A 230,686-nucleotide genomic window follows, 5' to 3' on the forward strand; every position below is an offset into this window, starting at 1 on the left:
CAAGCGGTTCGGAGCAGCATATCGCCGTAATCGTCCATCAACAGGCGGAGAGCTGACTCATCCTTAGCTTTGATTCTGTCTATAATATTCAGATGAAGCTCCCCTCCCTTTACTAATAAGATGCGGCTTGGAGGATTAAGGTTGCGTTTGTTTGGAATATTTTTACTGAGGGGAAGGTGTTTCCCGTAATGATGTCTCGAGACGGCGTCCCATGAGCTCCTCAAGATGTGCCTCCCATTGCACTTTGTACAATAGAACTTGTCCTGAAACAAGAGAAATTGAATTCTGCTGCATTTTGTACATTCAAAATAGCTAAGAAACGTCTAATTAGGGGGTTTTGGCGGATTCTATTGCAAGAAGTGCAATGCATTGCTTTTTTTGAAGCAAACAGCCCCAATCTATTACACTTTCTGCAATGAAATCCTCAAATGGGGAGAATTAATCCCTGATCTATTGATTTTCAGCAGATTTGGGTAAATGATAGTTAGGCACAAGCCTAGCCTTCCTTGTCGGATGTAACTTTTTAATTACTCTAACGTCAATAAGTGCAGTTCCATTTGTTTGCAAAATGACTTTGAGCCAACCTACTAAGGAGATGACATCATGTCAGCACAGATTAAATTTTTAGCAGTCTCAGTTTTGCTCACAGGAATGATTGGATTAGCTGGATGCAGCTCGAACAAAGAGCAAGCTAATTCAGCCACCCCAACGATAGCACCAACTGAAACGGCTGTAACAGCAACCACAGAACCAGAAGTTAGTCCATCAACCCCTCCTGCGGAAACTGCACCATCAGCGACCACTTCTCCTACGGAGACTAATAAAGATACAGCCAACGCAGGTTCGCAGAATAGCGACAAACAACTCAAAGAACTACTTGAGCTTGCCAAAAAGGGTAAGGTTCCGGGGGTTGAATATGTTGCTCATACCGGACTTATTGATGAGGTAGAAGCGGACTGGGGTAAGCCCGATCAACAAGAGCCAGCGGGAAAAGGTATTTATGCAACCTACACTGATGAACATGTCGTATTCGGATTCAATAAAGGGAGCCTAATCTTCGATGTTCGTTCCAGTGATACTGCGCTGCAAGACCTGACACTGAAACAAATCGAGGGGACGCTAGGCAAGCCGGATGATACCAAAGTGAACGGCGAGGATAAAATCTACACTTATCAAGCCAATGATCAATTTCAGTTGAAATTCATTATTCCAAATTCGACAGGTAAAGTGGGTCACATCTCCGTGTTTAGTGAACAGGATTCCACCAATAATATGGCTGGCTAAGAATAATAACCGTTTCGTGCGAAAAGAGCAATCATGCAGTGAAATCTGTGGATTGCTCTTTTTGTATGTTTATTTTTGCTCTGGAGTCCCCCTTGGGCTGACTGATATAATGTAACCAATGAGCGGATTCGGGGGAAAGTGAGGTTCTATCATGCAGCTGGAATTAATCGAAAGTGAATACAAAGTGACCGGAGATGGGATAACGATCGAATTATTCCCAAAAGAATTTACGCTTTTTCAGTTCTTGTACAAAAATAGAGGACGTACGTTCAGTCGGGAACAGTTGCTGGATAACGTATGGCCATTGGAGTATCCGGTAGAACGAACGGTAGATGATCATATTTATAGGCTTCGTAAAAAGCTTAGCAAGCTACAAGGCTTAGATATTAAGACTGTTCGTGGATTTGGTTATAGTCTGACGATGCAGGAGCCATCTGTAACTATGACCAATCCGACTACATATGACGCAAAGATGCAAGAGACGATGCGTGAGGTATTCGTAAAATATCATCAATACGGCCAAGGACGATCCATGTTAACCCTAGCGAGACAACAGGATGTTTTGGGTTATGAAATGGATCCGTTCTATTCGATCTATATTCATTTTGTGCAGGGAGATTTGGAATGGCTTCTGAACACAGAGGAAGTTGAGATAGAAGAGCGTTTCTATTCTTTGTTGATCTGTTATATTTTTTTGGGTGATCCAAAGCAGAAACTGGAGTTCTGCGAGCTAGTCCTTGAGAAAAAGATTCTTTTGCCGCCCCAGCATCGTGAAATGGAGATTCTTAATATTCTGGATTTGTACACATTTGCCGGGCAACCGGAAAAAGCACTACAACGATTAAAGCTAACGCATGAAGTGATTAAAGAGCCTGGGTATGAGAACTTCATTCCTGTAACGGCCATTTCCGAAATGCTCGTACACTTGTGGATGGGGACAGCAGATCAGGAATTGGAACGGATGGCGAAAGCCATTGAAGTGCTTTTGTTGGAAAAGCCCTTTTTGCGTGAGATCGGCAGTTATAAGGTTGCAAGAGGATTATGGATGTTACGGCGTAAGTCTTGGCGTGAAGCAGAGGAATTATTGGATGAGGCGCTCCAGGTGCTGGAGATGTCGGGATTCGTGCCGATGCAGATATATGCATTATACCGAATTGTTCACTATTGTAACGAGTTTTCCCCAAAGTCAGCTTTGCATCAGAAATATGCAGATTTATTTGAACGAGAGAAAGAAGAGCGGGGATTCCATCGTTTGGAGCAAGCCTTGGAAAACGTGCTTATGAATATCGTGACAGGTCTCTGATAATTCTCTGACAATTCTCCGTTACATTAAGATCATGCTTCATATGTTCTTAATTGTAACTTGGAGGAATGTCCGATGAATGCTTCATCACAAGCAGGAACGAGTCTGCTAAAAAACAAAGTGTATATGCGTGTGTACAGCGCGTTCGCGACAGCTACTTTTGGGGATTGGTTCGATGCACTGGCAATTCAGGTGCTTGTAGGGTACCGTTGGCAAGCTAGTCCGTTAATGCTCGCCTTGATTCCGGTCTCTATAGCTTTACCTGGGATTCTCCTCGGCTCGGTTGCAGGGGTAGCGGCTGATCGGCTGAATAAGCTGAAACTAATGCGCATGTGCGATCTACTTACGGCATTGTTAACAGTACTAGTGCTTTTTGCTCCCAGTATGGTGTGGCTACTTCCGTTACTGATGCTGCGAGCTGCTATCTCCACGTTAAACGTACCTGCCCAGCAGTCGATGACCCGCAGTTTGGTTAGAGAGGATCAACTGCTTCAAGCCACCTCACTTAATGGAATCGTAAATCAGGGCTCCAAAATCGCTGGGCCATTGCTGGGTGGCTTTGCATTGTCTGTGCTGACACCACAGTGGTGCATTTTGATTAATGCTTGTCTCAGAGGTTGCTCGTACCTGCTTCTATTGACCGTTAAGAACAATGAGGTGGGTCAAGTCAGCTCAGATCAGGGCAAAAAAGAGGAACAGGTCCCCCTTCGCACGATGTGGAAGGAAGGCTGGAGTTTTATGCTCCGCAGCAGACTGCTGCTGAACAGCATGCTGTTTGGTTTAGTCGGTGCGTTAGCTATTCAGATGATCGATTTCCAGTTTACTAGTCTATTCAGAATTATTGCACCTGCTGAGGAATCTATGTTGGGCTGGCTTGTGGCGGCAACTGGCGTGGGTGCTATATTCATGATCATGGTCATGAACAAAATGAACCGGGGAACAGGCTACGGCTGGAAGCTAGGTACAGGTTATGCACTTATTGGTGTAGCGGTTGGAGGGCTTGGCCTGCTTCAGCCAGGCGTCACCAGCCTTCCTGTATTGCTGCTAGGATTTGTACTGGGTCTCGGAAACGGAATGTTTATGATTACGTTCAATTATTGCTTGCAAAAAGAAACACCGCCGCACATGACAGGGCGTGTGTTCGGTATTCAGAGTACCATTCTGAGCGGAGTTATGATTGGCGCTCCACTCCTCGGTGGAATGCTGGTTCAGGCCGCTGGGCCTAGCCGAATCTTTTTTAACTTTGGTATCGTAATCGCTTTGATTGGTGTGCTGGGCATCGTATTCGGACGCGTGCTTTGGCCTAAGGAGAAGGAGATGACGGATAGCATAGTGGAGCAATCTGTGAAGGTTAAAGTGATGGAAACTTAAGGCTGCTGATTTATTCGGAAAAAAGCTTGCGGAAGTGGGAGTGGAGGTCAGGCAAACTAGCCAGACTAGAGAGCTTGAGTAGCACAGACTACCTAGCGGGCTTACCTAGCATTTAGTTGCAGAATCTGCAATTAAATGCTGTTCCATCGTTCAAAGCGAACTTTAGTTGTATTTAGTGCAGCTATAATTTGATTTTTTCTCTTTTGGGGTACAAATGATGGTTTTTAGTTGCACAAACTACACTTATTTGCTCAGCAGATCACTTTTTACGCTTAATAGTTGTATAGAGTGCAATTAAGTGATTTTCTAGCTCGATGGAATAGTTTCAGGCCCGCAAGGGCTCTTTTTATTGTATGAAGGAGTTCGGATAGAACACGAGAAATTGTAGAGGTAGAGGAGGGGAAGAATGGCAACTTTTATTTATATGGTAAGGCATGGAGAGTCACCCAAGCTGCCCGGAGGAACTGAGAGAACACGTGGATTAACAGCGAAGGGGGAGGCGGATGCCCGTAAGATAACGGAAAAATTACGTCTCGAAGGAATTCAAGCCTTCTATTCAAGTCCATATCTTCGGGCTATACATACGATTGCTGGATTGGCACAGGAGGTAGGGGCAGAGATTCAAGGAGTTGAAGATCTTCGGGAAATCCATTTTTCGAACGGAAATAAGATCATGCCTGACCAGGAGCTATATCCATTACTGGCAACAATGTTTGCTGATCCGCATTTTGTTCCGGTTGGTGGGGAATCCATTCATACGTGTCAGAAGCGATCAGTTAGCGTGCTGCAAGAAATACTGAATAAACACAGTGGGCAAAAGGTTGCGATTGGCACTCACGGTGCAGTCATGACGCTTATGATGAATTATTTTGACGCCAATTATGATCTGGATTTTCTACTACAAACCACAAAGCCGGATATTTATAAAATGGAATTCGCAGGCGGAACGTTAGTGGGTGTAGAAAGGTTGTGATATAGGGTGACCAGCTCCACCGCCGAGGCATCATCCGCTGAGCGAGCGGACCCAGATGGCGCTATTCGCAGATTTTTCGCTTTTGGAGCATAGTTTCGGACTCCAGCGGCGTTATTCCTTAAAAAAAGCGCCATATGGGATGTTTTTTATACCATTAGCGACTCTGGGGTCCGATACCCTACTAAATTTGGGATAAAGCTGTGTTTAAGGTCCGTTGTGTCCGATACTTACATGATGGAAATTACGTATCCATAAATCAAGATGTGTTTATTCATAAGGATGGTCTAGCTTAGATAATGTTTGCTAGGAACCATCCTTTTGTTTATTTACAAGCTATAAAATCGCTTAGTATTCGCAGTTAGTATCTCTTCCGCTTGGCCAGGGTTGTAGTCATGGAGCGCTCCCCAAGCGGCGGCGACGTCTCGAATCATCGATGGATGGGTGATTTTACCCGCAAAAGATCCTTCAAACGGCCAAGGGCCATCGGTTTCCGCCATGACAAGCTCTGGCGGATAGCGGCGGGCAAGCTCCTGAATCTCCGTCTCGTATAGGATATCAGGGGTGAAAGAGATATAGTATCCATTCTTAATCATACGGGCAATGGCTTCCTCGGGTCCCTTAAACCAATGGAAGTGGGCACGCTGAATATTGTGTTTCACTAGCAGATCACAGGCAATCAGCGCATCCTCATAAACAGCATGCAGCACGACAGGTTTATCTAAGCGTGCAGCAAGCTCAAGCAACTGATCAAGAAGCTGAATATAAGGCTCCATATCAAAAGCTTCGCCGCGCTCCAAAGCCTCAGCACGTGAATAATAAGGCAGACCAATTTCACCCACAGCGATGAAATCCTCCCGAGGTTGACCCTCAATCCATTCCAGCAGATTGGATAACTCAGTTTCCTGTGGTAATGGTTGTTCGGGATGAAAGCCATAAGCTGAGCGAACCACTCTGGGATAGGTAGTGGCAAGCTTTTGGGTGCGAATGCAAGAGTCTAAATTCATGGAGACAGCAATCAGGGCTTCGATCCCCAAGCTAGGCAGCTCACGCAACATTTGTTCCGAAACCTCAGAATCGTATTGTTCTAAATGGATATGGGCATCAATCATAGCTGTTTACCCACTACGTAAGAGGCATACTCTTCATGAGGCTTAAAGCGAATGGATTTAGGTTCCATTCCATCTCTTCCCGATTTGTATTCAAAGGTTAGTGTGCCAATACTCTCCAGAAATCCAATATATACATTTGTTTCAGCCTTTAGCTTGCCTTCTTCCACCATGTAGTGAGTAACGGCACCAATGCCGGCTTCATCGCCAAGATTGCCATCCTCGCCACGCTCCGGATATCGCATAGTAACCATAGATGGAGTTGAACCTTTAACCTGAATTTGAATTAGGGCATCGCCTTTTTCATTGGAGATTTTTGAGGTCACCAATCCTGAGACAGCTTTTTCTGCGGAAGGTACATTTATTTCTTTCCACTCGTTAGGCTTAATCACGTGAAGCTCCTGCATAGACATACCCGTGCCTGTTCCAAGCCACAGTATGACAACAACTTCTTCCTGTCCATCCTGATCTATGTCGGCATAATGAATCTCAGGAGTGTAACTTAGCAATCTTGGTGCTTCCCAATTAAACGTATGCTTGCTACCGTTCACCTCTACAACAAATCCTTCATAGGTATCGCCATTTTTAAGGGCAGTATACAGCTTAACCTGGTCATTTTCTGTAGCAATAGCGAGAGGCTCGCTGGGTGTTCTTACGGTAGTACTAACATCCCCTGATGTAATTGATACTTCTGTTTGAGCGGCGTTAAGCTGCGTAGTGGCACCAGACAGAGAGTTTAGAGAGTCTGCCGGAATATAGAAGATACCGTTGCGCAGAATGGCTGGACCTTCAAGGGAGGCTTGAAATCCGTCACCTTGCATATACTCATTGCCCGGCTTCAAAACATATCTACTGCTTCCATCAGAGATGGTTAAGGTTTGCATAGTATTATCCCATTGTTGTTCAGATGAGTAGTACTCCATGAGTACTCTAGCAGGTACGTAGACCTTATCACCTGAGAAAAAAGGCGGAAGAGAAGGAAGAACGGTTTCACCATCTACGATTAGCTTTAGTGGTGCTTCAGTAGTTTGTGTTTGGTTAATTGCCATTGATGTATCCATATCTATAGATGCCGATGCTCCGCATCCGGCTAAAAAGAGCGTGCTAGCTCCGATTATGATGATTTTATTCATAATTACCTCCGAGGATTAAGTCCAGTCCTCTTAAGTATAGATTAAATCAGCGCGTAGTAGGTCACTTTCTGTAAACAAAGCAGAGACAAGGTTGTTACGTTTGCTATTTATTTAAAAATACGGTCCGAGCAACTTGTGATTTAGGGTCTATCACTAGACTTTTCCTATAGCGAACCTCCCCAATAGAACAACCCGGTCCGATGATAATATCTTCACCGCAAACGAGATCAGCTGTCGTTCGATATAACGTGATGCTAGCTCCTTCAATCATTTTGCAGTTAAGTTTCCGGAAGTAGGGGATTAGCGCATTCATTAGCTTCAAAGATGGCTTAACAGTAATGGTACCGCTAGATTTTATGACATCGATTGTGCTTCTGTTTCCTAAACGTAGCTCAATGGATGATTCAGCAGTTAACCTATGGATCTTCACAGCACCTTCGGCATAGAAGGTTTCGAGTGCAGCATCTTGTGCTGCAGAAAAGTATCCAGACGATTGCAGTCTGTCTGCCTGGATGTGTTGAACACGGAGACCTCCCAGATTGATAACCTGTTTGGCTCTACAATGACCTCCAATCGAACAATCACCAGATACTTTTAACTTAGCGGTAGTAACATTCTTCTGTGCACTTAAATGGCCGACAACATCGATGGTATCCGCACGAACATCTTCTTTGAGGGTCAGTGAACCTCTTACTTTCAGCGGTGGACCGATCATTTCCTGGCGTTCAAAAAGATCATTAGCATTGGACATTTACAGGGGCCGCCTTTCAAAAAAATATTTTAATAATTAAAATATATAATTATTATAATATATAGTCAATATAGTATTTTGGGCATAAAAAAACTGCCGTCAGTTTCCTGACAGGCAGCATATATAACCCAAAAGCTTTTAGTTCATCATTTTATCCATTAGCACATTTATTTGTTCTAAGGTTCCTGAGATTTTATTCAAATCCGAGGTAGGAAAGGCTTCAAAGATATGGAGAATCCGCTGATGCCCTTGTTCTGTAAGGACAATGTTGACGACTCTGCGATCCTCCTTCGTCCGCACACGTTCGATAAGACCGGCATCTTCCAACTTATCGCACATCGAGGAAGCGGCTCCTGGTGTAATAATGAATCGTTCGGAGATGTCAGTAATGTTCAAGCTACCTATAAGCCTGAGCTGGAACAGCAGTAGGATCTGATTGTGAGTCAGGGTCTCCTGCTTGGTGATCATATCAATGAAGAACTGGGATTTCTGCTGCACATTTGCCATAGATTCCATAACCTTATGGATAGCATATTGTTTATCTTGCTCTGTGCTCATAGCCACGCTCCAATTTACTTTAGTTCCTAAAATATATAGAAGCTATAATAAGCTTGTCAAGTTAAGGGGTTCTCTCTTTCTTTTTAGTATCTTGTAATAGAATTGGAATTATTGCGTATTAACAGGCGAATTTACTTAGCTAAGTAAAATTTTGCTGGAAAGGAGAGTTTGATTGATGCAAGAGCGCGCATTGCTTCACCCCTTTGTTAAAGAGAAAATCCAAGCAAAAACGGATATAGATGCTTTATTCACAACGATTTTCGAAACCTTCTATAAAAGAATATTTAACTATATGGCTTATCGGGTTAGCTCACTCCATACGGCCGAGGATCTGACAAGCTTGGTCTTTGAGAAAACATTAGCTAAGCTTTCGACTTATTCCCAAGAAAAAGCTCCTTTGGAGGTATGGTTGTTTGCCATCGCTAGGAATGTGGTCAATGACCATTACAGAAGTCTGAAGCGGCGCAGTTTCTTCTCGCTGGATGCCGTCAAGGAACTGGTTTCTAGCAGGAAAGATCCGGAAAGCATGATCCTCCAGGGAGAACGCAATGGCAAGCTAATTAAAGCGTTGAACACGCTGAACTCGAGGGAAAGAAATATTGTGGCTCTTAAATTTGGGGCAAACCTGAAGAACATTGAGATCGCACAGGTTACGGGGATCACAGAGAGCAACATTGGTGTGATTCTCTACCGGACTATGAAGAAGCTGAAGACTGAAATAGGGAGCGTGGAGCAACTATGAATAGTAAAGAAATACAGCAGAAGTTCTCTGCGGATTTAGATGAAAGTATAAATGACACTGCGAAAGACATAAACGGTGTCGGGGAGTATAAGGAGCTACTGGAGCTTGGCAGAGCTTTGGCCCATAAAAATTTCAGCGAGGGTTCAGACAAGACAGCCATTCTAAATAAGGCACGGAGAACGTATGCCAGCCAAGAGGAGGGGAAAGGATTGCGTACAAAGCATAGATTAAGACGTCCTGCTGTTGTACTAGCGACTTTGCTTGTAGTAGGTACATTAAGTGTAACTTTTGTGCAACCATCCTTCGCACAGGAGCTGTTATCTAAAGTATTGCAAACGATAAATTTAGGACATATTGTAGCCCATGAAGTAGAATACTCTGCGGATTACAATGTGATTCCGGAAGAATTGAAAGGTAAGATTTTTGATAGCAACGGAAATGTACTTTTGACCCCCGATGCAGCTCAAAAGGCTGGTGATGTTTACAATGCTGACGGGGAAAAAATCATAGGGTTTGAAGATGGTAGGTTGGTTACGCAATCTGAGAGGGATCAAGAGAAACCGGAAATATTGATCGTGAAGGATTCTAGCAAGCTAAATGAATATACCATTTTTGATGTGGGATTGCCGGAGTACTTGCCGGATGGTTATACCTTTGATCACGCTGAGTTTTATAAGGACGATAACGGTGAAGTAACTAACAGTAAATATATCGACCTATATTTTATTAATAAAGCCTCAGATGAGAGGATTACTATGCAGCAGCGGCACGCTGATGAAGAGACGGCTTATGAGATGTCGACGGACGGTACAATAGAAAAAGTGAAAATAAATGGAGTTGACGCTGTATTGTACAATGGCAAAGCTGTAGACTGGGAAGCCAATGGTGTGTTATACGGTGTAACATCCGCTAACTTGGATAAGGATGATTTGATCAAAGTAGCAGAGTCTATCCACTGATCGATTAGATTAAGTAAATGGCAGGTGGCTTATGCTGCTGATTGGAATGCAGCGATACTGGAAGCCCGCATTGTGCGGGCTTTTTGAATCGAAGCTCTCCCTATAGATTCCCCCATTTAATAAGTACATACTTTTTTTAATTCGTTAAAATAAATCGAACGATATCTCTTTAATTTACCAATATATAGTGTAAGACCGAAGGAGGGATTGAGAGGGATGAAACATCCAAATGAATATTCTCAGCTTATTGCGCTTACGCTAGCCGGCAGTCGTGAAGCGTATGGTGAGCTATATGAAGCAACGATCCGGGATGTGTATCAGACCGTTCATTTCCTCGTTCGCGAAACCTCCGATGTGGATGATATCGTTCAGGAGATTTACATTCAGGTGCACCGTTCTCTTGAACAATTTGACGTAAACCGCCCCTTTAAGCCTTGGCTGATGGGAGTGGTCATGCGGCAAATTCATGCCTATCGAAGAAAGAGATGGACGCATCTCCGAATGGTTAAAAAAGTAGAACAAACAGATCTAATGCTGGAGCATGATTTCACGAGTGATGTTGTGGACAGGTTATCTAACCGCCGCCTGCTAGCAAGTGTAGATCGTCTTCCATTTAAGCTGAAGCAAGTGATTATTCTGCATTATTTAAACGAATATTCACAGGAAGAAAGTGCTTCTATACTGGGTATTCCGGTCGGAACCGTGAAATCCCGTATTCACGCTGCACTGCAGAAGCTTCGTCAGAAGCCAGACAATCATACTCTTTTTAAGGGAAAGGTGGAGGACCTGCATGAATTTCAATGAAGAGTTACGGACAGTTCTGCAGGAAGAGGCGAGAAATCTAAGTGCCCCACCAGAACTGAAGGAGCAAATACTAAATCAGACCGTGACGAGATTAGGGGGAAGACGAATGAAAAAATGGCTCGTGGCAAGTATTATGGCGGCTGCACTATTAATTCCTACTGGTGCTTATGCCGGATATCATTATTTGGCAGACAACATGTATGGGTCCCCAGCAACTGCCGCTACGATTGGAGTAACTCAGCAACAATATGATAGGCTTGAAGCCAAGCTGCAGAACGCGAAGCAAAGCTTTAACGAAGAGGAATTCACAAAGCTGATGTCCTTACTAAAGGAAATGGGCTCTTATAATCTGCAAATGACTGATGCTGAAGGTGTCTTTCACTTAGAGCAGTTAAGTGCGAAGGATCAGAAGGCATATAAAGAATTACAGGCTAAGCTTGAACCTTATTTCGAACAAATAAATGAAGCGAAAACATCAAAGAAATCAGTGCAATCCGTAGATCGTGATACGTTCTGGAATAGCTTGCTTGAAAAAGCTGAACAGAGGCTTACTGAAAAAGAGTTTGAGGAGACCGAACAATTAATAACTGAGTTACAAAGCTATGATGCCAAGGTATTTGATTCAGATGGAAGTGTTCATATGGAACGGCTTTCGAAAGAGGAGATACAAAACCAAGAGAAGTTAATGGAAGCGCTCGACCCATATATTAAAAAGATAGATATGATGATTAAACCTAGCTCTTAGTTGAATTTAAATGCATGTATTGAATAACTGTGGATAGAAGTATCGTTAGAAAAGCCACCAGAAAAGGTCTAATACACCTTGTATTCTGGTGGTTTTTACATTTGGATAACACTTGGTATATACATCTATTACTGAATAAATGCATAATAGACTAAGAAAGAAAAAAAGTATTTGACCACTGGAATAATTAGACATATATTTATTAAAATACTATTTATTTTTATCTGTATTATGTTGGCGGAAGGTGGCTTTGATCATGAAGCAGATGACCATTCGTGCAGAACTGGCGGACTATCTCAAGAAGCATGGAACAACGATCAATCAGTTCGCAGAGATGTCTAAAGTAAATTCAGGCACGATCAGTAATATCATTAATGGGAATCGCCCAATAGCCATGCAACAATTAGATCGGATTACAGAAGGTATGGGTTTAGAAGAAGGTAGCTACTATGATTTGTATGTGGATGAGTGTTTTGTACACTCCAATCCGAATTGGAGGCGTCTTCGGCCATTTCTATATCGCTGTGCAGAGCTAGACAAGCTGGAATGTATGGCACGGGTAGTTGGGATCATGATGGACAGCTTATCTTATACGCCTTCGTTATTTGATACTGCGGAAGATTTTTTTACGCAAGGGAAACATAAAGCAGCAGCGATGTTATATCAGAGCGTGGCTGAGAGTGAGAAGTATCAGCATTCAGAGCGGTTGGCCCTTTGCCAATACAGGTTATTCACGATCGCTTTGGGTGAGGATCAGGATGCTAATTTACGAGCAGCTGTGCAATTTGAAGGATTTGTTAACCGGCTTGATGAGGTGGACCAGCTTGATGCGCTGAAAGATTTGGCGAATACATATAGTGCTTTACGACATTGGGACAAGGTAAAGGCAATGGCTAAGGAAATGGGGAATAAAGCAACGATTCAATATCATGCCAAATACGACCGTGCCAGAAAAAGTAGACTTCAAAAGGAACCTGAAATACCACTATTCTCATATATTCAATACTCTTACGTGTTGCGTTCAGTAGTTTATAGAGAGCTAGGAGATTATGATAGAGCTTTACATTATGTTAACCTTTATATGGATATGAACTGGATTCGGGAAGACACGGAAGAAGCTTTGCAGCTTATGAATCAATGTATGGAGTGGGCAAGGGGTAATATTTACTTGCTGCGAATTTTAAAAGGGGATGTAACGGTGCTGCCGGAATACGTGGCATACATTGAACAAAGAGAGGAAGAAATCCTTTCTGGTCTTTTCAAAATTGTTCAAGCAGCTAATTACTACCAATTTAACGTGGATGATATTCTTCTGCGGTTTGAGCAAAAAATATCGGATTGTAGAGATCGGCAGGTAGAGAGTAGATCCTATAATCAACAAATCTTCGAAGATAGATACACCAATTTGATGGCTGAGTTAGCTTTTTATTATATGAAAAGAAATAATTATAAGATTAGTATAAATTACATAATGGAAAGTTTGGAATATTCAATTAATATCAATAGCGAATCATGCATTATAAAATGTGTTGGAATGTTCGAACAGCTTCGACATACGGCATCATTAGAAACGCAAAAAGAATACCAAAACCTAATTAGTAAGGTACAGCGAATTTACGAAAAGAACAATGGTTTTGTTATTTCTTAGAGCATTTCTTTATAGTACTGCACTTTATTGTAAAGTTTAGAATTTGACATATGCCTCTAATATATTACTTTGAGGAGGTAGAGTTAATGAATAATCCAGAAATTATCCAAAAAAGAATAGAAGGTGCTAGAGCCAAACTTTATTTGATGGAAAGGCAACACGGAGGGTTGTTACATCCCAATGTGATCAGACAGTCGATGAGGTTGGATGAATTAATCAATCAGTACAATAAAGCCATACATAGTGATAACGAGAGTTGAAACAAGAAGCTGATCGTATAATTTTCGCTCTATTTAATAGATAAGGCCTACATAATGTTATTCAATCTCTGTATAAAACATTAAGCCAGCGCTATGCGAGGGCTTTTTTTGTTTGCATATTCCTAAAAAATAAATCTAAGCCCATGCTTGTCATGCCCGTCTGCATATTGCGGCCAAGTCCCTCATAGACATGTACTAATCAATGCATTCAAAACAGGTTAAGGGGATGATGTCATGCGCCGGACAATATGGGTACTCGCGATCATTATGAGCGTGGCCCTGGTGATGACGGGGTGCGGGAAGAAGGATGCCGCTTCCGTGGTCAAGGATTTGAACAATGTGGCCGACAAGTTGGAGAGTAAGCAGGGAACGTACCAAGCCTCAGGCATTATGACCCTGTTCACCGGCGAGCAGCCGCAGGAGTATAAGGTAGAGGTATGGTACAAGAACCCTTCTTATTATCGGATCAGCTTGGCGAATGTTCAGAAGGATATTACGCAGATCGTACTTCGTAATGATGAGGGAGTGTTCGTACTCACACCAAGTATGAATAAGAGCTTCCGCTTCCAAAGTGATTGGCCGGACAATCAAGGTCAGGTTTATTTGTATCAGACGCTAGTTCGGGGCATCGTCTCAGACAACAATCGTCAATTTGTGGAAGATGGAGATAACTATGTGTTCGAGGTAGCTGCGAATTATCAAAGCAATGCCCTTGTGCGGCAAAAGATTTGGCTGGATAAAAAGACTTATGAGCCTAAACAGGTTCAAGTCTCTGATTCTGAAGCCAAGGTAGTTGTGGATGTGAAGTTTGACACTTTTAAATTCGATACAGATTTCACTAAGGATTCCTTTGATATGCAAAAGAATATGACTACAGGAGCTGCTTCAGAAAGTACAGTAGCTCAGGTTGACGAAAATGGAAATCCGGTTGTAGTTCCTGAGGGTCAGGAGCAAGAGGGGCAACCTGTTGCTGCCGAGCTTGGTGACTTTGGTATCATCGAACCGGGTTATGTTCCGGCAGGTGTTGAGTTGAAGGACTCCCATAAAATGGAGGGCAATAAGGACCATGCCGTTCTCATCCGGTATGATGGGGTTTATCAATACACCATTATGGAAGCCCGTCCATTGGACCGTGCAGTAGCATTGGCTCCCGGAACACTGATTGATCTTGGTTTTACCGCTGGACTTCTGAGTGGTGATGAGCAGCAGACTTTGACTTGGATGTCTGAGGGTATAGAGTATCGTATTACAAGTGCTAATCTTCCTGTTAATGAAATGATGCAAATTGCCGCTTCTATGGAGGCACAATCGGGTAAATAATATAAAGTAGGCGGATACTGCGTTTTGTGGGATTCTTTCCTCTACAACGTAGTATCCGCTTTTCTTTATTTGCCGGGGCTCCAGCACACATTGACAGCCACCTTCCATAGCATTACCATGAGTACTAAGACAAAAATCAATACAATACAGCTATGACGTTTTACTACAACGTAAGAAGGTGACTTTGAAGTGCAAGCAAGCTATCGACCGACAGTAGCCGAAATTAATCTGGATGAATTGCGTGCCAATTACGAAGCCTTTCGCCGCTACTTGCCGGCAGAGACAAAGTTTATGGGATGCGTCAAAGGAAATGCGTACGGCCATGGAGCAGTGGAAGTAACACGGGAACTGGAAAGACTCGGAGCAGATTATGTTAGTGTGGCTTTTCTGGATGAAGCATTGGAGCTGCGTCAGGCGGGAATACTAATTCCTATACTGGTGCTTGGCTACACTTCTCCTGAAGGAATAGCCGTTGCCTGGGAGAACCATGTAACTGTAACACTGTTCACACCGGAAGTATTAGAGGCTATTAGACAGCTTCCTATAGATCCGGAACATCGGCTGAAGGTGCATATCAAGATTGATAGCGGGATGGGGCGACTGGGTCTTTTACCAGCTGACGCACCTGCATTTATCTCTGAAGTGCAGTCTGTTGCGCAGGCGGAGCTGGAGGGTATGTTTACCCATTTTGCCAAGGCAGACGAACTAGACAAAAGCTATACACTGGAACAGCATCGACGGTTCATGAGCGTGGCGGAAACGCTGCGGGAGCAGAACATTCAGATCCCGATCATACATACGGGCAATAGCGCTACGGCCATTGATTCACCTTATTTATCCAGCAACATGGTGCGGGTAGGTATCAGCTTGTACGGATTTTATCCCTCAACTGAGGTAAACCGTCAACTGGTAGATCTACATCCGGTAATGACGCTGAAGACGCAGGTTGTATATGTGAAGAGCCTGCCTCCTCATTGGGGCGTCAGCTACGGCACTCGGTACTTCACAGACAGCGAGGAGATTATCGCAACGCTACCTGTGGGGTACGCAGATGGATATTCCCGCATGCTAACTGGCAAAGCGGAGGTGTTAATACGTGGACGCCGCGTTCCTGTCGTCGGAACAATCTGCATGGATCAGTGTATGGTATCACTCAAATCTTTCGCTGAAGAAGCGGAACAAATTAAAGCAGGCGAAGAAGTTGTACTCATCGGCCGTCAAGCTGACGTGATGGTCACGGCAGACGAGTTGGCTCTCCATCTTGGAACGATTCACTACGAGGTAATTTGCATGCTGGCTCATCGGGTGCCCCGCGTTTATATCCGTGAAGGCACACTTCCTAAATTAGTTAATGCTCTGCTACAATCTTAAAGTTCTTGACAGTGATGTTATTCAAGGGAGAAAATAGAAGGAATTGTATCGTTTTAGGAGATGTGACTAAAAGCCTATACGAACCGCCATTTCTAGTTTATAATGGGATGCAGCATACTTGATATACTGGCGGCATATATTCCTTGTATAAAATTCCTTGTATATTGCAACACTGGAACACAAGGGCAGAAGGTTTGTGGGGGTGGAAGAGAAGGTGGCCAATTTGCAGAACACCAAAAGAATCATGATCAGCTTGCCCGATCATCTCTTACAGGAAGTGGACGGAATTGTTCAATTGGAGAATTCCAACCGGAGTGAATTGATTAGGCAGGCCATGAAGCTGTATTTGAGCGAACGGAGGAAACGTTCTATCCGGGAGTCCATGCAGCGCGGCTACATGGAAATGGCTAAGATCAACTTGACCATGGCATGCGAGGCGTTCCTCGCGGAGGAAGATGCAGACAGCACTCTTGGCCGCTTAGTAAGCGGGGTGTAGACATTGATCGTTAAACGTGGCGATGTTTTTTTTGCTGATCTTTCGCCGGTTGTAGGTTCTGAGCAAGGCGGAGTAAGGCCAGTACTGGTTATCCAGAATGATATTGGCAATCGCTTTAGCCCGACGGTAATTGTGGCCGCAATCACGGCCCAAATCCAGAAGGCTAAATTACCTACGCATGTGGAAATTGACGCAGCGGCTCATGGCTTTGACAGAGATTCTGTTATACTGCTGGAGCAGGTTAGGACGATTGACAAACAACGCTTAACTGACAAGATCACCCACCTTGATGATGAAACAATGAAGAAGGTGGATGATTCGCTGCAAATCAGCCTAGGGCTGATTGATTTTTAATCACCCAGGGTTATAGATAATCCATGAGATAGGCGCTCGGGTACGAATCCGGGCGTCTTTTGATGTGCATTTTTACGAACTGATGGTAATTAAGGATCAGGGGTTCACTTTTTAAAAATGATCTGATAGTATTAGACCGTACGGTCGGTTTAGGAGGTGCTTAGAATCAGAGGACGTTCAGATGGAGAAGAAACAAAGAAACGAATTGTACTTAAAGCCACGCAGCTCTTTGTTCAGAAGGGGTATGCAGCTGTAACCATGAATGAAGTTTGCGCAGCCTCGAATGTTAGTAAGGGCAGCTTATATCATCATTTTCCGAGCAAGGATGAACTTTTTCTATATGTAGTGGAAGAGGATACGGCGCAGTGGTTACAGGCGTGGGAAGATAAGAAGAAGGAAATTGTTGGTGTTGAAGAGCGTTTGTATGCATTAGCTGAGCACTATGCAAATGATTTTCAGAACCCGTTGATTCAGGCGCTTGAGGAATTCTCAAGAAGCAGAGCCCATCCGGAGGATATCACTAAGCGGCTTGTTCTTTTATATGAGGCTGCCTCGCATGCATGTCGCGATCTTTTGAAGGAAGGCATGGACACGGGGTATTTTATAAAAGGTGACTTAGAGGATTATGTGATTATTGTAAATGGTATGCTCGAAGGGATCGGAAGAGTTTCCGAATACTCCATGCATGAAAAGACTTCGGATGATATCAAAAAATATTACCGGGAATCAGTACGATTGTTATTACGAGGGATATATACGGGGTAAGATATATGGGGGCATGAAAGAAGCTTTACATTCAGGAATCTTGAAGGCTGAAGCTTCTCGAAAGCACCGGAAACGGATAGACTATTTTTTTGATTATAATTTAGACCGGATGGTCGGTCTCTAGTCTCTACAGAAAAACTACTCGAAGAATTGGCTTTAGAAACTACGGAGGTTAACACAATGTCATTACTACTTAGAAACAGGGGCGCTATGCTTCTTGTTATGCTTAATATTTTTCTTGCTTTTACAGGAATCGGGCTTGTAGTTCCTATCATGCCTACTTACATGAATGAACTTGGGATCACCGGAAGTACCGTCGGGCTGTTAGTGGCTTCATTCTCCCTTGCCCAATTATTAGTATCGCCATTCGCGGGCAGGTTATCCGACAGAATTGGCCGGAAAAAAGTAATCGTTGCGGGTCTGATCGTGTTTGCTTTTTCAGAATTGCTCTTTGGTCTGGCGAATGTGTCCTGGCTCTTGTTCGTTTCAAGATTGCTCGGTGGTGTAGGTGCTGCGTTAATTATGCCAGCGGTTATGGCTTATGTAGCGGACACGACCTCTTTTGAAGAGAGAGCGAAAGGCATGGGGCTTATTAATGCAGCCATTACTACCGGATTTATTATAGGTCCAGGGATTGGCGGTTATCTTGCTGAGCTTGGCATGCGGGTACCCTTTTTCTGTGCGGCTGGTGCGGCTGGGATCGCAGCTCTAATCACAGTTTTGATCTTGCCTGAGTCTCTGTCTGCAGAGAAACGGATGGAAGCGAAGCTATCAAAGAATAATCAGGAGAGCTTCTTCACGCAATTGATACGTTCATATCGTGAACCGTACTTTTTCGGGTTAATTATTGTATTTGTTATGGCGTTTGGATTGGCTAATTATGAAACGGTGTTCGGATTGTTCGTGGACCATAAATTTGGCTTTACCCCTAAAGATATTGCTTTTGTGATTACCTTTGGCTCGATCGCCGGTGCTGTGGTGCAGGTATCCGCGTTTGGCTGGATTCTGAATAAATTCGGCGAGAATAAGGTAATCTCCACTTGCCTTATAACTGCTGCGATGTTTATTCTGCTGACGCTGTTTGTAAGTGGCTTTTGGGCGATTTGTGCAATTACCTTTGTCGTATTCTTGGCTATGGATATTCTTCGGCCAGCGGTAGGCACCCAGCTATCCAAAATGGCCGGGGAAACGCAGCAAGGCTTCGTAGCAGGAATGAACTCTGCTTATACGAGTCTTGGAAATATCGCAGGGCCTATCGTTGCAGGGTATCTTTTTGATCTAAGCATTAACTTCCCATATGTGGCAGCAGCGTTTGTTCTAGCATTATGCTTTGTGTTGTCGCTAAGTTCTGGCAAAAGGGGAATGGGACAACGCGCTTAAACCTCTGTATCTGCCCCCTCCCCTAGGCTGGACTTTGGAACAGAGCCGATCTGTGATACTATTTTAGTTATGAGAACAAGAATTGTATAAGCAGATTGTGTACGGGAAGAGGGATACTAATGACGGTAGATAACAGCAATACGGGAGTCATTACGGATGAGGCGGCCACACAGCGGGAGCAGGAATTGATTACTGTTGCGATTGCCAAGGAATTGAACATTAGCCTGAAGCAGGTGCGTACAACGGTTGGACTGCTGGATGAGGGGAATACGATTCCGTTCATCGCCAGATACCGGAAGGAAATGACGGGTGAGCTGGACGAGAATGCGCTGCGTGATATTGAAGAACGCCTGGCTTATCTTCGCAATTTGGGCGAACGTAAGAAAGACGTTATCCGCAATATTGAAGAGCAGGGCAAGCTGACCAAGGAGCTTCATGAACAAATCACCAAAGCGGTCAAGCTTCAGGAAGTAGAGGACTTATATCGTCCTTTCCGGCAGAAGCGTAAGACTCGTGCTAGTGTTGCGAAAGAAAGAGGCTTAGAGCCGCTTGCGAACTGGATTATGGAGCAGCAGAGACAAGGGGACCCACAAACCGAAGCTGCGAAATATATAGATGTTGAAAAAGGAGTGGAGACCGCAGATCAAGCACTTCAAGGCGCACTGGATATCATCGCCGAGAATATTGCTGATGATCCTGCGATCCGCTCTTGGGTTCGGCAATATACGGCAAGTCAGGGCATCCTTGTGTCTGAAGCTAAGGATGCAGAGCAGGAATCCGTATACGAGAACTACTATAGCTACCGTGAGCCTGTACACAAAATGCCACCTCACCGTATACTCGCCATTAACCGCGGTGAACGGGAGAATATTCTGAAGGTAGGCATTGAGGTTGTCACTGACAAAATTCATGCTTACATTGCGCGGAAAATCATTAAAGGTCCATCCCCGGTGAAGGAGCTGCTAGAAGCAGTGACTGAGGATGCCTACAAACGTCTGATTGCTCCTTCCGTGGAGCGTGAAGTTCGTGGGGAGATGACCGAGCGGGGCGAGAATCAAGCGATTTCGATCTTCTCTGGTAATCTACGTAGCTTGCTCCTGCAGCCGCCAGTAAAGGGACGCTGTGTGCTGGGCGTTGACCCTGCCTACCGTACCGGCTGTAAGCTGGCCGTCGTAGACGATACTGGTAAGCTGCTTGAAGTAGCCGTGACTTATCCTACGCCGCCGAACAACAAGAAAATTGAAGCTGCTGCTAAGTTTAAAGAACTAATCGCTAAATATGGCATTCAGCTCATCGTGATCGGGAATGGGACAGGCTCTCGTGAGACCGAACAATTTACGGCAGAAGTGATCGCCGAAATTGGCGATCCAGAGCTGGCTTACCTGATCGTTAATGAAGCCGGAGCGAGTGTCTATTCGGCTTCCAAGCTGGCGCAGGAGGAGTTCCCGGATCTGGATGTGGCAGAGCGCAGTGCAGCTTCTATCGCCCGCCGTGTGCAGGACCCGCTGGCGGAGCTGGTGAAGATCGATCCGAAGGCTATAGGTGTGGGACAATACCAGCATGACGTCTCCCAGAAGCATCTGGAGGAGAGCTTAAAGGCTGTCGTAGAATCGGCGGTTAACCATGTAGGTGTAGATGTGAATACGGCATCTCCAGCCTTGCTCTCTTATGTGGCAGGAGTTAATGGAACGATTGCTAAAAATATCGTTAAATACCGTGAAGAGAACGGTAAGTTCACGACTCGGAAGCAGTTGCAAAAGGTACCTCGTCTAGGTGCGAAGTCCTATGAGCAATGTATCGGCTTCCTGCGGATTCCTGGTGGAGACAACACCTTGGATCGCACACCTATTCACCCCGAGTCATATCCGGTGGTGGATCGCTTGTTCCGCGAGCTAAGCCTCGATGTAAATAAGCTTGGCAGCAAAGAAGTGGCTTCACAGCTGGAGGCACAAAATGCCGAGGAGCTGGCTGTGATGCTGGATGTCGGCGTGCCAACGCTTCGCGACATCCTGGAGAGCTTGCAGCGTCCGGGCCGCGATCCTCGCGAGGAGCTGCCGCTGCCGATCTTCCGCACCGACGTGCTGAAGATCGAGGATCTGGTTCCCGGCATGGAAATGCAGGGAACGGTCCGCAACGTGATCGATTTCGGCGCATTCGTCGATATCGGGATCAAGAACGATGGGCTGGTGCATATATCCCAGCTTAGCGGCAGCTTTGTGAAGCACCCGATGGACGTTGTCTCCGTAGGAGACAATGTCACCGTTTGGGTGATGGGTGTTGACCTGAAGAAGGGCAGGGTCAGCCTGACCATGCGTCCGCCACGTGTTGAGGCGGGAAGTCTTAGCTAAAGTGAGCTAAATGAGCAAAGAAAGCCATCTACTTCGTTGAGGAGTAGATGGCTTTTTCTTTTGACTGAATGGTATTAAAACAGCTTTATCTATGAAGATCTCGTTAAATTGTCTAACTTAATAGCTAATTCATTTAGATTGCTGATGCTGATCACCGTTTCAGAAACATGTTGTTGCTGAACCTCAGCGTTAGCAAGGACTTGTTCAATAGCTGGTGTATTCTCTTCGGTAATTGCAGCCACTAAATCGACTTCGCCCAGTACAAGGGTGGAAGCGTGCGGATATGATCGCTCCTATCCTTCAGGTCTTCTGCTTGTTCAAGCACCTGATGTGTGTTATTCCGAATGTCCTCAAACAATCGAGCAAAATCATCAGCGGAGTTTGTTCAAGATGCTAATTTTCGGATTTCATTGGATACCACTGCGAATCCTTTACCGTGTTCTCCTGCGTGTCTGGTTTTTTAGTGTAAGAGGTCCTGAAATGCTGTCTATGATGTTATGTTCAGGGATGTTCAGAAAAATGGTGTTTGGGAGAGTAATTAGGGAAAAAATCCCTCAAAAAAGCCGATAATTGCATAAAATCAAAGGAATAAGGGAATTCCTCCCTAAAAATCGGGCTAATTTCTATATTCGCCTACGAATCAGATGAATTATAGGGAGATTTTCCCTAATTAGTAGTCTGATGTGCTTAAATCTCATAAAAATAGGGAGATTCTCCCTAATTTATATGAGGGCACCGGTTTTCCGGCATGAGAAAATGAGGCTTGAGCAAAAACGCAAAGGAACGCTTCTCAAATATCGGGAGAAGCGTTCCTTGCTTACGTTTGTGATTGTTTAAATGAAGAAAGTTATTATTCCGCAATAATCAAGCTCGTGCGTTTGGTTTTAAACTTCTGCAGGTAGCTTCGATCTATATTACGGTCGGTAATAATGTACCCAATTTTATCGAGGGAGGCGATGCCGATGGTCACATCTTTCCCAAATTTAGTATGGTCTGCCGCAACATAAACTTCTTTGGAGAGATCGATAATTTTTTTGCGCGTTTGGGCCTCCTCCAGGTTATAGTCGGAGATGCCTTTTTCAAGGGTAATGCCGCTGGCGCAAATAAAAGCTTTAAGTATATTTAGCTCACTGAAATTAAACAGATAATCGTATGCAATGACAGACTGCTCATTTAGCCGGACCTTTCCGCCAATGATAATAAGCTCAACCGCACTGTTCATCAGCTCGTTGACCACAGGAATGGAGTTCGTAATGACTGTGAGATTCTTTTTATTCTTGATATATTTGGCGATCTGATAGGTGGTAGAGCCGCTGTCCAGATAGATGCAATCCCCATCGTTGATATATTCGCTGCATTTTCGGGCGATCATTTTCTTTTCCTCTAAGTGACCGACCATCCGCGCATCCATTGGAGATTCAGCAAACTCCGATTCCACCAGTTTAATTCCACCATAAATCTTCTTGATCTTCCCTTGCTTGTCCAGCAGGTTGATATCTCTGCGAAGGGTATCGATAGAGATATTAAGCTCTTCTGCTAGCTCCGGCAGCTTCTGAACCTTTTTCAGCATTAAGATCTCTATGATTTTCTTTTGTCTTTCCAGAGGAAACATGTAATCACCCATTCAAAGTTTATATCGCTTTCGATAGTTGAAGTATAAAGGGATTAGTATAGGGTAGCAACAACTCCTTTTTAAGTTAGTCATGATATACTTATAATATAGTCACAACTTATTTAAAGTTTACATACATTTTACCTAACTGTTTATCCTCAAAAACAAAACCTTTTTATACTGAGGTTGTACTTGAGGAGGTGGAACCTTTGCTTAAATTACAAAACATAAGCAAGCATTACGATAACAAGGTTGTTTTAGAGGATATTAGTCTAGACATCCAAGCAGGGGAAATTGTCTCCTTACTCGGCCCCAGCGGGAGTGGCAAAACCACCTTGCTAAACATCATCTTGGGACTGGCAAAAATGGAGCAAGGGAAAATTATTTTTAACGATCAGGATTTGAGTAATGTACCAATGAAGAAACGTGGATTTAATATAGTGTTCCAAGATTATGCATTGTTCCCTAACTTAAATGCTTACGAGAATATCGTTTATGGTCTGAAAAATAAAAAAGGATTAACGTCGGAGCATGAGATTCAGGAGTATATCGAGTTTCTGGAATTAAAGCCGCATTTATCGAAGAAGATCGGCGCTCTATCGGGGGGGCAGAAGCAAAGGGTGGCTTTGGCAAGAACGCTCGTGATGAAGCCTAAATTATTACTGCTCGATGAACCTCTAAGCGCTCTGGATGGAATCATCAAAGAATCTATTAAAGCCCGGATTAAATCCATCGCCAGAGAATATAAGCTTACGACGATTATCGTCACCCATGACCCTGAAGAGGCGTTAACCCTGTCGGATAAAATCCTCATTATCAATCAAGGTCATATTGCCCAATTCGGAACGCCGCAAGAGATCATTCATCATCCTAGTAATGATTTTGTGAAAGAATTTATTCTGGGGCAACTGCAAGTGAAACGTGAAAATATCTATAACCTGTTCGGTGAACATTATGCCTAAAGCTAAACCGGAAATGCGGATCATTTTTATCCCAATCGTATTGTTATTTATTGTTTTCCTGATCTTGCCGCTGGCAGTTTTATTTATCCGCTCGTTTGAGACGGGCCAAGGTTATTCGGTATCCAATTATCTCACCATTCTGGCAGATCAAGAGATTCGAGAATCCATCGGAAATAGTATGAAGGTCTCCGGTGTTACGGCACTCATCACGACGGTTCTAGCCTTTATCCTAGCCTATTCTATCCATTGTACAAGAATCTATCGCCCGTTAAAAAGCATCATTAGAACTGGAATCCTGATCCCCATGCTGCTGCCTACGATTACTTATGGGTTTGCAATTATGTACTCTTTTGGCAATCAGGGACTGATTACTAAAATCTTCGGACGGAATTTATTCGAGATTTACGGATTTAATGGACTGTTGATAGGCTATGTGATCTATACCTTACCTTCGGCTTTCCTACTGATTCATAATTCGTTCAAGTACATTGATAAAAAGTTCATCGTCGTATCCAAGCTTATGGGAGATGGGACGCTGCGAAGCTTCATGAACACGATCGTTCGGCCATTATGGGGTACTTTGGGAGGGGCATTTGTTCTTTCTTTTATCCTAAGCTTCACGGATTTTGGGATCCCTGCATCGGTGGGGGGGACGTATAACGTGGTTGCTACTCAGCTGTATCAGGTCATGCTTGGGGCTATACCGGATTTCAACAATGGGGCAGTTATTGCTGTACTGATGTTAATACCGGCGGCATTCGGGGTTGTGCTGTTAACGTATCTTGAAAAGTTCAATTTCCATTATGACAAGGTGACTGAAATCGAGATGATCCGGAATAAAGGCAGAGATTCGGTTCTTGGACTGATCTCATCCGTAATTCTAATTGGGCTACTGGCTGTGTTTGCAGTCATGTTCGTTGCACCACTGATGATTGGCTATCCTTATGATCTAACGTTTACGTTTAAGCATTTTGTGGATGTTTTTCAATCCAGCGATTTAATCAATGTATATAAAAACTCCTTGCTCGTAGCAGGGCTGACAGCAATCGTAGGTACGATCGTGGCTTATGCTGCGGCTATCATCAATGTGCGAACGCCCGTAAAAGGGAAAGCGACTTTCGACATTCTATCGATGGTGACGAACACGGTACCGGGTATGGTCCTTGGTCTGTCGTATCTACTTCTGTTCAATAACAGCAGTCTCAAAGGAACCTTTACGATTCTTGTGCTCTGCACCCTTGTCCATTACTTTACGACTCCTTATTTGATGGCAAAGAACTCTCTGGCGAAAATGAATCCATCGTGGGAAACCACTGCTGAGTTATTAGGTGACAGCTGGCTGCAGACGATCCGCCGGGTCATTCTACCGAACTCTGCATCCACGGTGATCGAGATGGTCAGCTACTATTTTATCAATGCGATGGTGACTATTAGCGGAATTATCTTTCTAGTGACTGCCCAAACCTCGGTAGTTGCGAGCAAAATAAAAGAGCTGCAGCATTTCGCCAAATTTAATGAGGTGTTTGTCCTATCCATCCTGATCTTTTGCACCAACCTTATCATTAAGCTCCTAGGTGACTATCTCCAGAAACGGCAATCAAACTCTCGTTAGTTAACGATTTTATATATAAAAAAACTAGTTAAAGTGAGGGAGAAATTATGTCTAAGAGAATTAAGGGATTCAAAGGAATTATGTTGTCTATCGTGGCTTTGAGTTTGGTGTTTACATTAGCAGGTTGCGGAAATAAAGCATCGGGTGATGCGAGTAAAGTAGTGATTTTGACCAATGCAGATGAAGAAGCTGTAGCCTCTATGGAGACTGCGCTAAAAGGTGCGGGGTACGAAGGGCAATATATCTTTCAATCCTTAGGCACTTCTGAGCTGGGTGGAAAGCTGATGGCAGAGGGAGACAAAATTGAGGCTAACCTGATCACGATGAGCTCTTATTTTGTAGAAAGTGCGCAAGAGAAACACGACATGTTTAAAGACCTATCATTTACGACTAATGCACTAGATTCCTATCCAGCGTACTATACGCCGATTTTGGCGAATACCGGTGCTATTTTTGTAAACACAGCGGTGCTTAAAGATAAAGGCTTGGCGATGCCAACGTCCATTAAGGATTTAACAAAACCAGAATTTAAAGGCTTGGTATCTGTTCCGAACATTATGGACTCCTCGACAGGCTGGTTGTTAGTTCAGGCGATTATATCGCAATACGGGGAAGAAGAAGGCAAAACGGTTCTGCATGATTTGGTTGCTAATGTAGGTCCACATCTGGAAAGCTCCGGTTCCGGTCCGATTAAAAAGGTAAAAGCAGGAGAAGTAGCTGCAGGCTTTGGACTTCGTCATCAGGCAGTACTAGCTAAAGAAGAAGGCGCACCGATTGACTATGTAGATCCAACGGAAGGTAACTTCTCGCTTACAGAATCCGTTGCCGTAGTGAAAAAAGACGATGCGACTACAGAGCTGGCTATGAAAATGGCAGAAACGATTATTAAAGATGCTAGAAAAGATTTAATTACAAATTACCCAGTAGCTCTTTATAAAGATGAAACAGTTAGTGATATCCATAAACCTGCACACAGTATGAAATTTGTTAAGCCGTTGACTGTGGAATTGCTGGAGCAACATCAACAATTCTTTAAAGAAAATAAATAAGATTAGAAGGAGTGTTAGGGCCATGAACAACTATAAATTGCTGACACCCGGTCCATTGACAACTACTAACACGGTCAAAGAGCAAATGCTCTTTGACCGTTGTACTTGGGACCAGGACTATAAGAACACTACACAACAAATCAGATCCAGACTTCTGGATTTGGCAAGGGCAACGAACGAGGAATATACGGCAGTTCTCATGCAGGGTAGTGGTACGTTTGCAGTGGAATCTGTGCTGACTACGGCGATCTCAGCGGATGATAAGCTTTTGATTATTACAAACGGTGCCTACGGAGAACGTATTGTGCAAATGGCGCAATATATCGGACTCCATTATCGTGTGTATAGTGCCCTATATAATGAATTCCCCCAAGAGGCAGAGCTTAGAGGGATTCTTAAAGAGGACCCAGCCATTACGCACATTGCGATGGTGCATTGCGAGACGACGACAGGGATTCTTAACCCGCTTGAGATGATCTCACAACTGGCAAAAGCCTACGATAAAACATTAATTATCGACGCGATGAGCAGCTTCGGTGGAATAGAGATTGATGTACCTGGGCTTGAAATTGACTATTTAATCAGCAGCGCCAATAAATGTATTCAGGGTGTTCCGGGGTTTGGGTTTGTCATTGCAAAGCTGGATAAGCTGCTCACATGTAAAGGGAATGCACGTAGTCTATCACTTGATCTATACGATCAATGGAAGGCGATGGACGCGGATGGGAAATGGCGCTATACGTCTCCGACCCATGTAGTGGCTGCATTTTCGAAGGCGATTGAAGAACTGATCGAAGAAGGCGGCATTCCTGCAAGGGCAGCAAGATACCAGAATAATAACCGCGTACTGAGAGAGAGACTTGCGAGAATAGGAATAGAGGCGTATATCTCAGACGATAAGCAATCTCCTATAATAACCACCTTTCTTTTTCCGAACGAGACGTTTAGCTTTGAAGATTTCTATGAATATGTGAAAGAAAAGGGCTACGTCCTCTATCCAGGCAAATTAACGGAGCACGACACCTTCCGGATTGGGAATATTGGTGAAATTTACGAAGAAGATATTCAGAGCTTATGTAATATTATCGAAGCATACATGGGAGGAATGACACAATGAATCAAGTCGAAGGCGTAATTCTGGATTGGGCAGGAACAGCGGTTGATTTTGGCTGCTTTGCACCGGTGAATGTGTTCCTTGATATTTTCCGGGAAGCTGGGATTGAAGTTACGATGCAGCAAGCAAGAGCCCCTATGGGGATGCTGAAAATAGATCATATCCGCGCGATGTTATCCATGCCAAGAGTAGGTGCTTTGTGGGAAGAGAAATTTGGCAGAGCTTTTACTGAACAGGATGTAGAGAACCTGTATGCTGAATTCGAACCGGCCCTGATGGCATCCTTATCCGAATATACCGATCCGATTCCGCAGGTCATTGAGACCGTCCAAGTGCTCAGAAGCCAGGGATTAAAGATTGGCTCGACCACTGGATATACCCAATCCATGATGGATGTTGTGATTCCAAATGCCGCTAGGAAGGGATACCAACCGGATTATGTAATCACGCCAGATGGGACGCATTCACTGGGAAGACCTTACCCTTATATGATTTATCATAATATGGAAGCTTTAAAGCTATCGGCAGCATGGAAGGTTGTTAAGGTAGGTGATACGATTTCAGACATTCAAGAAGGCGTTAATGCAGGCGTCTGGTCTGTAGGTGTAATTATTGGAAGCTCTGAAATGGGCTTAAGCCAGGAGGAATTTAATGCACTTTCAGACGTGGAGAAGGAAACGGTGATCTCTGCGACACAGACCTCTTTTATACAAAATGGCGCAGACTTTACGATTCAATCGATGAGTGAGCTGCCTCAGCTAATTGGGCGAATCAATGTCCTGATTTCTCAAGGAATCAGACCTTATGCGAGATAATTATGAGCTGAAAAGGGAAGGCGACATCAACTTTAGCCCCTTGCGGACAGAGTGGATGACCCAGCTTAGCGCTGTGAGTATGGAGCGGATCGAAGCGGATGAGCGTGCATATATGCGACAATCCATGTCAACGCCGTGCTTGAACAGCATCGTAGATGCTGAGGGATGTTATATCACAGATGTGAATGGACGCAAATATCTTGATTTTCATGGAAATAGCATTCATCAGATTGGTTATAAGAATCCTTACGTAACTGAAGCTTTAAAAAAACAGCTCGACGAGCTACCGTTTATTCCAAGAAGATTTACAGCAGATATTGCGGTGAAAGCTGCAGAAGCTTTAATCAACAAAACGACTTCAAAGGACTATAAAGTACTTTTCACTCCATCCGGGAGTGCAGCTGTAGGTCTTGCCCTTAAGATTGCTCGCAAATGGACGGGAAAACATAAGGTCATCTCCATGTGGGAGTCTTTTCATGGCGCGGGACTGGACACGATCGCTGTAGGTGGGGAGTATGTGTTTAAAAAGGATATGGGCCCGCAAATGCCAGGGATGCTGAAAGCCATTCCCTTTAACGGATACCGCAACCTGCTGGGAAGTCATTCCCATGAAGCAGTGGCTACCTTCTGCCTCGACTATCTGGAATATATGATTCAGCATGAGGGAGAGATCGGGGCGATCTTACTGGAGCCTATTCGGGCGACGGATACGCATATCCCGCCTATCTCTTATTTCACAAGATTAAGAAAAATATGTGATGAATATGGGATTCTGCTGATTTTTGATGAGATTCCAACAGCGCTTATGCGAAGCGGAAGGTTCTACGTCCATCAGAATTTTGAGATCGAACCGGACATCCTTGTGCTGGGTAAAGGGTTAGGTGGAGGGGTGATCCCGCAAGCGGCGGTGCTTACCAGAACGCAATATGATTGTGTAGGGGATATATCTTTGGGTCACTATACCCATGAGAAACCGGCGTTAGGAAGTGCGGCGATCTGTGCCACCATCGATTATATCGATGACTTAAATCTGCAGGAACAATGTATCGGCCGGTCTGAATTTGTAAGAGGAAAGCTTGAGGCTCTGTCGGCTAAACATGCTTGCATAGGAGATATTCGAATCGCTGGATTACTGATCTCCATTGAACTTGTGAATTCCAGAGACACCAAAGAGAAGAATGAGGAATTAGCTGAGCGAGTCCTATATTATTGCTTGGAGAAGGGTCTTTCTTTTAAATTGGCTGGAGGGAACTGCATCACTTGGCATCCCCCGCTTATTGTATCTGAAGAGCAATTAACATTTGCAGTTAACCTTCTGGATGAGGGATTGAGTAAATTTAGTTGAGAGATAAGTAAGCTTCAAAACAGGTTTCTTCCGCTCCGTACATGGGGTTGAAGGAACCTTTTTTGTCGTTTAAGGAGTGAAGGACCTGCTCTTTTTGGGTAAGTTTAGAGTAACAGTTGAAATAATGGCTTATTACTAGGAGGAGATAGACGTGGGAAATCCATTGAAGGAATTAAAGAATAGTGTGAACGGTCTGAAGCAGTCCCTTGACGGAGTTAAACAATCGGTAGAGGGATTGAAGGAACCAATAGATGAGATGAAGGGGAATATCCAGATCACGTTGGAGCAGGCGAAGGATAGATCAGCAGAATTCAAATCGGAGATCAATCGTATGAAGGAATGTGTAGAGGAAACTAAGCTGGTTGTAAATGAGGCGAAGCAAACGGTAATGGAGGCGGGCGAAGTGCTATACACCCAGAAACGCTATAAAAGATTGTTGAACCGAAACCGAAAAACGAAGCCTGCAAAGGCAGGCAGTCGTTAACTATATAAAATGAACTGTAGGAGCGATAGCGCCCGCCTTTGTCGTAGTGACGACCCATACCTAGAATTAAAAATTATACGAATGGGCTGGAGCAGCATTTAAAAAGATTCGCAACAGCTCGTCCACCGCAGTGTCTAGACGGGAATGATTGTCGGCTGCAAGCCAATCCTCTTGCACGATGATGTAGCTGCAGGAGCTGCTTTTTAAATAGCTGTATATAATTTGTGCTTCGTCAATTTCATGGCGAGTAATTGCTGCCGGGGCCTGGTTAAGTTCACCGCAGAAAGCGTCCATAATCGCTGATGTTATAACGGATTGCAAGTAGGTAATATCGGGTTGAGCGTATTCGAGCTTAGTATGCGTCAGGATGCGATTGCCTTTGAGCAATATGAGTTTAAGTGTCTGTTCATCCATGGCCTCAAGGATAGCAATATTCTGATTCTCTGCGGCGAATTCGATAACCTTCTCTTTGTGATTCAGGAAGCTGATGGCTCCGATATAATCCCTGTATTTGGCGGCGGTTTCGAAGTCAAATTGCTCTGCTGCTTTAGTCATCTGTTGCTCCATCTCCACAAGGAGGCTGGAATCCGTTCCATTTAGTAGGGCTATGACTTTATCAATGATTGTATTATATTGAACAGCGGCTTCGCCGCCTGCACACATCCCTATGCATAAGCCAAGCGAATGGTTCAGGCATAAAGAATTTTTGAAGCTAGGATTGCTGCAAAGGATTTTTGAGCTTTCCTTGATGCCTTGCACGGCTCTTTCCACGGTACTTCTACTCGTGTAGGGCCCCCAAATCAGGTTCCCTTTCTGGACATCAGGATCATAGGTTATCTCTAACGAACGTATCTTGTCGTCTGCTCCTATTACGATATACGTATAGGCCTGTGGATTTTTCATTTTTCTATTGTACATGGGCTTTATTTCTTTAATTAATTTGCACTCTAGCATAAAAGCTTCGAATTCGGTATCTGTAAGGATAATATCCAAATCTTTAATATGCCGAACGAGCTGTTTTACCTTTGGGGAATGAGACTTCGAGTTTTGAAAATACGATTTCACTCTCCGTTTCAACTGCTTCGCCTTACCTACATATATAATATGGCCGAGGCCATCCTTCATGAGATACACGCCGGGAGTCAGGGGAAGGCTCTTTAGTTTCTCTGATAAATCGATAGTAACCCCTCCGTCATTCAAGATCTGATTAATAGTTTTAGTATAAGCTTGCAACCTTCATTTGTTCAAATCAGTCTAATAAGAAATGATCGAATAGTGAGGAGGGAACTTATGCGTAGAGCGAGTAATATTGGAGGGATGCTTCTGATAACGAGCATGTTATTGCTTACAGCCTGTAGTAATGGAACGCCTGAAAAAGGTGTAGATCCGAAGCAGACGCAAGAGCAGTCTCAAACGGAACAATCATTGACCTCAGCGGAACCCACACAGACGACACAAGAACCAACCGAAACAGAGCAGTCACAGAAGACACAGGAACCCTCGAGTACCGATCAGGAGCAGGAGAAGCAGGAACCATCGAGTACCGATCAGGAGCAGGAGAAGCAGGAACCATCGAGTACCGATCAACCTCAGGATAAGGAAGGACTTCCGCCATCGGTAACGGAAGCAGCATCTACGGTGATGAATGTGCTTCGGAACAAGGATATGAACCAACTAGCTGCATGAGTCCATTCGGAGAAAGGACTTCGGTTCTCTCCCTATGCACACGTGGATACGAAGAATGATCTTGTGTTCAGCAAGGATGAAGTGGAAGGATTAATGAAAGACTCCACCAAAAGAGTCTGGCGAACATTTGCTGGCTCGGGTGATTTAATCGAGCTGACCTTCGCAGATTACTACAAGCGGTTTATTTATGATGCGGACTTCATTCAGACGGCCGAGATTGCTGTGAACAAGGGGCTTGGTCAAGGCACAATGATTAATAACTTAAACGAAGTGTATCCAAAGGAGAAATATGATTTCGTTGAATATCATATTGAAGGTATCGATCCTTCTGTGGAAGGGATGGACTGGCGCAGTCTGCGTCTAGTCTTTGAGAAGATTGGAGAGGATCATGCACTAGTAGGTATTATTCATGATCAATGGACGCCTTGAGAAGTAGAGGTTTTTTTATTAGTCCTATCCGCTATTCACAACATCCACTGCGTCTTCTGCATTCACCAAATCTACCGCATCAGTAGCATTCACCAATCTACCACATCCGCAGAGGCTTAAGGACCCAGATGACGTTATTTACATGTTTTTAGCCTTTGGAGCACAGTTTCGGACCCCAGTGCAGCTATTCCATAGAAATAGGCTCATAATGAGTGTTTTTTATGCCAATAGCGACTATGGAGACCATTAGTAGTTCAAATATGCGATTTTGCTGCGAATAAGGTCATTTGTGTCCGATAACTGCTGCATTCGCCCAAAAACTACGAAGTCAAACAAAGAGAGTGGATTTTGAACAAGGGGAAGGTCCCAAAAAAACGAAGGTGCCTCAGAAGCCATTTCACGGCTTTTGGGGCACCTTCGTTTGATTCGTTTCATAAGAATCGAGTCCGGAGCATTTATTGCGTAGCGCTAGAAGAATAAGATGTAGATCCGGATACCGATTTAGCGATCGCTTTATATCCCTCTGGCAGATACGTGGTAACAGATGCTTTTGTGATCACCTGTGCGTACATTTTCCCTGGTTCAGGAGCTGTCACGTTAAAGTAAATCACAGCCGTATTGTCTTTTCCAAATTCGATTCGCTCAATCACTAGCCCATATCCAGGGTTAGGTAGATTATTAACGGTCAGCGTAGCTTTGTTTACGCCTTCACCCGCTTTGGTCAGTGTAACCTCTGTTTCGTAGGTTGGAGTAGTTGGGCTGTCATTTGACGTAATTACACGTTTGGCAAAAGCGGCTGCATCATAGGTCAGAGCGGCTGCTTCCGAGCGGGTAATGGCATCATTTGGCCGGAAATTACCATTCTTATCGAGTGTAGCAATATGTGTATTCAACAGGATCTGGAGGCTATTTATAACCTCTGTAGAGAGTTTATCGCCATCTTTAATGTCCACATACATCAGCGTAACCGGGAAGTTACCTTTACTTTGCAGTGCTTGTGTCAATAAGTGAGCGAACTGAGCACGGGTGATGGTTCCGTTAGGGTCCACAGTCCGATCGAGTGAAAGGCCATTTTGTTTGGCAGTCAGGAAGGCCGAAGCATACCAGGATTTGTCGTTCACTTTATCAAAATAATCACTGGCTTTGGAAGAACTACTACCCGCCGCTGGCTTCGGAGTCAGATTCAGACCCCCAACGATGAATTGTATCCCTTGCGCAAAGCTTACCTTAGATTTAGGAGCAAATTTATCTTTGTCTACTCCGTTTATAATCCCCTCTTTATGCAAAGAGTTGATTTTTGCTTCCGCAGGATCACCTTTCAAATCTGAAAAAGCAAAAGCGGATGCCCCAAAAGACACACTCGCTGCCAAAATGCCGCAGGCTATAGTCATTTTTTTAGCGTTATTTATGAATAATGTTTTTTTCATTTGCGTCACCTCCATACTCTTAGATGGTAGTTTAGACCAAAATGTTGCATAGAATTTAAAATATTATAATGATTCGAATAAAACGTTATCCGCGCAGGAGCGATTCGGCACCATCTACATAAATCTCAGTTCCTGTCACATGAAAAGATTCATCCGATGCGAGAAATAATACCAGATTGGCTACTTGTTCAGGTTTACCGGGCGCATTTTCCAGTGGATGATTGCCTTCCGGAAATTCTACAGGAATCTTTACTTCTTGAAGATCATCGCTCTTATCCGTATTATCCCCAATTTGAGTGTCGATCGATCCAGGACATACCGCATTTACGCGGATACCGTATTGTGCCAGCTCTAGCGCAGCCATTTTCATAAAAGCGACTTGTCCAGCCTTGGAAGAGGAGTACGCAGCAGCGCCGATGTTCGAGAACACTCGGTTGCCGTTAATGGAGCTAGTGATAATGATGCTGCCGCCATTTTCTTTCATATGGGGGATCGCATATTTTACTGTGGCAAAGGTACTGCGTAGGTTGGTATCTAGCGTCTGGTCCCAATCTTCGATTTCTAATGTTTCGATGGGAGCCCATGTACCATTAATGCCAGCATTAGCAAAAATAATATCAATCTTCTGAGCTTCATCCGCAACCTTACGGATACTTTCTTCGACCAGACCTGGATTGGAAACATCGCATTCAATAACTGTAGCTATTCCTCCAATGGATTCAATTTCACGTTTAGTTTCATAGGATTCCTCAGGTGTGCGGTCAAGCATATATACCTTAGCTCCGTGCTGAGCAAACCTTATGGCTGTAGCTTTTCCAATACCGGACCCTGCGCCTGTGACTACTGCAACTTTATTTTGCAAACGTTGATCTAACATGATGAATTTCCTCCTTGGCGTTAGACTTCTTACTTAGTAATTACATACCCGGCATAGCTGAATTTAACCAATTTAGTAGGAGGGTGGAACAACAAGGAGGGATATATTACTATGGAATATAAGAATGCAAATAATATAAATTTTGATCAATCTAGCTCATGATAGGGGAACTATAGATGATTCAGCAGCAGGGAGCAGAACGGATTAATGTGGGGATATTTGCCCATGTGGATGCCGGGAAGACGACTACAACAGAGCATATTTTGTATGAAAGCGGTCGCATTCGAGCGCTCGGCAGCGTAGACAGTGGGACAGCAATGACGGATTCTATGGATGTGGAGCGGCAGCGTGGGATATCCGTGCGGGCGGCATTAGCTTCTTTTAAATGGAAAGGTGTGCAGATCAACCTCGTCGATACACCGGGACATGTCGATTTTCTGTCCGAGGTTGAGCGGTCTTTGCGAGTAATGGACTGTGCAGTGCTAATTTTGTCTGCGGTGGAGGGCGTGCAGGCTCAAAGTGAGATGATCTGGAACGCGCTGCGGAAGCTGGGAATACCGACGCTTGTTTTTATGAACAAAATGGATCGTATAGGTGCAGACCCTGACGCTGTGCTGGCGCAAGCGCGAAATTATTTATCTAGTGATATCATTCCTGTACAGCAACCCACTGGGAAAGAGCAGGAGTACATAGGTGCAATAGATTTGTGGGGGAGCGATGCCGATCCTGCTGCACAGACTGAATTGTTGGAGGCATTGGCTGAGCGGGATGAAGATCTGCTAGAGACGTATATGTCAGGTAGTTCGATTGATCTTGCAGCTTGGAAAAAATATATGAAGACAGCTTCCGCTTCAGGACGCTTCTTTCCCATGGTTTATGGCGTTGCCGCCAAGGGGCTTGGCATTACTGCATTGCTGGACGCGATGGTTGAGTATTTTCCACGTGCTGGTGGGAATGTTGAGGGTCCGGTGTCCGGCATTGTCTACAATATTCAGCGTGATAAAAGTATGGGGCGGATGGCGTTTGTCCGTCTTTATGAAGGGACGATCCGTAACCGCGACACGGTGCTGAACTATACGCAGGATATTCAGGGGAAAGTGACCCAGATCCGCAAGGTAGAGGGCGGACGTACTGAAGATGTAGGAGCACTGGAAGCGGGAGATATCGCTGTTATTTATGGTCTTTCAGGGGTGCGGATCGGAGATGTGCTCGGCCATCCCGAGGCGATTCCAGAGGAAGCGAAGCTGGCTGTGCCGCTACTAACGGTACGTGTATTCTGGGAAACTGATATGGATGATCATAAGGTTATTGGCGCATTGCAGGAGCTGGCAGATGAAGATCCGCTCTTGGATGCGCAGTGGCTGCAGGATGAGCGGGAGCTGCATATCAAAGTGATGGGGCCTATCCAGCTGGAGATTCTGAACAGTGTTCTGGAGGAACGGTATGGCCTAAAGGTTACCTTTGGTCAGCCATCTGTCATTTATAAAGAAACGCCAGCCTCTGCTGGAGAAGGCTTCATCGCCTATACGATGCCGAAGCCGTGCTGGGCGATTCTGCGGTTTCAGATTGAGCCTGGACCTCCTGGCAGTGGTTTAGTCTACGATTCGGTAGTTCGGAGTTCCGATCTGCTGCCGCAATATCAGAGCGAGACCGCACGCCGTGTGCCAGAAGCCTTGCAACAGGGCTTGTACGGCTGGGAGGTTACCGATCTTAAAGTGACTTTGATCGAGGGCCAGCATCATGTATGGCATACCCATCCACTGGATTTTGCGGTAGCGACTCCAATAGGGATTATGGATGGACTCGCCCGGGTAGGCACTAAGCTGCTGGAGCCGGTTCTTCAGGTTCGCATCGTAGTCCCTGAGGAGAATGGTGGCCGTGTGATGAACGACCTCGTACAGATGCGTGGCACCTTCGAGCCACCTGTGCTGCAAGGCGAGCGGATGATCATCGAAGGGCGTTTGCCGCTGGCAACATCGCTTGATTATCCCGTTACTTTAAGCTCCTATACGAAGGGGCGTAGTACGTTCACTTCTTTTTTTGCCGGCTATGAAGAATGTCCATCAGATGTATCGGCAGAGCGCACCCGCCGGGGTGTGAACCCACTGGATCAGGCGAAATATATATTAAGCGTGCGAAAGGCGCTGCAGGGGTGAGATAAAATGAAGATCAGAGAAGCAACAGCTAGTGATATAGACGGGATCGCTTTCGTCCATGCTATGAGTTGGAAAAGCACGTATAAAGGACTAATATCAGATGAGTTTCTTGATAAAATCACAGTGGAAGCTAGAAGTAAGCGCTGGATTGAGAATTTTGAAAATCCCAATAAAGACGAGGTTATGTATGTGGCTGAAGATGAGGCTGGGATGATCATTGGCTTTGCAAATGGAGGGGCGCGAAGAGAGCCGGATCTCTACGATGGGGAGCTTTACGCACTTTATTTGCTTAAGGAACACCAAGGAAAAGGTCTTGGGAAGCGGCTCATAAGAAGCGTAGCACAGAACTTATTGGAGAAAAATTATAGTTCATTCATGACTTGGGTGCTGGTGGGCAATCCTGCGATTCATTTCTACCACAGCGTTGGGGGAGAGTCTATCTCAAGTATAGAAGTTAAGATAGGGGATGAGTTATTAGAAGAAATAAAAATAGGATGGAAAGACATTCGAGTTATAGGGATTTGATTAATGGCTTTTTACGCAAAAAAAGACTCATAAGGGATACATAACGCATACCCCTTATGAGTCTCATAATGATTTATTTAATGTACGTACGGCTGACCAGAGCATCTGCAATAACATCTGTTGGAATGATGAATTCTCTAACGCCCATGTAGCCTGGAGCCACATCATATTTGTTAAAGGAAATAACCAGCTGGTACTTATCGTTGATATAGAAATCTTGATCTTTAGCTATATTTTCAAATTGATAAAAAAGGTCTTCATTGGGTTCATCTGTTGAAATCCAATAGAATATCTCCTCATCTGCTTTCATTTGGGAGCGCATCTGTTCTTTAATATTTTCACTTATGATACTGATATATCGATCATCCTTAAATAACATGGGCAGACTTAGCAGGATTTGATTCTTCTTGTCTATCGTATCGTGCTGCACTGTTGTTGACGATGAACCTACGGTATTTACCACGTATCTGCTAATAGCAAATAACTCAGCATTGTCCGTTTTAACCTCAAAGCCTGTATCTACCCCTAAATGTCCCTCTCCGGATTGCTTTAAAGACTCCGTCTCTGCTTGAAACTCATCATATAGTTTTTTGTTTTCTTCGAGATATTTTTCATTCAGAGTCGATTCCAGCTCTTTATTCTCTAGGTTAGTAATGATGGGGACCTTTATGTCTGCGTTATAGGTCTGCTCATCCACTTTGTATTCTCTAAAAGTTAGCACTTTAACAATACTGTCTACACCAGGAATAGCGGAGAAGGCGTTGGCAATGTTAACATTGACATTAATCCCAATCACGAAAAAGAGAGCTGCCGCACTAATTCCAGAAATCCACTGGTAACGGATTCTTCTTATCTTCCTTTTTTTTAATGCTTTACTTACAACGAAATCTAATTCCTCAGGAATAGGGAGTTTGTTATAATCTTCTATAATTTTTTTGATTTGCTTATCCATTCTAATTGATCTCCTTTGAGGATTCTTCCTGCATGTTGACTCTTAATAACTGGAGTGCTTGATATAGCCTAGTCTTTACTGTATTGACGTTTTCATTTAATACTTCCGCAACTTCCTCGATCTTTAAATCCTCGATATATCTAAGGACGATGACATTTCGATACTTAAGGGGGAGATCATCCAGTGATCTTTCTAAATCAATATCTGGATACACGTCTTCCGCACCAGGGATAAAAAAGTCGAGTACTTCATCATCTATAGGTTGAACTCTTTTATGTTTCCTCAGAAAATCCAGAGAGGTAGTTACTACGATTCTAAACAACCAACTCTTTATGGATTCTGGGTTCTTTAGTAACCCTATAGAGGAGAGCGCTTTATAAATGGATTCCTGAACAACATCTAATGCATCCTCTTTGTTCTTCACATAGCTGTAAGCTAGACGGTATATGTTCTCCTTGTTATCTGTAATACAAAGAGTGAGTAATTTCTCTTTATTCCTCTTAAGCATATTCGTAAAACCCTTCTCTTTTTATATTGCGTAGCTTTAGCTTGTTAGATTACTATTCTCATTGATTCTCCTTTTGTACGGCTTTAGCTACAAGTGCGGCATAGGATTTAGCACCTTCTCGTTTTAGATGAACGCCATCCTCATAGAAGTAAGAATCCTTTCCTTCGCTTGAGGAATGCCAGTCTACAACCATAGCATAGGGGAATTCTAAAGCCACTTTCTTAAGCGAAGCATTCACAGTATTTTGCCATTTTTTCGGTACACGTGTATTTACCAGTACGACTTGCTGAACATCTTCAAGCGAAGTAAGTAATTTCCGTAATTGATTGGAGTTAAAAGCTCCGTTCGTGCCTAGATTAATGATCACTCGAGTGCCAAGTTTCCCCTTCGCCCTAAGTTTATCGACCACTTCTTGTGCCTGTGACATCTGTCTGCCGACCTTACCATCGATAACAATGCCTGGCAGAAGCTCTTGTAGATAAGGAGCAGCATCGAGGATTACGGAATCACCTATCGCAGTAACACCTTTACCTGCTTCTTCTAAGTGAGGCTGAGGTTCTGGCTTCTTCGGTGGATCTACTGGAACTGGTGCAGGCACAGGTGTTGGTACATCTTGAGGGGGCACTAGTGTGACATTATGTTCATTCTTAACGGGATTAGTAATAGTGCCTGTATTCGAATTAGCGGATAGCTTAGTATCCAAGTTGCTACTGCAGGATATGGACAATATGATTAACGGGACTGCAATAAAGATAAATAAGGGTCGAATCTTAAATCGCAGACGAGTGCTTAATTGCGCACACCATTTTCCTAGCAAACCTTGACGAATGGGTTCTTCGATATATTTCCACGAAAGTGAGGCTAATAGGAGGCTAACTCCCAGCTGAAAAAGAACACGGAAACCATCGAACCCACCTGTATCTACTGTAGGATTAGTTAGAATGATGACTGGATAATGCCATATGTAAATGCTATAGGAGCGTACGCCAATCCAACGTAAAGGCTTGCAGCCCATGATTTTAGCTAGTCGGCTCGCTGGATGTGCCAGTACTGCTATTACAATTGCGGAAAGGATCGACACGAGAACCAAGCCGCCATAATAAAGAAATTGTCCGTACTCATTCGTTCGCCAAATCATAAGAATGAGGGTGATTAATCCGATTGCTCCACTGAAGTCAAGGATATAGCGAGATCTGCGTGAAATCTTATCGGTCAAATTTTGACTCGGCCATGCTAGAGCGAGCGCGGCTCCAATCAGTAGAGCAAAAGCTCGAGTATCAGTACCATAATAGACTCGGCTTGGGTCAACTCCAGGTTGATAGATTAGCGCCATAGCAAGTGCCGAGAGGAATGCCCCTGTTAGACACATCACAATGAGTTTACCTCGCTGAGGTGCAAGGCGTAACCCTACAATAATAACCAATGGCCAAATGAAGTAGAACTGTTCCTCAATGGCGAGTGACCACAAATGACCTATAGGAGAAGGAGGTCCAAAGCTCTCGAAATAAGATACATCATGAAAAATAAGCCACCAGTTATTGAAGTATAACGTTGAAGATATAAAGTCCCCTTGTAATGCTGCTAATCGTGAACGATCGAACACCAGCAGCCACATAGCAGTGACAAAAAGCATGACAAACATAGCAGGCAGTAGCCGTCGCGCTCGTCTGATCCAGAAATCTTTAAGGTCGAACCGTCGGTCTTGCTTCCACCTTTGGATGATTTGATCCGTGATCAGATATCCTGACAGAACGAAGAATATTCCGACCCCTATAAGTCCTCCTGGAGCCCAATTGATGTCGAGATGATACGCGATAACTGCGATCACAGAGAGTGCGCGAAGTCCATCTATTCCCGGCATATAACGCCTTCTAGTCTTGGAATTGTCAGGATCTAAAGTGTTAGTCGGTTGTGTAACCTTGATTTCTTTCATGGTAATTCATTCCTTCGTCATGAGTTGTCTTATGTCAGCAAGACGTATGACTAACTAAAAAAAGTTCTTAACTTCTCTTGGTAAATAAAGGAGTGGCCATGAATGGATCAGAAATCGGTACACACAAGTGCCTATGAATTTAAAAAGGCATTCTAGAACAAAAAATCATTCTGGAATGCCATTAGCCCAATTAGCCGTTCTTAATTTCCACACGTAAAATATCGGTAACCATTTTAACCGGAACGTATATCGTATCGTTTTTTAGGATAGGAGCAGTACCTAAAGCGACAGGTGCCATTTTGGCAAAAAAGTAAGAATCTTTACCTAAGGTAACATTTGTCCACTGTGCACCTTTTTTTAACTCAGCTGAGCGTGATGTTTGATTCCACTTGATTTCATATCCTAAACGATTCGCCACATCTCGCAATGACATCATTAAAACCCCATTAGCATTCTTAAATGTAGCTATTGTGCTTAAATCGAGCTTCGGGTTGTTCGTAATATGGGTACTGAAACGAAATTCAGGAGTTCCCATGGCGCCTGGAGCGATACTATATTTAGGGAAGAGGATGACAACCTCACCATTTTCAATATAAAAACCTTGTTCTTCGTCGATCCCTTTGAAATCCTCTACAAAATAGTTCTCAGGTTCCTCATTGATCTTCGCAAGGATACCGGCATTCAACTTCTCCTTGAAGTCGTCCCCAAAAAAATCTGACAAGGCAATCCGCTTTGCTTGTTTCGTATTAAATACATTGTATGTATCAACACGAGGCATACCCGTTCCACCAGTTTCACCTTGAGAAGTAACGACAAGTGAGATTATTCCAGAAGAGTTATCTGATCCATTTTCTTTTAATTCATAAATAATGTATAGCTCATATGGACGATACTCGAAACCAGCCTTTTTAGCGTCTGCTGCTGCTTCAGTTGCATCCTTTTCCCAAAGAGCAAGGTCTTTCTGCGCATTAGAGAGAATGATACTGTTGATCTCTTCCTGAGCCTTAGTGTTCAACATACCTACGATCTGAGGGACTTTAATATTTGTATTCAGGTACTCGGTTGAAGATGTAAGAATTACTTCTTTGATTTGGATCCCAGTGTTAGTGATGGTGGAAATCGGTACAGCTGAAATCGGGGCATTGATTGCAGGTTTAGTCGTGTTCACTGCATCAGCAAAAGCGTTACCATTAATTGGTAACATGCCAGCACTTATTCCCACAACCGTTAATCCGACTAGACCAAACTTCAATACGTTAAAAGGACTCTTTTTCATTGTTTGTTCACGCTCCATTTTGTTGTAATAAGTGTGTTATTAGCGCACTTACTAGCAAGACGTATGAGGAGTGTTGAAAAGTTTGGGGGAGGGGATAAAAGTTGATTGGTAGTTAATCCGAACCCTGTTCAGCCTTCTTCCGCGCCCGAAACCGCCGCACCTTCATGAGGTTGCCACAAGCTTTATCATCGCAGTATCGTTTAGAACGGTTGCGCGTATCATCGTAATACACCCAGAGACAATCAGGATTATCGCAAATGCGGAATCTTGAAGGTTCTTTTTCAAGTAATGCCTCCGCAAAAGACGCCGCTATCTCCGCCATCACCTGCTCCCAACCGCTATGTAGTGGCAATAATGAAATCTCCGCTTGCTCGGCACTTTTCCAGACCATTCGCCGCGTAACAGGACCCTTGTCCATATAGATATTGAGCTGCTTCAGCATTTCTCCATCCATCGATTTTCCTTGTACAATAGCCTGTACCCAGTCCCATAGTAGGGATCGAAGCTTCTTTAGCTGTTCCAGTTCTATCGTATTCGGCAGCTGTGTTTCTAGCAGAGCATGCTTCTTCAGCCATTTCGCAATCCACTCCGGATCTTCGAGTTCATCCCGATCCTTATTTTTATCTCCTGTTCGCCAATCCCGCCAGTAACTATTAATGAAATCCTCCCACAACAAGTCCTGTTCATCCTTTCCGCACAACTCTCGATTACAACGATTGTAACAGTTAAAATTGTGATTAGCTAGTTACTTGATTGAACGCTGGAAATATGCTACATTTCTAATGTAACCACTATATGATGGTTTAAGTAGTTACATAATTTAGTTAGTATTAGGAGGTTGAACATGCAAAATAAAATCAGTGAGGTTCTGCTGCAAAATTGGGATTATTGCATGGATATCGAGGATTGGGCCCCGCCGTTAAGTGATGCACTGGAAGGTGTGGACAGTAAACAGGCACTTTGGAAGCCAGAGGGGAGTACAGTCAATTCCATCTGGGAGACGGTCAACCATTTAACGTTCTATAAGGTACGATTGCTTCGAAAGCTGAAAGGATTACCCAAGCAGCCTGATCCGGAGAGCAATGATGCTACTTTTACTGTAACAACTCAAGGGGAAGAAGCATGGGCGAAAGCCGTTGCAGACCTAAAGGATGTGCATGCTGCGCTTAGAGAAATCATTGAGGCATTGGAAGAAGGCGCATATGATTGGGGTGGTTCAGGTCATGCCCCAGGGGAAGAGGTAATGAGTCTTATCCTGCATGATTCTTACCATACTGGACAAATTATTATGCTTCGTAAATTGCAAGGTTCTTGGGTTTCCAACCGTAGTTTTAATTAGAACCTCTACATTAAAAATATAAGCCACACTCCACTATACTAGTTTACCTAGTGCAGCGGTCGTGTGGCTTTTTTGATTTTAACCTTTTGGGGTGCTTCGATAGTGAGTCGGCGAGCATCCCATTATTTTTTTGAACAATCTAGAGAAGTAGTAGGGGTCCTGAATCCCGATAGCACTAGAGATTTCTTTAATATGTAGATCGGTTAATGCTAGCAGTTGACTGGCGCGCTGCATTTTGAGGCGTAGATAGAATTCAATCGGAGGAACCCCGGTTTCTTGATTAAATAGATAAATTAGATGCTGCTTCGATAATCCCATATGCTTCGCTACATCCGGGAGTGAAATGGAGCTGTTGATTCGATCCGTCATGTAGCGAATGGCTTGCTCAAGATAACGTTCGTTCTTTTTATCTTGCTCAGAGTTCATGTTGCTCAATCCCACATGGCTGATCAGATGACGAATGCACTGAGACACATAGATATGATTACTCATGGCATAAGGCTTATCCGATAACAGGGCATAACATTGCTCGAAATCTTCGATCCATTGGGTATGAAGGTTCAGTGTGAAGGTTAGCGGCTCTATGTCCATGGCATAGGTTTGAATCAACGCAGCGGCATGTGTTCCTTTTAGATGTATCCAGTAGATGGTCCAGGGATTCTCATTTGAAGCACCATATCGATGAGGCGTTCCGGCAGGAATGACAGCTAATTGTCTTGCTTTTATTTGGATCAGCTTATTGTGATGACTCTCCATCCACCCTTCACCCTCTACACAATACATAAGAATATGCGAGTCACATCCTTGTGGACGCTCTCGATAATGGAATTTCGCGCTAGGGAAGCAGCCAATGTCACTCACATAGAAGGAATTCGTTAACGGATTCTCCTCTAATTCCTTCATCATGAAGTCGGGCAACACAAAAAGCTTCTGCTCCTCGAAGCCATCTGGCTTTAGTGAGATGTTTGTCATGATAACCTCCTTTATAAGAACATAGTTTATTTGTCTAAAATAACAGCCGATTTATAAGGGGGATATTATTTTTATGATAAGAATATTGTCCATCAGTTACAGATTATCGTCAATTGTATAAAAGCGCATGCAACGATAAATTAGAGCTATATCATGAAGGAGGAGAGAACGAAAATGAGTATGAAAGAGCCTTCTACAATCTTAACGAACAGCGTCCGCATATGGGAGGAAAGGGTTGAAATTCCTACCTATGAAACCGGTGAGCCCGATAAAAATCCAATGTTCCTCGAGAAGCGAGTCTATCAAGGCAGCTCGGGGCGAGTATATCCACATCCTGTGGTTGATAAAATTATGGATGAGAAAAAAATGAAATCGTATCAGATGGTAATGCTCGAGAATGAATATGTACGGATCGAGATCCTACCTGAAATTGGCGGCCGTATCTATCGTGCTCTGGATAAGACGAATAATTATGATTTTGTTTACTATAATCGCGTGATTAAACCTGCGCTTGTTGGTCTGGCAGGACCATGGATTTCAGGTGGGATTGAATTTAACTGGCCACAGCATCATCGTCCGAACACGTTTGGCCCTGTGGAGCATGTGATTACGGAGAATGAAGATGGCAGTGCAACCGTATGGGTGAGTGAAATTGACCGGATGTATGGAACGAAGGTCACAACGGGCTTCACGCTGCATTCTGGAAAAGCCTATCTCGAAGTTACAGCTCAGCTATACAACCGAACTTCGGAGCCACAAACCTTCTTATGGTGGGCAAACCCTGCGGTTGCGGTCAATGACCATACGCAATCGGTGTTTCCGCCGGATGTCACAGCCGTATTCGACCATGGTAAGCGTGATGTGTCCAGATTCCCTATTGCAACAGGAACGTATTACAAGATGGACTATTCCGAAGGTGTAGATATTTCGTGCTATAAAAATATTTCTGTTCCTACGTCATACATGGCGTATAAATCCGATTATAATTTCGTGGGTGGCTATGATCATGGGTTTAAAGCGGGTCTGCTTCACGTAGCGAATCATCATGTATCTCCGGGTAAAAAGCAGTGGACTTGGGGGAACGGCGAATTTGGTCAAGCGTGGGACCGTAATTTAACCGATGAGGATGGACCCTATATTGAATTAATGACAGGGGTATTTACGGATAATCAACCCGATTTCACTTGGCTCCAGCCGTATGAAGAGAAGTCATTTACGCAATATTTCATGCCATATAAGAACATCGGTGTTGTGAAAAATGCTTCTATTGATGCCGCCGTCAATCTTGAGGTGGATGACACTTTACAGACTGCAACTGTGATGGCCTATGGAACTTCGGTATTCGAGAATGCGGTTATTGAACTTCGAGGTCAGCATAGAACGTACGTGAAGGATACGGTTACGCTCTCTCCAGAATTAACCTATACATCCGTCATTACGTTAGATGAAGCCGATCAGCCGCATCACTTAATCGTAACGGTATTTGATGTGAACGGAAACAGCCTCATATCTTATCGTCCAGCGAAGCCTAGTATTGAAAAGGTTCCAGATGCAGCCAAGCCACTTCCACTACCGGAAGAATTAAAAAGCACAGAGCAGTTGTATTTGGCTGGAGTTCACTTGGAGCAATACCGTCATGCCACGTTCGAGCCAGAGCATTATTATGAAGAAGGCTTAAGAAGAGATGCATCTGATATTCGACTGAATGTGGCTTATGGAACGCTGCTGCTTCGTCGAGGATTATTCAAGCAAGCGGAAAATCATTTCCGTACGGCTATACAATCGCTGACTTGGCGCAATCCGAATCCATATGATAGTGAAGCGTACTATCAGCTTGGTGTAGTACTCCGACTACAGGATCGCAAGGAAGAAGCATTTGCTGTCTTCTACAAGGCGGTATGGTCTGCAGCATTCCAAGACAGCGGATACTTTGCTTTGAGTCAAATTGCTTGTGAACGTGGGGCATATACAGAGGCGTTGGAGCTCGCAACAAGGGCTTTAGTACGTAACACAAGAAACTATAAATCAAGACATGTGAAAACAGCACTTTTACGCAAGCTTGGACGTTATTCGGAGGCGATTATATTCGCAGAGGAGACATTGAAGCTAGATATCGCGGACTTCGGGGCAGCGTATGAAAGAGTGCTCACGCTTAAATTGCTCGGGCGACAAGAGGAAGCGGCTGAGGCTCAGATGAAGCTTGCACAGTTCATGCGAAACGATGCGCATAACTATTTAAATCTGGCTTCCGATTATGCAGGCAGTGGTTTGTTCGCGGAAGCTGCACAGGTGTTAGAGCAATTTCGTATGGCCTCGAATGAACCCACCTATCCGATGGTGCATTACACATTGGCTTATGTATACGAGAAAATGGGTCATAAGGAAGAAGCAACAGCGCAGCGTCAACTTGCTCAATCTGCATCCTCTGACTATTGCTTCCCGAACAGCTTGTTTGAGTTACAAGTATTAGAAAGCGCGATTGCCTGCAATCCGCAGGGTAGTAAAGCTCATTATTACTTAGGAAATCTATTCTATGACAAGAAACGTGCCGACGATGCCATTCGTCATTGGGAGCGGTCCGTGGCACTTGATGATTCTTTCCCGACTGTTCATCGTAATCTTGCGCTTGGTTATTACAATAAGCGGAATGATGCTAAGGCTTCCTTGCGGTCACTTGAACAAGCTTTCCAGGGCAATACGAATGATGCGAGAGTATTCTACGAGCTGGACCAATTGCATAAGAAGATGGGTGTCTTGTCCCAGGAGCGTATGGTAAGACTACAGCAGCATATGAATCTTGTGGAGAAGCGGGATGATCTATACCTTGAATATGTGACGCTACTGAATTTGCTTAGCAAGTATGAAGAGGCTTTGTCTGTTCTATTACGACGTCAATTCCATCCATGGGAAGGTGGAGAGGGGAAGGCCACGGGACAATATGTTTTGGCGCTTGTTGAACTGAGCAAGCAGGCGAATCAGGAAGGCCGATATGAGGAAGCAATCGCATTCTTAACACGTGCGCTTCATTATCCAGAGAATTTAGGTGAAGGTAAGCTCGATGGTGTGCAAGAGAATAATGTGTATTATGAGCTTGGTGTGGCTTATAACGGATTAGGCAAGACGGAGGAAGCTGCACATCACTGGGCGATTGCGTCACAAGGCATGGAGGAACCGGCCAGCGCCATGTACTACAACGATCAGCCACCAGAAATGATCTTCTATCAGGGCTTAGCATGGGTACAGCTGAATCATCCTAAGGAAGCGAAACGTCGTTTTAATAAGCTGATTGATTTCGCAGAGAGACATCTTTTTGATGATGTGAAGATTGACTATTTTGCCGTATCATTACCTGATTTCCTCGTATTCGAGGACGATCTGAACAGACGCAATCAAATTCATTGCTTGTTCATGATGGGACTAGGCTTATTAGGCTTAGGAAAAATGGTGGAGGCGAAAGAACGCTTTGAACAAGCGTTGCACTTGGAGCCGAACCATCAAGGCGCGCGAATTCACAAGGCGTTGTGCTAGGAATCGTAAAAAGAAATAAAGCAGCTCCATGATGCTGAACAATAACTGGTTCGATTTGGAATTTTGTTTCAACTCTAAAAGCCCCGGGTTAATGGAGACTATCTACCAGCCTTTATTCGAAAGGAGAGATTGATGATGGAACCGGGCTATAAAGATAGAAGCGTTGAAGTGGAGCATACAGAGGTGCAACGAAAATCGGATTCCAGTGTTGTCGCATCTACCTTTATTAAATACGCTGCTTATATTATTATATTTTTTGGTTTTCTGTTCTTTTTGGTTAAATACGTATTCCCTAAATTCTAAAACAGGATTAGTAAAAAAGGATGTGCCTTTTGTTCAGGAACATCCTTTTTTGTGTTGTAATATGTTAGTGTAGATTTCATTTGGCTACAAGCTATTGGGCGAATAAAAGACCCCCAGAAAAAATTAGGCAATCGATTCAAAATTCGTTGTGTTACGGCGTTTATGATGAGGGGGAAATGATTGCATTCGCTAGATTGGTTACGGATGGAGCAACCATGTATTATCTATGCGATGTGTTTGTTTTGGACGAGTATCGTGGACAAGGCATCTCTAAAAAGCTGATAGATACCATTGTTAATGCGCAGATTACCACAAGCTAGGAGGTGAGAGATTAAGCTGAACAAGGAATTATTGAGTCCTCTTGTATAAAAATAGCATCCTTAACAAAAACGGATACCGTCTTCTGAAAAGACGATATCCGCTGCTTTAAATATTCTCTAGATCTTAATAATCTGGGGTTATAACTACATTTCATTACTGGATTCCGCAGAATTACGATAAAAGAACCAGCACTCGTTCAGCAGCTTGATCTGACGGCGGTCTTTTTTGTAATAAGCTTTCATCAGTTGATGGCAGAGCCACTGTGGCAAGGGTATCACTCCTCTAACTGCTTACGTAAGTTAGCATATGGAGAAATGAGCCTAAAGGTGACGATTTACAGAATGCTTTCTGCTTCCTCTTCGTACCACTGCTCTAATTGAGCTTGCAGCGCCCGAATCTCGGTCAGCAGGGAGATAAGTGGATAGTTCTTCTGCTCCTGTACAGAAGCAAAGGCCTGTTCCAATCTATTGATATAATCCAGACCGGACTCCAAGGAGTAGTCCTCACGCAGCAGATCCAGTGAATCACACTCAGCAATGGCTAAGGGCAGATCCGGTACATTATCGGCAGTCAGCTTGTCGATTTCTTTGTTTAGACGTAAATTGAGCGCACTTAGCTGGTACGCATATTCCTCGGGCATTTCCACGAATTGCAATTCTTGATGTTGTTGCAAAATTACATACCGCATTTTCGGCATTGGTCATTCTCCCTCCGTACTTGTCTTCCTTCTTGACAGTTTAGCCTATGCACAAGTTACAATTCAAGTAGAGATCTTAATTCCCGTGGAAAGGACTTGTGATAGAACGCTATGGAAACGATGAGCAACGAAGAGCTGCAGCTGTGGATTGAGCAGGTATCACGGGACAGCTTTGGCGTACCCTTTAGGCACAAGGCAAGCTTTAACAGCCGATTATCTTCAACAGGCGGTCGATATTTTACCAAGAGCCATAATATAGAGATTAATCCCCATCAGCTTGCTATGTTCGGTAGAGAAGAGACGGAGAAGATTATAAAACACGAGCTCTGCCATTATCATCTGCATTTGGCGAAGCGAGGGTACATGCATCGTGACACTGATTTCAAAAGACTGCTGGCACAAGTCGGCGGAAGTCGCTATTGTCAGACATTGCCGGGTGCGAAAGCTCGGAAGACACTACCTTATCGGTACAAGCTGATATGTACAGCATGTGCTATGGAGTATCCGCGTAAGCGAAAAGTAGATCCAAAGCGCTACCGCTGCGGCAAATGTTCAGGTAAGCTGAAGCTGTTAGCGCTGGAAGTCCAGTAAGCAGACAAGGGCGTTATTTTATAACCAGTCCCATCAATCCCACAAAAGAAACAGCTTGCTGAGGCGAAATGATGCACCCTTCTAAATCTTGTATATCCACGATCAAGCCACTGAACTCGCAGTCACTAAGATCGATCCCGTTAAGCTTTGATCCTGACAATGTGGCTTGATCCATATTACACTCGCTAAAGCTGACCTTTTGGAAATTGGATTGGTAGTAATCAGAGCTCATCAATGAACTATTCTCAAAAGAAACCTGCTTCAGATTAGCCAATCGAAATGTTGCAAAATCCCCGATACAATCGACCACGCGAACATTCTGGAATCTGCCTCTTGTAAAGTCCGTACCGATAAGCTTGCAGTTTCGGAATTCGGTTCGATGAATAATCGCATTCGTAAAATCCACATTGGACAGATCGCATCGATCAAAAACCACATCCATCAGCTCAATTCCAGTCAGAGACGACTCGGTAATCGTTACATTTTTAAAAATCACTTGATCAAAGCTGACCTTGTTAGCTTCTTGATTATCAATAACTGTATCGCTTATGCTGCAACGACTGAATTCATCTTTGGTTTGTAGCGAGTATATTTGCTCAGGGAGTAGAGCTTCTGGATCTGTTATTTTAGGTGATTCCATTTTGAATTTCATATGTACCTCCATTTATGAATGCTTGTTTCTAATTAAATTAACTATCATCGGGTTCAGCGGATTTGTCAATTTTCAGTAGTACTCAGGCCTATCGGGAGATCCGTACAAATACACCTTTTTATGGATAAAATCACACATCGTTTTGTAAGCGTTACCAACTTAAGATGGAAGGGAAGTCCATATTAGGTAGAGGGGGCACCTTTATGAAACGATTCAGGTCCGCGATGGCGGGTCTGCTCGCGATGCTGCTGATTTTCTCAAGCTTGCCTGTGATGGGAATCGGTAGCGGTTCCGTAGGAGCAGAAGGGGTTGGAGGAACAGGCGCAGGGCAAATTCCATCAGGGACGGTACTCATCAAGAATAAGTGGAAAAATAATTTTTTATATGAAACGTCTGATGGTATCGTGCGTTATGGCATGACCAATCCAGCGGACACATCATCGCATTGGACAGTGGAGACGGTAAATGGTCTGTCACGAATTAAGAATGTGAAGACGGGCCACTACATTACAATGGCTGGTAATAACGGCAAAGAGGATACGCTTAAGGTGGCAGATCTACAAGGATCAGGAAGTGTTACGGATCAATGGTTGATCGATACTTCCAATAGAAACGGATATATGATCATCCGAAGCGCAACAGTGCCAGAGAGTAAACTGGTTATCCACGAGGAGAATCAGCTTGGTTACGCGCAAGTAAGCTCGGATATCAATATTACGTTTGAGAGTCCGCAGTGGGCTTTTATTGATCTGAATTCAGTACCAGTAGCTGTAAGGCTGGAAAGCCGGATGCGTCCCGGTCAGGTAATGTATGAGGATGAAAAAGGAAATGTTCTCTACGGCAAACAGCCTTTGAAAAATGAAGCAGCCCAGTGGTATCTTGATCAGGGAACGGACGAAGGAACGTTGATGATTCGTAACCGTGAGACGGGTCATTATATTAAGCAGAATGAGCAGACTTGGGCTGGAGTTTTTTCACAAGAAATCGATATGAATAATGTAAAGCTAAGTGAGTGGTTCCAAGAGAGCGCACCAGATCCAGATGGAACAGGCTTTATTACGCTTCGTAACAGTGGTTTAACTGATAGTGGGAGTCCGTTATGGCTAAATCCACAATTCAACGATGACAATAACGTGCGCTCTAACGGCTGGCCGGGATCAGCCTCTAATCCAAGTGCGCAGTGGAGCATCGTGCCGATTTCTGAATTTAAGCCGGTAAGATTGGCTACTTATACAGATGCACAAGTAGCTACAGATTTTTTATATGAAGCTGCAGACGGCGAGCTTAAGCATGGCGTTATGGCTTCAGAGGATGCAGATTCATCCGATTATCTATGGTATGTAGAGGATTATGATGGCAATAAGCGTATCCGTAATGCGGAAACTAATCATTATATTTCATACACTGACGGCACAGCCAAGGCTGTAGAGATCAGCGAAAGTCAGCCATCGGATCAGTGGAAATTTAAAGATTCTGATGATTATGATGATTACCTGACACTAGAAAATGTTGAGAGCAAAGACATCTATATCTCTACCTTGGGTGGAGGTAATGCTGGAGCAAATGGGGATGCGACTTCCTTGAGCGCCCAGTGGCAGCTTCTAGATCCCAATACACCGACTGATGGAACCATTCCATATTATCGAATTCAAAATGGATGGAAGTCTTTTTATTGGTATGAGTCTGCTGACGGCCTCTTGAAGTATGGAAATATGCAGAAGGATGGCTCCGATCAGTGGCTCGTGGAGAAATATAATGGCCGCAAGCTATTCAAGAATAAGAAAACAGGCCATTACATTAACACAGTGAACATGCCAGATGGCCATATTCAGGTCACTGAGCTTCCTGACAGGAATAATGTGGAGCGAGAATTTATATGGATAGGCAAAAATATTGGCGACAACACATACGTAATTAGCAGTGTTCTCGACAAGGAACCAAATAAATTCCCTGAGAAGTTCATTTCACTTCAAAATCTCACTAAATACGCCGAGTATGGTGTGATCAATCCAGGCTGGGGCAGTCCACAGTGGAGATTCGTTACTGTCACAGAGAAAAAGCAGGACTTATTCCGCTTTAAGCTAGACACTGTAAATGGGGAGGATCAGTATCTTAAAGATGGTCCTTTGCTGACTTCTCCAGATGTACTAGAGAAATTGCTAGAATCTAAGACTGTCACTGAAGCTGTCTATGATTCACAGGACACTGAAGCAATGGTGCCGCAGGATAAGGTGGTGGAACCTACAATCTCTGATGCGAAAATTGCACCTCTAGCTGCTGCAAACGAGGATGTGACAGTAGGTCAGGCTACTTATGGCCCACTTGATATTAACGACGATTCCTTTGTCTGGCAGCTGCAAGAAATAGCCGGGGCCAATGGATCTGTAAAAATTAAAAATGTAGGAACAGGACGTTATCTCTCTCTGGAGCATATTGCTGGATCTGAAGGTGAAGATGATCCGGATGTTGCCGTTCAAACTCTACAGACGGTTTATGATGTATGGGGTAGCATTAAGTGGATTGTGGATATGCAGCCTTCGGGTCTGACCACCTTCAAAAGTGGATGGGCTGGCCACTATATGTATGGGGCTTCCGATGAGAATGGGAATCCGATTATTAGGATCAGTAAGGCTCCCGGTGCGGTGGATAAAAGCAGTGCACATTTTACCGTCGAAGCGGTTGAAGCGATTGCACCACCAATCCCTACTTACCCTCTAAGATTTAAGAATGCAAGCAGTGGGGAGTATTTATATGAAAATGAGCATGGAGTTGTTCTGTACGGACAGCCGTCAGCAGACAATGGATTCTCGCATTGGAATATATCTGTGCAGGATGGCAAACAGACGATCATTAACCGAGCAACCGGTCATTATTTAACAGTGAATGGGGATTATTCTTACTTGGAGAGCAGTAATGCGGAACCGGCTATAGACGGAGCATCTGCATGGGAAGTAAGCTTGGCCTCCGATTATACGAATTACACCATTCGTAGTCTCTATGGAGAGTACGACGATGAATTAATAAACATTGCGAATAAGACAGGATATGCTGAACGGGCACTCCTACTAGAGAGTGACGGCTCAGCTCAATGGAAGCTTGAAGCAGCTCCACAGGAGTTTACTACTCCGTCTGGAGAACTGCGCAACAACAATACAACAACTCCAGTTCAGAACGATACCAACATTATAACCATCGTACCGAAAGGGCTGACTGGCAAAGTATTGGCAGAAAAAGAAGGTGCACTCGTATATGCGGAAGCTTCCGATACGGCTGCTCACTCTCAGTGGATCGTCCAGGATATAAATGGACGTAAACGCATAATGAATGTTCAGACGAAGCAATATCTTTCTTTAAATGAAGGGGATCAAGTCGTCTTGTTATCTTCCGGGGAAACAGAACGTTCCCAGTGGACGCTGGAAGAGAAGTTAGGCTATAAGCTCTTGCTAAGTGCCGATAGAACGGGCTTTCTTACTCACAGTGCAGCGGCGGTTCAACTTGGTTCTGCTGTGGGAACCAATAGCGTTCTTTGGAGCTTCTTGCCTATCCCTACAGATGCGATTTATGCAGGAGGGGAAGCATTTCAAGGCGATCATGTTATACGATTTGCAGTCAATGCCCAGCATGCCGGAGAATATGATGCTGTTGTTCGTTACAAGAACACTTCCAGCGCTGTTACAGATCTGTTGCTTGAGGTGAATGGCTTGAAGGAAGCGGCTAATGTTAATGTTGCTCAGTCCTCCTCTTGGAAGACTGAACAGGTAAAGCTGAAGCTGCGTCCAGGGATCAACACGGTTTCTCTAAGTAACGACAACATCGATTGGGGTAAAGTAAGCATTGATAGCCTGACAGTAAAAAATAGTGTGAACAAAGTTTACCGCGGAGCCACGGTTCCTTACATCAGCTATGAAGCTGAGGATGCAGTGACTAACGGAACACTAATCGGTCCTTCGCGGAAATATCGCACTATGGCTTCCGAGGCTTCTGGACGACAAGCCGTCGCCTTGAAGAATACTGGGGACTATGTAGAGTTCAAGCTTGCAGAAGCAGCTAATTCTATTGTTCTTCGCTATTCCATTCCAGACAGTCCGGATGGTGCTGGTGCTGAAGAAACTTTGACTCTATATGTAGATGGAGTTAAGAAACAGCTTAAGCTGACTTCAAAATACGCTTGGGAATATGGCAGCTACCCATGGTCAAATGATCCTAAACAAGGTAGTGGACATCGCTTCTTTGATGAAATTCATGCTCTGATTGGCGATGCTCCTGCTGGAGCAACCATTCGTTTAGAGAAGGGAACAGGAGACCAGGCCACTTCATACGTCATCGACTTGGTGGATATGGAGCAGGTAGCGCCTGAGTTAACTCGCCATGATGGATTTATTTCCGTAACGGATTTTGGAGCAGTAGCAAATGATGAGGGAGATGATACCGCAGCCTTGAAGGCAGCGCTTGTCGAAGCGAATGCTAAAGGTAAAGGTGTTTGGTTCCCGGCAGGTAACTTTAATGTTGGAGATGGTCTGCTGGATCTGGATACGGCTGAAATCCGTGGTGCCGGCATGTGGTATACCGTTCTGAATGGAGCCAAATTCTACGGCCACGGCGGCAAGGTTGGTGTATACGATCTATTGATTGAAGGTGGTATTAATGTACGGGACGATGAGGCATTCACGAATGCTTTCCATGGTGCTTTTGGCCAAGGCTCAATCATTCAAAATGTATGGATTGAACATACCAAAGCAGGCTTGTGGTTAACACAGCCTATTGGTGAGAAGGCTCGTACGAATGGTCTGTATATGGCAGGTCTTCGAATCCGTAATCTGATGGCGGATGGAATTAACTTTGCCGTAGGTACTGGCAACAGCATGATGGAACAAAGTGACATCCGCTATCCAGGGGATGATGGTATTGCGATGTGGTCGTTCACAGATGCCAAATTGAATGATGTGAATGGTACGGAACGGACACTGAGCTATAACAATACGGCACGTTTTAATAACGTCTCACTGCCATGGTTGGCCGATAACATTGTGGTCTTCGGTGGTAAGGATAATAAAGTTCAAGATAACGTGGTAAAAGACACTGTGACTAACGGAGCTGGGATCGCTGTATCTACCCGTTTCTCCGCAGAGCCGTTCCAAGGAACGACTATCGTTGAGCGGAATACTTTGCTTCGCACAGGTAGTTATGATTCAGGTTATGGCGTGAACCTCGGTGCGTTATGGCTGTACGCTGGTGAGAGCGACCTAAAAGGAAAAGTACTCATCCGTAACAATACGGCGCTCGACAGCACCTATTCTGGCCTGATTGCCCACGGTAATCTGAATATGGATGGCGTGGTTCTCACGAATAACGTGATTGACGGAGCGGGCACAAGCGGGATTGAGGTTACGAAGGAGCTGAAAGGAAATCTGCTCGTAGATAATCTTATCATTCGCGGTGAACGGATGAAACTGCTGTCAAACCCATCTTCCGAATTTAGTATCCTTGAAAAAAACCAAGGAATAGCTACAGCAGTTAAGCCTTTCTCCATTAAGCTAGCAGATGGACAGAGTGGACCTGTTGTACTGGAACAAGGAAAGTCAGCTACCCTTCAGGTGTTAGACAAAGAAGGGGTGGAGATTACTTCACAAGCTACACTTGTGCTTACGAACAGTGATATTGCTACTTTTACAAACGGCAGTCTGCATGGGCTTAAAGCGGGAAGTACAGACTTTACAGTAACTGTAGGCAATGATAAAAGGGTGTATACAGTTGAGGTGGTAGCATCTAATGGTGGGACAGATCCTGTGGATCCGACGGATCCAACGAGTACACCAAGTCCAACAACTACTCCTAGCCCAACGAGTACACCTAGCCCAACGGATTCGACTGACCCAACGAGCACACCAGCACCAACGAGTACTATTGATCCGGCGGGGTCAGTAAATCCTGTTGCACCTGTCGCTACACCAATGCCTACACCAGCTGCTAATTATGATGCGCAGCTAAAAGCTAAGACTACTGCTGGAGTGGCTGTGATCGAGATTTCAGCTAACGGAGATGGCATAGCTCGCTTTAGCGCTGACGCCTTACGCAATGCGGCAGCACTTAGTCCAAATGCTGTGCTTGTCATTGGAAGCGGCGATATGAGCTATCGATTCCCGTTAGGACTCGTGGAGAGAGTGCTGAAAGCTGCGCAAATGCCAGCAGGCACGCTAGAGTTTCAGCTAAGTCCGCTAAGCGGAAAAGGATTGGAACAACTGCTTGCCAAGGCTAAGCAGCAAGGCTTTATTGTACAAGGAACTCCGGCCAGTATCACCTTGAAGGTCACAGATGGCAAAACCACTGTACCTGCTAATGGTTTCGGTACTACGTATGTAGAGCGAACATTTATGATTAAGGAAGTACTGGATGCGAAGACGGGAGTAGTTCTTATTTACGATGAGCAGACGGGTTCCTTCCGTTATGTACCTGCATTGTTCGAGCCTGTAAATGGGATGACCAAGGTTACTGTTAAGAGCAGTAATGCGAGCGGTGTATTCGTTGCAGCACTGCACCCTGTGTCTTTTGGAGATATTTCTTCACACTGGGCAAAGAATGAGATCGAAATGCTTGCCAGTCGATTGATCTTGACCGGACAATCCACAGATAATTTTGCACCACAGAAATCTGTCAGCCGTGCCGAGTTCGCAGCTATGCTGATTCGTTCGTTGGGTCTAGTCGCTGAGAACACAACAAAGACTTTCAGTGATGTGTCCGATTTATCATGGTATGCTGCAGATGCTAGAGCCGCAGCAGCCTTAGGATTGGTTCAAGGCTATGAGGATGGAGCCTTCCGTCCGAACGCCCCTATTACACGGGAGCAAATGGCTGTTATGGCAGCTAGAGCACTGAAGCTGTTGAACCTTGGAGCTGGAGAATCTGGAGTTAACCCTGCGACAGATGCATTCACAGATTCGTCTACTATCTCTTCTTGGGCTAAAGAGGCTGTGAATGTCTTAACAGCAAAAGGAATCATGAAAGGGCAATCTGCAGGCAGCTTTGCATCTGGCAGTGATACTAGCCGTGCAGAAGCAGCTGTGATCCTAACAAGATTACTTAAAGCCGCCGGATTACTGAATTAAATTTCGTCATAGAAGCTACAACATTCTACTAAAAGAGCAGCGATTCTCCGGTAATTGGAGAATCGCTGCTCTGCGTTTTTTTAGGGTGCCTGCTTGCCAGAAGCGCTTATAACTAGGTGGAAGCTGATCAGCTATTAGAACGAGTCTCAACTACTGTCCACCAATTATAGCTGCAACAACTTTACCACTGAGTATCTCGTTTGCTGAGGCTTCCGGACCCAGATGACGCTAATTGCAATTTTTTAGCCTGTTGAGCAGAGTTTCGGACTCCAGTGAAGCTATTCCTTCGAAAATGGCTCATATTTGGTGTTTTTCAAGCTAATAGAGGCTATGAGGTCCGTTTAGCATGCGAAATGAGCGATTATGCTGCGTATAAGGTCAAGTGGGTCCGATAGCGGGCTCATAGGCGATACAGCCTTATTTAAGCTTCCCCATCGACAAATTGACTCTGTAATTTCCGAACTTTAGCAGCTCGTCGAGAAAGATATTCAAATCCTCTTGGCTTCCGGCACGAACGCGTATCCAATAGCAGCCTTCTCCACTGACCCGATGCATTTCTTTTACGCTGTCATGCTGCTTTGCAAATGTCTGAAAGGCTGGATGGATCGTATTTGAACCCAGAAAAACAGTGATAAAGGCATGAATAGGCTCCCCAACCTTATTTGGATTCCAGCGGACAGTGTAGCCTTCAATCACTCCGGTGTCCTGCATTTTGCGAATACGCGCGCCCACAGCTTGACCTGTCATATGCACTTGCTGCCCAATGTCTCTGTGACTGATCGTGGAATCTTCAATAAGAAGCTGTAGGATGTGAAAATCCACATCATCTATGGAATAAGAACTCATCATTATCTAAAATCCTTTCTGCGTGAAAGTAGAACAGGCCAATCTCTTTCTAATCTCAATGTATTCTGTTTCAAGGTCCAACTATAATTAATTGTAGCAGAAGATATCTGAAAGAAAGAAGGGCTTACGATGAAAATACAGCATATTCGCAACGCGACCCTGTGGATGGAGTATGGGGGAAGTACATTTTTGATTGATCCTATGTTGAGTGAGCAGGGTGCTAATCCTCCTATTTTTAATACGGAAAATGACCGTCGGAATCCGCTTGTATCGTTACCGGGAACAGTAGACAAATGGCTGAATCCTAATGCAATAATAGTCACGCATCTTCATCCAGATCATTGGGATGACGCTGCCATTTCCTTGCTGCCGCATAATCTACCGTTATTTTGTCAGGAGGGGGATAGGGATACCCTAGTAGAGCAGGGATTTGAGAATGTCTCAGAAATCACCGATAAGCTGACATTCCAAGGAGTAACTATAACACGTACTGGTGGACAGCATGGAACCGGAGAGATTGGCAAGCTTATGGGGAAGGTATCCGGGTTTGTCTTTCAGGCGGAAAATGAACCAGTTGTGTATTTGGCAGGAGACACGATTTGGTGTGATGAGGTGAAGATTGCACTCGATGCATTTAAACCTGAGGTAACGATCATTAATGCTGGTGGAGCGCAGTTTTTAACTGGAGGTCATATCACAATGAATGAGCAGGATGTCGTAGACTTATGCGAATATGCTTCTTCTACTAAGGTGATCGCTGTACACATGGACGCCATCAACCATTGCCTTGTTACCAGGGATAAGCTAAGAGCTCACTTGGAGAAGGAGGAGCTACAGGATCGAGTACAGCTTCCGCAAGACGCGGAATGGTGTTACGTATAAAATAAGGGGGGGAAACCCCTCTTAAATCTACCTACAGGCAGAAATAATGCATGAATTTGAAAACGATCACAAAAATTATTTTACCTGCTTGACTAGACCTTGAAATCATGATAAATTAATTCATGTTCACTTCTAATTTACTTCTAATGTTCCCTGATAGCTCAGTTGGTAGAGCACTCGACTGTTAATCGAGTTGTCACAGGTTCGAGTCCTGTTCGGGGAGCCATTTTTATGGAGAGATACCCAAGTGGCTATAAGGGGACCCTCTGCTAAGGGGTTAGACTGCGTAAGCGGTGCGTGGGTTCGAATCCCACTCTCTCCGTTCTGAATTACATAAGAAGAGCTTCCATTATGGGAGCTCTTTTTTTGTTGTGTGAATTTATTTTTCGGTTGCTATATGCGATTAGTTTGGACATATGAAAGCGAGGAAAAGAAGGGCAGTTCTGAGAAATGATCAATTCAATATTTTGGAAGGGGAATGGAGTGGAGGGATCGAATGTTTATTTGATAAGTGTGAAGAGTTTAAAGGAGGGAGCATGAAAACTATAAATCAAATACAAACAAAACCGTCAAGCCGATATGATAGTTTTGATCCGGATCAAGAAGGGAATAAAAATACTATTTTTGCCGACGTAATAATTGATGGTAGGTCTCTTTACCAAATGTTAAAAAAATATGATATGGTTCCTTCCCTCGGGTGGGGTAGTGAAGAGCATCAAACGAAAGTGATTAATTATTTTTTGTTAAACGAAATGCATGAATATTTGTACTACAGATACCCAATATTAGTCTGTCCCTGGTGTGGCGATGAAGAATGTGGCTTTATATCAGTATTTATTGAGAGAGAAGAAGAGCTTATTATATGGAGAGATTTCAAATTAGAATCCGGTAATAAAGCTATTGATATAGGCCCTTTTTGCTTTAAATGGGATGAATACGAAAAAGTTATTAGAGAGACATTTGGAACTGCGGGGATTCAATGAAGTGATCTTATGTTTTTCAGGGAATTCTTTGAAAGTATATAAAGGTCTTTAGTTCATTTGAAGAATCACTGACATCTAATAACACAGCATTCACGCTGTGGAAGCTAACGCCATTCGGTTTGCATTACCTGAAGCGAGGGACCGAAACATTATTTACAATTGGAGATAATCATTAAACAGTCTTTGATAATTTTTGTGGGAAGGACGAAAAGAGGTGTTCTTTTTTGGACGAACGAGAAGTTAGTTATGTAACTTATACTCAGAAACATCGAGATATCATAATTACTGGAGCAACTGCTATCAACGATTTTTTGAATAATAAAGATATCTCTGAAAAAAGGAGTCTATTATTTTGTTTGGACATGTACTTGGATCCATATTTCGGCTATGAATTGTCTTATTTTGATGAAATTATCTTTCTCCTAGAAAAGCACCTACTCTTTGATCATTGTAAAGAAATCAAACAAGATATTCTACAATTACTAAATGACTACTCAAAAAATAAGTTGGATTATTTAGCCGATTATATAGAAGAAATTGAATTTGAACTTCTTGCAGATGCAATATATGCATTGAGTAATACTTTTAATAAAGAATATATCCCGGTTTTTATTATGTTTGAAAATCACCAAAATCAAAATGTAAGTGATACTGCAAAAAATGCACTAATAGAGCTCTCAAAAAAACAACTGTGAGAGTGTCTTTTGCAACTGTTGCAATGAGAATAGAGAAGAAATACCGGAGGCCAAATGATACAAGGGATTTTTGAATATATTGATAATAAATTTCCGAATTTCGAGAGTGATATACATATTAGATTTGATTTAGGTGAACCATTCCGAAATGGATCAAAACGAAGAATTAAACAAGTAAACAAAAGAGTGGTAACAATATTTGAAGAAACATTTAATCAAAATGATTTTATTTATGTCCTTATCAAAGATTGGGGTGACCAAAATGATCCTATGTTTGGAAATACAACACCTAAATATATTTACAAGCTAATGAATGGACAGATAATTGAAGAGAGAACATTATTCGAAGTAGATGAAGATGAAGATGAGGATGATGAGGGAAAAAGATTAGAAATTAAACATGAATATCAGGTTAAAGTATCTGCAGGGTTAGTCTCTACTTTTCCATACATAGAAATACTTGAAGGTATTAGTCACTATGAGCAAGGGAGAGAACCTTCAATAGGTCAAAGTGTATATTTTATTAGTAAAGATAAGGATATTATTTTTTATATGTATGATGATAGAGGATGTATCATTCATGCCAGTTCTAAAGATCAATTAAGACCTCTTTATTTTAAATATAATGATTGGATAGTGAATTATCATAGAGAGTATTTTGATAATTTATTCAAGGAAGTATAATCATTTGGTTAACACCATATGTTCAATGCGTTGAGGAATATCTGGACGGATCAATTACCTATAAGGGATATCTAATAATACCTATGAGTCTCCTTGAATTACAATTAAATAGTTTGGAAAATAGAATAGAGTTTAACCACTCAGAAACGTTAGTCGAAATGTTAGAGATAAACCATCAGGAGGAACTTATGTCGATTAATCCTAAGATATTTTATAGCACAAATGAAGAAACAGATTACGTCAGAAAAAAACTTATTGAATTTAACTCTAAACAAGTACCAAACGGCATTTATGAGGAGATAAATTTATGCTTGAAGGATGATAACGGAGATATTGTTGCCGGTATCAACAGTGCGATATGTTGGAATTGGATGGAAATTGGTATTTTGTGGGTGGATGATAACTATCGTAGTCAAGGTTACGGGAAAAGATTATTGGAAGAAGCAGAGAAAATTGCCAGAGCAAAGAAATGTACTTTTATCAAATTAGATACATTCAGTTTTCAAGCGCCCGAATTTTATAAGAAATATGGATATAAAGTAATTGCAACTATCGAAGATGCTCCGCTTGGAAGTAAACACTTTTACTACAAGAAGGATCTTAGCTATGATTAAGGTGGCTTGAGGAAGGCATAAACCTAAAATCAAAGGAGAGAAACAACTGTGGAGCTTTTTAAACAAATACCCTTGTATAGATTTTTGGCATTATGTAATGAAAGTGGCATGGAAAAGACCATATTAGATTGTGGGGCAGGAGGGGATACGCCTCCACTAAGTTTGTTTGCGAATTATGGATACGCTACATACGGAATAGAGATGAATGTTGAGCAATTGAACAGAGCTAATCAGTTCGCAGCAGAAAGAGGGCAGAATTTAAACATACTCCAGGGCGACATGAGAGAGTTGGCAATAAGCGATGAGTCGATGAGTTTTGTGTATTCATATAACTCTATTTTTCATATGAGAAAACAGGATGTGAAAGAAGCAATAAATGAATTGAAACGGGTGCTAAAACCTGGTGGATTATTATTTGTTAATTTTTTAACCCTTAAGGATTTTCGAGTCGGCGACGGAGTGGATTTGGGAGGAAATCAGTATGAACAAATGGAAGACGACGAATTAGTAATACACTCTTACTATGATTATCATGAAGCGGATTCTATGTTTGATGATATGCAATTAATATATAAAGAAGATCGAGTGCTTGAAAGAAAGTTTGAAGGCGAATGGATACGACAAGGATTTATCGATTACATATATAAAAAATAGTGGTATTTATGCCGCCAAAAGGAATTTGACCGTATAAATACCACTTGCCTCATTAAGTCTAGATTTTTGATAGTTGTTTTATAGAGTCTTCCGTTTTTGCACAGGTACCCACACTTCAACTATGGCGTCTGTTGGATTTCCATTAAGCAAAACTTCTGCAATTGGTGCTCCAGAATATTCATATTCGTAAGCCTCGGTTAAAAGTGAGCCAAACGCCTGATCTTCCAACTTATCAAATGCTAAGCGCGATAACCCACCACTGCCTGTTAAAACTAAATATTCACTTTCTGGGAAAATAACTTCATCCGCATGTTCAGGTAGAGGCTGAGAAGATTGAACACCTGCGTAATAATAGACGTATCCGTTCTCCTCAGCTACTGCAGCGAAACCATAAGGACTTTCGGCAAGGGGACGAAGGCTAGCGATTTTTCCGTTACCAATCAGACTCTTGAAAAAAGTAGTCTTTTGGCTTGAAAACTGTGGAGAGTGAATGGTTGTCCGCTCGTCTAAAGCTGTTTTAAAACCGATAACACGAAAGGGTTGCTTCTTTTCAAGCTTAAAATTACTCATTTTTGTAATGCCTCCTAATAGGTGAATTCTGAATACGTATTAAGCATAATCTATCAACTGTGACATCTATATGGCATACTTGCGTGGGAGGTAGGGTATGAAAATTGATCGCTTAATTACCTTGATTATGATTTTGTTGGAGCGTGAGGTGGTTAGTGCACGAGAATTGGCCGAACGTTTGGAAGTGAGCAGAAGAACTATTTATCGTGATATTGATACACTGACCTTTGCCGGGTTGCCTGTTTTTACGCATCAGGGCGCAATGGGCGGGGTTGGATTGATGAAATCCTATAAAATGGACAAGCTGTTATTTACCCATCATGATATAGAAATATTGTTGACCAGTTTAAACAGCTACAGACAGTTATTTGGCCATAAGAGATTTGTGCATGTTGTGGAGAAGCTGAATGCTATCCCTCACGAGAGTGGTGCTGATCTTACTAAAGGGCGATTTGCAGTAGATTTATCGTTAAATCAAGGGAATGAATCGCTGCGGAATTTGCTGAGCTTTATTGAGAATTCTTTTAGTTTAAACTTTTTTTGAAAAAGGGCTTGTCAAAATTCTTGTCGTTTGATATACTCATTTTTGTTGTCACGTTAAGACAACCTTGCTAAGGCCCGTTGGTCAAGGGGTTAAGACACCTCCCTTTCACGGAGGTAACATGGGTTCGAATCCCATACGGGTCATATTATGCGGTAGTGGTGGAATGGCAGACACGCTATCTTGAGGGGGTAGTGGGTGTATACCCGTGGAGGTTCGAGTCCTCTCTACCGCATACAAAATAAAAAGTAAGAAATCCTTTGCTTCGCAGAGGTTTTCTTACTTTTTTTTATAAGGTTAGACAAGTTAATTAGTTCTTAAAGGCTCTGGCATATTGGGGATAGAGCTGCCTGACACAGTCTGGGCAAATATCATGGGTGAATTGCAGAGAAAGCTGATGCTTTAAAAAATGCTCAATGGTGATCCATTCATCCTTAGAGTTTCGAATGGACTTACAGGAAGCGCAGATAGGGATTAACGCTTGTGTTGATTGACATGTCGAACAGATGCTTGTGGGCCCTGACAGCTGAGGTCCTTCTTTAAATGCGCCCAAATCATATAGAGAAATTATAAAAGCATTGTTTAAGTAATCATCTGAGAGAAGAGGATAGATCTCCAAACGAAAGATACGGCTCCCTTTATTGGTGGTTTGTATGGAGAACTCAGAGGTATAAATCTGATACTCTCTGCGGAGTATAATTTTCACCGAATCATAAAGCTTGGCCCATTGATCGGAATCGATGATCACATCTTGCATAAGATCCGAATAATAAGCTCCAATCCATTGTTTGTTAGGGGAGAGGCCGTATTCATGACTAAATGCCTTCCACTTTCTGTTGGTGAACTGGATAACTCCTTGGCCGTTGATGACCACCGCATTGTGCGGTAGATATTCAAGTGAATGGATAATGGAAGATGATAAGCACTTTAACAAAAGACACCGCTCCCTCCTAGAGATCCTTCAGGATGATAAGCTTAAAGGGGGTCAGACGGCATTACATCAGACACTTGTCACCTGAGTCGCCTCTTATCGTCACTCTAGCCATATGATATAATCGGATAATACATAGTAACACCAATTATATACTTTTTTGCGTTATTTTGCAATAGGAAATTACTTAAATAAGTCTTTTTTTATTTTTTTGTGAAGGGCGGTTTACGGATGCAGACCATATACGAACGTATAGAGTACTTAATTAAGCAAAAAGGTCTCACCAAGAAATCATTCTGTGAGCAGTTAAATATAAGCACAGGTAATATGGGAGATTGGAAGCGGGGCAAGTCTACTCCGGGAACACATAAATTAATTGAGATCGGCGCTTTTTTTCATGTAAGTCTGGATTGGCTTATTTTAGGTAGAAATACGTCTGAAATATTGAAAGAGAGCAATGAGGACTATGATTTCGGAGATGTGAAGTTGAATGAAGGTCGAGTGGATGAATTGCGTCCAGAGGAAAAGGAATTCATTAAAGAATACCTAGCATTCACTGAATATCGTAAGCAGAAATGGGTCGACGAAAATTCTTGAATCAACGCCTTTACATTTTGGGGAAGTACATTTATAATAATGAATGTTGACCTCAAACAAAGTTTTATGTTTTATCTCACCGCGCGGTAGTGGTGGAATGGCAGACACGCTATCTTGAGGGGGTAGTGGGTGTATACCCGTGGAGGTTCGAGTCCTCTCTACCGCATACAGAATGACGAAAGAAGCCTTGCGATGCAAGGTTTCTTTTTTTATGCTTAACAAGTAATCGGGAAGCCCTACTTACTCGTATATTGGATAATGACAAAAAGGATACTGACCGCATATCACCTAGTAGGCTGAGTGATGTGACCAGTATCCTTTTTCAAAATTTCTTATTGAATGGATTATTTCAGAAGCTTGGAGATATAGGATTCGATCTGCTGAGGCGTAGTTTTAGGAGCAAAACGCTTAATTACACGGCCTTCTTGATCCACCAGGAACTTGGTGAAGTTCCATTTCACGCTTTTTGAGCCCAGAACACCAGGTGCTTCCTTAGATAAGTATTTGAATAATGGGTGTGCTTCATCGCCTTTTACATCAATCTTCTCGAACATTGGAAAGGTTACTCCATAATTAATTTCGCAGTATTCTGCAATTTCATCACTTTCGCCAGGCTCCTGGCCAGCAAACTGATTGCTTGGGAAGCCAAGCACTTCGAATCCGCGATCCTTAAATTTCTCGTACACTTCCTGAAGTCCTTTATACTGAGGCGTAAACCCGCATTTGCTAGCTGTATTCACAACAAGGAGTACTTTACCTTTGTACTTGGACAATGATTCTTCTGCACCCCGAAGAGTGTTGACCTCAAAATCATAAATACTCATGGATGCCACCTCCTTTGTAATTCCTAATTTTAATTTATCGCAATTTAATTGTACACCATTTATGATGGGGAGCCAAATAAGAAAATTCTACAAATCATTAACGCCTATTCGGTTTATCAAATCACAGGGATTTGAATGATCATAAATTAAATGTATCTGTATATATTTTATGGAAATAATGACTGAATAAAGGCGTTGAACATAAAAGAGCAATAAATAGCCTCCGTGTTAGGCGTCTTTGGTTGACATCACCCTCAAAATTCTTTAATATGTCTAAGTATCTGAGAATATGTTGCGTGTGCAATTTACAACCAAAAATTTAAATAATGGGTGATGAAGATGTCTTACAGACCGAATATTACGAATGTGACCAAAGCCAGCAGCAACGATAAGGAAGGATTGTACGAGTTCATTATCAAGCTTGCTGATGGAACGGAGTGCCGTGCGTTTTATAATCGGGTTCCGGAATGGAAAATGACGAACATCAGCCGCCTGCTTAAAACTCCATGTCCAATTTGCCGCAAAGATTTCATCTGTAAATGCATGGAGGCATTCACTGCTGATTTCGAAGGACAAATGATCGGCGATCAATGGATTGAAAAGGCAATTGCTGAATAATTAAAGAACGGTACATGTTGGCGCGGGATTTCTATCCCGCGTTTTTGTTTACCCAAAATATGCGATACACTTAACTTTATCAGGGAGGGGGAACTATGAACGAGGAGCTGAACATTATGCAAAATAAATCCATTGTGTTGATCGATGGGGTGTGTCATCTTTGCCAAGGTTTGATTCGTTTCATCATCCCGCGTGATCCCAAGGCTAAATTTCTATTCGCGCCTTTACAAAGTGAAATAGCCGCTAAGTTAATGAGTGAGGCTGGACTTCAACCTGGGCAGTTGAACACAGTTGTATTACTGGAAAATGGTGCTTATTATACAGAGTCGGCTGCTGTACTACGAATTGCACGTAGATTGAGATGGCCTTGGCCTGCTGCGTATATCTTCATTATAGTGCCGCGCCCAATACGGAATACCCTTTACCGCTATGTTGCAAGGAATCGTTACCGTTGGTTCGGGCGTGATGAGCAGTGTCTACTCCCAACACCGGAGATCAAACAAAGATTTTTGTAATCCGGGATTTGGCTAGATGTTATAATGTAACCATAATTTGGTATGGTTAAGGACATTGTAGCGAGGGGTGAAGGGATGGCGCGAAAGGTAGGTTTTTATCTTTTAATTCTTATGCTAGTTTCTTTAGGTACAATGGGGACGGTATCCGCAGATTCTAAGCTCAAGGTTATGGTTAATAATTCGAGTCTGAATTACGGTGTTCAAATCGTTTCCGGACAGACGATGGTTCCGCTGAAGGCTTTTGAGAGCTTCAAGAATACTTCTATTCAGTGGGAAGCCCGTACAAAGCAAGTGACGATCGTTAGAGACTCCATGAAGATTAAGCTTGCTGTGGGTTCTCGAACGGCGTGGAAGAACTCGGAATCTGTGCAACTGGATGCACCTGCTAGAATCATGGATGGAAGAGTTACGGTACCGCTGAGATTTATTGCGGAAGCTCTTGGAGCTAGAGTAACTGTAGACGCTGCTACGAATACTGTTTGGGTTCAAGAACGTGCAAATGCGAAGCTTGTGCAGAATTATAATAGTAACGACTTGGTAGTTTCCCGCATTGCTGCTTTACAATTCCCGGTTGAAGAAAGAGAACCATCTCAATTAACGGGTGATAATGAAGCGTTGTCTATGTCGTATTATTTTCCTGAAGGCAGATCTGATGGATATTTCATAATCTATGGGCATTTTGTATCGTATTATGAGATTAAAGACAACATTAGAACAGTCGTATGGGAAGCCGATTTGGATAATTCGAAAGAGGCTAATAAAACGGATTTTACCGCGATATTCGGACATCCCATTGCAAAGGAATATGGTAAAGCTCCTGTTTTAGCACCATCCTATGCCTATTATTATACGAGTGTATGGGGAAGTCAGATTATTTGCGGAATCGTTAATGTGGATGGAACGACTAAAGTTTCAGGTAAGTCGCTGAACTGGGAGGGTAACAAGCCCTTTATCGTGGCTATTCCCGGCGAGACCAAGCTTTAAGCGCTCTACAAGTCATATAAAATATGGAGATGAATTATGAATAAAGGGAAGCCCAAGGGATTTATGCGTTTTGATTGGCCTTATCATTTTGTTACGATGCCGCTTGCGCTAATTTTGTTTGTGTGGTCGGCGATTTATGCTGTTCAAGAGATACGTGATGATGGTGCTTTAACGGTGCCATTGCTGTTATTCGGTATGTCCTTATGCTTACTTTTTGCAATTACAAGAATTCGTATATATGCGACAAAAAATCAGGACCGCGTGGTGAGAGTGGAAGAGCAGTTCCGCTATTTCCGCCTGACAGGCGAAGCTTTGAACCCAGAGCTTGAATTATCCCAAATTATAGCGCTTCGCTATGCGGGTGATGATGAGTTTCCAGCACTGTGTCAGCGAGCGGTGAAGGAGAAGCTCAATCCTGCTGATATTCGGTCTGCCATTAAGAACTGGCGTGAAGATAAGATGAGAGTATAGTATCCAGCTAGTGTGCGAAAAAACTTATTGCTGCCTTCATATATATATGCTACTATAGCTGTAAATTAAAGGAATAGTAACGGAAGCACCGTTCAATTACCGTATCCACGGTTATTGTCGGTGCTTTTTTTGCTGTCTTTTTTTGAGTGAATAATGGATTTCTTCTTATCGAAAGGAGCGTGGTTTCATGGCGGCAAGGATTGTGCTCGCAGTGCGTGAAAGTCAATATATCGAACCATTGCTGCACTATCTGCATCATAGCGAGTATGGAGAAATGCTGCGTATTACGGCTTTTAGCCGGATGGATGCTTTTATCGAGTTTATGAGGGGAGAGGACATCCCGGATGCTGTTGTAGGGGACTCTTCTTTCATCGAGACTTGGCTAGTAGAGGGAAGAAACACGGTTCCATGGGCAGTCCTAAGTGAGGATGGGGGTTATCTCGGTAAGAGTGCTAAGAGTCTGGGAGGTGGAATAATGATTGCCAAATATCAGGCGCTTCCTTCCCTTCTGGGAGCATTCCTCCAGTTATGTGAAGTCCAAAGAGGTAGAGGATCTTCTGTGCTAGATGAAACGCTGTTGCTGGGGGTTGTCTCTTCTAGCGGCAACATGGGCAAAACCACGATAGCTCTGAATATGGCTAAGCAGCTTGGTGAGATGGGCCTTTCGGTGTTTTATCTGAACCTTGAAAGTGTAGACAGCAGTGGGTTGTTTCTTCGAATCCCTGCAGGTCATACGCCTGGATTAGAGCGGCTACTCTATGAAATAAAGGCCAGTCGAGGCAAGGAAGAAACAGATAAGATTGAATTAGGACAATACTTCATTAGATATGATCACCTCCGAACTGCTGCTTTCAAGCCAGTTATTAATGTGAAGGAAATGCTGCAGATGACTATGCAAGATACGCTGGATTTGTTAGAGCGGTTGGTTGCGGAGAGAAACTTTGACGTTGTTATTGTGGATACCGGAAGCATCGAGGAAGAACGTGCGAAGGCTGTGCTGCAGAGAAGTGGGATTCTACTGTGGGTCCTGAAAAATGATGATGTAAGCATGTATAAGACTATGAGATGGCTGTCGCATTGCATGGCTCCTAACTCAGACATGCCACCCCATGTGATGGACAAGAGTAAATTTGTAGTAAATTTTGCGGTGGATAGTTTAGAAGAGTGGGTGCCTCCTGAAGGAATTGCCATTGAAGGCGTATGCCCCTTTATCCCATCATGGACACTGCAACACCGTGAGGAGCTCTTTTTGAATTCTCCGCAATTTCAGCGGGAAATCTTGCAGTTGTGTAAGCGGATTGTAGAGCCAGCGCTCCCATTAGTTTTTACCGGGAAGAACTTGCATGAATGAGGAGATGTTCAGGGCTCTACGTAGTGAGATTCGTGCAGGACTTGATGTAACTTCTGCAGTAGGGAACCGTGAACTTACCGGCTATATTGAACGAACGATTTTAGGAAGTGAAAGTCTCCGTTACTTAACGGCACAGGAAAAGCATGAGCTAGTGAAGAGGTTGTTTGATTCTTTCCGAGGATTGGATGTACTTCAGCCACTAGTGGATAATCCGGCGATCACGGAGATTATGATCAACAGTCATACTGAGATTTTTATAGAAGAGGAGGGGCAGATTCGTCGTCTTCCTTTGGAATTCGAGTCCAGTAGCAGGCTGGAGGACATTATCCAAACGGTTGTATCCGGTGTTAACAGGGTAGTAAATGACTCCTCTCCTATCGTTGATGCTCGGCTGAAGGATGGATCCCGTGTGAACATTGTACTTCCGCCAGTCTCGCTGAAAGGACCAGCGATGACCATACGTAAATTCCCGGAGAAGCCGATGACGATGAATGAATTGGTGAGGCGTGAAGCCTTGAGTCAGGAAGCAGCAGAGCTACTGCAAATCTTAGTAGCTGCTAAATACAACATTTTTATAAGCGGGGGAACTGGCTCGGGGAAGACCACCTTTCTAAATGCGTTATCTCAGTTTATCCCTTCACAGGAGAGGGTCATCACGATAGAGGATTCCGCTGAGCTACAGATTATAACTGTACCTAATCTTGTTTCATTGGAGACTAGGAACGCGAATACGGAAGGTAGAGGGGAGATTTCCATTCGAGATTTGATTCGTTCCTCACTGCGGATGAGACCCAATCGAATTGTTGTGGGTGAGGTACGGGGAGCAGAATGCCTCGATATGCTACAGGCGATGAATACTGGGCACGATGGTTCGTTATCAACGGGTCACTCCAACAGCGCGCACGATATGGTCAGTAGACTGGAGACGATGGTACTTAGCGCTGCGGATCTGCCGGTAACGGTTGTTCGTCAGCAAATCTCATCGGCGATTGATATTTTCGTACACTTGTCCAGGCTCCGTGATCGTTCTAGGCGAGTGATGGAAATTAGTGAGGTTGCGGGCCTGAAAGATGGAGAAGTGGTCTTGAACCCTCTATATGAATTTCAGGAGTCCGATGAGCGAGAGGGACGGGTACAAGGGGGGCTAGTTTCTTGTGGAAATCCGCTAATGCATACAGCAAAGCTTAGAATGGCTGGTGTAACCTCCTACCCGTTACCACAGCATGGATTCTGAATTCTTAAAGGGGGAAGAGGTAGTGTTTAAGATTAACTTTGCTGCTGAAAAGCCTAAGGAAGCTGATTCCGGAGGCCATTCATTATTGCCGGATTATACGGTATACGAGTTGACCTTGTTACAGAAAATTCTGGCATTTACCGTAGGTAGTCTGCTGCTGTTTGGAGTGGGATATCTTTTTTATCATCATTGGATACTGTCGTTATTACTTATGCCAGGTGGAGTTTATGCACCTCGTATGCTGCGTAATTATTTGCTGAAAAGACGCCGAAGTGTGCTCAATTTACAGTTTAAACAGACGTTATTTTCATTGTCTTCCTCGCTCTCAGCTGGGCGTTCGGTCGAGAATGCTTTTCGGGAAGCGGTTCAGGACCTATGTATGCTCGACCCTGAGGGGGGCGGCGATATGATCTCGGAGCTAAATATTATCTGTGCGCGCATGGAATACGGTCAGCCAGTGGAGGAAGCGCTTCGGGATTTCAGTGAAAGAGCCGGAATGGAAGATATCGAGAGGTTCGCTGACGTGTTCTCTGTATGTAAACGTACAGGTGGCGATCTTGTTGAAGTAGTACGTCGTACGTCTACGATTATAGGGGAGAAGCTGGATATTCAGCAGGATATTGCTGTAAGCATTTCACAGAAGAAATTCGAAGCGAAAGCGCTGTTAATATCTCCACTAATTATGGTGATCTTTATGAGTTTGACTGCAGGAGACTATATGCAGCCTATGTACACAGGAGCGGGTATAGCGATATCAACGCTTGCACTTGTAGCTTTGTTTTTATGTTACCTCTGGACTACTAAAATAATGGATATTCCGCTGTGAAGGGGATGAAATCATGCGATGGCTATGTGCAGTAGTCACTATATTTTTACTTGTCGTCTGGGCTCTGTTACGAATTCAATGCGGAAAAAGATATGCCGAATTAAGAGGACTTCCTATGGAAGGATTACGTCTTCGAAAGCTGGGTGAACCGCTGTTACTGCTCATTGAAAAAAGCGGCCTCGCCAGCCGTTTTCCATCGTTGATGTTCAGGATTCAGCGTTCTCTGCAGCGAAGTTATGGGATGCGTTACAGCGCAGAGCGGACCCTGCTATTTATGGGTGAGATGCTTAGTTACAGTTGGCTGTTGCTTGTGGGTGGAAGTTTGATCACAGGGTTTAGTGGCGATCAGACAGGTCTGATTCTAGGTCTTTTCTTGGGGTTAGCTCTACCAGCTGCTATGGTCAGTGATTTACATAAAAAGGTGAGGGTGAGAGAGCAAAATATTATGCTCGAGCTACCAGAGCTCCTGAACAGTATTGTACTGCTGGTGGGAGCAGGTGAGACCGTGCAGCGGGCGATTATCCGCTGTGTGGAGAGCCACCGAGGTGATGTTAATCACCCACTGTATAAAGAACTTAGGATCATGACCAGTGAATGGGAAGGAGGATATTCATTTCAGCAGGCATTCGAGAATTTTAGCAAGAGGTGCGCCGTGCAGGAGGTATCGTTGTTCACGACGACGGTTCTTCTGAATTACCGCAGAGGTGGAGCGGATTTTGTGTTATCGCTGCGCGACTTATCGCGGATGCTGTGGGATAAACGGAAAGCTATCAGCCGAACGCGAGGGGAGCAAGCATCCTCCAAGCTAGTCTTTCCGATGGTAGTTATCTTTCTAATAGTAATTGTACTGGTGGGATCGCCAGCATTCATGATGTTAAAAATGTAGGAGGGTGAAGCTAATGATGACGACAATGTTGGGTAGTGTGAAGAGTTTTTGGAAGGACGAGGAAGGCCTGGGGACACTGGAAATGATTCTGATTATTGCTGTGTTGATTGCGGTCGTTCTTTTGTTTAAGGACAAAATTCAGGAGGTAGTGGAGGCTTTGATTAAAACTGCGGGAGAAAAGAGCCAGGAAGTATTCGAGTGAATAAGCTTAAGGACGATCGAGGTAGCTTTACTATTGAAGCTTCAATTCTACTACCAATGGTCATGTGTATTACAATGCTTCTTCTGTTCTTCTGTTTGTATAGCTACCAGAAGTCCATGCTCCTGCAAGTGGCCTCAGGGGCTACTGAGCGTGCGGCTTACAATTGGGACAACAGTCATAAAGAGGTTACTGGCTCCTATGCTGCTGGTGAGTATGACTCCCTTTATTGGAGAATTGGAGACGATGCTTTGCTTGCCTCATTATTCGGCGGAGAAGCTGGAAGTGGTGGCGCGACAATAGAGCTACCTGGTGAAGTGCCAGATGAAAGTGATCTACCAGTGCTTAAACTCAGACATTCATCTTCTATGATTCCGAATAATATGCCGGGAAATATGAACTACGTATACACGCTTACCGGACGGAAAGTAACCGCTGAATTAAATCGTCTACTGCACTTACCTGTACTTGATGAAGTTTTGTCTGATGAGGCAAAGCCAACTGTAAAAACTCAAGCTATCATCGCTGAGCCTGTTGAGTTTATCCGTACGGTCGACCTGATGCGTTACTTCGGGGCTAAGTTCAAGGGAGGCTCAGAGGGTACAAGTGGGTCTGGAGTCCGCATGGAGAAGAAGGATGCATCCGCGATGATGACCAAGCTTCAGGATAAGTGAATATTTCCTTGCTAGTGGATCTTGTATCTATTGAAGGTAGGGATAAGGAGGGAGGTTTTGATGAGGAGCATCTTTACCAGTTGCCTTGTTAGCGGTAAGAGTCGAAAGAAACAGAGGCAGGGTAACGGCAAAACGGAAGGTTCAGTCTCAATTTTTTTAATCATGGTACTGGCTTTCGTCTTTCTATTTACCGCTGTGCTGATTGACTATGCGCGGATTGCTGCCTTCAATGTACAGGAGGAACGTCTAGCGAGGACTAGCGTTCGCTCTGTAATGTCATCCTACGATATTGAGCTACGAGAAAAGTATGGTTTATTCGCCTTTGGAGAGAGTGACGGGGATATGCTGCTGTCTCAGGTACTCAATGATAATATGCATAAAAGTGGTAGGAGTGACGCGTTCAATCTTGTACCCTTCGCATTGGAATCGTCATCTTTGGAATGGAGCAGACCGTTGGGTAGTTATGATGTTGTGAGTCGACAAATATTGGAAGAGATGAAGTATAAGGCACCGATAGACTTCGCTTTGGAGCTGGCAGGTAAATTCAAGCCGATTTCAGGAGTAATGGCAGAGGCCTCACGGGCTACTGAATTACTCAGTAAGCTACAGCCGTTATATGACGAGCGAGAAGAGGCTTTGGATCTTATGTTAGAGCGGAGAAGCCAGGCTGCGGAGAGTGGAAGAGGGTTACTTCAATGGATTATGAATCCGCCTGCAGAGTCCATTTCTGCCAGTTCGCTCGGAAGTATGCAATCGGCCGCGGATATTTCAGCACAGTATAGTGACTATCTTGGGAAATATTACGATGATCTTTATCGTGATAGTAAAAAGCCTGCAAAGTACACTTATCAATTGTCTCTCTACCGGAGTCGAACGAATGAGATGTTATCGAGGTATCCTGGCTTATTAACAGCTTTTCGTGAAGATCATGAAAGATCAATGGAGGGAGCGAAAGAAGCGTTAAAGAAGGCACAGCAATTGAATGACGAGATGAGAAATGTATTGGAACAGTCGCGAATGGAGGGGATGGATCTATCAAATGATCCTGCGAATGACTGGGATATTCCGGCGAGCTCAGGAGAGATAAGCTCAGAACCGCTTAAAAAGCTGCGTGAGCAGGAAGATGCACTGATTCTCTCTTCAACTGATCTAAGTCAGATGGAGGATAGTATATCCATGCAGCAAAGCGCTTGCGAGGCCATTGAACCGATCGTAGTAGGAATGTCGGGTGTGCTGTATGAAGCTTTGAGTGAGTATGGTGACTCCTATCAAATGATCTCTTCTGTTCTTGAAGCTTCGCGCGTAGTGAATAACTATCTACAGAATTACGGTAAGAAGGGAAGTATTATCGTTAGTGATTTGGCTTTAATCGAACAGCACCGTAGCTCGGATAAAGAGCGTAAGCAATTGGAGAGAGAAGCAAAATCGAAGCTGGGTGAAGCGAAAGCATTGCTTGATAAGATTCGAACGATGGGTAACGGAGTGACAGATTCTCTGAAAAGCTATGATACACTTCGTCAATATTACGAGGAGAATATTGCTTTTAATAAGGAATTAGTATCAGATCCACTTGTTAAATCTGAAGTCAGCACTAACCCGTATACTGCTGGGAGTTCGGCGATGGAGGATATGGACGGAATCTATGCAGCGATGGGTGGCATTATGGGAGGGGCTAGAGATAGACTTTTTCAAACGGAGTATTCTGCTCTTTATTTTCAACATTTTGATGTTTCCAAGTTAGCTACTCTAGCACAAGGTTCTGAGGGCACAGCCGAACTTACAGACCAGCTAAATCCTCAAGCGCAAGAGCTGGAATACATTCTTTATGGATTTCATAATCCTGCTGGAAATGTTGCCGCAGCGTATGCTGAAATATTCGCCATGCGGCTGTCTATTCGAACGATGGAAGGTTTTATTGAGAAGGCAAGCTTAGGAAATCCATTGGCTGTTCTGGCTGCGGCACTATTATATGGCATTCAGCAAGCTATTCAGGATATGTTGCTACTCTGTGAGAAAGATTCCATACCACTGTCCAAATATTTGCCAGCCCAGCTGACTTATCGCGATCATTTGCGTCTGTTTATGATGATGCATGGAAGCGGTAATGTTCAGTTATCTCGGATGCTGGCTCTCATTCGATTGAACACAGGAATAAATCCAGATGAAAAAAACACGTATGTATCATCGAACATTAAGCTCGGAATGCGGCTATGGTTTCTGCCAGGTGTAGTGAAGTTGTTGGATTATAGCGCTGGGTATTCTGGAGAAGTGCAAGGCAGTACATATATGAGGGCAGTGCAGGCTGATTTTTCATATTAGCAGGAGGTTGGTAAGGATATGGGGTACGGGTACTGGATTAGGGGGAAGACGAAGGAAGAAGGCAGCATGGTAGTAGAAGCGGCGATGGTTCTTCCGATCTTCTTACTGTTTGTTCTGTTCCTAATTTCTATTGTACAGATGACCTTGTATTCGACAGCCTTACAAAGCACAGCATCCGATACTGTGAAATCTATTTCAACGCATATTTATCCGGCAGCTTTGGCGGTGCAGAAATGGGGGGCAACAATTGAAACTGGTGCAGATCCAGTGAAGGACGGAACGGATCTATCCACTGGCAATCAAGCTGAATCGAATTGGACGATTCCTCGCTTGTCACTTACAGATTGGGGCAGTAGTTATGCAATGTCATTACCTAAGCCGCTGAATGAGTGGGTCATGTCGGCTTTAGAGAAGGGCGAGGGACCTCTGCAGAAGCTACAGGCTGAGACCTCTGAAAGTGTACTGGATCTAGCCATTAAGCCCTTATTGAAGCCGTATCTATCATCAGACTTACTGGATTATGATCGAATTCATGTATCCAACATTATCGTGCCTGAGTTAAAGAAGAGTACCCGACCTTACTTTGGATTGGTTGTTAGTTATGAACTGCCGATGAAGGTGCCCTTTCTTAACCAACGCATTGTACTTGAGGCAAGTGCTGTTGAACGTCTTTGGATCGGGGATACAGGAGAGGGTACAAATAAGGGCAATGATGGCACTGGCCAACCAGAGGATTTTATTAAGATTTTGGAGAAACCGAATCCAGCTGTAGCCAATAAGCAAGGCAAAGTTCGTGCTAAAATTCCGCCGAATGCTTCCGCTAGCTTATCCGTTTTTTATAAAAGCGGGGGAAGTACTGCTAAATATTTAGGCTGGAAACAAGCGGATGCGGACGGATATATCGAGTGGGAGTGGAAAATTGGTGTGAATACCACACCGGGCTCGTGGCCATTTGTAATTCAGCTTGATGACGGTAGATCTATTGAGGTCATGTTCACAGTAGTGAAATGAGTGAAAGGGAAAGGAGTGTAATCCATGGCGGAGTGGGCATTCTGGGGATGTCTGCCGTTTCTGGCAGCTGCATTTATTACGGATCTAAAGTCGATGAGAATACCAAACTGGATCACTGTGTCAGGCTTGCTTGCTGGTCTGCTTGCTCAAGTGCTGATGAGTGGCTGGGATGGACTGCTGAAGGCTGGTGTGGGTGCTGCTGCAGGATTTTCAGTGCTTCTGATCATGCATTTGATAGGGGCGGTTGGCGCGGGAGATGTTAAGCTTTTTGCCGGGATCGGGGCGTGGACAGGAATAATGTTTACATTGCAGGTCGTGATGTACTCCGTTCTGTTCGGAGCTTTAATAGGCTGGCTAATTGTTATAAAGAGACGGGAGACAGGTAGGCGTACGCGTAAGGTTATTAACACAATTTCTGGATTTATATTATTGAAGAGTTCATTCCTAGTAAGAAATAAAGATAGTGAGCTGTTGAGATTTCCTTTCATGCTGGCTGTAATCCCTGGGACCATATGCGCTTATCTTTATTTTTAAAATAGGAGGTGGTGATGCTTGTTGTACGGATTAACCCGTGACTTTATGCAGCAGGACGGTATATATATGATGCTTGGCGAACCAGAAGGGATGCCGGTGGGTAAGCTTAATATGGTTCAAGCTCGTATGCTGATGAACACCGAAATTCCTCATCATTTAAGGTTATTACTTAGGGAAGTCGATTTGAAGGTTACCCTGGAATATGCTGTTCTGCGCAAAAAAATGCTCAGTCGTTTGCTCAAAAGTGAGAAGCTGAGCATGACCTCATTTTTTGGCTTACTTCTGCAAATTGCGCAGGGGATGGAAGATGGCAGGTTATTTATGCTGCGGGCGGATCAGTATGCTTTGCATGAGGATTATATTTTTATTGAAGGCTCGTTGCAGAGTGGTAAGGTATACCTCACCTATATCCCTGTTCAGGGGAATGACCCTGCTTCTAAGCTGAGAGAGTCTCTCAGAGCGCTAATCATGGTGATGATGGCGTCTATCACAGAGCTTACTGGCAGTGGTGTTCAAAGAGTATTGCAATACTGTGGGGAAGAAGAATTTACACCAGCGGGCTTAAAGGGTCTTCTTTCAGAGCTGTTGACAGAGGGCGACTCTATTAGAGGGCAATTCAGTAGTAACGAAGAAATGGCATCCACATCACCTAAAATGACAGAAGCACGTCTGGTAGAACCTGAAAGACGAATGCACGAGAGAGCAAGGGAACTGTTTGTGAATGAGGCAGCTGCTCCCCAGAAAAAAATAAGTGAGCGGAACGAGGAAAAGGGTCTGCATACGCAACAGAACTCAGCTCCGCGGTTAAGCAGCTATTCTAGTCCCAGCTATAGGATGAAAGAAGAGGAGAGTTCGCTTCGGTCTACGGACGATAATCAGTTGACGAATTCACAATCCTCAAGCTCAAGAACTTATGTAATTCTAGGGTGCTTATTGGGAGATGCATTATTATGGAAATTCCTATATTTGAATAGTCCAAAGCCATTATGGCTAGCCGTTTGTGGAATCGCAACGATCGCATTGGCTGCCTTAAGCTGGATGGTATGGAGCGGAAGGATAAGGTTTGGAAGTAACGAAGATAAGGATCATACAAGTGAGGATTCTGCTGAAGATGCAAACTGGAGTCCGAGTCGAAGAGAATTGGAGTGGAATTTCGGTAGGAATCCTGTGAACACTGCGCGTCCTGCAGCAACGATTCCAAAGGTAGATCAGCATCCATCCGATCCATTATCTAGCATTCCATCAGCACGATCTGAATCAAGAGCAGAAGAATCTAGTTTTGTAACACCACCAGCGCCTATAGCCCCAACCGCTTTATTATCACGGGAGGAAACACCTGAACAAGACAAACGCAATGAGAAGCTAGCTCGAAATGTTCCTTATCTCAAAAGAAGCGATGAGGAAGAAGCAGAGTCGGAAACCATAGCGTTAAACCGAACTAGCTTTATCATTGGCCGATCGGCAGAAGTAGCTCAGTATGTAGAAAGATCAGAAGGAGCTTCAAGAGTACATGCGGAGATATCTAGGAGCCCAAGCGGATACGTACTTAAGGATCTCGACTCCAGAAATGGAACGCTTTTTCAAGGCGAAGCCATGATCCCTTACAAAGAGTACCCGCTGTCAGAGGGGACCGTATTTAAGATTGTAAAAGGAAGTTACACATTCCACATGGGATGAAGAATACAAGCAAAGAATGTTAATTCTGCTATTTTTGGCTTTTCAAATCTTCTAATGCGGTTTGAAGTGTGGGGAAGGTAAAGATAAAGCCATGTTCTAATGCCGCCGATGGAAGAACGCGTTGTCCTTTGAGCAAGATATCAGACAATTCACCTACTGCTGTTTTTAACAGGATGGCGGGTAGTGGGAACCAATGCGGCCGTTTGTATACTTTGCCGATCGTTCTACCGAACTCTTCGTTCGTGACCGGATGTGGTGCAGTCGCATTAACAGGTCCGGTGATGGTGGGATTCTCAACACAAAAATCGATTAGACGGACGATATCCGTCAGGTGAATCCAGGATACCCACTGGTTTCCCGCGCCGATATTACCACCAAAGCCCAGTAAATAGGGAAGCTTCATCTTGGGGAATGCTCCGTTTCGGTTACCGAGCACAACCCCAGTACGCAATTTGATCATACGGATATTCTTGTATGCTTCATCAGTAGCCTCTTCCCAGGTCTTAACCACTTCAGAAGGGAAGTCCATGACATGGGCTGGTGATGATTCACTAAAGGTATCTTGCAAAGAGGTTCCGTAAATAGCCACAGCGGACGCCTGAATGACTACAGAAGGTTTGTGTTTCAAACGGGCGAGTAGTTTAGCTGCTGCGGAAACGGTTGCAAGACGGGATTGCATAATTGCTTTTTTGCCGCTTGGACTCCAACGCTGGCTAAGAGAAGCTCCAGCAAGATTGACCAAGGCATCCACATTTTCTAAGGGCGTTTGATCATTGTTAAGGCTGTCCCATGTGTGGTAACTCAGCTTAGGATGATAAGGTGCAGCCTTAGGTAGATTGCGACCGACGATTGCAACTTCATTGCCTGCTAGTAGCCAGTATTTTGCTAGTTCGCTGCCAATAAAACCGGTGCCGCCACATATCACATATTTCATAAGGTGGGCCTCCGTTCTGAACGCGACATTTGATTAACAATCACTTAAACAAATGCTGGTAAGCAGAGTAGTCGATTTTATTCTTTTCGAGAAAATTGACGAGGAAACGATTGTCACGCCGCGGTGTGGCGACTATGTAACCTTTAATGCAGTGATCACGAGTAACTTCTTTTGCATTACTTTCCACAGCGATCTTACCGATCTCAGCAGCAATGGAATGTTTGGCGATATCGCGAAAAGGGCTAGGCACAGGCTGAACAAGCTGGTCTAAGAAAGCTTTTGATTCATCACTCCAGAGTGAACGGCTGCGTTCTACCCAGTAATTTTGCCAGTCCAGCTTTGATTTTCCATCGGCTTTAGGCAGCACCTTTAGGAATTTCCGGAACATAAAAAAACCGCCGATACACATAGAACCCAGCAGCATAAATGTCCAGAAAGCGATAGAGTTCATGAACCAATTGCTCGGTGTTGCGGATAATAAACCAAGTCCTGATTGGATAGACATGCATACACCACCTTTTGGCAATGAGTATTCTCACATAATTTAATCTCATATTAAAGTATAGCTTATTTCCAAAGTTTTGCGAAGCAGAACCCAGCATATTGACCTTGTCTAGATTTATTTTTCTGATCACGGTAGAATAGGGGGTAATTCGTGAAGGAAAGAGGGAAGAAGTATGCTGAAAATAGGTTCACACGTGTCTTGCTCGGACAAGGGTCTTTTGACCGCAGCAAATGAAGCAAATGAGTATGGTTCCAGCTCATTTATGATATATACAGGAGCGCCACAGAACACGCGCCGCAAGCCGATTGATGCCATGTATCCCGTTGAAGGGAAGCAAGCAATGAAAGAAAATGGTGTGGAGGAGATAGTCGTCCATGCACCTTACATTATTAATCTCGCTTCCTACAAAGAGAATACGTATCAGTTGGCCGTTGATTTCTTGCAAGAGGAAATCCGCCGTACGCATGCGCTTGAGGTCAAGCATATCGTATTACATCCAGGTGCATTTACTGATAAGGATGCTGAGTACGGTATCCAGCGGATTGCAGATGGCCTTAATGAGGTACTTGGGGGAACCAATGAAACGGAAGTTCATATCGCCCTAGAAACTATGGCTGGTAAGGGAACAGAGATTGGGCGTAGCTTCGAGGAGATTGCTTCTATTATTGATAAGGTTGAACATAACGAGCGTTTGTCCGTATGTCTTGATACTTGTCACATTCATGATGCTGGCTATGATATCGTTAATGATTTGGATGGCGTTCTAAACAAGTTTGATGAGATTATCGGCTTGAATCGTCTAGGTGTTATCCATATCAATGACAGCAAAAATCCATGTGGAGCAGGTAAAGACCGTCATACTCCAATTGGCTCGGGTTGGATCGGTTTTGATACAATTAACAAAATCGTCCATCATGAGAAATTGGCAGGTCTGCCTTTCATTTTGGAGACGCCATGGGTGGGCAAGGATGCTAAGAAACAGCGTCCAATGTATGAGGTGGAGATCGCTTTGCTCCGTGGTAACGTAGCTGAACGATTTGGACCGGAGTTTATAGAGGATGTTGAAAAACTGCGTGATTTTTTTGCTAATAAGGAGATCGATTCCCGTCAATATGTGCTTAATGTCTGGGAGATGCTGAAGAACGATGCCAAGGCTAAAAAAGCTGATCCACGTGAACCGCTGGAGCGTCTATATGATGAAGTCATCGCTGCCGAGCTGTTCCCTGGGCTGAGTGAGGAAGCCATTAATCATCGCTTGATTGCATGGTTAGCGGGCAAGTAAGTGCTCTTTCACGCATAAGTTAGACTTCAGATTGCGCATGTAGATGAGAGGATGGGATGAGGATCATGGAATTACACGTAAAAAGAAACAATTCGTCAGGTGTTGAGTCTTATTCCAACCGGGCGCGTATGCTCATTTCCTGTCCTGACGGACCGGGAATCGTGGCGGCTGTATCACACTTTCTGTATCAGCATGGCGCGAATATTGTGCAGTCGGATCAGTACACCATGGATCCAGATGGCGGAATGTTCTTCATGAGAGTTGAGTTTGATCTTCCCGAGTTAGGAGATCGTCTGGAAGAAATCCGTTCTTTGTTCGGCGGGGTGGCTGAACGTTTCAAAATGAACTGGAAAATTTTCAATGTTCGTCATAAGAAAAGATTAGCCATCTTTGTCTCTAAAGAAGACCATTGTCTTGTGGAGCTGCTCTGGCAGTGGCAAGCTGGTGATCTAGAGGCCGACATTGCTCTCGTCGTGAGCAACCATTTGGATATGAAATCGTATGTCGAATCCTTCGGCATTCCTTTTCACCATATTCCAGTTACTGCTGATACTAAGGCTGAGGCGGAAAAACGTCAGCTTGAGGTCATCGGAGACGACATTGATGTTATAATTCTGGCTCGGTATATGCAGATTATCTCACCGTCGTTTATTGAGCACTATCGTCACCAGATTATTAATATTCATCACTCCTTCCTGCCAGCCTTTATTGGTGGTAATCCTTACGCCCAAGCGTACCAACGCGGAGTGAAGATTATCGGAGCAACTGCTCACTATGTTACAGAAGAGCTTGATGGTGGTCCGATTATTGAACAGGATGTGCAGCGGGTTAGTCACAGTGATGATGTTATCGAGCTGAAGCGGATTGGACGCACCATTGAGCGGGTTGTTCTGGCTCGTGCGGTGAAATGGCATATCGAAGACCGGATCCTCGTCCATCAAAATAAGACTGTAGTATTTAAATAAAAGGTTATTTTCCGGTGAAAGCCTACGGTATGAACCTGAACGCTTTCACCGGAACCCTATAATCTAATAGTTTTCTAAATCTCTACAGGTAAAAAAGCATTTTACCAGCAGCTTGGCTATTTACGCCAAGGTGCTTTTTGTCGTTTTCAAAATCGGATTTTTAAGGAGGTGGAAGGTTTGGCTTTACAGCGCGGGCAACTGTTAAAACGCAACTATTTCTTCGCAAGTCTCATTCTGATTACTGGAGTTGGCGGACTGCTGGGCTATGATCTTTATTTCAAGCCCTACGTGCTCTCCCGAACCGTGGTCAAAATTAAGGTGGAAGGCGGGGAGCTTCTTCCCAAAAATTATGAGCTGAAAGCAAGTGATTTGTATCTGGATTCTGTTCAGACCAAGGATATACCTTCCGGTGTAATTACAGACATTGCACAAGTGGAGCACAAAATTACGAATGTAAATCTGACTAACGGAATTATTTTGACTACATCGCTAGTGGATGTCAGTGATTTGGAGCCACTGGAGGATGAAGGGATTTTTCCTATACCGAAGGAGGCCATCTATGCCATCAATGGTTCACTGCGCAGTCGGGATAAGGTAGACATTTATCTTGTAGAAGCTGATCAAGAGAAGCGGAGTGAATCGCTTAGCCCAAATAACAAGAAGGAAGGGCAAGAGCTGATAGAGCAAAGTCCACTTAGCGAACCGGCAAAGGAGGTGTTTTTATCTGGAGTCACCGTAAACTATGTGCGAACTGAAGACAATAATGATGTGCTGGATTCAGAAAAGGGCAACAACAATAATCGATTGACTTCGACTGGCAAGGTGGCGACACCAGAATTGAAGCTGAAGAAAAGCGATGGACAACAGCTAGGACAATTTTTAGAGCAGGGGAAGAAGCTGTGGATCGTACGGGTTGAGTAGGAGGGAAGAGCCTTGAAAATATTTAGTCTAGGCATAGATCAGTTAACCATTAATGATATCAAAAATGCGGGGTTTATTGTTATCACACAAAGTGTACTTCCTGATCCATCTCATGCAGAGGGGCATATGCTAATGGTTACCAGTGACCAGATTCAAGCTCAGTCACTTAGCGAACTGCGCCGGAATTATCCGAGCTCAACGATCCTATATGTATATTTGCAAAAGGGAATCAGTGGTTACCAAGCTGTACATATGCTGTGTGAAAGCTTAGGAATCTATTTTATTCCTCCTCGTTCTACCTCGTCAGCGGTGATAGAAAAAATTCGTTTTATTCTAGACGAGGACGGGGAGGAACGAAGTAATCTGGTTGGTTTTTTTGGCTCAGGGCCGGGGATTGGCTGTACTAGTGTAGCAAAACTGTTTGCAAGGCGGATTGCCGCAGCAGGCCTTCGTGTTATTGTCCTTGGACTTGATTTATATGATCCCGGCTATGACCGCAAAGCGACCATTAGTCTGGATAGGCTTCGATCAAGGCTTAAAGGGAAGATGATTCATGATGAGGATTTCGAGCAATTGATTAAGCAAGACGGCTACTCGTATCTCCCGGGCAATTACGATTACTTGAGCGCACAAGACTATCAGGAGGATGAGATTGAATATTTTTTGGCTAGAGCTGGAGCAAATGCAGATGTGGTTATTGCTGACTTTGGCTCTATTCCGGAAAGCGCTGCGTGGTATGTCGGAATGCACAAATCGTCACTGCGTATGATCGTCACTCATCCCAAGCACGAATACAGGCTCGAACCTCTACTAGAGCTTGCTGGGCATATGGATTTACGGCCACATGATTTTCAGCTGATTATTAACCGCAGTAATGTGGAAGAAATATCTTCTCCTAAAAATCTAGCGCTTCGCTTTGGGACTGAAATCTTACTGGAGTTACCTTATTACCAGCCCTTGCAGGAGAGCTTACCTCTAGGCAAAAAAGAGCTGCAGCATGTGGATGATAAAGTACATTCTCTGCTCGTGTCGATGAGCCTAGCGCCAGAAGCTAAAAAGAAAGGTATATTCCTATGAACGGAAATCAAACGAATCGACCGTTGTTCTCTCTAAAACAAAGTATCCTACGCTTGAGCAAACCGGGCAAGGAAGACTTTTATGCATTTTTGCAAAAAATGAAAAACGATATGAATGAAGGACTGGAACGGGAGGATGATGCTTACTTCGAGTTAAATGCGAAGGCACTAATTGGCGATCCGCAGGCGGTTAGCTTTTTTATGAATGAGATAGAGAAGTACTTACGAAAAACACCCTTTACCGGCAAGGTTCCCGAAGCATACCGAACGGCGGCAGAAGCGCTCTATCACGAGTGGAAGGGCTTTGGTCCGGCGTATCGCTGGTTTACTGATCGTGCATACAGTGAGTCAACTGGGCTTCAGATGATCGGAAAGCAAATCTTTTATAACCATAAAGGTGAGTTTGTAGCTTATCCCTATGAGATGCCATCGTTAGATCGGGTCGAACAGTTAAAGCGCTCCTTATTAAAAAGTGATCCCAATAAAAAGCTGAACAAGGACAACCCTTCAGTGGAGTTTAAAATGGATGACCCGCTCTGGCCTGGCCGATTTATTCGGCTTGCCATTTGGGTATCCCCGAGAGTGTGGGATGGCTTCACTACAATATCGTTGCGACGACAGGTTGTAGAATTTTTGAGTCTAGAAGATCAGGCGGGGACGGAATGTATTCCAGCGGAAGCAGTTGAAATGATTCGGGCGTTATCCTCCACCTTTCGCAATACCATTATTGCGGGTGCTGTAGGCTCGGGAAAAACAACTTTTGCAAATACGATTGTCGGCGAGCAATTGCTTGGATCTTCATCCTGTATGGGTGTAGTGATGATAGAGAAGCATCCGGAGTCGATTTTACCTTATCAGATTAAGGGGCACCGAATTATTCCAATACAGGCTACGAACGAGGAATTGATGGAGGTAGGGGTAGAGTCTCTGCGGCATGACCCGAACATTTTGTATATGACCGAGATGCGGTATAACGAATGGGAGTTTTATTTGTGGAGTGGGGAAAAAGGGTATGACGGTATCACTGGAACCTTCCACACCGTAGATTCGGAGGATATTCCTTATCAAGGCGCTTTTGCCGTGTCGACAAGGATTGGCGGGAGCCTTAAGGGTCATTTGATCTCTGCACTGAAATCATGCGAGCTGGTCTTTATTTTGGAAAGTGTTCCGAACGGGAAGAAGCGGCTGACGCGAATATCGGAAGTTTTTTATGACGAGGACAAGAACTCTGTATTTGCGAATGATCTGATGCGCTGGGAACCTCAGAAGATGTGTTGGTCTTACAATGACAAGCTGACGAAGAGCCTGGTTCTGAAGATGACTAAGAAAAATGAGCAGGCGACACAGTTGCTCCAGAAAGAGCTAGGACGGCTTGCAGCAGTAAAACCAATGGAACAGCCTATCAAGGAAAGCTTGAAATCTAAGATTGTTCTTAACGAGTGAGGAGGTGAAACCGTGGATTTATTATTGTATATTCTTCGTTATGTCCTTCATTTGTTGATTGTTTGGGGAATATGGTTACTTATTAAACGGCTAATCGAACGGCATTTACGACAGGTAGGTCAGAAAGTCGATTTTCGGATCAAACATAAAATGAGTATTTTTGGCAAAAGAGTTAGCTCGGTTAAAAAAAGGCTGTGGCTCTACCGTCATCTAGATAATCTTTTATATTTCGTACACCGAAAATATGAGCCGGGAATCAGCGTTATGCGTTTTGCCACGCGTACAGCAATAGTGTTTATTGCAGTTTTTCTATCAGGACTACTGACGCTAAGTGAGCTTCCTGGGCAATTGAGTTTTAACAATCCTTTTCTGGAGGGGATCACCTTTAATGAAGGGCGTTCGATTCAGGGGGCTTGGAGATTTCCACTTTTTATGGCTTTGATTTCTGCTACGATTCCTTATTTTCGTATGAGATACATCTATGCGCAGAGGAAGGTACATGGAAGCTATGATTTACTCGATGTGGTCAAAATCTCCACCAAATTCACTCACTTGTCGGTAGATTCCATTCTCGATCGGACAGCGGATTTTCTTACGGATAATAATGTATTGAAGGGCCCTCTGAAGCTACTAGGAGCTGCATTTTCTAATTACAGTAATGAGAAGGAGCTTGTTGAGGAAGCCGGTAGATTTTCCAATGCGATTGGTACTACCTTCGCCCTAGAATTTATATCGGATCTGCTCTATGCCGAGAAGGAAGGAACCCGTTATTTAAAAAGCTCGTTGATGCTGTTAAACCGTTCTATGGAGCAACAGAGAGAAACGATTTTGACTGTAAAAGCGGGAAGTAGAGATGCGATCAGCCTTGGCTTATATGGGAATCTTTTGGTGCTGGTATCTACGGTTGGAACCTTTATGTACATGCTGAAGCCGGATGTCTATTTCCAATTGCAATTTGAGACTACAGTAGGACTTTCCTTTTTGATGGTGATCGTTTCTGGACTTTTTATTTCTTTTGTGATCAGCACTATTCTCGCCAGACCTAAACTGGACTACCACTAAGGTGATGAGCTATGGACAGATTGTTACTATTAATTACCGTAATCGGGATTGTATATATCGCATTACTTGTATTTGTAAGCAGCAGTAGTAAACAGGAACGATATCTTGTCCGACTAGAGCTACGGTGGAATGAGCTCGGGGAACGGGTGCAGGGGGATAGATTTCAGCAATTATTGAATGATTCTGGTTTATCGATTTCGGCCCGTAAAATTACGCTCTTCCGTTATTCAGCAGCGCTGATTTATTTAATAACTCAAGTCGTCAGCGATTTCATTCGTTCTAATTCTTTTTCTATTTATGACCCTCTAATTGCTCTACTTATTCTCGTAATCAGCAGTCCGATGCGCTATCTTCCGTTTGGCTGGGTGCTTGCATGGCTTCATCAAAAAACGGTTATTAAAAAAGACGGTGAGCTGATCTCTTTCATCCGTCTATACGAGAATAATCGGCTACGCAAGCGCGGATATGCGCAATTTGGCACTTTTTGCGGGAGTACGGCTGGACATTTTCAATATATACGTCAGGACTTATACGAGTTGTCAGAACGAGCAGTAGATGAGGGTGTAGAGGGGGCGATTGAATGGTTTTGTGCAAAGTTTCCGGATAATCATAGTTTTATTAATGACATTCGGTCCATTTTGTTGGCTACAGAGGGTATGGATGACGACACAGAAGCGGCGAATTACTTACGTGAACAAGGTAAGATTATCTCCAAAATCTCAAGCGATCAGTATTTGAAAAAGTGGTCTTTTATCGGAGATCTATCTACGATCATTAATGTGATCCCATCGATTGCAACTTTTTTAATGATTGTCGCGATGGCGATGCAGTACATTTTGCTGATCAAAGGAAATTTTAATGGGGTCGGCATGTTCCAGTGAGAAATTGTATGTTCAACATTATTTAAAAAATATAAAATAAAAGGGAGATTTTAACAATGAAAAAGGACGCTATTTCTACAGGGTTGTTTATCGCTATCGGATTTTTGTGTGTGGCCATCGTAATTGCCGTTTTGATTCCAGTGGTGCGAGAAGTAATTGATGCTACGGATGATAACAAACCGACGATTCCGGGTGTAACCTTAGTTCAGCCGTTGGATTCAACCCAAACTGCAGTTGCCCGGGTCTTGAACCACACTTCGGTTTAACTCGGCTATGAAAAAAGACTCTATCTCCATTGCAATGTTTCTGGCCATTGGTTTTGTGATCGCAGGGATGTTTATCACAGTAGCTACGCATATCATTGGCAGCAGTCAGGACGATATCATCACACATACTAAGCAAGTAGAGCAATATTAGAAGGAGGCGTTTCTATTGAAGGAGACCGTCCTCCGGGCATTATTCATGTGGCTTGTCCTGTTTATTATCCTGCAGCCCATTTTTACCTATATCGATTATCTGCTAGATTTACAAGTCAAAGCTAATACGTCCTACATCACACAAAAAGCTGCAACGGAGGGGATGGTCACAGCGTCTATGCGGAACGAAGTGATTTCAAATCTGAAGGCGATTGGGTTCTCAGAGGGTTCCATCGAAATTACGAGTAGTACGGACACCGTTCAAGAGCGGAAACAACGGATTGATGTGTATGTAACTGCGCCGCGGGTAAATTTGTTTCCGTATAATTTCTCCACGGTTTCGCAGCCGACCCGATATTATGGACATGGGTCAATTATGAGTGAATATCTCGATTGATTAAGGGATGAGCCTAATTTATGGATTACATTATTAAGCTGGCATTTGTCCTACTGATCTTTATCTACTCCTGGTTCTTTCAGATCCAGAATCAGGAGTGGGACATGCTGCGCAGCATGCTAAAAGATGCAAACAATATCGCCGTTCACGACGCCGCACAGGAATTAGATGAAACTGAACTCACACGAGGTCGTCTAATTATCGATCCTGCGCTTGCTTACGATACTTTTCAGCATACCTTGCAGTTAAATCTTGGACTAGATAACGGTCTTTCTCCCAAAATGGGCAGCCGTTTTAAAAATCAAGTAAAGATTGTGAAGTTTGATATTGTTGATGATTCGGACGGAGTGACTTTTCCGCTTTTATACGAGGATAGTGAATATGGCATTACCAAATACATAGAGGGTCCCTCGGTTATTGCCGTCATTGAGACGAAACATCCGCTGCTGATCTCCAGAGCCAAAACACAAGAGCCAATCAGAGTACCTGCAGTTCAGGAGTATAAGTTTAATAAGTAGGAAAAATCCAATTGAGACAAGGGAGAGATTTGGGGATGAAGAGAGTTGTAAAGGCGACTTTAGTAGCGACAATGTTATTTAGCGTGGTATTGGGGCAGGGAGTGGTTGCAAATGCGGAAACGGTTACACCAGTAGTTACGGCTAAGCCAACGACAACAATGGAACCAGCCACCACCGCGAAACCTGCAGCAACACCAGTGCCTATTATGAGGGATAATCTGAGTAAATTTGGGCTGGAAAAAGAAGTGGAGTTGCCTGTGACAGTTACGGCGGGTGGGTTGAGTTATACGTTGGAGAAGATAATGATCTTTGATGCAAAGTCCAAAGATGCTCAAGCACTGATTAAGAAGTTCAAATATTCCGGAGAAGGGAAGTACTTTATTTGGACTAAAATTACAGTGGAAAATAATAGTGGTAATACAATTAAAAAAGATTATACGGATTTAAGTGAGAAATGGCGCTTAGGATTTGGTAACAAATTAGATGCGTATCCAACTATGCCAAGAAGCAAGGATACTTCTGTGAACGACAAAGAGGCACTATGGGGATGGAAATTAGCGCCGGGACAGAAAATGACTACCTACCAAGCCTATTACTATGATGGAGATTTTAAGTCTTTTGTTATTTGGTTAGACAACAAAAAAGATTCGGCTACAAAATACATCGTAAACACTTCAGAAGTTTAAGAGGTGATGAAGTTGCAGATGAAGAAAAATAAAAAAATCAGGATATTCTCAATTATTCTTATAATTGGTCTATTACTTTCGCCAAACTTGATGAATTCAGCTCAAGCAGCAGAGGTGAAATCTGGATCAGTAAGTATACCTATTACAACTGGATTAACGGGATCAGGGAATGCAGCAAAAACTTTTTACTTAGACCCGCCTAGTGGAGTAAACGTCGCTGCAATTAAAGCAGGAACTTTTAAATATTCAGGCAATAACAGCTTAGTTGGAGCAATTAGCGTAGAGAATGGAAAAATAAAAGTTACACTCAAAGGTAATGAAAAAGTTGAAACGTTTAATGTTACAGGAATGGATGGTAACGATCCTGAAAAAGTTTTTAAAAGTACGCCGGGTAACTCTATTTGGCGATATGCAGATGGGCGAAGATGGCAGATTAATGATTATAATCAAGATCGTGGAGTGAACACAAGCAAAAACGTAAACGCTACAGATTTTAATACTCCATCAGACGAACCACCAAAAACAACTGTTGCCACAAAATCTGATCCAGTTAGTCCGAGTCAAGCAACATGGTTTAGAGACAATGTTAATACTATCCCATACAGTAATATTATTCAGTCTAGCATTAAGCTGGTACCCATGGCGCTTCAAGGGGACAAAGGGCAAGTTGGACAAAAAAACGGGAAATTCATTATTACTTATCAAGTACCATCAGGGCAATATACACCCGAACAACCGTCGGATACCTTTGATAAAGGGATTTGGGTAATTGGGCGGCTATATTATATCATTTTGCCATACTACTTCACTGCCGAAGCAAAAATGACCTCATATAGCTATGCGGGAACTGTCAATTTTGATTATGCACTACCTGATCAAGTTATTTTGAATGCTTCAGCTACATTAATTGAACCCAACCCGAATCCTGCGAAAATGACTGGTGACAAAGTTGCTGTAAAAATTAATGTTAAAGGTGAATTACTAGCCTATACAGACACTTCTAATATTTCTGAATGGGCGTTTTATGCAAGAGAGAAAGAAATAGCTGTTGCGGATATGAAGAAAGAATATTCAAAAGTTCTTACTGCGGGTAAAGACTTTGATTTTTCAATCCCAGCGTCCAAATTGGTGGGAAAAGATAATTATAAACAAGACTATGCTATAAAGGTTGTCGTACGGTTCAAAAATCCAGTACAAACAAAAGCAGGTCCTATTTCATCTTTAGAGGCAGGACCTGAGATATCAGCTGGAGTGTATAAGAAAGATCCTCCAGGTGATCTTTTCCCTCCTAACCCAAACCCACCAGCTAAACCTGAAGGTAAACCGCCCATCGCACGGATCAGCGCCCCTAAATATGTCAAAGCTGGAGACGACATGATGGTGTACGGAGGCGCTTCTTCTGATCCGGATGGTTATATCACAGATTATTCCTGGGGTACTCAAGGAGCGCAGGGTGGGATCGGTAATACAGCACGAGGATACATATGGTATACAAGAGATGATGTAGGGCAGACTTTCCCAATTGGGCTCACAGTAGTTGACAACGATGGTCAAATTGGGAGTACTAGTACTGAGGTAACAGTGATTGAACCTAAGCCTGCTGCTATATTAAACATTTCTGGCACACTAAAACAAAATCGAAAAACAACGCTCATGAATATTAGTCAAAGTCCTACTCGTTTTCCATTGGTCCCATCAAAAACTCAGATCTCTATCAGTGCTGTTTCTGGTGGTACGAATGCAGATATTAAATACAGTGGTACGTTAGCTGATTTTCAGAGTAAGGATATTCTATTTAAGAGTCCAGGTAAATATAAAGCTACAATTTATGTGGAAAATACCTTGGGATATTCTGATCGTAGTGAACTGATTTTTGATATCGTTCCAGATGAATTGCCATTTGCTTACTTTGGGATGCCGGGAAAAGTATACCGCGATCCGAGTAATGGAAATAAGGCAGTGGTTTCAATAGATGATATGTCTTTTACTAAGGATAAAGATCCACTCATTCGTCGGATTTGGGAATATCGTTACGATTCTAATAACAACGGATCTTTTGCAGATGAGAGTTGGGCTCGGTTTAACGAAGAGAATCGCACTCGTCTGAATTTGGAGCTATATGAAGTCGGAAAATATGAAATACGTCTTACAGTTCTCGAAGAATTTGGACAGCCCACGATTGAAGAATTTGTAACTGAAGATGATAGAAAACGGATAAATTCTGATAGCACACAAAATCTCATTGAACGGATTGTAGAGGTGGAGAATCGGGCACCAGAGGTAGATTGGGATCTATAAGTGAAGAACGGAGGATGGTCTTGTGAAACAAAAATTCAGGATAAGCTTCATTTTATATTTCTTGTTAATTTTTACAATATTGCCAATCTTACCTCAACCATTATCAGAGAGGGTAGGAATAAGTACGACAGCTCAGGCTGCTGATGATGATAACATTATTAACTACAGGGATATTACTTTTAATAGTGGGTTTGCAACACATGCACAACCCAATACAATTAATATCCGTTTCCCAGCAATTAAAGTTACAAACATTTCTTATAACAAGATAACTAAACAATTATTTTATGATATAGCACCTGGCGCAGCTCCTATGAATATTGATATCAACTGGAACAACAATACTCCGCCAGGGCAGTCTCATTTATGGAATCAGAAACTAACAATAGATATGTGTGGTTCTGCCTACACTGAGGCGGGGTATGAACGCGAAAAAAACCGATTATACGGGTTGGATCAAACATGGACATGTTCGGCCGGAAATTATTTTTGGGGTCAAACTCAGAACTGGAGCACTGACTATGGAACGCTCTATAATATTGGCCTTGCACATACCGGAAGAGAGATTAATCTAGATTTTGACCTTTCTACTATAAGAAGCGCCATGAAGACTACTTATCCTAATATCTTCACACAAGGGCACAATATGTTTAACCCAGCTGATGATGATAATTCAAACCCTCCCGAACTTTTTCGAATAAGATTCCTTGCATTCTCAGGATGGTATAGAACGGATTTGGGTCCGTCAGAGGGGCCCTACCAAGCAAATTATGAACCTGGAGGTTATACGCCCTACATGACTGAGGTTGCTAAATTGATTCCTAACCATCCTCCTTCTATTTCGGTAGGGACACCGAATGGTATAACGCTAGTAAATGCGCCTGGACTGAGTGGTATCAATATTGAAGGATATGTAAGTGATCCGGATAACGAAGATGTGACGGTTACTGCAGAGATTCCTAACGTATTTTATAAGAAGACTACAGTATATAAGGCGCAATCGTCAAAACCATTTTACATCCCAATAGATGCGATTGATGATGCTTTATCACCTGGGTCTTACAATATGATAATTACAGCATCTGATCCTTCAGGAATGAAACAATCAAAGAATTTAACTATAAATGTCAAACAGCAGATGAGGAATAAGTCATTTATCCTTATCAATACCCCTGTTGAAACGAGAACCAAATTCTTTGATTCTGAAGGAGATTCGAAATCCACAGAACGTTTCAGATATGATCATAATCCTTATTTCTATGATAACTCTATGGGGATTATTGGAGATTCAGGATTATGGAGAACATCTACTTATTCTTCATTCCCCTATAGTGGGGTATATATTGCGACCTTTCAGGGTCGAGATAATCCCAAAAATGATGACCGATTTGATGTTTACCGGAAATGGAGCCGGGATAATTTATCCTCTATGACTTTTCATGTGCATCGAAAGCCGATAGCTTTATTCAGTGCGAAGTTGATGGGAGGATATATTCAAATCTCTGATAGCTCTTACGATCTAGATCACATTACTGCGACCAATAAAGGGCTTGTCGATAGACAATGGCAGTATAAGAAAACAGAAGCTTCGATATGGAATGATGGCCAGCCGCCTAATCCGTTGCCAAGTAATGATCAATACGATATTCGGCTAAGAGTAAGGGACATGGATGGTGAAAATGGGTTAGGCATATGGAGTGATTGGTGCCAGAGGACAGTAGGAGCAGCTGCAAATCTACCTCCTGTAGCGCTATTCACAGTTGAGCCTAATATTGTTTCCTACCGTAAGGCCACGACGATTATAGATAAATCATTTGATCCGGATAATGATCCATTGGATATTTATTATTGGACAGTAATTAAAGATGGATGGAATAAAGTATGGGAGCATTGGGGTGGAGCGACAACACCGCCGAATATCGCCGCGTTTGGACCAGGAAATTATCAAATAAATCTACAAGTACATGATAATCGTGGTTTGTGGTCGGAATGGTATAGTCAAAGCGTACAAGTCATGAATCACCCACCTGCAGCCGCTTTTAATATGCCATCTGAAGTATATCGAGATACGCTCATTACGATGCAAAATACGACACCAGATCCAGATGAAGATGGAGATTCGCTGTCTTACGCATGGTACGCTAGACTTAATAACAGCCCTTATTATTATGCGGGTAGCAATCGTAATCAATCCATGGCAATCAGGGATTTAATTGCAAGGAGTGGGGTTTCACCTCAACAAGCGATATCTGATGGATGGGAAATGCGACTTAATGTTTCAGATATACCAGTAAGCTCGAATGTTTCAGCATTGACTTCGTATGCTACACGTATGTTTACTGTTAAAAACCATATTCCAACAGCAGGAATTAATGGACCAAGCAGTGTTTATCAGTTTGATACTATAACATACTATGGGGTGGATTCTGATAATGATCCATCTGATATCAGTAGTTTGCAGTATTACTGGAAAGTTACAGATAGTGATGGTGCAACTGATATGTACCGGACTCCTAATATCAAAATTGATTTTCCTGAGTCTGGGATCTACACACTAGAACATTGGGTTGTGGACCAGATTGGTGATAAGTCCAACATAGCTACCCTGAAGTTAAATGTAGCTAAGAATCTGCCTCCAACTTTAACTCTCACTACTCCTGCTGGAACCACAACTAATCCGTCGGTAATAGATGCGGAGTTACAAGGAGATCCACTCATTAAGTGGACGTATACAGATCCAGAAAATGATCCACAGGAAAAGTATAGACTGGAGTTTTATTCGAAGGATGATCTCTTGGTAAAGAGTGTTGAAAATCCGGATAGCAGCGGACTACTTAGACAATATCAAATCCCAAACAACACATTTGAACGCTTCGAAAAATTTACCGTCTATGGACGAGCCTTTTCAAAATTGTCTTGGTCAGAAATATCTAATGAAAAAACATTCATCATCGATAATCCCCCTAAGCCGGGATTCACTCTGATCACAGATACTGGTAAAGATGCGACTAAGGTGCCAATCTACCGGACGGACGTTCTGAACATTAAGAGTACCGCCTCTGATTTGGATGAACCAAAAGGAGATACAATAAGTCATAAGTATTTCTTAAAACCATCAAGTGGAACAGAAGTCTTAGCAAGCACTCAAAAGTACTTCACGAAGCAGTTTAGTAGTAATGGTGTATTCACCTTTAGACAGCTTGTAACGGATTCTCTGGGGCTGTACCGTGAAATATCCCATAGTATAACAGTTGTGAATCGAATTCCAACAGTTAATATTACGTATCCTACCAGTACGGACTCGTCAAAACCGACAATCGCAAGCACACTCACCCCGATCATTAAATGGGATTATCAAGATGAGGATGGAGATCTACAGCAACGTTATAAGGTGCGAATTATAAATTTAGCCACGGGAACGATCAAAGTTCAATCTGGAGAACAAGTTTCAAGCGCAAAACAATGGCAAGTACCAGCTGAAGCACTGATTGAGAATGAAAAATATGCCGTTGAAGTGGAAGTCTTTGATGGTTATAACTGGAGCAATATTTCTCCTCGAAAATATCTCATGGTGAATCTATTGAGCATTAAAGGAGGCGTTAAGCACACCCAAGAGTGGAACAACAACCGTAAAGGCTACAATCTGAAAAAGAGTGGCAATGAGGAGAGTCCAAGAGGCTACAACGTATTTTGGGCAGGAGAACGTTTTGTTCTACAAGGTACAGCTACAGGTCTCCCGGATACTGTGCAAGTAACCATGAACGGAGGGTTCACTACGCAGCTCAGCCCAACTAACGACGATAAAACCTTCTGGACAGGTGAAATGTACGATAGCTCTTTTGAAAAGCTACCAGATGGCCCTGTTACATTTACCTTTAAGGCTCAAAATGCGTACAACACCAAAACGGATACAGCTATAGTCGTTATATCATCGGATTGGTCGGAGTATTTCCAGAGTCATCGAATTAAGTAGAATAAGAGCTTATATTGCCTACCCCATCTCTTTTTTGCGTAACTTCACGGTATCATGTTAATGTTGAAGCACGCATCAAACATTGATAGGGGTAGGAGATATGATTCGAGAGTTAACACCAGCGGAAATGAAATCAATCTTGAATTCGATTAATAAGGAACAACATTTTTTATACTATTCATACCTTACAGCTCGTAAGCATAATTCGGTACACTTCGGTGAGTTTACTGACCAGGGAGAATTGCTCGGCGTATTGGCCTTTTTAAGAGGACTCCCGTTCTATGCTTTTTCCGTATTCCCTGTGGAGAAGTCATTTTGTCTCCGGTCCGTGCTTTTATTTATGAAAGAGCAACTGAATTTACCTGACAATGCTGTCGGTAATGTAATCGTGAATGAAGAAGTTATGGCTTTACTCGCTTCACAGCTTGAACTTGTTAAATCTCCCAAAAAACTGCTTCTAATGAAGCATATCCATCAAGAAGCGTTACCACCGGTGGATACAAGCGTTTTACAATTGGGTCCCCCTTATTTTGAACTCATTGAGTCGAAAATGACCGATTTAGATACAATGGCGTTCTCAAAAGAAGAATTACAGTATCCGTTCTATGGTGTGATGGAACAACGAGAGCTGATTGCGGTAGGCGGATACCATATTTATAGTGAGGATTACGTTGAATTGGGGAACATCGGAACGGACGTAAGATGGAGAAGGCAAGGGTACGGGAAAAAGATCTGTGCAGAGCTCACCCGAGCGGGGGGGAGGGTTACCTCTAACGTGTATTTGAATGTCCTTGAGGAAAATGTAGGCGCAATTTCTCTATATCAATCGATCGGTTATGAATTCATGTGCAAACAGTACATGGTTGAATTTGTTATATGATGTTTAATTAAAAAGGACTAAGCGGAATTACAATCCGCGTAGTCCTTTTTCACAAGCATAGAACCTTTTATACGACCCCTTCAGTTCGGTCTTCATTCATTCGCATCATTCGTGCAGCAACGGAAGTAGTATGTAATGGTAAAGAGGATGGACGTGTAGATGCTCTCTGAGCTCTACGTAAATAATAGGATAGCTTGCCAGTAAAAATCTTATGTGCACAGAGTGAAAGCGCGAAATCTTCCGGTGTAACGAAGCAGGAAGGCTTATTCACAGGCTGAACTGCAGTTTCTTCAAATAAAGAGGCAACGAAATGGGAACAAAAATAAGCATTTTCTCTATCGATTTTAATATTCAGAAGCACACCGATTAATCCTAAAAGATGGTATTTATATCGTTCCTGATTTTGCATCATTCCTTGGACGTGATTGTACATCGTATCGTATTCCTCAGCGCTAACACGCAACTGATAAATGGAACAATTAGCACTGCTATAAAAAGGGTCGATAAAGTTCTCCTGGATTAGTCCTGCCACAAATGGATTGTGCATTTTTTTTCTTCCGAAGCTGTATACCTCCCGCAGTTCACAGTCAAAGGCGATCGAAGCATGATTCAGATCGGCTTTTGTAAACCACTTAATAAAACCACTAAAGGCCGTACCTGTACCGGTAAGCACAATAAAGATGTCCTTATTCGAACTCATGTTCAAAGTTCCTTTCCACTAGGAAATGTTGGGTAATGAATGAAAATTATGCTTAACTAACTCCATCTTACTGTATATTTGAGCATTGTAAAACAATCTTTAGTCGCAATTAAAAACTAGACCATAGACTAGTGCAATTCTGGCTTGTCTCATAGTTCTTGTGTGTATATAAATACGTCGATATTGCAAAAGATAAGCTGTTCAAATAAAGAGTTTTTAAAAACAATTGGAATTGCTTCCACACTAATGATACAATAAGAGTCAAAATGACATTCTTGAGATTTCAGAGGAGGAACTATTAAATGAGTGAACAAGAACAAGCGATTCAAAAGGAAGAAAACTCAACTGTAGATAACCTGTCTATTACAACGATTCGTACTTTGGCGATTGACGCCATTGAAAAAGCAAACTCCGGCCACCCAGGTATGCCAATGGGTTCTGCACCAATGGGTTACCAATTGTTTGCAAAAACAATGAATCATAACCCTGATCATCCGACATGGGTAAACCGTGACCGTTTTGTATTGTCCGCAGGACATGGTTCTATGCTTCTGTACAGCTTGTTGCACCTTAGTGGTTATGATCTGCCTATGGAAGAATTGAAAAATTTCCGTCAATGGGGCAGCTTGACTCCGGGTCACCCAGAAGTAGGTCACACCGCTGGTGTTGATGCTACAACAGGTCCACTTGGACAAGGTATTGGTATGGCTGTTGGTATGGCTATGGCTGAAGCTCAATTGGGAGCTACCTACAACAAAGATGAACATAAAGTGATTGACCACTATACTTACGCTATTTGTGGTGATGGTGACCTAATGGAAGGGATCTCTTCCGAGTCTGCTTCACTCGCTGGTCATTTGAAACTGGGCAAATTGGTTGTATTGTATGATTCAAATGATATTTCCCTTGATGGTAAATTGAACCTTTCCTTCTCCGAGAACGTGGCTCAACGTTTTGATGCTTATGGCTGGCAAGTACTTCGCGTTGAAGACGGAAATGATCTTCCGGCTATTGCCAAAGCGATTGCTGAAGCACAAGCTGAGACTAGCAAACCGACTTTGATCGAAGTGAAAACTGTAATTGGTTACGGTAGCCCTAACAAACAAGGTAAAGGCGGCCATGGCGGTACTCATGGTTCCCCACTTGGAGCAGAAGAAGCTAAGCTGACCAAAGATTTCTACAAATGGGTATACGAAGAAGATTTCTATGTACCTGATGAAGTTCGTGCTCATTTTGCAGAAGTGAAGAAAAACGGAATCGCAGCTAACAAAGCTTGGGATGACAAATTCGCGGCTTACAAAAAAGCATATCCAGAGCTTGCTGCACAGTTCGAAACAGTAATCAATGGCGATCTTCCAGAAGGCTGGGATGCTAAACTTCCAACTTACACTACTGAAGATAAAGCGGTATCGACTCGTGTCGCTTCCGGTAATGCGCTTAACGGTCTGACTGCTGGCGTTCCTCAGCTTGTGGGCGGTTCTGCTGACTTGGAAAGCTCCACTATGACGCATTTGAATGGTTTGACATCGTTCACACCAGAATCTTATGATGGCCGCAACATCTACTTCGGCGTACGTGAGTTTGGTATGGCTGCTGCAATGAACGGTATTGCACTACACACAGGTCTTAAAGTATTCGGAGGAACATTCTTCGTGTTCACAGACTACCTGCGTCCAGCTATCCGTTTGGCTTCGATCATGAAATTGCCAGTAACCTATGTACTGACACATGACAGTATTGCAGTTGGTGAAGATGGTCCTACGCATGAACCAATCGAACAATTGGCTTCCCTGCGTATTATCCCAGGTCTGACTGTTATTCGTCCGGCTGATGCTAACGAAACTTCTGCAGCATGGGCTTATGCTATGGAAAACAAAGAGAATCCGGTTGCTTTGGTTCTGACTCGTCAAAACTTGCCAATTCTTGCTGGAACAGTTGATGGCGTTCGTGAAAACATCAAACGTGGTGGTTATGTTGTCTCTGATTCCAAGAATGGCACTCCACAAGCACAACTGATCGCTACTGGTTCTGAGGTGCAATTGGCTGTTAAAGCACAAGCTGCTTTGGCTGAAGAAGGTATCGATGTTCGTGTAATCAGCTTGCCAAGCTGGGATCTGTTCGAAAAACAAGATAAAGAATACCGTGAATCCGTAATTCTTCCAGGAGTTAAGGCTCGTCTTGCAATCGAAATGGCACAAACCTTTGGCTGGGAACGTTATACTGGTGACCAAGGCGATATCCTCGGCATCACTACTTTCGGAGCTTCCGCACCTGGAGACAGAGTAATGAAAGAATACGGCTTTACTGTTGAGAACGTAGTTAGCCGTGTGAAAGCACTTCTGTAATTAACTGAATAATCATTAGGGGGAGAACAAGTAATGAGTCAGTTTAACAACGCAACGATTGAAAAAGCAGCCAATGTATATTATGGCGGACAAGTAACCAGCCGTACGGTAATTTTGCAGGATGGAACTAAGGTCACACTTGGTATTATGTTGCCTGGTGTATATGAATTTGGTACGGATGGTCCTGAAATTATGGAGATTTTGTCCGGCGATCTTAAAGTGCTGCTTCCCCGCACTGAGGTATGGCAGGAGATTAAGGGAGCGGCAACGTTCAATGTCCCTGGCAACTCAAAATTTGCGTTGGAAGTATTTGAAGTAACTGATTATTGCTGTTCTTACCCGGTTCTATAACTAAAAGACAGCAAAGCAGCGATTCTCCTATTATTGGAGAATCGCTGCTTTTTGTGTTGGTTCGTGTGTTGGGTTTATAAGGACACAGCTGACGCTATTTGCAAATTTATAGCCTTTGGAGCAGTTTTTCGGACTCCACTGCAGCTATTTCATAGAAATAGCCTCAAATTAGGTGTTTTTCATGCCAATAGCGACTATAGAGTCCGATAGCATACGAAATGGAGGGGAATATTGCGAATAAGGTCAGCTGTGTCCGATAGCGATGGCTGTGGCTTTGTGCTGCAAAAGTTACACTAGCATATTTCCTTTAACAAACAAAATGCCCAATAGAAAGACCGCCTCACACATTTGAATAGTCATGTGTGAAGCGGTCGTAAATGTTTCTAACTAGAGTAGGTTTTAGTTTTCTGAATTTACTTCTCGGATACAGTAGAACCCATTTTTTGTCCGATCCACTCTTCATAGCATTTCACTACAGCGGAGAGGTCTTCATCGCCATAGCCTTGGGTAAACCCGGCTTGGAACATGCTTTTGGCTAGTCCCAGCATTGGAGAAGGGACGCCTGTGAAATCGCTGTGGGCGGATGCTAACTTCAGATCCTTTAACATTAACGCGAGGGAGAACTGATTGCTGAAATCATTTTCTATGATTTTACGGCCTTTAAGCTCCGCCTGTTTGCTGCCCGCAGAACCAAGCTGCACTAGTTCAAGGAACTTATCAGCTGGAACACCTGATTTTACAGCGATAGCGAATCCTTCAGCCAGGGCAACGTTGTGAATGCCGACCATTGCATTATGAGCCAGCTTGGCTACAGCACCACTGCCGTTCTCGCCCATATGTATCAGCTTTTTACCCAACGTATCGAAGATATCGCGATGCTGTTCTATGACTTCAGCACTGCCGCCAACCATGAACACCAAGGTTCCTTCAATAGCCGCTGGTTTGCTTCCAGTTACTGGTGCGTCTAGGAAATGTCCACCGCGAGCTTCTACAGCAGTGGCAATTTCGTGAACTAGTCCTGGAGAAATTGTGCTGGAATCTATAATCAGGCCGCCTGGTTTAACTGCATCTAGAATACCATTCTGACCATAAAACACTTCACGAACCGAATCATCATTACTGATCATGGTAATAATAACATCCTTACCTTCAGCCGCAGCGCGTGGCGTAAGGGCAATCTGGGCACCTTCTGCTTCAAGAGGATTACATTTAGCTGCTGTACGGTTGTACACCGTCACCTGAAAGCCGCCACGAAGCAAGTTGGAAGCCATTGGCGCTCCCATTGTTCCAAGTCCGATAAAACCGATTTGTTTCATTTGTATAGCCACCTTCCGTTTTCTTCATTCTATCACGGCACTTAGGCTAGCACCACAGCTCAGCCATGCCTAATGATGCGGGAAACGCTTCCATGAAACTTTCGAAAACTTGGTTCTAAAGCCCGGGATGTGCCCTAAGACCTTGCCAGTCAAGGCAAATTAAAGTATCCTAATTATAAAGTTGTAACAAGCGGTTTCAAATTTAAAGAGATAAACAGGAGGTTTCCATTACCGATGTCTAAGAAGATTAATTTTGACTACACCAAAGCCCTTACTTTCTTCAATCAACAAGAAATTGACAACCTTGCCGCTCCAGTTAAGTTAGCGCACGAACAGTTGCATAATAAGACTGGTGTAGGTTCCGACTATCTTGGATGGATTGATCTTCCATCAGCTTATGATAAGGAAGAATTCGCACGCATTCAGCAAGCCGCAAAGAAGATCCAGAGCGATTCCGAAGTACTGATTGTAATTGGTATTGGTGGTTCTTATCTGGGAGCACGCGCAGCGATTGAAGCGCTCTCGCATTCTTTTTACAATAACCTTTCTAAAGATAAGCGCAAAACTCCAGAAGTTTATTTCGCGGGTAATAACATTAGTTCTACATACATCACGCACTTGCTTGATCTTGTAGAAGGCAAAGACTTCTCCGTGAACGTAATTTCCAAATCAGGAACTACGACTGAGCCAGCCATTGCTTTCCGCATTTTCCGCGCAGCTCTGGAGAAGAAATATGGTAAAGAAGAAGCTCGCAAACGTATTTACGCTACTACAGACAAGGAAAAAGGTGCCCTTAAGAAATTGGCTACTGAAGAAGGTTATGAATCCTTCATCATTCCAGACGATGTAGGCGGACGTTACTCCGTATTGACACCTGTTGGCTTGCTTCCAATCGCTGTAGCAGGTATTAACATTGAAGAGATGATGCAAGGTGCTGCTGCCGCTGCGGATGAGTTCAATAATCCAGATGTAGCTACTAACCAAGCTTATCAATATGCTGCAGTTCGTAATGCTCTGTATCGCAAAGGTAAGACAACTGAAATCCTCGTGAACTATGAGCCTTCCTTACACTTTGTATCGGAGTGGTGGAAACAATTGTTTGGCGAGAGCGAAGGTAAGGATTTCAAAGGAATTTATCCTTCTTCCGTTGATTTCTCTACGGATCTACACTCCATGGGCCAATTTATCCAAGAAGGTAACCGTAATATCTTTGAAACGGTAATTCAAGTAGATCAAGTGGCTCATCATGTGACCATTGAGAACGATCCAGATGATCTGGATGGCTTGAACTTCTTAACAGGAAAGACTATGGATTTCGTAAATAAGAAGGCTTTCCAAGGTACAATGCTTGCGCATACAGATGGTCAAGTACCTAACCTTATCGTTACTATTCCTGATCAAACACCATACACATTTGGTTATTTGGTCTACTTCTTTGAAAAAGCTTGCGGCATCAGCGGTTACCTGCTCGGTGTTAACCCATTCGACCAACCAGGCGTAGAAGCATATAAGAAGAATATGTTCGCGCTACTTGGCAAACCGGGTTACGAAAAAGAAAAGGCAGAGCTGGAAGCAAGACTTACAGAATAGTATTGCAGCAGTATTTTAGAGACCATTCATACTAGTGTAAGTCACCAGGAGCAGTCCATAGGTAATCCAATACCGGGGGCTGCTCCTGACATTATATGAAGACATCATATGTATATAAGGACTGGAATAATTATGTTAGAACAATATCGAACGGTGCGCTCTTCCGGTTCCAAGGAAGTCGTAATCCGCAAATCTCGCTTCATTGGTCATGTTATGCCGGTTGAGAATGAAGAAGAAGCATTGTTGTTTATCGAAGACATCAAGAAGAAACATCGGGACGCAACGCATAACTGTTCTGCTTATGTGATTGGGGAGAGAGACGAAATCCAGAGGCAATCGGACGACGGGGAGCCGAGTGGAACAGCCGGCAAACCGATTTTGGAAGTAATTCGCAACCAGGGAGTTAAAAATGTCGCAATTGTTGTTACCCGTTATTTCGGAGGCATTATGCTGGGTGCCGGAGGGCTGATTAGAGCTTATACGGATGGAGCAGTGCTTGCGCTTGAAGCAGGTGAAGTAATCACCCGTGTGCTAAGACGAGAGGTATTCGTAGAAATTGATTACACTTGGCTAGGCAAGGTTGAGAACGAACTTCGGGGAAGGGGTATACAAACCGGCGAGACTTTGTTCACCGATAAAGTAACGTTGTTATGTTTACCGCGAAATGATGAGGGAGACGCATTTATGGCATGGATAACAGATCTAACCCAAGGGCAAGCCTTGGTAACAGAAGGGCGGCGGATTTACTACAGCGAAGGGGATTAGGTATATGGCAAGGAGAGCAGTGGAGCAGGAGTTGTCGAGGGAAAGAATATTAGAGGCCGCTAGGCATCTGTTTATTACCAAAGGTTATCGAGCGATTTCAATGCGAAGCATCGGTCAGCATTTGGGGTACAGCCACGGCTCTCTCTATTATCATTTCAAAGAGAAAGCGGAATTGTTCTACGCCATTGTTGTCGAAGATTTTAATCATGTGGCTACTTTGCTTGGCCAAGTAATGAATAAGCCACCTGAAGAGGGTATGACTCGAGTAGAGCAGCTAATTATGGAGTTTATAAGGTTTGGAATAGATCATCCTTATCAGTATGAAATTATGTTCATGATTCGGGATGAAGAGCTACTAGCTTATTGTAGAGCAGAGCAGGGACGATGTTTTGATTTATTCTCAAGTATTGTACGCCGTCATATGAAGGAAGAGGGATATGTGTCCGAGGATTGGCAGAACGTGCCGCTAACCTTGTTCTTATCCGCTCACGGATTTATATCTTATTATATCCAAGATAAAGTATCATTTGAGGATGTAAAAGAAGCAGCATCAGCTCATATCAAGGTTTTATGTCGCAGCCTTTAACATGCTGTTTTTTTTATAAGTTTACACTTTAAAGCTGTGCATTGGTATAACACTAATTCTCTGCTTGGTCAAAGTAATATTTAATTCTAGTTATATTTTAATGGCCGCTCCGTAGCAATAACGGAAGCGGCCATTAATTGTTTATCCCTCAATAATTTTTAAGAAACATTGTCTACGTCTAGGTCCATCGAACTCACAAAAATAAATACCCTGCCAACGTCCAAGTAATAGTTCGCCATCATGGATGATTATGCTCTGGGAAGGTCCGGATGTAATAGACTTAAGGTGGGAGGCAGTATTGCCTTCAGCATGTCGATACTTCGGATGCTCCCAAGGGTAGACTTCATCCAAACGCATCAGAACATCATGTCTCACATCAGGATCTGCATTCTCATTAATGGCAATTCCTGCGGTGGTATGTGGACAATAAACTACGATCACCCCGCTATGCACTCCGCTTTTTTTCACAAAAGAAATGACTTCACGAGTAATATCACGTAATTCATCCCGTTTCGTTGTAGTAATCTCCAGTGTATGCAGCATAATCATTCCCCTTCCTGTGATGTGCCACTTTTTTCTAACCTGTGTTATATATATTTTACCCCAAATTCACTTGAAAGTAATTGACGACAACGAGAAGGATTTGGTAAAGTAGTAATAATATAAAACCAAGTATATAAATAGGAATAATTAATGGAGATGTTGGTTAGTATACCGACCGGTTATCCGGAGGTGGGAGGGCAAAATCATTGAATTCGCTGCTTAGACACAAAGGTTGGACTTGGGGTTTCCGAACTACAATTTTGCTCTATTTTGTAGTATTGATCGTACTGCCTATACTTGGGGTCTATTACAACTCTTTTTCATTGGGTTTCGGCAATTTTGTGGAAAGCATAAGCGACCCGATTGCCTGGAAGTCGGTGCTGTTAACCTTAAAGCTGGCGATCATCGCCACTTTAATTAATGTCTTTTTAGGAACAATGATTGCCTGGGTTCTTATTCGTTATCAATTCATTGGTAAAGCATTGCTTAACAGTCTTGTGGATTTACCATTTGCACTGCCGACGGCAGTTGGTGGTTTGATGATTTTGCTCTTGCTCGGACCTGGTAGTCTTATCGGCAAGGCTGCAGAAGCGCTTGGTTTTGAAATTGTTTTTCATCAACCAGCTATCGTAATTGCTATGGTCTTCGTAACCTTTCCCTTCGTGATTCGAGCGGTTCAGCCCTTGCTGGAGGAACTTGATCCTTCCGAAGAGGAAGCGGCATATACAATGGGTGCCAAGGGAACTAGAGTCTTCTGGCATGTTATTCTCCCCTCTATGGCTCCTGGGATGATCAGCGGTGGAATGCTCGCCTTCTCGCGGGCACTTGCTGAATTCGGCGCTGTAGTCCTCGTAGCAGGCAATATTCCAGGTCGTACACTCGTATCTTCTGTTTTTATTTTTGGTGAAGTTGAAAGTGATAATCCGGTTTCCGCCGCAGCGGTTTCTGTTATTCTCTTGACCTTATCCTTTCTCATTCTTTGGCTAATTAATATGCTGCAGATGCGGGGGAGACGCTCATGAGAAAACTATGGATCGGACTCACCTACTTGGTATTTTTTCTGCTAATCGCTGCACCGCTAGGGAAAATGGCTATAGGTGCTTTTAGTGAAGGATTTGGTGGTTTCTGGAATGCTCTGACTAGGCCTGAAGCGCTGCATGCGCTTATGATGACTGGGCTTGTTGTAATAGTAGTTACGTTATTAAATACGTTGTTCGGAATTATGATGGCGCTGTATCTTGTCCGGGCGAACTGGATAAATAGACGTCTAAAGGGCTTGCTTAACAGTATTGTTGATTTGCCTTATGCTGTGTCCCCTGTCATTGGCGGGCTGATGATTGTCCTGCTGCTGGGTCCGGATAGCGCCTTGGGTGCGATTTTTGAAGGGATTGGGCTGAAGATCGTCTATGCGATTCCTGGAATGATCATTGCCACCTTGTTCGTAACCTTTCCTTTAATGGTGCGTGAGGTGATGCCGGTGCTTCAGGAGATTGGTTCACAGCAGGAGGAAGCAGCTTCTACATTGGGCGCTCATGGCTGGACTATTTTTTGGAAGGTGACTTGGCCTTCGATTCGTTGGGCGGTTGTGTATGGGGTCATCCTTACGGTGGCTCGTTCACTAGGAGAGTTCGGTGCGGTGCTCGTGGTCTCGGGTAACATTATGAACAAAACCCAGACGGCGACGACGCTAGTCTATCAGGATGTTGAGAATTTTAATGTAACGGCTGCTGGAGGAATAGCGCTAGTTCTGGCTGCATTTTCCGCAGGTCTACTGTTGTTGATGGAATGGACCAAGAGAAGAAAGGAAGTGCAGTAATATGCATGTTGAAGTGCGGGGATTAAATAAGCATTTTGGAGATTTTCATGCGGTCAAGGACGTCAATTTCACCATTACAAAAGGTCATCTGATCGGACTGCTCGGCCCGAGTGGCGGCGGTAAAACTTCGATTCTTCGTATGCTCGCAGGGCTGGAGACACCGGATAATGGCGAGATTATTTTTCATGGTCAGACGGTTAACAATCTTCCTCCTCAGGAGCGCGGGATCGGCTTTGTCTTTCAGAACTATGCATTATTTAAGCACATGACTGTTTTTGATAATATTGCTTTTGGATTAAAAGTTAAAAAGGCCAGCAAAACCGCCATTCGTGACCGTGTTATGGAACTGGTAGAGCTTACGGGGTTAAAAGGCTTCGAGAAGCGTTATCCGCATCAGCTATCTGGTGGACAACGTCAGCGTGTGGCCTTTGCTCGTGCACTCGCGCCTGAACCACAGCTATTACTCTTAGATGAGCCATTCGCAGCTATTGATGCGAAGATCCGTCAGGAGCTGCGCGCTTGGCTACGTGAGCTGATTGAGCGTGTAGGCATCACTTCCATCTTCGTAACACATGACCAAGACGAAGCGATAGAAGTAGCAGATGAGATCATGATCATCAACCAAGGACAGTTGGAACAAAAGGGTACGCCTTGGGACATTTACAAGGAGCCTAAAACACCGTTCGTAGCTACATTTATCGGAGAGTCGACACTGATTGAGGATGCCTCTGAGGTGAAAGGGTTTAAAGGCGCTGGAGACGGTAAGCCTACCAAAGCACTGATTCGCCCTGAATATATTGAAGTGGGTAATCTGCATGAGTTCAAGATGGCTTCAGCTACGGAAAAAGGTGTCGTAAAGCATCTGCATTTCCGTGGAAGCGAATGGCTCGTTGAGGTTGAGGTTAATGGTCATAAGCTGGTCACTTACCGTTCCTTGGAGAAGGAAACCTTGCAGCCGGGACAGGATATCTCAGTTCTTGTGCACCGCGCTTACCTGTTTAATGATGAGCGAAGCTGGATCCAGGAGAACAACCTGAAAGAAGATCCGATGCCGATATTTATTTAATATAAAATAAATAAAATGATTTTCAATTTTTTTTGAAGAGTAGCGAATGTGATGAGCTAGGATTAGAGGAACTGAAGTATTGGTATAGAGTAATGGAGTGGAAGTTTGGAACTGTAGGAGCGGTAGCGACCGCCTTTATGCTCTAATTTCAACCGTAATACGGTTCCAATCAAGAAATTAGAGCATAACAGCGGCCGAAAGTCCAAACATTCCGTGTAATTACGGCAAATACCGAACGTTGGTTATTAGAACTTGGCTTAATCTTTGGAGCTACTTTCAAAGAGACTTTAAGATCATTACCTCGAAGGGTGTGGGCCGCAATGAAAATCAAAAGGAGCAGACAACTGCACGGATGTTTTGCTGCCCTAATGCTGGCCATACTCACGCTGGCAGCAGTCGGTTGCGGGAATGAAAAGGCGATTACGACGATGGCAGATCCTTCGAAGCAAGGGGATGTTACGCTAGTCATTGGCGCATACAGTGTGGCTAAGGATGCAATGGGAGACATTTTGCCGTTATTTGCAGCGAAATGGAAAGCGGATACTGGGCAGGACATTAGTTTTCAGCAGTCTTATGAAGCTTCCGGAACACAGGCACGTGCAATCGTGGGTGGGTTCGAAGCGGATGTTACACTGTTAGCCATGGAAGGCGATGTCGAGAAGCTGGTCAAGGCTGGACTCGTAGCGCCAACGTGGAAAGAGCAGGGTGAGCAGGGCATGGTGACACGTTCCGTAGTCGCACTTGGTACCCGTGAGGGAAATCCCAAAGGAATTCACGATTTTGCGGATTTAGCCAAGCCAGGAGTTAAAGTGTTATACCCAAACCCCAAAACATCCGGTGGTGCACAGTGGGATATCAACGCAATCTATGGGGCGGGTCTGAAGCTGTCAGAGGAGCAAGAAGGCGTTAAAGATCCAGCAGCTGCCAAAGCTTTTTTAGAAAGTGTACATGCGAACGTGGAGTCTCTGGATAAGAGCGGACGTGCATCTATGGCTGCCTTCGAGTATGGAGTGGGTGATGTCATTGTTACCTATGAAAATGAACTGCTGGCCCGGATTGCTCAGGGTGTTAAATATGAAGTCATTATTCCTAAAAATACAATTCTGATTGAGAACCCGGCGGCTGTTGTAGAGAAGTATGCGGATGAGCATGGGACACGCGCAGCAGCAGAGGCGCTGGTTGATTTTTTAATTACCCCACAGGCGCAAGAAGTGTTTGCACAATATGGCTTTCGTCCCGTAGATAAACAGGTCTATGCGGAGAACAAAAGCCGCTACCCCGATCCAGCGGGTCTCTTCGATATCAATTATTTAGGGGGCTGGGATGAGGTGCGAAGCACGCTTTATTCCAAGCGGGGAATTTGGTATCAGGTACTTGCCGGAATATAGGTAGAGGTGTAAAAATAGAGTCATCCTAGCAGGGCTACTGCTTAAGGGATGACTTTTTTGACGAAAGTATATATTTGGGGCCCCCGCAAAGTACCTGGGTACGCATCGAAGCAAAGCTTCACTTTGTGGGGATATTTTGATGGGCATCTTTAAGATAGACATATGATAACTTAAGGCTTCCTTGATGGGAACTGAAGGAGAGATAAGATATGGATACGTTGGTGTTTTTGGGTACTGGGGATGCCATGGGTGTACCTCGGGTATATTGCAGCTGCGAGACCTGCACAGAAGCGAGGGAGCTAGGGAGCAATATAAGGCTGCGTTCCTCCGTACTCATAGATAATGGCAGTGACTTTCTAGTGATTGATTGTGGGCCAGACTGGCGACGTCAGATGGAGGCGCAGGGAGTACGGAATATGCGCAGACTGCTCGTGACACACGCTCATTTTGATCATATTGGGGGGCTGCCAGAATGGGCAGATGCTTGTAGATGGACGGGGATTAAGGGTGAACTTTATACTCCAGCAGAAGTCATTCCCATTATTGAGCGGCAATATCCTTGGTTGCGCAATCAGATCGAGATGATTCCCTGTGATGAAGGTATAGAATTAGACGGCTGGAAGATAGATACCTGGAAAGTAAACCATGGTAAGAATGGATATTCGTACGCTTTTCGACTAGAGAAGGAGGACTACACATGGGTGTATTGTCCAGATTCCATATCTCTTGGGGTTGAGGAGACACGCCTGATGCATGGAGTCGACTTGCTGGTCCTTGGTACAAGCTTCTATTACGAAGCGGCGGAGCTATCCACTCGCTCTGTGTACGACATGACGGAGGCAGCGGAGCTACTGCAAATCGTGAAGCCTCAAAAGGCAATATATACCCATATGTCGCATGATGTGGATATGAGAAAAGCATATATTTTACCGGAGAATGTTACACTGGCCCAGACAGGTATGAGAATTCCAATATACAAAAACCCATTCTCTTCACTTTAGAAGGGAATGGGTAAGTAGAAATAAGCAGATTAAACAGTTAATTGTTCTGATTCATTTAAAGGGTGACGTCCGCTTACAGCAAGCATGACTAAAGAAATAATGATGAGTATAAAACAGAGCACAAATGAATACCGGTAACCTACAATACTGGCTAGCCCCCCGCCAACAAGACTCCCAATCAGTCTGCCGATCGTGGATGAATTAGAGTAAAGCGTTGATGCATACCCAGGCATGTTTGGAAGCAGATCCTGGATGTAGCTAATTCCAATCGCAGAAATAACAGCAACGAAAACCGCCAGTAGAACCTGGGCTGCAAGCATTTGCCACATCTCGCCTGAGAAAATGACAACGAGATAATATGCCCCTCCTAAAATAGCCCCACACATCATCAAGGCTCGGTTACTATACTTCGCACTGAGTAGACCAAGCATAATCATAAATGGAATTTCCAGCGCAGCACATATACTGCTGACTAGACCGACATCGCTTGTCGATCCGCCTAGATTGTTTGTAATAAAGAGAGCAGTATTGATGCTACTCGTCCAGTGAGCTACATACATGAGTATCAAAATCAGAAAAGGCAGCAGAATATTGTGATTCTGACTGAGCCGGAAAGTTTTCACTTTTACTTCAGCCTTGTTGCTGCTCAGCTCTGTATCTGTATTTGATTTGAGAAAGAAGAAAACGAGTAAGGCAACAAGCAGGAATACTCCGATCGTACCCGTGAAAATCCCCTTAAACCCAACAGCAGCGATTAGCAGGGTGCCGATTAAAGGACCTGTAATAAAGCCGAGAGAGAAAGCAGAACGCAAGGTAGAATTAGCAAACGCAGTATCCGTAAAATTGCTCTTATTCACTGCTTCTCTAGCAATGGCGAACAATTGAGGCATCCCTGGTGCACCGAGGGCGGTGAACACAATCATGTAGATGAACAAGATCGTGAAATCCTGAATGAGCAAGTACCCGCTATAAGCCAGCGCATTACAGAGTGTGGCAACAAGGTAAATGTTTTTTCGATTTAAGCCGAGGTCAGAGCGTCTCCCGATTAGTGTACTGATCCATATTCCGGCAATTAACGTGGTGGCTAGAAAAACACCAAACAATCCGACAGATACGCCAAGCTGTTCCGTGAAATAAATGGATAAGAAGGGTGAACTGAGTGAAATCCCCATTCCCTGAAGTAGCATACATAAAAAGAGTAAAGCATAAGAGGGAATTGAAAATAGTGCAGTAAGTCTTTTGATCATGTTGTGAAGTTACTCCTCTATTTTTGTTAAGATAGTCAAACTGGTTCTAGTATACATGAAAAAGGCAGCAACAATATATATGCGATTAGACTACGGGGCATCACTCGGGCAAATCTAAGCCTGTTGATATTCCTTTTGTGACTTCTATTGCATTCGGTATTCAGAAGCATGTTTATCCTTTATAATCAGAAAGAATTGCCGTCTTATATTTACATATATAGAATAATTATCAACGGTAGGTAGGGGAGTACAAAGTAGCTAATAGGGGAGAGGGTTGATTTTTTTGAAGCAGAAAGGTGTTTTCTCAAGATTAAGTACATACATGTTAAGGCACAAGCTCTTATATACGGTTTTATTATTTACGACTTTATTTGGAATTGTTCTGGATTTAACGATTGCTTGGCTGCTCTCAGTGATTACGGATGCGGCGGTTAGACTTGATGTGAAAGCTTTTAAAGGGCTGGTAATATTCGGATTAATCTACTTATTAGTGAGTGCAATCAACGGTTACATCGATCGATATCTCAAAAATAAAATCTCAGCCAAGATCAGAAATGAACTGCGGCTAGATATGATGCGACATGCTTTAGCTCTTCCGCAGTCTTATTTTGATCGTAATCATTCGGGTGATTTGTTGTCCCGCTTTACTAATGATAATCAATCTGTGGGTAATGCTACCGGCGAGGTAATGATTGATCTAATCCGTAACCCTTTGCTTGCTCTCGCGGCTTTTGGTTATTTGCTTTATATTAACTGGCTACTGGCATTGATCTGTTTTGCAATGGGGCCTTTGATGTTCCTTACGGGAAAAATCTTCGGTTCGGCGATGCGTGAGAACAGTGTGAAGATTCAGACTAATATGAGCAAGATTACTTCCTTTTTGCATGACATTCTAGGCAGTAGTATGGTGTTTAAATCCTTTAGCATTGAACGCAGACTAATGAAGCAGTATCAGGAACATAGTGAGAATATCACTTCCGAAGAATTAAAAAGGGGAAGAATTGAGGGAGCTACTGGCTCATTCTCCTCTTTTCTGGGAAACTTCACGTTTCTTCTGGCGCTGGTCGTTGCTGGTTATTTTGTGGCAAAAGGATCACTTGAGGTCGGTGCGATGATTGCTTTCATCCAGCTCATGAATTATTTAGTGATGCCGTTCTCGGCATTGCCAGGGCTGATCAATTCGATGCAGCAATCACTTGGGGCGGCGGGACGGATCTTTGAAGTGTTAGATAGCCCTGTAGAAGTGGAGGCTTTACCCGAAGCAGCTACGAAGCAGCCTGAATTTGAGCGTATGGTCATGTCCTCGGTATCCTTCTCTTATCCGGGAGCAGAGAAACATAGCTTGAACAAGATCAGCTTAGAGCTTCACAAAGGGGCGCAAATGGCGGTTGTGGGGCCGAGCGGTGGAGGGAAATCTACACTTTTCAAGGTATTGCTTGGGTTATATAAACCTGATGAGGGTGAAGTGTTTATAAATAATGAGAAGACAAGTGAAATGAGCTTAGCTAAGCTTAGAAGTCATTTTTCTTATGTGCCGCAAGAGTCAGGGCTTTATACGGGAAGTATCCGTGATAATATCCGGAATGGAAATCCAGATGCAGATGAACTAGAAATTCTGGAAGCTTTGCGACAAGCGAACGCTTATGATTTTGTAATGGAGTTGCCGGAGGGCCTCGATACAGATATTGGTGAGGAAGGCTCGCGTCTGTCCGGTGGACAACGCCAGCGACTATCGATTGCAAGAGCGATTCTTAGGAACTCTCCAATCCTGCTGCTGGATGAAGCTACTGCTGCGCTTGATAATGAATCGGAGAAGCTGGTGCAGCAAGCGATTCGTAAATTAATGGGAGACAAAACCACACTCGTTATCGCGCATCGTCTGTCTACGATTCAGAATGCTGATGTCATTCTAGTGATGGAGAATGGTGAAATTGTGGAGAGCGGCACCCACGAGGAGCTGCTTGCAGCAGAAGGAAGATATCATGGCTTGTACTATTCTCAACTGGAAGAGGAAGAAGCCGTGGGGAGTGAGGAAGCGCTAATGGAGCTTGCATCTACAGGAGTCCCGAGCTTGCTGAAATAAGGAAGTAACTCTATATAGATTGAACTTTAACTCTATATAAGTTGAACTTTAAAACATTCTAAAAAGGGAAAAGTGACGGAGGGGAAGTCCAAACATTCCCCGCAGTCACGCACTTACCTTAATAGAAAAATCTTAAGTTTAACGTATATAAAACTATTAAGTTCAGCCGATTTAGTTCACTTTATTGAGAATGAATTTATCAATCGCGTATTTTACGCCATCTTCGTTGTTGCTTAGGGTTATGAAATCAGCAATTTCTTTCAGCGCAGGAATAGCGTTCTCCATCGCAACACCAAGACCGGCAGCTTCCAGCATCTCATGGTCGTTCCAAGAGTCTCCCATTGCCATGGTTTCGGAAAGATCACACCCAAAATGATTGGCTAGAAATTCAAGCGCAATTCCCTTAGTTCCCTCATGATGCATGATTTCTAGGAATTGTGGTTTGGATTTGGTAATATGCACGGAATCGCCGAGCAATTCACGCAGAATTGGAGCCAGCTCATCTAAGAAAGTAGGATCATCGATAATCAGCATTTTTGGTGTTTTTTGTGGGACAAGCTTCTCCCAGTCTGGTTCAATGTAATATGGCGTTTTGTTCAGGTCCGTATAGTCTTTAATCTTCTGGTTGTCTTCACGGGCGTACAGCTTGTCGTCAATGTAAGTTTGCAAATGCAGATCATGCTCCACACAGTAAGTAAAAAGCTTGTGTACCGCATCTTGTGGTACGTAACGCTCATATAGTACTTTTTCATCGAGCAAGTTCTTAATGAGTGCACCTTGGTAAGTGATGATTGGCACGTTAAGTCCAGTTTGACGGGCAATGGCTTGAGCGGAAGCATAAGCTCGGCCTGTAGCGAGGGTTACAACAACGCCAGCGGCTACAGCCTCTTCAAGCGCAGTCTGTGTAGCGGGTGTTACTTCCTTGTCATCGTTAATTAGAGTGTCATCAATATCAATCGCGATCAATTTGTACATTTGTCTCTCTCCTTATCTCTTTCTAAATAGATGTAATTTGGAAAAATAACTCTTCTTATGTTGATTCTGACCCGGTTCCGGACTCAGCTCTGCTATAAGCATAGCCCCCAGAATACAACCACAACCGAGCAGAGCGGACATACCGAGCATTTCCCCACCAAAGGCTAAGCCTGTCAGAACAGCGAATACAGGTTCTGTGGCATAAATAATAGCTACCCGGGATGGCGTAGTGTACTTTTGGCAGGCGGTTTGAATCCAGAAGGCAAAAGCACTGGTAGGGCCAATAGAGATTAAAAGTGCCCAGAGAACGTCTGGATCCTTGATAAGCTCTGCGGTGTGTGCCAGTGGTGCAGCTCCTTCAACGATAAGCGAAGCGACAATGCTGAACAGTCCAACGAAGGCGAGCTGCAAGGTTGCCAGCGGCAATGCCGGATAATGAGGTGCATAAACGCCAGTATATGCGACTTGTAGCGCAAAAGCTATGGCACAGAGCAGGATCAAAGCATCACCTTTATTTAGGGACAAAGCAGAGCCTGTGAAAGTTAGCAGGTAAAGACCTGCTGCGGCAAGCGCTGCGCTGAACCAAGTGAAACGTGAAATGGCATGCCCAAGTAGCGCCAGAGAAAGAAAGGGAACCAATACGACCGATAAACCGGTAATAAACCCGGTATTGGAGGTGGTTGTATATAGAAGTCCCATAGTCTGGAAACCATAGCCCATAAACAAAAAAAGGCCTAGCAGTAGAGAATCACGTACCATGCGGAAACTTAGCTGTTTCCACTCCTTGCGGTAAAAAATAAAAGTGATTAGAGCCAGCAACAGGGCAGCACCCGTAAAGCGGATGCTATTAAACGCGAGCGGTGGTAGCACTTTGACAGCGTTTTGAACAATCAGAAAGGTGCATCCCCACATCATCGCCACGAGTAGCAGACTGAAATCGGCCATACGGGAACGCTTCACTTCTTAGGTCATCCTCTCTTCAACATATGCCGTCCTTAAAAGCACGACAAGGTCAAGTTGTCCAAATTGTATCGTATATTCATGGGGAGGACAAGATAGAAATCGCTCAAAGGCTTATATTTAAAGGGATTTTAGGGATTAGGCTAGACAAAAAAACAGCCTCTTGGTATACTTCGATAACCGCACATTTGTTCTTGTTTTTCGCATCTTAGAAAGGAGCGGTTTCACCATGATGGGCAGATCCCATTTAATAATTAGCACTGGGGTTACCCTATCTGTAATGAGTTTGATGTCGCATGAGATTACGATTCCGGTTATTGCGGTCGCAGCATTAAGTTCCTTGCTGCCTGACATTGATGAACCGAATTCACTGCTCGTGCGTAAGGCGATTCCAGAATTTCTATTAAGAGTGCTGCAAATTGCTTTGATAGGTGCGGCGATTTATCTCTATTTTGCCGGAATCGTGGAACGTCCTTGGAACATTGTGCTGGCATTGCTAGTCGGAAGTGTATCTTTCCTGCCTAGTCGAAAGCTACGCCATTTGGTCATGATCTTGATCGCCATAGCGCTCTTTGCCTTCGGGGAAGCCTATGATCCATGGAATTACATTGCAGCTTGCGTGCTTGTGGTCTCATCGATTGTTCCGCATCGTGGACTGACACATACCTTGTATGGAGTTGCGGGCTGGAGCGCCTTATTGTATTTTGCCTCAGCGGGTATAAATGACGGTGGCAGTCTATGGATAGCTGGGGGCATGTCGTATGCGCTTCACCTACTAGCTGACTCTCTTACCCAACGGGGAATTACACCCCTGCCGCCAATACCCTTTAAGCTGCGTCTAAAGCTAATGAGCACAGGTACGAAAAAAGGTGGAGCCGTAGAGAACATCTGCATTATGCTGACTCTAGCGTTCGTTGTCTATGTTTTTATACTTTCTCCTTAAATTAAAATGAATATGAAAAAGGGGCTTGTCTATTCTTTACGCAAATTGCGCATAGAATAAGCAGGCCCTTTTATTATAAAAAATTATTCCTCTAAGAACACCAGTCCGATAAAGTCCTCCGGTTCAATACGTCCGAAATAATGCTTCAAATCCAGATCAGCTAATGCTTCTCTAACCTCTGCCTCATTATAACGTTTGCCACGAAGTGCATTTTCGACATCTACTACATCACCAACCCCAAAGAAGTCACCATAGATTTTGATGTCCTTAATGAGGGAATCCTCAATATCCATGCGAATATCAATAATTCCAGCAGGGAATTTGCGTGTGTGTTTGACATTGCTTTTTGGTGACAGGCCGTAGTTCCAGTCCCAGTTCTGGTAGTGCTCTTTGGAGATTTCGTGGATTTTGTCCCAGTCTGCTTCTTGAAGCTTGTACTGAGGGACCTCGGATGGCTCCATGCCAAAGATCGAACGCAACAGGCCGGAGCGGAACTCTTCAATGGTCATGTCTGTACCTAGCAGTTCCTTGATGTTCGCTACGCGACTACGTACGGATTTTGTGCTTTTGGATTTAAATTTTTCTGGATTTACTTTCAGTGAGGCTTGTACATTGTCCAAATTGAGATCAAACATCAGTGTGCCATGGCTGAACATGCGTCCACGTGTGGAGAATTGAGCGTTGCCAGAAATTTTTTGTTCACCGACTTGAAGATCATTCCGTCCGCTAAGCTCAGCGTTAACACCCATGCTTTGCAAGTAGTCGATCACCGGCTGGGTGAATTTCAAGAAGTTATGGAAGGATTGGCCGTCGTCCTTAGTAATGAAGCTGAAGTTCAAATTTCCGAGATCGTGATAGACCGCTCCACCGCCGGACAGACGACGTACAACCTTAATATCATTCTCTTTAACATATTCCTGATTGATTTCTTCAATCGTATTTTGGTGTTTACCGATGATGATAGATGGGCTGTTAATATAAAAAAGCAGGTAACTCTCGTCCATCGGCAAGTGTTTCAGCGCATATTCCTCAATCGCCAAATTGATGGAAGCGTCAGTAATCCCTGTGTTATCAATAAAAATCATAGTGAATTCCTCCGTTGCAGCAAAATTGATTACAGTTCTCATTTTAAACCAAAAGCAGTTTTTTAACAAAAGAGATCGCTTCGTGTTTCGGTGAAAATAAAGTCTTAGATTGGATTCGTTGATTTAACGCGATTTTTAAATTGAAGAATTTCCAGCACTCAGTCTTATTGTTCAGTACTTCATTTTATCGAACACCAACAAATCCTTTGCATTTCTCTACCTCATGCGTTACTATTTTTATATTGACAAATTTGCAGGTCTAAATAAGGAGGTTAACATTCTATGTGCCCCCGTACCAAAGAACAAAATGAGCTCATACGCTTACAGCGTATAGAACAGATCCTGGACGTTGCCGCGCGCTCCTACTTTCGCACGGGCGGCAGCTTTGATATTCGCGACGTCGCCCGCGAGGCAGGGCTTGGTTACGGCACAGTATACCATTATTACCCCAACCGGCATTTATTAATAGAAGATGTGTTAGAAAGCGGCTTCGAGCGATGTGAGCAAGTGATCGCAGAATGGGCGAACATCAGCGGCAGCCCCCCGGATGACTGGCAGTTGTTGAAGTATTGTAAAGCGCTGCTCCGGCTGTGGCAGTCGGACGCCCGCACATATCTTGTCTACAAAATGGCGGCAGAACATTATGCAGGCTTGCCTGAAAAGGATCGATACCACGCCAAGAGACGGTTTATGGAACGGCTATACGTTCCACTTCAATCGATCGCCCAGTGCGAAGACGACAGCGTAGACCATATGCTTGCCGTGCTGGTTGGTTGCTGTGGGCTGCACTACTATGCGGGCAATTCCGACCTGGACGTCGATCGAATCGCCCGACTCGCTTTGCAAGCTATTACGAAGGAGTCCTGATACGAACATGGTCATATTAAAAAGCAAGCATGAAATTGAGGCTATCCGCAAGGCATGCCAAGTGGTGGCTGAATGTCATCGTACAATCGCCCCGCTTATCAAACCGGGCATTACCACCAACGAGATTGAGCGCATATTCGAGGACATTATGTTGAAGCACGGCGCAAAGCCATACCAGAAAGGTTATAGGGGCTATCAATATGCGACCTGTGCCTCCGCCAACGATGTGATCGCACATGGCTTCCCTAGCAATAAGCCACTTGAGGAAGGCGATATCGTGACGATCGACACGGTCGCTGAGCTCGATGGCTGGCTCGGAGATTCGGCCTGGAGTTATGCGGTCGGGCAGATCTCGCCAACGGCCGAGAAGTTGATGCGTGTCACGAAGGAATGTCTTGACCTGGGCATCGAGCAAGCTCAGCCCGGCAATCGACTCGGTGACGTGACGAGCGCGATTCAGCGGCATGCGGAAGCACACGGTTTCGGCGTCGTGCGCGACCTTCTCGCTCATGGCATCGGCCGTGACCTGCACGAGGAGCCGACTTATATGCATGTCGGCAAGCCTGGAAAAGGCCCCCGTATCAAGGAAGGTATGGTGTTCACGATTGAGCCCATGATCACTGAAGGTAGCTACTTCATGACAATCGATCCGGACGGCTGGACCGCACGGACGATGGACAACAAGTTCGCCGCCCAATACGAGCATACGATCGCCATCACGGCTGAAGGTCCACAAATTTTGACCGCGCAATAGAAAAAATTAGAGGTCGACCAACGAAATGGTCGACTTCTTTTTTTTGTATACGGCATAGCATCCTTCTTTATTCGTTACAGGTGATCATGTAAACGAGATCCCGTTCCCACCTTCAAGCCGAAGCAGGTTCGGGGGCAGCGTGTCCATAGATCTGATGAGGCTGCCAGTCTAGAACTTTATTATCTTTTAACATCTCGTAGATTTTAATGTCGATTTGAGGCAAACGGGTATTCAGGTGATTCCTTTAGTGAGCATTGACGTAATTCCTGTAAAGACGCAATAATGGTGGCAATGAGATACATATCGAACAAGTGAAAATGGATAGAGGGAGTGTACATATGCTTGAAAAATACGGCCATGGCGGTGATTTGCTAACGGCTGCAGAACTTTATGAGGAGGCTGGAGGCACATTTCTTGATTTCAGTGCAAACATCAATCCTATCGGGCCTCCGCCAGCCGTTCTAGAGCTACTTAGAACAGCATTGTCTACGGTGGTTGCCTACCCTGACCCTGGACATCGACGCTTCAAAAGTCTGCTAGCAGAGGACCTTGGTATACATAGTAGTTGGTTGACAGTAGGCAACGGAGCCGCAGAATCTATGGCATTATTGCTGCTTGCGATAGCTCCGCAAAAGGTTGGCATTGTAGAACCTTGTTTCTCTGAGTACCGGCAGCTATCTGTGCAATTTGGCGCAGAAGTATTATCTGTACAGGGGACAAGGGAACAGCACTTTCGAGCTGGAGTGAAAGAGATTGCCGGGCTGATGGAGAAGGTTGAGCTGCTGTTCATCGGACAACCGAACAATCCAAATGGTGTTCAGTATGCTGTGGATGAGCTGCGCTGGTTAGCGCAGAAGGCTGAAAGCTACGGGACGTATTTGGCTGTGGATGAAGCTTTTATTGATTTTATTCCTGAAGTAGAACGGAATACGCTTTTGCCAGATCTGGATCAGTTTCCGCATACGATTTTGGTGCGGTCGATGACGAAATTTTATGCGATTCCCGGACTGCGTCTCGGGTTTGCCATTTCGCATCCGGAGCTGGCAAAGGCGATGACCGGAAAGCAGGTTACCTGGAGTGTGAATGGTTTGGCGCTGCTGGCGGGCGAGGCCTGCCTTGAGTGTGGGCACGAGTATGGACGTCGTACACGCGAGCTGATCGCCACGGAACGGGAGCTGCTGCGGCAAGGCCTTATGCAGATAGGCTGTGATGTGCCGCCAGGCGAAGCCAACTTTCTGCTCTGTGGTCTGCCTTCGCCGTGGAGTGCAGCTGAGCTGCAGAATCGTCTTGGGCGCGTGGGTATACTGGTGCGCAGCTGCGCGATGTACCCCGGTCTAGGAGGCGAGCATATCCGAGTAGCCGTTAAGGGACATGAGGATAATGTCCGGCTGCTGAAGCGGATGAAGGAAATTCTGATGGATAATTGACCTATATAGCTTAGGGGCTGCGGGTTTGCTGTTTAAGTGACTGGTGTAGCGCAGGGGGATGGGAGTCTACTGTAAGTGACTCTCGCGGCGTAGAGAAGGCAGGGATTCTATTGACTAAGTGACTCAAGCAGCGCAGAAGTTGGGATTTGATACCGGACGGCGGGCTTCAGCTCGCATGCTTAAGGTTGTGACAAAGTATGGTGAGGTAGCTTCTGATGGACACCCTCCAAAGTGCATTCGTTGTATTTCGTACAACAGAATGCGATTGTCAGGCGTAGGAATTTGATTCTATAGCACTTTGTACATTAGAAATTTGGAAAATGATGCGAATTAGGTTTTTTCCTGACATTCTATTGCAAGAAATACAGCAGAATGGCTTTTGCGAGTGTATCTAGCTGAATCTGTTGTATAAAGTGCAATAGATAGGTGAGGGACGGATTTTACGGAAGATATTGGAGTATGTGTTGGAGTAGAAATCGAGTATCTGTGGAGCGGATATTGAGTATGTGTTCAGAGCTGAAATTAGGGGCATGTGTTGGAGTAGATTTTAGAGCAGATAGTCATTTGCTTAAATATAGAATTAGGCAGTTTTTAAGTGAGGCGGCTTGGGAAAGAAAGAGCGACAGCCAGCTGGTTGGATGAATGGATAAAAGTAATGAGCTGTGGAAGGAGCAGGATCGAGATATGGTGCAAGTGAAGATTCCATTTAACCTAGCAGGAGGTGTTAAAGAGTACCATTCGGCTATCTGGCCAGGGCTTACTTTACAGTGGAAGGGAAACCATCTGCTACTAGAGCTGCCTGCTGAAGCAGATGGTTTATCGAGTGCGTTCTATGGTGGAGGAATGAATCGGCTAGAGCGGGCTGTTAATTTATATGTTGACCGTAATTATGAATGTAGTGATCCTGTTCAGGATATGGAGAATAAGCTCCGCGAGTGGGGTTATTCATTATCTGGCTGTGCCGGTCTGATGACGGCAGTACCGCTAGAGCATGCAGCGGTAGCTGAGGAAGACACAGGCTCAGCGGGTATTTTTGTCTGCGTTACTGCCGCCGCAGGAAATGCTGCGCGCGCGGGTGTGGAACGCAATGTGCTGGCTGTTTATCGACCGGGTACGATTAACATAATGTTAGGTATTGATGGCTGCCTGACACCGGCGGCCATGGTCAATGTTGTGCAGACAGCTGTCGAAGCCAAAGCTGCTGCTCTGGCCGATCTCGGGATTACTGATCCCGAGAATGGGCTGATCGCAACCGGAACAACAACGGATGCCATCGTGCTCGCTGTGAGCCAAAGCGGGCGATACAGCGCAGAGCATGTCTATGCCGGAACCGCTACCGACCTTGGTGGCGCAATCGGACGTCTTGTATACAGCGCAGTGACGGGCAGCTTGCTGTCGGTGCAGACAAGGAAGGACAGCGAATGAAAATGGATAGCTGGAAATGCTGGAGATTGTTCAGAGGTGATCGCCTGTGACAATCACTTTGGTACTGCTTGCGGCTTATGTGATTGACCGGATCGTAGGGGATCCGCGTAGCTTGCCCCATCCCGTAATCGGTATGGGCAAAGCAATCACGGCTCTGGAGCGGGTGATTCGCCTTATATGGTCCAGCCCGCAAAGCCTGCGGAGAGCGGGAGTATTGCTTCCGCTGTGTGTGGCGGGCGGTGCTTGGGCACTGACAGCCATCCTATTATGGCTGCTGTCGTTTATCTCACCTTGGCTCGTCTGGTTAGCCGAGGCTTGGTTGATTTCGACGACGATTGCCTCTAAGGGACTGAAGGATGCAGGGATGGCGGTGTACGTGGAACTCCGTAAAGGCGATATTCCTGCTGCTCGCAAGGCACTGGGAATGATCGTGGGGCGTGATACGACTTCGCTAGATTCCCCGGAAATTGTGCGTGGCACGGTAGAGACTGTAGCAGAGAATATCGTCGATGCGATTATTTCTCCATTGTTCTATGCGCTAATCGGTGGCGCGCCGCTTGCTATGGCTTATCGAGCAGTAAACACACTCGATTCCATGGTGGGATATAAGAATGATAAATACCAAGATCTCGGCTGGGCATCCGCTCGGCTCGATGATGTCGCCAACTTCATTCCAGCACGGATTACGGCATTGCTCTTGGCACTGTGTGCATGGCTGCTTCGTCTGGATTGGCGCAGCTGTCTGCAAATGGTGAAGCGGGACGCGCGCCTCCATCCAAGCCCTAACAGCGGTTATCCGGAATCCGCTGTTGCAGGCGCACTTGGTATCCGTCTCGGAGGAGAGAATGTATATCACGGTGTCGCTTCTTTCCGAGCCTATATGGGAGATCCGTTACGACCGATGGTGCCGGACGATATTATTCAGACCTCACGGATGATGATGCTCTGCTCTTCAATATTCGTTGCTATCTGCGCAGCCCTAGCGTGGATATGGATTGGAGGCTGATGCTAGACATGGCGTTTCCTTGTATAGAGCTAGAATTAGTACTTATTCGCCACGGGCAAACTCAGTGGAATGCTGAGCATCGTTACTCAGGACATACGGATCTCCCATTGCTTACTGATGCAGTAGAGCAGCTATCTCAGCTTAAGCAGCAGCTTGATTGGCTGACTGAACGGCGGTCTGAATTATCAAATGGTTTCTGGCGAGTGTTTTGCAGCGATTTGCTTAGATGTCGAGAGACCTTAGCTTACATTTCACCTTCGCTAGAGAAGGTAACTGTTTACGATCAGCGTCTGCGTGAAATGAATTTTGGGTCCTTTGAAGGCTGTACGTATGAAGAGTTGAAGGATAACTCACTCTATAGAAGCTGGATTGATAATCCTTCCACGGTTACACCACCAGATGGAGAAACGTGGACACAGTTCAATGGACGTCTATGTAGCTTCCTATTAGATTTGGGACGAGCGGCTGAGGATACATTTGTGCAGGCTGCAACTAGGGAGAACAAGGATGAGATAATAACAAACAGGGTATTGGTAGTGACGCATGGTGGTGTAATCCGGAATATCCTTGCACAAGTAGTTCCAGAGGTCACATTCTACAGCGCAGTTGCACCTACTCCGGGAACAGCAATGGTACTCAAATTATTTTGGCAGAACGGGCAATGGTCGGCAGATATTTCGATAGATCGATGAGTAAATCAAATGAAAAAAAGGGTTCTATATATTAGGCATGCCTAATGTATAGAACCCTTATGTTTAACTATCGTTCTCGTTCAGCGGAGTATTGTAGCTAATTACTTGGCGGGCAACCATTCCTTACACGTGTCTGCACGTGATTGCAGTTCATTATACAGCAAGCTGGCGTGGTAGCCGTCGCAAACGGCATGATGGAATTGTCCTGATAATGGCAACAGTATTTTTTCGTCATGTTGAAAATATTTCCCCATAGTAAATATGGGTAGTAAATAGTTTCCCTCGTTATACACGTTCAGGTTAAAGGATGTGAAGCTGACCCACGGAATGCTAGAAATAGGGAGGGTGTTAGGTGGTTCGTTTGCTTTAGCGAATAATTGTTTAACATTTCCGTACATTTTCATATCATCCAGATAACGGCTGTAGAAAACATTAAATTCTTCACCGTATAAAGTCCAAATGCTTGAAAAAGTTTTATCATCATCATGGAAAATTGTAAAACTAGGCGACAAGCTATCCCAATAACCTAATCTGCCTTCGGAATCAAAACATGTGCGATATTCACTGTGGCGGTTTACAACCGTAGTTATCATGTGGATTATTGCTGGGTACAGTTTAATTCTCATATTCCTAAGCTCTGACAGTAGAAGGGTAATGTCAATATTTATGGTCATGCTATAGGTGCATTTGACATTGTTTAAATAGTGTTCGAAATAGGGTTTTCTACTCCAGTTATCAATGACAATCGGGTTAAAAATCATTTATAATGACCTCCTAAAAATTATTTCATTTTTAATTTTAGGAGGTTTGCTGGACTGATTTCACCATATCCTCATCCCAATCTCTCGAGAAATTATTTTGTAACGATGAGTTACCCTTACATTATATATATCTTAAACGATATTTTCGATGTTTAAACGTAAAAGGGAGAGGCTTTATTTTGCTGAGTGAAAAGCATGTTATCGTCGATTTCAGCTCTTGGCTGCGTCAAAGACGGATCGATTATAAGCAATTAATTGAAGAACATCGCTCGTAGAACCACAGCCGGAGAAAAATCCCTTGGCTGTGGTTCTTTTTTTAAGCGTCTGATTATGCCATGATAGCTATGGAGGCGACCAAAGAGATGTTTAAGGATTTTAAGCTCATAGCCGGACGGCCGGTGTATATACAAATTAAAGACTATATGAAGCACTTAATCATAAAAGGCGGTCTGCAAGGGAATCAAAAGCTGCCCTCCACAAGAGAGCTCAGCACACTGCTTAAGGTTAGCCGTAACTCAGTAATCTCTGCTTATGCAGAGCTTGAGGATGATGGATTTGCGTATGCCGTGCAGGGTCAGGGAAGTTATGTGGCACCTACACCTCCCGGCAGTGAAACGATTGTATCCTGGACGATGGACTGGAAGACGCGTATCAATGATCATGCGCGGCTGGCGGAGGATCTGGATATCATGAAGCGCGGCATACGAGCGGAGAAGGGGACGATCTCCTTCACGAGCATCGCGCCTGATGAGAGTCTTTTTGATCTAGATAATGTGAAACGCTCCTTTATGGATCGTATGTCGGTGGAAGGCAACGTCTTACTAAATTATGGATATGCCAAAGGGTATAAGCCTTTAATAGACTATTTGAAGCAGTACATGGAGCACAAAGGCGTTGAAATGAAAGGCAAGGATATATTGATCACCAATGGCTTTACAGAGGGATTCGATATTGTATTGTCTGCACTTAGCAAAAAGAATGGTTCGGTCATCTGTGAGAATCCAACGCATCATACGGCGATCAAAAATCTGAAGCTGAATGGCTTTGAGATCACCGGGATTCCTATGGAGCGTGATGGGATTGATCTGGTTGAGCTGGAGAAGGCATTGCAGGAGCAAGCTTTTGACTGTGCCTACTTTGTCCCCTCTTATCATAATCCGACCGGCATTGTAATGTCTCCCGAGAAAAGACAGAGGCTAATGAAGCTGATGAACCGGTACCAAATACCAGTGATCGAGGATGGTTTTAACGAGGAGTTACGCTATTCGGGCTCACATGTGGCTCCACTTATCGCAGCAGCAGGGAGCGGCAACAGCGTGATCTATCTAGGTAGCTTCTCAAAGGTATTATTTCCGGGACTACGCGTAGGCTGGGTGCTGGCAGATCAGGAGCTGATCTATTCTCTCGAAAGCGTCAAGCGCGCACGTACCATTCATACCTCGACGCTGGATCAATCCATTTTGTATCAGTACTTATTAGGTGGCCATTTAGAGAAGTATTTGAAAAAAGCCAGAGCGGAATATAAACGAAAATATGAATTAACCCTGCAATGCTGTAAGGAGTTTATTCCTTATATGGCGTTATCAGGGGATGGCGGATTGCATCTTTTTGTAACCTTCGCGGAGGGCTTTAATACAAGGACGCTGCTGGCAGCCTGTCATGAACAAGGGGTTATTTTTACAGTAGGAGATATATTCTTCACAGACGGTAAAGGTCAAAATACGATACGGATCGGTTTCTCCAGAGTGACGGATGAGGATATACGCAAGGGGATCGAGATTATTGGCAGAACAGCACGACAACTAATGGGATAAAGAGGTGCTTGAGATGAAGATGAAGGTAGGCGTAATTATGGGCGGGGTGTCCTCAGAGTATGAGGTATCCATGAATAGCGGTAGAGAGATTTTAAAGAATCTAGATCCCAATAAATATGAGGTTACTCCAATAGTGATCACCAAGCGTGAAGAGCTTATTGAGCAGGCAAAAGGAATCGATATCGCGCTGCTTGCGCTCCACGGAGCTTACGGAGAGGACGGTACGGTTCAGGGGACGCTGGAGACGATGGGGATTCCTTATACGGGTAGTGGCGTTTTGTCTAGCAGCATTTGTATGGATAAAGATCTTTCCAAAAAGCTTATGCGCTGCTCAGGCGTCAATACGGCGGATTGGCTGTGCTGGGATAGTATGAAGGATTATTCTCAAGAAGCCGTAGAGCGGATTGGATATCCTGTTATGGTGAAGCCATGTTCAGGCGGTTCGAGTATCGGTATGGAAAAGGTGAGCAGTAGCGAGGAGCTGTTGAGCGCAGTACAGAAGGCTTTTGCTTGTGATCAGTCGATTCTGATCGAGAGCTACATTCAAGGCCAGGAAATTACTTGCTCTATTCTAAATGGAGAGATGCTGCCCGTTTTGGGAATCACCTCGGCGCATGCGGAGTGGTTCGATTACAGTGCGAAATACGAAGATGGCGGGGCAGACGAACGGGTCATTGATCTACCAGCTGAGGTGTATGAGCGAGTACGTGATGCAGCCTTAACTTGCTACAAAGCACTAAAATGCAGCGTGTACGCAAGGGTGGATATGCTCATTAAGGATGGTATTCCATATATGCTGGAGGTGAACACATTACCGGGCATGACGAAGGCGAGTCTTTTACCAAAAAGCGCGCAAGCGGCAGGTTACACCTTCAGCGGACTGCTGGACGAGATCATTTCCCTTTCCCTAACAGAAAAGAGTCCGAAAGAAGAGGTGCTCAGCCATGCATAATGAATGGATTACTCCGCGTGTACGGGAGATTGCTCCCTCGGGGATTCGGGCTTTTTTTGACCTAAGTACAGGGAATCAGGATATTATATCGCTTGGTGTAGGCGAGCCTGATTTCGTTACACCGGAGCATGTAAGAGCTGCCTGTATTCGTGCTTTGAATAATGGGGAGACGATGTATACACCAAATTCCGGCTTGTTGGAGCTTAGAGAAGAGATCGCCTCTTATCTGCACACAAGCTTCAATCTCCGCTATGAGCCAACTAACGAGATTATGGTTACAGTGGGGAGCAGTGAAGCCGTGGATTTGGCTCTGCGGGCCTTTATTACACCCGGGGATGAGATTATCGTCCCTTCTCCGAGCTATATTGCATATTCGCCGATTACTCATTTGAACGGTGGGGTTACGGTAGAAGTTGAATCTTCAGCTGAGCAGGGTTTTAAGCTTACTGCTGAAGCGTTGCGGCAGGTGATTACTCCGCGTTCCAAGATTCTTATGGTTAATTTTCCGACTAATCCTACAGGAGCAGTAATGACTTATGAGGATTGGCTTCCGATTGCACAAATTGTAAAAGACAATAACTTACTTGTCATTTCAGATGAAATTTATGCCGAGCTTACTTATGATAGTCAGCATGTCAGCATTGCTTCTCTTCCAGGTATGATGGAGCGAACCATTGTTATCAGCGGCTTCTCCAAAGCTTTTGCGATGACTGGCTGGAGAGTAGGTTATGCTTGTGGTGATCAGGAATTAATTGCAGCGATGCTCAAAATCCATCAGTACACTGCGATGTGTGCTCCGATACTAGGTCAAATTGCTGCTATAGAATCACTGCGGAACGGTATGGAGCATAAGGAGCACATGAAACAATGCTTTGATGAGCGAAGAAAGCTGCTGGTTAGTGGATTTCGATCCATCGGATTGCCTTGCCACGAACCGGAGGGTGCATTTTATGCCTTTCCATCCATCGCTAATACCGGATTGAAATCAGAGGACTTCGCTTTGCAGCTGCTTAAGGAGGTTGGTATAGCTGCGGTTCCGGGGCATGTATTTGGAGCGGGTGGAGAGGGCTTTATTCGCTGCTCTTATGCAGCATCCCTACAAAAATTGACGGAAGCGTTGGAGAGAATCGAAGGTTTTATGAAAGTGAAGTTGTAATTCAAGTGGCCCCCATCTATCATAGATGGGGGCTTTTCTATGTAGATAAGATAGAATAGGTTATACGGATTTATTTAATTGGAGGTTAAAATATGATTTCATCTATTCAAGAAGTAATTAAACGAATCACACCAGCGGATGAACAGTCTTTCCTAAAGGCGGAGCACCGTTTGAACATTCTAACCAAACCACCGGGCAGCCTGGGACAATTGGAGACGCTGGCCGTTAAGCTCGCTGGAATTTCGGGTACGGAGCAGCCTAGTTTCACCAAACGAACCGTAGTTGTGATGGCTGCCGATCACGGTGTATGCTGCGAGGGAGTTAGCGCATTTCCACAGGAAGTCACCATGCAGATGGCCTATAATTTTCTCAGCGGAGGAGCGGCTGTGAATGTACTGGCACGTCAAGCTGGGGCTGAGGTGAAGTTCGTTGATATCGGTGTTAACGGCGATCTTAGTCATGAGGATCTGATTGATCGTAAAGTGCGCCGAGGAACGGATAATATAGCCGTGGGACCTGCGATGAATCGTGAAGAAGCGATGAGTGCTGTGCTTGTAGGTATAAGAATCGCACAAGAAGCGATTGAGAACGGGACGGAGATTTTTATTACAGGTGAAATGGGCATAGGCAATACAACGGCTAGTGCAGCCATTCTGTGTGCTTTAAAAGGAATATCGCCTGAAGTAGCAGTCGGACGAGGAACGGGAATAGATGATGAACGTTTACTACATAAAATTGCAGTTGTGGAACGTGCTTTAAAGGTGAATCAACCGAATCCGGCAGATCCACTGGATGTATTGTCTAAAGTAGGGGGACTGGAAATCGCCGGTTTGACCGGTCTGATTCTTGGCGCAGCCGCTGCCAGGGTACCTGTCATTCTGGATGGTTTTATTTCGGGTGCGGCAGCTCTTGTGGCGAAGACACTTGCGCCAGAATCCATTGCCTATATGATAGGCTCCCATTTATCAGGAGAACAAGGACATAAGCTGATGCTGGAGCAGCTTGGGCTTGAGCCGTTGTTTAACCTGGGTCTTCGTTTGGGCGAAGGAACTGGAGGCGTATTGTCCCTTCATTTAATTGAGGCGATATGCCTCATTTTGAGCGAAATGGCCACCTTTGAAAGTGCAGGCATCTCTGGAGCTGGGAAACAATGAGTATTCTTGTAACGGGAGGCGCGCGTAGCGGGAAAAGTGGTTTTGCAGAAAAACTGATGTCGTCACTGACAGATCAGGCCTTCTATGTTGCAACCGGACAAGCATTTGATGATGAAATGAATGAACGGATTGCACTGCATCAGCATCAGCGTTTGGAGAGCGGATATGCCTGGGAGACGCTTGAAGAGCCCTATGATTTGCCGGATCTTCTTAAGCGTTTATCTGGTGAAAAGGCGGTTCTCGTAGATTGTCTAACGTTGTGGTTATCTAATGTACTGCTAGCCATGGAAGGATTTACGGATAGGCAAGAGTTGATTGAGAGCGAGATTACAAGACTTGAAGACAGTGTGCGAACATTTCAAGGAAACCTCATTTTGGTCACTAATGAGGTGGGGGACGGTATTGTTCCGGAGTATGCGCTTGGCCGATTGTACCGTGATCTGGCAGGACGCATGAACGCACTGCTTGCTCGTCAATGCGAGCAGGTTTTTCTAGTGACTGCAGGCATTTCAATTGAACTTAAGAGCAGGGAGTATCGTCTATGAGGGAACGCAGGGATGCTGCCGCAGCTGCCTTTCAGTTTTTGTCTCGGTTTCCTGTAAAGAGTGATCCCGGATTTTCTCCAGAGCTGCTGCGCCGAAGTGTGCTGTTCTATCCCGTGGTGGGTGCAGCTATCGGATTGTGCGTAGCTGCTGGAGCAGCTTTGACGGGTTGGATTTTACCAGCTTGGCCAGCAGCTGTTATTACCCTCATTTTATGGGTAGGCCTTACTGGCGGCCTGCATCTTGATGGCTGGATGGACAGCGCGGATGGACTGCTTAGCTACCGACCGAGGGAACGAATACTGGAGATTATGAAGGACAGCCGTGTGGGCGCGATGGGTGTGCTCGCCTGCGTGCTTCTCTTGCTGTTAAAGGCCTCTTTAGTGGCAGCATTAATCGAAGGCTATGCCTATTACGAGCTGCCACTGCTCTTGCTGCCAGCGATCTGGAGCCGCTGGTATATGGTGCGGGCAATGTTGCGTTATCCCATTGCCCGCGGGAACGAGGGGCTGGCCGCGAGCTTCGCCGGCCTAGCTCCCTCGCATGAGCGGCGCGCGCTGGCGATAGCCGCGCTGCTCTCGCTAGCCGCAGCCGCTGCGCCTCTGGCGCTCGGCGCGGGCTTAGCCGCGTGGCCGCTGCATCTGGCGGCAGCGTTACTGCTACCGGCTGCGGCCTTGGCCAGCGGCACCGTGGCTGCGCGGCGGATTAGCAGCCGGCTCGGCGGGCTCACCGGCGATGTGTACGGCGCGCTGAACGAGCTGCTAGAGGCTGTGCTGCTACTAGTGTTAGTGTTGCTCCAGCACAATTTCATGTGAGTGGCTCCTGTGGGTGACGTTTTAGTAGCTAGCCTGCTCAATCTGGTTTCATCCTCTATTGCTGCCTGTTGTTCCAGCTGTTTGGTGGCCCAGATTCTTGCTTGAACACATACTTGCTAACCGTCATGACGTTGGCGAGATGACGTTGTATCATATTTTGCTAAGCATTTTGATTTTTTAGAGTTTGAGTTCAATAGGAAAGAGGGATGACATGGTTGCTGCCATTCTGCTATTTGTAATTGCCGGCCTTGCTGAGATTGGAGGCGGATACTTAGTATGGTTATGGCTAAGAGAATCACGACCTCTCTGGTACGGTTTGGTAGGTTCTTTGATTCTGATTAGCTATGGCATTATTCCTACGTTGCAGAAGTTTCCGTCCTTCGGAAGAGTGTATGCAGCTTACGGCGGGGTGTTTATCGTGCTTGCTGTGTTATGGGGCTGGCTAGTAGACAAGAAAACACCCGATGTATATGACTGGGTTGGTGCTGTTATTTGTGTGATCGGCGTATCGGTCATTCTTTGGGCGCCTAGACACTAGAGTTATCAAGGTGCACAAAGGTATGGAAGGTAACTCGTTTAGGCGAGCAAGGACTAGTTGGTGGGTTTGAAGACTGTGAGGCTACGGACTTTTGGGTTACTTGGTATGAATACTGAGTTACTAAGGACATCGAGGTTAATTAATCTAGCGCTGATAGGTGAATTCTCAAGATCAACACGGTTTATCTAGCGCGAAGGTTGAGATCTCAAGGTCGCCGTGGTTTATCTATGGATATAGTCTGAATTATCAAACTTTCTCTAGCGTGAACCAGTTTTCGGACTCAGGAGACCTTATTTGTGATATTTAGGGCATTTTGGGTCAGTTTCGGACTCCAGAGTTGCTATTTGCATAAAATAGGCTTAATTTGGGCTGATTATTAGGCAATAGCGCCTCTCAGGTCCGAAAAAGCTCCAAAATGGCAATTCTTCAGGTAATAGCGGCATCTGAGTCCGAAGCCAGCCCCGAAGCGGGAACTCTAAGCAAGAGAATCGCGCAAGCGAGCCCCGAAGCAATAGAACTGCACAAAAGAGCCCCAAATCGAGAACCCTAAGCGAAAGAACCGCGCAAACCATCACCAAAGCGCAGACTCCACCAGAGTTATGTCAATGGAACGACCATACATAGGCACAATACAGTGCCTAAACAAAACAACCCGTTCAACACTTTCGTGTGAACGGGCTGTTTTTATTTAAGCTTAAGCTTTAGATCTTAAATTGTTGCACAGCTTCCTGAAGCTTTTTAGCCTGCTCATATAGATGTTGCACGGTTACTGCATGTCCTTCAAGCTCTATACGTTGGCGCTCCGAGTTCTCGGATAGTGTGTCCGCACTTTCTTGCGACCTTGAAGTGATTTGTGCGGTTTCCTCGACGGAAGCACTAACTTCTTCCGTACTTGCTGAGATTTGCTGCGTAGCCGCAGATACAGATTGAATATTCTGATTGATGCTCTGAATCAGGATCAGAAGGTGATTGAAGGCATCGCCCGCTTCTGCCACCTTGCCTACCCCGGAGGCTACCTCAGAATTCACATGGTTCATCTCAGTAACGGAGCGATTCATATCTTCCTGAAGTCCGAGTAGGAAATCACGGATCTGCTCATTCGCATTACGGGATTGTTCGGAAAGCTTGCGTACTTCTCCGGCAACAACGGCAAAGCCGCGTCCATGTTCTCCTGCACGTGCTGCTTCGATCGAAGCATTGAGCGACAGCATTTGGATTTGCTTCGTAATTTCAGTAATACTGTGAACGACTTCTCCGATCATTACTGAACGTTCATTCATAATTTGTAATTGCTCCAGCGACTGCAGGGAGGCACGTTCAACCTGGCGCATTTGCAGAACAGCGCTTTGAGCAATCTCATTACCGCCACTCGCTTCAGCGGAAGCTTCACTGATCTGCTCAGTGACTTCGGTGGCTGCTGAAGCAATATGCTGAATGCCGAAATTGATTTCTTCCATAGCTTTTGAATTATCCAGAGCGCTGCTTGCGATGGTCGTACTACCTTTGCCAATTTCTACAACAGATGTACTAGAGTGGTCTGCCATTTCATTTAGGACCTCAACACGTTCTCTTAAAGAATTGGAATCGGTGACCACAGTATTTGAGGTGACGAGTACATGTCCGATCATTTCTTTTAGGCGCAGGGTCATCGCTTGGAAGCTTCTGGATAGCTGAGCTACCTCATCACTGCCTTTAACCGTTAATTCCTCTGTGAAATCTCCCTCTGCGAGACGGGCACTGTAAGCTGCAAGCTTTGAGATAGGACGAGTAATCCGCATACTCATAAACCAGGCACCAGTTGAGCCTATGATCAGCGTTAGCAGAGTGATCCCGGCACTGGTCCACAGAATACTGTCTGTTTTTTCTTGAATAAAGCTTACATCACTGCTGATTCCGATAACCATCGTACTTCCGGGAATACCGATATAAGCTGACTTATGTACACCATGCGAGTCCTTGTATGTATCGCTTAGTCCACTCTTTCCTTTAAGTGCTTGCTGCATTGCAGAGGATACCTTAACGATTTCCTCCGGCTTTAATTTTGCATCATGATCTACGGACAGAACTTCAGCTTCCTTGCCTTTTAGATTGAGTAGAAAAATAGTCTCAACCCCATGCTGCTTTCTCTTATCCTGAAAATAGAATTCAAGATTGGTGGCTGCTTGTTCGTTCTTCTTTAGTGCTTGCTGAGCGTGCATTGTATTTATATTCTTATATACGTCCTGAGCAGCTGCAGTTAGAATTTGATTGATTTGTGGCATGACATAGCTGTTGAAAATACTGGTGGATATAAAGTAGAAGCTGGTACTTAACAAAAGCGACGTGAGTAATAAAACTACAAATAATAAACGCGTAAATCTGCGACTGATCGACTGCTTGAAACGAAACATATTGTTCTCCCCCTTTTTATGGGCAGCGAAGCCCCATTTCTTTATATCCCTACCGACTGCTAGTGACTGGCAACCTGCAATATATTCCATAGTTATGTAATATATCAACTAAATGGATCGGGAATGAAGTGTTTGATACTATTCTATATAATTAACCTCTGGATGAATAGTGAAAGTTTTAGTTTATAGAGCATATTTTTCTGAAAAAGATGAATTATTACCGACACTTTTATTTTTAGTTAATAAAAATGGGTATAAATACCCATTCCATAAATGATTTATTTTTATAGATTGTTTGGCGACAGTGTGATAGAGTATTAATGTTTTGTTCCAAACTTAATGTAATCCGCGGTTCGTAACCATCCCGCGTAAACAAAACTAGGAGGAGTTAAAGTAATATGTTTAATTTGTTGTGGGGAGTTTTATTTGTTGTTGTTAATTTCGCTTTTTTTCTACTCTGTTACCGCCTGTTCGGCAAAAGTGGAATGTATGCCTGGGTAGGTATCGCTACTGTAATTGCTAACATTCAGGTAGCTAAGACGATTGCTATGCCATTTGATATCGTGATGACACTCGGAAATACGATGTATGTCACTTTGTATATGACCAGCGATTTGCTTAATGAGAAGTATGGCAGAGCGGAAGCACGTAAAGCAGTCTGGTTTGGTTTCTTCACCCTGCTTATGACGACGGTCATTATGCAGATGGTACTAGTCTTTAAGCCGCAAGAGACAGATATCGCTCAGTCTTCTTTGGAGACGATCTTTGGGCTGATGCCTCGGCTAGCTTTGGGGAGTCTTACTGCTTACTTCATTAGTCAGTTCCTAGATGTTCGGTTGTACTCCTGGATTCGCAAATATTACAGCACTTCAAGTCAGTTGTGGATTCGTTCCAACGGCAGTACGATGATTAGTTCTTTTGTGGATACACTAATCTTCTGTACCATTGCATTTGCTGGGTTGTATAACTGGAGTGTGTGGTTTGAAATTTTGCTTACAACGTATCTAGCGAAATTCTTACTAACCGCATTAAGCACACCTATCTTATATATCGCCCGAACTTTTACTTTTGCTGAAGATGGAACACCATCATCTGCTCATAAAAAGGATTAAACAACAATACAGCCAGCGCGTACCGATCATAATCGATGCGCGCTGTTTTATTTTTCCAGTCGTAAGAGGGCTAATCGTTCCATAAAAAAGTGTACATAAAATTAATATAAAGCTAAAATAAGCTATCAGTCTGATCGAAGAGAGTGTACATAATCGGTAGTCACAGAAATTAAGAACAGGTGTGATGAAGGATGAATCTAGTAGTTCCTATATTGCGTCATGCAGCACAGCAGCCCGACAGCATTGCCTTAACTCATGACTATGTCAGTCATACCTATTCAACCTTAGTACAAGCGATGCGGAGAATCGCGAATGGTCTACAGCAAAAGGGTCTGAAACATGACAAAATCGCCATTTTATCAACGAATCGCATTGAGTTTGTCGAGGTTTTCTTGGGGGCTATTTATGCGGGCTGTGTTCCCATTCCTTTAGATCCCAAGTGGAGTGCAAATGAACTGCAGGTTATTATAGAGCAGTGCCAGCCGGCAATGATTTTTGCCGAGCCGGAAGCTGCAAAGAATTTGGTCTTCAAGGATCAAGCGATCCCAACACTAACTTTCTCAAAAGATCGAACAGATTCCTATGATCAGTGGCTGGATGCGCTGAAGCCAGAAGCTGAATTGGATGAGACGAACGAGTTATTATTTATCGGGTTTACTTCAGGCACAACTGGGCTACCCAAAGGATATATGCGTACCCATTTATCGTGGTTAAAGAGCTTTGAGGTATCGAGTGCTGCCTTTGAATTGGACTCTATGAAGGATGTTTTAGCACCGGGTCCGTTTGTGCATTCGCTGTCCTTGTTTGCTGTAATGCAGAGTCTGTATGGTGGAGCAAACTTTCATATTACGCAAAAATTTAGCGCCACACAGGTGTTAGAGCTGTGCAAGCAGATTCCGGGTGTGGTGTTGTTTGTTGTACCGACAATGCTTGAATCCATGATGCAGCAGGCTCTTCCTGGGCAGACGCAGATTGATGCGATTATTAGCTCAGGTGCAAAGTGGTCGGAGTTGTCCAAAAAAAAGGGCATAGAAGTGTTCGCTGGAACGCGTCTCTATGAATCCTATGGTTCCTCAGAAGCGAGTTATATTAGTTATTTGGATGTTCTGGAAGAGCATAATCCGAACTCTGTAGGCAAGCCCTATCCCGGAGTGCAAATTTCCATTCGTGATGAAGAGTTCCGTGAAGTCCCTACGGGGGAGATTGGGCAGTTATATGTGCGAAGTGATATGATATTTCTAGGCTACCATCAATTGCCGAAGGAGACCGCAGCAGCTTTTCGAGAGGGATGGCTTGTGTTAGAGGATTATGTTTATCAGGATGAAGCTGGTTATTTATATCTGGCGGGTCGCTTGAAAAATAGAATCATCTCCGGTGGGCTGAACGTTTATCCAGAGGAAGTAGAGCGAGTACTGGAGCATCTTCCGGAAATGCAAGAAGTAATGGTGCTTGGCGTCCCTGACGATTATTGGGGAGAACATCTGGCAGTCCTCGTGAAATGGAATGGTGAAAAGCATTTATCTATAGACGAAATAAAGAATTATTGTCGCCAGTATTTAGCAAGCTACAAAGCGCCGAAGCAGCTGCTGACAGTTGATGAGTTTATCTATACAAGCAGTGGCAAAATTGCCCGGCAAGCGATGAAAGAATATGTGAAAAGAGCGATGGTATGATAGAAGCAGTAATTGTTATGGCAAAACGTACACCGATTGGCAGGATGGGCGGCTTATTAAGTACATTTGAGCCGGAAGCATTACTGGCGCCGCTTATTCAGCATATTGTGGCAGAGACGAACCTGCCCGTCGATATGATCGATGATGTGATTATTGGAAATGTGGTCGGTCCGGGTGGAAATATTGCCCGGGTAGCTGCGCTTGAAGCGGGACTGCCTGTTTCGGTTCCGGGCGTTACTGTGGATCGGCAGTGCGGTTCTGGGCTAGAGGCCATTAACATAGCAGCACGGCTTATTCAAAGTGGCGCAGGTGAGATTTATTTAGCGGGCGGCGTTGAGAGCACGAGTCGTGCCCCTTGGAAAATGGCTAAGCCCCAAACCTTGATGGGGGTTCCGCAGCTATATACCCGTGCTCATTTTACACCTAGCGCTTACGGTGATCCGGATATGGGAATTGCTGCGGAAAATGTAGCGCGGAAGTATGGGATTTCGCGAGAAGAGCAGGATCAATATGCCTTTAAAAGCCATCAGAAGGCCGTTCATGCTCAGCAAAGTGGTAGGTTTCAGCAGGAGATTGTACCTTTTCTGGTTGAGGGGGAGTGGGTGAACACCGACGAATGTCCGAGGGCTAATACGAGCCTGGACAAGCTGCGAAAGCTACCTTCAATCTTCGAAGAAAAGGGTACTGTCACCGCTGGAAATGCCTGTCCTATTAATGATGGGGGGGCGCTTCTATTAATGATGTCCCGTGAGAAATGTCGGCAACTCAAGCTAAAACCTATCCTGCGTGTCGTAGATACGCAAGCAGCAGGTGTAGATCCGAATTATTTAGGTATGGGCCCAGTTCCAGCTGTACAAAAGGTGTTACATCGTCAACAGCTGACCATAGCCGATTTAGATATCGTAGAGTTTAATGAAGCCTTTGCTTCGCAAGTTCTAGCCTCACTGAATGAGCTTCAGATCCCACAGGAAAAGGTCAATCTTGGAGGAGGCGCATTAGCTATCGGTCATCCATATGGGGCGTCCGGAGCTATTTTAATGACTCGTTTATGTGCTGAAATGCAGCATACGCCTTATAAAAGGGGACTTGCCACTTTGGGCATTGGCGGCGGGTTGGGGCTGGCAACGCTTGTGGAGGTTACGGAATGAACAGTGTCCGACATCAGATTCTTATGACTGCTGAGTGGATATCGGATTACGCACAGAGTATTGAGGCACCCGTGCAGACGACTAATGGCAATCTGATTGCTCCATCTACGATGCCTATTATTTTTTGGCAGGTCTTCGATATTCCTTGGCTTAGCAAGGGAGAGCCTTTGCTTCACGGTACTCAGAAATTCTCATATCAAGCTCCGATTACGGCAGGGATGACGTTAGATTGTGAATTAGCATTAATGAGCAAGATGCAAAAAGATGGCCGGCAGGGCAAGCTGACCTTTTACACACATACGCTGGTTTGTAAATGTGAAGGCGAGCTTATAGTCACTGCAGAAACGGTGTTAATTCGGGTAGGTGATGATCATGATGAGAAAATGCATAACGGCTGAGGCTATCCGGCAATATGCAGCAGCTTCCCAAGATCTGGCCGCTATTCATCTAGATGAGGATGCTGCAACTGAGGCTGGATTTAAGCGGCCCATTGCGCATGGGATGTATCTAATGGGATTAGCCCAATCCTTATATATCGAGGAGCATCAGGCACAGTGGATCACTCAATATGATATGAAATTTCATAAGCCTTTAGAGGTCGATAATGTCGTGATTTTTGATTTTTCGGAGGATGACTGCCTGGTTAAAGTGACCCTTACAACAGAAGCTGGCGATGTTATTGCTTCGGGAGCTTTTTCAGTGAAAGAGGTGTAGTGATGAACAAAGTAGCCTTAATTACTGGAGCAACCAGAGGGATCGGGCGTAGTATTGCCGTGCAGCTCGGCAAGTCCGGTTATATAGTGGTTGTAAATGGTACAAAACAAGTCTTAATCGATGAGGTTGTCCATGAGATTCGTCAGGCGGGTGGTGAGGCATCAGGATACTCTGCTAATGTAGCAGATCCAGTTGCGGTCACTGCAATGGTGGATGAGGTTATTACACGGTATGGCCGTATTGAGGTATTGATAGCTAACGCTGGGAATTTGCAGGATCAGAAATGTCTACGGATGACGGATGAAGAGTGGAAGGCTGTGCTGGGTGTACATCTAAATGGCACCTACTATAGCATTCAACGCGTACTTCCATATATGCGCCAGACAGGTGGCGATATCCTGTTGATGACCTCTACGGCTGGACTAACAGGTTCTGTGGGTCAGGTGAATTATAGTGCAGCCAAAGCTGGAATACTTGGAATGACGTGGACACTAGCAGCGGAGCTGAAACGTGATCAAATTAGAGTCAATGCGATTTCGCCAGCCGCTTTAACAGATATGACCAGACCTGTCATTGATCATTTGAAAGCGAAACATGCCAGCCGTAATGATCCGTTCCCAGACTTTTGGCGAATAGGTGGCCCGGAGGATATTGCTTCCTTTGTGACTGCATTATTGAGTGAGTCTGACGCGGATTTAACCGGTGAAATCTTTGCTGTGAATGGATCAAAAGTGACAAAATGGGAGAAGCCTGCGCCTGCATTTTCGGAGAACAGCATTGAGGCATTTTTCGCTACTTGGCACCGTCAAAAGGGGAGTGAATAAATGCTTACCTTCGATCAAGTTCATTTTTATTATAAAAAGGGTCAGCCTGTCTTAGAGGATATCAGCTTTACGATAGAAGCGGGGGAGTTTGTGGCGATTGTTGGCGCTAATGGCTCTGGCAAATCCACCATTGCAAAGCTCATGGACGGATTGCTGCTGCCGAGAAAAGGATCGGTACAATTTAAGGGTCTAGATACCACAAATCCAGCTGACCTTGCAGCAATTCATCAGCAAATCGGCTTTATTTTTCAGAACCCAGAGGATCAATTTATCACCACAACCGTTATGGATGAGGTGCTTTTTGGTTTGGAGAACATCCGTGTGCCAAGGGAGGAAATGCGCAGCCGGTTGGAGGATGCCTTGCAGGCCGTTCATATGGAGGATTATCTGGATGCCATGCCACATCAGCTCTCTGGAGGTCAAAAGCAACGTGTCGCTATTGCGGCTATATTGGCGATGCGCCCGCAAGTCATTATTTTTGACGAGGCCACCTCTATGCTTGATCCTCAGGGAAGGCAGCAGGTGCTTGCCATTATGCAAGAGCTGCATCGTCAAGGTCTGACCATTATTCAGATCACTCACCATATGGAGGAAGTGCTTGCAGCAGAACGATTATTACTCCTGCACCAAGGGCGACTTGAGTTTGATGGTGCTCCACTGGCTTTTTTTGAAACGATGCCTGTTGCGGACTATCAATTACAACTGCCTTTTGCCGTGCGTGTACATGCATTGCTCCATTCAGCAGCGCCGCCAACAGCCGATTGGAAGGGGATAATTCGATCACAATGGTCTACAAATTAGATAATTTAAGTGTAAACTATGCTGATCATGTGGCTTTGCACAATATAAACTGCACCATTACTGCGGGCAAATGGATTTCGATCATCGGTCCCACGGGTGCAGGAAAGTCTACCTTTGTCAAAGTGCTGAAGGGTTTGATTCCCACCGTAAAAGGAGACTATTGGATTGATCAGCAGCCTGCTCCGAGAGATGCCAAAGGACAATTAAAGGTCGTCCCGGAGCTGGGCTTTGTTTTTCAATATCCGGAGCATCAGCTATTCGAAACTACGGTGCAAAAGGAGCTTTCTTTTGCTCTGAATCTGCAGGGTGCTTCACGCCAGCAAATCACGGAGGCGATTGAAAGGATTTTACCGCAAGTGGGTCTGTCAGAGGGCATTCTCCCGTTAAATCCATTCCAATTAAGCGGTGGAGAAAAGCGCCGTGTGGCGCTTGCCTCCGTGCTGATGACGAATCCGATGCTGCTAATTTTGGATGAACCGACAGCGGGACTTGATCCAGCTAGCCAAGTATCTCTGTTGAAGCTGCTGAAGTCATGGCAACAACAAAATAATCACACGATCCTCTTCGTTTCACATCAGATGGAGGATGTTGCCGAGTATTCGGATGAGGTTATGGTTTTTCATAAAGGTCAGCTAAAAGGGCATTATGACCCCAGAACATTATTTCTGGAAAAGGAAGAATTATTGGTGGAACTCGGCTTGTCCATGCCTGAACCCGTACAGCTTTTGAAGCTAGTAGAGGGACTATCCGGCCAAAAAATAGAGGTTGCTAGCTGTAAAGAGCAGGATATTTTCGATGCTGTTCTGCCGATTTGGCATTCGAGGGGGCGTCAATATGGCTGATTCCGTAATTGTGGGTCAATATGTGGAGACGCATTCGATTTTCCATCGTTTAGATCCTCGTTTAAAGCTTGTTAGTATCGTGATTCTCATGCTTAGCTTTCTGATGCTTGGAACATGGCTTAGCTATGCAGTTGCAACTGTTTTTGTATTCGGAATTTTGCTGCTCTCGAAGGTTCCTATTCATTTCTTCTGGCGAGGGCTACGGCCGCTATTATTTATTTTGCTGTTTACCTTCTTGTACAATGCCCTGTTCACCAAAGGAACGGTCCTCTGGTCTTGGTCATTTATTGAGGTAACTGAAGAGGGACTGCGAACAGGATTACGTTTCGTTTGGCGTATAATATTGCTCATCTTATTAGCCTCAGTATTAACGTTAACTACTAAACCGCTAGACTTAGCGTATGGTCTTGAAAAGCTGCTTGCTCCTCTATCCAAATTGGGGGTACCCGTAGAACAATTCTCCTTAATGATAGTGATTGCGATCCGTTTTATTCCTACCATCAAGGAGGAGCTGGATCGTATTCTTCTCGCACAAAAGGCTAGAGGTTATGATCTTGCAGCATTATCACTGCCTAAACGGATATTTGCTTATATCCCTATCATTATTCCTTTGCTCTTCACGACGATTCAACGTGCTGAACAGCTGAGCTATGCGATTGATGCGCGTGCTTATGGAAATGGTAAAGGGAGAACTTCTTATAAGGTATTGCGATTTCAGCAAATCGATTATCTGGCAGGGGGAATTGCTCTTTTATTTGCTGTGATTCTGCTGTGGTTAAAGATAGGAAAGGTGTAGATGAAGATGAAATGGAACACACGTATTACGGAGTTATTGCACATAGAGTATCCTATTATTCAAGGTGGACTTGCTTATTTAGGTTACGCAGACCTCGCCGCTGCCGTTTCGAATGCTGGTGGATTGGGTCAGGTCACAGCGATGAGTCTTCCGAGTGCAGAGGCTTTACGTTCAGAAATAGAACGGGTACGTACTTTGACGGACAAGCCTTTTGGCGTTAATTTTGCCATCGGTGTGCATGGCATCGGTTATGAAGATCGGGTGCAGGTTGCCATCGATGAGCAGGTTCCCGTGGTGAGTCTCACCGGTGGGAATCCAGCCCCTATACTGGAAATGCTACAGCACACTGATATTAAAACGCTCGTGCTCGTCTCTTCACGCAGACAAGCCCAAAAAGCTGAACAATTAGGCGCTTCTGCGGTTATTGTTGTTGGGCAGGAGGGAGGAGGCCACTTGGGACGTGATGATGTAGGGACTATGGTGCTCGTTCCTCAAGTAGTTGATGCGGTTGATATTCCTGTGATTGCTTCAGGTGGGATTGGGGATGGCCGCGGATGGATGGCTGCTCATGCCTTGGGGGCTGAGGGAATTGAAATGGGCACACGTTTCGTTGCTACGGTTGAATGTGTTCATGCGGCTGCTTCTTATAAAAAAGCCCTAGTAGAAAGCTCTGAGTCAGATACAGTCGTAATCAAACGCTCTATCGGAGCGCCCGCGCGGGTGTTGCGTAGTGAATACATAGATAAGATTCTCGAAATTGAGCGTGTGACTCCGACTTATGAAGCCTTAAAAGAATATATTAGCGGTGCAGCCAATAAGCGCTGGATTTATGATGATATCAAAGAAGAGGGCATCGGCTGGGCAGGCCAAGTGACAGGGATGATCCATGATATTCCTACAGTCTCGGAGCTAATCGGCAGAATGGTCAAAGAGGCAGCGTCGATTCGCGGGACGTGGGGAATGCAGGCGTGAGGATGCCAGCAGAGCGGTTGTATCCAAAAGATGAATTAATGAACTGAAAGATAAGGTATTAGATTGCCGATGCTTATTAAGCAAACGGGCAGATTTGCTCAATCATCGGGCATTATCGGACTATATTTATAGAGAGCGATGGTGCGGCTAATTCGAGGCGTTATGCAAAAGAAGATAATAGTTGGTTGAATCTATCACGCTCCTCCAAAAAAGGGCAATGGCTGCTGTATTGGAATGGAACTAATTGCGAATTTTTAATCAGCTTATTTGTTTCCTGAGCTTGGGTAAACGGAACGACTTTATCATGAATTCCATGAATAATTAATGTGGGCACATCGATCTGTCCAAGATCGTTGTAAACATTCTCGTCTCTTAGCGTGACCATAATGGCGGAAGTCGACCAATTCGCAGCTTGTAAACCCATTAGAAAGAACCATTCGGATTTCGCTTCAGAAATGTACTGAAAGAAAAAGCTCTCCGTTTGGTTTTGCAGCATTTTCGGACGGTCATTGTTTGTGTCTTCGATGATTTTATTCGTAAATTCTTTTGGAACGCTTGATGGAGACGCAGCGTCGATCAGGACGAGTTTAGATACCCCGTACCCTTTATAACGAGCCATATAACGAATTGAGATCGCTCCTCCGGTAGAGTGTCCTGCCAGTGTTATGTTTTTTAGCTGTAACGCTTCGATGACCATACGAAGATCATCTGCTAATCTATCGAAACCGTAACCATCGAATGGTTTATCCGATTTGCCGTATCCTCTCCAGTCCATTCCGATACAACGATATCCGAGCTTAGGAAGGAAATTGAACTGATATTCGAACTGGTTATGGTTTAGCGGCCATCCATGAATAAAAAGTATCGTTTTATTTCCCTTCGGATTGATGTCCTCTATAAATACTTTTACGCCCGGTTCCACAGTAACGAAGTATCCCAAGTGTATCGCCTCATTTTTTTTAATGTTTTTCCCCGTTAAGATATTCGCCTTAGGCAAGGTTAATGCCTAATTTCGGCGTCAAATTGGGTTTAGATAGTACGTAGAGATTTCTGAGGAATAGCTTGAGTGAAACAATTTCTTCAGATCATTGAGCTCACGGGGTACGTTAGTGGAATAGCGGTTGCTTCGGCAGCCGTTTTTTTATTTGTTCAACTAACGGGCAGATTAATGGAACCCTCCATGTTTCGAAACGTAATTATTTTATGATGTGATTAACTCTGAGTATATTCAATAAGTGAGGTGTAACTTTGTCATCAATTTTACTAATGATTTTTTCAATTAATTTTGCTCTCCTACTTTTGCACGAAATGGATGCAATAAGAGCCAAAGAATGGAGAATGTTTATAATCCTAAAAGATATGGAAGATAAACGTGCATTCAAAGTATTTACAATTTTGCATCTACCGCTATATACTTTTTTACTGTTTTCATTTATAAGTCAACATCTTTTATCTTTCGTAATAATAGATCTATTTTTAATTTTTCACTCGATCGCTCATTTTTTCTTTGAGAAGCATCCAAATAATAATTTTAAGAACTTATACTCAAGATTAATTATATATCCAATGGGCTTATTGGGTTTGTTACATCTTGTTGGGTTAATTTATTTTTAGCAATAGGTGTCGGTTAAAATAATTGCATATTACGCTAACGGAAAACGATAGTTCAATAACGACATAAAGGCAGCCGTTCAATGGATCGGCTGCCTTTGTTCAATTTTCGGGCAGTTTAGTTTAGCAACCTATATATCAGGAATACATGCGCTAATGTTGATATATGCAGTGATTGTTACATCTGAACGAACTGATGGAGATAACCAATATGCGGAAATGGCAGATGAAATGTTGAAACTCGCATCCGTCCAACCTGGATTTTTCGGAGTAGAAAGTGCTAGAGAAGGTGTAGGTATTACTGTATCTAATTGGGATCTCGCTTATAAAACAAGAGTTTGTAAGGTTGAAAGGGATTATAGATTTGAAAGGGTCTGAACAAGTCGAGTATGGTGCGGGAAAAGAGAAAGCCCATCACAGTAAGTTGAAAGTGATTCTTTTCCAATTATTAGGGATGGGCTATCTTTGATTCTAATATTTTTCGGATACTCTTGGTATCAGTATTGGGCACACATGAACTACGTCTATATTTTCTTCTTTTCTACAAATGAAGAATAGTCAGTTCCTTAGGGAAGCTTGTTAAGGTTTCTGCACCTTCAGCTGTAATAATTAGATCATCTTCGATACGCACACCCGCTAGTCCAGGCACATAAATCCCTGGCTCAACGGTGAATACATTGCCAATCTCGATAATGTCATCGTTCTGACCATGAAGTGACGGATATTCATGAACATCCATACCCAGTCCATGTCCTACACGGTGCAAGAAATACTCCCCGAACCCGGCTTCCTCAATCACATCACGCGCAGCTTTGTCGACAGAACCGAAGGGAGCTCCAGGATTGGAAGCAGCGATCCCAGCTTCGTTGGCAGCCAGCACGGTGTTATAGATCGTGATTAGCTTGTCATCCACGGATTCAATAGCAAAGGTACGTGTAATATCAGAAGCATAACCATCAGCATACACCCCAATATCAAACATCAGGAAGTCACCTGGCTGAATGACCCGGTTGCCTGGAACACCGTGAGGCAGGGCAGTTTTCGGACCAGAAAGCACCATAGTGTCGAAGGAAGGGCCGGAAGCGCCAACCTTTTTCATTAGATATTCCAGTTCCGCTACTAGATCGTTTTCTGTAACGCCTGTTTTTACATGGGTAAGAACGCGGCGCAGGGCTTCCTCAACTAGTTCAGCGGCATGTTTCATGCGCTTAACTTCATCTGGGGTCTTTTTGGAGCGCATGCTGCGCAGCAATGGACCAATATCACTAAATCGTTCTGCTGGAACGGCTGCGGTTAGATGCTCAAAACGTGCGACTGAGAAATGTTCCTTCTCTATACCAAGAGTACCTAGCTTACTGCTGCCGAAACAATCTTTAAGCAGGTTATAGGGATTATCAGTGTCACTATGGGTTATGATTTTGGTGACCGATGAAGCTGCTTGAGCCGCTTCTGCATCTAGTGCGGGTAGAATGAGCATTGGCTCTTCTCCACGTATCAACAGCAAACCGAGAAAACGTTCATGCGGATCGCTGGCGAATCCGGTCAAGTAGTAGACATGTTTGGGATCTGTTACGAGCAGGGCATCAAGGCCTTCGCCCGCCATTTGCTGCTCTAGGCTTGTCAGAGCATTATTCATAGTTGGTGTTCCCCTTTCAACATCACGATTAGAACTGCAATATTCCTATTATAGATCAAAAATAGACTAGACGCACGAGACGAACTACATCTATCGTTGGCTAATCATAAGAAGTAGCTTTTCTTGAGCCTACTAGTTGGTGTAACATAATCTTAAATATACTTCTCGTAAGGTTAGGCGGAAGCTTATTGGGGTACGGTTGTTGAGAGAGGAGTGATTCTTGGGATGAGAGGTAAAATTGCACTTGTAACTGGAGCAAATTCCGGTATGGGGCTAGCGACGACAGTTGAACTGGCTCGCAAGGGAGCCAAAGTAATTATGGTATGCCGTAATCGCCAGCGTGGAGAGGAAGCACTGGCTGCCGCCAAGCAAAAGAGCCACTCCGAGGATATCGAGCTGATGTTGTGTGATCTGGCCTCGCTGGAGAGCATTCGCAGTTTTGCGGAGGAATTCACCCGGAAATATCCGATTCTAGATATACTCATCAATAACGCTGGGGTAGTCACGATTAAGCGTCAGCTTACGAAGGACGGCTTTGAGATGGATCTTGGCGTGAACCATTTGGGTCATTTTTTGCTAACAAATCTGTTACTGGAGCCTTTAAAAGCAGCAGAGCAAGGCCGTATCGTTGTGGTTGCTTCCGGTGCTTACAAAATAGGTGCACTTCACTATGAAGATCCAACCCTCGCACGCCGTTTCAATCCTGCAAAAGCCTATGCTCGATCCAAGTTAGCCAATATACTGTTCACGAAAGAGTTGGCAGCACGCCTGCAAGGGACAAGAGTTACGGTGAATTGCGTGCATCCAGGCGCAGTGGGCACAAATATAGGTGTTAACCGGGAGACAGGCTTTGGCAAGTCGATCCTTAAACTGCTGTCATACTTCTTTTTAACTCCTGAACAAGGAGCCGATACAGCGATCTATTTGGCTACAGAATCTGATTTGCAAGAGGTAACCGGTCAATATTATTATCGACGAAAGAATCAGGAGCTGACTCCCAGAGCACAGAATAAACAAGAGGCGCAGCGGCTGTGGCAATGGAGCCAGGAGCAGGTCGGCCTGAGTGAATTAACACATTTGGAGGAATCAAGGGATGAATTGGGAGAATAGCAGGATTGAAGATGCAAAACCTACAGACTTAACAGCTATTGTGGAGATTTATAACTCAACGATTGCTGGACGGATGGTAACTGCGGATCTGGAACCTATTACTGTTGCTGACAGAGAAAAATGGTTCAATGAGCATAACAGCCACCATCGTCCTTTATGGGTACTTAGGCAGGGAGATGAGATTGCGGCATGGTTCAGCTTTCAATCCTTCTATGGTCGTCCAGCGTATAATGCAACAGCAGAAATTAGTGTATACGTGAGTGAAAAGTTCCGTGGTGGTGGAGCCGGTAGAATTCTTTTGAAAGAGGCCATTGAGAAAGCACCTAGTCTCGGCATTAAGAATCTAGTTGGTTTTGTGTTCGGACATAATGATCCAAGCCTTGGTTTGCTAGAAAAATTCGGCTTTAAGCAGTGGGGATTACTACCCGGTGTAGCTGAATTGGATGGTATAGAACGTGATTTAGTGATTGTTGGACTTAAAATCTAATTGCCACAATTGAAACGCTTACATTTTGAGTGTTGAGCTTACACTATTTGTGTCACAATCAATCCATATTTTTGACCAACGCTGCAAATCCCGGATAACTGTCTCCAGGGCAAGTCCTTTATCCGTTAAGGAATATTGGATTCGCACAGGTGTCTCAGGGAAAACTTCTCGAAGGACAATCCCTTCCAGTTCCAGCTCTTTAAGTCGTTCGGAGAGCAATCTTCCGCTGATGGGCAAGGCTGCTTCAATCACATTGAAACGTTGCGGTCCTTGGAGGAGCTGGTAGATAATTAAACCTGTCCAACGCCTGCCGATAATATCCATACTTTTTTGTAGCTGGGGACATAAATCAGTGGACTTCATATGGCTCACCTCTTAGTGAACATTATAAACGAAAAGACCAATAATTTAAACAAATTCCAATTTAATTCATAACTAGAAGGGATGATTGACAGTGGCTAAAAAAAAGAAAATGCCTACCACTCCGCGTCCTGCTGCGACCGATGGACCAGCTACGCTAAAAGACCTGTTGAGCAGTGATGTTCTTGGAAAGCTGAAGGCGCAATCTGATGCGTTAAAAGCGGAAGAGAATGACCGCAAGGAAGCTGCCCGTAAGGCAGTAGAAGATCAGCGAAAAGCTGAGCAAAAGCGACTTGAGAATGATTTTGCACATCTGCTGGAGAACAGTAATCAGGATTGGCATAAATATAAATAACTGATATAGCTAGCGGAAAAAAGATTATGAGATAAAGAGATACCCACAAGGGTGTCTCTTTTTTTAATGTTATTTATAAAATTCAATTGTTTTAAATTTTACTATACGAAAGGGTTGACCCTCAAAGTGGGCTTAGGTATAATCGAACATAGTGCAAATGAAAATCATTATCAATACCGATGATGTCATCTATTTCCCAAACTATTTAACTATTAAACAGATAAGGAACAACTCATGAAACTAAAATATTTGTCCCTACTTCTAATAGTATTCTCATTTATATCTTTGTTTATAGGCGTAAAAGACATTTCACCTTTGGATCTTTTTTCGCTTACGGAATCTCAGATGCAGACCCTGCTAGTCAGCCGGATTCCACGCTTAGCTGCACTGATTATAGCTGGTGTAAGTATGAGTATTGCCGGATTAATCATGCAGCAGTTATCGCGAAATAAATTCGTTTCTCCCACAACGGCGGGTACGATGGATTCCGCGAAATTCGGTATTCTCGTGTCCCTGATGCTGTTTACAGGGGCGACACCGATGCAGAAGCTGCTCGTTGCTTTTGTTTTTGCCCTACTGGGAACATTTATATTTATGAGAATCTTAGATCGGATCAAGTTCAAGGATAGTATTTTTATCCCCCTGGTTGGACTCATGTTCGGGAACATTGTAGGCTCGATTACTACATTTTTTGCTTACAAAAATGATTTGGTTCAGAATATCTCGTCTTGGATGCTTGGCGATTTCTCAACGATTATTAAGGGTCAATATGAATTAATCTATATCAGTATTCCACTTGTCATTCTCGCGTATGTTTTCGCCAATAAGTTCACCGTTGCCGGTATGGGGGAGGATTTCTCCGTCAATCTCGGTATGAACTACAAGGCGGTTGTGAACGTAGGATTGGTGATTGTAGCGTTAATCTCTTCTGTTGTTATTTTAACCGTAGGTACGATTCCTTTCCTGGGTCTTGTTGTACCTAACATAGTAACGCTATACATAGGTGATAACTTGAAAAAAAATCTGGCGCATACTGCCATTCTCGGTGCGGTGTTCCTCCTGTTCTGTGATATTCTGGGCAGGCTCATTATATATCCATACGAAATATCCATCAGTCTCACGGTAGGCGTCATCGGAAGTGGTCTATTTATCTACTTGCTGATGAGAAGAAAGGCGAATTAGTGATGAAGACGAAACTAACTATATTATCCTTAAGCGCTGTTGCTCTCATCGTCTTGTTTATGACCTATCATGTTATGGGGAATTGGGATTATGTTTTACCCAGTCGGGGGAGAAAGCTGGCGGCCATTTTAATTACCGGAGCCGTGATAGCTGTCTCTACCGTAGTTTTTCAGAGCATTACGAACAATCGTATTTTGACACCTAGTATTCTGGGACTAGACTCTTTGTACATGTTGATCCAGACGTTCGGTGTATACGCCCTAGGCTCATCCAATATGACGTTTATGAATAAAAATGTAAATTTCTTGTTCTCAGCCTGTATCATGGTTCTGTTCTCAGGTGTGCTGTATAAGCTAATGTTCCGCAGAGAGGGTCAAAACATTTACTTCCTGCTGCTCGTAGGACTTATTATGGGGACGATGTTCCAAAGTGCATCTTCTTTTATGGAAGTGCTCATTGATCCGAATGAATTCCTGATTCTGCAAGGAAAAATGTTCGCCAGCTTCAACAACGTCAGCAGTGATCTACTGATATTGTCTACAGTTGTTCTAGCGCTAACTACGCTGTATTTCATGCGATTTGTGAAGTATTTAGATGTTATTTCTTTAGGAAAAGATGAAGCCATTAACTTAGGGATCAATTATGACTATGTAGTCAAAAGGCTGCTAGTTATTGTATCTATCTACGTTTCGATATCAACGGCTTTAGTAGGGCCGATCACTTTCTTGGGTTTATTAGTAGCCAATGTGGGGCATCAGTTGTTCCGTACGTATAAGCATTCCTATCTGATTCCCGGCACGATTTTGCTAAGTATTATAGCGCTTGTCGGGGGACAGTTTCTAGTTGAACGTGTGTTTGGATTCACTACTACGGTTAGTGTAATCATTAATTTTGCAGGTGGCGTCTACTTTGTCTATCTGCTGTTAAAGGAGAATAAGTCGTGGTAGAAGTTAAGCATGTAAGCAAGCGTTATGGCGGAGTAACCGTTGTTGATGATGTGTCTTTAACCATTAAAAAGGGTGCAATCACCTCGTTTATCGGCCCTAACGGAGCTGGTAAAAGCACGTTGCTCTCCATGATCAGTAGACTTATCTCTAAAGACGCAGGGGAAGTACTGATTGAAGGGAAGGAAATTGGCAGCTGTAAGAGTAATGAGCTTGCTCGTAAAATATCGGTACTAAAGCAGTCCAATCATATCAGCGTACGCCTTACCGTAAAGGAACTTGTTTCTTTCGGAAGATTCCCTTATTCACAGGGAAAGCTCACACCTGAGGATCGAGCGTTCGTTGACGAAGCGATTGCTTACATGGACCTTCAAGAGATGCAGGATAAATATATTGATCAGCTTAGCGGTGGACAACGTCAGAGAGCATATATTGCGATGGTTATGGCTCAGGATACCGAGTATATTTTACTCGATGAACCACTCAACAACCTGGATATGAAGCATTCTGTACAAATTATGAAGGTGTTACGCCGATTGGTAGAAGAGAAGGGCAAGACGATTGTGCTCGTCATTCATGATATTAATTTCGCTTCTTGTTACTCTGACTACATTGTAGCGCTCAAGAATGGGCGGGTAGCTTCATCGGGTACGGTGGATGAAATTATTGATACAGCAGTGCTTAGGGATGTATATGACATGGATATCCCTATAGAAACAATAGGTGGTCGTAAAATTGGTGTCTATTTTTAAACAAGACTCCGCTTATATTTCGGAAATTATTATGACGTAACGCTAGAAGTGATAGGCGCCAGCTTCTTGACGTATACGCGAATAATTCAAATAGCTTGACTATAAATTATAGGGGTGAATATTTTGAAGAAGAACGTATCTTTACTAATTATGACAGTGTTTCTTGCCGTAATCTTGGCGGCCTGTGGCTCCAATAATGCAGCAACTTCAGATAATAATACAGCAGCGGCAGGCAATACAGAGGCTACTACTGCACCGAATACAGAATCCAAAGAGCTTACTATTAAGCATGAACTTGGAGAAATTACGATTAAGACTAACCCGCAGAAAGTCGTTGTATTTGACTTCGGTACACTCGATACTTTGGATAAACTGGGCGTAGAGGTGACTGGAGTGCCTCAAAGCAATGTACCCTCTTATCTCTCTAAATATAGCGATGCCAAATATGAGAATGTCGGTGGTTTGAAAGAGCCTGACTTCGAAAAAATAAATAGTCTTTCTCCTGATCTGATCATCATTTCCGGTAGACAGCAAGATTCTTATGATGAATTCAGCAAAATTGCACCTACATTGTACGTTGCTGTAGATAATGCGAATTACATGGAATCCTTCACGAAGAATGTGAAGACGCTGGGCCAAATTTTTGGCAAGGAAGCTGAAGTAGAGACTGAACTTACTGCTATTAATGACTCCGTTAAAGCTCTGAATGAAAAAGCTAAAGCCGATGGTAAAAAATCTCTTATTATTCTTGCCAATGAAGGAAAAATCAGTGCTTATGGTTCAGGTTCACGTTTTGGTATTATCCATGATGTATTCGGATTTGCACAAGCGGATGATAAAATCGAAGTATCCACTCATGGTCAAAGCGTATCTTACGAATATGTAGCCGACAAGAATCCGGATTATCTGTTCGTAGTAGATAGAGATGCGGCTGTGAAGAGTGATGGCAGCAAATCTGGCTCAGCGAAGGATGCGGTTGAGAACGATCTCGTGAAGAACACGAATGCTTTTAAAAATGGTAAAATCATTTACCTAGATCCTAACTACTGGTACTTGTCCGGTGGCGGTTTAATCTCTGTTAGCGAAATGCTCAAGGAAGTTGAAGTTGTTCTGTAAGCAGAGTAACCTGGGGAATTGAATGATGAATGAATATTCAGATAATTATTAACAAGCCTGTTGGCAGGAGTAAACCTCCTTGTCAGCAGGCTTTTTTGCTTTTTTTCATAGAATTACTGGTATATTCATACTAGTTGCTAAATTTAGCTGTAACTTTTTATGCGAGTATACGTGGTTAGGTTAAGGGGGGAGTGCATGAAGCGAAATTCACTGGATGAAATATATCAGATGTATGTGATGGATATTTACCGCTATCTGCGCTCCCTTTGTGGTGATCATCACGCGGCCGAAGATTTAATGCAGGAGACCTTTTATCGTGCTTATTTATATTTGGAGGATTGTAAAGACGAGAAGATTAAACCATGGTTGTTCCGTGTCGCGTATAACGCCTTTATAGATTACAAGCGGAAGGAAGGACGCAGTACTGTTCAGAGTGAGGAGTTTTTTAAACAGCTCGCCCATCCAGATACCACAGAAAGCACGCTGCTTCGGCAGGAACGTTGGGAAGAGATGAGGATTGCGATAGGTGAGCTACCGGACAATCAGAGGCATGCACTGCTGCTACATGATTTTCATGGTCTTAGTTATCTGGAAGCATCGGACATTATGAATGTGGGTCTGTCCCAATATAAGATCTTAATCTTTCGAGCTAGACAGAGGCTGCGTGAAGCAGAGCGGAGGAGGAATGAACATGAGTGAGGAGTTCAAGGAGAAGTTAAGAAGGTACGGCGAAGGTACCCTTGCTGACGAGGATAGGGATGAAGTGGAGCGCGAGTTAGAGAAGATGGAAGCTTATCAGGCTTATCTGGATGAACTCATGGGGGAAGAAAAGCCGGCTTCAAGTGAGGATAAGAGCATAAAATTCGGAAAGGGTAAAAGTAAAAACAGATCTGGCAAGGAAAAAAAGATCATTCGCCGCGGTAAATGGAGAGCTCGGATATCGAATACTTTTACGGTAATCTCTGCGTTCTTAATTTTCATGATTATTTGCAGTATTATCAGTGCGATATTTTATGGTACTGGGGAGAGAGTAGAGAAATACCGTGATGTTGTTTCTTCCGCTATTGCTGTCTCACAGCCGAATACGATTGTACATTTGAGCAGTGGTACCGGTCCATTTTTTAGTATGAATCTGACAAGTAAGATAGAGAAACAAGTGGGAGATGAACAAATCACTGTCGGAGATTATTCAATGAAGCTTCTATTTGGCTGGGCTAGGCTCTACAACTATTCCTGGACAAATGAGAGTAGAGGTGTTGGTTATTACTTTGTATATCCACAGGAGAAGAATGATGCGGCTAATAGTATGGATGATAGCAGTGAGTGGGAGAGATTAGAGAAGCTCCCTGAGGGGACGGTAGCGGAAGCGTACTTGTCTTTTGACCAATTATTTACGACAGATGAGCTGTTGAAGAAGTTTGAGCCTAAGAATCTTCAGCCTTTGTGGTTTGCGGCAGATACAGGTCCACGGACACGACAGCCAGTAGTTAATGATCCGTTAGGTTTTCCATATATGCCAATTTGGCATGCAGATGATATGAAAGTGACACAGGAATCGAGGGAGAAGCGAGGATGGTTTGGAGGGGTGACTAGCCGTTCGAGTAGTTCTCCATCTGTTAACTCATATGGTGATGGTGAACTGCGTAATGCAAACTTCCTCAAGACGCTGCACTTGATGCAAGAGTATAAATCCATCTCCAAAAGGGTGATTCCATTCATTGATCTGGATGATTCCATTAGTTATATAGAGAAGAATGGAGTTAAGCTGTATGGAGCTGTTGTAACCGGTCCGGTTAAAGAACTGCTCAAGCTGAAGGAAGAAACATGGGTCAGCAGAATGCATGTTGGGGAAGTAAGGCTGTGGAATTGGCAGGATCGAGAGAACTAAGATTTAATAGAAGCCGGATATACCCTGTATGGTAGGGTGTACCCGGCTTTTGGTCTAGCTAGGTAGTGATAGAGTCACAGAACTTGCTTCTCGCTTAAGCAAATCGTACAATTATTTGAATATTAGATTTATGAATAAGTATGATAACCAAAGTTGAGTATGATAGATTAGGAGCTGAGATTTATGAAAGTAGGAGTCGTATCTGATACACATATGTCAAGAATGGCTAAGTCTCTGCCAAAGGCACTGATTGCAGAGTTTAAAAATGTGGATTTAATCTTGCATCTCGGTGATTGGGTGAGTATGGGAATCTATGATTTGCTGTCAGAACTAGCACCGGTAGAGGGGATTGCCGGAAATAATGATGGTGATGAGATCATCGCGCGTTTCGGAGAGCGCAAGATCATTACCCTTGAAGGAATCCGGATTGGCATGGTACATGGACATACGCCACATTCCCGTAAAGGAACGGATGGGAACGCACTGCTTGCTTTTGCGAATGATGAGGTGGATTGTATTCTCTTTGGTCATTCACATCAGCCCTTGCTAAGAGAGGAGAATGGTATCCTGCTATTTAATCCTGGTTCTCCTACAGATAAGCGGCGTGAGAAATTGTATTCTTTCGGAATATTGGATATCGAAGCGGGTAAGGTTAGTGCCCGGCATGTGTTCTACGATTCAAAGGAATAAGGCTCAATTGTCCAAATCATTCGGCGTTCTCTCCATGGTGAACGGCTCGGTAACCATTTACAATGAGGTTAAAACGGGCGAAGCCGGAAAGTGAGCGCTGATAATGAACAATTATCGTATTGAACGAGTGGTTTTGGATGATTTAGAACGGCTCATCCCATTATTTGATGAATATCGAGTATTTTACGGAGCAGCCTCTGATCGGGACGGGGCACGGGCTTTCTTAGCCGATAGACTAAAGCTGGATGAATCTGTAATCCTTATGGTGGTTGAGGGGGAAGGCGATGCGAAACGCGCGTGGGGCTTCACACAGCTCTATCCTTCTTTTTCATCAGTAACGATGGAGCGCCTCTGGATACTGAATGATTTGTTTGTTACTGAGGGATTGCGAGGGCATGGCCTAGGTTCCAAACTGCTGGAAAGTGCTAGAGATCACGCCCTCTCTACGAATACGAAGGGCTTATCCCTAACAACGATGACGGAGAATGTGGGGGCGCAGCGGTTATATGAATCGCAAGGCTACATTCGGGATGATGAATTTTATACCTATAACCTTTTTTTCTAAAGCAGCTAGAGAGAAAGTCGAGTAAGGGGCGTTAAAGTGGAAACAAGTCATAAGTTGGCAATCTTTTTTGATCTTGATGATACGTTGTATGATCATCTGGTTCCATTTAAAGAAGCTGTACGGGAAGTGCTCACCCCAGATGAGAGTAGTCTGGATTTTGCGGAGTTATTCTATAAAGTGAGACATCATAGCGATTTGTTGTGGCCGATGTATTTGCGTGGCGAGATCCCGCTTGAAGAGACGAGGGTGCGCCGTCTGGAGCTAGCTTTTGCTGAGTATGGATTGCAGATTGATCGTGATCAAGCCACAGCGATTCAAGCGGCATATATTGGACGTCAATATACGATTCAGATGATTGATGGCGTGCGTGAGCATCTTGAACGATTTATTGCGAACGGTCATAAGGTAGGTATTATTACGAATGGACCGAAGGAACATCAGATGAGTAAGATTCGTGGGCTAGGCTTAGATCAGATTATTCCCGAGGACATGATCTTTATTTCTGATGCTGTAGGTCTTGCTAAACCGGACCCGGAAATATTCGTACACGTAAACCAAAAGACAGGTACTTCGCCGGACAACTCGCTTTATATAGGGGATACTTGGGCTAACGATGTAGTTGGAGCGCTCGCGGCTGGATGGAAGGTTTGTTGGTACAATCCTAGAGGCAGACAACCGGCTACGGATCATGAGCCTAGTTATATTTTTACTAATTATAAGGAATTTGGTGAGCTTCCTCTTGTGTGAGAGGAGGTACAAAATATAAGCCATGCGAGAGAAATCTGCGCATGGCTTATATTATTTTGATAACTAATTTCCGGATAGCTGAATGCCGCGCCACCCGCTTACATCGCATTGGCCATGTTCGTTATTACCCGCAGCAACCACCGTGCCGTCCGATTTAAGCAGGGCGGTATGAGTACAGCCCGCCGCAATCGCCACTATATCGCGCCAGTCACTTATATTGCATTCGCCGTGCTTATTCCAACCCACAGCAACCACTGTGCCGTCTGATTTAAGACCGATGGTATGATGGCTACCTGCCGCTATAGCCACAATACCGTGCCAGCCGGTTACATTACACTGGTCTTCATGATTTCGACCCGCAGCAACTACCGTACCGTCCGATTTAAGACCGACGGTATGAAGGTAACCCGCCGCTATAGCCACTATGTCATGCCAATCATTTACATTGCGTTGGCCATACCGATTATTACCCACAATTGTCACCGTGCTGTCCGTTTTAAGCCCGACGGTATGCCAATCACCCGCCGCAACTGCTACTATATCACGCCAGTCACTTACATTGCATTGGCCTTCATTATTTCGACCCACAGCAACCACCGTGCCATCCGATTTAAGCCCGACGGTACGACGCCAACCCGCGGCAACCCCCACAATATCAGCCCAGCCGCTTACATCGCATTGGTCATACTTATTCCAACCCACAGCTGCCACCGTACCATCCGATTTAAGCCCGATGGTATGAGTATTACCTGTATGAGCATTACCCGCAGCAACCGCTATCATATCGCACCAGTCGCTTACATCACATTGGCCATATTTATTATCACCCACAGCCGTGACCGTGCCGTCCGGTTTAAGCAGGACGGTATGACGATAACCCGCTGCTATGGAAGGTAAGGGTTTCACAAGGTTCATAAATCTCGCTCCTTAAAAAAGCTTGCTCCCTAGAAAGCCAGCTTCGGCTCAATGGGACAAGCTTTTTTCGTTTACTCTGCGAAACTGTACGTTGGATCTGTCAGGTTCATTCTTTCTTTTATACCTTTAGTGGCATAGATTTTGTTGTCGTCGGTAATAAAGAAAGCTTCAACATCATCAGGTAAAGATTCAAGATATTTCATGCCCTCCTCGATTCCCATCAGGAATACCCCAGTGGATAAGGCATCCGCATCTGTTGCATTCGGGCTCATAATGGTAAGGCTTTTGAGACCGTTCTGTGAGGGATATCCTGTGCGTGGATCAAGGATATGATGGTAACGAATATTGTCCTGCATAAAATACCGTTCGTAAACACCAGAAGCATCGATGACCTCATCTGAGATTTTAATGGTTCCTAGCTGTGTGCCACGGCTTTGATCTGGATCCTGCAATCCGATATTCCATTCCTTTCCGTTTGGCTTCTTACCGAGAGCAATAATACTGCTGCCTCCGAGGTTAATCATAGCGCTATTTAGACCTTGCTCTTTCAAATAATCAGCGATACGGTCAGCAGCATAACCTTTACCAATGCCGCCCAGATCTAGCACCATATTTTCCTTCATCAGCTTTACAGTTTTCGCAGCTTCATCAATTTCAACGTCCTTGTAATTGGTTAGGCTCTTCGCTTTATCAATTTCAGCTTGGGGAGGGACCTTATCTCCACCGCTACCGATATTCCAAAGATCGATTAACGGACCGATTGTAGGATCAAATAGCCCGTCCATTTCCTTTGCGTATTGTATGGATTGTTTAATTACATCCAGGGTCTCGTCAGAAACAACAACCGCTTCTTTTCCTGCTGCCTGATTGACTGCGTAAGTCTCTCCACCTTCTTTGGTGCGGCTAAGCTCCATATCCATTCGCTCCAGCATCTGCTGGATATCATCCATATTTTTCTGTTCTACTGTAGCACCGAACACTTTGATATTCACAACAGTGTCATAAATATAAAAGGTTTGTGAGAGAGACTTTTCCTCTCCTTTTCCGGATGTTGTTGCGCTACCCGTAGTTCCCGCTGTTTTATCGTCCTTATCCTTAGTAATTAGCCAAGCGCCGACAGCTATGAGGGCGATGACGATTACAACGAGGATCAGCGTCGTTTTTTTGTTCTTGAACATATTCCACCATCCATAAAGTTAGTTTCTAAAACAAAACACATTATTTATATCATACCCCAGATAACAAGTTGATGGAAATTAATTTCATGACACATTTAGGGATATAATCGGGCGACATAGAAAAAAGCCCCGCATCCTGATTCGGAACGGTGCTACAGATTTAGAAGTAAACGATGCTACTTAATCGAGCATATATTCACTATATTTATTCTTGCGAGGATTTAATACGAAGAGGATACCCTTGGCATATCCGCTAACAGCTTTGAAATTCCGTTTTAGAGTTGCTTTAGCCGTCAGACAAGTCAGTGTCCAGATCAAGGCAGCATAATTCATAAAAGGAGCTTTACGCAAGTTGAGCAGATAGTAGTGGTTGATGGCGGTAGCATGTGCTACAACGCCTGCCTTATCGCGAGAGCCTGGCGACTCATGATGGATGATTTTCATGGCGGGATTAATCACAAGCTTGCCATAGCGGCTGGCCAAATGAGACAAATAAATATCTTCGGCTATGGAATAGCTTGTCATCCATGGATAGGGTTTAATATCACGTAGTGCCGAGCGCCGAAAGGACATATTGCAGCCGTGAAAAAAATCAGTTTCAAATACATGCTTCTTCTCTCCCCAAAGGAATTGCGAGCCTGCAAACATACTTGCCGACAATCTGCCTGGTGATCCGGACATTTGTCCGGTTAGCATACCGAATAGCCTGCTTGGCATGCTACTATGTATGCCTTTGGCTACACCACCTACACCAACTATGGAATTATCGGCTGCATAAGTATCTAGCAGTCGTCGAATATATAAGGAGTCATCTAACTCTGCATCGTCATCTAAGTTAAGCATAATTTCTGCATGGATCAGTCCTAGCGCTTCGTAACGGGAAAGCCAGAGACCAGGCTTAGTTTTGCGATGATAATGAAGTTTAGCCTGCGGTAACCCAGTTAGTATTTCACGATAATAGGTTAATCTGTCCTCAGGGATCTCACCGTCGTCCACAATCCATAGCTCGATGGAGATGTCCTCAAGCTGTGTCTGCTTGCCAATGGACTCTATGCACACCGTAAGGTCGTCGATTCGGTTACGGGTAGGAACCACTATAGATAGATCATACATATCTTGAATCTCCCTTCAGGACTTCTTTCGTCCGCTAATCTGAATGTAGTCTTCCGGCGAAATGGTTACCTTGATTCTATCGTTCCTGAAGAAGAGCGTATATACCACTTTCGTATACTTTTAGTTGGGGTTCAGGTCTAAAGAGATTATTTGAAAATAAAAGTTAAGTTTGTATTTTTCGGTTTTTAACTATATAATAGTAAGCGACGAATATTTAGTTATCAATCTTATTCAGCAGTAACTAATGAACAATAATATTAGGAGGTTTTTTCATGAGAATAGATATTTGGTCCGATTATGCGTGTCCATTTTGTTATATTGGTAAAAGACGTTTGGAGAATGCGCTGAGTCAATTTCCGAACCGTGATCAAGTAGAGGTGGTATTCCGTAGCTTTCAACTAGATCCACACGCAGAGGTGAGTACAGATAAGAATATTCATGAGCTGTTGGCTACCAAATACGGCATGTCTATCGAAAAAGCAAAAGCAATGAACGCTCAGTTAGCTGAGCAAGCGCAAGATGTGGGATTGGAATTCAATTTTGATACAGTGAAGCATACGAATACTTTCGACAGCCACCGCCTGAGTCACTTTGCAAGCTCAAAAGGAAAAGGTGCAGAAATGTCCGAACGTCTGCTACGTGCCTACTTTACGGATTCATTGAATCTTGGAGATCGCAGTGTACTTGCTACACTTGCTGCTGAGGTAGGGCTGGATCAGGCAGAAGTTGCGGCAATGCTGGAGACAGATGCTTATACAGCTGAAGTGAATGGTGATATCGAGGAAGGAAGTCGTCTTAATATTACCGGTGTGCCATTCTTTGTGTTCAACAATAAATATGCTTTATCAGGTGCACAGCCAGGACCTGTATTTACAGAGGTATTGGATACTGTGTGGGCGGAAGAGCAAGCGGGACCAACACTGCAAGTGGTTGGCAAAGGGAAATCTGACGTATCTACGGATGATGGCTGCGCAGATGGATCTTGCAATATATAAAATTTGTATAGTGTTGAGAAGAAGAGATGGAGAAGTTTCCATTTCTTCTTTTTTTAGTTCCGAAACTCAGCTCTGTTCTACACACTAAAAAGACAAGCGCCCCCGAATCTATCCGGAAACGCTCGTCTTTTTAAGAAGTGTTTATCTAAAAGAAGTGATAAAGCTTGTGAACAAGGTGCGGACATCGTACTGATGCTGATTGATTGGCTCGATAGGCCGGTTAATTCCGAGCAATGTGTATACTGCAGTTCTTGCCGCTCTGATCGAGTATTCTTCCGTGAATACAACATCATCTGGAATTTCGCAATATTGTCCAACGAAGGCAAGGTTAGTAGAGCCTTCAGGAACTACTTTTGGTCGGTCACTATTTAATCTAGGCATGAATTGTGAAGTGATATAAGGCATCATACATGGAATACAATTAGCAGTTGCCATGATCTCGTCCTTATGTTCTTCGAAATGAAGATGACCGATTAATTCTTCCATAATTTCTTCCCCGGTACATTCGCTCATTTTCTTCTTCACGAAGTCTCCTACGTTGTCAGGGTACAGACCGTAGCCCCAGAATACTTTTACATGCTCTGGTTGATTGCGGAAATGCGGTTGGAAGGCTAAGACAACGGACATTAACCAGCTCGAATCTTTAAAGGTAACCAATGCGCCAGTACCTGCACGATTGCGAGTGAATTTCTCCATAAGATCGAAGAATTTGGAATCTTGGAAGGTCACGGTAAAGGACTCCCATTTCGAACCATCGATATGATCATCGAAGGAGGATGGATTGCCGAGACCTGGTTTTTTGGCAGCGATGTTCTCCCATAACTTCCAAGAGCTACCCTTTCCATTGAGACGTGGAGCAGAGGTCATGGATCCAAGGCTGGAGCCTTCGGTCATGGAGCCGTTCGTGACGATTACGATATCGTCTTCGCTTATGTTAATAACGTCTGGGACACCTTGGCGTAGGACGTTCATTTGGGTTACGGTAATGCCATCTCCATCTTTGAACTGCAGGTCAGTTACTGTACATTTCAGTGTAAAGTCTACGCCGAAGCCTTCGAGATATTTATGCATAGGTAAGATGATGGAATCATACTGGTTATATGGAGTGCGGGTTACGCCTTCCAGAGTTTGAATTCTTGGGAACTCATGAACGAAGCGAATCATATATCGTTTAAGCTCTACAGCGCTATGCCAAGGTTGGAAGGCGAAAGTAGTAGCCCACATATACCAGAAGTTCGTAGTGAAAAAGTGTGGACCAAACCAGTCGTTAATCCGGGCTTTTCCCATTTTTTCTTCCGGTGTAATAATCAATTTACCCATCGCAAGCCGGTCAGCCATATCAAAGCCCATGGATAATACATCTTCCACCTCACCGTTGCGGTTTACGAGTCTAGCGTTAGCATGTGTTGGATTGGCGGTATCGAATTCTATAATCTCTTCTCTAACGGATTTCTCTGGATGGTCGAGGGAGGGAATCGACATGAGTAAATCCCATGTATTCTCATAGGTCTCATCGTTGAGCATCCGGCCACCGCGAATGACATAACCGTGCTCAGCGTCACCTGCGCCGTCGTTGCTGCCACCGAGAATCTTCATCTCTTCAATAATGTGAATGTTCTGTCCCGGAAAGTCACAGTCTCTGACCAGGTAAGCCGCGCCCGCTAAGGATGCAATTCCGCCACCGACAAAATAAACCTGTTTATTACCGTACTCTTTTTTCACAATGGTCGCCTCCAAGTTGTTGTTGAAATAATCACACTCTTAATGTAAATCAACTTCAATTTCGAAGGTATAATCAATCCTTTTAGAGTGTATGGTTTTTAGTCATTACGGTCCATGTGTCTAGTTTTTAGACAAAAAAAACCGCTGAACCCAAAGGTTACAACGGCTTGTTCTCATATTTGTGCAAAGCTTTTAGAAAATTTCCCTCAATGAGTACACTTAGCTTCTCGATAATGTGATCCGGATGCTCCTTCATCCCATCTCTCATCCACTGAATGACGAGGCCTGTGAAGGCCAGTGTATAGAAGTTAGCAATGAAATGTTTATCTTCGTGGCTAACCTCCATCCCGGCGGACAGTTCGTTTATGACACCCATAATGAGATCATTCGTCACTTCGTATAGATACGCATCCAGATGATTTCTGCCCAGTGAGTTCAAGGTGTTGCAGCAAAAAGTTTTATTCCGTTCGATGTAGCAGAAGATTCTATAAAAACCGTCCGTCCAAGTACTATAGCTACGATACTGGGCGATGCTTTCTACAGCCTCAGTCTTATAGATCCAACCGAGTAAATCAAATATATCTTGAAAATGATAATAGAAGGTTTGTCGATTTAGTCCGCAATGGTCCACGAGCTGTTTGACTGTAATTTTATTGAGCGATGTATGTTCCATTAGTTCTTTTAAGGAATGGGACAGTGCATTTTTGGTGAGAAAAGAATTGGACAACGATCGATCATCTCCTCCATTCAAGCTTTTGGCCACTGTTTAACCAGCAGACGAATTCCTTCCGCCAATAAACCGAGGGCAAACCCACCACATGTGAAAAAGAAAAAAGCTAGGAGTCCCGCGAGATCCTCCCAACCTGACATCTCTCTATAGGTGTAGCTTAGCATAATTACTGAACCGATGATTATTCCTGTTGTAGTGATTAACCAGAGTAGACGAGCTCCGAACCACGCTAAGACGTTAACGATACCAGATACGATAATGGAAAAGAGTGCGAAGCGCAGCAATAGTGTGACATCCAATGTATGAGCCATCATAACGAATCTGTGCAGAATGAAAAGCAGCCATAGGAAAACACCATAAACAGCCATCCAGATAAACCAACGGTTACTTTTGGTAGCAGGCAGGAATTTCATTTCTGGCTCACCTCTTTTTCCAAAGTACGAACGGTGTGCAGTAGGGATTATACGGAGAAAGATTCCAGTTCTTCTACACTTTGCAGAAGATGATTCAGCAGGTTCGGAATGTCTTCCATCTGCTCTTCCGTGATTTGCCTTTTGAATCGCAGCTCAATGCAGTTATTGTAGGTTTCGCCTTCTTGACCATAAATGAAGCTTAAAGATTGTACGGGATGGAATTCAGGCCCCCAAATCGCTTTGAGAATACTCTCGATCGCCTGACATTCAGCAGGGATATCTTCGATCTCCATATAAAAACGTAACGAAAGATTGCAACCGGGATCCGTGTTAGGCACTTCCAATATTTCATCGCTAAGATCTTTCACAGATGAAGTAAGAAAGACTTCGGCGGTTACGTCCCTGCCAGCCGTCAATTGGAAGGAAAGGCTAAATTCTCTGGACATCAATGCCATATTCAGAAGGTCGGAACGATCCGTAACTACTAGAATTCCGTCCAAATTATCGTAATCGTAGATTTGGTTCTCAAAAGCAATTTTAATATTATCGAAGACAGTAGGATGGAACAATAATGGCACCTTCTTTTGTTTATTAGTATTGTAACATGATCTAAATAGAAGTGAAAAAGATGCCCAGGGACCATATGGACCGGGCATCTTTCGCTTGTTACTCCATGACCTTGAACATGCCCGTCATACCGGGGGCGTGATTCTGAAAGCCATATCGTTCGTAAAAGGTATCATTCCCATGTGATGCGAAGAGTCCGACGAACGCGCTAGAAAAACAATGAGATTGAATATAGTGTATTAGCTGCTCAATAATGACATTACCAATGCCTTGGCCCTGAAATTCGGGAAGCACGGCTACGTCCTGAATATAGAAATACATATGACCATCGCCGACGATCCGCCCCATACCGATAACCTTTTCTTCCTGTACAACGACCATCCCATACACCGAATGAGCCAGAGAGGCTGCGGTCATTTCCGTATTCACGTTCCCCCAACCTACAGCTTCCCATAAGGAGGCATGCTCTTCAGTCGTGGGTAAACGTTCGATACATTCGTAATGATGTGCTGTTGTCATTGCTAATCACCCATTCTTTGTTAAGTTATTGTAGCGATTGTAGTGTAGTAAGCTCCACTGTAATCAGCCTCCTTAGGATGAATGGGTATTCACTGTGATCTTGTTAGTTTGTAGGTGCTGGTGCGGTATATTTCAGGAATGTCTTCGGAATTGGACTTTCGAAGGTCATTAACTCTCCTGAAGTAGGATGAATAAAAGAAAGTACACGAGCATGCAGGCCGAGACGACCTACCGTTTTGGTCTCTGCACCATACTTCTTATCTCCTGCAATCGGATGGCCGATATCTGCCATATGAACACGAATCTGATTTTTGCGTCCAGTTTCAAGCTTTACCTCAAGCAACGAGAAGTGGCGGTTCGCCTGAATGAGCTTATAATGTGTGATCGCATGTAGACCATCGCCTTCGTGAGGACTGGAGTACATTTTTAGGGTAGAGGTTTCTTTTAGCCAAGAGCTCACTGTACCTTCAGGTCTTTTAACGGCGCCTTCGACTAGCGCTACGTAAGAACGTTCTTTCACGGTATCCTTCCACGTAGTTTGCAGTGCTTGCTGGATCCGTTCGCTTTTGGCAAACATCATTACCCCAGATGTATCGCGGTCCAAGCGGTGCACGACAAAAATTCGGTTCTTAGGATTGCTGATGCGGACATGCTCCATAAGCTGGCGGTAAGCGGTCAATTCATTTTCTTCCGCAGTGGCAATCGACAGCAGTCCAGCATCCTTCTGAATAATGATTAGATCATCATCCTCATGGACGATGGTGAGTCCGATCATTTCAGCTACTTGTACAGGCTTCTCTTGATCAATCGTCACAGTTTGACCCGGATGCAATTGAAGATTATGCTGTGTGACTACTTTGCCATTCACTGCTACTTGTCCACGCGAGAGGATAGATTTAATAGCATTTCGTCCACGGCCTGTGATATGGATGAGTAAGAAGGGTAACAGCTCAGAAGGTTCATTTACTGTAAAAGACTTGGGCGCTGCGGGTGCTTTAGCTTTATGATTAAGCTTGCCAGTTGGCTTGCTGTGGGAACGAGTACCTCTTTTGGCTGTTTCTTTGGGATTTCTTCTTGTGTTCATGACTGCATTCTCCGTCCTTTAATATTGTACTCCTCAATATACCATGGGCGGTTAAGAAATACTATGTGAAGGGTAGTAAGAAACGAATTCGATTCATAGATAGAATAGCTGAGCTAGTCCTATCAGCAGGAATAAGCTGAAATATATCCAACCGATCACATTAGCGTATTTTTTTTCCCGGTGCATAGCATTGACTGCATATATTTTACTATCTACAGTAACCAATAGCACTCCAGAGATCAGTAGCGCAATGGTTACGTAGGTTAGCTGACGAAAGATCATAGTAGAACCTCCTATAAACGTCATTTAATTTTGTTTAAGACCTACTCTGTCGATGTGAGTTTTCAACTTAACTTCTATACTGAGCTTGGAATACTGCTGCTCCCAGTCATGTTTGTCACGAACATGGGCTTTCCAGTAGGAGGGAGCATATGCACGAATATATTCACCCATGCCAAAGACATCGGAATGCGCTTGTTGAGTTTCTTTGATAAGGTGGTTGAAAATACCGATCACTCTCTTTTGAAAGATATCTTCAATTTTTTCTAAAGAACGGCTGGAAGCAATACTGATATCATTGCGTAAATGCTCGTCCAGAGCCGCTTCTAAAGAAAGGCTATAGGTGATATGAGGTTTGCCCTCTTTGAATTGAACTTTCACCCTCGTGAACCGGTCGTTGACTTTGAGCATCACCGGACCGAATTCATCAGCATAAAAAAGATCGGAGTATCCCCCGGGATTAATGCCCTTCATGGACATATATGCGCCAATCTCAATAGGAATCGTCGAACCGACCATCACTCCACCACTAAAGTAAGCTAGGCCTTTAATCATGATATTGTCTTCCTGATGTAAGGAGACGTAAGGCAGATAACCACTTTCGCCCCATTTGGATTCTGCTGACCAGAATACACCTATATAATCAGCAGGAAATTTCCCTGATGTCACTGCTTTTTCCATGGTGGAGAGGATGTAAAGGGTCGGCACTCGCTGCAGCGGAGGATTAATATTCATGAATCTGGCAGCTTCCCCTTCGGATACTAGCAGCCAGGTCCGGCGACGAACTTCTGGATTGCGACGCAAATAATCATTTAAGTCATCCATGCTTTTTCTTGCAATATCCTCACTAATAATAATCACTCGTAAATGAATCAGATAACGTGGATCGGAAATTTGCTGCTGTAAATTGTTCATGGCGTCATCTAATGTGTATCCATATACTTCTACGACCCATACTGGATTTTGATTCCCGCCTCCGCCTTCACTTCCACTGCCTGGTCCGAGTGGAACTCTTCCCGGAACCGCAATTTGGGCGGTTACACGAATTTGGGGAAGGTTAATATTTGCGCTTTTAAGATGAGTGGTTTGGTCATCATTTGTTTTGCTGTCTGGAGGGACGGAATCAATGGATAACCCTAGCACCAATGCACGATCTTCAATTTCGAGCTGGTCCCAGCAACCTGCGAGCAATCCAGACAGGAGTGAGAGAATAAAAATAAGAACTATACGCTTATAAATTTTTTTATTCATGAGAAATGGCTCCTTTATTTCGGATTAGAGAGACTATCCATAATAAAAGAGGATAGAAGGTCAAAAAAATCAAACCGATTATTGCTGTAATGCTAGCAAATGAATAGACCTGAAATATGTTTCTCGGCAAAAGTGAAAAAGTGAAGATAAGTGGAAGTAAGAAACTGGATAGTAGGCGGTGATCCTTGTGCCGCAGCACTTGTTGCAGAGAGTATGTGGCTAGGTAGTAGTTCGTAAAGATGGTAGTGAATATAGAAATCACCCAAATGATTATAAAAAGAGCATCAAACCGTTCTAATAGTCCTGCGCCGATGGATATGGAGCGAGCTGCTTCTAGGGTTGGATAGGAAAGTAATTTGGTTTCTTGAGCTCCAAACATGCCTAGAGTGACCCAAACGATCATTACATAAATGAATCCAATGATACCAAGCGCAATAGTGCCTGCTTTAAGGATCTGTTGAGGTTTTTTCATTAGAGGAACCAGCAGGATGATGACAAATGTGCCTTGATAAAGGCCAGCGGACGTAATCGTTCCTTTGGAAAAGCTTGAAAAGGTGGTGTGATTTCCGGTGAGGGGTAGCAAGTTCAGAACATCAACATTTCTCATAGCTACCAATATAATTGCGATAGCGGATAATAGAATAAAGGGTAAATAAAAAACATGTACATAAGTGAATTTTACAATATTTCTACGGATTGATAAGGCAACCAGTAGGAGCATTAAGAGAATTACTGCTTCGATGGGTGTCTTTTTAAAGACAACCGCAACACATACTTCTCCGAATTGGCGCATGGTGATTCCGGCAGAGAAAGCAAAAAACAAAGAAATAAGCATGGAGAAAATATCCGCGAGCCAAGTTCCGAGAAGGCGGCGGCTGAATATGAACAACGTTTCGTTCGGGAATTTTCGGCAGATAGCCGCTGTAAACCATAAACCCAAAAAAGCAACAGGTACCCCAGAAGCAGTTACGAGCGGTGCACCACTGTCTCCGGCTACAGCCATATAACGAGGAATACTTAAGATTCCTATTCCTATAATCGTACTGATGATTACAGCCATGACTTGGATCGTTGTTATGGGGCGGTTACTATTCATCAGCTTCACTTTTCTCCTTAAAAATCAGATCGGTATGCATTTTGGGGATATCCTTCGCAAGAAGATCAGGATCAGGTGTATTGAGAAAGCTTGGGCGACTTCGCATCCACCATAAAGGTACCCGAACGATACTATCCTTAAGGTCCTTCCATATCGTAGGCACAAAGGGTGTCATGTAGGGAACGCCAAAGGATTCCAGGAATAATAAGTGGTTAACAATAACAATAGTGCCAAGCATGACTCCGTACAGGCCAAAGCAGCCTGCCAATATGATCAATGGAAATCTAAGCATTCTTGAAGAGATAGCGGCATTGTAAGCGGGTGTGGCAAAAGACCCTATGGTCGTTATAGCAACAACAACTACGGTAGTGGGACTCGCCAGACCTGCTGCTACGGCTGCCTGACCAATGACAAGCACACCTACAATAGAAAGAGCCCCGCCAATCATTTGCGGTAAGCGAATGGTTGCTTCGCGTAGCACCTCCATGAAGACTTCCATAATCAGAACTTCCAATACGGCTGGAAAGGGTACGCCAGCTCTTGCACCAGTTATTGCTACGGCGAACTCTGTCGGCAGTAGCTCAGGATTGAAAGAGATAATGGATACATATAAGGCTGGAAAGAAAAGGGAAAATAATAATGCGATCAGGCGGATCATTCTTAGGAGGCTTCCTACAACAAAACGTTCCGTATAGTCATCCATCGTCTGAAAGAATTGATTGAAAAGTGCCGGGACGATGAGGCAGAAAGGTGAGCCGTCTACAAGGATGATGACTCGTCCTTCTAATAAAGAGGCTATAGATTTATCCGGACGTTCGGTTGGCTGAACCTGTGGAAACGGGGAAAGGGGATGATCCTCTATGAATTGCTCGATATACCCCGCATCAAGGATGCCGTCTACATTTATTGCTGATAATCTCTTCATCACCTTTTGAACTAGCCCTGGATCGGCTATTCCTTCGATATAACAAACAGCTACTTTTGAGCGCGTCCGTACGCCAAGAGGAGCGGTTACTACACGAAAATCCGGCGTTTGTAGCCGATAGCGAAGCAAAGAGATATTGGATTCTAAATTCTCTATAAACCCATCACGCGAACCGCGTATGACTTGTTCAGTTTGAGGTTGCTCAATGCTACGATGTTCAATTTTACGCAGATTGAAGTAAAGTGCCTGATCCATTTCATCTATGATTAGAACTACATTTCCCTCCAATAAGATGGAGGCTAGAGCATTTAGGTCCTTAGTACGGTTACCTTGTGTTACTTGTACCGTCGTACTCCAGATGTAATCAGGTAAATCCTTTAGATCTTTCGGAATTTCTGAGAGGTCGGAGGAAACATTCATTAATGGCTTTAAAACATAGTTCTGAATTTGATTCTGGTCCACCACGGAAGAAAAAAAGATAATAGCCGCATCATGTCTACCGTACACCTTGAAGTTACGGACTATAAGGTCGCTGTCTTCTCCAAAGACTTGTCGAATGAAGCTTATATTGCTCTTCAGGCTGGAATCCAGTGGCTTTACCGGACGATTGTCCTGGGCAGAGGACGCTTTGCGTGCAGGCTTTTGTTTAAAAGAGGTATATTTTTGTTTCCAATTTTGCACGGTCGCTCCACCTTTCTATGAAATCACGCTTATTAAAGCTTGGCTTAAAAGAAGATCTTTTATGTAAATATTTCAAAAGAAGAACAGGGTGGTGATAGTTAAGGAGTGTTGCTCAATACACCATTGACCGCTAAACTAAAGATAGAAACGCTTAAGGGGTTATGAGAGATATGATGATGCAAGCACCTACTATGGAACAGGCGCAGGCTGAGCTGCAAAAATATTACGGTTATCCAGATTTTCGGGATGGTCAGAAAAAGATTGTTCAGAACTTGCTGGAAGGTCGCGACACGCTGGGGATTCTTCCTACGGGAGGCGGGAAGTCGATCTGTTATCAGGTTCCTGCACTGTTGCTGCCGGGGCTGACATTGGTGATCTCACCATTGATCTCGCTGATGAAAGACCAGGTGGATGCGTTAACCACGGCAGGTATTCCGGCAGCTTTTATTAATAGCACATTAAGCGGAAAAGAAGTAAATGAGCGGATTCGGGCTGCCCGCAGGGGCGATTTGAAGCTGCTATATGTCGCGCCCGAAAGACTAGAGCTCGATTGGTTCCGTCTGGAGATGGCTGAGCTAGCGATTTCCTGTGTGGCTGTGGATGAGGCGCACTGTGTATCGCAGTGGGGACATGATTTCCGTACAAGCTATTTGTCGGTATCGCCTTTTGTGAACGAGCTGCCAGAACGGCCAATCTTGGCTGCATTTACAGCGACGGCAACGCCAGAGGTTATGGAGGATATGGTTCGGCTGCTACGTTTGCGGGAGCCAGGTATTTTCATGACTGGACTCGGAAGAGATAATCTAGCGATGTCTGTGCTACGTGGAGAGAATAAGCGGGAGTTCGTCATGGATTACACCGCAACGCATTCTCATCAGCCGGGTATTGTTTATGCGGCTACACGCAAAGAAGTGGATGATCTATATCAAAGGCTTCAGGCTTCAGGAATAGCGGCAGGCCGCTATCACGCAGGTATGAATGATCAGGAGCGGGCCGATAGCCAGGAAGGCTTCCTATATGACGATATCCGGGTCATGGTGGCCACGAATGCTTTTGGGATGGGGATTGATAAATCCAATGTCCGGTACGTAATTCATTATAATATGCCAAAAAATATGGAAGCTTATGTTCAGGAGGCTGGTCGTGCTGGTCGTGACGGTGAACCTAGTGAGTGTATCCTGCTCTTTAGTGCGCAGGATATTATGACACAGAAGTTCCTGATCGAGCAGAATCCGCAGGATACGGATCGCAAAGCTAACGAATATCGTAAGCTTCAGCAAATGATTGATTATTGTTATACTACCCGTTGTTTGCGGAGTGCCCAGCTGGACTATTTTGGTGAGGCACATGGGGACAAGCCATGCGGGATTTGCAGCTCGTGCACTGATGAGCGAGAGCTTGTAGATATGACCGTAGATGCGCAGAAGATATTCTCCTGCATCCACCGTATGCGGGAACGTTATGGAGTAGCGCTGGTGGCTTCTGTGCTTAAAGGTTCTCGCAATCAGAAGGTGATTCAGTATGGTTTTGATAAGCTGCCGACCCACGGTGCGATGTCGAGCCGGACGGAGAAGGAGATCTCGGAGAGCATCAATGTGCTTATCTCTGAAGGATATCTTGCTTTGTCTGAAGGACAATACCCAGTAGTGCGGCTCCAGCCTTTGGCTGCTGAGGTGCTACGAGGACAGCGTGAGGTCATGCAGCGAGTGGCGCGGCCATCACGAGCAGGCGCTGCATCCGGTACGCGAGTTCGTAGTCGTGGGCATGACCTGTCACCTTCGGCGGTTAATGAGACCGTCTTCGAGCAGCTTCGTCTGATTCGGCGAGAGCTGGCGGGCCGAGAGCATGTGCCATCTTATATTATTTTTAATGATGCGACGCTGCGTGAGATGAGTGTGGTTTGTCCGCAGACCGAAGCGGAAATGCTGAGAGTGAAGGGTGTTGGGGAAGTGAAATACCGGAAGTACGGTAAGGCCTTCCTAGAGTTTTTTCAAAATGAAATGTAGAAAAGGTCGTGTAGCATGAAAATCATCCTGTCCACATTAAACGCCAAATACATCCATACCTCACTGGCGATCCGATTGCTAAAAGCATACAGTGAGCATGAATTTAATGATATTCATTTGGCGGAATATACCATCAAAGATCCCGTGATGAATATCGTATCCGACTTGTTCCAGAAACGGCCAGATGTGATTGGCTTCTCCTGTTATATCTGGAATATCGAAGAGACACTCAAGCTGATCGGAATTCTTAAGCAAGTGATGCCTGAAGTTACGATTGTTCTTGGAGGTCCGGAAGTGTCTTATGAGCCGCTGCACTGGATGAAGAGAGAGGCTGGTATTGACTTTATCGTCAACGGAGATGGAGAAGAGACCTTTCATCATCTGCTGCAGGAGCTGAGAGACGACCGTAAATTTCACTTTGTGTACGGAGCAGCTTATCGTAAGGGGGAGGAGATCATTGTAAATCCACCTCGTCCCAAAAGCGATCTAAATACGCTGCCGACACCGCATCGTTTTCCCGAGGATATTCCCGATTTGAGCAAACGTATTGTTTATTTTGAGACAAGCCGTGGGTGCCCGTTTAACTGTCAATTTTGTTTATCCAGTATCGAGGTAGGCGTACGTTACTATGATATTGAACGAGTGAAGTCTGATTTACTTTACTTAATTGAAAATGGTGCCAAAATCATTAAATTCTTGGACCGCACCTTCAATATTAACCGCAATTATGCGATGGAAATGTTTCAATTCCTGATCGATAATCATCAAGGCTGTGTGTTCCAGTTTGAAATCACAGCAGATATCATGCGGCCAGAAGTTCTGGATTTCCTGTCGAACAATGCGCCTCCTGGAGTCTTTAGATTTGAGATTGGTGTACAGTCTACGAATGATGAGACGAACGAGCTCGTTAAACGCCGCCAGAATTTCAAGAAGCTCTCTCGTACAGTAATGAAGATTAAGGAAAGTCGCAATATCGATCAGCATCTAGATTTGATCGCTGGGCTTCCAATGGAGGATTACACCACCTTCCGCAAAACCTTTAATGATGTATTCGTTATGGAGCCAGAAGAGCTGCAGCTTGGATTCCTCAAAATGCTTCGCGGGACGGGGTTGCGTGCACAGGCGGCAAAATATGAGTATACGTATATGGAGCATGCCCCTTACGAAATTCTTAGCAGTCATATGATGAGCTTCTCGGATATTATCCGTCTGAAGCGCCTTGAGGATGTACTGGAGAAATACTGGAACAGCCACCGGATGGACCATACGGCCAAATACTTGATCCGTCACGTGTTCGATTCACCATTCGATTTCTTTCAGGAGTTCGGTGACTATTGGGAGGAGAGAGGCTGGCAAAAAATTGGGCATCAGCTAGAAGATCTCTTTATCCGCTTGCAGTCCTTCTTGATAGATCGTGGGACACCGTCTATGGATATTATTACTGGGCTAATGAAGCTTGATTATTTCCTGGGACACAAGTATAAGCCTCGCAAAATCTGGTGGGATTTTGTGCTGGATAAGTCAGATTGGTCGAGCTACTTGAAGGATATCGCTGCGAATCCGGGTCAAATCTCTGCCCAGTTGGCAGAAGCCGGACTCAACGAAAGAGAGCTGCAAAAATATACGGTGCTTGAAGTGCTACCGTTCTCGCTAGAAGCGGTGCTGGAATCCATCAGTGGTCTACGAGCGGATGGGGGCTCAGAGGAAGTGGAAGCGGACAATGCTAACGAAGGGGCTGTACCTTCTGCAGAGTCGCTATTACAGGGAGTCACAAATAGCGGTTTGGAAGAGCTTGTCCAAACCACAAGCACGGCTGTAGCCGTAGCTGAATCACCTTCCGTTCGAGAAGGTCGCACACTGCTAATCGTAATGTATCAGCAGAACGAGAGCCAACGCGCTCAGTACTATACGCTGCCTTTGTAATATTGCGATTGTGTTTGGAGGAAAGACCGTTCCCTTGGGGGCGGTCTATTTGGTTTTACGCGCGAGTGTCATCTGAGCCCATAAGTGGTGGATAATGGTGATGACTTAGAGCATACTTAACGCGATCGGACCCAGATAACCTAGTGTTATCGGACCCAGAGAACTTAGCGTTATCGGATCCAGATGCCTTAGCGTTATCGCACCCAGAGGACCTTAAAAGCGAGAATCCACCACATTTGCGATGTTTTCGGACTGCATAGTCGCTATTAGCACGAAAACCAGTGAAAATGAGCTACTTTCGAAGGAATAGCTGCACTGGAGTCCGAAATCAAGCTCGAAAGGCTAAAAATGAGCAAATAGCTGCATCTGGGTCCGAAAGTGGTGGGAATGGTGATGATTGGCCACAAGAGTCATCTGAGTCCGAAAGTAGTGGAGAGTGTTGATGACTCAGTGCTATCGGACCCGGAGGGCTCTAAAAGCGAGAATTCCCCACATTTGTTCAACTAACGGACTCGATAGTCGCTATTAGCACAAAAACCAGTGGAAATAAGCTACTTTCGAAGGAATAACTGCACTGGAGTCCGAAATCGAGCTCCAAAGGCTAAAAATAAGCAAATAGCTGCACTGGAGTCCGAAAGTGAGGGAAGAAAGCGATGACTCAGTGCTATCGGACCCAGAGGACCTTAAAAGCGAGATTCTCTCACATTTGCGATGTATACGGACTGCATATTCGCTATTAGCACGAAAACCAGTAAAAATGAGCTACTTTCGAAGGAATAGCTGCACTGGAGTCCGAAATCCAGCTCCAAAGGCTAAAAATGAGCAAATAGCTGCATCTGAGTCCGAAAGTAGTCGAGGAAAGTAGTCGAGAAAAGTAGTGGAGGAAGGTGATGATTGGCCACAAGAGTCATCTGAGCCCGAAAACGATGGGGATGTAATGGTTGGTCAAAAGCGTCACATGAGTCCGAAAGCAGAGTGGAAGGAGCTAGGAGTAAGTAAGCTACTCACAACCCAAAACGAAGAGCAGCGATCCCCCAATAACGGGAGGATCGCTGCTCTTCTGTCTCAAATAATCCGAAAAACCTTCGGTTTTTCTCTTAAGCTGTAGTCGTAGCCTCATAAGGGAGATGCTGTTCTAACCAGTTAAGCACATCAGTTGTAACCTCATCTCGATTTACCTCATTTAGCATTTCATGCCTGCCTCCTGGATAAAGTCGATACTCAACGTCTGACACTCCCCGTTTCTTATATAGCTCAGCAAGACGGGGAATACCTTGACCGCTCATCCCTACAGGGTCTTTATCTCCACCAAATATATAAATGGGCTTACTTATACATAATGTGCTAAGTGATTCCTCGGAGTGGATCTCTCTTAGGAGGTGGAAGAAACCTCGGAAAAAGCGTGTCGTACAAATGGCTCCGCAGAATGGATCGGCAATATACTTATCAACTTCCGCTTCATCGCTGCTCAGCCAGTCATATGCAGTTCTTACAGGAGAAAAAGCACGGTTGTAACTGCCGAATACTAAGCTGTTCAGTAGTACACTTCGGTGATGTTCACCCTTTAACTTGAGCTGTGCACTAGCCAGAGATTCTCCAAGGCGCAGCATACCGCGAGGACCATTTGTACCGCTTAGGATAAATCCTTCATAGATTTCGTTACCCTCTTCACACATCAGCTTTTGAGCCAGAAAGGAACCCATACTATGAGAGAATAGAAAGATGGGCTTACCTTCATGTTTGGAGAGTGCTTTGGCTGCTACCTGGAGCAGATTGCGCCGCATCCAATAGAATCCGTCCTCCCCAACATCGCCGAGCAGATTAACTTGACCAGCAGTTTTACCATGTCCCCGGTGGTCATTGGCATATACTGCATAACCTACTCCGGTTAATGCTTCCGCAAAACGAGCGTAACGGACAGCCGTTTCACACATTCCGTGAGAAATTTGCACAATTCCCTTAACTGGCACATCGGATTCAGGTAACCATTCATAGACATGGATATTTACACCTATGGGATCCGTTAGGGTAAAGCTGTTTTCCTTCATGGTCCATTCCTCCTAAAGGTTCTCGACTTATGGTAAATAAGAGCGAAGCACAGTAGAATGACCTTCGATAGCGTAACGGCCGAGGTTGGAAGGAATCAGGTAGCATTCTCCTGCAGCATAAGGCTGGGAGCCGCCATCCCAAGTAAGATGTCCGCTGCCTTCACAGATCACTAGAATAGTGAAGCTGTCTTTCGTAGTGGTGAGGCCCCATGAACCATTTACGATTCCTTTTTCTACGATAAAATATGGCGAAGCGGCAAGCTGCAGCCACTCTCCAGGGATTGCGTGATCTGTCTTCATCGAAGTAGCACCGGCGCCTTCATAGGCTGTAACGTTAAGTGAATCTTCGATATGAAGTTCGCGTGGTTTTCCGTCCAGGCCTGGACGGTTATAGTCATAAATGCGGTATGTAGTGTCGGAATTTTGCTGGATCTCTGCTACAACGACACCAGCGCAAAGCGCATGAACGGTTCCGGCTGGGATATAGAAGGAGTCTCCTGCGGAGACAGATACTTCTTGAAGACTATCCATAACAGTGCCATTCTCCAGTGCTTCGCGCAATGTTTCACGATCCACGCCATCTTTAAGACCATAGATGATCTTAGCCCCTGGCTTAGCGTCTAACACGTACCACATCTCTGTTTTGCCCAGTTCACCTTGTGGCAATCCCTCATAATCATCTGTAGGGTGGACTTGAATGGAAAGATTGTCGTTGCAATCCAGCAATTTGATTAGTAGAGGGAATCTTCCGCCCGCTTCTGAAATCCCTTTGCTTCCGAACCATTCATGGCCGAATTGCTCACGAATTTGATCTAAGCCTTGACCGGCTAACTCTCCGTTTACCACCGAAGATGTACCATTTGCGTGATCGGCGATCATCCAGCCTTCACCAATATGTCCTTCTGGCAAATCTAGCCCGAATTTCTCCAGCGCGCGGCCACCCCAGACACGTTCTTTAAACTCCGGTTGAAATTTCAATGGATATGGTTGTGTCATTAGTACATCTTCCTTCCAAATATAAGTTGGTTTGATTGCTTACAGTTTAAGAGGGAATTCCTTTTTTCTTCTCGAGCGCAATCATATAAGGCGAATCCGTACGCTGCAGCTGGCGATAAATGATGCTCTGCGCTACCTTTGGGGAAACAGTCGCTGCCCACGATTCAACAGCAGCGGCTTCAAGATCTCCACCTGCGTGACCTGGATACAGTACAGCTGTAATGATCCCGCCTGGACGCAGTAGCTGGAGTGAAGCTTCCAAGGCTGAAATGGAGCTGTCCGGCTGAGTAATGATATTCTTGTCGGCATCTCCTGAAGGCAAGTAGCCCAGATTGAACATTACAGCTCCAACGGTGCCATGCCAGATCGCTGGAACGGCTTCAGCCATTTCGGCGTGACTACGTTCCAGCAAGGTGACGGCAGCGAGCGAGGGAGCATCCTCCCGTGCAAGCCGTAGACGTTCTTCTGCCAGCTTAAGCGCAGCAGCTTGGATGTCGAAGCCATAGACTTCTCCACGGATTCCGGTTGTTTTGGCTAGAAAAAGCGTATCAGCACCTGTACCCACAGTGGCATCAATCGCACGGTCACCTAAAGTTAGCCGCTCAGAGATTAATTTATGAGCAAAGCTTAAAACGGACATAAAGCCCATTAGCTCTTCCTCCAATACTTACCCTGCCAAGTATCACGAGCAACAAGCTCAGCGTCAATGGCATTTAGCACTTCCCATTTCTTGAGACTCCACATCGGTCCAATTAATAGATCTCGAGGCGCGTCTCCAGTCAAGCGATGCACAATCATTTCAGGGGGCAAAATTTCGAGTGAATCGGCAATCAGCTTCACATACTCGTCCTGTTCCATGAATCGTAGCAATCCAGCTTCGTATTGCTTCACCATTGGTGTTTTACGCATGAGATGCAGAAGGTGAATCTTAATTCCTTGCACATCCATGCGAGCTACAGCAGATACCGTTTCGAGCATCATTTCATGTGTCTCCTGCGGGAGACCGTGAATGATATGGGTGCAGACACGAATACCGTGTCGCCGCAGCTTCTCAACAGCCTCCACATAACATTGGCTATCGTGAGCCCGATTAATAAGTTCTGAAGTGGAGTCGTGTATAGTTTGAAGACCCATCTCTACCCACAGATACGTGCGCTCGTTTAGCTCCGCTAAATATTCGACCACATCATCTGGCAAACAGTCAGGCCGTGTAGCAATAGATAGTCCAACGACACCTGGCTGCTGCAAGATCACTTCGAAATATTCTCTGAGCTCTTCGACCGGAGCGTACGTATTGGTATAGGCCTGAAAGTATCCGATGTATTTAGCGTTGGGCCATTTTAGATGCTGTTTGTCACGGATATTATTAAATTGGGTAACAAGATCATCTCGGCGACTTCCTGCAAAATCACCAGAACCTCTGGCGCTGCAAAAAGTGCAACCACCTTTAGCGACGGAGCCGTCACGGTTGGGACAAGTAAAGCCTGCATCAAGCATAACTTTGAAAACTTTGGTGTTCATGTGTTCACGCATTTCATAATTCCAGGTATGAAAACGTTTATCTCCCCAAAGCTGCGGAGGAGTAGTGTATTGAAGATTAGACACGAGGAGCTCCTTTCTGAAAATATAAACATGGATAAGTATCCTTATCCTTATATTTTTCTGAGACGGTTGGCATCCTTATAAATGAGAACACACAGCCGTTTCTTTATAATCCAATACATTGTATCAAAAAACAGAGCTCGGCGTAACATTCACTCCCGGTACTGGCATGAAAAATAGGCCGAAAGTAAGGCGCTTTCAACTTGAAAATGCTTACATAGTATGTTATATTCAGAGTGTGAAAAGCTGCTGTGGCTTAAAGAAATTCAGCCCGGAGTTCATAATTTCGTGTCGTCCGATCCATAATAATAACCGTGAGGTGATAGCAATGAATTCTCAAACGGTATATGCTGAGGGTAAAGATTCGATTGAAGTCCACTTAACGCCAGATGAAGCCCTTGCACTAACAGGTGTGGAATTTAACGGCAATCCTAAGATCAAGACAGCTGCACAGCGTAAAATTCGTAGTGCATTCGAAAAAAAGACATTTGCCACAAGCTCAAACACAAAGTAGATCCTAATCTACCGGACAAGAATGAGCCTTAATTCCAAATATACACAACGAAGGAATTCCTCTGGATAGCTCATTTAAGAGCTGAACCAGAGAATTCCTTTTTCTTTTTTACCCCAATCCCTTTACTTTTCGGGACAATTTCGGCACAATATTGCAAGTGACAGTTATCGTATAAGAGATAATCGGAGGAATACCTATGCGTTTACGCGGAAGAAAAGGAATACGTGAAAGTTTGGAAGAACAGACCGATCTAGTCATTCTAGACCCTCGGAGTTATAAAGGTGAGTGGTCCAAGCTGTTCGGGAATGATCATCCGATCCATGTGGAGTTCGGAATGGGCAAGGGACAGTTTATCAGCCAAATGAGCTTCAAATATCCCGATATTAATTTTATCGGCGTTGATATGTATGATGAGCTGATCCGCCGTGCTGGAGATAAGGCTAGAGCAGTATGGGAGCCGGCAGGTCATGAGACGCCGCCTAACCTGAAATTGGCACTCGCCAATATTGATTATGCAGAGGAAGTATTTGTTCCAGGTGAGCTGGAACGAATTTATCTTAACTTCAGTGATCCGTGGCCTAAGAGTAAGCATGCTCGACGTCGTTTGACACACCCGCGTTTTCTTGACAAATATCGCGGGCTGCTAAGCGACTTAGGTGAAATTCATCTAAAAACAGATTCCCGAAGCCTATTTGAATTCTCATTAAATGCATTTGCGGATTTTGGTTTACAGATGAAAAATATCTCTTTAGACCTACATGCGGACGGCATTATAAATGAGGATCATATTATGACGGAATACGAGACGAAATTTGTCGGACGTGGCGTGAATATCCATCGTTGCGAGGCCATTGTAGGTGCGGAAGCGCTCAAGCAGTATCAAGCTACCCGTTTGGACAAATATCGGTTGTAGTTACAAAGCACTGCTCCAAAAGACGTGCTTCAATAATAAAGCGGTAGCCTCCAAGTGGTTTGATATGCTCCCCATATGGTAGACAGGCGAAATAAAAAAAGCCTGCTACTGTGAGGGGAGCTTATTCATGTCTAGAGGGAAATATAACGCTTTGGAGAAACTCACCATCCTCGAAGAGGTATCGAATGGGGAGATTGGTTTTTTAGCAGCTGCGATGAAATATGGGATTAACAAGACGACTTTAATGAAATGGCAACGTCGATATAAGACACATGGATATGAAGGGCTAGAGCGCCGTACACATCTTCAAAGGTACAGTGCTGAACTGAAGCTCCAGGCGGTGAAGGACTATCTTGATGGGGGCTTGTCTCAGTATCAGATCATCGATAAATACAAGATTGCTAGTACGAGGCAGCTCTTCAATTGGATTAACAAGTATAATGGTCATAGCAGCTTAACAGCCTACAAAGGGGAAAGAAAAGCTATGACAAAAGGGCGAACTACGACTTGGCAAGAACGGATCGAAATCGTTCAGTATTGTCTGAGCAATCAACATGATTACCAAAAGACAGCTGGACAGTTTCAGGTCTCCTATCAGCAAGTATACCAATGGGTGAAGAAGTTTGAAGGTGGCGGCCAGGACGCGTTAAAGGATGGTCGAGGAAGAAAGAAAGCCCCAGAAGAGTTAACGGCGGCCGACCAACAGAAACTCAAGATGAAGCAAATGGAGTACGAAATTGAACGACTTCGGGCGGAAAATGCATTTTTAAAAAAGTTAGAGGAACTAGAAAGAAGGCGACGCTAAATCAAACACGGCAGGAAACGATCTACCTTGCCATTCAAGAACTTCAAAAGGACGTGTCAGCAAGCATTCAACGGCTATGCGAAATTGCAGGAATTGCACGCTCAAGCTATTACAAATGGCTAAATCGCAAGCCCAGCCCTCGTGAGCAGGAGAATGAGCAGTTGATCCAGGTAATGATGACCATCTATGAGAAAGTGGAGCGCACTTTTGGGTACCGTCAATTAACTCTGCATATGCGCAGACAAACCGGAAAAACCATTAACCACAAGCGCGTAAAGCGGCTAATGAAGGTCCTGGGAATTCAGTCCGTTATTCGGAGGAAGAGGAAAAAGTATGCCAATGCTACTCCACAACAGGTCGCGGAAAACGTCCTAAACCGCAACTTCCATGCGGATACGCCGAATGAAAAGTGGCTCACCGATGTAACGGAATTCAAGTATGGCAACGACCAGAAAGCGTATTTAAGCGCTATTCTCGATCTCCATGATAAATCCATCGTCTCTTATGTATTAGGGCGTTCCAATAACAATCCACTTGTATTCCAAACGTTGAAACTCGCCTTACAAGAAGCCCCAGAAAGCAGCCCATTGCTTCATAGCGATAGAGGCTATCAGTACACTTCACTGGGCTTTAAGAAGCTTCTGGATGGCAACAAAATGGTTCAGAGTATGTCCCGAGTTGGGCGATGCATCGATAACGGTCCAATGGAATCCTTCTGGGGGACCTTAAAATGTGAGAAGTATTATTTGCACAAGTACCATACCTTTGAAGAGCTTAAAAGGGACATTGAGGCCTACATTCACTTTTACAATTACGAACGGTTACAAGCAAAATTAAACGGCCGTAGTCCGATGGAATTTAGGACCAAGGCCGTTTAACGATTTTGATTATTTGTACTGTCTACTTGACGGGGTGCAGTTCAGTTTTGAGGCTGCCGCTTTTTTAAAATTAACTATTCCAATAATTCGATAATGCTCTGAGCACATTGCAATGGGTGGTAGCGGGCGATTTCCTCAAGATGAAGTTTTCGCTTATTTTGCACATCCTCGTAGTTGTTTAAGAGACGTTCCATCCACATTACAACTACGTCTAAAGACTCTATCGGCTCTCCGAAACCTGCTGCGGTAAAATAGCGGCAATTTTCCTCCTCCTGCCCGGGCAGAGGGTTATAGAAAAGCATCGGTATTCCTTTTGCGAGCCCTTCACTGCAGGTCATTCCACCCGGCTTCGTGACGAGCAGATCGGACACCTCCATCAGCTTGTCGATCTCACGCGTAAAGCCGATCAAGGAAATATTAGGATGATTATAACGCGGGTCTTCTTTCATTTCCTGCAGCAGCTCTTCATTCTTGCCGAGACAGAAAACAATCTGAATCTTCTCACGCCATTCCGCCAGACAGGCATTTACAACCTGATCGTTCATGATCCCCCAGCCGCCGCCCATGACTAGTACTGTTGGCATATCCTTGAGATTGAATTGCTGTCGAATCTCCTGTTTTCCAGGATGCTGCCAAAAGTTAGGATGTACGGGTATCCCTGTAACCTGAATTTTCGCAGCAGGAATATTTCGCATACGCAATTTGGATTCAACCTCTGGTGTTGATACCAGATAACGGTCTACCTCAGGACTGATCCAGCTGGCATGTGCGTCATAATCCGTTATAACAGTTACGAGTGGCACCTTTAGGGTAGGATCCACTCTCTTAAGACGAGATACTACAGCACCCGGAATGAAGTGTGTGCAGACAATAACGTCAGGTTTCAACTGCATGACAACATTTTTGGTATGCGTATAAAATATACGATGCAGGGCAAGCGTGGTAAGACGATTAAATGATTTCTGGTGACGGTAGACGTAACCCATCAGTTTTGGCTGAGTCGTTACCGTCTTACGGTAAGCGGACAGAATAATGGGTGCCATTTTGGGATTTAGGAAATTCCCAAGTTCTAGCACCTTCGTTTGTAAATTAGGTGACAGTTGGCGCAAACTGCTCGACAGCGCATAAGCTGCTTGAGTATGTCCTGCGCCAAAGCCTTCTGAGAGTATTAAAATTCTTTTTTTTTGCAATTTTGATTCACCTATTCTCAAAGGTTTTCCCGGTATAACCATATATATTTCAGATCCATAAGGCTATGGTGCCCGCTGCAACACTGGTTCCGATCACTAAGCCTGCAAAGACATCAGATGGATAATGTAATCCCAGATAAATGCGTGAAAACCCGACAATACAGGCCAGCGGCAGCAGAATAACGGTCAAGGCAGGAAAGGCTACCATATATGGGACCGTTGAAGCAAAGATAGCTGTAGTATGACCAGAAGGAAAAGAATGATCCTTTAATGGATTACGAAATGTGTTTGTATCCGGTAACGCCAGATAAGGCCGCATGCGTGGATACAGTTTTTTGGCAACAGCAACGGGCAAATGGCTAACAGCTAGAGCCGTCATTGCTTGCAGGCTAGCGGTTCTCCATGGCTGAGGAGCAAATGCCCATATCAGTATGTTGATAACAATTGTGCTTGTAGCTCCACCCAAATGAGTGAGATAGAAGAGCCAAAAGTTCAGAAAACGATTATGCATTCGTCCGTTGATCCACTTAAAAAGGTGCCGCTCCCAGAGATGTAGCTTCATGAATAAATGTCTCATATCTTGTCCCTCCGCCAGTCGGCTACCGATAACAGGTGCTTATGAGCAGTCCGTTCTTTAGCATTAGATCTGTCTTAATCATACTTTTTAAAGGTAGTCCATTTCAAGGAAAAGCTCAGTTTTGCTAGAAATTTGCTAGTTTTGACTTAGAGCCGCTAACGCCGTACAATGATTCAAGCGGACTAAACATGTTTAAAAGGGTAAGAGATAAATAAGGATCCGAAATAATGGAATCCATACAATTCTTTTAAACAGCATATATAAAAATTGTGAAGTCTGCCGAGAATAAGAATACTCTTGGTCTATAATTAGGGGATGCAACAAAAGGGTCAGAAGGAACGTCAAGCAAGCTAGAGAGAAAAAAAGAACACCGAGAGTGAAAAAAGGGGGCATCAAAAGGTCATGACAGACGCACTGTTTGTTACGCTCCAAGTGATCTTGGCAGCAATCGCAGTTTATCAGTTTACCTTTTCGTTATTTGGTTTGCACAAGAAAAAGACAAAGACAACGTTTAAGCCAGAAAAAACATTTGCAGTACTTGTTGCCGCACATAACGAGGAAGAAGTCGTCGGCGCGTTAATGGAGAACCTGAAGCAGCTTAACTATCCTTCAGAACTGTTTGACGTATTTGTAATTTGTGACAATTGTACAGATGGTACAGCTCGCATCGTTAGAGAGCACGGAATGAACGCTTGTGTCCGCACTAACCCGAATCTGCGTGGTAAAGGTTATGCCATTGAATGGATGCTCAAGGAGCTTTGGGGCATGCAGCGTCAATATGACGCAGTCGTAATGTTTGATGCCGATAATCTGGCACATACTGAGTTCCTAATGGAGATGAATAATGATCTTTGTTCGGGAGCACGTGTTATTCAAGGTTATATTGACACCAAGAATCCAGAAGATTCCTGGATTACTGCAGCGTATGGTGTGTCGTACTGGTATATTAACCGTTTGTGGCAACTTTCACGCCATAATTTGAATATGGCGAACTTCCTTGGCGGAACAGGAATGTGTTTCGAGACTGCTCTTCTTAAAGAGATGGGCTGGGGAGCTACAAGTTTGGTCGAGGATCTAGAGTTTACGATGCGCAGTGCATCTCATGGTGTGTATCCTAAGTTCAACTATGACGCAAAGGTATTTGATGAGAAGCCTCTAACTTTCAAGGCCTCTTCAAGACAGCGTCTGCGCTGGATGCAAGGACACTTCACTGTAGCTCGTCGTTATTTTTTCCCATTACTTTGGCAAAGTATTAAAGAACGCAGCTTAACGAAGTTTGACCTTGCGCTTTACGGAGCAAATGTGTACATTGTTTTGCTCACCTTCTTGATGACGGCCGTAATGTGGGTGGATATGGCTCTCTTTAACGGTCCGAATATCGCTAATATTTACGGCAGCTTGCCAGTCTGGCTCGGTTTCCTTGCGATCGGCTTGAATCTGGTAACCTTTGGGATTGCGATGGCTTTGGAGAAGGTTAAATTTAAGAAGGTGTACGCTTATCTAGTGTTCTTCCCAATTTACCTGATCTCTTGGTATCCTATTACGTTCTATGCGTTCTTCACGCAGAACAACAAGCAATGGAGCCATACCAAGCATACGCGTGTCGTAAGACTTGAAGAAGTGCAAAGCAAGCAGGTATAAGACATCTAAAAATGTTGAATAAAAAGAATTGACACTCCACTTGGAGTGGTGTATAGTATTCAAGTACGCAAATCATAGGGATTGCAAGAAGAAGCACCTGCTTCTCACCTGACTGGCATATTCGCCGGCTGGTTTTGATCTCAATGCTTTATGAATGTTAATGTTCATGAACGTTGATCAAACACGGGGTGTCGGGTGTTACCGGCACCCCTTTTTTATGGAGTAGGGCAGTATAGTTGTTAAAAAGATCCGGAGGTGGAGAGTTATCAGTAAGGAACATATGATCAATGATGAAATTCGGGCCAAAGAGGTACGGTTGGTTGGTGCGGAAGGTGAACAAATCGGAATTAAACCGATCCGCGAAGCGTTGCAAATGGCGATCGATCTTAATCTAGATTTAGTCAATGTAGCACCACAGGCTAAGCCGCCGGTATGCCGCATCATGGATTACGGCAAGTTCCGTTATGAAACGCAGAAGAAAGAGAAGGAAGCCCGTAAGAACCAGAAGATCGTTGATATCAAGGAAGTCTGGTTCCGTGCTAACATTGAGGAACATGATTATCAAACCAAGTTCCGCAATGTAATCAAGTTCTTGGGTGAAGGCGATAAAGTAAAGTGCTCCGTACGTTTCCGCGGACGTGAGATCACACATGCGAATATCGGTCAGAAAATCCTCGAGCGTGTTAAGAACGAAGTGGCTGATATATCTGTTGTTGAGCGCCAGCCTAAGCTGGAAGGCCGCAGCATGATTATGATTTTGGCTCCTAAAGCCCAATAAATCTGGAGTCACTTGCTTACCTGCAATTTGGCGCCGCATAATATTCAAGGAGGAAACACCATGCCTAAGATGAAAACACACAGCAGCCTGAAAGGCCGCTTCAAAATTACCGGAACTGGTAAAGTAACACGTTACAAAGCTCACAAAAACCACTTGCTGTCCCACAAATCTAAACGCGCTAAGCGCGTTCTGAACGGTAATCCAGTAATGGCCCCTGGGGATGTAAGACGTTTGAAACAAGGATTGGCTAACTTGAAATAGTTTATCACACATTTTTGGGAGGTTTATTAATATGGCAAGAGTTAAGGGCGGATTTGTAGTTCGTCGTAGACATAAAAAAGTGTTGAAATTGGCAAAAGGTTATTTCGGTTCTAAACACCGCATTTTTAAAACAGCTAAAGAACAAGTAATGAAATCGATGGTTTACGCTTACCGCGACCGTCGTCAAACTAAACGTAACTTCCGCAGACTGTGGATCGTTCGTATTAATGCAGCAGCTCGTTTGAATGGTCTTTCTTACAGCAAGCTTGTATACGGCCTGAAATTGGCTGGTGTAGAAGTTAACCGTAAGATGCTGGCTGATCTGGCTGTAAATGATCTTAACGCATTCAACTCCTTGGCTGGTATTGCCAAAGAGAAAATCAACGCGTAAGTGTTGTAATATAATCGAAAAGCACCGCCTGCGGGTTGCCCATGCAGCGGTGCTTTTTTGTGTGGTATGAAGTGTATAGAATCGGGGGAATGTGTCCTCTACCGTTAGAAAACGAGAAAAAACTCTGCTTGATGCAGAGTTATTCCCAGTATTTCACAGTGTTGAGCTCGGCAGCGAGCTTTTTACTGATGGTTCTTCTCACTTTGCGCAGCTCAGAACGTTCATTAGCTGATTCGCTGATGAGCTTTTCTTCATCGGTCTCTGGGATTATGGCAGGAACCGGAGTAGGAGTACCATCCTCCTCGACTGCAACAAAGGTAAGGAATGAAGTGGCAGCGACCGCGCGCTCACCAGTATATAGATTTTCTGAGATGATCTTTACGAATACCTCTATGCTCGTGCGTCCGGTCCAAGAAACGAAGGATTCGAAGCATACAGAGTCTGTAGGTCGGATAGGTCTTAAGAAGTCGACAGAGTCTGTAGAGGCTGTAACGACATTAGCACGGCAATGGCGCATAGCTGAGATGGAGGCCACTTCATCAATGCCACTCATAAGCTTACCGCCAAACAATGTTTTGTGATTATTAACGTCATTAGGGAAAACGCGTCCGGTTTTGAAGACGCGGGATTCACGGCAATATTTAAAAGCCGGCATCGTTTTTGGATTTTTTTCATCGGTCATATCTGATAACTTCCTTTCAGTGCAAATACTAAGCAATCATAATAATAGAAAACACATAAGTGTGCAATAATATTTGTATTGTGTTGGAATACTATACAAAGAAAAATAAGGTTTTCTAACATCATTCAAACATGATAATAACACGTCATGTCATGGAAAGCGGTTACTTACGAAAAAATACAAATAATTATTGACCTGAGGTCATTTATGGACTGGATTTTAGATTTTATTGCAGTTATAATTTGATCTATGGAATGTCCAAGTAGAACACAGATGACATCCAATATTTTAAGGGGGATCACATTCAATGAAAAAAGTTTTCAAGCTATCTCTTGTAATGTTGCTGGCATTCACAGTAGTATTGGCCGGTTGCGGAAAAAACAACGCTAAGAATGCTGCAAATGGCGAGACTAATGCAGGAACAAATGCTGGAACAAATGCCGGAAAAGATTTCAAATTTGGTATGGTTACTGATATCGGTGGTGTTAACGATAAGTCATTTAACCAATCCGCATGGGAAGCACTACAAGCTCTTGAAAAAGAAACTGGCACTTCCGTTAAATATTTGCAAAGTAAATCCAATGCTGACTATGAGCCAAACCTTAACCAATTCGTTAAAGATGGCTACAACTTGACTTGGGGTATTGGTTTTGATCTTGGCGACGCAATTAAAAAGGTTGCTGGTGAGAACCCAAATGCAAACTTGGCAATTATCGATAGCGTAGTAGATGCTCCTAACGTAGCATCCGTTACTTTCTCTGAGAACGAAGGTTCCTTCTTGGTTGGTGTGGTTGCTGGTTTGACTACAAAAACTAACAAAGTAGCTTTTATTGGCGGTATGGAAAGCCCAGTAATCAAACGTTTTGAAGTTGGTTTCAAAGCGGGTGTAACAGCAGTTAACCCTGACGCTAAAGTTACAATTACTTATGCAGGTGCATACGACAAGCCAGATACTGGTAAATCTCTTGCAGCTACATTGTATAACGATGGTAATGACATCATCTTCCCTGCAGCTGGTGCAACAGGAAATGGCGTATTTAACGAAGCTAAATCCCGTAACAAAGCTGGCGGTGCTAAAGTATGGGTTATCGGTGTAGACAAAGACCAATCCATTGAATTTGGTACAGACGTAACTTTGACTTCCATGATCAAACGCGTTGACGAAGCTGTGAAGAAGGTTTCCAAAGAAGTAATCGATGGTACTTTCAAAGGTGGTACTACAACTGTTCTTGGTTTGAAAGACAACGGTGTAGGTATCTCTGATACATCTAAAGTAAACGTTTCTGAAGAGATCTTGGCTAAAGTTGAAGAATTCAAAAAACAAATCATTGATGGAACAGTTACAGTTCCTGCTGAGTAATATCTCCCTTTTATTTATCGGATTACAATAAGCAACAAGGAATAAGGCCGGTTATGCGCTGGCCTTATTCCTTGTTAAAGCGCTGGTTTTGATAAGATGGACACAGTTATACCGCCTTGAGAAGGGCGGTACACTCGTGTCTACATGGTAGTTATATATTCTGTGATGAGGGTGATTCCATGAGTGCTGCGGCTCCTGTCGTAGAGTTGAAGCAAATCACAAAACGATTTCCTGGTATTGTTGCTAACGATTCCATTAGCTTGACCTTAAAAAAGGGTGAGATTCTTGCATTGCTCGGTGAGAATGGTGCAGGTAAATCAACCTTAATGAATATCGTGTTTGGATTGTATCAACCGGACGAAGGTAGTATTGAAATCGACGGGAAACCGGTTATAATTGATAATCCCAATAAAGCGATTGAGCTTGGGATTGGTATGGTGCATCAGCATTTCAAGCTTGTGGAACCTTTTACGGTTACCGAGAATATTGTTCTTGGGATGGAGCCGAAGAAAGGTCTTAAAATTGACTATAAATCCGCTGCGGAACAGGTTCGGAAGCTATCGGAGCAATATGGCCTGCAAGTGAATCCAAATGCCGTCATTCATGACATTTCTGTGGGTATGCAGCAAAGGGTAGAAATTATGAAGACCCTGTATCGCGGAGCGGATATTCTCATATTTGATGAGCCGACTGCAGTACTTACGCCTCAAGAAATTACGGAATTGATGGCGATTATGAAGCGGCTTGTTGCAGAGGGAAAATCTATTATTCTAATTACGCATAAGCTTAAAGAAATTATGCAAATATCTGATCGTGTTACCATTATTAGACGCGGAAAAGTAATCGATACCGTAAATACGGCAGAGACTAATCCGAATGAACTAGCTGAGAAGATGGTTGGTCGTGGCGTTACCTTCAAGGTGGATAAGAAGGCTCCTGAGGTTGGCGAAACTGTACTCGAGCTGAAGGATGTGAACAGCAAGAGTAAAGACGGTGTCTCGGTGCTGGACGGCCTTAGCTTTGATGTGAAAGCCGGGGAAATTCTCGGAATAGCTGGTGTTGATGGCAATGGACAAAGTGAACTGATTCAGGCCATTACAGGTCTGCGCAAAATCGATTCTGGTTCTATTCAGGTATCCGGGAACGAGATAGCTAATTTATCCCCGCGCAAGATTACGGAGATGAATGTGTCTCATATTCCAGAGGACCGTCATAAGCATGGTTTGGTGCTTGATTTCTCGGTGAGTGAGAATATGGTGCTGGAAACTTATTATAAGAGTCCATATAACAAAAATGGCTTCATGCAAAATGATGTCATTGATAAGTATGCTGAGGGTCTTGTAGAGCAATTTGATGTGCGTACTCCTTCAATTCAGACTAAAGCACGTTCGCTATCCGGCGGAAATCAACAGAAAGCGATTATTGCTCGGGAAATAGATAAAGATCCGACATTACTTATTGCTGCACAACCAACACGTGGTCTAGATGTTGGTGCTATCGAGTTTGTTCAAAAGCAGCTTATTGCTCAGCGTGACCAAGGGAAAGCTGTACTGCTCATTTCTTTTGAATTGGACGAGATTATGAATGTATCTGACAGAATTGCTGTTATCTATGAAGGCAAAATTGTCGGTGAAGTGTTCCCGCAAGATACTAATGATCAGGAACTGGGCCTTATGATGGCAGGCAGCTTGAAGCGGGGAGGTAAGGCAGTTGAATAAGTTCAAAAAAATCTTCACAACTGATAGCTATATCATTCCTTTTGTCGCCATCGTGCTTGGCTTTCTTGTGGGCGCAATAGTTATGCTTCTGGGTGGTTATGATCCGATAACTGCTTACTCCGCACTGTTTACGCGCGTATTTGGTAACTTGTATAACTTTGGTGAAGCCGTGCGCGAAATGACGCCATTAATGCTTACTGGTCTAGCTGTAGCCTTTGCGTTCCGCTCAGGGATGTTTAATATCGGGGCAGACGGACAAGTGATGATTGGTATGACAGCTGCGACCGTGGTAGGTATTAAATTTGCTGCCTTGCCAGGATTCATATTAGTTCCGCTTGCTGTTATTATTGCAGGGGTCTGCGGAGGTCTATGGGCTGGTATCGCCGGCTATTTGAAGGCCAAGCGTGGGATTAATGAAGTTATTACCACGATCATGTTAAACTGGGTTGCTCTGTACTTGTCGAATTATATTGTACGAGCATTTCTGTTACTTCCGGGGCAGAATCGTTCCGAGGATATTCCAGCTTCACTTTCTATGACGTTCTTGAATTCGTTATTTGACAATGCGCGTCTGCACTGGGGAACAGCTATTGCCCTTGCCGCAGCAGTATTCTTCTATGTCTACTTATGGAAGACTAAACAAGGATATGAAATGCGTGCTGTTGGTTACAATCCTCATGCTGCCGAATATGCAGGGATGAATGTTGGCCGTAACGTTGTAAAAGCAATGTTCATAAGTGGAGTATTTGCAGGATTGGCCGGAGCAGGAGAGGTACTGGGTGTATTCCATTATCAATCAGTGTTCGCGGCATCGCCAGGATATGGATTTGATGGTATCGCAGTGGCTCTACTTGGTTTAACACATCCACTTGGTGTTGTGCTAGCTGCGATTCTATATGGTACGTTGACTTATGGTTCTGCGGGAATGAGTTTTGCTGCAGATGTCCCTCCGGAGCTTATTCGTATCGTTATAGGTTCAATCATATTCTTTATTGCGGCACAAGGGATTGTGCGTTGGGTGCTTAAGCCCTTTTACTTCAAGCGCAAGAAAGAGAAGGTGTTATAGATGGATCTGCAGACGTTAGGTCAACTGCTTAATACAACACTTGTTTTTTCCACAGCGCTCATTTTTGCCTCACTTGGCGGCATCTTCTCTGAACGCTCCGGTGTCGTAAATATTGGACTTGAAGGTTTGATGATGTTCGGTGCCTTTGCAGCAGCAGTTGGCGGCTATTATGCTCAAGATGCTGGGATGGGTGAATGGGCTCCTTGGATTGGAGTACTCTGTGCTATGGCCGTTGGGGTACTTGGTTCACTAATTCATGCAGTTGCATCTATTACCTTTAAATCAGATCAGACGATCAGTGGTACGGTTATTAACTTTTTAGCCGCAGGTAGTACGCTCTACATGGTAAAGCTGCTGTTTGATGGATCTGCTGAAACTCCGCTAATCGATGGATTTAACAAGGTTGCAATTCCTGGACTCTCCAAAATCCCGGTGATCGGTGAAGGGATATTTAATTCCTATCCGACCACTTATCTAGCCATCGTGCTGGTTATCGTTATTTATTTCGTTTTGTTTAAGACGCCATTTGGACTTCGTTTACGCGCAGTAGGTGAGCATCCTAGTGCCGCAGACACCTTAGGCGTCAAGGTTAATCGTATGAGATATATCGGTGTAATGCTGAGTGGATTGATGGCTGGTATCGGTGGAGCGACAATTACTCTAACCACAACGGGAACTTTTGGTCATAATACGATTTCTGGTCAAGGTTTTATCGCGATTGCAGCGATGATCTTTGGTAAATGGAATCCGCTCGGAGCATTTGGTGCTGCAGTATTTTTCGGATTCTCCCAAGCGATTCGTAACTATGTTCAATTGTTTGAGTGGTCAAAAGATATCCCGCAAGAGTTCATCTTTATGATTCCTTATGTATTGACAGTCATTGTGCTTGTAGCTGCTGTAGGACGTTCCGCTGCTCCTAAGGCATTAGGTCAGCCTTACGATCCTAGTAAGCGCTAGATCTTTTCAATTTTTTTGCATATATCATTACCAAGCCGCATCTCCGGACTTTTTCCGGAAATGCGGCTTTTTTTGTTAAGAGTGATAAGGATAAACATTGAGAGATAAGGGCAAGTGTACAGGCGAAGGTTCTTTTGAGCGAATAAACTGTTTTGAAAAGGATGGGAATCAGAAGACTTGTAAAACTTTTTGGAGGGGATATTATGACTAAGCCAGTCACGAAAAAGCAGGTTATGAGGCTCGTAGGTAAGCAGATTATCGCTGTGAAAAAGGATGGCACACAAGTTACAGGAAAGCTACTTCGTGTATCAGGTAATCGTCTTATATTGCAACGTGTAAGTGGTAAAAAAGTACAAACAAAAGCAATCATTCCATTAGTGTTGTTTGATTTGCTCGCCGTTGGCACTGCCCCTTATGCTTATGGTGGAGGTTATGGTGGTGGCTATGGCGGAGCTACACCTTATGGCGGCGGTTACGGATATGGAACTCCTTATGGAGGTTATGGGTACGGAGGCACACCATATCCACCTTTTGGATTCTTTTAAGTTCTGATAACTGCTGCTTTGGCTAGGAAAATCGTTTCTCAAGCTCGTAACAAAAACTTAGGGATTGATAACGGGCTACGCTGTAGCCCAATTTTTTATAAAAGGCTAGAGCTGCTGCATTCCCTAAATCGACGGAAACCTTAGAACGATGACATCCGCGAGATAGTGCAAATCTTTCTGCTCGATCCATGAGCATATTTCCCAAATGTTTACGCCGAGCTTCTGGTGCAATGGCCAACATATCGATGTAGAGTAAATCACCATGCAGTAAGAAATGGACAAAGCCGTTTGGATCACTTTCATAGTCGGGACAGGTGACAAGGGTGATTCCGTGTCCCAGACGACGGGGTAAATCTTTTTTGATTTTAGTAATTTCAGTTTGCGGCAGATGAGATAATGGTACAAGCTGTCGCTCAATTAAATCAAAAATAACAACGTCATCCTGCTTCGGTCGACGATAACGAATCATAGAGCGTCCCCTTTCCACGCATTGTCGTACATCATATGTTGGGAGAGGGGCAGGCGTTCCGAGAGTGTAGAAGTAGGAGTTGTGTCAATTTTAAAAATATGGGTATTGACTATCCGTGTTAGGAATCATATAATGTGTCTAAACATTTTAACGAACATACATGTATCGGCGATGATGAGGACGAAGTTTTAAGGGCTCTTTTGCTCAGAGAGTGTGAGGATTTGCTGCAACCTCCACCGAAATCCCTTATATACGAGCTCACCTCGGAGCTGTTTCCCTGAAAGGTCCACTGGCTAAAGTGGTGGAATTATTAGGGGGAATCGTTTAGTCCGCGTTACGGACCTCAGGTTACAGAGATTAGGGCCCTTGCCTACATCGATGGATTTTTGTATACCTGATAAGGCGTTGCATCGCGAGATGTAATGCAAACATGGGTGGTACCACGGAAGATCAACCTTTCGTCCCTCACGCGCTAATACTGTGCGTGGGAGGCGAAAGGTTTTTTTGTTTTATAAATAACTATTTGCTGATGTATAGAGGACGGTCCGTCATTTGCATAATGAATGTTAAATATCGGAGGAGGAATACTGATGAGCGCGCAAATACCGGAATTACGGTCTACAGAGCAGCTAAAAGAAAAATGGATGGAGCCGGAAGTTATTACCGGTTCGGAAATACTACTCCGCAGCCTTGTATTGGAGGGTGTAGACACAGTATTCGGATATCCGGGTGGAGCTGTATTGTACATTTATGATGCATTATACGGTTTTACGGATTTCAATCACGTGTTAACACGTCATGAGCAAGGCGCGATTCATGCAGCTGACGGTTACGCTAGAGCAAGTGGCAAACCAGGGGTATGTATCGCAACTTCGGGTCCCGGAGCAACAAACCTTGTAACAGGTATTGCTACAGCATATATGGATTCAACTCCATTGGTTGTAATCACAGGTAACGTATTCTCCAGCCTGATCGGTACAGATGCATTCCAGGAAGCTGACATTACCGGAATCACGATGCCAATCACTAAGCATAGCTACTTTGTAAGAGATGTTGAAGATCTCCCACGCGTAATTCATGAAGCTTTTCATGTGGCAAATACGGGTCGTAAAGGTCCAGTGTTGATCGATATTCCAAAAGACGTGTCGGCAGCAAAAACGTTGTTCACACCAGTGAGTACCGTAAATCTTCGTGGCTACAACCCTTGTACAGTTCCAAACAAACTGCAGCTTGATAAACTGGTTCGTGCAATTGCGGTTGCTGAACGTCCGATTATCATTGCAGGTGGTGGAGTTATCTACTCCGGAGCACATGAAGCTATGTTCGAATTCGTGAAACGGACAGAGATTCCAATCACTACAACCTTGCTGGGACTTGGAGCCTTCCCAAGTGCTGAAGAGCTTTGGATGGGAATGCCAGGTATGCATGGCACCTATACCGCAAACAATGCGATTCAGCAATGCGATTTGCTCATTAATATCGGTGCCCGCTTTGATGACCGTGTTACGGGTAGGCTGGACGGCTTCGCCCCAAAAGCCAAGATCGTGCATATCGATATCGACCCTGCAGAAATCGGGAAAAATGTATCGCCTGATATTCCAATTGTAGGAGATGTAAAAACTGTACTGGAAATGCTGATTCCTGAGGTTGGCCGTGCATCTAAGGCTGATGCTTGGAGAACGCATATCGCACAGTCGAAGCTTGATCAGCCACTTCGGTATAAAGATTCGGAGACGGAGCTTAAACCACAATGGGTTATTGAAATGATTAATGACACCACTAATGGTGAAGCGATTGTCACTACGGACGTTGGTCAGCATCAAATGTGGGCAGCACAATATTACAAGTTCAATCATCCGCGTTCATGGATTACTTCAGGTGGTCTTGGAACGATGGGCTTCGGATTCCCATCAGCTATCGGTGCGCAAATGGCACATCCTGAACGGTTGGTAGTATCGATTAATGGGGATGGCGGTATGCAAATGTGTTCCCAAGAGCTGGCGATTTGTGCGATTAACAATATACCTGTCAAAATCGTTGTTATTAACAATCAAGTGCTTGGAATGGTTCGCCAATGGCAGAATCTTATCTATGACAAACGGTATAGCTATACAGACCTTGCAGGTAGTCCGGATTTCGTTAAGCTGGCTGAGGCCTATGGAGTAAAAGGTCTACGGGCGACGAATAAGGAAGAAGCACGTGATGCATGGCAGAAAGCGCTGGAAACACCGGGTCCAGTATTGGTAGAATTCGTTGTTCCAAAAGACGAGAATGTCTACCCGATGGTAACTCAAGGTTCAACCATCGATCATATGCTGATGGGGGATGAATAACAGTGACAAGACATACGATTTCTGTACTCGTAAATGACCAGCCAGGTGTGCTTCAGCGGGTGTCAGGCTTGTTCGGTCGCCGCGGATTTAATATTGAGAGTATTACAGTCGGCCAGTCCGAAGAGGTTGGATTATCCCGGATGGTTATCGTTACTCTTGGCGATCAGCATACCCTTGAACAAATCGAGAAGCAGCTCTATAAGCTAATTGATGTTATCAAAGTCGTTGATCTTGGAGCTAAGCCAATGGTTGCACGCGAGCTGGCCCTGATTAAAGTGAATGCAGATCCAAGTGAGCGTCCGGAGATTTTGGGTGTAGTTGAGACTTTCCGTGCTTCAGTGGTTGATATTGGGAGCACAACTATATTGGTGCAGGTAGTTGGGGAGACACAGAAGATTGACGCGATGATCGAGCTTTTGAAACCTTATGGGATTAGAGAGTTATCTCGCACAGGTGTTACGGCTATGGTACGTGGCAACTCTTAAATAGTTTATTTTGCGACTTTAACGGATTACTGCTTGATTGCATTAATCTGATATGATATGAATGACATTCCCGCTAAAGAGCGGGAGCTTGAGGAGCAGCTTGTTTTAATCGACAAATCCAGTTCTCTTGAAGCACCCGCTCTTTATGATGGGTCTCAAATTAAAGGAGGATATTGACAATGGCAGTGACAACTTATTATGAACAGGATGCAGAACTTAGTGTATTAAAAGGAAAGACAATCGCGGTAATCGGGTACGGTAGCCAAGGACATGCCCAAGCACAAAACCTACGTGACAGTGGTCTTCAAGTTGTCATCGGTCTTCGTGAAGGTAAATCTTTTGAAACTGCGAAAAATGACGGTTTTGAAGTATTGCCAGTAGCTGAAGCAGTATCCCGTGCAGATGTTGTGCAAATCCTAATGCCAGATGAAACTCAAGCATCCGTATATAAAAATGAAGTGGAACCAAACCTCAAAAAAGGCGCGGCTTTGATGTTCTCCCACGGCTTTAACGTACACTTTGGACAAATCGTCGCTCCTAAAGATGCGGACGTGCTGCTCGTAGCACCAAAATCTCCAGGTCACATGGTTCGTCGTACTTATGTTGAAGGCTTCGGCGTTCCTGGCTTGATTGCTATCGAACAAGATGCAACAGGTAAAGCGAAAGAAATCGGTCTTGCTTATGCAAAAGGTATTGGTTGTACACGTGCAGGGGTTATCGAAACTTCTTTCCGCGAAGAAACCGAAACCGACTTGTTCGGCGAACAAGCTGTACTTTGCGGTGGTGTATCCGCACTGATCAAAGCTGGATTCGAAACATTGACAGAAGCAGGCTATGCTCCTGAAATGGCTTACTTCGAATGTCTGCACGAACTGAAACTGATCGTTGACATGGTATATGAAGGCGGATTGTCCAGCATGCGCGATTCCATCAGTAACACTGCGGAATACGGTGACTATGTAACTGGACCACGCATTGTAACTGAAGATACTAAAAAAGCAATGAAAGCTGTTCTGACAGATATTCAAGAAGGTAAATTCGCTCGCGACTTCATCCTTGAAAACCAATCCGGACGTGCTTTCCTTACAGCTACTCGTCGCAACGAAGCTGCTCACCCAGTAGAAGTTGTAGGTAGCCAATTGCGTGAAATGATGCACTGGATTAAGAAGTAATCATATATACTTATGATTAAATAGTGTGACCTTCAAATGCGGCCGTGACTATACGAGCCGCATTTGAGAGTTTTAGCACAATTTTTGGGAGGTGCTTTGCATGCGGAAAATTTATGTGTTCGATACGACGCTGCGAGACGGAGAGCAGTCGCCGGGTGTGAACCTTAACACGCGTGAGAAAGTAGAGATCGCCTACCAGCTGGAAAAGCTGGGGATTGACCGCATGGAAGCGGGCTTTCCTGCTGCTTCGCCGGGTGATCTGGCTTCGGTAAATGCGGTAGCAAGAGCAGTAAAGAACGTCACGGTAATTGGTCTTTCTCGTTCTAGAGAGACAGATATTGATGCAGTAAAAGAAGCATTGCAGGGGGCACAGGATCCTTGCATTCATATTTTTCTAGCTACATCTCCTATTCACCGCCAGCATAAACTGCGGATGGATAAAGCTCAGGTGCTGGAAACTGCACAATCTGCTATCCGATACGCCAAGAAATATTTCCCTAAACTTGAGTTTTCATTAGAAGACGCAGGGCGTACGGAGTATGATTTCATGGCTGAAATGGTCGGAATGGCAATCCGAGAAGGTGCAAATGTCGTTAATATTCCGGATACTGTAGGTTATCTGAATCCTTCAGAGTACGGAGCTATCTTTAAATATTTAAAAGAAAATGTGCCTGATATTGAACGCGTACAGCTTAGTGCTCATTGTCATAACGACCTTGGCATGGCTACGGCCAATACGCTGGCTGCGATTCAAAATGGTGCAGATCAGATCGAAGGAACGATCAACGGTATTGGTGAACGTGCCGGGAACACAGCGATTGAAGAAGTGGCATTAGCACTGGAGACACGTGCTGAATTTTTTGGCGCCAAAACTTCTCTAACGTTGTCCGAGATATCGCGCACAAGCCGCTTGGTCAGCAAGTTGACAGGTATGGTAGTGCCAGGGAATAAAGCGATTGTAGGAGCTAATGCATTTGCTCATGAATCGGGTATTCATCAGGATGGAATGCTGAAAGAGAAAACGACTTACGAGATTATGACACCGGAGACCATTGGACTTAAAGAGAGCAAACTGGTACTTGGTAAGCACTCTGGACGCCATGCGTTCCGCGATAAGTTAAGTGATCTAGGGTATGATTTATCCGAAGAAGAGCTTAATACAGCTTTTTCGAGATTTAAGGATTTGGCGGATAAGAAAAAAGAAGTGTCGGATGAAGATATTTTGGCATTGATTGAAGAGAAACTAATTGATACGCCAGAAGTATTCAGACTTCAGACGATTTACGTAACTTACGGCAATAAAGCTGTTCCAACCGCAAAGGTGATTATCGATGGTCCGGAAGCGGAGCCTATTGTAGCCGAGGCAGAAGGCAATGGTTCGGTAGATGCCATCTACAATGCTATTGATAAAGCTACGGGTGAGGAAGTTACCCTTGGAGATTATTCGATTAAATCTGTCTCCCGTGGTAAAGATGCACAAGGCGAAGTTCATGTAGTGCTGTCGCAAGGCGAAGTTGCTGCACAGGGCCGTGGACTTAGCACCGATATTCTAGAAGCGAGTGCCCGCGCTTATATCGATGCACTTAACAAGCTTCTGGAGAAGCGTAAAACTTACACCAAACGTGAACGTGCTAGTCTATAAAATGTACAATGTAATTTTTGTTTTTTTTAAGTAGTAATACTCTTACTATTAAGATCTAGATGAGAATGCATGAGATACGACAGGGATATGCGAGTTTACATCGCATATCCCTGTTTTTTTATTTGGAAGAAAAAGTATGAAAAAGTCTTTTACAGGACTCTGTTCAGATTATGTATAGATGCACTGTTTACAATAGATGTAAGCATGGGGATTTGTAGAAGGAGAAAAGGTCAAGGGGGGCAATGCAGAGCATAAGAGTACAAGATCCAAAGTATAGAACTTGGGGAAAGCACAATAAACGAATTGAAAAGGAGGCATTTTAATAATGTTATCAAAAAAGAAAATAAGCGCATGGCTCATAGTATTATTACTTGTGACGCAGTGGGCTTATAGCTTTGGCTTCGGGTTCAATACGCCAGCATATGCGAGTGGAAATGGCAATAATACTGTAATTAGTGAAGATCTCATTACTAATGTAACGCTAGCTGTATACACCGATGACAAATACACCAGTACGGTGACTGGAAGTGTATATGAGCTTGATTCCAATACGGAATTGAATTATACATGGGCACTTCCAGATGGGCATGGTTATAAGGCTGGCGCAACCTTTACGTTTGATCTTCCTACACAGTTTGAACTTTATAACGACCTGAATGGTAATCTCATTTTTGATGATGAGCCTATTGGAACTTATACAGTCGACAAAAATACAAACAAAGTTGTATTTACATTTAACGATTATATTGAATCTCACTTTCAAGTGGGGGGGACCTTTACAGTAAGATCGCTTTTAAGCTCCAAGAAAATTACAGGCTCCACGAATCAGATACTGACGTTTCCAATACAGGGTGGTACCCAGACGATTGAACTTAATCTCAAGCCAAAAATCAGTTCTTCGATAGAGAAAAAGGGTACGCCTAAGCCGCAGTATTATAATCCAACTAGCATCGCATGGACCGTTGATGTGAACAAGTCACTAGACAGTATTAACAATGCGGTGGTTACGGACAAGCTTCCTACGGGATTGTCACTAAATACGGTATCTATTGCTGTTTATGAGCTTAATGTGAATGTTGATGGGACTGCGAGTACTGGCAGTTTGGTGAATAGCAGCAAGTATGATGTGACAGCCTCATCTACTGGAGAGCTTAATCTGAAATTTAATGATAAGCCGATTAACAAGGCTTACCGGATTGAATTTTCTACGGATATTACTGGTACTGCTGTAGATGCAACATCATTCTATAATGAAGCTGTCTTAACTGGTGATGGCGGAATTTCTAAAAAAGCTAGTACTACAGTTACGGTAGGGCGCGGCAAGCCGTTGTCAAAAGAAAAAATAAAATACGATGAAGCGACTCAGACGATTTCCTGGGCTGTAAATTTCAATTACAATGAAAAAACAATTTCAGCTGCAAATGCTGTATTGAATGATTTATTTAACAATACACAAGATCTAATTCCTACCTCTGTTAAAGTCTATCCTGTTACTATCGACGGTAACGGAAATGGAATTAAGGGGGCAGTGGAACTTGCGTCTAGCGAATATACGGTAACTCCAACGACGGCAACGGGGTTAAATGGTTTTGAACTGAAATTCAATAATGATATCCATTCGGCGTATCGAATTGAGTATCAGACCAAGGCTAATGGCAGAGTATATGATGATACTACGATTACGAACAAAGTGACTTATAACGGAGATACTAAACAGGCTACAAATGATATTAAGCAGCACATTCTTCATAAAAACTATAGCAATGTTAATTATGCCAATAAAACAGTTGATTGGACCATTCAAATCAACGACGATAGTGTAACTATGGATGATCTGGTGGTAAAGGATACTTTCGGCAATGCTGGACTGAAGCTTATTAAAAGCACATTGAAGGTTAAGCCGACAAATGGTGGAGCTGCAACCGTTTATGACGTTACTTACAATATTAATGATCCAGTTACTGTAAATGATGGTTTTGTAATTACTTTTAAGGCTCCAATATCCGAACCATACACAATTACTTATACAACAAGCTTTAATTATGATTGGCTGGCTCCTAAGAAAGATAAATTCTCCAATACAGCTGCACTCACATGGAAAGAGAATGGTAAGCCGAAGAGCAAAGAAGTTACCACAACCTTCGATCCAAGAGCTGAAGTGAAGAATAATGGTAAAAAGAGTGGTTCTTACAACGCTGTAACGAAGGAAATTACCTGGAACGTTGGCGCTAATTATAATCAGAAAACGTTAAATAATGCTGAACTAATTGATACCATTCCGGCTGGCCTAGTTGTCAATAAGGCTTCTGTAAAAGTATACAAATGGGAGTATGGCGCAAACGGAAATCCATCTCCAGGAGCAGATGTGGATCTCAAAGATTATGAAGTGACGCTTACTGCTACTGAACTTAAGGTAACATTTAGCAAAGCTATTAATTACGCGTTCTATGTTACTTTCAAAACTACGTTTGCTGACCAAGCGATTGATTCAAACAATATTACCAATACAGCTATTCTCTATGACGGGAATACAAAAGAGTCCGCAGAGCTGAAAGCTTCTGTTAATGTCCCTCAAGGTGGGGAATATGTTAATAAAACTGGTTCCCAGAATGGTAATAAGATTAATTGGACAATTAATATCAACCGTAACCAATCTTTTGTAAAAGAGGCTGTAATTACGGATATTCCGAGTGACAATCAAATCCTCTTGTCCAATACATTCCATGTCTATAAAACGATAGTTTCAAGTGATGGGACTGTAAAAGAAACTACTCAAGAACTGATTAGAGATACGGACTATAAGCTGGAGATTACTACAGATATCGACGGAAAGGAAAGCTTTAAGCTTAGTTTCCTAAAAGATATCTCAGAGGCGTACATTTTGAAATATGACTCTTTGATCACAGCAAATCACAATGATAAAGTTACTAATAAGGTTAAATTCGATGGTAAAAACATCAAGGTCGTTCCACATGAATCTAGCAATGAAATTACAGTTAGGCTCTCCAGCGGTTCCGGCACAGGGAGTGGTGTAAGAGGTCCATTAACGATCACGAAGGTAGATGATGCTGATAATAAAAAGCTGCTAAGTGGAGCTGTATTTGATCTCTATCGTGTCATTGATAAGGACAAGGTCTGGATTAAGGAAGGGACTACGGATGCAGATGGGGTACTTGAATTTACCAAGCTACCAGGTGGCAAATATGTATTGATTGAAAAAACAGCACCAGCTGGGTATGTTCTTAATCCAACACCACATGAAGTGGATATTAATACAACGGCAGGATTTAAGGTAACGATTACCAATAAACTCCCAACGCCGACAGCAACACCGACGCCGACAGCAACGCCGACGCCGACAGCAACGCCGACACCGACGTCGACAGCAACACCGACACCGACGTCGACAGCAACACCGACGCCGACAGCAACACCGACGCCGACAGCAACGCCGACAGCAACACCGACGCCGACAGCAACGCCAACGCCGACAGCAACGCCGACACCGACGTCGACAGCAACACCGACGACAACACCAACGTCGACGACAACACCGACAACAACACCAACGTCGACGACAACGCCGACACCAACACCGACGGAAACACCTGTGTCGACAGTAACACCTACGTCGACGCCAGACAATCCAATTTTCCCTGTGTCGACGCCGACGTCAATACCGGGAGTAATCGTTACTGCTACTCCATCTCCAACACCAGTGGTGGCAACGCCAACTGTGACACCAACAGTAACAGCAACACCGGTTATCACGGCGGTGCCAACTAGCACGCCTGTTGTTCCGAAGGTGACGCCACCTGTAGAGAAACTGACTACAGATGAGGAAGTTCCTCTTGAAGGTGAAATCCCACTTGGAGGCGTGCCGAGTGTCGGTGATAAGCCAGATCATGGTAAGGTAACAATTACTAAAGATGGCAAGTGGATTTATACACCAGATCCAGGCTTCATTGGCAAAGACAAGTTCACGATCATTGTGACAGATGAGAATGGAAATGAAGAAGAGATTGAGATCGAGATTGATGTCGAGGAAGTACCGACAGGTACTGTGAAAGAACCAGGGGATAACAGCAATAAACCAACAGAGCTTCCGAAAACGGGAGAAGACAGTGCACTTCCTATTTACTTAGTAGGTGGAGGTCTAGTTCTTGTGGGATTTGTGTTAGCTCGAAGATTTAAACGAAGTAATTAATATATCGTAATGACAAGGGGGCTGTCCCGACACTCAACTCCCATAGGATAAAAGTCAACGGAGCAAGGCTCCTCCTGTTATTGGAGGAGCCTTGCTCTTTATTTTTGGTCTATGGCTACTCGTTTCATAACCTTCTTCACTTACTACCTAACTCCCAACGAAGTGAACCTTGACGAAAATGGGATTTTCGCTCATTATTCGTAATGTAGCGCCAGCGACACTATTTAGCATATATCTTTTTTACTAATTAGTAAGCGCTATCATAAAATGCGCTGGGAGATGATACCATGGAATTTATGTATTTAGGAACTGGAGCAAGCGAGGGTTATCCAGCTTTATTTTGTCAATGTGAACGTTGCTATATGGCGATGGAGCTTGGCGGCAAGAATATTCGCGCTCGTACAGGAGCGCTTATTAACTCTGATTTGCTGCTGGATTTCTCACCTGACATGTATATGAATAAGCTTCGTTATAAATTGGATTTGGGGAAAGTTAATCATTTGATTGTTACGCATTCGCATACTGATCATTTTGCAGCAGCAGAGCTGATGATGAGGCATGAGCATTGGTATTGTCAGCTGCAGGAGAGTGGAAAAAAACTGCATATTTACGGAAATGAAACGGTAGAAGAAACGATGAAATCAGCTCTTCGGTATGATTATGGAACCGATACGATTGAAGATCCTTTTTACGAGTTTCATATCATACAGCCTTTCATGCCCTTCACTCTAGGAGAAGTGACAGTAACCGCATTGCCAGCCCATCACAAGCCGGATGAACATAGCTTTATCTATCTACTTGAGCAGAATAACACAAGATTCTTATACGGTAATGATAGTGGTGTATTCAGTGATGAAACCTTCAATTATCTACGTGATAAGCACCTGGACGTTGTTAGTCTGGATTGTAATTATGGGCTAGAGGATAGATATGATTATCATATGGGGATCTCCGGTTGTCGGATTGTAAGAGAGCGTTTGCTTGACCAAAATAGTTGTGATACTAGTACATCATTTATTCTGACTCATTTCTCTCACTACAGCGCAGAGTTGCATGATACTTTAGTTAAGAATACAGCAGAGGAGAATTTCATCATTTCCTATGATGGGATGAAAGTCTTCTTAGCATGACATGATGATGGTCTATCTATAATTAAAAGAATAGTCATTACCCGTAAAATCCTCCCTTGAGGAAAGGACTACTTTACGGGTCTTTTTTATAGCTTTAAGCGAAAATATAGGAGCCATCTAACTGATTACAGGCTCAAAATGAGTAGATACGGAGGTAGAGAATGAAGCTGCTGGCTACGGGAAAAGTAAAATGGTTTGTCTATCAAAAAGTTGTCATCGTATTTATCGTCTTTTTGATTCCGCTCATTTCGATGAATATTTGGGTGAATTATAAGGGGATGTCATTCACCAAAAATGCGATTTTGGACTCATCCCTGGCTGGGGCGTCATTCTATTCTAAGCAACTGGATAAAGAGATATATTTCATCCGCAATCAACAGTTACAATTTCAAGAAGATAAAAACATACAGAAGCTTAGTTTCCGAGGCGAAAGTTTAGAAAAGTATGAAGAGGTAGAATTAATCGGTAATGCTGAAGATCTATTGAATCGGATCATTGCCTCAAGCGAATATGTGGTTAACGCCGGGGTATATGTTAAGTCTCTGGGCAAAACGATCTCTGGTAAGACAGGGGTCACGTCCATTCCTAACGTGGAGTACGAGAAAATTTCCTCGTTACTTAACGTTAAGCAGAAGCCTTCATTCTATCGGAGCGGTGATGCAATTTTCCTTATAGAAACAGGAGATAATGCGGAGCTTTGGTCGTATATTGAAATCTCAAAAGGTAAGCTATTGGAGGCACTAAATCAAATCGCAACCTTATATCAAGAATCGGAGGTATTTCTGGGAAGTAATGAGCTGGGCAATATTCTATCTACTACAAACGATCAATTAGTATCTACTGAGGTCCTTAGGCTCATCACCAAACAGGATCAGTTTAATTCCGATATCCCAGAAATAAACAAGGTGAACGGTAAAAGTTACTTTATTGCCCATAATTTTATCAGTTCTTTGAATCTATCCTTGATTATGTACGTGAATCAGAATGAAATCACAAGGCCCTTAAGCCAATTTAATACACTACTATATGCCTCTTTCTTCATCGCTATTGTGGTAATGATACTTTATTCTTATTCGGTAAATCTAATGATTCATAGGCCCTTATCCAAATTGGTTAAGACATTTCGTATGGTAGAAACGGATAATCTTGATTTAGTCATCGAGTCAAAGACCAAAGATGAGTTTTACTATATATTTAATAGTTTTAATCGCATGGCTTCTAGACTTAAGCGTTCTATTGAGGAGAATTATGAACAGAAGATTGCCCTGCAGCATTCGCAGTTGAAGCAATTGCAGTCACAGATTAACCCGCATTTTCTCTATAACAGCTTCTTTAATATTTACATGATGTGTAAAGTAGGAGATTCCGATAGTGCGGCTGAGCTCTCACAAAAGCTAGGGAGCTACTACCAATACATCACGAGAAGTGGATCGGACGAGGTGGCTTTCTTTAAGGAGTATCAGCATGCGCTTGATTATTGTGAAATTCAGTGTATTCGCTTCTCGAATCGTATTTCTTTCGAATATGAAGAAATACCCGTTTTGGCGAACGCGATTTTAGTACCGAGGCTGATTATTCAGCCGATTGTTGAGAATGTGTTCGAGCATGCTTTCGAAGACGACTCCCGACAAGGGGTTGTCTATATTGGTGCCGAATCCGAAGAGGGAATAGTAATTATCACGATTGAAGATAACGGCAATCTTTTAAAAGATGAGGAAATAGAGCACTTGCAGAAGAAACTTGCGATGAGTCTGAAACAAGATGAGAAGACGGGATTAATCAACGTTAATAATAGACTCCAATTGAAGTACGGACCAGATAGTGGCTTGTTTGTCTCTCGCAGCAAATACGGAGGATTGAGGGTAGAACTGATAGTTAAATACGAGAGTAAGGAAGTGTGATTATGTATAGATTACTAATCGTAGATGACGAGCCTGTGATTGTGAATGGATTAGTCCAACTGTTTCAGGATAACTCAGAATTTGAACTGGATATACGAAAAGCTTACTCCTCAAGCGAAGCTCTTGAAATTGCTAAGAAAACGAAATTGGATATTTTGGTTAGCGATATTCGTATGCCTCAGAAGAATGGTCTCCAGCTCGTGGACGAAATCGTCTATTATTGGCCATTATGCCGAGTGATTTTCCTTACAGGATACAGTGAATTTGATTATGTATACGAAGCGATTCGTAAGAATGTGGACAATTACATTCTGAAAACGGAAGGAATTGAACCTATTTTCCAAGCTGTGAAGGCAGCAATCGACAAGCTAGACGAGGAGAACCGTCGCAGACTTCAATTGGAGAAGGCACAAATGCACTATCAAATCGCTAGTTCCTTCCTAAAGAGAGAGCTGATGGAGCGGGTGCTGAGCGGGGAGTCTATTACTTCTATACTCAATAATGTACGTTACAAGGATGTAGAGTTCGGCATTGCATTAGATCGTCCTTCGTTCTTTCTTGTTGGTATCTTGGATCGACTAGATGATCCTAAATTTAAAATGCCTCCGTCTGTTCAGCGTATTTTCCATGATCACCTGCCTGCATCGATTGCATGTGAAGAAGTGATTTATGATGATCGTGTATTCATATGGCTGCTTCAACCAGATGAAGGATTGCTGAATCGCTTTCGTAGTGGCTATCCAGATCAAGGGGTAAATTGGCCTGGAATCGTTGCTTATATGAGAGGGATATTAGAGCCTGTACAGAATGAGTGTGATGAGCTGCTAAGTGTCTGCGTTTCATTCGGGATTTCGGGGGATTTACTTAACCATTGGGAATCGATCCATCTTCAAGTTGAAGCAGTGCGCTCTATGATTCTTAAGAGAGCTTTATTAGGTCAGCATATGCTTATCTTAGACCTTGAGAAACTAAGTCAACTTGAGGATACGATTCACAAAGCTGGAGGAATCGAGCAGGAAGATTTCAAGACGCTAATCATCGAACAAATTCACCAATTTGTGCAGGAGAACCTATCTGGAGATTTATCGCTTACCTCAATAGCAGCAGAGGTACATCTTAATCCTTCCTATTTATCTCGTTATTATAAACAGACGACAGGTCAAAATTTATTAGAGTATATCCAGTCGACGAAACTGCATGTTGCTCTGCAGCTGATGAAGAATACAACTCTGAAATTAAATGAAATCGCCATCCGGGTCGGTTTTGAATCACCATCCTACTTTACAACATTCTTCAAACGGAAGATGGGTTTATCTCCACAGGAATATCGAAATTCAAAATAAGTAAATAAAGTGAAAGTGATGTAAAAAAAGTGAAATTGAAAGCGGTTTCCTCTGTGACTAAAATAATAACTAGGAACACTGATTAACAACAAGAATTGCAGCAAACAAAGGGGGGAAGCGTTCAGATGAAAAAAATGAGACCATGGAAAATGATTTTGTCAGTAACGATGATTCTTTCATTATTGTCAGCATGTGGAAGTCAAGGGGATGGAAATGCGAATGCACCATCTACCCCTAAGGAAGAAACTACGAATAGTGCGACAGACAGCGCCACAGCACCTGATCCACTAGGGAAATACCCGGAAACGGTCACTGTTACAGAAATACTAGGTTATAATCCACCAGAAGATCCAAGAACTCCAAGCGGAATAACACCGGAACAAAATGCCTACCTGAAAGATCTCAAAGAGATGATGAATATTGAAGTGAAATACAAATGGACCGTTCCCTCTGCCCAGTTTGAGCAGAAGTTCTCGCTTGCCATGGCATCGGGGGATCTACCAGATGTGATAGAAGTTGATCAGAAAAACTATGAGAAACTTAAAAAGCAAGATATGCTTGCTGATCTGACAGATGCTTATGCACAATATGCGTCACCAGCTCTTAAGGCTTATATGGACTCAGATGGTGGATTCGCGATGAAAACGTTCAGTGCGGATGGTAAGCAATTAGGTATTCCTGCATTTGAAGATCCCTTCTTATCCACGCAGCTGCTATGGATTCGTCAAGATTGGCTTAATAATCTAGGTTTACAGGCACCGAAGACGATCGATGAGCTTGAGAAAGTTGCACAAGCATTCACACATAATGATCCAGATAAGAATGGTAAGAATGACACCTATGGTATCGCCATGCAAAAGAATCTCTTCTTTTGGGGATTTGATGTCAGAGGTTTCTTTAATGGATTCGGTGCTTATCCTTCCGTAGGTGATAAACAATCGGCTTGGATTAAAGGCGGAGATGACAAATTGTTACCGGGATTGATACAGCCTGAAGTGAAGACTGCACTTGGTAAGCTACAAGCATGGTATAAAGATGGAATTATTGATAAAGAGTTTGCACTAAAGGATGAGAATAAGGCTGTAGAAGATCTGACTGCAGGTAAAGTGGGTATTTCCTACGGAGAGTGGTGGTATCCGAACTGGCCGCTTAACTCCAGCGTAGACAAAGATCCAAAGGCGGATTGGATTGCAATTCAACTTCCAGGGATTGATGGTCCAGCTAAATCACTCGTTCCAAAAATCCGCAGCAATAAAATTTTCGTTGTGAACAAAAAGATGAAGAACCCAGAAGCAGCGATTAAGATGCTCAATTTCTACATCGAAGTTGGTAATAAGAAATACAAGGATAAGAACAAAGCGGCAGATGGCTATGTATACAACTGGTTTAACCCACGGATTGCCAACCCTGTTGATATTGATACGATTTACAGGGAAGTAAACAAAGCGCTCGATGCTAATCAGACTGAAATTACAATAGACGATGCAAATTATAAGACCGTTGCGGATACTTTCAAAGCGACTAAGGACTTCCTGGCAGGCGACACATCTAACGCTACCAAAGGTGTAAACTGGGGTCAATATTATAGCCGGGCTGCAAAAGACGGTGGCTGGGGCTTAACACGACAAATTAAAGAAAATCAACAATTTGTATACAACGAGTTTTACGGTCTTCCTACACCAACAGTAGTGGAAAAGGGCGGTCAGCTGGATAAGTTGATGCAAGAGTCCTTTACCAAGATTATCATGGGCGGTTCTCTTGATGATTTCGATAAATTCGTGGATAGCTGGAAGGCACTTGGCGGTAATGAAATTATCGATGAGGTCAATGAATGGTATAGCACGGAAGCTACGAAATAAATCATAGGGACAAGAAAGCGGGTGAGGTGAGTCGGGTGAGCCGACTCACCTCCCGTTTTTAAAATGAGTAAGTTGGTGAGGAGGGCATCTATGAAATCACTGAAGAAAGAATATCCGCTTCATATCATGTTAATACCTGGTGTGATTGTTACACTGATTTATGCCTACGGACCGATGGCCGGCCTGGTTATGGCGTTTCAACAGTTTGAGCCGTTATCCGGTTTTTTTAAATCCGATTTTGTGGGATTAGATAACTTCCGTTATGTATTTAATTTACCAGATTTCAAGCAAGTACTTTGGAATACGCTAGTCATAGCTATCATCAAAATGGTATTGTCTCTGCTTGTCCCGCTCATTCTAGCTCTATTATTAAATGAGCTTACTAAGAAATGGTTCGCAGGCTTTATTCAATCCGCCATTTTCCTCCCGTTCTTCCTTTCATGGACTGTCCTTGGGGGTGTCATTATTGAATTATTCTCTCTCAATGGACCTATTAATGGCTTAATTTCCGCTATGGGCTTAGAACCTATCATGTTCATGCTTGATAATGGTTGGTTCAGGGGGATTATCATTGGCTCGGATGTCTGGAAAGGCATGGGCTACAATATGATCATCATGCTTGCTGCCATCACAGGAATTAATGCGACGCTGTATGAAGCGGCAGAGGTAGATGGTGCAGGGAAATGGAAGCAAATGCTTAACATTACGCTTCCAGGTATAGCACCGATTATTATTTTACTTAGTGTATTAGGTCTCGGTGGTATTCTTAACGCAGGTTTTGAGCAGATATTGATTATGTATAACCCGACTGTATATGCAGGCGCAGATATAATAGATACATTTGTCTATCGATTGGGGATGTTCAGCCAACAATTTGGACCTGCGGCAGCAGTGGGTCTCTTTAAATCGATAATATCTTTATTTATGGTATCAACAACTTACTATGCAGCTTACAAATTTAACAATTACCGCATATTCTAGGAGGTGGAGATGGTGCTACATAAACAATCATTCAGCAGAAAGTTATTTATCGTGTTCAATACGCTGTTGTTAACTTTCATTACCATACTCGGCATTATCCCATTTGTACACTTACTCTCCATCTCACTAAGCTCGAATACAGCTGCGATGGCTGGAGAAGTGAAGCTTTGGCCCGTCGGCTTTTCCTGGGATGCTTATGTATATTTAGGAGAAAAGGTAGAGTTCTTTCGTTCCTTGGGAGTCTCCGTAAAACGAGTAGTGCTCGGTTCAGTAGTTAACTTGTTTCTAGTATTTATTACTGCTTTTCCACTGTCCAAATCGAATGATCAGTTTAAATTTAGAACCGTATATGTATGGATATTCGCGATTACGATGTTTTTTGGAGGCGGCTTAATTCCGACGTATATCGTAGTGAAGAATACAGGCTTAATCGATTCCATATGGGCACTTATCTTACCAGGTGCATTGAATGTATGGAATATGGTTCTGATGCTTAACTTCTTCAGATCTATTCCAAGAGAATTGGATGAAGCGGCTACGATTGATGGTGCCGGACATTGGAGAGTACTTTGGCAAATTTATTTACCGATATCCCTTCCATCCATCGCAACGATTGGGTTATTCACCATAGTTGGGCATTGGAACGCTTGGTTTGACGGTATCCTTTACCTGAATTCACCTGAGCATTATCCGCTACAGACCTATCTTTCTACCTTGATTATGTCTATCAATGCCCAGATGTCATCGATGTCCATTGAGCAGCTCAAGGTGATGGAGAACCTGAGTGAGAAGACGATCCGAACGGCGCAAATATTCATGGGCGCATTGCCAATTATGGTAGTGTATCCATTCTTACAAAGGTATTTCGTAAAAGGAATGACGGTTGGTAGTGTTAAAGAATAAAGAAATAAAGTACAGACATAGCATAAAGTCTCATATGAAGGAGCAGATTGCGATGAAGAAAGTTACTGTTGCTTTAATTGGAGCGGGCCTGCGAGGAATTAATTATTCAGAATATGCGATTCAGCACCCCAATGAGCTTCAAGTTGTAGCTGTTGCAGAGCCGAATGCGAAGCGGAGAAATAAATTTAAGGCAAGACATAAGCTGGCTGATGATATGTGCTTTACTCATTGGGATGATTTTTTTGCCTCCCCGAAAGTAGCAGATGCGGTATTTATCTGTACCCAAGACAATCAGCATTATGTGCCAACAATGAAAGCACTGGAGGCAGGGTATCATGTACTATTAGAAAAACCGATGTCCCCTGATGCCAAGGAATGTGTACTTATGGGGGAAATGGCCTCTAAAGTGAATCGTGTCTTCTCGATATGCCATGTATTGAGATATACCAATTTCTTCTCTACGATCAAGGAACTACTGGAAAGTGGTGCGATCGGAAAATTGATGTCTATTCAACATAATGAGAACGTGGGTTACTGGCATCAAGCTCATAGCTTCGTAAGAGGGAATTGGCGCAAAAAGGATGAGTCCAGTCCGATGATTCTCGCTAAGTCCTGTCATGATCTGGACATTCTTTCCTGGTTGACAGATTCAGAATGTGTTCGAGTGTCTTCCTTCGGCTCACTGTCCCATTTCAAATCTAGTGAAGCACCGGAAGGAGCCCCGCTACGTTGCACAGATGGATGCCCAGCAGCAGATAAATGTCTCTATTATGCTCCTAATCAATATTTGACGGAGGATACGGATTGGCCTACATCGGCAATTAGCGATGATCCAAGCTATGAAGCCCGACTGAATGCTCTTCAGGAAGGACCTTATGGACGATGTGTCTATCATTGTGATAATGATGTCGTCGACCATCAAGTGGTAAATCTAGAATTTGCTAATTCCGTAACTATAGCTTTTACAATGAGTGCGTTTACCAAAGATGTAAGTCGTACCCTCAAGCTGATGGGTACCACGGGGGAAATTCGCGGTGCGATGGAGAAGAATGAAATTGAAGTGATCCATTTTGGCAGTGGTAAGGTAGAGAGAATCTCGTTCGAGAATGCAGGTGGTCATGTTGGTCATGGCGGCGGCGATATGGGGTTAATCAAAGATTTTGTTAAGCTGGTTCGAGCGGAAGGAAAGATTCAAGGTCTTACATCAGCAAATCATTCCGTTCAAAGTCACCTTATGGCTTTTGCAGCGGAGCAATCTCGCATCGAGGGTAACAGTATTGTTCTGAGAGAATTTGCACAAAGTGTCTGTAATGATGAAGAGGTGAAGCAACGATGAATGCTCCGCAGCCATTTCAGACGATGTTATTAAGTTCGTTGGTTAAGGTATTTGCTGATGAAGTACCGAATCATGAACCCTATCACAGTGCAACCGCACTTGTCGGGGAAACATTTTCGTTCCAAGTCGCTTATACCTCAGATACACTTTTAAAGAATATTGAAGTAGAGATAAAGTCATCTCTTCCAGATCTAATATGTATAAGATCCGTTGGACTTGTTCCCTCAGAAATGCCTTGTTTCAAAAATCATGATGACGATGTGCTAAGAACTACGCCGGGATTATATCCAGATCCATTGTATACGCTGGATCAACAATCTATTTCATCGATCCCGGGACAATGGCGATCTTTATGGGTGGCGATAACCTTGGATGAAACAATGAGTACGGGGCTTCGCTCTATTCAGGTCCTCTTCAAATCATCTGAAGGGCAGATATTAGGTGAATCGGATGTATTCGAGTTAACCATCATCCCTGCAACACTACCGCCGCAACAGTTAATTCATACGGAATGGTTCCATGTGGATTGTCTTGCTACAAAGTATGGTGTCGAAGTATTTAGTGAAGCGCATTGGGCCCTTATAGAACGTTATGCAGATACGATGGTTAAGCATGGCATGAACATGATCTTAACTCCGTTGTTTACACCGCCTTTGGATACAGCCATTGGTGGAGTACGTCCAACCGTTCAATTGATTTCCGTGACTAAAGCGGGAGATCGTTATGAATTCGGATTTGATCTGCTTACTCGTTGGGTATCGATGTGCCGCCGACTTGGCTTCAAATACTTTGAGTTCTCTCATTTATTTACTCAATGGGGTGCAAAATGTGCACCAAAAATAATGGTAACCATTCAAGGTGAAGATCAGCAACTATTCGGTTGGGATACGGACGCATCCTCAGCGGAATACCGTAGTTTCTTGGATCAATTTTTACCTTGCTTAGATCAATATTTGAAAGAGCAGGGAATAGACCAGCAAAGCTGGTTCCATATTTCAGATGAACCAGGAGAGGAACATTTGGAATCGTACCGAGCTGCAAGTGAGATCATTTATAAACATTTATCAAGTTATCCGATCATGGACGCTTTGTCCGAATTGAAGTTGTATGAACAGGGCCTGGTGAAAAGGCCGATTCCTGCGAATACGCATATTGAACCGTTCTTAGAACATCAGGTTCCAGACCTTTGGACGTACTATTGCTGCGCTCAAGGTGAACAAGTATCCAACCGGTTTTTCAACATGCCGTCTGCTAGAAATCGTATAATCGGGTTTCAATTATATAAATTCGGATTACAGGGCTTCTTGCATTGGGGTTATAACTTCTGGTACTCGCAATATTCATTGAATCAGCAGCTGGACCCTTATCGTACGACTGACGCTGAGCATGCATTTCCCTCAGGAGATGCCTACTTGGTCTATCCGGGAGAAGAAGGCCCGATTGAATCCATTCGACTGGAAGTTCTATATGAAGGGTTGCAGGATTTGCGCGCACTAGAATTACTTGAGCAGAAAATTGGCAGGAAAGCAACGATAGCCATTATGGAAGAGGGTCTGAGTACATCGTTGACCTTCTCTGTATACCCGAGGGATCATGGAACATGGCTCTTAGAGGCAAGAGAGCGGATCAATCAAGCGATAGCAAGTTATTCTACTTAAGTGATCATACCATTACGAGGTGTTGAGAATATGGCAACTTTTCATTATTCAGGATCTTCCTTTTATTATAACGATCAGGCGATACGGCTTATCTCAGGAGCCATCCATTATTTTCGGACTCTGCCGGAACATTGGGAAGACCGTCTTATCAAATTAAAAGCTTGCGGCTTCAATACGGTTGAAACCTATGTGGCATGGAATTTACACGAGCCAAAGAAAGGCCAACTTCATTTTGAAGGTATGGCAGATGTAGTCCGGTTTATTGAATTGGCAGGAGATTTGGGTCTGCATGTCATCGTTCGTCCCGCACCTTATATTTGTGCAGAATGGGAATTTGGTGGATTGCCATCCTGGTTGCTAGCTGATTCGGATATGCGTCTGCGATGCTACCATAAGCCATTTCTAGATCATGTAGATGCGTATTATGATGTATTGCTCCCCAAATTACAACCACTGTTATGTACAAATGGTGGCCCGATCATTGCTATGCAGATTGAGAATGAGTACGGAAGTTACGGCAATGACAAGCGCTATTTGACTCATTTAAAAGACAGCATGATTTCCCGTGGGATAGATGTACTACTATTCACTTCCGATGGACCTGAAGACGCGATGTTACAGGGAGGTATGGTCCCAGGTGTGCTGGAGACGGTGAACTTCGGATCACGTCCAGTAGAAGCATTCAACAAGCTCCGTGAATACCAACCAGAGGCTCCAATCATGTGTATGGAATACTGGAACGGTTGGTTTGATCATTGGCGTGAGGAGCATCATACACGTCCGGCTGAGGATGTAGCGAAGGTATTGGATGAGATCCTTAGTTTAGGCGCATCCGTTAATTTTTATATGTTCCATGGCGGAACTAACTTTGGGTTCTACAACGGAGCGAATGGACATACGTTTGACAGCTATGAACCAACAATTACTAGTTATGACTATGATTCCTTACTGAGTGAATCCGGTGAGCCGACAGCTAAATATTATGCAGTTCGTGAAGTGATCTCCAAATATGTAGATCTTGGACCCATTGAGTTGCCAGCTCCTGTTGCTAAGAGAGCATATGGAAGAGTAGAGATGAAGGAGCAAACTTCACTTACCGCAAACTTGAATCGCATTTCTACACCCATTCACTCTGCATACCCTGAGCCGATGGAGAAATTGGGACAGGATTATGGCTTTATTCATTATAGTACGTTCCTTACAGGACCTCGTCCCAAAGATGAGCTCTTCATCCAGGATTTACATGATCGTGCATTAGTCTTTCTGAATGGAGAGCTCACTGCAACCTTAGATCGTGTAGAGCCAGAGGTGAAATTAGAGTTCGAGGTTCCGGCCGAAGGGCTGCAGGTTAGTATACTTGTGGAGAATTTAGGACGCGTCAACTATGGTCCTTTTATGAGAGATTGTAAAGGGATTACCGAAGGGGTACGTTATGGACGGCAGTTTCTGTCGGAATGGACGACTTATTCGTTGCCATTAACGGATTTATCTGGTCTGCAGTTTGAAGGTCTATTCAGGCAAGTGGAACCTTGCTTCTTCCGCAGCACCTTGGTTGTGGATGAACCTTGTGATACGTTCTTGAGCATGGAAGGATGGACTAAAGGCGTCGTGTTCATTAATGGGTTCAACCTTGGACGCTATTGGAATATCGGACCACAGAAAACAATGTATGTGCCAGGTCCTCTATTGAAACAAGGCGATAATGAGATTGTCATCTTTGAATTGCACAGCACTTCAGATACCGCTGTTACCTTCGTAGATCAACCGGAATTAGGATAATAGGGCATAGCTCCGCCAACAATATGTTAGAATTGCGGCTTATTGAACAATGTCTGAATTTGCTTCGGACAAGTTTGTTCGATCTTGCGTGATTCGCTAGCTTCGTTTAACTAGCTGTTTCAAACACAGCAATTTAATATATCTTAACAACAAAGACACCCGAATAAATCCGGGTGTCTTTGATAAATAGAAATTATTTCTTGCTGCGTATTCTAAGGTTATGTAGTTCCCATTGTTCATACCAATCTTGAACAACGGCAGGAAGACCGATACTAAGATCGCCTTTCAATAATTCCGTCAGATTCTTGTATTGTTCTTCCACAGCGGAACGTTCCCCAATACTGTCGTAGACCTTCATTAATCCTAAATGCCCTTGTTCAAAATAAGGCTGTAGCTGCACTACCTTTTGATACACGGTGACAGCTTCGGGAACTTTGTTGCTGTCGATATAGAATTGGGCCATTCCCATAGCGTGGTGTAGCCAAATAGTGCGCAGACGTTGTCGTTCGCCCTCTGCCCATAAATAATCGTAATCTCCATAATAATCTCCTGAATAAAGATCAAATAAGCTTTGATGTTCTGCACAATTGTCCTCTCCGATGGATTCGAGTGCAAGAATGTTGTGCTCCCACTGTGCTGCATCGATTAGAAGCGATCCGGTCTCAAGTGTATACCCTTCACCACCACTGACGTTGCTGATATGCAGATCCACCTCACTCTGCTTTAAACATTGTCGTACTTGATAAATGGTTGTGTAGAGATGGGTAGAAGCCTTTTTAAGATTGAAGTCTGGCCACAGTAGGTCAATTAGGGTGTCTTTACTGACCAATCGGTTGCGATTATGAAGCAAGAAAGCAAATAATTCTTGTGCCTTAGAGGTTCTCCAACGGAGAGTGTTCAGAGGCTGTCCTCCTCGTTCAAAACGCAGCGATTGAAAACAACGAATCGTTAGTTCATGTTCTACCTCTGTGCTTTTTGGTGAAAACCTAAGTCTGTCCTCCAAGCGTTGTATTGTTTTAAGCAACCGGTCATGTCGCACGGGCTTTAAAATATAATCAATCGCATTTAACTCAAAGGCTTCCACTGCATATTGGTTATACGCGGTCACGAAAACGATATTTGCGTTTGGACAGACCTCTTGCAGAATTGCGGCAGCCTGAAGTCCGCTCACTTCAGGCATTTCAATATCAATAAAAATAACGTCAGGCTCCAATGCCGGAGCTTCTTGTAGGGCTTGGACAGGATCTGTATAAGACGCGATGATATGAACATCTTCCATTTCTTTTAACATGAATTCTAACTTTACGAGAGCAAGTCGTTCATCATCCACCAATACTGCTTGAATCATTGTTATTTCACCACGCAATATAGTATTTTTAGCAAAAAACTATAAACTCTTACTTATATTTTGGTTCAATATAGTCGGTCTGTGAATAGGGAATTTTGCGAATCATTTCTCTTTTTTCAGAAGGGATTATAAAACTTACTGCAGTGCCTTGCCCTTCCTTGCTTTTAATTTGCAGTCCCTTTGCATAGACACGTAACAACCGTTTATGTGTATTAAGAAATCCAATCCCTCGTGTTACAGTAGACTGACTGCTCAGCAGTTGCTGGAGTTGTTCGGCAGTCATGCCTTTACCATTATCAGCGATTGTAATCTCAATGTCATCAGCCAGTTCTTTGATGGATATGGAAAGCGTACCCCCTTTGGAGCGGCTTAATATCCCGTGCCGGACGGCATTTTCAACGAGTGGCTGAATGGTCAGGGGAGGTAACTGAAAATGTAGGTTCTCTGTTAAATCCCAGTTAATGGTCATCCTATCCTCAAAGCGTTCTTTCTCTATGTACAGATAGGCACGGACAAGCTCAAGCTCCTGTTCAATCGGTATCATCGGCTCAGCGTTCAAGAAGTTAAAGCTTAAGCGCAAATAAGAACTAAAGGCATCAATGAGGTGACTCATACGATTTGTATCAAAAGATGCCAGAGCGGATATAGAATTTAATGTGTTGAATAAGAAATGTGGTTGTATTTGCGCTTGAAGATACGCTGCTTCCAGACGAAGCCGTTCATTTACGGACTGCTTTAAGTCTGTTAAGGATCGAACCCGTCCTCGTAGCTCCATAGCGTTCATGGGTTTCATTACATAGTCGTTCGCGCCCGAAACAAATCCGGTGTAAATGTCTTCCGGCTGGCTACGTGCGGTCAGAAGTAGAATAGGAAGCTCTGCTATGGTAAAACGTTCACGAATTCTCTGTGTTAATTCATATCCGGACATCTGGGGCATCATTACATCTGTAATGATTAAATCCCATTGATCAGTATCCAGCTTAATTAAAGCATCAATTCCACTGGTTACCGTAACCATTTCATAGTCTTTAATGGACAATACGCTAGTAAGGATTTTCAGATTAACTGGATCATCGTCGACTGCAAGAATCTTAGGTCTTCTTCCATCCGTTGATGTAGCAGATGTAGTGGCAATTTCGGATAGTGTAATCTGAGAACGCTTGTCCGTGTATTCAGTCACTGATGAGGGCTCTGAATTGAGTTCTTGGATGTTTGAATCGGATATAGGCATAGTAAAAGTGAACGTTGAGCCTTTGCCAAGTGAAGATTTTACGCTAATCTCTCCACCGTGAAGTTCAACCAGCTGTTTACAAATGCTTAAGCCTAGTCCTATTCCACCACTTATTGCTGTCACGCTTGAGTCTCCCTGTTCATAGGGTTGGAAGGCTCTAAGCTGAGTTTCTTCGTTCATCCCAATGCCAGTATCCGTAATATGGATGCGCGCCACACCTTTATGTATATCCACATGGACCCTCACTGAGCCTACACTCGTATATTTCACAGCATTTTGAAGCAGATTGAACAAAATCTGAATGAGTCTTTTCTCATCTGCCACAATCGAAGGAAATGAGTCGGGAATCTCCGAGATCAGTGCAATATGCTTACCTTCTGTTAGGAACCTGAGCATATCGAGCACGCCAACAACTACGGATTGAATGGGAACATTTCTTAACTGCAATTGAATGTTGCTTTCGCGAAGCTGTGATTGATCTAGAAGATCGTTTATCAGTAGTGACATACGTCTTCCGACGGTAATTAGCAGCTCTAGATTATTTGCGTTTTGATGCATTAAAGATTCTCTCTCACTGTCTAAGACGGTCTCAGCAATATTAATGATGCTATGCAGCGGATTTTTCAGCTCGTGAGAGGTATTAGCTAGGAAATCATCCTTTTGCGTAACGGTTCTTTGTAAGCTTTTTGCCAGGTTTTCAGTCTGCTTAGTATTCCAGAAATAACGCTTAAACCCAAAAGTCGCAAAGCATAAAAAGGCAATAATCAAATCAAAAGGATAATAGGTGACGTCAACCAAATCGAAATTTTTGAACAATCCCCAATGTGTGCTGTTAATAATGGCTAAGATAGATAGCAATAGAAAAATAGAACCATCGTGGTTTTTAAGCGCAGATTTCACAAAGAGAATTACAACTTCTAATGACAGAACGAATATATTGATGAAAAAAATAGGCGTAAATAATTCGTAATAGTGGACAACGGGACCGAGCAGTATAAAAAGGATATGTACCAAGGATAAGCTGGTTAGGATCTGAACACTTTTAATTTTTAAATTCTGGAACATTAGTTGCTTGCTTGTCAGTAAGATGAATATAAAAGCCATAATATTAGATATGATTAATAGTTTTAAGCTCCATTGGTAGTTTAAGGGAAGCATATGGAGCAAAAGCTTGTCATCATCAATAAGTACAGTAGTTATAGCGGAAATTACCAACAGAAAAAAATAGATCAACATCTTTTGCCGCGGACCAATGGTATATAATATTGCTGCATAGACTGCATGAAGTAGAAGGACGACACATAATAACAGTTGAAGACCTATGGAGACGTTCCTCTGGTGTGTTAAAGCTTTTTCGTTACCAAATAAAATAGGTTTAAAAATACCGCCTGTATGAGCTAAAGAGTAGTTGGCTACCTGAATCACAATTTCAATCTCCGTCTTATCAGTTGTAAAAGATACGGAGTAAGGTAGTTCACGAGCAACATAGTCTTCCTTCTTGGCAGCCGGAGAACCTGAATTTCCTAGTAGTTCACCATTGATATAAATTTCCGAAGAAGTCCGAACCCCGGATATGAGTATGCCATATGACTGCTTTTCGTTTTTATCTACAAGAATCCGTAACCGATAGGAGCCGTAGCCAAAAGCAGACTTTTCACCATTATGAATGGCATCGTTCCACTGATCCGGGACTTCTATATATTTTTTAGGGGGAGCTTTGTTTATAGATTCTTTATTGAAAGTGGGAAGCAGCTTATTAGGATAGAGCTCCCATTGCCCTTTTAAGGTAAGGAGCTTGTCTTGATTCAATTCTTTATTTCGTAAATCGAGTACTCCTTTGACTAATTGTGGTTGTATAGCATGAGGCGAAGCCCATACCCAAAGGAAGCGGAAGCCAGTAAGCATTGTAAGAAATAACACGATAATTAGAAAAAGTTTTCTTTTAGTCATAGTAATTAAACATTATTCGACAAAAAACAATATATTCCTTTTTCGAAAATATTTCAAAAATTCAAATAAAGTTATGGATAAGTTGCAGGGGAGTAGAATTGGCTGGCGTCTAACGTTATGTAGGTGAAGGAGGGGAGAAAGCTGGAAGAGGCGGAATGGATTTCTGCTGTGCTGAACGGTGAGCATCAGGCCTTTGGGCATTTGGTGACACGTTATCAAGGCATGGTGTACAGAGTATGCGTCAAGATTACTGGAGAAGCCGAATCGGCCAAAGATATGGCCCAAGAGGTTTTTATAAAAGCATATAAAGCCCTCCCCTCCTTCAGAGGACAGTCCACCTTCTCGACATGGCTGTATCGGATAGCCTACCGAACCTGTTTGGACTGGAAACGGGCCAATGATAGGGAGTGGAAGCATCGGAGTGCAGCTGATTACACAGAGAATGATTGGGTAACTTCTCAAACACCAGAGCATGCGGTGCTAGAGCAGGAACAATCAGCTGAGCTGGGTGAGAATGTGAACAGCCTTGCGGAACCGTACCGGTCGGTCGTACAGCTGTACTATTTTCAGCGAAATTCTTATCAAGAGATAGCGGAGCAAAAGGGTGTTTCCGTTAAGACTATCGAATCACAGCTTTATCGTGCCAGACAGATGATGCGTAGACAAAGGGAGGAATTGCGATGAATTGTGCAATAGTGAAGGAATGGATGCCACATTACATTGACGGCCTACTGTCTCCAGATATGGAGCTGAGTATCCGGTTGCACATACAATCCTGTCCTGATTGCGCGCAGTGGCTGGAGGAAGCAAAGGAAATGTCCGCTCTTTGGTCAGAAATGGAAATGGACAGCGATTATCAGCATGAACAGATGGACTTTCCAGATCTCGCAGCAGGTGTTATGGCCCATATCGAGCAGCTCGAAACAGGACGCAGAGAGCGAGCGATTAAAGCGACAAGCGTAAGACGTCGTTTTGCTCCTAGAACCTCTTGGATGCATTATGCGGTGGCTGCCTGCTTGAGCTTCTTATTGTTACAATTTGGAGTTTTTGAGAATTTAGCTTATGGGATTACTGAAATTAATGGTCATGTGTCGAATTCGGTGACCCAATGGTTTGGTGGCTTTAGAAAATAGTCATAAAGAGATTTATAAATAATAGATGGATTCAGGTAAACTGAAAAAGTTTATGCTATCCAAATTTTAGGAGGATGTATTATGATTAAGAAGAGACGTTGGCTCACTTTTATGTTAGCTATGATTCCTGGTGTAGGTCATTTGTACTTAGGCTTCAAAAAGCAGGGGCTGCAGTTTATGATCGGGGCTTCGTTATGTATTATGTTTATTCCGTCCGAGCCCATGATCTTCCCTTTTGCGTTAGCTGCACTATGGTTTTACCAATTGTTTGATGCCCTGCAGAAAGCGGCCTGGATGAAAATAACTGCTGCTGAACACGAGCGTATGATGTTCCATCCTGACAGCTTCGGAGAACCTTGGACGATGGGAATATCCTCTATGCCGGGTTACCCACATGAAGATGTGAATCCAGCTTGGGTCGGTGTCGGATGTGTTGTTGCTGGGTTCCTAATGCTTGTGATCTCAGCATTTCCGACGCTTTGGAGAATGTTAATCGAGATTAACATTGGTACGATCTTGCTTTCACTGGGTCTGATAGCATACGGTCTGAAGATGCTAAGAAACAATACGAGAGCATAAGAAACGGGGATTACACTATGGGGAGATGGAAAATCGGGAGTTTCACCGCAGCCATAGGCTGCATTGCACTTGGTGTCATAATTGTGATGGCTCAGTATAATATGATCAGCTATGAAATACTTGGTTATTTATGGCCAGCATTGTTGATCCTGTTCGGACTTGAAATGTTGCTCAGACTGTTTATCAAATCCGATGTCAAAAGTCGTGTAAGCGGTTGGGCAATCCTATTGATCATCCTGTTGGTTGGAGCAAGCAGTGCACAGAGCGTAATGGCCGGCGGCTCACTTAGCAGTTTAATCGGGAATACACATTTAACTCCACTAAGCGGTAATGTCGAAGTGAAAGACAATATTACGACGCTGAAAATCGTACTTCCAAGCGGAAAAGTGAAGGTCGAGGGAATAGATGGCAGCTCTTTGGATTATGAGGGAAGCTTACTGCTACCTGGAAAATCGCAAAGTGAAGCCGAAAGTGCGCTGGAAAAGAAATGGAAAGTGAAAACTGAGGGAGATACACTGATTATGGAGCTAGATACAGATCATAATTGGTTCTCTAATATTCAGTTTGGATTTAATACTAAAAGTCCTTATTTAAATGTAAGTGTACCTAGCAGCCTTGCCGTTGAGGTAGATACCAGCGACGGGTCAATAGAAGCCTGGGATTTAAAGTCTGGCTTACTGGTTGACACTAGTAATGGGGTTATAAATATTCATGATGTTGCTGGCGGGGTAGAGGCACATACCAGCAATGGATCACTAACTGTTCAGAACATCCAAGGTGGAGCGCAGCTCAAAAGCTCTAATGGTGCGATTATATTGGATAATATAGATGGAGCGTTGACCGCAAAGAGCAGCAACGGAAAGATCACTATTAATTCAGCGGTGACTGGAAAATGGAAATGTTCGTCTAGTAACGGTAAGATTACGGTGGGATTGCCAACTGTATCCGATGCGAAGATTACAGCGGATACTAGCAATGGTTCGCTGAAGGGGAATGTCCCTTGGGATCGAGATGGGGACAGCTTTGGTACTGCCGTTCTTGGTAAAGGAACGTATACTGTGGACCTAAGTACGAGTAATGGAAGCGTGACCGTGGACACAGCTGAATAAGTACGATAATAAAGGGAGCTAAGGCTTCAGCAATTGGTTCTGCTGAAGCCTTAGCTCCTTTTTTTCAAATTATAAGAAACCTACCAAGCGTAAGCTTTAGGAGCTTCTCCGCCCGGTCCTGGGAAGATCTCATCTAGCCGTTTAAGGACAGACTCATCTAGTACAATCTCAAGACTGCGTAGTGCACTCTCAAATTGCTCCAGTGTGCGTGGTCCAATAATTGGTGCGGTCACAGCAGGATTGGCTAACAACCAAGCTAGCGCAACATTATCTTGTGGTTCCCCAAGCTCCATACATAAGCTTGCAAAAGCCTCAAGCTGATCTTTGTATTGCTCTACACGCTCAGCGTTTCCTCCACTGCGGCTGCCTTCTATTTTCTTAAGCGCATTGCGTCCCAGAAGACCTCCATCCAGTGGGCTCCAAGGAATAACACCTAACCCAAGATTGAGAGAAGCGGGTAATACTTCAAGTTCAGGAAGCCGACAGGTTAGACTGTATTTGTGCTGCTCAGAAACCAAACCTAAAAAGCCACGAGCCTTGGCTTCTTGTTGAGCTACAGCGATATCCCATCCCGCAAAGTTGCTGGAGCCGACATAACCAATCTTACCTTGGTTTACAGCAAGCTCGAAAGCCCCCCACAGCTCGTCCCAAGAGACACTACGATCCACATGGTGCATCTGGTACAATTCAATATGATCAGTCTGAAGACGCTGCAGAGATCCCTCTAGATGGCGGCGTATAATATAAGAAGATAGTCCACCCTCATCATTAGGTCCGTCGAGCTTATCGCTCATAGCACCGTATACCTTGGTAGCCAGCACGACCTTTTCACGTCGCCCCCCACCTTGCTTAAACCAGCGTCCAATAATCGTTTCTGTCAGACCGGAATTCTCACCCCAGCCATAAATGTTAGCGGTATCAAAAAAATTAACACCTGCGTCCAGTGCAGTGTCCATAATGCGGAAGGCTTCTTGTTCATCTGTTTGTGGGCCGAAGTTCATTGTTCCGAGACATAGCCGACTGACCTTCATACCGGATTTGCCAAGCTTTGCATATTGCACTTCGCATTCACTCCTTAGGTAGATGATTTCAACTTAATTGTAAACAACTTATCAATCAAGGGCAAATTTTCCCAGTCTTTTTCTGGTGCTCGATAGCGTATCTTTTATGTTTTCAGAAACTTTTTTCAGCTTACAACGTATTTAAAATGGGGAAATTTAACAAGTGGGGGTTACTATGAAAAAGAGCTTTAGTATTATTTTTGCTGCAACTATCGGAATGCTTGTATTCACAAATCAGTCCTATGCTAATCCATCGATGTTACCTCCAAGCTTGGACAGTACAGATGCGCTTTATGTTAGTACCGATCTCGTCGCAATCATTGATCATAGCACTAACAAAGCTGACGTAGTCAATGTAACAACAAATAAGGTAGTCAACCTTACAAATGATGCTCATACGATTCTCGACCTTAACGTGATGAAGAATCCGCAAAAAATAGTGCTGCTCAAGAAATCAAATGGCAACGCAATTACGAAAACGGTCTTTACCTATGCTGGAGAGCAGATTAGTAAAACAGAAATACCGCTTAAAGCTGCGGCAGACAAAATCAAATGGGTTGCTCCTACGGGGAAAGTAAACGAACGAATCATGGTTCAATTTGGAGATTCCTTTAATCTTTATCAATATCCGTGGAATAAGCCAAGTGTAAGCTTTAATGCTAAGATTAACGATACCGAATATGAAAGTGTAAACGTTCAAGGCTGGGATTTTGTTGGATATCCTTATTTAGCTATAAAGTATCAAGCACAAGGTATAATGAGCGATGATTTCTTTGTGAGAACAATTAATTTATTTCACCATAATGAAAAAATGTTTAAAGACTTTAATGCTGATATTAAGCTTAAATTTAATGGTGCGAATCTGGCCCTATACACTTCATACATTTACCAGCCAGCTCCAGCTAACGCGAAGCGTCCTGTTTCAGGTGATTCTCAGAACGTGTTCCGTTTGATGAATGTTGCAACCGGAAGCGCACCAACCTCTATTAAGCAAGCTTTTAAAGAAGAGGGGAATCTTTCGGGGTGGAAGACGGACTTTATTAACAATCAAGTGTTTGTTGGAGATGTATTAGAACAAACCTGGTCATTATTCTCGCAAGAAGGAACTCAGATCTTAAAAGATCAAGAATGGCCTGAAAATGGGAAAAGTAAATTTTTGAATTATAATCCAACTACAAAAACTGCTTATTTCCTGGATTATTCTGCTGGTGAAGTTTCAGTAATTGCAAATCCAATTCATTAATAGAACGTGAAAGTGCAGAGTCGCCACAGGGATATACCTGGACGGCTCTTTTCATTACTCAAGAAAATCTTTCTTCATAATAAGTATCTTATAGGCTCTGTCTATCAACTCAATAGAATCTATATCTTTGTCCTTTATGACTGGGTATGATACAACAATATAAAGAAGAACTATGTCTGTTAGAGCAGACCACTTGAGGAGTGACTGAGATGAGTGAGGTTAAAAAAATCGCCGTAATCGCAGGGGACGGTATTGGACCTGAAGTAGTAGCTGAAGCCGAAAAAGTATTGAAAGCAACGGAAGAAGTATTTGGTTATGCCTTTGAAACGGAGCACGCTCTATTTGGCGGCATTGCAATAGACGAAAGAGGCAACCCGCTACCGGAAGATACACTAGAAATCTGTCGCAGTGCAGACGCTGTATTACTGGGTGCTGTAGGCGGACCGAAGTGGGATAACAATTCGAAGGAGCTTCGTCCTGAAACCGGATTGCTAGGCATTCGTAAAGCGCTTGGATTGTTCTCAAACCTACGTCCAGCAGTCGTCTTTGATTGCCTTAAGGACGCTTCAACTTTAAAGCCGGAAGTGCTGGAAGGTACAGATCTTATGGTTGTTCGTGAGTTGACGGGTGGGATTTACTTCGGAGATAAATTACGCCGTCAAGGTGAACATGGTGAAGAAGCAGTAGATACCTGTGTATATAACGTAATGGAAGTGGAACGAATCGTACGTCAGGCTTTTGAAATCGCTGGCAAGCGTCGCAATAAGCTGGCAAGTGTGGATAAAGCGAATGTACTTGAAACTTCACGTTTATGGCGTGAGGTTGTTAATAAGATTGCTCCAGAATATCCTGAGGTAGAGGTTGAGCATGTACTCGTTGATAACTGCGCAATGCAGCTGCTGCGCCGTCCAGCCAGCTTTGATGTTATCGTTACCGAGAACATGTTTGGTGACATCCTGAGCGATGAGGCTGCGATGTTGACAGGCTCTATCGGTATGCTTGCTTCCGCTTCGATGGGTGATGGTAACTATGGTCTCTACGAGCCAGTCCACGGCTCTGCACCTGATATTGCCGGACAAGGGCTTGCAAACCCAATTGCTACAATCTTGTCCTTAGCGCTGATGTACCGTTTAACCTTTGGTTATGAGGATGCGGCTGCTGCGATAGAGGCTGCAGTGGCTGAAGTATTGGATGCAGGACATCGCACAAGTGATATCGCTGTAGATAAGAGCAAAGCGATCAGTACATCTGAAATGGGCGACCTGATTGTTGCAGCTATCCGCAAAGCGTAATGAAATTTAATTTGCAATTACGATTATAGAGAAATTCGTCTAAGATTGACTTTGATTTTGTACGATGATACCATTTGATATGTAGACAAGATGTAAAATTTTCCAGCATATCACGACAAGAAATGGTTGGTTTCTTGCATCATCAAAGGGAGATTTTGGCAATGGCTGAACGTTTAGTAGGTAGACCAGCTCCAGATTTTACTATGCAGACCGTATCAGGTGATGGTAAGGATTTTGGCAAAGTAAGTCTGTCTGACTATCGTGGCAAATGGCTGGTATTCTTCTTTTATCCTCTGGACTTCACTTTTGTATGTCCGACTGAAATCACAGCTCTTAGTGATGCTGCAGCGCAGTTCGAAGCGCTTGATACAGAAATTCTCGGCGCAAGTATAGATTCGATCCACAGCCATAAAGCATGGATTAATACACCTAAGGATTCCAATGGTCTTGGCCGTGTGAATTTCCCTCTTGCTGCTGACATTACGAAACAAGTTGCTAAAGAATACGGCATTCTGATTGAAGAAGAGGGTATTGCTTTGCGCGGATTGTTCATCATCGATCCAGAAGGCGAATTGAAATACCAAGTTGTTAATCACAATGATGTCGGTCGCAGCGTAGAAGAAACACTTCGTGTTCTTCAAGCCCTGCAATCTGGCGGCTTATGCCCAATGAACTGGAAACCAGGTGACAGAAACCTTTAAATGATGTTACGCTATTATTTGATCTTTGATATTCTGATTTGGACCTCCTTGCAGAAGTTTTTTCTGTAAGGAGGTTTTTTGCTCCAAAAAGTCTTAAATAAAAAAATGGATTTGAAAATAGGCGTGAAAAGTTATATTATGTCCTCGAGTGGAGGAATCTCCATTGGGGTAATGTAATACAATAATAAAAACTCAAATGGGTTAGTTATTTTAAGGAGGGCGAACAAATATGAGCTTTTGCTGTGGAGCGAGTATGGTAGGAACAAAGGGAACTCTTAAACATTATCGCACGCAAGTCCATAATGTTCCCCTGCTTTTTTGTCCGGTATGTCATCGTGTAGAGGTTCACTATAAGGTCGAGAATGAGTATGAGATCTTGGCGGAATACGCACATGGAGACGGAGTTACTGATGTGGATTTTCAGGATTATGTCATGGAGGACGAAACTGCAATATTCGAGAATGTCATTAACCTCGAGAGTGAAGAGCCTCTAGCTATTGTGCGGAGTCAGATCGATATGGCGCTTGACCTGCTTGCTGTAGCCAAACAGATTGAGGATACGAAGTGGGAACGGGAATTGAAGAAAAGATTAGCTGTGATGAGTCAAAGACGCCTTCGTCTGCAACAGAAAGCGTAAGATTATTTACAATTTGGGTCTGGCCCATTTCTTTATCAAGGCCTTCGCAACCGCGAGGGCCTTTAGCTTTTTCTATTTTCTTTTAAAAGAGTTTAAATCATTTGAACGAACTAATAGTGATAAATATAATTTGATGTGATATTTTATATGTCTTTGGAATCATTTTATGAATTTTTTTATCATTCGACAGTTTCTCTGATTGCGTTGTCTACTTCACTTGGATATGATTGGAATATAATTGAACCGGTTGGAAAAAGTGCAACGATTACCGAATGTTCTGGCGGCTTCGTCATATACTCAAATACATAGTAATTTGATGTCGCTTTAGCGTCTTCGTCAAATGCAGTAAAAGGGGGAACTTCGTATCGTGATTAGCCAATATCAAGAAAGTCTTCTATTACCGGGAAGAACCTATCAATCAGGACCTGTGGATACTACATACGAGGATGTACTAGAGAATATTGACAGCGGAATCATGCTTTTTGATGAAGAGGGAGTTATAAGTTTTGTAAATAAGCAAATGTATGGGATGCTTGAATTAACCCGTCACTCCCTTGTTGGCTGTACAATATCACACCTGTTATCTAACGTTCGACTGAGCCGCTTTAAGAAAAAGCAAGTACTGCAAAGCTATAGAGAGATGGTATACAAAGGAAAATCTAATTATGAGTTTTTAGACGAGTATGGCCGGTACTGGAAGGTTACACTATGCTGTGGAGAACAAATGAAGGGGTGTTATTTGTTTACAGTTAAAGAAATCTCCGATTATAAGTTGATTGAGCAAACGGCTTACCAGAACGATAGTTTGGCTATGCTAGGTAAATTATCTGCATCTATTGCCCATGAAATCCGGAATCCCTTAACCGCAATTCGTGGATTTATTCAATTGCTTCACCCGCATCTACAGCAGCTTGGGAAGCAGGAATATGGCAAGATTATTTTGGCAGAAATCGATCGTGCGAACGATATTATCCATGAATTTCTAACCTCTTCCAAGCCTTCAGTTCCTCAAGTGGGAATGATTCCTGTGTCAGCCTTGCTCAAGGAGGTTGTGCTGCTTACAGAGAGTGAAGCCTTGATGAAAGGTTGCCAGATCAATCTACATCCATTTCAGGAGGATATGATGATTTCTGGAGATGTAAAACAAATGAAGCAGGTAGTCCTCAACTTGATTAGAAACGCTATGGAGGCCGTTGCGGATAGAGCAGATG

At 43.9% G+C, this 230,686-nt stretch carries 220 protein-coding genes, 5 tRNA genes and 1 riboswitch (2 of these 226 running past the window's edge); of the genes, 164 read left to right on the forward strand and 61 right to left on the reverse strand.

The window, feature by feature from the left end; all coding sequences use genetic code 11:
- Window positions 1–224, reverse strand: partial view of an RNA polymerase sigma factor gene (locus tag QNH28_RS05565; protein ID WP_283910517.1) — the 5' end (the start) only. It extends 454 nt beyond the left edge of the window; 224 of the gene's 678 nt are visible here — the first part of the coding sequence; its start codon is at window positions 222–224; its stop codon lies beyond the left edge, outside the window.
- A 376-nt stretch (window positions 225–600) separates the two neighbouring features.
- Between QNH28_RS05565 and QNH28_RS05570 the strand changes: the two genes are divergently transcribed.
- The 4 genes from QNH28_RS05570 to QNH28_RS05585 all read left to right on the forward strand — a co-directional run bounded on the left by QNH28_RS05570 (window position 601) and on the right by QNH28_RS05585 (window position 4,931).
- Window positions 601–1,284 carry a YjgB family protein gene (locus tag QNH28_RS05570; RefSeq protein ID WP_481858377.1) on the forward strand — a complete coding sequence of 228 codons (684 nt, stop codon included), beginning with the start codon at window positions 601–603 and terminating at the stop codon, window positions 1,282–1,284.
- Between the two features lie 151 nt (window positions 1,285–1,435).
- A complete protein-coding gene (locus QNH28_RS05575; RefSeq protein ID WP_283910519.1) occupies window positions 1,436–2,587 on the forward strand; it encodes a winged helix-turn-helix domain-containing protein in 1,152 nt (383 codons plus the stop codon).
- A gap of 75 nt (window positions 2,588–2,662) precedes the next feature.
- A complete protein-coding gene (locus tag QNH28_RS05580) occupies window positions 2,663–3,958 on the forward strand; it encodes an MFS transporter (RefSeq protein WP_283910520.1) in 1,296 nt (431 codons plus the stop codon).
- A 406-nt stretch (window positions 3,959–4,364) separates the two neighbouring features.
- Complete coding sequence (locus QNH28_RS05585; RefSeq protein ID WP_283910521.1) at window positions 4,365–4,931, forward strand: histidine phosphatase family protein; 567 nt, start codon at window positions 4,365–4,367, stop codon at window positions 4,929–4,931.
- Window positions 4,932–5,257: 326 nt separating this feature from the next.
- Here QNH28_RS05585 and QNH28_RS05590 read toward each other — a convergent pair whose 3' ends face one another.
- From QNH28_RS05590 to QNH28_RS05605, 4 genes are all read right to left on the reverse strand, one after another.
- Window positions 5,258–6,040: a TatD family hydrolase gene (locus QNH28_RS05590; RefSeq protein ID WP_283910522.1), complete on the reverse strand. Its 783-nt coding sequence runs from the start codon at window positions 6,038–6,040 to the stop codon at window positions 5,258–5,260.
- Window positions 6,037–7,170: a stalk domain-containing protein gene (locus tag QNH28_RS05595; RefSeq protein WP_283910523.1), complete on the reverse strand. Its 1,134-nt coding sequence runs from the start codon at window positions 7,168–7,170 to the stop codon at window positions 6,037–6,039. The genes QNH28_RS05590 and QNH28_RS05595 overlap by 4 nt, the downstream gene beginning before the upstream one ends.
- Before the next feature lie 103 nt (window positions 7,171–7,273).
- Window positions 7,274–7,921 carry a hypothetical protein gene (locus QNH28_RS05600; RefSeq protein ID WP_283910524.1) on the reverse strand — a complete coding sequence of 216 codons (648 nt, stop codon included), beginning with the start codon at window positions 7,919–7,921 and terminating at the stop codon, window positions 7,274–7,276.
- Between the two features lie 138 nt (window positions 7,922–8,059).
- A complete protein-coding gene (locus QNH28_RS05605) occupies window positions 8,060–8,479 on the reverse strand; it encodes a MarR family winged helix-turn-helix transcriptional regulator (protein ID WP_283910525.1) in 420 nt (139 codons plus the stop codon).
- 175 nt (window positions 8,480–8,654) lie between these two features.
- Here QNH28_RS05605 and QNH28_RS05610 point away from each other — a divergent pair, with 175 nt between their 5' ends.
- From QNH28_RS05610 to QNH28_RS05670, 13 genes are all read left to right on the forward strand, one after another.
- Window positions 8,655–9,221, forward strand: a complete 567-nt coding sequence (locus tag QNH28_RS05610; RefSeq protein WP_283912060.1) for a sigma-70 family RNA polymerase sigma factor — start codon at window positions 8,655–8,657, stop codon at window positions 9,219–9,221.
- On the forward strand, window positions 9,218–10,180 hold the full coding sequence (locus tag QNH28_RS05615) for a DUF4367 domain-containing protein (RefSeq protein WP_283910526.1): 963 nt from the start codon (window positions 9,218–9,220) through the stop codon (window positions 10,178–10,180). Before QNH28_RS05610 ends, QNH28_RS05615 begins: the two co-directional genes overlap by 4 nt.
- Before the next feature lie 216 nt (window positions 10,181–10,396).
- Window positions 10,397–10,984, forward strand: coding sequence for a sigma-70 family RNA polymerase sigma factor (locus tag QNH28_RS05620; RefSeq protein ID WP_283910527.1), 588 nt, complete (start codon window positions 10,397–10,399; stop codon window positions 10,982–10,984).
- Complete coding sequence (locus QNH28_RS05625) at window positions 10,971–11,729, forward strand: DUF3600 domain-containing protein (RefSeq protein WP_283910528.1); 759 nt, start codon at window positions 10,971–10,973, stop codon at window positions 11,727–11,729. The genes QNH28_RS05620 and QNH28_RS05625 overlap by 14 nt, the downstream gene beginning before the upstream one ends.
- Before the next feature lie 256 nt (window positions 11,730–11,985).
- Window positions 11,986–13,377: a helix-turn-helix domain-containing protein gene (locus tag QNH28_RS05630; protein ID WP_283910529.1), complete on the forward strand. Its 1,392-nt coding sequence runs from the start codon at window positions 11,986–11,988 to the stop codon at window positions 13,375–13,377.
- An 86-nt stretch (window positions 13,378–13,463) separates the two neighbouring features.
- On the forward strand, window positions 13,464–13,637 hold the full coding sequence (locus QNH28_RS05635) for an aspartyl-phosphate phosphatase Spo0E family protein (RefSeq protein ID WP_283910530.1): 174 nt from the start codon (window positions 13,464–13,466) through the stop codon (window positions 13,635–13,637).
- Window positions 13,638–13,871: 234 nt separating this feature from the next.
- On the forward strand, window positions 13,872–14,957 hold the full coding sequence (locus QNH28_RS05640; protein ID WP_094872533.1) for a LolA family protein: 1,086 nt from the start codon (window positions 13,872–13,874) through the stop codon (window positions 14,955–14,957).
- 189 nt (window positions 14,958–15,146) lie between these two features.
- Complete coding sequence (gene alr / locus QNH28_RS05645; protein WP_283910531.1) at window positions 15,147–16,328, forward strand: alanine racemase; 1,182 nt, start codon at window positions 15,147–15,149, stop codon at window positions 16,326–16,328.
- Window positions 16,329–16,542: 214 nt separating this feature from the next.
- Window positions 16,543–16,824: a CopG family ribbon-helix-helix protein gene (locus QNH28_RS05650; RefSeq protein ID WP_025698676.1), complete on the forward strand. Its 282-nt coding sequence runs from the start codon at window positions 16,543–16,545 to the stop codon at window positions 16,822–16,824.
- 3 nt (window positions 16,825–16,827) lie between these two features.
- Window positions 16,828–17,178 carry a type II toxin-antitoxin system PemK/MazF family toxin gene (locus QNH28_RS05655; protein WP_042124727.1) on the forward strand — a complete coding sequence of 117 codons (351 nt, stop codon included), beginning with the start codon at window positions 16,828–16,830 and terminating at the stop codon, window positions 17,176–17,178.
- Between the two features lie 156 nt (window positions 17,179–17,334).
- Window positions 17,335–17,943, forward strand: coding sequence for a TetR/AcrR family transcriptional regulator (locus QNH28_RS05660; RefSeq protein WP_283910532.1), 609 nt, complete (start codon window positions 17,335–17,337; stop codon window positions 17,941–17,943).
- A 180-nt stretch (window positions 17,944–18,123) separates the two neighbouring features.
- Entirely contained in the window at window positions 18,124–19,323 is a 1,200-nt protein-coding gene (locus tag QNH28_RS05665; protein ID WP_283910533.1) for an MFS transporter, read from the forward strand.
- A 119-nt stretch (window positions 19,324–19,442) separates the two neighbouring features.
- On the forward strand, window positions 19,443–21,671 hold the full coding sequence (locus tag QNH28_RS05670; protein WP_283910534.1) for a Tex family protein: 2,229 nt from the start codon (window positions 19,443–19,445) through the stop codon (window positions 21,669–21,671).
- Between the two features lie 89 nt (window positions 21,672–21,760).
- Here the strand turns inward: QNH28_RS05670 and QNH28_RS05675 are convergent, their stop codons facing one another.
- Together QNH28_RS05675 and QNH28_RS05680 are read right to left on the reverse strand one after the other, a co-directional pair.
- Entirely contained in the window at window positions 21,761–21,913 is a 153-nt protein-coding gene (locus QNH28_RS05675; RefSeq protein WP_283910535.1) for a hypothetical protein, read from the reverse strand.
- 608 nt (window positions 21,914–22,521) lie between these two features.
- Complete coding sequence (locus QNH28_RS05680) at window positions 22,522–23,295, reverse strand: DeoR/GlpR family DNA-binding transcription regulator (RefSeq protein ID WP_349655035.1); 774 nt, start codon at window positions 23,293–23,295, stop codon at window positions 22,522–22,524.
- A 197-nt stretch (window positions 23,296–23,492) separates the two neighbouring features.
- Between QNH28_RS05680 and QNH28_RS05685 the strand changes: the two genes are divergently transcribed.
- The 7 genes from QNH28_RS05685 (at window position 23,493) to QNH28_RS05715 (ending at window position 30,664) form a co-directional block, all read left to right on the forward strand.
- The gene (locus tag QNH28_RS05685) at window positions 23,493–24,245 is read left to right on the forward strand and encodes an ABC transporter ATP-binding protein (protein WP_283910537.1); all 753 of its coding nucleotides are present in this window, start codon (window positions 23,493–23,495) and stop codon (window positions 24,243–24,245) included.
- Window positions 24,238–25,857 carry an ABC transporter permease subunit gene (locus QNH28_RS05690; RefSeq protein ID WP_283910538.1) on the forward strand — a complete coding sequence of 540 codons (1,620 nt, stop codon included), beginning with the start codon at window positions 24,238–24,240 and terminating at the stop codon, window positions 25,855–25,857. The genes QNH28_RS05685 and QNH28_RS05690 overlap by 8 nt, the downstream gene beginning before the upstream one ends.
- A 47-nt stretch (window positions 25,858–25,904) precedes the next feature.
- A complete protein-coding gene (locus tag QNH28_RS05695) occupies window positions 25,905–26,906 on the forward strand; it encodes an extracellular solute-binding protein (protein ID WP_283910539.1) in 1,002 nt (333 codons plus the stop codon).
- 22 nt (window positions 26,907–26,928) lie between these two features.
- Complete coding sequence (gene phnW / locus QNH28_RS05700; RefSeq protein WP_283910540.1) at window positions 26,929–28,023, forward strand: 2-aminoethylphosphonate--pyruvate transaminase; 1,095 nt, start codon at window positions 26,929–26,931, stop codon at window positions 28,021–28,023.
- Window positions 28,020–28,835, forward strand: a complete 816-nt coding sequence (phnX, locus tag QNH28_RS05705) for a phosphonoacetaldehyde hydrolase (protein WP_283910541.1) — start codon at window positions 28,020–28,022, stop codon at window positions 28,833–28,835. Before phnW ends, phnX begins: the two co-directional genes overlap by 4 nt.
- Entirely contained in the window at window positions 28,825–30,180 is a 1,356-nt protein-coding gene (pbfA, locus tag QNH28_RS05710; RefSeq protein ID WP_283910542.1) for a (R)-1-hydroxy-2-aminoethylphosphonate ammonia-lyase, read from the forward strand. Before phnX ends, pbfA begins: the two co-directional genes overlap by 11 nt.
- Window positions 30,181–30,331: 151 nt before the next feature.
- Window positions 30,332–30,664: a DUF6468 domain-containing protein gene (locus QNH28_RS05715; RefSeq protein WP_283910543.1), complete on the forward strand. Its 333-nt coding sequence runs from the start codon at window positions 30,332–30,334 to the stop codon at window positions 30,662–30,664.
- 66 nt (window positions 30,665–30,730) lie between these two features.
- Here the strand turns inward: QNH28_RS05715 and QNH28_RS05720 are convergent, their stop codons facing one another.
- Window positions 30,731–31,864 carry a UvrB/UvrC motif-containing protein gene (locus tag QNH28_RS05720; RefSeq protein ID WP_283910544.1) on the reverse strand — a complete coding sequence of 378 codons (1,134 nt, stop codon included), beginning with the start codon at window positions 31,862–31,864 and terminating at the stop codon, window positions 30,731–30,733.
- Window positions 31,865–31,954: 90 nt separating this feature from the next.
- Here QNH28_RS05720 and QNH28_RS05725 point away from each other — a divergent pair, with 90 nt between their 5' ends.
- Both QNH28_RS05725 and QNH28_RS05730 read left to right on the forward strand, forming a co-directional pair.
- Entirely contained in the window at window positions 31,955–32,350 is a 396-nt protein-coding gene (locus QNH28_RS05725; protein WP_283910545.1) for a hypothetical protein, read from the forward strand.
- 42 nt (window positions 32,351–32,392) lie between these two features.
- The gene (locus QNH28_RS05730) at window positions 32,393–32,779 is read left to right on the forward strand and encodes a hypothetical protein (RefSeq protein WP_283910546.1); all 387 of its coding nucleotides are present in this window, start codon (window positions 32,393–32,395) and stop codon (window positions 32,777–32,779) included.
- 455 nt (window positions 32,780–33,234) lie between these two features.
- Here QNH28_RS05730 and QNH28_RS05735 read toward each other — a convergent pair whose 3' ends face one another.
- Both QNH28_RS05735 and QNH28_RS05740 read right to left on the reverse strand, forming a co-directional pair.
- Entirely contained in the window at window positions 33,235–34,206 is a 972-nt protein-coding gene (locus QNH28_RS05735) for an S-layer homology domain-containing protein (RefSeq protein ID WP_283910547.1), read from the reverse strand.
- Between the two features lie 85 nt (window positions 34,207–34,291).
- Entirely contained in the window at window positions 34,292–35,083 is a 792-nt protein-coding gene (locus QNH28_RS05740; RefSeq protein WP_283910548.1) for an SDR family oxidoreductase, read from the reverse strand.
- A gap of 176 nt (window positions 35,084–35,259) precedes the next feature.
- On the opposite strand from QNH28_RS05740, the gene QNH28_RS05745 reads away from it, so the two are divergent.
- Both QNH28_RS05745 and QNH28_RS05750 read left to right on the forward strand, forming a co-directional pair.
- Entirely contained in the window at window positions 35,260–37,239 is a 1,980-nt protein-coding gene (locus QNH28_RS05745; protein ID WP_283910549.1) for a GTP-binding protein, read from the forward strand.
- Between the two features lie 6 nt (window positions 37,240–37,245).
- Window positions 37,246–37,764, forward strand: coding sequence for a GNAT family N-acetyltransferase (locus QNH28_RS05750; RefSeq protein WP_283910550.1), 519 nt, complete (start codon window positions 37,246–37,248; stop codon window positions 37,762–37,764).
- A 73-nt stretch (window positions 37,765–37,837) separates the two neighbouring features.
- Here the strand turns inward: QNH28_RS05750 and rsiV are convergent, their stop codons facing one another.
- The 5 genes from rsiV to QNH28_RS05775 all read right to left on the reverse strand — a co-directional run bounded on the left by rsiV (window position 37,838) and on the right by QNH28_RS05775 (window position 43,109).
- Complete coding sequence (gene rsiV / locus QNH28_RS05755; RefSeq protein WP_283910551.1) at window positions 37,838–38,716, reverse strand: anti-sigma-V factor RsiV; 879 nt, start codon at window positions 38,714–38,716, stop codon at window positions 37,838–37,840.
- A 1-nt stretch (window position 38,717) separates the two neighbouring features.
- A complete protein-coding gene (locus QNH28_RS05760; RefSeq protein ID WP_283910552.1) occupies window positions 38,718–39,224 on the reverse strand; it encodes an RNA polymerase sigma factor SigV in 507 nt (168 codons plus the stop codon).
- A 58-nt stretch (window positions 39,225–39,282) separates the two neighbouring features.
- A complete protein-coding gene (locus tag QNH28_RS05765; RefSeq protein ID WP_283910553.1) occupies window positions 39,283–41,157 on the reverse strand; it encodes an acyltransferase family protein in 1,875 nt (624 codons plus the stop codon).
- Window positions 41,158–41,347: 190 nt separating this feature from the next.
- Window positions 41,348–42,451, reverse strand: coding sequence for a stalk domain-containing protein (locus tag QNH28_RS05770; protein ID WP_283910554.1), 1,104 nt, complete (start codon window positions 42,449–42,451; stop codon window positions 41,348–41,350).
- Window positions 42,452–42,545: 94 nt separating this feature from the next.
- Complete coding sequence (locus QNH28_RS05775) at window positions 42,546–43,109, reverse strand: CGNR zinc finger domain-containing protein (protein WP_283910555.1); 564 nt, start codon at window positions 43,107–43,109, stop codon at window positions 42,546–42,548.
- Window positions 43,110–43,277: 168 nt separating this feature from the next.
- Here QNH28_RS05775 and QNH28_RS05780 point away from each other — a divergent pair, with 168 nt between their 5' ends.
- Entirely contained in the window at window positions 43,278–43,772 is a 495-nt protein-coding gene (locus QNH28_RS05780) for a DinB family protein (protein ID WP_283910556.1), read from the forward strand.
- A gap of 78 nt (window positions 43,773–43,850) precedes the next feature.
- Here the strand turns inward: QNH28_RS05780 and QNH28_RS05785 are convergent, their stop codons facing one another.
- Window positions 43,851–44,744: an AraC family transcriptional regulator gene (locus QNH28_RS05785; protein WP_283910557.1), complete on the reverse strand. Its 894-nt coding sequence runs from the start codon at window positions 44,742–44,744 to the stop codon at window positions 43,851–43,853.
- Between the two features lie 174 nt (window positions 44,745–44,918).
- Between QNH28_RS05785 and QNH28_RS05790 the strand changes: the two genes are divergently transcribed.
- The 3 genes from QNH28_RS05790 to QNH28_RS05800 all read left to right on the forward strand — a co-directional run bounded on the left by QNH28_RS05790 (window position 44,919) and on the right by QNH28_RS05800 (window position 48,895).
- The gene (locus QNH28_RS05790) at window positions 44,919–48,272 is read left to right on the forward strand and encodes a DUF5107 domain-containing protein (RefSeq protein ID WP_283910558.1); all 3,354 of its coding nucleotides are present in this window, start codon (window positions 44,919–44,921) and stop codon (window positions 48,270–48,272) included.
- A gap of 132 nt (window positions 48,273–48,404) precedes the next feature.
- Window positions 48,405–48,575: a hypothetical protein gene (locus QNH28_RS05795; protein ID WP_283910559.1), complete on the forward strand. Its 171-nt coding sequence runs from the start codon at window positions 48,405–48,407 to the stop codon at window positions 48,573–48,575.
- An 80-nt stretch (window positions 48,576–48,655) separates the two neighbouring features.
- Window positions 48,656–48,895 (forward strand): GNAT family N-acetyltransferase, encoded by a 240-nt coding sequence (locus QNH28_RS05800; RefSeq protein WP_349655036.1) that lies wholly within the window; start codon window positions 48,656–48,658, stop codon window positions 48,893–48,895.
- Window positions 48,896–49,039: 144 nt separating this feature from the next.
- Here the strand turns inward: QNH28_RS05800 and cmpA are convergent, their stop codons facing one another.
- Entirely contained in the window at window positions 49,040–49,165 is a 126-nt protein-coding gene (cmpA, locus tag QNH28_RS05805) for a cortex morphogenetic protein CmpA (RefSeq protein ID WP_283910561.1), read from the reverse strand.
- Window positions 49,166–49,230: 65 nt separating this feature from the next.
- Complete coding sequence (locus QNH28_RS05810; RefSeq protein WP_042124766.1) at window positions 49,231–49,593, reverse strand: hypothetical protein; 363 nt, start codon at window positions 49,591–49,593, stop codon at window positions 49,231–49,233.
- 120 nt (window positions 49,594–49,713) lie between these two features.
- Here QNH28_RS05810 and QNH28_RS05815 point away from each other — a divergent pair, with 120 nt between their 5' ends.
- Window positions 49,714–50,184, forward strand: coding sequence for a SprT family protein (locus tag QNH28_RS05815; RefSeq protein WP_283912061.1), 471 nt, complete (start codon window positions 49,714–49,716; stop codon window positions 50,182–50,184).
- 13 nt (window positions 50,185–50,197) lie between these two features.
- Here the strand turns inward: QNH28_RS05815 and QNH28_RS05820 are convergent, their stop codons facing one another.
- Complete coding sequence (locus QNH28_RS05820) at window positions 50,198–50,836, reverse strand: pentapeptide repeat-containing protein (RefSeq protein WP_283910562.1); 639 nt, start codon at window positions 50,834–50,836, stop codon at window positions 50,198–50,200.
- A gap of 203 nt (window positions 50,837–51,039) precedes the next feature.
- Between QNH28_RS05820 and QNH28_RS05825 the strand changes: the two genes are divergently transcribed.
- Complete coding sequence (locus QNH28_RS05825) at window positions 51,040–57,939, forward strand: S-layer homology domain-containing protein (protein ID WP_283910563.1); 6,900 nt, start codon at window positions 51,040–51,042, stop codon at window positions 57,937–57,939.
- Window positions 57,940–58,356: 417 nt separating this feature from the next.
- Here QNH28_RS05825 and QNH28_RS05830 read toward each other — a convergent pair whose 3' ends face one another.
- Window positions 58,357–58,788: an Lrp/AsnC family transcriptional regulator gene (locus QNH28_RS05830; RefSeq protein ID WP_283910564.1), complete on the reverse strand. Its 432-nt coding sequence runs from the start codon at window positions 58,786–58,788 to the stop codon at window positions 58,357–58,359.
- A 126-nt stretch (window positions 58,789–58,914) separates the two neighbouring features.
- Here QNH28_RS05830 and QNH28_RS05835 point away from each other — a divergent pair, with 126 nt between their 5' ends.
- From QNH28_RS05835 to QNH28_RS05870, 8 genes are all read left to right on the forward strand, one after another.
- Window positions 58,915–59,667, forward strand: a complete 753-nt coding sequence (locus tag QNH28_RS05835) for an MBL fold metallo-hydrolase (RefSeq protein WP_283910565.1) — start codon at window positions 58,915–58,917, stop codon at window positions 59,665–59,667.
- Window positions 59,668–59,817: 150 nt separating this feature from the next.
- Window positions 59,818–59,893: transfer RNA gene (locus QNH28_RS05840), tRNA-Asn, on the forward strand.
- A gap of 7 nt (window positions 59,894–59,900) precedes the next feature.
- Window positions 59,901–59,989: transfer RNA gene (locus QNH28_RS05845), tRNA-Ser, on the forward strand.
- 214 nt (window positions 59,990–60,203) lie between these two features.
- A complete protein-coding gene (locus QNH28_RS05850; RefSeq protein ID WP_283912062.1) occupies window positions 60,204–60,650 on the forward strand; it encodes an oxidoreductase in 447 nt (148 codons plus the stop codon).
- A gap of 224 nt (window positions 60,651–60,874) precedes the next feature.
- Window positions 60,875–61,345 (forward strand): hypothetical protein, encoded by a 471-nt coding sequence (locus QNH28_RS05855; protein WP_283910566.1) that lies wholly within the window; start codon window positions 60,875–60,877, stop codon window positions 61,343–61,345.
- A gap of 54 nt (window positions 61,346–61,399) precedes the next feature.
- A complete protein-coding gene (locus QNH28_RS05860) occupies window positions 61,400–62,029 on the forward strand; it encodes a DUF3885 domain-containing protein (RefSeq protein WP_283910567.1) in 630 nt (209 codons plus the stop codon).
- A gap of 188 nt (window positions 62,030–62,217) precedes the next feature.
- A complete protein-coding gene (locus tag QNH28_RS05865; protein WP_283912063.1) occupies window positions 62,218–62,643 on the forward strand; it encodes a GNAT family N-acetyltransferase in 426 nt (141 codons plus the stop codon).
- Window positions 62,644–62,691: 48 nt separating this feature from the next.
- The gene (locus QNH28_RS05870) at window positions 62,692–63,297 is read left to right on the forward strand and encodes a class I SAM-dependent methyltransferase (RefSeq protein ID WP_283910568.1); all 606 of its coding nucleotides are present in this window, start codon (window positions 62,692–62,694) and stop codon (window positions 63,295–63,297) included.
- Between the two features lie 78 nt (window positions 63,298–63,375).
- Here the strand turns inward: QNH28_RS05870 and QNH28_RS05875 are convergent, their stop codons facing one another.
- Window positions 63,376–63,867 (reverse strand): effector binding domain-containing protein, encoded by a 492-nt coding sequence (locus tag QNH28_RS05875; protein ID WP_283910569.1) that lies wholly within the window; start codon window positions 63,865–63,867, stop codon window positions 63,376–63,378.
- Between the two features lie 97 nt (window positions 63,868–63,964).
- Between QNH28_RS05875 and QNH28_RS05880 the strand changes: the two genes are divergently transcribed.
- From QNH28_RS05880 to QNH28_RS05890, 3 genes are all read left to right on the forward strand, one after another.
- Window positions 63,965–64,411, forward strand: coding sequence for a helix-turn-helix transcriptional regulator (locus tag QNH28_RS05880; protein WP_283910570.1), 447 nt, complete (start codon window positions 63,965–63,967; stop codon window positions 64,409–64,411).
- A 71-nt stretch (window positions 64,412–64,482) separates the two neighbouring features.
- Window positions 64,483–64,554 (forward strand) — tRNA-Glu (locus QNH28_RS05885).
- A gap of 6 nt (window positions 64,555–64,560) precedes the next feature.
- Window positions 64,561–64,643, forward strand: a tRNA-Leu gene (locus QNH28_RS05890).
- A 75-nt stretch (window positions 64,644–64,718) separates the two neighbouring features.
- Here QNH28_RS05890 and QNH28_RS05895 read toward each other — a convergent pair.
- Complete coding sequence (locus tag QNH28_RS05895) at window positions 64,719–65,342, reverse strand: nitrogen regulation protein NR(II) (RefSeq protein ID WP_283910571.1); 624 nt, start codon at window positions 65,340–65,342, stop codon at window positions 64,719–64,721.
- 228 nt (window positions 65,343–65,570) lie between these two features.
- Here QNH28_RS05895 and QNH28_RS05900 point away from each other — a divergent pair, with 228 nt between their 5' ends.
- Window positions 65,571–65,936 (forward strand): helix-turn-helix domain-containing protein, encoded by a 366-nt coding sequence (locus tag QNH28_RS05900; protein ID WP_283910572.1) that lies wholly within the window; start codon window positions 65,571–65,573, stop codon window positions 65,934–65,936.
- A gap of 83 nt (window positions 65,937–66,019) precedes the next feature.
- A tRNA-Leu gene (locus QNH28_RS05905) sits at window positions 66,020–66,102 on the forward strand.
- 178 nt (window positions 66,103–66,280) lie between these two features.
- Here the strand turns inward: QNH28_RS05905 and QNH28_RS05910 are convergent.
- Complete coding sequence (locus QNH28_RS05910; protein WP_283910573.1) at window positions 66,281–66,760, reverse strand: glutathione peroxidase; 480 nt, start codon at window positions 66,758–66,760, stop codon at window positions 66,281–66,283.
- A gap of 339 nt (window positions 66,761–67,099) precedes the next feature.
- Between QNH28_RS05910 and QNH28_RS05915 the strand changes: the two genes are divergently transcribed.
- The 14 genes from QNH28_RS05915 (at window position 67,100) to QNH28_RS05980 (ending at window position 80,059) form a co-directional block, all read left to right on the forward strand.
- Complete coding sequence (locus QNH28_RS05915) at window positions 67,100–67,378, forward strand: hypothetical protein (RefSeq protein WP_149645199.1); 279 nt, start codon at window positions 67,100–67,102, stop codon at window positions 67,376–67,378.
- Window positions 67,379–67,473: 95 nt separating this feature from the next.
- The gene (locus tag QNH28_RS05920) at window positions 67,474–67,893 is read left to right on the forward strand and encodes a thiol-disulfide oxidoreductase DCC family protein (RefSeq protein ID WP_283910574.1); all 420 of its coding nucleotides are present in this window, start codon (window positions 67,474–67,476) and stop codon (window positions 67,891–67,893) included.
- Window positions 67,894–67,968: 75 nt separating this feature from the next.
- On the forward strand, window positions 67,969–68,877 hold the full coding sequence (locus QNH28_RS05925; RefSeq protein WP_283910575.1) for a copper amine oxidase N-terminal domain-containing protein: 909 nt from the start codon (window positions 67,969–67,971) through the stop codon (window positions 68,875–68,877).
- A 36-nt stretch (window positions 68,878–68,913) separates the two neighbouring features.
- Window positions 68,914–69,348, forward strand: a complete 435-nt coding sequence (locus tag QNH28_RS05930) for a DUF6526 family protein (RefSeq protein ID WP_283910576.1) — start codon at window positions 68,914–68,916, stop codon at window positions 69,346–69,348.
- Window positions 69,349–69,535: 187 nt separating this feature from the next.
- Entirely contained in the window at window positions 69,536–70,699 is a 1,164-nt protein-coding gene (locus QNH28_RS05935; RefSeq protein ID WP_283910577.1) for a P-loop NTPase family protein, read from the forward strand.
- Window positions 70,692–71,933 (forward strand): TadA family conjugal transfer-associated ATPase, encoded by a 1,242-nt coding sequence (locus tag QNH28_RS05940; RefSeq protein ID WP_283910578.1) that lies wholly within the window; start codon window positions 70,692–70,694, stop codon window positions 71,931–71,933. The genes QNH28_RS05935 and QNH28_RS05940 overlap by 8 nt, the downstream gene beginning before the upstream one ends.
- Before the next feature lie 22 nt (window positions 71,934–71,955).
- Window positions 71,956–72,759 carry a type II secretion system F family protein gene (locus QNH28_RS05945; protein WP_283910579.1) on the forward strand — a complete coding sequence of 268 codons (804 nt, stop codon included), beginning with the start codon at window positions 71,956–71,958 and terminating at the stop codon, window positions 72,757–72,759.
- Window positions 72,760–72,769: 10 nt separating this feature from the next.
- Window positions 72,770–73,645 (forward strand): type II secretion system F family protein, encoded by an 876-nt coding sequence (locus QNH28_RS05950; protein ID WP_481858378.1) that lies wholly within the window; start codon window positions 72,770–72,772, stop codon window positions 73,643–73,645.
- Between the two features lie 13 nt (window positions 73,646–73,658).
- Entirely contained in the window at window positions 73,659–73,847 is a 189-nt protein-coding gene (locus tag QNH28_RS05955) for a Flp1 family type IVb pilin (RefSeq protein ID WP_149645191.1), read from the forward strand.
- Window positions 73,844–74,518, forward strand: coding sequence for a TadE/TadG family type IV pilus assembly protein (locus tag QNH28_RS05960; RefSeq protein ID WP_283910581.1), 675 nt, complete (start codon window positions 73,844–73,846; stop codon window positions 74,516–74,518). The genes QNH28_RS05955 and QNH28_RS05960 overlap by 4 nt, the downstream gene beginning before the upstream one ends.
- 60 nt (window positions 74,519–74,578) lie before the next feature.
- The gene (locus QNH28_RS05965; RefSeq protein ID WP_283910582.1) at window positions 74,579–76,837 is read left to right on the forward strand and encodes a hypothetical protein; all 2,259 of its coding nucleotides are present in this window, start codon (window positions 74,579–74,581) and stop codon (window positions 76,835–76,837) included.
- Window positions 76,838–76,855: 18 nt separating this feature from the next.
- On the forward strand, window positions 76,856–77,848 hold the full coding sequence (locus QNH28_RS05970) for a TadE/TadG family type IV pilus assembly protein (protein ID WP_283910583.1): 993 nt from the start codon (window positions 76,856–76,858) through the stop codon (window positions 77,846–77,848).
- A 24-nt stretch (window positions 77,849–77,872) separates the two neighbouring features.
- Window positions 77,873–78,382, forward strand: a complete 510-nt coding sequence (locus tag QNH28_RS05975; protein ID WP_283910584.1) for an A24 family peptidase — start codon at window positions 77,873–77,875, stop codon at window positions 78,380–78,382.
- A gap of 18 nt (window positions 78,383–78,400) precedes the next feature.
- Window positions 78,401–80,059 (forward strand): DUF6382 and FHA domain-containing protein, encoded by a 1,659-nt coding sequence (locus QNH28_RS05980; protein WP_283910585.1) that lies wholly within the window; start codon window positions 78,401–78,403, stop codon window positions 80,057–80,059.
- A gap of 28 nt (window positions 80,060–80,087) precedes the next feature.
- On the opposite strand, the gene QNH28_RS05985 is transcribed toward QNH28_RS05980, so the two are convergent.
- Both QNH28_RS05985 and QNH28_RS05990 read right to left on the reverse strand, forming a co-directional pair.
- The gene (locus QNH28_RS05985; RefSeq protein WP_283910586.1) at window positions 80,088–80,993 is read right to left on the reverse strand and encodes a TIGR01777 family oxidoreductase; all 906 of its coding nucleotides are present in this window, start codon (window positions 80,991–80,993) and stop codon (window positions 80,088–80,090) included.
- Between the two features lie 40 nt (window positions 80,994–81,033).
- On the reverse strand, window positions 81,034–81,498 hold the full coding sequence (locus QNH28_RS05990; protein WP_042124904.1) for a DUF2621 domain-containing protein: 465 nt from the start codon (window positions 81,496–81,498) through the stop codon (window positions 81,034–81,036).
- Between the two features lie 172 nt (window positions 81,499–81,670).
- On the opposite strand from QNH28_RS05990, the gene QNH28_RS05995 reads away from it, so the two are divergent.
- The 15 genes from QNH28_RS05995 to QNH28_RS06065 all read left to right on the forward strand — a co-directional run bounded on the left by QNH28_RS05995 (window position 81,671) and on the right by QNH28_RS06065 (window position 98,296).
- Window positions 81,671–82,780 (forward strand): deoxyribonuclease IV, encoded by a 1,110-nt coding sequence (locus tag QNH28_RS05995; protein WP_283910587.1) that lies wholly within the window; start codon window positions 81,671–81,673, stop codon window positions 82,778–82,780.
- Window positions 82,781–82,845: 65 nt separating this feature from the next.
- Window positions 82,846–83,745 carry a formyltetrahydrofolate deformylase gene (gene purU, locus QNH28_RS06000; protein ID WP_283910588.1) on the forward strand — a complete coding sequence of 300 codons (900 nt, stop codon included), beginning with the start codon at window positions 82,846–82,848 and terminating at the stop codon, window positions 83,743–83,745.
- Between the two features lie 177 nt (window positions 83,746–83,922).
- Entirely contained in the window at window positions 83,923–84,666 is a 744-nt protein-coding gene (locus QNH28_RS06005) for a CpaB family protein (RefSeq protein WP_283910589.1), read from the forward strand.
- A 12-nt stretch (window positions 84,667–84,678) separates the two neighbouring features.
- Window positions 84,679–85,743 (forward strand): CpaE/TadZ family protein, encoded by a 1,065-nt coding sequence (locus QNH28_RS06010; RefSeq protein ID WP_283910590.1) that lies wholly within the window; start codon window positions 84,679–84,681, stop codon window positions 85,741–85,743.
- Window positions 85,740–87,185, forward strand: a complete 1,446-nt coding sequence (locus QNH28_RS06015) for a P-loop NTPase family protein (protein WP_283910591.1) — start codon at window positions 85,740–85,742, stop codon at window positions 87,183–87,185. The genes QNH28_RS06010 and QNH28_RS06015 overlap by 4 nt, the downstream gene beginning before the upstream one ends.
- 12 nt (window positions 87,186–87,197) lie before the next feature.
- Entirely contained in the window at window positions 87,198–88,247 is a 1,050-nt protein-coding gene (locus tag QNH28_RS06020) for a hypothetical protein (RefSeq protein WP_283910592.1), read from the forward strand.
- A gap of 11 nt (window positions 88,248–88,258) precedes the next feature.
- Window positions 88,259–89,128 carry a hypothetical protein gene (locus tag QNH28_RS06025; RefSeq protein WP_283910593.1) on the forward strand — a complete coding sequence of 290 codons (870 nt, stop codon included), beginning with the start codon at window positions 88,259–88,261 and terminating at the stop codon, window positions 89,126–89,128.
- Window positions 89,129–89,184: 56 nt separating this feature from the next.
- Complete coding sequence (locus QNH28_RS06030) at window positions 89,185–89,394, forward strand: hypothetical protein (RefSeq protein ID WP_283910594.1); 210 nt, start codon at window positions 89,185–89,187, stop codon at window positions 89,392–89,394.
- A gap of 7 nt (window positions 89,395–89,401) precedes the next feature.
- Window positions 89,402–89,545, forward strand: coding sequence for a hypothetical protein (locus QNH28_RS06035; protein WP_156113062.1), 144 nt, complete (start codon window positions 89,402–89,404; stop codon window positions 89,543–89,545).
- A gap of 15 nt (window positions 89,546–89,560) precedes the next feature.
- Entirely contained in the window at window positions 89,561–89,941 is a 381-nt protein-coding gene (locus tag QNH28_RS06040; RefSeq protein ID WP_283910595.1) for a hypothetical protein, read from the forward strand.
- 20 nt (window positions 89,942–89,961) lie between these two features.
- On the forward strand, window positions 89,962–90,459 hold the full coding sequence (locus QNH28_RS06045) for a hypothetical protein (protein ID WP_283910596.1): 498 nt from the start codon (window positions 89,962–89,964) through the stop codon (window positions 90,457–90,459).
- A 35-nt stretch (window positions 90,460–90,494) separates the two neighbouring features.
- Window positions 90,495–91,145, forward strand: a complete 651-nt coding sequence (locus QNH28_RS06050; protein WP_283910597.1) for a hypothetical protein — start codon at window positions 90,495–90,497, stop codon at window positions 91,143–91,145.
- An 18-nt stretch (window positions 91,146–91,163) separates the two neighbouring features.
- A complete protein-coding gene (locus QNH28_RS06055; protein ID WP_283910598.1) occupies window positions 91,164–93,443 on the forward strand; it encodes a hypothetical protein in 2,280 nt (759 codons plus the stop codon).
- A 22-nt stretch (window positions 93,444–93,465) separates the two neighbouring features.
- Window positions 93,466–97,416 (forward strand): glycoside hydrolase family 78 protein, encoded by a 3,951-nt coding sequence (locus QNH28_RS06060; protein WP_283910599.1) that lies wholly within the window; start codon window positions 93,466–93,468, stop codon window positions 97,414–97,416.
- A 100-nt stretch (window positions 97,417–97,516) separates the two neighbouring features.
- Window positions 97,517–98,296, forward strand: coding sequence for a GNAT family N-acetyltransferase (locus QNH28_RS06065; protein WP_283910600.1), 780 nt, complete (start codon window positions 97,517–97,519; stop codon window positions 98,294–98,296).
- 67 nt (window positions 98,297–98,363) lie between these two features.
- Here QNH28_RS06065 and QNH28_RS06070 read toward each other — a convergent pair whose 3' ends face one another.
- Window positions 98,364–98,996: a hypothetical protein gene (locus QNH28_RS06070; protein WP_283910601.1), complete on the reverse strand. Its 633-nt coding sequence runs from the start codon at window positions 98,994–98,996 to the stop codon at window positions 98,364–98,366.
- A gap of 302 nt (window positions 98,997–99,298) precedes the next feature.
- Between QNH28_RS06070 and tkt the strand changes: the two genes are divergently transcribed.
- On the forward strand, window positions 99,299–101,341 hold the full coding sequence (tkt, locus tag QNH28_RS06075) for a transketolase (RefSeq protein WP_283910602.1): 2,043 nt from the start codon (window positions 99,299–99,301) through the stop codon (window positions 101,339–101,341).
- Between the two features lie 33 nt (window positions 101,342–101,374).
- Window positions 101,375–101,692: a pyrimidine/purine nucleoside phosphorylase gene (gene ppnP / locus QNH28_RS06080; RefSeq protein WP_283910603.1), complete on the forward strand. Its 318-nt coding sequence runs from the start codon at window positions 101,375–101,377 to the stop codon at window positions 101,690–101,692.
- Window positions 101,693–102,105: 413 nt separating this feature from the next.
- Here the strand turns inward: ppnP and QNH28_RS06085 are convergent, their stop codons facing one another.
- A complete protein-coding gene (locus QNH28_RS06085) occupies window positions 102,106–103,008 on the reverse strand; it encodes an NAD(P)-dependent oxidoreductase (RefSeq protein ID WP_283910604.1) in 903 nt (300 codons plus the stop codon).
- A gap of 234 nt (window positions 103,009–103,242) precedes the next feature.
- Between QNH28_RS06085 and QNH28_RS06090 the strand changes: the two genes are divergently transcribed.
- The 3 genes from QNH28_RS06090 to QNH28_RS06100 all read left to right on the forward strand — a co-directional run bounded on the left by QNH28_RS06090 (window position 103,243) and on the right by QNH28_RS06100 (window position 105,949).
- Complete coding sequence (locus tag QNH28_RS06090) at window positions 103,243–104,598, forward strand: glucose-6-phosphate isomerase (RefSeq protein ID WP_042185583.1); 1,356 nt, start codon at window positions 103,243–103,245, stop codon at window positions 104,596–104,598.
- Between the two features lie 132 nt (window positions 104,599–104,730).
- Complete coding sequence (locus tag QNH28_RS06095) at window positions 104,731–105,363, forward strand: YigZ family protein (protein WP_076284084.1); 633 nt, start codon at window positions 104,731–104,733, stop codon at window positions 105,361–105,363.
- A gap of 4 nt (window positions 105,364–105,367) precedes the next feature.
- A complete protein-coding gene (locus QNH28_RS06100) occupies window positions 105,368–105,949 on the forward strand; it encodes a TetR/AcrR family transcriptional regulator (RefSeq protein WP_076284085.1) in 582 nt (193 codons plus the stop codon).
- 141 nt (window positions 105,950–106,090) lie between these two features.
- On the opposite strand, the gene QNH28_RS06105 is transcribed toward QNH28_RS06100, so the two are convergent.
- Window positions 106,091–106,492: a secondary thiamine-phosphate synthase enzyme YjbQ gene (locus QNH28_RS06105; protein ID WP_283910605.1), complete on the reverse strand. Its 402-nt coding sequence runs from the start codon at window positions 106,490–106,492 to the stop codon at window positions 106,091–106,093.
- A 206-nt stretch (window positions 106,493–106,698) separates the two neighbouring features.
- Between QNH28_RS06105 and cysT the strand changes: the two genes are divergently transcribed.
- From cysT to QNH28_RS06130, 5 genes are all read left to right on the forward strand, one after another.
- The gene (gene cysT, locus QNH28_RS06110) at window positions 106,699–107,514 is read left to right on the forward strand and encodes a sulfate ABC transporter permease subunit CysT (RefSeq protein WP_042185592.1); all 816 of its coding nucleotides are present in this window, start codon (window positions 106,699–106,701) and stop codon (window positions 107,512–107,514) included.
- The gene (locus tag QNH28_RS06115; protein ID WP_283910606.1) at window positions 107,511–108,308 is read left to right on the forward strand and encodes a sulfate ABC transporter permease subunit; all 798 of its coding nucleotides are present in this window, start codon (window positions 107,511–107,513) and stop codon (window positions 108,306–108,308) included. Before cysT ends, QNH28_RS06115 begins: the two co-directional genes overlap by 4 nt.
- A gap of 1 nt (window position 108,309) precedes the next feature.
- Window positions 108,310–109,374 carry a sulfate/molybdate ABC transporter ATP-binding protein gene (locus QNH28_RS06120; protein ID WP_042124940.1) on the forward strand — a complete coding sequence of 355 codons (1,065 nt, stop codon included), beginning with the start codon at window positions 108,310–108,312 and terminating at the stop codon, window positions 109,372–109,374.
- 320 nt (window positions 109,375–109,694) lie between these two features.
- Window positions 109,695–110,762, forward strand: a complete 1,068-nt coding sequence (locus QNH28_RS06125; RefSeq protein ID WP_283910607.1) for a sulfate ABC transporter substrate-binding protein — start codon at window positions 109,695–109,697, stop codon at window positions 110,760–110,762.
- A gap of 209 nt (window positions 110,763–110,971) precedes the next feature.
- Window positions 110,972–111,763, forward strand: coding sequence for an MBL fold metallo-hydrolase (locus tag QNH28_RS06130; protein WP_283910608.1), 792 nt, complete (start codon window positions 110,972–110,974; stop codon window positions 111,761–111,763).
- Between the two features lie 29 nt (window positions 111,764–111,792).
- Here QNH28_RS06130 and QNH28_RS06135 read toward each other — a convergent pair whose 3' ends face one another.
- On the reverse strand, window positions 111,793–113,010 hold the full coding sequence (locus QNH28_RS06135; RefSeq protein ID WP_283910609.1) for a sugar efflux transporter: 1,218 nt from the start codon (window positions 113,008–113,010) through the stop codon (window positions 111,793–111,795).
- Window positions 113,011–113,332: 322 nt separating this feature from the next.
- Between QNH28_RS06135 and QNH28_RS06140 the strand changes: the two genes are divergently transcribed.
- Window positions 113,333–115,093, forward strand: a complete 1,761-nt coding sequence (locus QNH28_RS06140; RefSeq protein WP_283910610.1) for an ABC transporter ATP-binding protein — start codon at window positions 113,333–113,335, stop codon at window positions 115,091–115,093.
- Between the two features lie 171 nt (window positions 115,094–115,264).
- Here the strand turns inward: QNH28_RS06140 and QNH28_RS06145 are convergent, their stop codons facing one another.
- Together QNH28_RS06145 and QNH28_RS06150 are read right to left on the reverse strand one after the other, a co-directional pair.
- Window positions 115,265–116,068, reverse strand: a complete 804-nt coding sequence (locus tag QNH28_RS06145; protein WP_283910611.1) for a Cof-type HAD-IIB family hydrolase — start codon at window positions 116,066–116,068, stop codon at window positions 115,265–115,267.
- Between the two features lie 12 nt (window positions 116,069–116,080).
- A complete protein-coding gene (locus tag QNH28_RS06150; protein WP_283910612.1) occupies window positions 116,081–117,028 on the reverse strand; it encodes a DMT family transporter in 948 nt (315 codons plus the stop codon).
- A gap of 229 nt (window positions 117,029–117,257) precedes the next feature.
- On the opposite strand from QNH28_RS06150, the gene QNH28_RS06155 reads away from it, so the two are divergent.
- The gene (locus QNH28_RS06155; protein WP_283910613.1) at window positions 117,258–117,971 is read left to right on the forward strand and encodes a metal-dependent hydrolase; all 714 of its coding nucleotides are present in this window, start codon (window positions 117,258–117,260) and stop codon (window positions 117,969–117,971) included.
- An 83-nt stretch (window positions 117,972–118,054) separates the two neighbouring features.
- Here QNH28_RS06155 and lplA read toward each other — a convergent pair whose 3' ends face one another.
- Window positions 118,055–119,056: a lipoate--protein ligase gene (gene lplA / locus QNH28_RS06160; RefSeq protein ID WP_042185606.1), complete on the reverse strand. Its 1,002-nt coding sequence runs from the start codon at window positions 119,054–119,056 to the stop codon at window positions 118,055–118,057.
- Window positions 119,057–119,338: 282 nt separating this feature from the next.
- Between lplA and QNH28_RS06165 the strand changes: the two genes are divergently transcribed.
- The 6 genes from QNH28_RS06165 to QNH28_RS06190 all read left to right on the forward strand — a co-directional run bounded on the left by QNH28_RS06165 (window position 119,339) and on the right by QNH28_RS06190 (window position 125,227).
- Window positions 119,339–119,923: a TetR/AcrR family transcriptional regulator gene (locus QNH28_RS06165; protein WP_283910614.1), complete on the forward strand. Its 585-nt coding sequence runs from the start codon at window positions 119,339–119,341 to the stop codon at window positions 119,921–119,923.
- Between the two features lie 7 nt (window positions 119,924–119,930).
- Window positions 119,931–120,677 (forward strand): type I methionyl aminopeptidase, encoded by a 747-nt coding sequence (gene map, locus QNH28_RS06170; protein WP_283910615.1) that lies wholly within the window; start codon window positions 119,931–119,933, stop codon window positions 120,675–120,677.
- Window positions 120,678–121,015: 338 nt separating this feature from the next.
- On the forward strand, window positions 121,016–122,104 hold the full coding sequence (locus QNH28_RS06175; protein WP_283912064.1) for a pyridoxal phosphate-dependent aminotransferase: 1,089 nt from the start codon (window positions 121,016–121,018) through the stop codon (window positions 122,102–122,104).
- A gap of 642 nt (window positions 122,105–122,746) precedes the next feature.
- On the forward strand, window positions 122,747–123,529 hold the full coding sequence (locus QNH28_RS06180) for an adenosylcobinamide amidohydrolase (RefSeq protein ID WP_283910616.1): 783 nt from the start codon (window positions 122,747–122,749) through the stop codon (window positions 123,527–123,529).
- Window positions 123,530–123,575: 46 nt separating this feature from the next.
- A complete protein-coding gene (cbiB, locus tag QNH28_RS06185) occupies window positions 123,576–124,535 on the forward strand; it encodes an adenosylcobinamide-phosphate synthase CbiB (protein ID WP_283910617.1) in 960 nt (319 codons plus the stop codon).
- Window positions 124,536–124,543: 8 nt separating this feature from the next.
- Window positions 124,544–125,227, forward strand: a complete 684-nt coding sequence (locus QNH28_RS06190) for a histidine phosphatase family protein (RefSeq protein ID WP_283910618.1) — start codon at window positions 124,544–124,546, stop codon at window positions 125,225–125,227.
- Window positions 125,228–125,328: 101 nt separating this feature from the next.
- Here the strand turns inward: QNH28_RS06190 and catA are convergent, their stop codons facing one another.
- Window positions 125,329–125,988 carry a type A chloramphenicol O-acetyltransferase gene (catA, locus tag QNH28_RS06195; protein WP_283910619.1) on the reverse strand — a complete coding sequence of 220 codons (660 nt, stop codon included), beginning with the start codon at window positions 125,986–125,988 and terminating at the stop codon, window positions 125,329–125,331.
- A 362-nt stretch (window positions 125,989–126,350) separates the two neighbouring features.
- Between catA and pdxR the strand changes: the two genes are divergently transcribed.
- From pdxR to QNH28_RS06230, 7 genes are all read left to right on the forward strand, one after another.
- A complete protein-coding gene (gene pdxR, locus QNH28_RS06200) occupies window positions 126,351–127,802 on the forward strand; it encodes a MocR-like pyridoxine biosynthesis transcription factor PdxR (protein ID WP_283910620.1) in 1,452 nt (483 codons plus the stop codon).
- 19 nt (window positions 127,803–127,821) lie between these two features.
- Window positions 127,822–128,754 (forward strand): D-alanine--D-alanine ligase, encoded by a 933-nt coding sequence (locus tag QNH28_RS06205; RefSeq protein WP_283912065.1) that lies wholly within the window; start codon window positions 127,822–127,824, stop codon window positions 128,752–128,754.
- Window positions 128,747–129,910, forward strand: coding sequence for an aminotransferase class I/II-fold pyridoxal phosphate-dependent enzyme (locus tag QNH28_RS06210; RefSeq protein ID WP_283910621.1), 1,164 nt, complete (start codon window positions 128,747–128,749; stop codon window positions 129,908–129,910). The genes QNH28_RS06205 and QNH28_RS06210 overlap by 8 nt, the downstream gene beginning before the upstream one ends.
- 92 nt (window positions 129,911–130,002) lie before the next feature.
- The gene (cobT, locus tag QNH28_RS06215; protein ID WP_283910622.1) at window positions 130,003–131,064 is read left to right on the forward strand and encodes a nicotinate-nucleotide--dimethylbenzimidazole phosphoribosyltransferase; all 1,062 of its coding nucleotides are present in this window, start codon (window positions 130,003–130,005) and stop codon (window positions 131,062–131,064) included.
- Window positions 131,061–131,609: a bifunctional adenosylcobinamide kinase/adenosylcobinamide-phosphate guanylyltransferase gene (gene cobU, locus QNH28_RS06220; RefSeq protein ID WP_283910623.1), complete on the forward strand. Its 549-nt coding sequence runs from the start codon at window positions 131,061–131,063 to the stop codon at window positions 131,607–131,609. Before cobT ends, cobU begins: the two co-directional genes overlap by 4 nt.
- Window positions 131,606–132,421, forward strand: a complete 816-nt coding sequence (gene cobS / locus QNH28_RS06225; RefSeq protein ID WP_283910624.1) for an adenosylcobinamide-GDP ribazoletransferase — start codon at window positions 131,606–131,608, stop codon at window positions 132,419–132,421. The genes cobU and cobS overlap by 4 nt, the downstream gene beginning before the upstream one ends.
- Window positions 132,422–132,632: 211 nt before the next feature.
- On the forward strand, window positions 132,633–132,959 hold the full coding sequence (locus QNH28_RS06230) for a YnfA family protein (RefSeq protein WP_042185628.1): 327 nt from the start codon (window positions 132,633–132,635) through the stop codon (window positions 132,957–132,959).
- Between the two features lie 701 nt (window positions 132,960–133,660).
- Here QNH28_RS06230 and QNH28_RS06235 read toward each other — a convergent pair.
- Window positions 133,661–135,349, reverse strand: a complete 1,689-nt coding sequence (locus tag QNH28_RS06235) for a methyl-accepting chemotaxis protein (protein WP_283910625.1) — start codon at window positions 135,347–135,349, stop codon at window positions 133,661–133,663.
- A 342-nt stretch (window positions 135,350–135,691) separates the two neighbouring features.
- Window positions 135,692–135,737, forward strand: a riboswitch (PreQ1 riboswitch).
- Window positions 135,738–135,747: 10 nt separating this feature from the next.
- Here QNH28_RS06235 and QNH28_RS06240 point away from each other — a divergent pair.
- From QNH28_RS06240 to QNH28_RS06285, 10 genes are all read left to right on the forward strand, one after another.
- Window positions 135,748–136,461, forward strand: coding sequence for a queuosine precursor transporter (locus QNH28_RS06240; RefSeq protein ID WP_283910626.1), 714 nt, complete (start codon window positions 135,748–135,750; stop codon window positions 136,459–136,461).
- A gap of 191 nt (window positions 136,462–136,652) precedes the next feature.
- Window positions 136,653–138,134, forward strand: coding sequence for an AMP-binding protein (locus QNH28_RS06245; protein ID WP_283910627.1), 1,482 nt, complete (start codon window positions 136,653–136,655; stop codon window positions 138,132–138,134).
- On the forward strand, window positions 138,131–139,282 hold the full coding sequence (locus tag QNH28_RS06250; RefSeq protein ID WP_283910628.1) for a thiolase family protein: 1,152 nt from the start codon (window positions 138,131–138,133) through the stop codon (window positions 139,280–139,282). Before QNH28_RS06245 ends, QNH28_RS06250 begins: the two co-directional genes overlap by 4 nt.
- The gene (locus tag QNH28_RS06255; protein ID WP_283910629.1) at window positions 139,279–139,680 is read left to right on the forward strand and encodes an FAS1-like dehydratase domain-containing protein; all 402 of its coding nucleotides are present in this window, start codon (window positions 139,279–139,281) and stop codon (window positions 139,678–139,680) included. Before QNH28_RS06250 ends, QNH28_RS06255 begins: the two co-directional genes overlap by 4 nt.
- The gene (locus tag QNH28_RS06260; RefSeq protein WP_283910630.1) at window positions 139,655–139,996 is read left to right on the forward strand and encodes a MaoC family dehydratase; all 342 of its coding nucleotides are present in this window, start codon (window positions 139,655–139,657) and stop codon (window positions 139,994–139,996) included. The genes QNH28_RS06255 and QNH28_RS06260 overlap by 26 nt, the downstream gene beginning before the upstream one ends.
- Before the next feature lie 2 nt (window positions 139,997–139,998).
- Window positions 139,999–140,820 (forward strand): SDR family NAD(P)-dependent oxidoreductase, encoded by an 822-nt coding sequence (locus QNH28_RS06265; RefSeq protein WP_283910631.1) that lies wholly within the window; start codon window positions 139,999–140,001, stop codon window positions 140,818–140,820.
- Window positions 140,821–141,621, forward strand: a complete 801-nt coding sequence (locus QNH28_RS06270; RefSeq protein WP_283910632.1) for an energy-coupling factor transporter ATPase — start codon at window positions 140,821–140,823, stop codon at window positions 141,619–141,621.
- Window positions 141,606–142,463 (forward strand): ATP-binding cassette domain-containing protein, encoded by an 858-nt coding sequence (locus QNH28_RS06275; RefSeq protein WP_283910633.1) that lies wholly within the window; start codon window positions 141,606–141,608, stop codon window positions 142,461–142,463. Before QNH28_RS06270 ends, QNH28_RS06275 begins: the two co-directional genes overlap by 16 nt.
- Complete coding sequence (locus QNH28_RS06280; protein ID WP_283910634.1) at window positions 142,456–143,259, forward strand: energy-coupling factor transporter transmembrane component T family protein; 804 nt, start codon at window positions 142,456–142,458, stop codon at window positions 143,257–143,259. Before QNH28_RS06275 ends, QNH28_RS06280 begins: the two co-directional genes overlap by 8 nt.
- A gap of 6 nt (window positions 143,260–143,265) precedes the next feature.
- Entirely contained in the window at window positions 143,266–144,231 is a 966-nt protein-coding gene (locus QNH28_RS06285; RefSeq protein ID WP_283912066.1) for an NAD(P)H-dependent flavin oxidoreductase, read from the forward strand.
- A 160-nt stretch (window positions 144,232–144,391) separates the two neighbouring features.
- Here QNH28_RS06285 and QNH28_RS06290 read toward each other — a convergent pair whose 3' ends face one another.
- Entirely contained in the window at window positions 144,392–145,171 is a 780-nt protein-coding gene (locus QNH28_RS06290; RefSeq protein ID WP_283910635.1) for an alpha/beta fold hydrolase, read from the reverse strand.
- A 326-nt stretch (window positions 145,172–145,497) separates the two neighbouring features.
- Here QNH28_RS06290 and QNH28_RS29625 point away from each other — a divergent pair, with 326 nt between their 5' ends.
- On the forward strand, window positions 145,498–145,845 hold the full coding sequence (locus tag QNH28_RS29625) for a DUF6713 family protein (protein ID WP_349655057.1): 348 nt from the start codon (window positions 145,498–145,500) through the stop codon (window positions 145,843–145,845).
- Between the two features lie 153 nt (window positions 145,846–145,998).
- Entirely contained in the window at window positions 145,999–146,220 is a 222-nt protein-coding gene (locus QNH28_RS06295; RefSeq protein WP_283910636.1) for a hypothetical protein, read from the forward strand.
- 163 nt (window positions 146,221–146,383) lie between these two features.
- Here the strand turns inward: QNH28_RS06295 and QNH28_RS06300 are convergent, their stop codons facing one another.
- Complete coding sequence (locus QNH28_RS06300) at window positions 146,384–147,478, reverse strand: M24 family metallopeptidase (protein ID WP_094869904.1); 1,095 nt, start codon at window positions 147,476–147,478, stop codon at window positions 146,384–146,386.
- Window positions 147,479–147,703: 225 nt separating this feature from the next.
- On the opposite strand from QNH28_RS06300, the gene QNH28_RS06305 reads away from it, so the two are divergent.
- Both QNH28_RS06305 and QNH28_RS06310 read left to right on the forward strand, forming a co-directional pair.
- Window positions 147,704–148,588, forward strand: a complete 885-nt coding sequence (locus tag QNH28_RS06305; protein ID WP_283910637.1) for an SDR family oxidoreductase — start codon at window positions 147,704–147,706, stop codon at window positions 148,586–148,588.
- A complete protein-coding gene (locus tag QNH28_RS06310) occupies window positions 148,572–149,075 on the forward strand; it encodes a GNAT family N-acetyltransferase (RefSeq protein ID WP_076284114.1) in 504 nt (167 codons plus the stop codon). Before QNH28_RS06305 ends, QNH28_RS06310 begins: the two co-directional genes overlap by 17 nt.
- 18 nt (window positions 149,076–149,093) lie before the next feature.
- Here QNH28_RS06310 and QNH28_RS06315 read toward each other — a convergent pair whose 3' ends face one another.
- Entirely contained in the window at window positions 149,094–149,438 is a 345-nt protein-coding gene (locus tag QNH28_RS06315; protein ID WP_042185654.1) for a winged helix-turn-helix transcriptional regulator, read from the reverse strand.
- Window positions 149,439–149,547: 109 nt separating this feature from the next.
- Between QNH28_RS06315 and QNH28_RS06320 the strand changes: the two genes are divergently transcribed.
- From QNH28_RS06320 to QNH28_RS06365, 10 genes are all read left to right on the forward strand, one after another.
- A complete protein-coding gene (locus tag QNH28_RS06320) occupies window positions 149,548–149,790 on the forward strand; it encodes a YqkE family protein (protein ID WP_143759304.1) in 243 nt (80 codons plus the stop codon).
- A 234-nt stretch (window positions 149,791–150,024) separates the two neighbouring features.
- Window positions 150,025–150,972, forward strand: coding sequence for an ABC transporter permease (locus tag QNH28_RS06325; protein WP_042125010.1), 948 nt, complete (start codon window positions 150,025–150,027; stop codon window positions 150,970–150,972).
- A gap of 2 nt (window positions 150,973–150,974) precedes the next feature.
- A complete protein-coding gene (locus QNH28_RS06330) occupies window positions 150,975–151,919 on the forward strand; it encodes an iron chelate uptake ABC transporter family permease subunit (RefSeq protein WP_042125012.1) in 945 nt (314 codons plus the stop codon).
- Window positions 151,913–152,668, forward strand: a complete 756-nt coding sequence (locus QNH28_RS06335; protein WP_042185659.1) for an iron ABC transporter ATP-binding protein — start codon at window positions 151,913–151,915, stop codon at window positions 152,666–152,668. Before QNH28_RS06330 ends, QNH28_RS06335 begins: the two co-directional genes overlap by 7 nt.
- Window positions 152,669–152,791: 123 nt before the next feature.
- Entirely contained in the window at window positions 152,792–153,784 is a 993-nt protein-coding gene (locus QNH28_RS06340; protein WP_283910638.1) for a siderophore ABC transporter substrate-binding protein, read from the forward strand.
- Window positions 153,785–153,979: 195 nt separating this feature from the next.
- On the forward strand, window positions 153,980–154,483 hold the full coding sequence (locus QNH28_RS06345; RefSeq protein WP_283910639.1) for a sigma-70 family RNA polymerase sigma factor: 504 nt from the start codon (window positions 153,980–153,982) through the stop codon (window positions 154,481–154,483).
- A complete protein-coding gene (locus QNH28_RS06350; protein WP_283910640.1) occupies window positions 154,476–155,672 on the forward strand; it encodes an anti-sigma factor in 1,197 nt (398 codons plus the stop codon). Before QNH28_RS06345 ends, QNH28_RS06350 begins: the two co-directional genes overlap by 8 nt.
- A gap of 183 nt (window positions 155,673–155,855) precedes the next feature.
- Window positions 155,856–156,362, forward strand: a complete 507-nt coding sequence (locus tag QNH28_RS06355; protein WP_283910641.1) for a metallophosphoesterase family protein — start codon at window positions 155,856–155,858, stop codon at window positions 156,360–156,362.
- 103 nt (window positions 156,363–156,465) lie between these two features.
- Window positions 156,466–156,927 (forward strand): GNAT family N-acetyltransferase, encoded by a 462-nt coding sequence (locus QNH28_RS06360; protein WP_283910642.1) that lies wholly within the window; start codon window positions 156,466–156,468, stop codon window positions 156,925–156,927.
- 36 nt (window positions 156,928–156,963) lie between these two features.
- Entirely contained in the window at window positions 156,964–157,674 is a 711-nt protein-coding gene (locus QNH28_RS06365; RefSeq protein WP_283910643.1) for an HAD family hydrolase, read from the forward strand.
- Window positions 157,675–157,737: 63 nt separating this feature from the next.
- On the opposite strand, the gene QNH28_RS06370 is transcribed toward QNH28_RS06365, so the two are convergent.
- The 3 genes from QNH28_RS06370 to QNH28_RS06380 all read right to left on the reverse strand — a co-directional run bounded on the left by QNH28_RS06370 (window position 157,738) and on the right by QNH28_RS06380 (window position 160,880).
- On the reverse strand, window positions 157,738–158,589 hold the full coding sequence (locus tag QNH28_RS06370) for an RCC1 domain-containing protein (RefSeq protein WP_283910644.1): 852 nt from the start codon (window positions 158,587–158,589) through the stop codon (window positions 157,738–157,740).
- Window positions 158,590–158,660: 71 nt separating this feature from the next.
- On the reverse strand, window positions 158,661–159,767 hold the full coding sequence (locus tag QNH28_RS06375; protein ID WP_283910645.1) for an FAD:protein FMN transferase: 1,107 nt from the start codon (window positions 159,765–159,767) through the stop codon (window positions 158,661–158,663).
- Window positions 159,768–159,947: 180 nt separating this feature from the next.
- Window positions 159,948–160,880: a glycosyltransferase family 2 protein gene (locus tag QNH28_RS06380; protein ID WP_283910646.1), complete on the reverse strand. Its 933-nt coding sequence runs from the start codon at window positions 160,878–160,880 to the stop codon at window positions 159,948–159,950.
- 272 nt (window positions 160,881–161,152) lie between these two features.
- Between QNH28_RS06380 and QNH28_RS06385 the strand changes: the two genes are divergently transcribed.
- Window positions 161,153–161,875: a DsbA family oxidoreductase gene (locus tag QNH28_RS06385; RefSeq protein ID WP_283910647.1), complete on the forward strand. Its 723-nt coding sequence runs from the start codon at window positions 161,153–161,155 to the stop codon at window positions 161,873–161,875.
- Between the two features lie 141 nt (window positions 161,876–162,016).
- Here the strand turns inward: QNH28_RS06385 and QNH28_RS06390 are convergent, their stop codons facing one another.
- The 10 genes from QNH28_RS06390 to QNH28_RS06435 form a co-directional block, all read right to left on the reverse strand.
- Window positions 162,017–163,597, reverse strand: a complete 1,581-nt coding sequence (locus tag QNH28_RS06390) for an oleate hydratase (protein WP_076284125.1) — start codon at window positions 163,595–163,597, stop codon at window positions 162,017–162,019.
- A 157-nt stretch (window positions 163,598–163,754) separates the two neighbouring features.
- Complete coding sequence (locus QNH28_RS06395; RefSeq protein ID WP_042125036.1) at window positions 163,755–164,324, reverse strand: TetR-like C-terminal domain-containing protein; 570 nt, start codon at window positions 164,322–164,324, stop codon at window positions 163,755–163,757.
- Between the two features lie 20 nt (window positions 164,325–164,344).
- Window positions 164,345–164,740: a hypothetical protein gene (locus QNH28_RS06400; protein WP_042185681.1), complete on the reverse strand. Its 396-nt coding sequence runs from the start codon at window positions 164,738–164,740 to the stop codon at window positions 164,345–164,347.
- Between the two features lie 47 nt (window positions 164,741–164,787).
- Window positions 164,788–165,309, reverse strand: a complete 522-nt coding sequence (locus tag QNH28_RS06405) for a hypothetical protein (RefSeq protein WP_283910648.1) — start codon at window positions 165,307–165,309, stop codon at window positions 164,788–164,790.
- A gap of 97 nt (window positions 165,310–165,406) precedes the next feature.
- Window positions 165,407–165,826, reverse strand: coding sequence for a GNAT family N-acetyltransferase (locus QNH28_RS06410; RefSeq protein WP_283910649.1), 420 nt, complete (start codon window positions 165,824–165,826; stop codon window positions 165,407–165,409).
- Window positions 165,827–165,929: 103 nt separating this feature from the next.
- Window positions 165,930–166,910 carry an RluA family pseudouridine synthase gene (locus QNH28_RS06415; RefSeq protein WP_283910650.1) on the reverse strand — a complete coding sequence of 327 codons (981 nt, stop codon included), beginning with the start codon at window positions 166,908–166,910 and terminating at the stop codon, window positions 165,930–165,932.
- Between the two features lie 93 nt (window positions 166,911–167,003).
- Window positions 167,004–167,192: a CLC_0170 family protein gene (locus tag QNH28_RS06420; RefSeq protein ID WP_283910651.1), complete on the reverse strand. Its 189-nt coding sequence runs from the start codon at window positions 167,190–167,192 to the stop codon at window positions 167,004–167,006.
- Between the two features lie 24 nt (window positions 167,193–167,216).
- Window positions 167,217–168,440, reverse strand: a complete 1,224-nt coding sequence (locus tag QNH28_RS06425) for a Ger(x)C family spore germination protein (RefSeq protein ID WP_283910652.1) — start codon at window positions 168,438–168,440, stop codon at window positions 167,217–167,219.
- Complete coding sequence (locus QNH28_RS06430; RefSeq protein WP_283910653.1) at window positions 168,433–169,536, reverse strand: GerAB/ArcD/ProY family transporter; 1,104 nt, start codon at window positions 169,534–169,536, stop codon at window positions 168,433–168,435. The genes QNH28_RS06425 and QNH28_RS06430 overlap by 8 nt, the downstream gene beginning before the upstream one ends.
- Window positions 169,529–171,142 (reverse strand): spore germination protein, encoded by a 1,614-nt coding sequence (locus QNH28_RS06435; protein WP_283910654.1) that lies wholly within the window; start codon window positions 171,140–171,142, stop codon window positions 169,529–169,531. The genes QNH28_RS06430 and QNH28_RS06435 overlap by 8 nt, the downstream gene beginning before the upstream one ends.
- Before the next feature lie 170 nt (window positions 171,143–171,312).
- Between QNH28_RS06435 and recQ the strand changes: the two genes are divergently transcribed.
- Both recQ and QNH28_RS06445 read left to right on the forward strand, forming a co-directional pair.
- Window positions 171,313–173,148, forward strand: coding sequence for a DNA helicase RecQ (recQ, locus tag QNH28_RS06440; protein WP_283910655.1), 1,836 nt, complete (start codon window positions 171,313–171,315; stop codon window positions 173,146–173,148).
- A gap of 15 nt (window positions 173,149–173,163) precedes the next feature.
- Window positions 173,164–175,071, forward strand: coding sequence for a B12-binding domain-containing radical SAM protein (locus QNH28_RS06445; RefSeq protein ID WP_283910656.1), 1,908 nt, complete (start codon window positions 173,164–173,166; stop codon window positions 175,069–175,071).
- Window positions 175,072–176,168: 1,097 nt separating this feature from the next.
- Here the strand turns inward: QNH28_RS06445 and QNH28_RS06450 are convergent.
- The 4 genes from QNH28_RS06450 to mnmL are packed head-to-tail and all read right to left on the reverse strand — an operon-like array spanning window position 176,169 to window position 179,720.
- Window positions 176,169–177,119: an alpha/beta fold hydrolase gene (locus QNH28_RS06450; RefSeq protein WP_283910657.1), complete on the reverse strand. Its 951-nt coding sequence runs from the start codon at window positions 177,117–177,119 to the stop codon at window positions 176,169–176,171.
- Window positions 177,120–177,146: 27 nt separating this feature from the next.
- Window positions 177,147–178,115 (reverse strand): type I phosphomannose isomerase catalytic subunit, encoded by a 969-nt coding sequence (locus QNH28_RS06455; protein WP_283910658.1) that lies wholly within the window; start codon window positions 178,113–178,115, stop codon window positions 177,147–177,149.
- Between the two features lie 46 nt (window positions 178,116–178,161).
- Window positions 178,162–178,764, reverse strand: coding sequence for a tRNA 5-(aminomethyl)-2-thiouridylate-methyltransferase MnmM (gene mnmM / locus QNH28_RS06460; protein WP_283910659.1), 603 nt, complete (start codon window positions 178,762–178,764; stop codon window positions 178,162–178,164).
- The gene (gene mnmL / locus QNH28_RS06465) at window positions 178,764–179,720 is read right to left on the reverse strand and encodes a tRNA modification radical SAM protein MnmL/YtqA (RefSeq protein ID WP_283910660.1); all 957 of its coding nucleotides are present in this window, start codon (window positions 179,718–179,720) and stop codon (window positions 178,764–178,766) included. Before mnmL ends, mnmM begins: the two co-directional genes overlap by 1 nt.
- Before the next feature lie 325 nt (window positions 179,721–180,045).
- Here mnmL and QNH28_RS06470 point away from each other — a divergent pair, with 325 nt between their 5' ends.
- The 4 genes from QNH28_RS06470 (at window position 180,046) to QNH28_RS06485 (ending at window position 182,827) form a co-directional block, all read left to right on the forward strand.
- Complete coding sequence (locus QNH28_RS06470; protein WP_283910661.1) at window positions 180,046–180,231, forward strand: hypothetical protein; 186 nt, start codon at window positions 180,046–180,048, stop codon at window positions 180,229–180,231.
- Window positions 180,232–180,427: 196 nt separating this feature from the next.
- Complete coding sequence (gene trmB / locus QNH28_RS06475) at window positions 180,428–181,144, forward strand: tRNA (guanosine(46)-N7)-methyltransferase TrmB (protein ID WP_283910662.1); 717 nt, start codon at window positions 180,428–180,430, stop codon at window positions 181,142–181,144.
- Between the two features lie 127 nt (window positions 181,145–181,271).
- On the forward strand, window positions 181,272–181,949 hold the full coding sequence (locus QNH28_RS06480; RefSeq protein WP_283910663.1) for a helix-turn-helix domain-containing protein: 678 nt from the start codon (window positions 181,272–181,274) through the stop codon (window positions 181,947–181,949).
- On the forward strand, window positions 181,907–182,827 hold the full coding sequence (locus QNH28_RS06485; protein ID WP_283912067.1) for an IS3 family transposase: 921 nt from the start codon (window positions 181,907–181,909) through the stop codon (window positions 182,825–182,827). The genes QNH28_RS06480 and QNH28_RS06485 overlap by 43 nt, the downstream gene beginning before the upstream one ends.
- A gap of 74 nt (window positions 182,828–182,901) precedes the next feature.
- Here the strand turns inward: QNH28_RS06485 and QNH28_RS06490 are convergent, their stop codons facing one another.
- Both QNH28_RS06490 and QNH28_RS06495 read right to left on the reverse strand, forming a co-directional pair.
- The gene (locus tag QNH28_RS06490; RefSeq protein WP_283910664.1) at window positions 182,902–184,017 is read right to left on the reverse strand and encodes an MGDG synthase family glycosyltransferase; all 1,116 of its coding nucleotides are present in this window, start codon (window positions 184,015–184,017) and stop codon (window positions 182,902–182,904) included.
- A 49-nt stretch (window positions 184,018–184,066) separates the two neighbouring features.
- Window positions 184,067–184,594, reverse strand: a complete 528-nt coding sequence (locus QNH28_RS06495; RefSeq protein WP_042185706.1) for a phosphatase PAP2 family protein — start codon at window positions 184,592–184,594, stop codon at window positions 184,067–184,069.
- A 402-nt stretch (window positions 184,595–184,996) separates the two neighbouring features.
- Between QNH28_RS06495 and QNH28_RS06500 the strand changes: the two genes are divergently transcribed.
- From QNH28_RS06500 to rplT, 4 genes are all read left to right on the forward strand, one after another.
- On the forward strand, window positions 184,997–186,235 hold the full coding sequence (locus tag QNH28_RS06500; RefSeq protein ID WP_283910665.1) for a glycosyltransferase family 2 protein: 1,239 nt from the start codon (window positions 184,997–184,999) through the stop codon (window positions 186,233–186,235).
- A 280-nt stretch (window positions 186,236–186,515) separates the two neighbouring features.
- The gene (gene infC, locus QNH28_RS06505; RefSeq protein WP_042125071.1) at window positions 186,516–187,013 is read left to right on the forward strand and encodes a translation initiation factor IF-3; all 498 of its coding nucleotides are present in this window, start codon (window positions 186,516–186,518) and stop codon (window positions 187,011–187,013) included.
- Window positions 187,014–187,073: 60 nt separating this feature from the next.
- A complete protein-coding gene (gene rpmI / locus QNH28_RS06510) occupies window positions 187,074–187,274 on the forward strand; it encodes a 50S ribosomal protein L35 (protein WP_036679507.1) in 201 nt (66 codons plus the stop codon).
- A gap of 31 nt (window positions 187,275–187,305) precedes the next feature.
- Window positions 187,306–187,665, forward strand: coding sequence for a 50S ribosomal protein L20 (gene rplT / locus QNH28_RS06515; protein ID WP_042125073.1), 360 nt, complete (start codon window positions 187,306–187,308; stop codon window positions 187,663–187,665).
- A 139-nt stretch (window positions 187,666–187,804) separates the two neighbouring features.
- On the opposite strand, the gene QNH28_RS06520 is transcribed toward rplT, so the two are convergent.
- Window positions 187,805–188,347: an acyl-CoA thioesterase gene (locus QNH28_RS06520; protein ID WP_283910666.1), complete on the reverse strand. Its 543-nt coding sequence runs from the start codon at window positions 188,345–188,347 to the stop codon at window positions 187,805–187,807.
- 307 nt (window positions 188,348–188,654) lie between these two features.
- On the opposite strand from QNH28_RS06520, the gene QNH28_RS06525 reads away from it, so the two are divergent.
- The 5 genes from QNH28_RS06525 (at window position 188,655) to QNH28_RS06545 (ending at window position 193,993) form a co-directional block, all read left to right on the forward strand.
- Complete coding sequence (locus tag QNH28_RS06525; protein WP_283910667.1) at window positions 188,655–189,707, forward strand: BMP family lipoprotein; 1,053 nt, start codon at window positions 188,655–188,657, stop codon at window positions 189,705–189,707.
- 179 nt (window positions 189,708–189,886) lie between these two features.
- Window positions 189,887–191,425 (forward strand): ABC transporter ATP-binding protein, encoded by a 1,539-nt coding sequence (locus QNH28_RS06530; RefSeq protein ID WP_283910668.1) that lies wholly within the window; start codon window positions 189,887–189,889, stop codon window positions 191,423–191,425.
- Complete coding sequence (locus QNH28_RS06535) at window positions 191,418–192,491, forward strand: ABC transporter permease (RefSeq protein ID WP_283910669.1); 1,074 nt, start codon at window positions 191,418–191,420, stop codon at window positions 192,489–192,491. The genes QNH28_RS06530 and QNH28_RS06535 overlap by 8 nt, the downstream gene beginning before the upstream one ends.
- The gene (locus QNH28_RS06540; RefSeq protein ID WP_283910670.1) at window positions 192,492–193,448 is read left to right on the forward strand and encodes an ABC transporter permease; all 957 of its coding nucleotides are present in this window, start codon (window positions 192,492–192,494) and stop codon (window positions 193,446–193,448) included. It abuts the gene before it with no gap.
- A 203-nt stretch (window positions 193,449–193,651) separates the two neighbouring features.
- Window positions 193,652–193,993, forward strand: a complete 342-nt coding sequence (locus QNH28_RS06545) for a hypothetical protein (protein WP_283910671.1) — start codon at window positions 193,652–193,654, stop codon at window positions 193,991–193,993.
- A 22-nt stretch (window positions 193,994–194,015) separates the two neighbouring features.
- Here QNH28_RS06545 and QNH28_RS06550 read toward each other — a convergent pair whose 3' ends face one another.
- Complete coding sequence (locus QNH28_RS06550; protein ID WP_283910672.1) at window positions 194,016–194,462, reverse strand: GNAT family N-acetyltransferase; 447 nt, start codon at window positions 194,460–194,462, stop codon at window positions 194,016–194,018.
- Between the two features lie 590 nt (window positions 194,463–195,052).
- Here QNH28_RS06550 and ilvB point away from each other — a divergent pair.
- From ilvB to QNH28_RS06620, 14 genes are all read left to right on the forward strand, one after another.
- Window positions 195,053–196,795, forward strand: coding sequence for a biosynthetic-type acetolactate synthase large subunit (gene ilvB / locus QNH28_RS06555; protein WP_283910673.1), 1,743 nt, complete (start codon window positions 195,053–195,055; stop codon window positions 196,793–196,795).
- The gene (gene ilvN, locus QNH28_RS06560; RefSeq protein WP_170880323.1) at window positions 196,792–197,280 is read left to right on the forward strand and encodes an acetolactate synthase small subunit; all 489 of its coding nucleotides are present in this window, start codon (window positions 196,792–196,794) and stop codon (window positions 197,278–197,280) included. Before ilvB ends, ilvN begins: the two co-directional genes overlap by 4 nt.
- Before the next feature lie 179 nt (window positions 197,281–197,459).
- Window positions 197,460–198,452 (forward strand): ketol-acid reductoisomerase, encoded by a 993-nt coding sequence (gene ilvC, locus QNH28_RS06565; RefSeq protein ID WP_036679485.1) that lies wholly within the window; start codon window positions 197,460–197,462, stop codon window positions 198,450–198,452.
- A 100-nt stretch (window positions 198,453–198,552) separates the two neighbouring features.
- On the forward strand, window positions 198,553–200,094 hold the full coding sequence (locus QNH28_RS06570) for a 2-isopropylmalate synthase (RefSeq protein WP_283910674.1): 1,542 nt from the start codon (window positions 198,553–198,555) through the stop codon (window positions 200,092–200,094).
- Between the two features lie 325 nt (window positions 200,095–200,419).
- The gene (locus tag QNH28_RS06575) at window positions 200,420–204,301 is read left to right on the forward strand and encodes a collagen binding domain-containing protein (RefSeq protein ID WP_283910675.1); all 3,882 of its coding nucleotides are present in this window, start codon (window positions 200,420–200,422) and stop codon (window positions 204,299–204,301) included.
- A 287-nt stretch (window positions 204,302–204,588) separates the two neighbouring features.
- Window positions 204,589–205,431, forward strand: a complete 843-nt coding sequence (locus QNH28_RS06580; protein ID WP_283910676.1) for an MBL fold metallo-hydrolase — start codon at window positions 204,589–204,591, stop codon at window positions 205,429–205,431.
- 161 nt (window positions 205,432–205,592) lie between these two features.
- Entirely contained in the window at window positions 205,593–207,332 is a 1,740-nt protein-coding gene (locus tag QNH28_RS06585; RefSeq protein ID WP_283910677.1) for a sensor histidine kinase, read from the forward strand.
- A 2-nt stretch (window positions 207,333–207,334) separates the two neighbouring features.
- Window positions 207,335–208,675 (forward strand): response regulator transcription factor, encoded by a 1,341-nt coding sequence (locus tag QNH28_RS06590; protein ID WP_283910678.1) that lies wholly within the window; start codon window positions 207,335–207,337, stop codon window positions 208,673–208,675.
- A gap of 125 nt (window positions 208,676–208,800) precedes the next feature.
- The gene (locus QNH28_RS06595; protein ID WP_283910679.1) at window positions 208,801–210,534 is read left to right on the forward strand and encodes an extracellular solute-binding protein; all 1,734 of its coding nucleotides are present in this window, start codon (window positions 208,801–208,803) and stop codon (window positions 210,532–210,534) included.
- A gap of 90 nt (window positions 210,535–210,624) precedes the next feature.
- Entirely contained in the window at window positions 210,625–211,515 is an 891-nt protein-coding gene (locus QNH28_RS06600) for an ABC transporter permease (RefSeq protein ID WP_042125108.1), read from the forward strand.
- A 9-nt stretch (window positions 211,516–211,524) separates the two neighbouring features.
- Complete coding sequence (locus tag QNH28_RS06605) at window positions 211,525–212,418, forward strand: carbohydrate ABC transporter permease (RefSeq protein ID WP_042125110.1); 894 nt, start codon at window positions 211,525–211,527, stop codon at window positions 212,416–212,418.
- A gap of 52 nt (window positions 212,419–212,470) precedes the next feature.
- Window positions 212,471–213,754: a Gfo/Idh/MocA family protein gene (locus QNH28_RS06610; protein ID WP_283910680.1), complete on the forward strand. Its 1,284-nt coding sequence runs from the start codon at window positions 212,471–212,473 to the stop codon at window positions 213,752–213,754.
- Window positions 213,751–215,412, forward strand: coding sequence for a DUF4091 domain-containing protein (locus QNH28_RS06615; protein ID WP_283910681.1), 1,662 nt, complete (start codon window positions 213,751–213,753; stop codon window positions 215,410–215,412). The genes QNH28_RS06610 and QNH28_RS06615 overlap by 4 nt, the downstream gene beginning before the upstream one ends.
- Window positions 215,413–215,442: 30 nt before the next feature.
- Entirely contained in the window at window positions 215,443–217,191 is a 1,749-nt protein-coding gene (locus QNH28_RS06620; protein WP_283912068.1) for a glycoside hydrolase family 35 protein, read from the forward strand.
- 193 nt (window positions 217,192–217,384) lie between these two features.
- On the opposite strand, the gene QNH28_RS06625 is transcribed toward QNH28_RS06620, so the two are convergent.
- Both QNH28_RS06625 and QNH28_RS06630 read right to left on the reverse strand, forming a co-directional pair.
- Window positions 217,385–218,539 (reverse strand): response regulator, encoded by a 1,155-nt coding sequence (locus QNH28_RS06625; RefSeq protein WP_283910682.1) that lies wholly within the window; start codon window positions 218,537–218,539, stop codon window positions 217,385–217,387.
- Between the two features lie 49 nt (window positions 218,540–218,588).
- Window positions 218,589–221,720: a hybrid sensor histidine kinase/response regulator gene (locus QNH28_RS06630; protein WP_283910683.1), complete on the reverse strand. Its 3,132-nt coding sequence runs from the start codon at window positions 221,718–221,720 to the stop codon at window positions 218,589–218,591.
- A 123-nt stretch (window positions 221,721–221,843) separates the two neighbouring features.
- Between QNH28_RS06630 and QNH28_RS06635 the strand changes: the two genes are divergently transcribed.
- The 4 genes from QNH28_RS06635 to QNH28_RS06650 all read left to right on the forward strand — a co-directional run bounded on the left by QNH28_RS06635 (window position 221,844) and on the right by QNH28_RS06650 (window position 224,541).
- Entirely contained in the window at window positions 221,844–222,404 is a 561-nt protein-coding gene (locus QNH28_RS06635) for an RNA polymerase sigma factor (protein WP_283910684.1), read from the forward strand.
- Window positions 222,401–222,853 (forward strand): anti-sigma factor family protein, encoded by a 453-nt coding sequence (locus QNH28_RS06640; protein WP_283910685.1) that lies wholly within the window; start codon window positions 222,401–222,403, stop codon window positions 222,851–222,853. Before QNH28_RS06635 ends, QNH28_RS06640 begins: the two co-directional genes overlap by 4 nt.
- 81 nt (window positions 222,854–222,934) lie before the next feature.
- Complete coding sequence (locus QNH28_RS06645) at window positions 222,935–223,432, forward strand: hypothetical protein (RefSeq protein WP_094869956.1); 498 nt, start codon at window positions 222,935–222,937, stop codon at window positions 223,430–223,432.
- Window positions 223,433–223,449: 17 nt separating this feature from the next.
- Window positions 223,450–224,541 (forward strand): DUF4097 family beta strand repeat-containing protein, encoded by a 1,092-nt coding sequence (locus QNH28_RS06650; protein ID WP_283910686.1) that lies wholly within the window; start codon window positions 223,450–223,452, stop codon window positions 224,539–224,541.
- An 80-nt stretch (window positions 224,542–224,621) separates the two neighbouring features.
- Here QNH28_RS06650 and QNH28_RS06655 read toward each other — a convergent pair whose 3' ends face one another.
- Window positions 224,622–225,602, reverse strand: coding sequence for an aldo/keto reductase (locus tag QNH28_RS06655; RefSeq protein ID WP_283910687.1), 981 nt, complete (start codon window positions 225,600–225,602; stop codon window positions 224,622–224,624).
- Between the two features lie 175 nt (window positions 225,603–225,777).
- On the opposite strand from QNH28_RS06655, the gene QNH28_RS06660 reads away from it, so the two are divergent.
- The 5 genes from QNH28_RS06660 to QNH28_RS06680 all read left to right on the forward strand — a co-directional run.
- Entirely contained in the window at window positions 225,778–226,845 is a 1,068-nt protein-coding gene (locus QNH28_RS06660; RefSeq protein WP_283910688.1) for a hypothetical protein, read from the forward strand.
- A 209-nt stretch (window positions 226,846–227,054) separates the two neighbouring features.
- Window positions 227,055–228,137, forward strand: coding sequence for a 3-isopropylmalate dehydrogenase (gene leuB, locus QNH28_RS06665; protein WP_283910689.1), 1,083 nt, complete (start codon window positions 227,055–227,057; stop codon window positions 228,135–228,137).
- Window positions 228,138–228,298: 161 nt separating this feature from the next.
- Window positions 228,299–228,838, forward strand: coding sequence for a peroxiredoxin (locus tag QNH28_RS06670; protein ID WP_283910690.1), 540 nt, complete (start codon window positions 228,299–228,301; stop codon window positions 228,836–228,838).
- A gap of 229 nt (window positions 228,839–229,067) precedes the next feature.
- Window positions 229,068–229,475 carry a hypothetical protein gene (locus QNH28_RS06675; RefSeq protein WP_283910691.1) on the forward strand — a complete coding sequence of 136 codons (408 nt, stop codon included), beginning with the start codon at window positions 229,068–229,070 and terminating at the stop codon, window positions 229,473–229,475.
- A gap of 367 nt (window positions 229,476–229,842) precedes the next feature.
- Window positions 229,843–230,686, forward strand: the 5' portion of a protein-coding gene (locus QNH28_RS06680) for an ATP-binding protein (protein WP_283910692.1). Its footprint extends 260 nt past the window's final position; 844 of the gene's 1,104 nt are visible here — the first part of the coding sequence; its start codon is at window positions 229,843–229,845; its stop codon lies off the right edge, out of view.

Source organism: Paenibacillus sp. G2S3 (genome assembly GCF_030123105.1).
Classification (GTDB): Bacteria; Bacillota; Bacilli; order Paenibacillales; family Paenibacillaceae; genus Paenibacillus_AQ.

Excerpts from the sequence above, each read along its gene's own strand:
- QNH28_RS06100 (WP_076284085.1), top strand. The coding sequence starts at position 105,368 with ATGGCAAGGAGAGCAGTGGAGCAGGAGTTGTCGAGGGAAAGAATATTA.
- QNH28_RS06605 (WP_042125110.1), top strand. The coding sequence starts at position 211,525 with ATGGTGCTACATAAACAATCATTCAGCAGAAAGTTATTTATCGTGTTC.
- trmB (WP_283910662.1), top strand. The coding sequence starts at position 180,428 with ATGCGTTTACGCGGAAGAAAAGGAATACGTGAAAGTTTGGAAGAACAG.
- QNH28_RS06345 (WP_283910639.1), top strand. The coding sequence starts at position 153,980 with ATGAAGCGAAATTCACTGGATGAAATATATCAGATGTATGTGATGGAT.
- QNH28_RS05955 (WP_149645191.1), top strand. The coding sequence starts at position 73,659 with ATGATGACGACAATGTTGGGTAGTGTGAAGAGTTTTTGGAAGGACGAG.
- QNH28_RS06030 (WP_283910594.1), top strand. The coding sequence starts at position 89,185 with ATGAAAAAGGACGCTATTTCTACAGGGTTGTTTATCGCTATCGGATTT.
- QNH28_RS06230 (WP_042185628.1), top strand. The coding sequence starts at position 132,633 with ATGGTTGCTGCCATTCTGCTATTTGTAATTGCCGGCCTTGCTGAGATT.
- QNH28_RS06590 (WP_283910678.1), top strand. The coding sequence starts at position 207,335 with ATGTATAGATTACTAATCGTAGATGACGAGCCTGTGATTGTGAATGGA.
- QNH28_RS06615 (WP_283910681.1), top strand. The coding sequence starts at position 213,751 with ATGAATGCTCCGCAGCCATTTCAGACGATGTTATTAAGTTCGTTGGTT.
- QNH28_RS06625 (WP_283910682.1), bottom strand. The coding sequence starts at position 218,539 with ATGATTCAAGCAGTATTGGTGGATGATGAACGACTTGCTCTCGTAAAG.
- QNH28_RS06370 (WP_283910644.1), bottom strand. The coding sequence starts at position 158,589 with ATGAACCTTGTGAAACCCTTACCTTCCATAGCAGCGGGTTATCGTCAT.
- QNH28_RS06165 (WP_283910614.1), top strand. The coding sequence starts at position 119,339 with ATGTGCCCCCGTACCAAAGAACAAAATGAGCTCATACGCTTACAGCGT.
- mnmM (WP_283910659.1), bottom strand. The coding sequence starts at position 178,764 with ATGGGCTTTATGTCCGTTTTAAGCTTTGCTCATAAATTAATCTCTGAG.
- QNH28_RS05940 (WP_283910578.1), top strand. The coding sequence starts at position 70,692 with ATGAATGAGGAGATGTTCAGGGCTCTACGTAGTGAGATTCGTGCAGGA.
- recQ (WP_283910655.1), top strand. The coding sequence starts at position 171,313 with ATGATGATGCAAGCACCTACTATGGAACAGGCGCAGGCTGAGCTGCAA.
- QNH28_RS06540 (WP_283910670.1), top strand. The coding sequence starts at position 192,492 with ATGGATCTGCAGACGTTAGGTCAACTGCTTAATACAACACTTGTTTTT.
- QNH28_RS06155 (WP_283910613.1), top strand. The coding sequence starts at position 117,258 with ATGATGGGCAGATCCCATTTAATAATTAGCACTGGGGTTACCCTATCT.
- QNH28_RS06350 (WP_283910640.1), top strand. The coding sequence starts at position 154,476 with ATGAGTGAGGAGTTCAAGGAGAAGTTAAGAAGGTACGGCGAAGGTACC.
- QNH28_RS06280 (WP_283910634.1), top strand. The coding sequence starts at position 142,456 with ATGGCTGATTCCGTAATTGTGGGTCAATATGTGGAGACGCATTCGATT.
- QNH28_RS05670 (WP_283910534.1), top strand. The coding sequence starts at position 19,443 with ATGACGGTAGATAACAGCAATACGGGAGTCATTACGGATGAGGCGGCC.
- QNH28_RS05925 (WP_283910575.1), top strand. The coding sequence starts at position 67,969 with ATGGCGCGAAAGGTAGGTTTTTATCTTTTAATTCTTATGCTAGTTTCT.
- QNH28_RS06430 (WP_283910653.1), bottom strand. The coding sequence starts at position 169,536 with ATGAATAGTAACCGCCCCATAACAACGATCCAAGTCATGGCTGTAATC.
- QNH28_RS06445 (WP_283910656.1), top strand. The coding sequence starts at position 173,164 with ATGAAAATCATCCTGTCCACATTAAACGCCAAATACATCCATACCTCA.
- QNH28_RS06120 (WP_042124940.1), top strand. The coding sequence starts at position 108,310 with ATGCATGTTGAAGTGCGGGGATTAAATAAGCATTTTGGAGATTTTCAT.
- QNH28_RS05585 (WP_283910521.1), top strand. The coding sequence starts at position 4,365 with ATGGCAACTTTTATTTATATGGTAAGGCATGGAGAGTCACCCAAGCTG.
- QNH28_RS05810 (WP_042124766.1), bottom strand. The coding sequence starts at position 49,593 with ATGCCGAAAATGCGGTATGTAATTTTGCAACAACATCAAGAATTGCAA.
- QNH28_RS06050 (WP_283910597.1), top strand. The coding sequence starts at position 90,495 with ATGAAGAGAGTTGTAAAGGCGACTTTAGTAGCGACAATGTTATTTAGC.
- QNH28_RS05695 (WP_283910539.1), top strand. The coding sequence starts at position 25,905 with ATGTCTAAGAGAATTAAGGGATTCAAAGGAATTATGTTGTCTATCGTG.
- leuB (WP_283910689.1), top strand. The coding sequence starts at position 227,055 with ATGAGTGAGGTTAAAAAAATCGCCGTAATCGCAGGGGACGGTATTGGA.
- pbfA (WP_283910542.1), top strand. The coding sequence starts at position 28,825 with ATGCGAGATAATTATGAGCTGAAAAGGGAAGGCGACATCAACTTTAGC.
- QNH28_RS05605 (WP_283910525.1), bottom strand. The coding sequence starts at position 8,479 with ATGAGCACAGAGCAAGATAAACAATATGCTATCCATAAGGTTATGGAA.
- QNH28_RS06595 (WP_283910679.1), top strand. The coding sequence starts at position 208,801 with ATGAAAAAAATGAGACCATGGAAAATGATTTTGTCAGTAACGATGATT.
- QNH28_RS06285 (WP_283912066.1), top strand. The coding sequence starts at position 143,266 with ATGAAATGGAACACACGTATTACGGAGTTATTGCACATAGAGTATCCT.
- QNH28_RS05600 (WP_283910524.1), bottom strand. The coding sequence starts at position 7,921 with ATGTCCAATGCTAATGATCTTTTTGAACGCCAGGAAATGATCGGTCCA.
- QNH28_RS06610 (WP_283910680.1), top strand. The coding sequence starts at position 212,471 with ATGAAGAAAGTTACTGTTGCTTTAATTGGAGCGGGCCTGCGAGGAATT.
- QNH28_RS06065 (WP_283910600.1), top strand. The coding sequence starts at position 97,517 with ATGATTCGAGAGTTAACACCAGCGGAAATGAAATCAATCTTGAATTCG.
- QNH28_RS05575 (WP_283910519.1), top strand. The coding sequence starts at position 1,436 with ATGCAGCTGGAATTAATCGAAAGTGAATACAAAGTGACCGGAGATGGG.
- QNH28_RS06425 (WP_283910652.1), bottom strand. The coding sequence starts at position 168,440 with ATGAATAAAAAAATTTATAAGCGTATAGTTCTTATTTTTATTCTCTCA.
- QNH28_RS06105 (WP_283910605.1), bottom strand. The coding sequence starts at position 106,492 with ATGCTGCATACACTGGAGATTACTACAACGAAACGGGATGAATTACGT.
- QNH28_RS05975 (WP_283910584.1), top strand. The coding sequence starts at position 77,873 with ATGGCGGAGTGGGCATTCTGGGGATGTCTGCCGTTTCTGGCAGCTGCA.
- rpmI (WP_036679507.1), top strand. The coding sequence starts at position 187,074 with ATGCCTAAGATGAAAACACACAGCAGCCTGAAAGGCCGCTTCAAAATT.
- QNH28_RS06600 (WP_042125108.1), top strand. The coding sequence starts at position 210,625 with ATGAAATCACTGAAGAAAGAATATCCGCTTCATATCATGTTAATACCT.
- QNH28_RS06355 (WP_283910641.1), top strand. The coding sequence starts at position 155,856 with ATGAAAGTAGGAGTCGTATCTGATACACATATGTCAAGAATGGCTAAG.
- QNH28_RS06145 (WP_283910611.1), bottom strand. The coding sequence starts at position 116,068 with ATGTACAAATTGATCGCGATTGATATTGATGACACTCTAATTAACGAT.
- QNH28_RS06585 (WP_283910677.1), top strand. The coding sequence starts at position 205,593 with ATGAAGCTGCTGGCTACGGGAAAAGTAAAATGGTTTGTCTATCAAAAA.
- QNH28_RS05735 (WP_283910547.1), bottom strand. The coding sequence starts at position 34,206 with ATGAAAAAAACATTATTCATAAATAACGCTAAAAAAATGACTATAGCC.
- QNH28_RS05920 (WP_283910574.1), top strand. The coding sequence starts at position 67,474 with ATGAACGAGGAGCTGAACATTATGCAAAATAAATCCATTGTGTTGATC.
- QNH28_RS06015 (WP_283910591.1), top strand. The coding sequence starts at position 85,740 with ATGAACGGAAATCAAACGAATCGACCGTTGTTCTCTCTAAAACAAAGT.
- QNH28_RS06085 (WP_283910604.1), bottom strand. The coding sequence starts at position 103,008 with ATGAAACAAATCGGTTTTATCGGACTTGGAACAATGGGAGCGCCAATG.
- QNH28_RS06180 (WP_283910616.1), top strand. The coding sequence starts at position 122,747 with ATGGATAAAAGTAATGAGCTGTGGAAGGAGCAGGATCGAGATATGGTG.
- QNH28_RS06380 (WP_283910646.1), bottom strand. The coding sequence starts at position 160,880 with ATGTATGATCTATCTATAGTGGTTCCTACCCGTAACCGAATCGACGAC.
- QNH28_RS06620 (WP_283912068.1), top strand. The coding sequence starts at position 215,443 with ATGGCAACTTTTCATTATTCAGGATCTTCCTTTTATTATAACGATCAG.
- QNH28_RS05880 (WP_283910570.1), top strand. The coding sequence starts at position 63,965 with ATGAAAATTGATCGCTTAATTACCTTGATTATGATTTTGTTGGAGCGT.
- cobS (WP_283910624.1), top strand. The coding sequence starts at position 131,606 with ATGAGGGAACGCAGGGATGCTGCCGCAGCTGCCTTTCAGTTTTTGTCT.
- QNH28_RS05985 (WP_283910586.1), bottom strand. The coding sequence starts at position 80,993 with ATGAAATATGTGATATGTGGCGGCACCGGTTTTATTGGCAGCGAACTA.
- ilvB (WP_283910673.1), top strand. The coding sequence starts at position 195,053 with ATGAGCGCGCAAATACCGGAATTACGGTCTACAGAGCAGCTAAAAGAA.
- QNH28_RS06130 (WP_283910608.1), top strand. The coding sequence starts at position 110,972 with ATGGATACGTTGGTGTTTTTGGGTACTGGGGATGCCATGGGTGTACCT.
- QNH28_RS06235 (WP_283910625.1), bottom strand. The coding sequence starts at position 135,349 with ATGTTTCGTTTCAAGCAGTCGATCAGTCGCAGATTTACGCGTTTATTA.
- QNH28_RS05965 (WP_283910582.1), top strand. The coding sequence starts at position 74,579 with ATGAGGAGCATCTTTACCAGTTGCCTTGTTAGCGGTAAGAGTCGAAAG.
- QNH28_RS05680 (WP_349655035.1), bottom strand. The coding sequence starts at position 23,295 with ATGGGTGATTACATGTTTCCTCTGGAAAGACAAAAGAAAATCATAGAG.
- QNH28_RS06670 (WP_283910690.1), top strand. The coding sequence starts at position 228,299 with ATGGCTGAACGTTTAGTAGGTAGACCAGCTCCAGATTTTACTATGCAG.
- QNH28_RS06550 (WP_283910672.1), bottom strand. The coding sequence starts at position 194,462 with ATGATTCGTTATCGTCGACCGAAGCAGGATGACGTTGTTATTTTTGAT.
- QNH28_RS05740 (WP_283910548.1), bottom strand. The coding sequence starts at position 35,083 with ATGTTAGATCAACGTTTGCAAAATAAAGTTGCAGTAGTCACAGGCGCA.
- QNH28_RS06495 (WP_042185706.1), bottom strand. The coding sequence starts at position 184,594 with ATGAGACATTTATTCATGAAGCTACATCTCTGGGAGCGGCACCTTTTT.
- QNH28_RS06630 (WP_283910683.1), bottom strand. The coding sequence starts at position 221,720 with ATGACTAAAAGAAAACTTTTTCTAATTATCGTGTTATTTCTTACAATG.
- QNH28_RS05780 (WP_283910556.1), top strand. The coding sequence starts at position 43,278 with ATGCAAAATAAAATCAGTGAGGTTCTGCTGCAAAATTGGGATTATTGC.
- QNH28_RS05665 (WP_283910533.1), top strand. The coding sequence starts at position 18,124 with ATGTCATTACTACTTAGAAACAGGGGCGCTATGCTTCTTGTTATGCTT.
- QNH28_RS06315 (WP_042185654.1), bottom strand. The coding sequence starts at position 149,438 with ATGAAGTCCACTGATTTATGTCCCCAGCTACAAAAAAGTATGGATATT.
- QNH28_RS06265 (WP_283910631.1), top strand. The coding sequence starts at position 139,999 with ATGAACAAAGTAGCCTTAATTACTGGAGCAACCAGAGGGATCGGGCGT.
- QNH28_RS06320 (WP_143759304.1), top strand. The coding sequence starts at position 149,548 with ATGCCTACCACTCCGCGTCCTGCTGCGACCGATGGACCAGCTACGCTA.
- QNH28_RS05745 (WP_283910549.1), top strand. The coding sequence starts at position 35,260 with ATGATTCAGCAGCAGGGAGCAGAACGGATTAATGTGGGGATATTTGCC.
- QNH28_RS06645 (WP_094869956.1), top strand. The coding sequence starts at position 222,935 with ATGATTAAGAAGAGACGTTGGCTCACTTTTATGTTAGCTATGATTCCT.
- rplT (WP_042125073.1), top strand. The coding sequence starts at position 187,306 with ATGGCAAGAGTTAAGGGCGGATTTGTAGTTCGTCGTAGACATAAAAAA.
- QNH28_RS06385 (WP_283910647.1), top strand. The coding sequence starts at position 161,153 with ATGAGAATAGATATTTGGTCCGATTATGCGTGTCCATTTTGTTATATT.
- QNH28_RS06045 (WP_283910596.1), top strand. The coding sequence starts at position 89,962 with ATGGATTACATTATTAAGCTGGCATTTGTCCTACTGATCTTTATCTAC.
- QNH28_RS06140 (WP_283910610.1), top strand. The coding sequence starts at position 113,333 with ATGTTAAGGCACAAGCTCTTATATACGGTTTTATTATTTACGACTTTA.
- QNH28_RS06450 (WP_283910657.1), bottom strand. The coding sequence starts at position 177,119 with ATGAAGGAAAACAGCTTTACCCTAACGGATCCCATAGGTGTAAATATC.
- QNH28_RS05620 (WP_283910527.1), top strand. The coding sequence starts at position 10,397 with ATGAAACATCCAAATGAATATTCTCAGCTTATTGCGCTTACGCTAGCC.
- QNH28_RS06470 (WP_283910661.1), top strand. The coding sequence starts at position 180,046 with ATGAATTCTCAAACGGTATATGCTGAGGGTAAAGATTCGATTGAAGTC.
- QNH28_RS05990 (WP_042124904.1), bottom strand. The coding sequence starts at position 81,498 with ATGTCTATCCAATCAGGACTTGGTTTATTATCCGCAACACCGAGCAAT.
- infC (WP_042125071.1), top strand. The coding sequence starts at position 186,516 with ATGATCAATGATGAAATTCGGGCCAAAGAGGTACGGTTGGTTGGTGCG.
- QNH28_RS05640 (WP_094872533.1), top strand. The coding sequence starts at position 13,872 with ATGCGCCGGACAATATGGGTACTCGCGATCATTATGAGCGTGGCCCTG.
- QNH28_RS05835 (WP_283910565.1), top strand. The coding sequence starts at position 58,915 with ATGAAAATACAGCATATTCGCAACGCGACCCTGTGGATGGAGTATGGG.
- QNH28_RS05875 (WP_283910569.1), bottom strand. The coding sequence starts at position 63,867 with ATGAGTAATTTTAAGCTTGAAAAGAAGCAACCCTTTCGTGTTATCGGT.
- cobU (WP_283910623.1), top strand. The coding sequence starts at position 131,061 with ATGAGTATTCTTGTAACGGGAGGCGCGCGTAGCGGGAAAAGTGGTTTT.
- QNH28_RS05765 (WP_283910553.1), bottom strand. The coding sequence starts at position 41,157 with ATGAAAGAAATCAAGGTTACACAACCGACTAACACTTTAGATCCTGAC.
- QNH28_RS05935 (WP_283910577.1), top strand. The coding sequence starts at position 69,536 with ATGGCGGCAAGGATTGTGCTCGCAGTGCGTGAAAGTCAATATATCGAA.
- QNH28_RS06580 (WP_283910676.1), top strand. The coding sequence starts at position 204,589 with ATGGAATTTATGTATTTAGGAACTGGAGCAAGCGAGGGTTATCCAGCT.
- QNH28_RS05830 (WP_283910564.1), bottom strand. The coding sequence starts at position 58,788 with ATGATGAGTTCTTATTCCATAGATGATGTGGATTTTCACATCCTACAG.
- QNH28_RS05635 (WP_283910530.1), top strand. The coding sequence starts at position 13,464 with ATGAATAATCCAGAAATTATCCAAAAAAGAATAGAAGGTGCTAGAGCC.
- QNH28_RS06275 (WP_283910633.1), top strand. The coding sequence starts at position 141,606 with ATGGTCTACAAATTAGATAATTTAAGTGTAAACTATGCTGATCATGTG.
- QNH28_RS06255 (WP_283910629.1), top strand. The coding sequence starts at position 139,279 with ATGAACAGTGTCCGACATCAGATTCTTATGACTGCTGAGTGGATATCG.
- QNH28_RS06575 (WP_283910675.1), top strand. The coding sequence starts at position 200,420 with ATGTTATCAAAAAAGAAAATAAGCGCATGGCTCATAGTATTATTACTT.
- phnW (WP_283910540.1), top strand. The coding sequence starts at position 26,929 with ATGAACAACTATAAATTGCTGACACCCGGTCCATTGACAACTACTAAC.
- QNH28_RS06240 (WP_283910626.1), top strand. The coding sequence starts at position 135,748 with ATGTTTAATTTGTTGTGGGGAGTTTTATTTGTTGTTGTTAATTTCGCT.
- QNH28_RS05995 (WP_283910587.1), top strand. The coding sequence starts at position 81,671 with ATGCTGAAAATAGGTTCACACGTGTCTTGCTCGGACAAGGGTCTTTTG.
- QNH28_RS06660 (WP_283910688.1), top strand. The coding sequence starts at position 225,778 with ATGAAAAAGAGCTTTAGTATTATTTTTGCTGCAACTATCGGAATGCTT.
- phnX (WP_283910541.1), top strand. The coding sequence starts at position 28,020 with ATGAATCAAGTCGAAGGCGTAATTCTGGATTGGGCAGGAACAGCGGTT.
- QNH28_RS05865 (WP_283912063.1), top strand. The coding sequence starts at position 62,218 with ATGTCGATTAATCCTAAGATATTTTATAGCACAAATGAAGAAACAGAT.
- QNH28_RS05825 (WP_283910563.1), top strand. The coding sequence starts at position 51,040 with ATGAAACGATTCAGGTCCGCGATGGCGGGTCTGCTCGCGATGCTGCTG.
- QNH28_RS06410 (WP_283910649.1), bottom strand. The coding sequence starts at position 165,826 with ATGACAACAGCACATCATTACGAATGTATCGAACGTTTACCCACGACT.
- QNH28_RS05615 (WP_283910526.1), top strand. The coding sequence starts at position 9,218 with ATGAATAGTAAAGAAATACAGCAGAAGTTCTCTGCGGATTTAGATGAA.
- QNH28_RS06190 (WP_283910618.1), top strand. The coding sequence starts at position 124,544 with ATGGCGTTTCCTTGTATAGAGCTAGAATTAGTACTTATTCGCCACGGG.
- QNH28_RS05820 (WP_283910562.1), bottom strand. The coding sequence starts at position 50,836 with ATGAAATTCAAAATGGAATCACCTAAAATAACAGATCCAGAAGCTCTA.
- QNH28_RS06480 (WP_283910663.1), top strand. The coding sequence starts at position 181,272 with ATGTCTAGAGGGAAATATAACGCTTTGGAGAAACTCACCATCCTCGAA.
- map (WP_283910615.1), top strand. The coding sequence starts at position 119,931 with ATGGTCATATTAAAAAGCAAGCATGAAATTGAGGCTATCCGCAAGGCA.
- cobT (WP_283910622.1), top strand. The coding sequence starts at position 130,003 with ATGATTTCATCTATTCAAGAAGTAATTAAACGAATCACACCAGCGGAT.
- QNH28_RS06415 (WP_283910650.1), bottom strand. The coding sequence starts at position 166,910 with ATGAACACAAGAAGAAATCCCAAAGAAACAGCCAAAAGAGGTACTCGT.
- QNH28_RS05770 (WP_283910554.1), bottom strand. The coding sequence starts at position 42,451 with ATGGAGCGTGAACAAACAATGAAAAAGAGTCCTTTTAACGTATTGAAG.
- QNH28_RS06270 (WP_283910632.1), top strand. The coding sequence starts at position 140,821 with ATGCTTACCTTCGATCAAGTTCATTTTTATTATAAAAAGGGTCAGCCT.
- catA (WP_283910619.1), bottom strand. The coding sequence starts at position 125,988 with ATGATTTTTAACCCGATTGTCATTGATAACTGGAGTAGAAAACCCTAT.
- QNH28_RS05590 (WP_283910522.1), bottom strand. The coding sequence starts at position 6,040 with ATGATTGATGCCCATATCCATTTAGAACAATACGATTCTGAGGTTTCG.
- QNH28_RS05790 (WP_283910558.1), top strand. The coding sequence starts at position 44,919 with ATGAGTATGAAAGAGCCTTCTACAATCTTAACGAACAGCGTCCGCATA.
- QNH28_RS06055 (WP_283910598.1), top strand. The coding sequence starts at position 91,164 with ATGAAGAAAAATAAAAAAATCAGGATATTCTCAATTATTCTTATAATT.
- QNH28_RS06500 (WP_283910665.1), top strand. The coding sequence starts at position 184,997 with ATGACAGACGCACTGTTTGTTACGCTCCAAGTGATCTTGGCAGCAATC.
- purU (WP_283910588.1), top strand. The coding sequence starts at position 82,846 with ATGGAATTACACGTAAAAAGAAACAATTCGTCAGGTGTTGAGTCTTAT.
- QNH28_RS05785 (WP_283910557.1), bottom strand. The coding sequence starts at position 44,744 with ATGACAAACATCTCACTAAAGCCAGATGGCTTCGAGGAGCAGAAGCTT.
- QNH28_RS05760 (WP_283910552.1), bottom strand. The coding sequence starts at position 39,224 with ATGCTTAAGAGGAATAAAGAGAAATTACTCACTCTTTGTATTACAGAT.
- QNH28_RS06525 (WP_283910667.1), top strand. The coding sequence starts at position 188,655 with ATGAAAAAAGTTTTCAAGCTATCTCTTGTAATGTTGCTGGCATTCACA.
- pdxR (WP_283910620.1), top strand. The coding sequence starts at position 126,351 with ATGTTTAAGGATTTTAAGCTCATAGCCGGACGGCCGGTGTATATACAA.
- QNH28_RS06115 (WP_283910606.1), top strand. The coding sequence starts at position 107,511 with ATGAGAAAACTATGGATCGGACTCACCTACTTGGTATTTTTTCTGCTA.
- QNH28_RS06035 (WP_156113062.1), top strand. The coding sequence starts at position 89,402 with ATGAAAAAAGACTCTATCTCCATTGCAATGTTTCTGGCCATTGGTTTT.
- QNH28_RS06375 (WP_283910645.1), bottom strand. The coding sequence starts at position 159,767 with ATGTTCAAGAACAAAAAAACGACGCTGATCCTCGTTGTAATCGTCATC.
- QNH28_RS05690 (WP_283910538.1), top strand. The coding sequence starts at position 24,238 with ATGCCTAAAGCTAAACCGGAAATGCGGATCATTTTTATCCCAATCGTA.
- QNH28_RS06250 (WP_283910628.1), top strand. The coding sequence starts at position 138,131 with ATGATAGAAGCAGTAATTGTTATGGCAAAACGTACACCGATTGGCAGG.
- QNH28_RS05860 (WP_283910567.1), top strand. The coding sequence starts at position 61,400 with ATGATACAAGGGATTTTTGAATATATTGATAATAAATTTCCGAATTTC.
- QNH28_RS06305 (WP_283910637.1), top strand. The coding sequence starts at position 147,704 with ATGAGAGGTAAAATTGCACTTGTAACTGGAGCAAATTCCGGTATGGGG.
- QNH28_RS06455 (WP_283910658.1), bottom strand. The coding sequence starts at position 178,115 with ATGACACAACCATATCCATTGAAATTTCAACCGGAGTTTAAAGAACGT.
- QNH28_RS06125 (WP_283910607.1), top strand. The coding sequence starts at position 109,695 with ATGAAAATCAAAAGGAGCAGACAACTGCACGGATGTTTTGCTGCCCTA.
- QNH28_RS05580 (WP_283910520.1), top strand. The coding sequence starts at position 2,663 with ATGAATGCTTCATCACAAGCAGGAACGAGTCTGCTAAAAAACAAAGTG.
- QNH28_RS06175 (WP_283912064.1), top strand. The coding sequence starts at position 121,016 with ATGCTTGAAAAATACGGCCATGGCGGTGATTTGCTAACGGCTGCAGAA.
- QNH28_RS06300 (WP_094869904.1), bottom strand. The coding sequence starts at position 147,478 with ATGAATAATGCTCTGACAAGCCTAGAGCAGCAAATGGCGGGCGAAGGC.
- rsiV (WP_283910551.1), bottom strand. The coding sequence starts at position 38,716 with ATGGATAAGCAAATCAAAAAAATTATAGAAGATTATAACAAACTCCCT.
- QNH28_RS06420 (WP_283910651.1), bottom strand. The coding sequence starts at position 167,192 with ATGATCTTTCGTCAGCTAACCTACGTAACCATTGCGCTACTGATCTCT.
- QNH28_RS05630 (WP_283910529.1), top strand. The coding sequence starts at position 11,986 with ATGAAGCAGATGACCATTCGTGCAGAACTGGCGGACTATCTCAAGAAG.
- QNH28_RS05750 (WP_283910550.1), top strand. The coding sequence starts at position 37,246 with ATGAAGATCAGAGAAGCAACAGCTAGTGATATAGACGGGATCGCTTTC.
- ilvC (WP_036679485.1), top strand. The coding sequence starts at position 197,460 with ATGGCAGTGACAACTTATTATGAACAGGATGCAGAACTTAGTGTATTA.
- QNH28_RS06530 (WP_283910668.1), top strand. The coding sequence starts at position 189,887 with ATGAGTGCTGCGGCTCCTGTCGTAGAGTTGAAGCAAATCACAAAACGA.
- QNH28_RS05970 (WP_283910583.1), top strand. The coding sequence starts at position 76,856 with ATGGGGTACGGGTACTGGATTAGGGGGAAGACGAAGGAAGAAGGCAGC.
- QNH28_RS29625 (WP_349655057.1), top strand. The coding sequence starts at position 145,498 with ATGATTTTTTCAATTAATTTTGCTCTCCTACTTTTGCACGAAATGGAT.
- QNH28_RS05930 (WP_283910576.1), top strand. The coding sequence starts at position 68,914 with ATGAATAAAGGGAAGCCCAAGGGATTTATGCGTTTTGATTGGCCTTAT.
- QNH28_RS06095 (WP_076284084.1), top strand. The coding sequence starts at position 104,731 with ATGTTAGAACAATATCGAACGGTGCGCTCTTCCGGTTCCAAGGAAGTC.
- QNH28_RS05850 (WP_283912062.1), top strand. The coding sequence starts at position 60,204 with ATGAAAACTATAAATCAAATACAAACAAAACCGTCAAGCCGATATGAT.
- QNH28_RS06325 (WP_042125010.1), top strand. The coding sequence starts at position 150,025 with ATGAAACTAAAATATTTGTCCCTACTTCTAATAGTATTCTCATTTATA.
- QNH28_RS06245 (WP_283910627.1), top strand. The coding sequence starts at position 136,653 with ATGAATCTAGTAGTTCCTATATTGCGTCATGCAGCACAGCAGCCCGAC.
- QNH28_RS05795 (WP_283910559.1), top strand. The coding sequence starts at position 48,405 with ATGATGGAACCGGGCTATAAAGATAGAAGCGTTGAAGTGGAGCATACA.
- QNH28_RS05610 (WP_283912060.1), top strand. The coding sequence starts at position 8,655 with ATGCAAGAGCGCGCATTGCTTCACCCCTTTGTTAAAGAGAAAATCCAA.
- QNH28_RS05725 (WP_283910545.1), top strand. The coding sequence starts at position 31,955 with ATGCGTAGAGCGAGTAATATTGGAGGGATGCTTCTGATAACGAGCATG.
- QNH28_RS05915 (WP_149645199.1), top strand. The coding sequence starts at position 67,100 with ATGTCTTACAGACCGAATATTACGAATGTGACCAAAGCCAGCAGCAAC.
- QNH28_RS06640 (WP_283910685.1), top strand. The coding sequence starts at position 222,401 with ATGAATTGTGCAATAGTGAAGGAATGGATGCCACATTACATTGACGGC.
- QNH28_RS05595 (WP_283910523.1), bottom strand. The coding sequence starts at position 7,170 with ATGAATAAAATCATCATAATCGGAGCTAGCACGCTCTTTTTAGCCGGA.
- lplA (WP_042185606.1), bottom strand. The coding sequence starts at position 119,056 with ATGATTTTTATTGATAACACAGGGATTACTGACGCTTCCATCAATTTG.
- QNH28_RS05910 (WP_283910573.1), bottom strand. The coding sequence starts at position 66,760 with ATGAGTATTTATGATTTTGAGGTCAACACTCTTCGGGGTGCAGAAGAA.
- QNH28_RS06650 (WP_283910686.1), top strand. The coding sequence starts at position 223,450 with ATGGGGAGATGGAAAATCGGGAGTTTCACCGCAGCCATAGGCTGCATT.
- tkt (WP_283910602.1), top strand. The coding sequence starts at position 99,299 with ATGAGTGAACAAGAACAAGCGATTCAAAAGGAAGAAAACTCAACTGTA.
- QNH28_RS06520 (WP_283910666.1), bottom strand. The coding sequence starts at position 188,347 with ATGACCGATGAAAAAAATCCAAAAACGATGCCGGCTTTTAAATATTGC.
- QNH28_RS06260 (WP_283910630.1), top strand. The coding sequence starts at position 139,655 with ATGATGAGAAAATGCATAACGGCTGAGGCTATCCGGCAATATGCAGCA.
- QNH28_RS06295 (WP_283910636.1), top strand. The coding sequence starts at position 145,999 with ATGTTGATATATGCAGTGATTGTTACATCTGAACGAACTGATGGAGAT.
- QNH28_RS06570 (WP_283910674.1), top strand. The coding sequence starts at position 198,553 with ATGCGGAAAATTTATGTGTTCGATACGACGCTGCGAGACGGAGAGCAG.
- QNH28_RS06675 (WP_283910691.1), top strand. The coding sequence starts at position 229,068 with ATGAGCTTTTGCTGTGGAGCGAGTATGGTAGGAACAAAGGGAACTCTT.
- QNH28_RS06400 (WP_042185681.1), bottom strand. The coding sequence starts at position 164,740 with ATGAAATTCCTGCCTGCTACCAAAAGTAACCGTTGGTTTATCTGGATG.
- QNH28_RS06090 (WP_042185583.1), top strand. The coding sequence starts at position 103,243 with ATGTCTAAGAAGATTAATTTTGACTACACCAAAGCCCTTACTTTCTTC.
- QNH28_RS06205 (WP_283912065.1), top strand. The coding sequence starts at position 127,822 with ATGAAGGTAGGCGTAATTATGGGCGGGGTGTCCTCAGAGTATGAGGTA.
- QNH28_RS06210 (WP_283910621.1), top strand. The coding sequence starts at position 128,747 with ATGCATAATGAATGGATTACTCCGCGTGTACGGGAGATTGCTCCCTCG.
- QNH28_RS05900 (WP_283910572.1), top strand. The coding sequence starts at position 65,571 with ATGCAGACCATATACGAACGTATAGAGTACTTAATTAAGCAAAAAGGT.
- QNH28_RS05815 (WP_283912061.1), top strand. The coding sequence starts at position 49,714 with ATGAGCAACGAAGAGCTGCAGCTGTGGATTGAGCAGGTATCACGGGAC.
- QNH28_RS06070 (WP_283910601.1), bottom strand. The coding sequence starts at position 98,996 with ATGAGTTCGAATAAGGACATCTTTATTGTGCTTACCGGTACAGGTACG.
- QNH28_RS06360 (WP_283910642.1), top strand. The coding sequence starts at position 156,466 with ATGAACAATTATCGTATTGAACGAGTGGTTTTGGATGATTTAGAACGG.
- QNH28_RS06135 (WP_283910609.1), bottom strand. The coding sequence starts at position 113,010 with ATGATCAAAAGACTTACTGCACTATTTTCAATTCCCTCTTATGCTTTA.
- ppnP (WP_283910603.1), top strand. The coding sequence starts at position 101,375 with ATGAGTCAGTTTAACAACGCAACGATTGAAAAAGCAGCCAATGTATAT.
- QNH28_RS05625 (WP_283910528.1), top strand. The coding sequence starts at position 10,971 with ATGAATTTCAATGAAGAGTTACGGACAGTTCTGCAGGAAGAGGCGAGA.
- QNH28_RS06545 (WP_283910671.1), top strand. The coding sequence starts at position 193,652 with ATGACTAAGCCAGTCACGAAAAAGCAGGTTATGAGGCTCGTAGGTAAG.
- QNH28_RS06025 (WP_283910593.1), top strand. The coding sequence starts at position 88,259 with ATGGACAGATTGTTACTATTAATTACCGTAATCGGGATTGTATATATC.
- QNH28_RS06330 (WP_042125012.1), top strand. The coding sequence starts at position 150,975 with ATGAAGACGAAACTAACTATATTATCCTTAAGCGCTGTTGCTCTCATC.
- QNH28_RS06310 (WP_076284114.1), top strand. The coding sequence starts at position 148,572 with ATGAATTGGGAGAATAGCAGGATTGAAGATGCAAAACCTACAGACTTA.